A 224,491-nucleotide genomic window follows, 5' to 3' on the forward strand; every position below is an offset into this window, starting at 1 on the left:
CTCTCGCCCCACCCCACCATCCCGCCCGGCACATCCGCCGGCCCGGGATGCGCTCTATGTGCCCGGCTCCGGCAGGCCGCAACACCGGCTCAGGCGGCGTTGGACAGGCTCTGCAACTGCATCCGGAAGCTGTCGGAGATATGCCGCCCCAGACGCTCCGCCAGTGGCACGCTGTGCCGCACCCGCATCGCCACCTCGAAATCCGGCAGGCGCGGCAGCCCATCCTCCTCGCCCAGCACGCGCAGCCCGGCTGGCAGCATCCCCGATAGCCCCATGGTCACCGCGAGGCCCGCCAGGGCGATGGCATGCGTGCCGGTTTGCGAGGCCGAATGATAGGCCATGCGCCAGGGCAGGTCCGAATCATTCAGCGCCTTGACCGCCGCACGGCTCCAGGGGCAGTCCTCGACGCATAGCGCCACCGGCAGGGGGCGCCGCAGATGCACGGGCAGGTCCGTCGCCCCCACCCAGTGCAGAGGCCCGCGCCAGAGGCGCTCGGACAGCACGCCCGGCGCCTCGTTGCCGGCGGAGAAGAGGGTCAGGTCCAATTCTCCCGCGTCGAAGCAGCGCAGGAGGTCGGTGCTGGGCAGGCAGACGATCTCGATCTCCACCGCCGGATGCGACTGGGCGAAGCGTGACAGGATCTCCGGCAGCCAGATCAGCGCATAGTCGTCCGGTGAGCCCAGCCGCACTCGTCCCGCCAGCTCCGGCGTGCGGAAGCCGGCCACGATCTCGTCATTCAGTTCCAGCAGACGCCGCGCCCGGTCCAGCAGCCAGGCACCATGCTGCGTCGGCAGGAAGCCGCGCGGCCCGCGCGCCAGCAGGGGCTGCCCCAGCAGTTCCTCCAGCCGGCGCATCTGCATGGAGACGGCGGATTGCGTGCGGCCCACGGACTGGGCGGCACGTGTGACGCTGCCACCTTCGGCCACCAGCACGAAGGAGCGCAGCAGGTCGGGATCGATCCCGGGCGGCAGGCCGAACATGGACATCAATATCCTTGATGCGGAACGTCAAAACAACTCGTTTCCTTCAAGCGCCGGGATGGAACATATGGAGGTCGTCCAACACGGGAACGACCTCCATGTCCGCCCATCTCGCACGCAACAGCTTCGCCACCGGTGCCTGCACGGCCGCCGCCCGCGGCCGGGGCTCCGTGCAACCGGGGGCGCGGCCAGGTGTCATCCGGAATGCCATGGCCTTCCTGGCACGCGCCTGCCATGCCATCGAAAGCCGCCGCTATCTGGCCGAGATGGATGATCGCATGCTGTCCGATATCGGCATCAGCCGTAGCGAGGCTCTGACCGAAGCCGCGCGTCCGGCCTGGGATCTGGAGCCGCGCCGCCGCGGCTGACCCACCCGGCGATCCCGCACCGGATCGGGATCGCCGCTTTCTGCCCCCCACCGATTCCGCCATGCTTGACCCGAATCTGCCGTTCAAGCGAACATAAAGGGAACAATAACCCCGGAGTCGGTACCCTTGTCCATGAGCCCCCCGATGGACAGGCCCACCCTCCTCGCCGCCCTGCGTGCCCGTGTGTCGCGCATGGAGCGCGCGGGGGCGGCCGAGGCCCTGGCCCGGCAGCAGGATCGCGGGAATGGCGCGGCCATCTCCTTGACCCCGGCAATCGATGCCGCCCTCCCTGGCAGTGCCGGCCTGCCCCGCGCCGCGCTGCACGAGATCCTGCAGAGCAGTTCGGGCGCCGCCACCGGCTTTGCCGCCCTGCTCCTGGCACGCAGCGGCGGCACGGTGTTCTGGATCGCCCCCTCCCCCGATGCCTGGCCGCCCGGCCTGTCCCGCTTCGGCCTGCCGCATGCGCGGCTGATCCTGGTGCGGGCGGAGCAGGCGGTGGATGCCCTCTGGGCCGCCGAGGAAGCGCTGCGCTGCCCGGCCGTCGGTGGCGTGCTGCTCGCCGGCCACCGGCCGGACGACACCGCCGCCCGCCGCCTGCAGCTCGCGGCCGAGACCGGCGGCGGCATCGGCCTGCTGCTGCACGAGGATACGGAGGAAGCGGGCCCCGGCATGGCCCTCACCCGCTGGCGCGTGTCCGGCCGGGCCGGCACCGGCCTGTCGCGGCATGACCTGGGCGACCCGCAATGGCGGCTGGAGCTGCTGCGTGCCCGGAACGCCCGCCCCGCCCGCTGGGATGTCGCCTGGCGCCCGGCCAGCGAAACGCTGATCCCCGAGAACCTTTCCGAGAAGGATGCGGTATGCGACGACGTGCCTGCCGCCCGCCTTGCCTGAAACCGGGGGCCACGGAACCGCCCAGCCTCGCCGCCGATGCGGCACAGGGAGAGGAGACGGACTCCCTCCCCGCAACCCGGCGTTTCCTGGCGCCGCACCTGCCGCGCCTCGCCACCGAGCGGCTGGAGCGCGAGGACAGCGGCGCCGTCCCGATCCCGCACCTGATCGTGCGGCGGCTGGAGGATCATTCCGCGATGCTGGACGGGCTGCACCGGCTCGACCTGCCCGGCGGGCGCGGCGATCCGCGGCTGCCCGCCCCGCCAGCATCCCTCCCCCGGGCCATCCCCCGTTTGGGCCGCTCGCGGGATTTCCACTGAAAAACCCGACCGCGAGACCCGAAAGCTGTTTGAGATCGGTTCTCATCTGGCCCAAGCTGCCTCTCCGCGACGCGCAGGAGGCCGAGATGGCGACTCAAGGACTGCCCAGCTGGCCCTGGCTCGGAATCGCGCCGGAGGAATTGCCGGAACCGGAGGCCGTGCTGCTGGACGCCATCCGGCGCTGGTCGGAGGCCGCCCGGCAAGGGGGGATGCCCGCCATGGCGATGCAGGCGCCGCTGGCGACGCTCGGGATCGGCGCGGCACGGGACGATCTGGACAAGGCGCTGCGCCAGCTCGGCGCCCCGTCCGGGATGGGCTGCCTGCTCAGCCCCCGGGTCCTGCCGGGCGAGGCGACGCTGCTGCTGGCCCTTGCCCTGGCGCAGCGCGGCTCGCGGCGGGAGGCGCTGGCGATCTTCCTGCGCCTGGCACCCATGCCCCGGGCCGGCGCGGCCCTGGCCGCCGCCGTGGCGCTCGGGCAGATCCTGCGGCATGCCGGGCTGCGCCTGACGCATCCGATGCGGCGCGCGACAGCCGGCCCCGCCGGGCGGGGCCGGATGGGCTGATCCCCGTCAGCCCCAGCGGCGCGGCTGGCCGCAATCCAGGTGCACGAAGCCGTCGCGGCGGTACAGGCCGACGCCGCCCATCTGCATCTCCGCCGCCAGCCGCGCCATGGCATAGGAATCGCGGTCCGGCAGGCGCACATCCGCCGCCATGCCGGACATGTGCAGCGAGGCGGTGGACACGCGGCGCGACTGCCGCGCCAGGTTGGCGTTGCGCTCCGGCGCCCGGTAGCCGCTGATCACCTGGAAGGGCTCGCTGGAATCCATCTGCTGCGCCACCGCATGCAGCACGTCGAAGAGGCGCGGGTCCATCGGCGTCACCTCCTCGGTCGGCAGGTCGCGCAGCACATAGTCCAGTTTCTGCAGTGCGGTGCGGACGTAGCGGCCATTCTCCCAGTACACGCCCTCGAACTGGTCGTCCGTCTCGGCATAGGCGCGCTGGATGCGCAGCACGCGCGGCGGGCCGGAATCGGCCAGCACGGGCGTGGCGACGGTGGCGCAGGCAAGGCCGCCCAGCGCGGCGCGGATCACCTCCCGCCGGCGGAAGGCGGGGCTGCGGGCCTCGTCCACGCAGCAGGGGCAGTCGAGGCGCGGGCGATGGCTCATCGGGCGGCCGCCACGCGCGGGGTGCTGCGGTCCATCTCCCGCGCATAGGCGGCGTCGAGGCCGTAGATGTCGGGGCGCAGTCGCAGACGCCCTTCCTCCACCACGGCGGTCGTATAGACCAGCCGCACCGGGATGGATCGCTTCAGGGGCACGTTGATCGTCTGCCGGGTGTCGAAGGTGCGCTGCATGCGCTCCCGGTCCCAGCCCATGCCATCCATGGCAAGGTCGAGAAGTTCCATGGGTCGCTCCAGTCGGATGCAGCCGGACGAGAAGGCGCGGTCGGGCCGGTTGAAGGCCCAGCGGTCCGGCGTGTCGTGCAGGTAGATGTCGTCGTTGTTGGGCATGATGAATTTCAGCCGTCCGAGCGCGCTGGAATCCCCGGCATCCTGGCGCACCGAATAGGGGAAGTTGTCGGGCCGGATATGGGCCCAGTCGACCGTGGTCGGATCGACCTCCACGCGCTCCCCGCCGATCGTGGTGAAGAGGCGGAAGCCCTTGGCCACCATCGCCTTGGGGTCGCGCCGGAACTTCGGCAGCAGGTCCTCGCGCGCGTTGCGCGCGGGCACGCCCCAGGGCGGGTTGAACTGCACCGTGGTCATCGAGACCCGCAGCAGCGGCGTGGCGCGGTCGGGGCGGCCGACCACCACATTCATCCGCGACAGGGTCCGGTTCCCCTCCAGCACGAAGAGCCGGAAATCGGGGATGTTCACCTCGATCCGGCGGCCCGCGGGCGGGCGCGGCGCGGCGCGGCGCATGTCCAGCGCGACGCGGAGCTGGTCCACCCGCTGCGAGGCCGGGCGGTTGAGCTGTGCCAGGGTGATCGGCCCGAGGCGGCCATCGGCCTCCAGCCCCTGTTCCTCCTGCCAGCGGCGCAGGGCGGCGGCCAGCGCCTCGTCATAGACCTCGCCCGTCCCTTCCACTGGCGCGGTGGCCAGCACCGGGTCCACCACGGCGAGCCGTGCCCGCAGCGCCGGTACGCGCTGCGCGTCGCTGGCGCCGGGATCGAGCGTGCCGCCGCCCGGGACGCGGGGCCAGCCACCTGCCGCGACGATGGCGCGCGCCTTGGCCAGTTCGGCCTTCAGGAGCGCAGCCTCGGGATGCACGAGGGCCGCCCGGTCGATCACCGAGGCCGGATCGGCGGCGCCCAGCAGGTCCAACTGCCAGCGCGGCATCGGGATGACGGCGGGGTCGCGCAGGATGTCGGGGCGGTTGGTGGGCAGGCGCAGCCGCCCCAGCAGGAGATCGGACAGCGCGGCCGAGGCGGCGCGCATCAGCCCCGGCGCCTGGGCGGCGGGATCGGCGGCGACGGCAGCCTCGGTGGGAATGGCGTAGTCGGCGGGGTTGAGCCCGTCTTCCTCCAGCCGGTGCAGGCGCTCCGCCAGGCGCTGCAATGCGGCCGGCGCGGCATGGCTCACCGCGGCCGAGGCCGGATAGCCGCCCAGCCTTCCCCCGGCGCCAGCAACGGCATGGCACTGCCCATGAGAGCCAGGGAGAAATCGCGTCGGCGCATGTCCAGGGGATAGCCGGGCCGGGCCGGGCCTGCCAAGCCGGAGACTTCCGCGGCGACGCAGCGGAAACATGACGCAACATGGCGGGCCGCTGCCGGAGTCCTTTAGCCGCGCCCTCGCATCAGGCGGACCGGCCCGGCTTCATCCGACCCAGAGGAAGATCAGCCAGGTCAGGAAGGCCATCACCGCCAGCGCGTAAAGCAGGGCCCGGGCGATGCCGAACCACTCGCTGCGCGGGTCCGGCGCCCCTTCCTCGGGGTGATAGGACGGCCGCGGCGTGAGCGGGTCGGCCGGCCTGGGCAGGGCTTCCGGTGTCGCCATCCCATCGGTGGCATCGTCCGGATCAGGCTGGCCGAGCGGTGCCAGGCCGTCCTTGTGTGAGATCGCGTCGCTCACCGTCCTGATCCTCAATCTGACCCCGATCCTCGTTCGGGAACGGGCCGTGGACGGGATGGTGCCACAAGTTTTTCACGCCATCATCCTTTATCGGTCCAGCGGCTAAATTTCCGATGGCGGTCGAATAACTTGAATCAACCGTTCAGGGGGATCCGGCGCGTATTCATCCCATGCGCCGGAAATTTTCCCACGCCGTTCCCCCCGCCGGCGCTGGCGCGCCTCGGAGGAGACGGAATAGATTTCGCTGCGCTGCGGAAGGATTCTCCCTTCGCAGGGAACGAGATTGCGCCGTGACCTGGTCCATTGTCGCGCACGACCCGCATCGGAAGACCTTCGCCGTGGCCGTGACCACCTGCAATCTCGCCGTGGGGGCCTCCTGCCCTTTCGTGCGGGCGGGGGTCGGGGCGGTGTCCACGCAGTCCTTCACCAACCGCTATCTCGGCCCCGCCGTGCTGGACGGGATCCAGGCCGGGCTGCATCCGGCCGCCGCGATCGAGCAGGCGCTGGCCGGGGATGACGGGCGGGAGCTGCGCCAGATCCATGCTGTGGACCGCCAGGGTCGCGTGGCTGCCTGGACCGGGCGGCACTGCGTCGCCTGGGCAGGGCATAACGGGGCGCCGCACGTGTCCTTCGCCGGCAACATGCTGGCGGGACCGGCGGTGCTGCAGGACACCGAGGCCGCCTTCACCGTGCATGGCAGCCTGTCCCTGCCCCGCCGGCTGGTGCAGGCCCTGATGGCTGGCGAGGCTGCGGGCGGCGACCGGCGCGGCCGCCAGTCCGCCGCCCTGATGATGGTGTCCACCGAGGATTTCCCGGACCTGGACCTCCGGGTGGACGACCATGTGGAACCGCTGACGGAGTTGCGGCGGCTGCTCGGCCTCTGGGAGCGCCAGCGCGAGCCGCATCTCGCCGACGCGCCGCGCAAGGCCAATCCGGCCGGCCTGACTGATCTCGACACGATCGAGGCCCGCTGGATCGAACGCGGCCTGGACCTGCGCTTTCCACGCTGAGCGGCACGGTCATTGCCGGCCGCCGCCTTCCGGTTGTAGCTTCGTTCCGCTCTGGCGGAGCTGAACGGGTCCCGGACCCGGAAAACTACTTGCCCCGTGACGGGGCGGCTCCCTGCCATAAGGCACCGCGCAGGCCCGGCACCCGACGTCCCGGGATGCGCCTGCCCTTTCCTTCGGGGCAATCCAGATGACGGAACGATCCTCCTTTCTTCCGGTGGCCGCGGCCTACGACCTCTGGGCCGGGACCTATGACACGCAGGACAACCCGATGGTCTTCGGGGCCAGCCGGATCGTGGAAGGACTCGCCGGCGAGGTCCGGGGCCGCGACGTGGTGGAGTTCGGCTGCGGCACCGGCCGCAACCTGGCGCGGCTGCGGGCCGGGGGCGCGGCGGGGCTGACCGGGCTCGACCTGTCCGCCGGGATGCTGGAGCAGGCGCGCCAACGCAGCCCGGATGTCCACCTGCTGCGCCATGACATGAGCCAGCCGGTGGCGCTGCCGGATGCCTCGGCGGATCTGGCCCTGTTCTGCCTGTCGCTGGAACACATGGCCGATCTCCTGCCACCCTTGCGGGAAGCACGCCGCCTGCTGCGCCCGCGAGGGGAGATCCGGATCGTCGAGATCCATCCCTTCCTTTCGCTCGGCGGGACCAGCGCGCATTTCCAGGCTGGCGGGCGGGAGATCCACATGCCAACAGTGGCACATGGCTTCGCCGATTATCTGAACACCTTCACGGCGCTGGGCCTCCGCCCGCTGGCCTGCCGGGAATGGCGGCCGCGCGACTTCGGCGGAGCACTGCCGGAGCGGGTGCTCAAGCGAGGGCCGGATCACCCGCTGCTGGTGGAATTCCAGCTAGGCCACTGAGCCCGCCACCCGTCTCCAGGGTTTCCCGGATCGTGGTGGCCAGGCCCTTGAACTCGCTGGCGCGCGGGGAGCGGGCCCGCCAGGCCAGGCCCAGCATCCGGCCTGGCGCATCCTCGACCGGGCGCAGTTCCACATTCGCCCCGGCCAGCACGCCGCCCTCCACCGCCAGCCGGGGCAGCAGCGTGACGCCGAGCCCGCCGGCCACCATCTGCACCAGCGTGTGCAGCGTGGTGGCGGCGAAGCTGTCGCCGCCGGTCGGTCCCGGCAGGTTGCAGGCGGCCAGGGCATGCTCCCGCAGGCAATGGCCGTCCTCCAGCAACAGCAGCCTGTCGCCGGACAGGGCCGAGGCCGGCAGGGCGTTGCGCGTGGCCAGCCGATGCCCGGGTGGCAAGGCGGCCAGGAACGGGTCCTCCGTCAGCGGCATCACGTCCAGCCGGTCGGCCGAGGCCACGGGCAGCGCCAGGAGCAGCAGGTCGAGTCGCCCCCCTCCAGATCGGCCACCAGATTCTGAGTCAGATCCTCCCGCAGCCAGAGTCGCAGGCGTGGGAAGGCCGCGCGCAGGGCCGGCATCAGCCGTGGCAGCAGGAAAGGCCCCACGGTGGGGATCAGGCCGAAGCGCAGCGGGCCGCTGAGCGGGTCATGCGCCGTGGCCGCGGTTTCCGCCACCGCCGAGAGCGCGGCCAGCGCGTCCCGCGCCCGCTGCACGATCTCGAGGCCCACCTGGGTGAAGGCGGGCCGCTTGGAGGAGCCACGGTCCAGGATCGCCGTGGCGAGCTGCCGCTCCAGGGCGATGATCCCGGCCGAAAGGGTGGACTGGCTGACAGCGCAGGCGGAGGCGGCGCGGCCGAAATGGCCATGATCCGCGAGGGCGGCGAGGTAGCGGAGCTGCTGTGGGCTGGGATAGGCGGTCATCGGCGCAGTCGATCATAAGGGCGAAAACTATTCATTTGAACCCTTGCTGCACCTGCGTCATACCCAGGGCCGGCGCGGGGGCGGAATCAGCCTCCGGCCGGATGGACCGGGTGGGAATCGCCTTCCCGGCCCCCTCCGGACGCGACCGAAATCTTTGGGAAGAGGATCACTGCATGCTGACCGTCGGCGACAAGTTCCCGTCCTTCAAGCTGACCGCCGTGAAGGGTGGCCCCGAGGGGCTGAACATGAACACCGCCTTCACCGAGATCTCCGATGCCTCCGATGCCGGCAAGTGGAAGATCGTCTTCTTCTGGCCGAAGGACTTCACCTTCGTCTGCCCGACGGAGATCGTGGCCTTCGGCAAGCTGAACACGGATTTCAACGACCGTGACGCCGTCGTCTATGGCGTGTCGATCGACAGCGAGTTCGTGCACATGAACTGGCGCACGCACCATGCCGACCTGAAGGATCTGCCCTTCGCCATGCTCGCCGACATCAAGCGCGAGCTGTCGACCGCCTGCGGCATCCTCGACAAGAACGCCGGCGTGGCCCTGCGCGCGACCTTCATCGTGGACCCGGAGGGGATCATTCGCTTCGCCTCCGTCAACGACCTGAATGTCGGCCGCAACCCGCAGGAAGTGCTTCGCGTCCTCGACGCGCTGCAGACGGACGAGCTGTGCCCCTGCAACTGGAAGCAGGGCGAAGAGGTCCTGAAGCCGGCCGCCTGAGGCCCGCTTCCACGGACTGACCGCACTCCGGGGGCTCGCGCCCCCGGGGACGGTGTGCCGAGCCGGCCGTTCCGCGAAACCCGCGGGAACCAGGTGCCTGAACGCCTCCATGAAGGCCGGTTCCGCCCACCGAACACGAACGGAGAGGAGTTCACAGGATGTCGCTCGACGCCCTGCGCAACATGCTGCCCGAATACGCCAAGGACCTGAAGCTGAACCTCGGCTCGCTCGCCGCCGAGACGCTCCTGACGGAGCAGCAGCTGGCCGGTACCTTCATTGCCAGCGCGCTTGCCTCGCGCAACGCCGTGGTGACGAAGAACATCACCGACGAGTTCGGCCCGAAGCTGTCGCCCGAGGCGCTGAACGCGGCCAAGGCGGCGGCGGCGATCATGGGCATGAACAACGTCTATTATCGCTTCACGCATCTGGTGCATGGCGACTACGCCACCATGCCGGCCAAGCTGCGCATGAACGTCATGGCGCGGCCGGGCGTGGAAAAGGTGGATTTCGAGCTCTGGTCGCTCGCCGTCTCCGCCATCAACGGCTGCGGCATGTGCATGGAGAGCCATGAGAAGGTGGTGCGCCAGCACGGCATCACCCAGGAGCAGGTGCAGGCTTCCATCCGCATCGCCTCGGTGGTGCATGCGGTGGCGGCGGTGCTGGATGGCGAGGCCGCGCTGGCGGGCTGACCACCCTTCCCGCCTTCCGGGCGGATCGTCGGGAAATGCCCATGGGGAAAGGCCGGTGCCGGGACCGGTGCCGGCCTTTTTCCGTTCCAGCCTGTCGCCCCGACTCCTTGCCGGGCCGTTTGACCGGGCCGCGCCGCCTCCCCTACACCGGGGGGCGATGGTTCCCTCGCGGATTAAAACGGGAACATGGTGCGAAGCCATGGCTGCCCCCGCAACTGTCAGCGCCGAGCCACCGCCAGAGGCCACCGGGCTCGCCCCCGGGAAGGCGGCGGATGGTGATGACGCGCGAGCCAGGAGACCTGCCATCGGTGACGTCAGCGCGACCACGCCGGACGGGGTGTTCCGGCGGAGAAGAAGGGACGAGGGCCTGCCCCGGGGACGGGATGCGGGCCGGAATGCCTGGCCGCGATGACAGAAGACGTCAGGAGAAGACCCCATGTCCATCAGCGAAGCCACTTCCCGCACCGGGAGCGATGGCCGGCCCTGCCAGCCCCCCGCCTTCCCCTCCTTCCGTGCCGATCATGTCGGCAGCCTGCTGCGCCCCGCCGCACTGCGTGAGGCCCGTCAGGCCCACGCCGAGGGCAGGCTTTCCGCCGAGGCCCTGCGCGCCGTGGAGGACGAGCAGATCGCCCGGGTGGTGGCGAAGCAGGAATCGATCGGCCTGCGCGCCGCCACGGATGGCGAGTACCGCCGTGCCTACTGGCATTACGACTTCCTCGGCGGGCTGGACGGGATCGAGATCTACGAGCCCGAGGACAAGGTCCAGTTCAAGGGCGCGACGCTCGGCCACAAGCTGCGGGTGAATGGCAGGATCGGCTGGAAGCCCAGCATGATCCAGGATTTCCGCTTCACCGCCGGCTGCACCTGCAACGCCATCGCCAAGCAGACCATCCCCTCCCCCAGCGTGGTGCATTTCCGCGGCGGGCGGGAGGCGATCGCGCGCGACGTCTATCCGGACATGGACGGGTTCTTCGACGATCTCGGCCGGACCTATGAGGAGGCGGTGAAGTCCTTCCACGCCGCCGGTTGCCGCTATCTCCAACTCGACGAGGTGAACATCGCCTATCTCTGCGATCCGGAGCAGATCGAGGGGCTGAAGCGGCGTGGCGAGCATGTGGAAGGGCTGCTCGACATCTATGCCGGCATGATCAACCGCGCCACGCGCGCGCGGCCACCCGGCATGGCGATGAGCATGCATCTCTGCCGGGGCAACTTCCAATCCACCTTCGTCGCCTCCGGCGGCTATGAGCCGGTGGCCGAGGTGCTGTTCAACGCCATCGACATCGACGCCTATTTCATGGAGTTCGACGACGAGCGCTCGGGGGGCTTCGAGCCGCTGCGCTTCGTGCCGCGCGGGAAGAAGATCGTCGTGCTGGGAATCGTCACCAGCAAGAACGGCGCGCTGGAAAGCAAGGACGAGCTGAAGCGCCGCATCGACGAGGCCGCGAAGTTCCTGCCGCTGGAGCAGCTCGCCATCAGCCCGCAATGCGGCTTCGCCAGCACCCAGGAGGGGAACAAGCTCTCCGAGGAGCAGCAATGGGCCAAGCTGCGGCTCTGCGCCGAGCTGGCCGAGGAGGTCTGGGGCCGCTGAGGACGGAATAGGGGCGGGGCGTCCGCCCCGCTTTCCTGGAGGCATGGCCGCGAGGGCAACGGTGGGACGCCGGTGGCCATGCCAGACCTGCGGCAAGCGCGGGGCAGCCGGAAACGGGCCAGAGCCGGGCCATGACGCGGCGCGGTGGCTATGTTCCGCTCAAAATTCATGCTTTTCAGGAAGTTCGTGGTGGGCGCGACAGGGATTGAACCTGTGACCTTCCCCGTGTCAGGGGGACGCTCTCCCGCTGAGCTACGCGCCCTCTCGCGGTGTGGCGCCCCTGTATCGCGGCCTGAGGGGTTTAGCAAGATGCCGCGCGTGACGTTCCGCATCGCGGCATGTAAGAAAGCCGGGATGGATCTGCCGCCGCCTGAGAATGTCGCGCCGCTGACCGAGCCGCCCTTCATTCTCTCGCGGCCCGGGCACCAGGCCATTCCGCTGGTTTTCGCCTCGCCGCATTCCGGACGGAACTATCCGCCCGACCTGCTGCGCAGCACGCGGCTGGACCCCCTGACGCTGCGGCGGTCGGAGGACAGCTTCGTGGACCAGATCTTCGCGGCGGCTCCGGATTTCGGTGCTCCGCTCCTCGCCGCGACCTTTCCCCGCGTCTATTGCGACGCGAATCGCGAGCCCTGGGAGCTGGACCCCGGCATGTTCGACGAGCCCCTGCCGGAATGGGTGAACACCGCCTCCCCCCGGGTCGGGGCCGGGCTGGGCACCATCGCCCGCGTCACCGGCACGGGGGAGAATGTCTATGACCGCCGCCTGCGCTTCACCGAGGCGATGGACCGGGTGCAGAACCTGTGGGAGCCCTATCATGGCGCCCTGGCCTCGCTGATCGAGGAGACGCGGCACCGCTTCGGCTGCTGCCTGCTGATCGACTGCCATTCCATGCCCTCCAGCGTTCCCGCCGCGGGGCGCACGGACATGATCCTGGGCGATGCGCATGGCACCGCCTGCTCCCCGCGCGACTCGCGCGGTGGAGGATGTGCTGCTGTCGCTGGGCTATCGCGTCCGGCGGAACGATCCCTATGCCGGCGGCTATGTGACCCGCCATTACGGCCGGCCCCGCCAGCATGTGCATGCGCTGCAGATCGAGATCTCGCGCGGCCTGTACATGGATGAGCGGCGGATCGCCCCCCTGCCCGCCATGGAGACGCTGCGGCAGCGCATGACGACGCTGCTGCAAAGGCTTTCCGAGACGGACTGGAGCTTCCTGGGCCGCTGACCCCCGGCCCGCCCGAAGGGGCCTGCGGTGGTCCAGGCAAAAAGAAAGGCGGTGCCCGAAAGCACCGCCGAGTTTAGGGAGGAAACGTCCAAGAAAGGCAAACAACCGGGAATCACCGTGTTGCTGCACGACGGAAATTAGCCTTCCAAACACCTGTTCGCAAGCATTTTTGCGCGCCGCAGCATGAACCCTGGTCAGACCAGCCACCCGCGCAGCACAAAGCCGGAACGTTGGCCTGTTCCGGGCCTCTGGCGGAGGCTGGAAGTACTGGCACGGACCTCGCTTTTGGATGGCCATGCTCCGCTGCCTGACCTTCCTCCTGATCTTTCTCGCCAGCATGGCGGGAGCCCGGGCCCAATCCCCCGGTCCGTCCCTTGGCCCGTCCCCCTCCACCCTTTGCCGGACCGCGATCGCCTCGGCGGAACGGGAATACGGCCTGCCAACGGGGCTCCTGGCCGCCATCGGGCGGGTGGAATCGGGGCGGCGGGACCAGGAAACCGGCGAGCGCGGCCCCTGGCCCTGGACGATGAATGCGGAAGGGCGCGGCAAGTTTTTCCGCACCAAGGCGGAAGCGGTTGCCGAGGTGCGGCAGCTTCGGGGCGATGGCATGCGGCTGATCGATGTGGGCTGCATGCAGATCAACCTGCACCACCACCCCAATGCCTTCGCCAGCCTGGAGGAAGCCTTCGACCCCCTGGCCAATGCCCGCTACGCCGCCCGCTTCCTGAAGGACCTGAATGCCACGCGCGGGGACTGGATGCGCTCGGCAGCGAACTACCACAGCAACACGCCGGACCGGGCCGCCGCCTATCTCGCGGCGGTGGAGGCACAACTCCCGGAAGCGCGGCGCGAGGCCGGGCTGGCCCCGGCCTGGAATCCCGGCTGGACTCCTTCTGGGCGAATGATGGCCGCCGCGACGCCGCGCCTCACGATGGGCCAACCCATGGGGGGCCAACCCATGGGGGGCCAGCCCGTGGGACGCAGCCTGCCCTTCGGCGGCGTGCCCTATGCCGGGGCGCCGGCGGTGGTGAACCGCGCGCCCCTCGCCGGGGCAGGGCTGGGCGGCGCCACGCCGGGCGGGGCATCCGCTGGGCGCGGGCTGGCCGCCTATCGCGCCATCCCGATCCCGCTGGCCACCCGCATGCCCGCCGCGGGCCGGGGCTGAGCCCGGCCCGGCGTCAGACCACCAGATCGAGCGGCGCAACCGGTTCGCCATGCTCGACGCTGGCGATGTTGCGGTACATGCGGCTGACCGTGGCGGCGAAGTTGTCGCGGGCGGCGGCGCCGATATGCGGCGTGACGATCACGTTCTCCATGTGCAGCAGCGGATGGTCCGCCGGCACCGGCTCGGTCTCGAAGACATCGACGCCCGCGGCCTGGATCTCGCCGGTGCGCAGGGCTTCGACCAGATCGGCTTCCACCACCACGCCGCCACGGGCGACATTGACCAGCACGGCGGTCTTCTTCATCGCCCGGAACTGCGGCGCGGCGAACAGGCCGCGCGTCTGCGGCGTCAGCGCGCAATGCAGCGAGATGATGTCGGATTCCCGCAGCAGCGTCTCGAAGGGCACATGCTCGACGCCGAGTTCCGCCTCCTCCGCCGGGTCCAGCCGGTTCGGCTTGCTGTACAGGACGCGGCAGGAGAAGCCGCGCAGGATGCGCGCCAGGCTCTTGCCGATATAGCCCAGCCCGACGATGCCGACGGTCTTGCCGCTGAGCATGAAGCAGTGCTGCCCCACGGCGCCCTTGAGCCATTCGCCGCGCTCCAGCCCCTTGTGCCCGGGCAGGAGGCCGCGGGCCGTGGCCATCATCATCGCCAGCGCCGTCTCGGCTACCGGCACCGCGTTGCTGCCGGTGGTGCGCATGATGCGGATGCCAAGCTCGCGCGCCGTGTCGAGGTCGAAATTGTCGATGCCGACACCCCATTTGTGGACGCCCTTGAGCTGCTTCGCGGCGCGCATCATCGCGCCGGTCACCGGCACGTCGCCGGAGATCGCATACTCGGCCTCGGCGATCGCGGCGGTCTGGGTCGCCTCGTCCCGCGCCGTGGTGGTGAAGATCGAGAAGCCGGGCGGCAGGAGCTCGTTCAGCGCCTCCATGCGCTGGGGGCTCAGAGGGTCGAGGAACACGATTCGGGCGACCATCGGCAAGGCTCCTGCTCGGGCGGGGGAGCCGGCATTATGCGTCACATCGCCATCGCCGCCAGGGCCGCGCCGCGGATGCGGCCTAGTCGCGCCCGGCTCCGTGCAGCGCGCGCACCATCTCCACCGCGAAGCGCGCGATGTTGCGGCGGAGCTCTTCCTCCTCCTTCGGCTTAGGCTCCGTGATCAGGTGCAGCTTCAGCATGCGCCCCGCCACACCGCTCATGCACAGCGTCTGCTCCTGCCGCTTCTTGCCTGCCTGGAGGTCGAAGGCCTCGCAGGAAATCACCGGCGTGCCACCGGCCACGCCCAGATCGGCATGGCGCTGGCCCAGCAGGCGAAGGCCGCCCTCGCCGCGCTGCAACTCGGCCCGCAGATAGGAGGCTTCGCTGGCGAGTTCCGTCACCAGCACGGCAGAGAAAGGCCCGTCCGGCACCGTCTCCGTGGGCTTGCCATAGAGATAGACGGTGGCGCGGCCGGAAGGCCCGGCATAGCGGGCGACCAGCCCCTCCACCCCCTCGGGGCTGGGAGAGGGCTGCTCGACCTCCTTGCGGCGGAAACCGCCTGCCTCGGCCGGGAGCGCGTTCCAGAGCGTGGCCAGGGGCGGCAGCCGGGAAGGCGCACCCGGTCCGGTGGCGGGGGTCTGCGCGGAAGGGTCCTGGGTCGCCCCCGGGGCCTCGCCCGGCGCGGCATCGCCGGAGACGGCTGCGGGAGCATCCGGGGCCGGCGCCGCCAGGACCGAAGCCGGGGCGGACAGGCAGAGGATTCCCGTCAGCACCCGCGACCAGCCAAGCATGGAAACCTCCGTCACCCGTTTCATCGGGCGCGGAGGTCGCATGCGGGTCCGGTCAGGACAACCGGTTCCAGAGTGTCGTGCTGTAACAGGCCCGCGGACTCAGGCCGCCTTGCGGGGTGCCGCCTGTTCCACCGCGCGCACCACGGCGGCGCAGAAGGCCGGCAGGTCCTTGGGATTGCGGGAGGTGATGAGGTTGCCATCCACCACGCAGGTCTCGTCCACCCATTCCGCCCCGGCATTGCGGAGATCGGTCTTCAGCGAGGGGTAGGAGGTCATCTTCCGCCCCTTCACCGCCCCGGCCTCCACCAGCGTCCAGGGGCCATGGCAGATCGCCGCGACCGGCTTGCCGGCCTGGACGACGCCCTTCACGAAGCTTACCGCCGCCTCGTCCTGGCGCAGCTTGTCGGGGTTGGTGGTGCCACCCGGCAGGACCAGGGCATCGAACCCCTCGGGCTTCGCCGCCGAGACCTCCAGATCCACCCGGATCTTCCCGGAGGGATTCACGTCCCCGTCCATGGCCTGGATTTCCCCGCCCTTCAGGGACACCACCACGACCTCGGCCCCGGCCTCGCGCAGGGCCTTCATGGGTTCGGTCAGCTCCACGCGCTCGACGCCATCCGTCGCCAGGATGGCCACCTTGCGGTTCTTCGCATCCGCCATGGGAATACTCCTCGTCGTTCCGTGGAACCGGAGGCGGGACACCCTGGCCCCATCCTCCGCCTGCCGGGAAAAACGAACGGCATGGCCCAGGGTTGTGGCCCCGGCCATGCCCGGTCCCATGGGTCCGGCCTCAGCCGGTGCGGGCCCGCAGCGCCTGGACGCCCTTCTGCCAGGCGGCCCAGGCCGCATCGGCGGCCTGCCCGGCACGCTCGGCCTCCTGCGAGGCGCGGTTCAACTGGGCACGCGCCTGTTCCCGGGCCTGACCGCTGCGGTCCTCCACCGCCGCGCGGGCACGGGTCAGGGCGGCCTCGGCCAGCCCGGCCTCCCGCGCCGCCGCCTGGAATACGCCCAGCAGGCGGCGCTGCTCCGCCAGGACCTCCACCAGCCCGGAGAGTTCCGCCCGGCCGCTGGCGCCTTCAGGCAGGTCAGCCAGGATCTCGCGCAGGCGTTCCAGCGATCCCATCCCGTTCAGCGCCCCGCCCGGCAGGCGCGGCAGGTCGGCATTCAGGTCCAGGCTGCGCCAGGGCAGCAGCGTGGGATCGCGCCCAGGCCGGGGTCCCAGAGCGGGATGGGCTGGTGCCCGGGCTGGCGGAAGGCGAGGCGCAGGGTGGAGGCGCTCCCATCCAGCACCGCCTCGTGGCGCAGGCTGTCGGCGCCCACCGAGCTGGCCTCGAAAGCCGGTTCCATCTCCGGCCGCCGCCTCAGGTCGATCAGAATCCGGCCCTTGGCGCCATGCGGGTCGATGGCGAAGGCCACTTCCTCGATCCGGTCGAAATCGCGGATCACCCGGTTGCGCTCGAAGCGGATGCCGGTGGAGCGCTCGGTCCGGCTGATGCGGCTGGACAGTTGCACGTCGCGGTCGCGCCCGAAGGCGATGACCCGGCTTTCCCCGGATGGCAGCGTGGCGAGCTGGGCATCGCCCAGGAAGCTGCCCGCCTCCGGCCCAGAGGCCCCATAGATCGTTGCCAACCCGGCCGGCAGGGTGTGGCCGGTGTCGTTGCGCAGGCGCAGAGCCGCCAGCGGGAAGCGGGCCTCGGCATCCTGCACCCACCAGACCCGTTCCGCCGGAAGCCCCGCATCCAGGAAGGGGATGTTCGCCGTTTCGCCGCCACGCAGGCTGAAAGGCTCCGGCAGGGTGAAGGCGATCCGCCCCGGGGCGGGTTCCGCCGTGGCTTCCATCGCGGGAGGAGCCATGGGGGCGGCCTCGGCGGCATCGGCCCGCATGCGATAGGCCGGGTGCGCCGCCATGGCCGCCACAGGAGGTGCCGGCGGCGCGGGCGGTGCCGGCCGGGCACCGGTATCCGGGTCCACCAGCACCGGCGTGGCCCTTGGCACGGGGATCTCCGGCCGGTCCACCAGGATGGGATCGTAGAGGTTCTGGCGATAGGACGCGGCCTCGCCCGAGAGCAGGGCCAGCCGCACGCCGTCCCAGTCGGCGCCGGAGTGGTTCTCCACCACCGCCCAGCCCTGGAGCCGCGCCCTGGCGGCGTCGCCCGTACCGGTGGCCGGGGCCTCGATGCGCCAGGTGGGCTTCCACAGCGGCGCCCCGGCGACATAGCGCAGCGTCACGTCCCGCGCCCGGTCGGCCTGGAGCGCGATCTCGACCTGCCGCTCCTGACCCGTCCCGGCGGCGGCCAGGGCCTCGGCGGCGCGGCGGATTCGGGCAGCCAGGGCGGCGTCGCGCAGCGTGACCTCCACCCCCTCCCCGACCGTGACACCGGCGATGCCCTTCTCCGTCATCAGCGAGACATGCAGGCCCCTCTCATCCTCGCTGGCCCCGGCGAGGCGACCGGCGAGTTCGCCCACCGTCACCTCCTGGCCGCGCAGGGCGTTCAGCAGCGACGCGCGCCCGGCGAAATCCTCCGGCCGCAGCGGCAGGCCCCGCAGCGCCTCCTCCGCCATGTCACGCGCGGGCAGGCGGATGCCCACCACACGCCCGGCGGAGTCGGAGACGGTCAGGCTCTTGAGCAGGTCATCGACGGAATCGACCGGGATGCGGAAGGAGACCCCTTCCCCGGCCTCCAGCCGGCCGGCGCGCTCGTATTGCGCGATCCCGGCGGAGGAGAGCGTCACGGCGCGGACCGGCAGTTCCGCCGCATCCGCGCGCCCATGCTCCGTCGCTGCCAGGGCCAGCAGCGAGCAGGACAGAAGCAGCGGCAGTTTCCGTGGCATGGGGTCCCGGCCTCCTCGAAATTCGCTTTCGGGAAGGCTTAGACTCCATCCTCCCGCCCGGACAGACTTGAAGAACGGCCTCGCCCTCCCTCCGGCCGGAGGGAGGGGCCTCAGAGATGCGGGCCGGAACGGGTCGGCAAATGCAGCAGCCGTGCCGCCAGTTCCGCGAAACGCGCGTCGCGGGCCGAAGCCTCCTTCAAGCGGGCCAGCAGAAGGTTGCGGAAGGCCGGTTCGAACCGGGCCGAGACCTCGGTCAGCCGCGCCCGCATGAAGCGCGTGCGCAGCAGCGCCTGGTCTTCCAGCAGCCGGGACCGGGCCGCTTGCGCCGGTGGAAGTTTCGCAGGGCTCCTCATGGCGCTTTCCTGCCGGGCAGCGGGGCCGGGGGCAAGGGGGCCGGCCCCGCTCAGGACCCCGCGAGGGCCGGGCGCCGGCCCAGCCGCCAGCCGAGCAGCGCCGCCGACAGCAGGAGGAGGGCGGCGATCAGGAAGGACAGCCCCGGCCAGGGCAGCGGCGAGCCTTCCTCCACCGTGACGGCATAGATGCCACCGAAGAAGAGCGGCGCCACGATCCCGGCGATGCTGACCACGCTCATCACCGCGCCCTGGAGCTGCCCCTGCTGCGACTCCGACACCTGCCGGGTCATCAGCGATTGCAGGGTCGGCATGGCCAGGGCCCAGAAGGCGTTGGGCAGGAGGGTCAGGGCGAAGAGCGTGCCCGTCGGCGCCAGCCCCATGCCCGCCACGCCCAGCGTGCCGCAGGACAGGCCGATCACCATGGTCCGGTGGTCGCCGAGGCGGCGGACCACCGGTCCCACCACCAGCCCTTGCACCACCATGTCCAGCGCGCCGACCACGGCCAGCAGCAGCCCGACCTGCCAGGGGCCCCAGCCATAGCGCTCCCCGGCATAGAGCACGAAGACCGCCAGGAAGACGGTGTGCCCGAAATGCAGGAGGAAGGTGACGCAGGCGAGGCCCGTCAGTTCCGCCTTCGAGCGCAGCAGGCGCAGCGCCCCGAAAGGATTGGCGCGGCGCCAGGAGAAGGCCATGCGCCGTTCGGGCGGCAGGGATTCCGGCAGGATCAGCAGGCCGTAGAGGAAGGCCACGCCGCTCAGCCCGCCCGCGACCCAGAAGGGCATGCGCGGCGAGATGTCGCCCAGCACCCCGCCCAGCAGCGGCCCGGCGACGAAACCGGCGCTGAAGGCGCTGCCGATCAGCCCATAGGCGCGCGCCCGCCCCTCCGGCGCGGTGACATCGGCCATATAGGCATAGACGGTGGTGAAGCTGGCCGAGGTGACGCCGGCGATGAGCCGCCCGAGGGCCAGCCACCAGAGATTGGGTGCCAGGGCCATCAGCACGTAGTCCGCCGCCAGCCCGGCCGCCGAGACCAGGATGGTGGGCCGCCGCCCGTAGCGGTCGGACAGCGAGCCGATCAGCGGCGAGGCCAGGAACTGCATCCCCGCCCAGAGCGTGACGAAGACGCCGTTGACGATCCCGGCCCGCGCGTTGGAGCCGGAGAATTCCTCGATCAGCAGCGGCAGGACGGGAATGACGATGCCCATCGCCATGATGTCGAGCATAGCGGTGACGAGAATAAAGCCGGTCGCGGCCTTCCGGCGTCCGGCGGAGAGTGTGGCCTGCATGGCATGTCCTGTATGGCCGCCACCGCATGGCATGGCGGGAGCGGCGGGTCGGGTCGGATGAGGATCGGGGCCGGTCCGCCCGCGCCGGATTCGCGGCGGGGAGAACCGGCAGGGACCGGTCAGGCGAGGCCGCCGGTCAGCGGTGGGACATCATGGGGAGATGAACCGGGAGGGATGCATGCGGGGCGGCGATGCCGCGATCGGCATGGCCGGGAGAGAGCTGCCCAGGGACATGGCCTGGAGGTGCTCCGATCAGCGGGTTTCCGCGATCTCCGACATGGTCTCTTCCTTCCTGGGCCGCGATGGAGGCGTTACGGCGGGACGATGCCTAGGCCCGCGCGGGAAAGCCTGTCAACGAAAAGATCGGTGGCATGGATGCGGCACGGACCCCGCCCCTTGCCCCTTCCTCCGCCGACGTGTTTCCTGTGCCGCAGAAGCGCGAAGGCGCCGCGCCAATCCCGGGCCTGATCCCCAACGGTGGAGCTTCCCGAACCATGTACCGACGCACCCTGCTGGCCGGGGCCGCGGCCGCTGCCGTCATGCCGCGCCCGTCGCTGGCGCAGTCCGCCCGCTCCCGTGTCCTGACATACGTGCCGCAGGCGGATCTGACGGTGATCGATCCGGTCGTGACCACCGCCTACATCACCCGCACGCATGGGCTGATGATCTGGGATCAGCTCTATGGCCTGGACGCGCAGCTCCGCCCGCAGCCGCAGATGGTCGAGGGCCACAGGGTCGAGAATGACGGCAGGCTCTGGACCTTCCGCCTGCGCGAAGGGCTGAAGTTCCATGACGGCGAGCCGGTGCGGGCGCGCGACTGCATCGCCTCGATCCGGCGCTGGGCGCAGCGGGATTCGCTGGGCGCCGCGCTGCTGGCACGCACCGAGGAGATGACCGCGCCGGACGACCGCAGCTTCGTGATCCGTCTCAAGCGCCCCTTCGGCGCGATGCTGGACACGCTGGCCAAGGTCGGCCCACCCGCGCTGCTGATCATGCCCGAACGCCTGGCGCAGGCGGACCCGGCGGTGCAGATCAAGGAGGTGATCGGCTCCGGCCCCTTCCGCTGGAAACCCGATGAGCGCGTGGTCGGCGCCCGCGTGGTCTATGAGAAGAACCCGCACTACGTACCGCGCGCGGATGGCGCGGTGGAATGGGGCGCCGGGCCGAAGATCGCGCATTTCGACCGCGTGGAGTGGCATGTGATGCCCGATCCCGGCACCGCCACCGCCGCGCTGCAGAATGGCGAGGTGGACTGGTGGGAGAACCCGCCGAACGACCTGCTGCCGATCCTGGAGGGCAATCGCGGCATCCAGACCGAGGTCGCCACGCCGCTCGGCACGCTGGGCACCGGCTGCTTCAACCACCTCCATCCGCCCTTCGACAAGCCGGCGGTCCGCCGCGTCGTCCTGCGCGCCATGTCGCAGGAGGATTTCATGACCGCCGCCGCGGGCACCGACCCGTCGCTGTGGAAGGCCGGGATCGGCATCTTCACGCCGGGCTCGCCGATGGCCAACGACACCGACCTGTCGGTGATCACCGGCAAGCGCGACATGGAGGCGCTGAAGCGCGAGCTGGCCGAGGCAGGCTACCAGGGCGAGCGCGTGGTGCTGATGGCGCCGAGCGACAACCCCGTCCTCGCCGCGCTGGGCGAGGTCTGCAACGACCTGCTGCGGCGCCTGGGGATGAATGTGGAGTATGTCGTCTCCGACTGGGGCACGCTGGTGCAGCGCCGCGCCAGCAAGGAGCCGCCGGAGAAGGGCGGCTGGAACATGTTCAACACCACCTGGGCCGGACTCGACATGGTGAACCCGGCGGTGACGCAGGTGCTGCGCAGCGGCGGCAGCAGGAGCGGCTTCTTCGGCTGGCCGGACATCCCGGAGATCGAGCGGCTGAAGGAAGCCTGGCTCGACGCGCCGGACCTGGAGACCCAGAAGAAGATCGCAAGCGACATCCAGCGCGTGGCCTTCCAGGAGGTGCCGTTCCTGCCCACCGGCCAGTATCTCTACAAGACAGCCTATCGCCGCGATCTCCGCGACGTGCCGAAGGGCCTCTTCGTCTTCTGGGGCATCAAGCGCGCCTGAAACCGGAAACAGACACGATGACCGCGTTCGAGAGATCAAGACCTACCAGGACGAGCTGGAGGCGATCCGCCACGACCTGCACATGCATCCCGAACTGGGGCTGGAGGAGCACCGCACCGCGGAGATCGTGGCGCGGAAGCTGGAAGAATGGGGGATCGAGGTGCATCGCGGCGTCGGCGTGACCGGCGTCGTCGGCGTGCTGCGCTCCGGCAACGGGCAGCAGTCCATCGGCCTGCGCGCCGACATGGACGCGCTGCCGATGCAGGAGATGACGGACCTGCCCTATGCCTCCACCGTGCCGAACAAGATGCATGCCTGCGGCCATGACGGCCACACCACCATGCTGCTGGGCGCGGCGCGGTACCTGGCCGAGACGCGGAACTTCAACGGCACGGTGAACTTCATCTTCCAGCCGGGCGAGGAAGGTTGCGGCGGCGCGCTGGCGATGCTGGAGGACAAGCTCTTCGAACGCTTCCCCTGCGACCGCATCTTCGGCATGCACAACCACACCGGCATGGCGGTGGGCACCTTCGCCGTGCGCACCGGCCCGGCCATGGCGGGCGGCGCCTTCTTCGACATCACCGTGGGCGGCAAGGGCTCCCATGGCGCGCGGCCGGAGGGCAGCATCGACCCGGTGCTGACCGCCTGCCATATCGCGACCGCGCTGCAATCCATCGTCTCGCGCAACCTCTCGCCGCGCGAGCAGGCGGTGGTGAGCGTGACCAAGGTGCAGGGCGGCGATGCGTACAACGTCATCCCGCAGACGGCCACGATCTCCGGCACGGCGCGCTTCTTCTCGCGCGAGGTGGGCACGCAGATCGAGGAGGCGATGCGCCGGTTGTCCGAGGGCATCGCCGCCGGCTTCGGCGCGACGGCGAGCCTGGACTGGCGCCTGATCTTCGCCCCCACGGTCAACACGGCGGAACATGTGGACAGCGTGATCGCCGCCGCGAAGGATCTGGTCGGCGAGGAGAAGCTGACCGTGGGCAAGCCGCCGGTGATGGGGTCGGAGGACTTCTCCTTCATGCTGGAGAAGGTGCCGGGCGCCTATCTGAACGTGGGCAACGGGGAGGAAGGCTTCTCCCCGCACCACCCGGGCTACAAGTTCAACGACGCCTCGATCCCCTACGGCTCCGCCATGTACGCGCGGCTGGTCGAGATGGGGATGCCGAAGGGCATCGCGGGCTGACGCGAAGGCGGTGGGCTCAGCCCGCCGCCACCCCCTCCGTGACACCGGCCGCCTGCCGGTCCAGATGCGCCACCAGCCCTTCCGGCAGCTTCAGCCGGTGGGCGAGCGCCTCCAGGTAGGCGCGTTCCGCCGGCTGGTCCGGATCGACCGTGAGGCGGGAGGCCAGGTAGAGCTCCGCCGCCTGTTCCGGCGTGCCGGCGAGGGACGCGACCTCCGGGATGCCGACCGGCGCGGCCAGCGCGTCGAAGACGAAGCCCTTGGCCTCGGCATCGAGTCCGGCCTCCTCCACCTTCGCGAAGATCCGGCGCTGCTCCCCGGCGTCGATATGCCCGTCCGCCTTGGCGGCGGCGATCATGGCGCGGATGAGGGCCAGTTCGAAAGGCTGCCCGTCCGGGGCCGGCTTCGCGGCGGGGAGGAAACGCTCCTCCACCCCCTCCACCTCCTGCGGCGTGGCCACCGGGGCCTGGGCGGGCGGCTGGCCCTTCTGCCAGTTCTCATAGGCCCGGCTGGCCAGGGCCCCGAGCAAGGCGGCACCGCCATGGGTGAGCGCCCGGTTCAACCCGCCCTTCTTCTTGCCGCCGACCAGCAGGCCGAGCAGCCCGCCCGCCACGCCACCAGCGGCGAGCCCGCCCTTGCCGGACTGGCCCATCGCCTGCCGCGCGGCATCGGCCAGCCCGCCCAGGGAACCACCGGAGAAACCACCGGGAAGGTTCAGGCCGGAACCGCCTGTGGAAGTGCCGCCAGGATGGGTCCAGGGCGAGTTCCCGTCCCGGCCCGGTTCAGCGCCGCGCGCAGCCGTGGAGCCCCCAGCCATCTGGCGCAGCACCCCGGCGGCGCCACCCTGGCCGAGAAAACGGTCGAGAAGGTTCTTGGCGTCGATCATGCACCCCATGTCGGGACCGGGTGGGGCAGCCGCAAGATGGACATTCGTTCATGTGATCGCCCGCGCCCGGCAGCGGCACCCTCAGGCGAAGAAATCCGGCCAGGAGGCCGGCTTCGGCGCCGCGCCGCGCAAACTGGCCTGGATCTCGGCATCCAGCGCCTGCAGGAAACGGGAACGCTGCTTCGCGCCGAAGCTCCCGTGTCCCCGCGTTTCCACGCCGAGCTCCCGGAGGTGGCGCGACACCTCCCGCCCCGCCAGGGCCTGGCCGATATTGTCCTCGCTCCAGACCGTGCCGCTGGGCGCTACCGCCCGCGCCCCCGCCTTCAGGCAGCGGGAAGCGAGCGGGATGTCGGCGGTGACGCAGACATCGCCGGGGCGGATATGCTCCGCGATCCAGTCATCCGCGGCATCCGCGCCGGCCTCCACGATCACGCGGCGGATGTCGGGCGACTCTGGCAGCCGCACCCCGCGCGCGCCGTTGGAGACGACATGCGTCACCAGCCCGAGGCGCGCGGCCGTGCGGAAGACCTCGTCGCGCACCGGGCAGGCATCCCCGTCCACGAAGATCTCGGGCCGCCCGCCTTCTCCGTTCATGCCCGGGCGCCCCTCCTCAGGTGCTCAGCGTCGCGCCGCCATCGACGCGGAGGATGCAGCCGGTGAGATAGGCGGCCTTGTCCGAGGCCAGGAAGGCCGCCATCGGCCCGTACTCGTCGGGCTCGCCCATGCGGCCGGCGGGGATGCTCTTCGCCCGGTCGGCGATCACATCCTCCAGGCTGCGGCCGCTCTTCTTCGCCGCCGCCGCCGCCGTCTCGGCGGTGCGGTCGGTGCGGAAGGCGCCGGGGGCCAGGATGTTGCAAGTGATTCCTTCCTTCGCCACCTCGGCCGAAAGGGTCTTGTTCCAGCCCGCCAGCGCGGCGCGGAGCGTGTTGGAGATGGCGAGGTTGGCGATCGGCTGCTCGATGCCGATGCTGCCCACCGAGATGATCCGGCCCCAGCGGCGCTCCCGCATCCCCGGCAGGAGGCGGTTGGCGACCTGGATCGGCGAGAGCACGGCGGGGCGGAACCAGGTCTCCAGCATCTCCGGCGTCAGCCCCAGCGCCGTGCTGGGCGGCGGGCCGCCATGGTTCAGGAAGAGGATGTCCACCCCGCCCAGCGCCGCCAGCGCGCCATCGGCCAGGGCATCCATCTCCGCCGCCTTCGCGACATCGGCGGGAATGCCCACGGCCTTCGGCGCGCCGAGGGAGCGCAGCGAATCGCAGACCTTGTCCAGGCTCGCCTGCTCGCGCCCGGAAATGGCGAGCGCCACGCCTTCCGCCGCCAGGGCCTCCGCCACCGAGCGGCCGAGACCCTTGGAGGCGCCCATCACCAGAGCCCGCTTGCCCCGCAGACCGAGATCCATCGGCTTCTTCCTTCCGCCAAGATTCGCCGGGAAGCTGGACCGCCGCCCGGTCCAAGGCAAGCTGCCGCCGCCCCGCCTGCCCCCCTGGAGCCCGCCTGGAACTGGGCGCCCCCTGAGTCCATGCTGCGCGCCGGACCTTTCAGGAGAGAACCGGCCATGGCGAAGCCCAGCATCCTGCTCACCCGTCACTATCCCCCGGCCGTGATGGCACGTGCCGCGCGGGACTATGCCTGCGTGACGCGGGCGGAGGATGGCGGGCTGACGGGGGCGGAACTGGTCCGCCTCGCGGCGGGCGTGGAGGGCATCCTCTGTGCCGCGGGCGACCCGATGGACGGCGCCACCATCGCGGCCCTGCCCGACAGCGTGCGGGTCCTGGCCACCTTCAGCGTCGGCACCGACCATATCGACCTGGAGGCCGCGCGGCGCCGGGGGATCGTGGTGACGAACACCCCCGATGTGCTGAGCGTGGCCACGGCGGAGATCGCCATGCTGCTGATCCTGATGTGCGCCCGCCGCGCCGGAGAGGCGGAGCGGATGGTGCGGGCGCGGGAATGGGTCGGCTGGTCGCCCACGCAGCTCCTCGGCGTGACGCTGGAGGGCAAGCGGCTCGGCATCCTGGGCATGGGGCGCATCGGCCAGGCCCTGGCGCGGATGGCGCGCGGCTTCGGGATGGAGGTCCACTACCGCAACCGCGGCCGCCTCGCGCCGGAGCAGGAGGCCGGCGCGATCTTTCATGGCGGGGACGAGGAGTTCCTGGGCGCGGTGGATGTGCTGTCCATGCATATTCCGGGCGGCGAAGGCACGCGGAACTGGCTCGATGCCAGGCGTATCGCGCAGCTCCGCAAGGGCGCCATCGTGGTGAACACGGGCCGGGGCAGCACGGTGGACGATGCCGCCCTCTGCGCCGCCCTGCATTCCGGGCATCTGCGCGCCGCCGGGCTGGATGTCTTCGCCGGCGAGCCCCGGATCTTCGAGGGCTATCACACCGCGCCCAACGTCACCCTGCTGCCGCATCTGGGCAGCGCCACCGAGGAGACGCGGGACGCCATGGGCTTCCGCTGCCTCGACAATCTCGACGCGCTGCTGCGGCGGGGCGAGGAACCGCCGCACCGGGTGGCCTGAGCGGAGGGCCGTGGTGGGGCGGGCGGGACGTTCATGACAAATCCGCTGCATGAATCCGCCGCCTGGGGGCTTGCCCTGCCTTCCGGGCTCGGCTATCCGCGCCGTCATTGGACAGGTGGCCGAGTGGTCGAAGGCGCGCGCCTGGAAAGTGCGTATACGTCAAAAGCGTATCGTGGGTTCGAATCCCACCCTGTCCGCCATTTCAGTCCGCTTCTGGGCACGCCAATCGCCGCCGATTGCCGCCCTTGGCCGGCGATAAGCGTCCTGAGCAGTTCCGTTTTCGATCCCATGATGCGGATTGCGTCGTCCGCGACCTCGACACGCTGGGCGAGCGCGCGCAGGTGATCCCGCCGATAGCCCCCTTCGCTGCCCCGGATACGCTGGCGTGCGCGGTCGGCGAAACCTTCGATCATTGCCGGGCTGATGGCGTTGTGGGTCGGGCTGTCGAGCAGCGCCTGTGCCCGGTCAGCATCGGCCCTCGCCTGATCGCGGATGACCTTGAGGCCGGCGATACGCTCCTTGAGCGCCGGGTCGTCCAGATCGGCCACGCCCGCCTCGATAGCGTCGTAGAGCCGCTTGAGGCGTGATTCCGATTCGGTCGCCTGCCGCTGCAAAGAGGCGATATGTTCGCGGCGGCGTTCGGCCTGATCCTCGCGGCGACCAAGGATGCTGCCCAACAGCTTTTCCAGCCGGTCGGGATCGAGCAAGCGATCCTCGATATGGCTGACCACCATAGTATCGAGCTTGTCCATCGGGATCGCGCGGCCCTTGCAGCCGGTCTCGCCCTGCCGTGCCTTGATCGAGCAGGCGTAATAGCGATAGCGCCCGCTCTTGCCGGTGCGGATGGTCATCGCTCCGCCGCAGTTGCCGCAATAGCAGATGCCCGTCAGCAGCGTCGGGCCGATCACGACGCGGGCGGGCAGCTCTGTTTTGGGATTGCGAGCCTGCAAAAGAGACTGAACGGCGTCGAAGGTCTCCCGCTCGATGATGGCGGGCACCGGGACGATGACGATCTCGCCGGGAGAGCGTGGGTCGTTGTGCTTGCTGCGCTTCCCCCACTCATGTTCGCCGATATAGGTGCGGCGGGTCAGGACGCGATGGACCTGGCCAATGCCCCAGCGGCCGCCATCGCGGGTGAAGATGCCCTTGGCGTTCAGATGCTTGACGATAGCCTTGACGCCCATCTGGCCGCTGTCGCCCTGACCTTCCAGAGCGAGCCGATAGATCAGCCGGATCGTGTCGGCGTGCAGCGGGTCGATCTCCAGCTTCTTCTTGGTCTTGGCTCCGCGCTGCTCGGCGGCGGCGATCCGGTAGCCGATCGGCGGCAACGCGCCATTCCAGAAGCCCTGACGGGCGTTCTCCTTCAGTGCGCGCGTGACGTGCTTGCCGTTCTCCTTCGACTGGTATTCGTCGAACAATGACATGATCCGCCGCATCATGTCGTGGATCGGGTCGTCCCCCAGTTCCTGCGTGATCGAAATGAGGCGCACGTCATTCTTGGCGAGCTTGCGATAGTAATACTCCATATCGAAAGCATCGCGGAAGAAACGCGAGAAGCTATGAACCAGCACCACGTCGAACGGCGCGGGCTTCGACGTGCCCGCCTCGATCATCCGCTGGAACTCCGGGCGGCGGTCGTTGGTGGCCGTGTTGCCCGGCTCCACGAAGATTTCGACAAGCTGGTAGCCGCGCGCGGCGCAATACGCCTCGCCCTGCTTGCGCTGATCGGGGATCGACACGTCATGCTCGGCCTGCCGGGCGGTCGAGACGCGCAGGTAAAGAGCGGCGCGCAATGCAACGGTGGGAGACTGGACGTTCATATGCGTCCTCCTTTCTTGCGGCGTTCGATCAGGGGCAGCACCAGCTCCACACGGTCATGGACCACTTTCGGCACCAGCTTGAGACCCTTGCCCTTCTCCATGCGGACAAGGCCGAAACTCTCCATCTTCTTGAGCGTGCGCGAGACATTCGGTGTCGCGCGGCCCGTAAGCTGCGCCAGTTCCTCCAGCGAGCCGGGTTCCTGCTCATAGATGACGCGGAGCAATTCGCGATTGCCCGCCGACAACAGCCGGGCGAAGGACTCGGTGGAAGCGAACCAAACGGTCGGATCGCCCTGCGCGGGCCTTTCCTCGCCGCGCGCGATCCGCATGGTGCGGGCTTTCATTTCCTCCGGGTCGGCGATCCCGACTTTCAGCGTTGTCATGGCAAGTCCCGATGTTCCAGATCAGGGCTTTTCCTTATCATCACGAGATAACATCTTCAAGCCATCGGGCAGATCGAGCGATCCGAACATCTCGTCGAACACGTCGCCGAACCAGCGCTCGAACACCGCGATCTCGGCTTCGGTGATCGGCACTTCATCGGGCCAGTCGTCGATGACGGGCAGCTTCTCGATGTCAAAGACATGGGGCGGACTGACGCGCGGCGAGCTGATGCGCGGCACGGGGTCGCAGTCATAATCATAAAGGTCGTCGGGGAGCGTTCGGGGAACCGGTTGGCGTGGGCGGCCCCTCTTTGCGCTACGGCGTGCTGCGCACATGAAATCCTCCGTGGTTCGCTGGATTCCGGCCGGCTGGAAGCCCCGGAATAAGACGAAGCATGGAGGGGGATCGGCGGCCCGTAGCGTGCCGTATTCGCGCCTGTGCGCTGACGGCACCCTTCGCAGGGATGCCGGCAGCGGGTCAGCCAGGTGCGCGCCGCGCCTTGGCGAAACCCCGATCCGTGGCGATGAACCGCTCCAGCATCGGCACGATCAGCCGGACGGGATCGGCGGCGGGCTGGCCGCTTTCGCGGGCCAGCACTTGTGCATAGGCGGTCAGGTCGCGGTGAAGCTGCGCCGGCAGATCCACCGTGATCTTGACGGGCTTGTCGTCGGCGACGGGGCCGAGTTTGAGCTTGGTCATGGTCAGCCTCCTGTCGGGGCAAATACAAGGTCGCGGGTGACGATCACGCGGACGGGGAAGCCCGGCCGGATGGTGAGCGTGGGCGCAACCTGCAACTGGCGCTGGACGATCTGCTGGCCCGCCTGATTGACGGTATCCTGCGCCCCGTCGCGGATGGCGCGGATCAGGCGATCGTCGTCGCTGGTCGCCAGTTCGGTGCCGACCGCGAGCAGCGTGGAGAGACCGGCCGCCTTCATCAGATCCCACCAGTGATAATCGACGCCATCCTCCAGCCCGGCATAGCCGCTGGCGTCTGCGCCCGGCAGGCGCTCAAGGACGATGGAGCGACCGCCGGGAAGGATCAGGCGGTTCCACACCAGCAGGACGCGGCGCTGGCCGAAGGTCACGCCATCATCGTATTGGCCGACGATGCGCGTCCCCTGCGGAATCAGGAGCAGGCTTCCGGTCGGGCTGTCATAGACGTTTTCCGTCACCTGCGCGGTGATCTGGCCGGGAAGGTCCGACCGGATGCCGGTGATGAGCGCGGCCGGGATGACGGCCCCAGCCTGAAGGATGTAGGGCGATGCGGGCGGCATGACGCGATCGGGCGAGACGGTCTGCCGGTTGACCGGCCCATTCAGAAACGCCGTGTGGCGGTTCTGCCCTGTCGTGCCGTCCTGCGCGCCGAGACCGGCGAGGCCGGCCACGGTTCCGGTCGGCGCTGCGGTGCGCGGGCCGGACTGGAAGAACACGGTGCTCAGTCGCGCAGCTTCTTCCTCGGCGCGGCGGCGTTCCTCTGCGGGATCGACGGCGGGCGTCGCCATGGCCGGGGTGGCGACGGGCTGGCCCCGGTTCTGCGCGTCGAGGATCGGACGGCCGAGATCGCCCGGCAGGGCCGGTCCCAGCACCGGGCCGGTATAGTCGCGCGGCAGCCCGGCGAGGCCGTCCGCCGTGGGGCGGTTTTCGGTCGAATAAAGTTCGCCGCCGCCCTGTCCCGCGTCGCGGCTCTGGAGCGCATAGATCAGCGCGCCGCCGATGCCGACCAGGGCGACCGCGCCGACGCCGGCCAGCATCTTGCGGGACAGGCGGGTGACGCGCGGCGGCTCGGCGCGCAGCCGCATCGGGGCGGCGGTTTCGGTGACGGTGTTCTCGGTCATGACGGGGAGTCTCCGGTGGTGGCGGGTCGGGTGGCGGCCTGCCGCTGCTCGACGCGGACGATGCGAACCGTCTGCTGACGCTCGCCGCTGCCAAGGCGTAGTTCGGCCGCGCCGAACAGCCGGTCCACGATCAGGATGTTCTGGTGGATGCGGGAGTTGACGATCTGCGGCTCGCCATCCGTGCCGAGCACGAAGATCGGCGGCATCTCGCCCTGCGCGATCCCGCGCGGGAAGATGACATAGACGCGCCGGCCATCGTCGAAGATCGAGATCGGCCGCCATGGCGGGCTGTCGCCGGTCAGGCCATAGCGATAGTTGCGGGCGGCCTCGACGGGAATGACCGGCGCGGTCGGCACCGTCTGGCGCGTGCCGACAGGCGGCGCGGGATAGGCCCAGGCCACGGAGGGCATGTAGAGGGCTTCACGCGCGCGCAGCTCGATCATGTAGGTGCGCCGGTCGGTGGTCACCACCAGATTGGTGGCGATGTCCGGGCGCGTTGGCTTCACGAGGATATGGACGCGGCGGTTCGCGCCCGAACCGGATTCGGTGTCGCCGATGATCCAGCGGGCGGTGTCGCCCGCCGCGATCGGTCCCGCGCCAGTCAGGCTCTCGCCGGGTTCGAGCGCGATATTGGTGATCTGGCCGGGCGAGGCATAGACCTGATAGAGCGCGCCTTCCGACCACGGATAAATCTGGATGGCGTTGTAATAGCCTTCCCGTCGCGGTTCCACGCGGGCGGCGGCATTGGCGTTCTCGACGCGTCCCGCCGGCGTGCCGGCGGCGGTGCCGCCCCGCGCCACGGTCCAGCCCGGCGGGGTGTGCAGCGGCCGGGGCCGATCGTCGGTGATGGTGGCCGGCACGGTCGGCAGCGGCGGCACGTCGGCGTCATAGCTGAACTGCGGCGTGCGGTTGGTGGCGCAGCCCGCCAGCATGGTCGCCGACAAAAGCAAGGCGGCGGCGGTCGATCTGTGGATGGCGCGGGTCATTGGCTCATCTCCCGCGACCATGAGATTGCGTTGACGTAGATGCCAAGCGGATTGGCGCGCAGCCGTCCGGCGTCGCGCGGCGGCTGGAGTACGACGGTCAGGATCGCGGTCCATCGCTCGGTGCTGCCGAGCTGGCCATTCTCGTAATGGCGCTCCGTCCAGGCCACGCGGAAACTGTCCGGCGAGGCGCGGATGACGCTCGACACCTCGACGGCGATCTGCTGCCGGCCGACACGGGTGAACGGATCGTTGGCGCGGGCATAGTCGTTGAGCGCCGCCGCGCCACGATCGGTGGTGAACTCATAGGCGCGAAGCCAGTTCTGCCGGACGATGATCGGATCGGCCGGGATCGCGCGGACCTGCTCGATGAAGCGGCCGAGATGGAAGGCGATCTGCGGATCGGTCGGGCGATAATCGGCGGTCGCGGGCGCGACGGTCTGCGCCTGCCCGAGATTATCCACCTGCACGACCCACGGCACGACAGTCCCGCGCGCCGATTGCCAGACAAGGGCGGACGCGAAGCCGGCCGACAGGATCAGCGATCCGAAGGCCATGAGCCGCCAGTTCTTCGCCTGCACGCGGGCCGAGCCGATGCGCTCGTCCCAGACCTGCGCGGCCTTCTGATAGGGTGTCTCGGGTTCCGGCGTCTTGCCGTAATGGGTCGATGGTCGTTTGAAGATGCTCATGAGCGGTCACTTTCGGAGAGGTTGACGGAAGAGCCGCCGCCATGGCTATCGCCGGAGCGGACGGCGTGCGCGGCCATGGTGGTGCCGTGGTTTATCGACTGGCGGCGCTGCATCCGCTGCGCCCAGGCGGGCGGCGAGCCAGCGGCGGGGGCGGACGCGGATGCGGCGGATGCCGCCCCGCCGCCGACCGTTCCCATGCTCGACGTGCCCCCGCTCGCGCCGAAGCCGGCCTTCGCGCCTTCGGAGAAGCTGGATTTGACGGATCGAGAGGCGCGGGACGCGGCGCGCTTGAGCGGCGAGACGGCGGCGGAACCTGCGGCACGCGCCACACCGCCGACGCCCGATGCGACACCGGCCGCGCCGGACTGGCCGAGCGAGCCGAGGCTATAGGCGGCGGATGCCGCGCCTGCGGTGGCCGCTCCGCCACGAACCGCGGCGGCTCCGCCGGAAAGGGCTGCGGCCCCGCCCTTTGCGGCGAGCATCGCGCCGCCGGTCGCGGCCGCCCCGCCCGCCAGCACCATGCCGCCTGCGGCAAGGCCCGTGCCGACCGCAGCGCCCGCGCCAAGCTGGGGACCGCCGGAGACGAGGCCAGTGGCGATGCCGGGACCGAAGATGCCGAGGCCGAGCAGCGACAGCGCGGCGAGCACGATCGCCATGGCTTCGTCGATGGAGGGCGTCGCCCCGCCGAAGCCGGCGGTGAACTGCGAAAACAGCGTCGAGCCGATGCCGATGATGACGGCGAGCACCAGAACCTTGATGCCGCTGGAGATCACATTGCCCAGCACGCGCTCCGCCATGAAGGCGGTCTTGCCGAACAGGCCGAAGGGGATCAGCACGAAGCCGGCGAGCGTCGTCAGCTTGAACTCGATCAGCGTAACGAAGAGCTGGATGGCGAGGATGAAGAAGGCGAGGATCACCAGCGCCCAGGCGAACAGCAGGCAGGCGATCTGGATGAAGTTCTCGAAGAAGGACCAATAGCCCATCAGGTCGGAGATGGAATCGAGCAGCGGCCGCCCGGCATCAAGGCCGGTCTGCGCAACGCGGCCGGGCCGCATCAGGTCGGCGGTGCTGAACCCGGTGCCGGACGCCATGAGGCCGAGACCGGCGAAGCTCTCGAAGACGATCCGGGCGAGGTTGTTCCAGTTGCCGATGATGTAGGCGAAGACGCCGACGAACAGGGTCTTCCTGACCAGACGCGCGATGATGTCGTCATCCGCCCCCCAGGCCCAGAAGAGCGCGGCAAGCGTCACGTCGATGACGATCAGCGTCGTGGCGATGAAGGCGACCTCGCCGCCGAGCAGGCCGAAGCCTGAGTCGATATAGCTGGTGAAGACCCCAAGGAAATTGTCGATGACGCCGGTGCCGCCCATGGATCACTGCCCCTCGGTCTGAGGTGGGGCGGCCGGCGCGGGCGTGCGGCCAAGGAAGCGGTCGCGCGACTCCGCCCATGCGGCGAGGCAGGACGGATCACCCGTCGCCGCCTCGCCGAGCCGCTGGCAACGGCGAAGCGTCGCGCGCAGCGGATCGGCGGGCGATTGCAACGCCGGCGCGGTGCTGGCGGGCGCGGGATCGTCCTTGCGGGTCATCTCGATCACCGTGGCGGTGATGGCGATGGCGACGAATACAACGGCCGCAATCCGGGCCAGCATCTTGCCGTCCATGGGCGGCCCCTCCCTTGGGTCAGTTGTTGCCGTTGCCAAACATGCGGGCATTGCCCGGCTGGTAGCCGGCGCCCGGCGTGAGGAAGCGGCGGCGCTGTTCGCGGCCCTGCTCGGCGGCGGTCGCGCGTTCGGCCCCGGTCAAGGCGTCGGAGCGGCCATTGGCGGCGAGCATGGCGATCAGGTCGGAAAGCTGCTGCGACTGGAGCGCAAGGATCTGATTGCCGGCCTGCGTTGCCTGCAAGGCGCCGGTCGCGCCCTGGCTCCGGCCGATCAGCGCGGCCATTTCGGTGCGGTTGGTGTCGATATTGCCGACGACGCCGGCCTGCACCTTCATCGCGTCCTGCAAGCCGCCCACGGTATTTTGCCAGCGCGTGCGCGCGTCGCTGACGAGCTGCTGGTCGGTCGCGGACAGCGAGACGTTGCCATATTGGCGCTGAAACGCCTGGTCGATCTGCCCGACATCGAAGGCGATGTTCTGTGCCTGTTGAAGCAGGCTCTGCGTGCGCTGGACGGACTGCTGAAGCTGCTGGAGCGAGGAATATGGCAGGCTCGCGAGATTGCGGGCCTGATTGATGAGCATCGTCGCCTCGTTCTGAAGGCTCTGAATCTGGTTGTTGATCTGCTCCAGCGTGCGCGCGGCGGTGAGCACGTTCTGCACATAGTTGGAGGGGTCATAGACGACCCATTGCGCATGGGCCGGGCTGGTCAGCATCGGCGACAGCGAGACCGGCGCGGCCAGCGCGAGGGCGAGCAGCGACGCGCCCGCGATACGGGGAAGACGAATATGGATCATGGAAGGGATTCCTCTGCTGTGGGTGTGTCGAGCCGGGCCGGCGCGGCGGACTCCGCCCGGTCGGCAAGGTTGATGAGATCGGGGATCAGGTCGGCCGCCCAATCGACGCCGCGCAGGCGCAGCCATGCGGCGAGGAAGCCGTCGCGGCCGTGCTCGGCGAGAAGATCGGCGATCAGGGTCTGGTCGGATTTGGCGGATGCGGCGCAGAGCGCGAGGCCGACTTCGGACAGGCCCAGCTCGAACAGACGATTGCCGCGCCGCGACTGGCAGTAATAGTCCCGCTTGGGCGTCGCCCGCGCGAGGATTTCAATCTGGCGGTCATTGAGGCCGAAGCGGCGATAGATCGCCGTGATCTGTGGCTCGATCGCCCGCTCGTTCGGCAGCAGGAGCCGCGTCGGACAGCTCTCGATAATCGCGGGCGCGATGTTGCTGCCGTCGATGTCGGAAAGCGACTGCGTGGCGAAGATGACGGATGCGTTCTTCTTGCGCAGCGTCTTCAGCCATTCGCGGAGCTGGTTCGCGAACCCCTCGTCGTCCAGCGCCAGCCAGCCCTCGTCGATGATGAGCAGCGTGGGCCGCCCGTCGAGCCGATCACCGATCCGATGGAACAGATAGGCCAGCACGGCCGGAGCCGCGCCGGTCCCGACCAGCCCCTCGATCTCGAACGCCTGCACGTCCGCCGATCCGAGATATTCGGTCTCTGCGTCGAGCAGCCGGCCATAGGCACCGCCGACGCAGAACGGTCGGAGCGCCTGCTTCAGATCGTTGGATTGCAGCAGCACCGCGAGGCCGGTGATGGTGCGCTCGCCGACAGGCGCGGAGGCGAGAGAGGTCAACGCGGTCCAGAGATGTTCCTTCACCTCCGGCGTGATGGTGATGCCCTCACGCATGAGGATGGAGGCGATCCAGTCCGCCGCCCAGGCACGTTCATAGGTGTCGTGGATGCGGGCGAGCGGCTGGAGGGAGACGGACGCCTCGTCGCCTTCGGTCAGCCCGCCGCCCAGATCATGCCAGTCGCCGCCCATGGCGAGCGCGGCGGCACGGATCGAGCCGCCGAAGTCGAAGGCGAACACTTGGCTGGCCGCATAGCGGCGGAACTGCAAGGCCATCAGGGCCAGCAGCACGGATTTGCCCGCGCCGGTCGGGCCGACGACAAGGGTGTGGCCCACGTCGCCGACATGAAGGGATAACCGGAACGGGGTGCTTCCCTCGGTCTTGCCATAGAGCAAGGGGGGCGACCCGAAGTGCTCATCCCGTTCCGGCCCCGCCCACACCGCCGAAAGCGGGATCATGTGGGCGAGATTCAAGGTGCTGATCGGCGGCTGGCGGACATTGGCGTAGGCGTGGCCCGGAACGCTGCCGAGCCAGGCATCGACCGCGTTGACGGTTTCCGGCATGGCGGTGAAGTCGCGACCCTGAATGATCTTCTCGACCAGGCGCAACTTCTCGTCAGCCATGCGGGGATCGGCGTCCCACACCGTCACGGTCGCGGTGACATAGGCCATGCCCGCCACGTCCGCGCCGAGTTCCTGCAACGCCATGTCGGCGTCGAGCGCCTTGTTGGACGCGTCGGTATCGACGAGCGCCGACGCCTCGTTGGTCATCACCTCCTTGACGATGGCCGCGATCGACTTGCGCTTGGCGAACCATTGCCGCCTGATTTTGGTCAGCAGCTTCGTGGCGTCGGTCTTGTCGAGCAGGATCGCGCGGGTGCTCCACCGATAGGGGAACGGGAGCCGGTTCATCTCGTCGAGCAGGCCGGGCGTCGTCGCGGTCGGGAAGCCGATAATGGTGAGGACGCGCAGATGCGCGTCGCCAAGACGCGGCTCCAGCCCGCCGGTCAGCGGCTGGTCGGCCAGTAGCGCGTCCAGATACATCGGCACTTCCGGCACGCGGACGCGATGCCGGTTCGTGGATACCGTCGAATGGAGATAGGTCAGCGTGCCGGCGTCATCGAGCCAGCGGCATTCCGGCATGAAGCCGTCGAGCAGCGCCAGCACGCGGTGGGTGCGGTCGATGAAGCTGCGCAGTAATTCGTGGGGGTTCACGCCCGATTGCTCGCGGCCCTCATAGAGCCAGCTTTCCGCGCGGGCGGCTTCCTCGGCGGGCGGCAACCAGAGGAAGGTCAGGAAATAGCCCGACACGAAATGCGTCCCGGCTTCCTCGAAATCGGCCTTGCGCTCGGCGTCGAGCAAGGCCGATGCGGGATCGGGGAACAGGCTGTCGGGATAGGTCGCGGCTTCGCTGCGCTGCGCCTCGACGAAGATGCTCCAGCCGGAGCCGAGACGGCGCACGGCGTTGTTGATACGTCCGGCGACGGCGACCAGCTCGGCCGCGACGGCGGAATCCAGATCAGGGCCGCGAAACTTCGCGGTGCGTTGGAACGAGCCGTCCTTGTTCAAGACGACGCCGGAGCCGGCCAGCGCGACCCAGGGCAGATAGTCGGCCAGCCGCGTGGCGGTGCGGCGATATTCGGCGAGATTCATCATGGTGGCGCTCCCCGTCAGACCGCCAGATGACCGGGGATGCGGAGATGCCGCCGCCCGACCTCGACGAATTGGGGATCGCGCTTGGCCGCCCAGACCGCCGCGACATGGCCGATGGCCCAGATGGCGATGCCGACCAGCCAGAGGCGCAGGCCGAGGCCGACAGCCCCGGCCAGCGTTCCGTTGAGGATCGCGAGCGAGCGCGGCGCGCCGCCGAGCAGGATATGCTCGGTCAGCGCCCGGTGGACCGGGACGGTGAAGCCCGGCACCGCGTCCAGTTGTTCGAGGCCGCCCGCCATCAGATGAGCGCCCCGCCGCCGAACGAGAAGAACGACAGGAAGAAGCTCGACGCTGCGAAGGCGATGCTGAGGCCGAACACGATCTGGATCAGGCGACGAAAGCCGCCCGACGTGTCGCCGAAGGCCAGCGTCAGGCCGGTGGCGATGATGATGATGACGGCGACGATCTTGGCGACCGGCCCCTCGATCGACTGGAGGATGGATTGCAGCGGCGCTTCCCACGGCATCGACGATCCCGACGCATGGGCGGCCGGAGCGATCATGAAGCTGATGACGAGGGTGGAAGCGGCGGTCGCGGCGACGCGATAGCCGCGCGAGAGGGTGCGGATCATGAAAGTTCTCCTGTGCTGGTGAGGGTTGCGGGGGTGGTTCGGTAGTCGCCGTCGGGTCCCAGCCCTTCGACGCGGGCGAGTTCGGCCAGCCGGCGGGCGGAACCGCGACCGGCGAGGACGGCAACAAGGTCGATCGTCTCGGCGATCAGCGCGCGCGGGACGGTGACGACGGCTTCCTGAATGAGCTGTTCGAGACGGCGCAGCGCGCCGATGCCGGTTCCGGCGTGGATGGTGCCGATCCCGCCGGGATGGCCGGTGCCCCAGGCTTTGAGCAGGTCGAGGGCTTCCGCGCCGCGCACCTCGCCGATGGGGATGCGATCGGGACGCAGGCGCAGCGAGGAACGGACCAGATCGGAAAGCGTCGCCACACCGTCCTTGGTTCGCATGGCGACGAGGTTGGGCGCGGCGCATTGCAGCTCGCGCGTGTCCTCGATGATGACGACGCGTTCCTGCGTCTTCGCCACCTCGGCCAGCAGCGCATTGGTGAGCGTCGTCTTGCCGGTGCTGGTGCCGCCCGCGACAAGGATGTTGGCGCGGGACGCGACGGCTTCGCGGAGTGTCGCGGCCTGATCGGCGGACATGATGCCGGCGGCCACATAGTCATCGAGCGTGAACACTGCGACGGCGGGCTTGCGGATGGCGAAGGCTGGCGCGGCAACCACGGGAGGCAGCAGCCCCTCGAACCGCTCGCCGGATTCAGGCAGTTCAGCCGAGACGCGCGGGCTGCGGGCGTGAACCTCCGCGCCGACATGATGGGCGACCAGACGCACGATGCGCTCGCCATCGGCGGGTGACAGGGTTTCGCCGGTGTCGGACAGCCCTTCTGACAGGCGGTCGATCCACAACCGCCCGTCCGGGTTCAGCATCACCTCGACCACGGCCGGGTCTTCCAGAAAGCGGGAGATCGCCGGCCCCAATGCTGTGCGCAGCATCCGCGCGCCGCGTGCGATGGCTTCGGGTCTATGGTGGCTGGCAGTCATATCGGCCCCGTTTCCTGACGGGGCGTGACAGATGGTCCCCGGATCGGGGTCGATTAAAAGAGCCTGAAATCAGGCCGGTTCAACACCTATCGAAGTGCGTGCGGGGAACGGCGGCCATCGGCGGTGAATAGGACGGGTCGGATATTCAGCCGGGATCGCCATTCGTCTCGGACCCGTCTGGAGCAAGACCATCGGGTGCCGACTCCACGTCGCGCGAAAGCTCTTTCAGGAACCTGTCTCCACTCGCGAGCCGTTTGCCGAGCGTCTGCATGAAACGCTCGAACCGTTCGGCTCCCTTGGCGCGGGCGCTGGCCTGCGCGCTTTCCGGCAGCGGCGGCGTGGAAGCCAGCCAGATGTTGACGAACAGCGAGACGGTCTCGCCGAGCACGGCGAGATCTTCGTCGAGCGTCCCGATCTGGCGGCCGAGCCGGTCGAGCCGACGCGACATGGCCGCTTCCAGCTTCTCGCTGGTGTCGCCGGACAGGAAGGACGCGACGGCCGCTTCGACGATGGCGGATTTCGAGATGTTCCGACGCAGCGCCAGCGCCTCCACCTGTTTGAGCAAGGCCGGGTCGAAATAGACGTTCATGCGGGTGCGGGTCGTCATGGCGCGGTCCTCAAAGCTCGATGCCGTCGCCGGGATCGAGGGACGCCTGCCGGGCGACCATCCGCATCCGGGCGCGCATCGCATTGGCCTTGGCGGCGTCCACATCGGGTTCCTCGTCCAGCGGCTCGAACTCCTGAGTGGGCGATGGTGGAGGCGGGATGATTTCTTCATGTTCGGGCAATTCCGGCTCGCGGCGGATACCGGCATTGGCGGGATCGCCATCGCCGTCGCTTGCGGTGCCGCCGATGGACGGTTCCGCCGCCGCGACGATGCGTGCGGACCAGTCGTCCGACGATGCGGCCACCGCGACCGTCGCGAGTGTCGGCGGGGTCAGGATGCGCTCCTGCAATCGCCTGTCCTCGAAATAGCGGGCCTTGGTCGCGCGGATCGGCGGCGTTCCCGCTACCATGACGATTTCCTCTGAGGGCGGGAGCTGCATGATCTCGCCGGGGGTGAGCAGCGGCCGCGCCGTCTCCTGGCGCGACACCATCAGGTGCCCCAGCCAGGGCGCGAGCCGGTGGCCGGCATAGTTGGTGGAATCGCGCATCTCGGTCGCGGTGCCGAGCGAGTCCGACACGCGCTTGGCGGTGCGCTCATCATTGGTGGCGAAGGCGACGCGCACATGGCAGTTGTCGAGAATGCTGTTGTTCGGCCCATAGGCGCGCTCGATCTGGTTGAGCGATTGGGCGATCAGGAAGCTCTTGAGGCCGTAGCCTGCCATGAAGGCGAGCGCGGACTCGAAGAAGTCGAGCCGGCCGAGCGCCGGAAATTCGTCCAGCATCAACAGCAGCCGATGGCGCTTGCCGGAGGTGGTCAGTTCCTCGGTCAGCCGCCGGCCGATCTGGTTGAGGATCAGGCGGATCAGCGGCTTGGTGCGGTTGATGTCGGATGGCGGCACGACAAGGTAGAGGCTGACCGCGCGTTTGCTCCCGACCAGATCGGCAATGCGCCAGTCGCAGCGCGCGGTGACGCGCGCCACGACGGGATCGCGATAGAGGCCGAGAAACGACATGGCGGTGGACAGCACACCCGACCGTTCGTTCTCGCTCTTGTTCAGCAGCTCACGCGCCGATGATGCGATGACCGGATGAACGCCAGCTTCGCCGAGATGCGGCGTGTCCATCATCGCGCGCAAGGTCGCCTCGACCGGGCGGCGCGGATCGGACAGGAAGTTGGCGACGCCCGCCAGCGTCTTGTCCTTCTCGGCATAGAGAACATGCAGGATCGCGCCGACCAGCAGCGAATGCGAAGTCTTTTCCCAATGGTTGCGCTTGTCGAGACTGCCTTCGGGATCGACCAAAATATCCGCGATGTTCTGCACGTCGCGGACCTCCCATTCGCCCTGCCGCACCTCCAGCAGCGGATTGTAGGCTGACGATTTCACATTGGTCGGATCGAACAGCAGGACGCGGCCATGCTGCGCGCGGAAGCCCGCCGTCAGCGTCCAGTTCTCGCCCTTGATGTCGTGGATGATGCAGCTTCCCGGCCAGGTGAGCAGCGTCGGGACGACGAGGCCGACGCCCTTGCCGCTGCGGGTGGGTGCGAAGCACAACACATGCTCCGGCCCGTCATGGCGCAGATAGTCCCGGTCGAATTTGCCGAGCACCACGCCATCGGGACCGAGTAGGCCGGCGGCGCGGATTTCCCTGTCCTCTGCCCATCGCGCAGAACCGTAGGTCGCGACATTGCGCGCCTCCCGCGCGCGGATGATCGACATGAGGATGGCGGCGGCGATGGCGACAAGCCCTCCGGACGCGGCGATGATCGCGCCTTCGGTGAAGATCGCGGGCGCATAGGCGTCGAAGGAAAACCACCACCAGAAGAAGGCCGGCGGATAATACAACGGCAGGCCGGCCGCCTCGAACCATGGTGCGCCAAGCTGGGGCTGGAAGCCGAGCCGCCAGGCCGTCCATTGCGTCGCCGCCCATGTCATCACCACAACGATGGTCAGGACGACGGTGATCTGACCCCAGAGGATTCGGCCTCCACGCATACAGGCTCCAATCGGCAAAAATGTCGGAGCCGATCAGAGAATGGCGGTTTTCGGAAGGTGCAACAGGCGAAACGTGGACGGAGGGGTGCCGGATAGTATCGGCGGCGAATAGGACGGGTTCACACGCGCCTATCGGGCGCGGACCAGGCCGTTCATGTCTTTGGCGAGGTCGAGGAGATTGTGAAGGGCCGCATCCCGATTGGATGGCAGCCAGATCGCGGAGAAGGCGATCGGCTCCAGCTCGTCGGCGATGGGCAGGAACACGACGCCGTTGGACGGCAAGAGGGATGTGGCTGCCCCAGCTATGGTGACGCCGAAGCCCTGTCCGACCATGGACAAGAGCGTGCTTCGGCCCACATCGAAGCGCAGGATCGATGGCGCGGACCAGCGCCCGGCAAGGCGCAGCAGGATATGGTCATGGACCTGTGGGCCGGTGCCGCCATGGCGGACAAGGAAAGCTTCGCTCGCCAAATCGTCCCAGGTGACGGCCGGTTGCGCAGCGAGTGGGTGCTGTTCCGGCAGCAATGCTAACAGCGGTTCGGTCCAGATCGGACGGCTATGGCAATCGGGAAGATCGGGGGTGCCCGCTACGAACACCACGTCCAGCCGGTCGGCGCGAAGCTGCATAACCGTATCGCGGGCTGTGCCTTCGGCGATCTCGACTTCGATGCCGGGATGATCGGCCCGATACTGGCAGATCAGTTTGGCGAGGAAGCTGTGTGGGATCAGAGCGTGGATACCGATCCGCAGACGGCCGCGTTCGCCCGAGGCGGCCAGTCCAGCGCTCTTCACCGCGTGGTCAAGCTGATCGACGCCGGCCGACACCCGTTCGACGAAAAGGCGTCCGGCTTCGGTGAGCCGGACGCCGCGTGTGTTCCGTTCGAACAGGAGGATGCCGAGTTCTTCCTCCAGCGCCTTGATCCGCGCGCTCACGCTGGATTGTGTCGTGCCGAGCGCCACCGCTGCACGACAGAAGCTGAGATGTTCCGCGACGGCGAGTGTCTGGACTAGGGAGGCGAGTGGGATGCGGGAGCCGAGAGCGGTAGGCAACCCACTTTGCCGATCCGTCATTGATGTCGAACGCCGCCGCATCGCTATGTGCCTCCTTGAAATGGAGACGGCTGCTGTCGCGCTGGTCCCTGTTTATGGACTGGCTGATGCGAATTGCATCGCGAGGAGTCGACGAAATCGCCAAGGACACGCTCGGTCAGGGCGATGAAATCCGCACTATCAGCACTATGAACAACGATGCGAAGCATCGAACACGTCAGCCTCGCCCTATCCATCGGGCTGCACCAATGGCAGTTTGCGAAGCCGCCTGCCGATTAGGTTGGCGACAGCATTTGCAACCGCAGCTCCAGCAGGCCCTGAGCCGCTTCACCGACGCCAAGATAGTTATCGCCGTTGCGGTTGATTAGATGAACGTCGATTTCCGGCGCTTCGGTGATGCGCAGGATCGGGTAGTTGTCCCAATCGGCGCTCCTAACCCTCATGCGGTCGAAGGCGACGGCTTCCATCAATGTCCAGCTTGCTGCCTGCACGATGCCGCCCTCGATCTGATTGCGCACGCCATCGGGATTGATGAGTTCTCCGCAATCGACCGTGGCGACGATGCGCGTGATGTGGATCGCACCACTTTCGCCCGCCAGAGCCTCGGCCGCGAGGGCGACATAGGCTCCGTAATTGTTGAGTCGGGCAAAGCCGAAGCCCTTTCCGCGACCCGGCGAGACGAAGCCGGCCCAGCCGAAACGCTCCGCCGTGGTCTCAATGACGGCGCGGGCGCGGGCGTCCGTCAGGTGGTCGAGACGGAAGGCGACGGGATCTTTGCCCGTCATCTCCGCCAACTCGTCCATGAAGCCTTCTATGGCGACGACATTGGCGAAGGCTCCGAGGCTGCGCAGCGCCGACGACCGTAGCGGGCCGCGCCGGACGAAGCGCGCGTCCACCCGAGCCGGGATGTCGTAATAGGGATCGGCATTGTAGCTGCCGCCGCCCGCCCATTGCGTGAAGCCGTCGAGGAAGGACGGCGCGATGGGCGGATCGATATGACGTGCCGCCAGAAGGCGGGCCGCGCCGCCGGGGCGCGAGGAATGCGGCGGGCTGGCGATGCGGCTCGACCATTCGGCAATGCGCCCGTTGGCGTCGAGCGCACCGGACATCTGCACCACCATCGCCGGGCCGTAAGGCGACCAGAGATGTTCGTCCTCGCGCATCCATTGCAGCCGGATCGGGCGGCCGGGGACGGCCATCGCGATCAGCGCCGCATCAGCTGCCGCGTCATCGGCGCCGTTGTGGCCGTAGCACCCCGCACCTTCCATATGGATGCAGCGGATGCGGTTTTGTGGCAGACCGACCAGACCGGAAAGCGAGGAGCGCAGCGGATACATGCCCTGCGCATGGCTCCAGACCGTCAGGCGCTCGTCCGCGAACTGCGCCACCGCACAGCTCGGGCCGATTGACCCGTGCATGCGGTAGGGAACCTCATAGGTCGATGCGAGGCGTCGGCCGGAACGACTATCAGGCTGTTCTCTCAGTCCGGCTTCCCGGCGGAGATAGGAAAACAGCGTGTCGTCGCCCGGCAAGGTTTCGCTTTCGCGCCATTCGGCGGCGGCTCGCAGATGCTCGGCCGCGCGGATCGCCTGTTCCTCGCGTTCGGCCATCACGGCAAGGAAACTTCCATTGCGCACGACCTGAACAACGCCGGGCAAAGAGGACACGCCCTCTGCACCCAACGCGGTGAGTGACGCGCTGTAGCTCGGTGGCCGCACGACACGGGCATGGAGCATGTCCGGCAGCCGAAGATCCTGCACGAAGGCCGCGCCACCGGTGACTTTGGCCGGAAGGTCGGTGCGAGGCGTGGCCGTGCCCAGCAGCCGATAACCGGTCGGCTGTTTCAGCGTAACCGATCCAATCGCAGGAATGGACATCTCGCCGGAGGCGATGATTTGCCAATAGGTGAGGTTTTCGGTGCCGCCATGGATGTTGCCATCCTGAACCGACAGGACCGATGCGCTGGTGCCCATGCGGCGGGCGGCCATAGCCAGCAGCATGGTGCGGGCTTCCGCCGCAGCCTGACGAACCGACATGCCGGTTCCGCGCATCGATGCGCTGGAATCGGTGAAGCCCTCGTTCGGGGCAAAGGCGGTATCGACCGGCGGGATGACGATGCGGGACATTTCCACGTCCAGCTCTTCCGCCGCGAGTTGGGCGATAGCCGAGTTGAGACCCTGGCCCATCTCGATCCGGCCGATCAGGACATGCACCGTGCCATCGGCGTGGATTTCGATGCGGTCGTTGAAGCGGTTCGCGGTCGAGGTCGCTTGCGTCTGCGCCCTACCGCAGCCCGGCAAAGCGATCGACACTGCGAGCGCGCCACCGGCGGTCAGGAAAGCACGGCGGGATAGGCTATTCTCGCTCATCGCGCCATCTCCCGCGCCGCCCGGCGGACAGCCTTCATGATGCGCGGGTAGGTGCCGCAGCGGCAGAGATTGCGCTCGAGCGCTTGCCGGATGTCGTCATCGGTCGGGTCGGGATTGGCGTCCAGCAAAGCCTTGGCGGCCATGATGATCCCGGCCGTGCAAAAGCCGCATTGCGCGGCCTGTTGAGTGAGGAAGGCTTGCTGGAGCGGATGGAGTTTTTCGGCCGATCCGATGCCTTCAAGCGTTTCGACATCGGCCCCCGCCACATCGGCAAGCGGCACGACACAGGACGGCACGGCTTTGCCGCCGACGATGACCCGGCAGGAGCCGCATTGCGCCTTGCCGCAGCCGAATTTCGGGCTGTTCAGCCCGAAATCGTTGCGCAGCACATAGAGAAGCGGCGTGTCGCCATCCGCAGCAGCGGTCACCATTTCCCCGTTGAGGCGGAAGCGGGTCGCCATCGCGCCTATCCGAACTGCGGAATCCAGGGCGCGGGAACGAAGGCGAAGCCGTCGCCCTCGCGGCGGATGTAACCATGGGCCGGGAATGGGAAGTGATAGCCGGCGATATGCAGCCGATCGGCGGCAGCACGGTCGAGCAGTCGTCGGCGCGTCTCGGCCGCCATGGCACGATCCATATCGAAGACGGGTTGCCAATCGGGGTGGCGCACGAAGAGCGCCGGGTTGTTAGCCACGTCGCCGATCACCAGCAGACCGTCATTGCCCGAGGCGATCTGATAGACGGTATGGCCCGGCGCGTGGCCATGGGCCGGAATCGCGGTGATGCCAGGAATGATCTCCTGTTCGCCGGCGATGCGCACGATGTCATTGGAGACGGGACCAAGCACACGAACGGCATTGGAGAAGAAGGGTTTTGCTCCGTCCGGCGCACGGCCAGCCGTCGCCTCGTCGAGCCAATAGTTCAGCTCGCCCGCCGGCGCGTGGATGGTCGCGTTCGGGAACAGCAGATCGCCGGAGGCGGTGCGCAGCCCGGTGATGTGATCGGGATGCAGATGGGTCAGCAGCACGACATCGACGGATGCCGGGTCGATGCCGGCGGCGGCCAGGCCCGCAGGCAGGCGTCCGGCGGTCGGGCCGAAGAAACCGGCTGCGCCTGCGTCGATGGAGACCGTATGCCGCCCGGTCTCGACGATCAGCGTTGTGAAGGTGATCGGGAAGCGGTCGGTTGGCTGGAAGGTGTGGGACAGTGCCGCCTGCACATCGGACAATTCGGCATTGGTGACGACACGCTCCAGCGGCGGCCCGGCGAAGCCGCCATCCTGAATGGCCGTGAGGGTGAAATCGCCAACCCGGTAGCGATAGACACCAAGATTGACGAGGCGGTCTGCTGGCGAGGTTGCTTCCTGCGCCACGGCAACCCCACCTGACAGGAGGTCGCCGGTTATGGTGGCGGCAGCCATCAAGCCTGCCAGCTTGAGATGTTTGCGTTTCAACAGATCGGTCATGCGCTACTCCAATCTCTGAGGAATTGTTCAGTGGTGATGTGATGTCCGAAGTGATGGACAACGTCGGTGAGGACGTGATCGCGCTGCGCGGCCGTAAAGGCGGGAGCGGCGTCGCTTATGACTGTCGCTTCGTATCCAAGGTCATGTGCATGGCGAAGCGTGGACTCCACGCAGACATGTAACGCGAAGCCCAGAAGGTAGATTTGATCTATCCGGTTGTTGCGAAGATAGGCGTCCAAGTTTGAATTGGTGAGAACGCTCGCCCCCGAACGTCCCGCGACAACGAACTCGCCTTTTGCGGGGGTGAAGGGTTCGGGAAACGCGACCCGCTGGGGGTCACGCCACGTCCCGGCTCGTGGGATCGCTCCCCGAAGCCCGGCCTTGTTCTTACCGCCTCCGAAAATTTCATAGGTGGGGTCATCAACAAGTGAGAGACCGGCATGAACGACAGGAAATCCGCCATGTCTTGCCCTCTCGATGAGCCGCGCTGCATTGCGAACCGCTTCGTCGAGTTGGGGCCGATCCTCCATTAGTCGATTGAGGGGGGCCGTTGGCTCCAACCATTCATTCTGAAACTCGATGAAAATTAGCGCGCTTCGGGAGCGGTCAATGGCAGAACCAGTCGGTTCGGCGCGCGCCAAGGTGGACGGTAAAGCTGTCGCGGCCAGTGCCGCGCCAGCAAGTTTGAGGTGTTCTCTTCGGTTCACGCCGGTTCCTTGAAATCAACGGTATGGGGAAATCGGTTGTCGGCTGATCGTTACGAAGCGCGCAGCGAGTGACCGCTTTCGACGAGCCAGGAATCGTGCAGCCATTTCTCCGTGCCGCGACGGCCTGGGAAGGTGATCCAGTTGATGTCGCGCTCGAACACCATGACCTTACGGTCGGCTCCGACGATGACCCACATCCAGAGGCCATCGGCGCTGTTGCGCATCTTCACCTTCATACCGGTCAGCGTCAGATCTTCCGTGCGGCCATCGCGGGTGACGCTCAGCGGCTCGTCATGCGGCTCGATCCAACTAATCTTCATTCCCGGCAGCAGGTCCGGCGCGGCGTTGCGCAGGAAATCCATGGCAATGGCCTGGGTTTCCTCGCGTGACGGCAGTTGACCGCCGACCAGATCGAGGTCGATCCGCGCGAAGCCTTTGAGGCGGCCGCCATTGCCGATCACCGTGCTGAAATGCTCGCCGCCGAGCGCGGCGTTGCGCCCGTCGACCCGCTCATAGCGGACAAGTTCCGCCCCTTGCCGGTCGACGGTGACGGCGCGGCGGGCGACCTCGTGATAGCCGTCCGGCATGAACGTGTTGGCGATCGTAGCGGCAGGCTGCGTTGCGGTGACGGATGCGGTCATGGCTCTTCCTTTCGTTGTGTCTGCGAGCGCGATGGTGGCGGCGCTGCCCGCGACAAGGGCGAATGCAGCAAGCAAGGTGGCAGGACGGATGCGGGGCATGGCGAGGTCTCCTTCAGCTAGGGCGAGAGGGGTGAGGCGGGCGGATGCCAATGGTGAGAATGATGATGGCCGTGAGCAGCAGCACGGCAGGCAACAGCAGGAGCGGGACGATGCCGATCCCGGCGAGGGCCTGGGCGATGGGTGGTGCGAAGCTAGCCCCGAGGAACAGCGCGAAACTGTAGATGGCAAGCGCAAGGCCGCGATTGGCGTTGGTTGCGCGTCCGGCGACGGTCGCGATCAAGCCGGGCACGGCGAAGGCGACGCCTGCCGAGAGGATGGCGCTGGCCACCATGATCGCGGCGGGTGAAGCAAAGGCCCCGATGCCGATCGCCAACGCCGCGAGCGCAAGGCCGAGACGGGCCGTGACCGGAGCGCCGAAGCGTCGCGTCACCGGCGCCGCCGCGAAGGTGAGCAGCAGCGGCGGCAGGCCGATCAGCCGCACAGTCTGAAGATCGACCCCGATGCCCGGCCCGAACGCCTGCATCCCGCTGTAGAAGGAGACGAAGCCGAACAGCACGGTGACGGCCGCCGCCCATGCCGCGACGATGCATCGATCGCCCAAGAGCGATGTAAGACGATTGCCGTCTGCGGTATTTCCGGCGGAGGTCGCGGCGTTCTTCGACGCGACGACGAGATAGAGACCCGCCGCGCCGAGCAGATAAAGCGGCGCAAGCTCGAACATGATGACGGACAGGCTGCTGCCAGTCTGGACCGCGAAGAGTTGGGACAACGGGGCGGCCCCGAGGAAGGCGAAGCTCATCAGCGACACGCCGATGGGGCGTTGGGCTGGCGGTAATTCTTCCGTGACGAGCGAAAGGGCGACGGGCGGGAAAATCGAGGCCGCAAGCCCTTGAGCCGCCCGACCAGCCAGAAGAAGCCCGAAGCTGCTGGCGATGCCAACCAGCGCCGTTGCAACCGCCGTTACCACGAGACCGATCAGCACCATGCGCTTCCGGCCATAGCGATCAGAGAGAGGGCCGAGAGCCAGAAAGCCGACGGCATAGGCTACGCCGAAGGCCGTGCCGATCAGTGCCGCGTTCCCAGGCTCGATGTTGAAGCTGGCAGCGATCCCGGCGACCATCGGGATCGTCACATAGAGCTGCCCCACCACGATGAAGCCGCAGGCCATCAGCAGCGCCAGCAGCACGATATGGCGGCCGGTCAGCGGGCTTGGTTCAGACTGTAACATTACGTTAGCTGTAGATTGAGATGACATTTGTTCCTGTCCTCAGCCCTTTATCCCTGCTTCGCTTCCGCGATCAGGTCTTGCATACGGGCAATGTTGGTTTCGACGTCGCGCTTGAATGCGGTCAGTTCAGATAGCTGGGCATCGGCCTTGGTGAGCTGGGTCTGAAGAATCTCCAGCACCTTTTCCTTGCCCTTGATGCCGCTCGCATCCTCGAAATAGAGGTCGATGACGGCAGCGATCTCGTCGAGGCTGAGGCCAAGACGCTTCAGGGCGGCGATCTTCTCCAGCCGCTTGACCGAGACCTCATCGTAATAGCGATAGCCCACGCCCTCACGCTCGGCTGGTTTCACCAGTCCGAGGCGCTCGTAGTAATGGATCGTGCGATGGCTGACCTTCGCGCGCTCCGATAGCTCTCCGATCTGCATAAGGGATGACAAAAGCACACCTACATAAACCTGACGTTGGGTGTAGATTTATGTCGTAAAGGCCGAAAAGTCAATCGTGGCACTTAGAACGGTCGAGTGACCCCTAAATCCCCAGTCCCCTCTGCCGCCCCAACTGCCACGACACCGATCCACCCTGCACGACGCCCATGACCTCACGGCCGAGCTGACGGTCGATGACGGGCCGCCACGGAACGAGCGTGAACTCGTGGCTCTGCTCGACCATGGCGAACTTGCCGCTGGAGAGCTGCACCGTGCCGGTGAACTTGCCGCTGACCGTCTCGCCGTCCTTTGTCGCGCGGAACGGCAGCCCCTTGGTCGCAGCGATCTCTCCGCCGACGCGGGCGACCTCGCGCTCGCGCAGGGTGGCAAGAAGGTTGCGGCGATAGGCGATGCTGCCATTGGGCTGGCGGGCCGCATCTCCACGGTCGATGTGGTGCTCGCGGCGGCGGTCCATCGCGTCGCGGACCTGCTGACCGAAGCCGGAGGGCGCGAGATCCGATGTCTCGGCCGAGACCATCCGCCGATCGAGCCAGGTCGCACCATCCGCGCCGATCTGCTGTTCGAGGCGGGGGACCGAGAGGATGCGGATATTGGCCTGCCGGTTGCGGCCGGCGTCATAGGCGGCGGCGCGGCTCTCGAAGTCTTGCGGGATACGCCATTGGTCGGCGTCGATCCGCTCGACGATGCCGGCGCGGCGCAAGGCCTCCAGCCGGCGAACATGAGCATCGACATAGCCCTGATAGTCGCCGCCCGGAACGCGCCCCTCAAATTTGGCCTGCTCCAGATGGCGGCTCGGCCGATAGGCGCCGCCCTCGGCGATGGCGGCAATCGCGCGGTCGGAGGGACGGCTTGCCGTATCGGGCGGCCCGATCTCGACGACGCTGCCGATCCGCGCGTCCGCGACGCGGGCGGGGTCGATCCCGGCGACATGGTGGGTGCGGCCGTCGATCCCGTCCACCACGAGGGTCAGGTTCTCGCCCAGCTCGTCGGTCAGATATTTGTCCACCACGCGGCCGGTGATCGGGATTTCGGGCGCGGCGTCGTGAATCTGGAAGGTCATCGGATCGCGCTCCAGGCCATCGGCTTTCAGCGCCTTGTGCATGGTGCGGATGATGTCGCCGCGCTCGCCCATTTCGCGCAGGGTCGGTTCCATCCGCGCGCTCATTTCCCAGACACCAGGCGCGTGCTCGGTGGCGAGGCCCATCTTCTCCAGCCTGGCGAGACGGCGGAGGCGGAGCGTCCGGTTGAACTGCCGCTGCGCGTCGGCCGGCTCATGGCGTAGATCGAGGAAGCGGTCTTCGGCTTCTTCGGTCATGGCGCGGTCGATGCGGGTGAAGCGGTCCTGGCCGATCTCGGCGGACAGCTTGCGGCTCTGCTCTATCTCGGTGACGGGGCCAAGCTCCAGCGTCGTCAACTCACTCGCCCGCTCGCGGATACCGTTGGCGAGATAGTCGCCGTTGATGACAAGGTTCTCGCCCATGTCGTCCTTGCCGCGCACGATGACATGGACATGGGGATGGCCGGTATTGTGGTGATTGACCGCGACCCAATCGAGCTTCGTGCCGAGGTCGGCTTCGACCCGGCTCATCAGGTCGCGGGTGTGTTCGGTCAGGTCGGTCAGGTCCGCGCCGTCCTCCGGCGAGACGATGAACCGGAACTGGTGGCGATCGTCCGCGCCGCGCTCGACGAAGGCTGCGCCATCCGCGCGATCCTCGGTCGCGGAATAGAGCTGGCCGCGCTCGCCGTCGCGCGAGGTGCCGTTGCGCTGGATATAGCGCAGATGGGCGGCGGATTTCCCGTTCCGGCCCGCGCCCTGAACATAACGGGTCTTGACGACGACGCGGCGCATTCCCGGCGCGCTGTGTTTCCAACCGCCCGACAGCGCGCGGGCGCGCACGAAGGTCGCGCCGCGCCCGCGCTTGAGGCCCGGCCCGCCGCTCGTTCGCGCGGCCTTGCCGCCCTTGGCGGTTGCCGACGATCTGGGGCGCGGCGTGGATGACCGTGACGGGCTGTTGCTATGCTGGCGGGCGAGCTTCTTCGCCTGCGTGAGAAAGCTCTTCGCCTTGCCGAGCCTGGGGGCATCGGCGCGGATGCGGCCGGGTCTGGGACGAAAGCGGTTCTCGTCGTCGGCGCTCACGGATGCGCCTCCGGCCGGAAACGACGGAAACAGGCCGATTTCGGCCTATGGTGCCACTTCAAACCCAGCAAAGCCAAGGTGTTGCGCCGATCAGCGGCACGCCGCATCCAAAACCACGGTGCCGGAAACCGCGCCCCGAAACAGTGTGCAGACAAGGGCTTGCCCTGAAACCGGCCCGACAGGGTGCCGGTTTCCTTTATCTTGCCCTCCGCCCTTTCTGACCTTCCTGCGCTTCCTGCCAGCAATACAGCCAGGCGCGACCCTGCCTGACAGGACACCGGACCAGACGCAAGCGAACGCGATAACGTCATGCTCATGGCGCTCTCGGATCGTCCGCGCGCGCCACGAAGATGCTGCCGTCCTGCGGCTCCGTATCACGCCGCTCGCGCGCCGGCACGGTTGCGCGGGCGTCGTCGGATTGCACGCCCGACGGCTGCACGGCGGCAGACCGGGGGTCGCTTGCCCGCATGACGAAGAGTGGTGCATCGCGCCAGTCGGGCGGCGGTGACGGCGGCGATACCATCGGATCGGGTGCTGCCGCGCCGCCAAGGATCGGCGCGAGCGCGGCGACATAGGCGCGGGTCTCGGCAGGCAACGCACGGCCGGTCGCACGATGATCGTCATAGCGGCCGGGACCGGCATTGTAGGCGGCGAGCATAGCCGCGACATTGCGGTAGCGATCCCACATCTCGCGCAGATAGGCGGTCCCGGCGAGGATATTGTCGCGCGGCTGGTACGGATCGCGCCCGAGCCGGTGACGAACGCGCAGCCCCGCCCAGGTGTCGGGCATGACCTGCATCAATCCCATTGCACCGGCCGACGACACCGCGCGCACGTCGCCTGCGCTTTCGGCGCGCAGCACGGCCCGTATCCAGAGTTCGGGAATGCCGAAGCGCTGCGACGCCTCGGCGATATGAGCGCCATGAGAATCGCCGGGAACCGTGCGCGCGACGGGCGATGACTGCGCCAGCGTCGCGGTGGGCGTCATGCCGACCAACAGCACGCCCGCGAGCATCATAACGGCATAGCGCCGGGCCGACCTTTCTCCGCCGAACCACCAGCCTGCCAGCGTGCTCGCTGCGGTCGAGGGTGCGCGCGAAGCGCCGGCCGGAGGCCGCCCCTGACCTGCACTGCGCGCGCCGGCCGACTTGTGGTCGAGCGGGACGAAGGAATGAGACGGCTTTCCCGCGAACAAAGGAATGCGGGTTTTGAGCGCGATGATGACAGAAGATCGCATGGCCTTAATCCCGCTCCTCGCGCGGCTTCGGGCGTGACCAGTGCAGCGACCATGACGCGCCGGCATCGTCGTCGCGGAAAAGGTTGGCGCGGATCGGCTGCGGCAAGGCGGGATCGTCGAGCAGCACCGACAGATATTCGCCGGCCTTCTCGCCGGTGCGCTTCCACGCCGCACCGATCTCCGGCCCGTCATCGGCTCCGTGATGGACGCGGTAGTGCGGCGCGTTCTCGGCGTCCGAAGGATCGGCGGGAACGATGCTGATCTCGCGGTAGAGGGTGAAAGTGTGAACGCGCCCGGTGAAGCCGGATTCCTCGCGCGTGAATTGACCGATCTGCGGCATGGATGATCTCCGTGCGGTGGTGTTGGGAAAGCCATCGGCGGACACCGCTTCCGCCGATGGGAAGCGGTCAGCGTGGCGTGGTGCCGGTGGGTGCGCGCCACTCGTAGCGGCCGTCGCTTTCCTCATCGGTCCAGAGCGGGATGGCCCGGCCGATGACGGAAGCGGCCGGGACAGGACCGAAATAGCGGCCGTCGAGACTGTCGCGGACCTGCCAGTTCATCAGGAAAAGCTCGCCCTCGGCGATGATGCGGCAGCCCTGCCAGACGGGCAGATCGCGGCCGCTTCGATCGCGGTCGAGCGCCTCGCCCAGCTCGACGCCATCGACCGTGATCGTGGCGCGCAGGCGGCACACCCGCTGCCCCGGCAGGCCGGCGACGCGCTTCAGCAGCGGCACGCCGCGCCCGATATAGCCGCGCTCGACCATGAAGGCGGCGAGCGGTTCGGGCGGCATGATGGCGACCAGCTCCGGCACGTCGATCCGCTCGGCCGGCTCGATCGTGTAGAAGCCGATGGGCGCGCTGGCGGTGGCGTTCCAGACCAGTTTCGTGGGCGTCGGGATCAGCGCGGCGACGCCGATGCCCATCGCGGTGAAATACGTCACCATGACGTAGCCGAAGCGCGTCATGGCTCGATCCTCCGGCGGCCGATCCACGCGGCATGGCGCGCCGGCGTGTAGGTGTTCGGTTCCAGCCCGGCGACAAGCCGGTTGTGGACGTGCCGCCAGTAATCGGGCGAGGCGTCGGCCGGATCGAGGCCGAGCGCTTCCACGGCGTCGATGGCGGCAAGCGCGCGGTGCACCTTCGCCCAGCTATCGAGACGCAGCAGAATGTCGCCGCCCGGACGGACGAAGGGCAGCGTCTGGAACGGCTCGCCGCGACCGATGGCGCGCACGATGTCGATGCGCGAGATGATCGTGCCGTGCTCGCCGGCCGCCCAGCGGACGAAGGCGAATATGCTGTCCGGCGCGAAGCCGACGACGCTGCGGCGACGGTCGAGGATCTGTTCGTAGCTCTTGCGGCCGAACCTGATCCAGTGCTCGATCTTCTGCTTCTGGAAGGTCAGCTCGACCAGGGTGGTGAAGGGCGCGGGTCCGTTCGGCTGCGGCCGGCCGTGCGCGCGGCGGGGGGCTTTGCCGCTCATGGCCGCTTCCCCCAATCGCCGGCATCGTCACCGCGAGCCATGTCGCGCAGCACCTCGGCGACGGACCTTGCGGCACTGGCACCACGTTTCGCGCGCGCGTGCGCCTCAGAAGAAAAGTTAGAGTCTCTGTTAGACTCTAAGTTAGCAGTCGGATTCTGCGTTTCGTTCCAGAGGCTTAACTGCGGTTCGTGCGCCCGAAATCCCGATAGGGCTGCGCCCGAAGTCCCGATACCCTTTGCGCCCGAAGTCACGAGCGTTTCCACAGGGTTTTCCACAGGCACTGTGGATAGATTTCCGGGCCGGATTTGCAGCAGTTCGCGCCGCCCGTCGCGGTGAATATCGAGGCGGTAGCCGAGCAGGGATTGCCGGGCGGCGATGCGGCGCAGGTCGAGCGCGAAATCGGAAATCCGCGCCATGCTGCCGGATTTCGCGTGCAGGTGGGCGATCTCGAACAGCCAGCCATGCGGCTGGTGTCCAGCGTGTTTGCGGGCGACGCGATACAGCCAGCGTTCGATGCCCCCGGTCAGCCGGAAATAGGCCGGGTCGATCGCCAGCACGAGCGAGCGATCGGTGACGCCGCGATAGAACCAGTCGGGCAGGACGAACTCCATGCCCCCGACGCGGCCGTCACGGGTGGTCAGTTCCTCCCATTCGTTGATCCATGAGAACTGGTGCCGCCGCCAATGCTCGCCCTGCCGGATCGTGGTGCGGATCGAGGTGGATTGCAGCCGGATCAGCGCGTTCTTCAGCAGGCGGTATTCGCGCGCGCCGGTGGCGCGGCCGATCGCCATGAGAAGCTGATAGGGCGTGAAGCGGAAGAACCGCGACGTGCGCAGGCCCTCGTTCTCGGCCGCGACGATCTGCGAGGCGGCCCAGATCAGCACATCAGCATCCCAGATGGTCGCCATGCCGTAATCGGCCATGCCGAAGACCTCGACGCGGACGCCGCCGGATTCGTAGAGGATCGGCGCGGTGCGCTTCGCCTTGGCGAGCGAGAAGAACGGGCGCTCCATCAGGTCGCGTTGATCGCGTGGGCTGGCGTCGCCGGTCGCGACCACGAAAGGCGCGAGACGGCTGCGCTCGCTGGCGTCGGACGGCTGCGCGGCGGGGCGATGATCGTCATCGTGCAGCATTCAGCACTCGCCCCGCTCTTGCGGCGTCAACGGGCGGGCGGGAAAGACCGTGCCGGCGTCGGGATCGCGGGTGGATTTGCGGGTGCCGATGTCGGACCAGGCTTCCAGATCGCGGATGGCGTAGAGGACACGGCCGCCGATCTTCTTGTAGGTCGGGCCGGTGCCGTAGGTGCGGTGCTTCTCAAGGGTGCGGATCGAAATGCCGAGGAAGCGTGCGGCTTCCTGAGTGCGCAGCAGGCGCGGCGGCATATCCGCGTTGGGGCGGATGGCCATGGATCACCTCCAGGTTCGTCGGTTGATGCGGCTGCCGGTGACGGCAGCGCGCTACGGCGAACCATGGCGAGCGATCGGCGAGCGGTAGCGTGCCGCATTTGCGCCTACGCGCTGGCGGCACCCCGGCCGTTTGGAAGGGAATGCTGGTGTGATGGGGTGGCGTGATCGGCCGCGCGGCCGAGGGGCGAAGCGCGCCGACTATTTCGGCGCGATCGTCTTTTTCAACAGATCGCCCGGCTCGATCTCCAGGGCATCGGCGATCTGGCCGAGAACCGTGACGCTGGCGGACACGTCACCACGCTCGATGGCCCCGACATAACGCATGCTGAGGCCCGCCCGATCGGCGAGTTCTTCTTGCGTCAGTTGTTTGTCATGACGTGCCCGACGCAGATTCCTCGCCATGATCTCCTTGAGATCCATGGTGCGAGGGGAACCAGCATAGGAACGATCCTTCTAGGAATGATCGTTCCTATTCGTGTCGCGACATGTTATTGATCGGGTTTGCCGGACTTGCTTCATTGCGTCCGCGTCTTCGATGATGAGGGCAAGATTCATGCGTGGGCGACCGCCGCTCGATCCAGATGTGGAAGATGAAGCGCCGGGCGGCTCCAGCATCAGCGCCTATGACGAAGAGCATTACGTCACCTATCTGCGCCTTCTCGACGCGTGTCGCGACGGCGCGGACTGGCGCGAGGTGGCGCGTATCGTCCTGCACCGTGATCCTGTCGCGGACGAAGCACGCAGCCGGCGATGCTGGGAAAGCCATCTGGCGCGCGCACAATGGCTGTCGAGCGCGGGTTACAGGCAGATTCTCGAACAGGCGGTGGCGACCGCGACTACGGGCAACCGGGCCTAGGAATCCTTGTCAGGCGGCTTGATCGGATAGTGCAGCAGCAGCCGATAGCCGCCGCGCATCATCCTGATGCCATGGGCAACCAAGCGACGGGCCTTGTTCTTGCTGGGATCGACCTCGAAATCCTCTTTCGTGCCTTGGAAGCCGAGTAGGACCTGGGCGATGGCGCGATAGCTCTCGCCGCGCAGGCGTGCATCGAGCGCGCGCAGGGAGAGGATGTGCCATTGCCGGAGTTGGGCGGGCAGCGCGCGGAAATCTGGTCCGGCCGGGCGTCCGGTGAGCGCGCGCCAGAGTCGGCGCGTGGCATGGGCGCGCAGTTCGAGAAAGGCATCCATTGGCAGCGACGCGGCATAGAAGGCCGCAGCGTCGGGGACGGCATGCGGCAGCCAGAATTGATGCACTACGCCGTCCGCCTGCCAGATACCGTGCCAGCCATCCGCTGCGCTGCGCAGGTCGAGACCGCCCAGATGAGCGAGCGTGACGACCGGCTGCGCGCCGTCGTCACCATGCTCCACAAGGGAGAGCATGATCGCCTGCGGTTGGAGGCTCGGCGTCCAGAACAGCGACTGCCGATCGGAAGGGGTGTCGGGGTCAGTCGGGAAATCGCAGCCCCCAGCGTTGCACGAAGGCGTCGAGGCGTTCCGGGTTTGGATCGTGCGCCGTCGTGATGGCCCGATATTCGCGGCGATACTCGTCGTCGCGGCGGAGATATTCCCAGGCGAAGCCGGCAGCAGGGATGCCCTTGGCAAATTTGTATGCCGCCGGAGAACGCCAGTCGATGCTCAGCATGGCGTTACCTCTCTATGCGGGCACCTGCAAAGCAACGCCCGGATAGAGAGCTTCGAATATCTGCGGAAGTGGCTGTAGTCGCTGTGTCGCGATAAGTGAAGCGGCTAACACGATCAATGTATTGGTTATTTTAGTTTTAACAGTGTTTGTATCGATTCGCGAGCCGGGCGCAGCGCGGCGAGCGGCGGCAGTGATTTTCGGGCATGGCCGCGCCGCCGATCCGCATCGCCGGATCGGCGCGATTTTTCTGACGGTGTTTCTGGCGGTGCAAGACAGGGCCGCCGTGGCGGCCCTGTCGCGTTCGGGATCAATTCCCCTTCAAGCGATGCATTCCCTCGGCCAGCGTCCACAGGGCGCGATTGAGGCCGACATTCTGGTCTATGCCGTTAATGGCGCGGGTCCGGCTGCGGCGGATACGCCCGTCCGAAGTCTGGCGGCGTCCGTCGACTCCGCCCCGGATGAGGTTTTCCTGAATGACGTTGAAGGTCTGCCACAGGCTTTGTCCGACATCCTCGCGGCGGCGCGGGGCAATGATCTGGTCCGGGCGAACCGGGCTTTCGTCCTCGCCATAGCGGGCGACAAGGCTCGCCTCGGCCAACACACGCTGCTCGTCGGACGAAAGCCGCGTATCCTTCATGCCTTCCGTGGCATCGATCAGGCGCGGGAAATCTTCTGCGACGGTATAGACGCCCTCAATGATCTGATCCTGTATCCCGCCCTTATGGGGAACGCGGACTTCCTCGAAACGCTCGCCCGCAATCATGCTGTTGGTGCAGACGAAACGCAGCACGCCCACAAACATCTGATAGGCGCTCGTCCCGTCATGCGAATTGACGATGATGACTTCTGCCGCCTCCGCCTTGCCGATGCCGCCATCCCGGCGAAGGCGCAGCATGTGCTTGGCATGGCCCATCCGCTCGCCATCGCGCGGAACCGCCTGCACGGCGAAGAACGGGAACCATCCTTCCCGGCGCAGCCCCTCCACGATCTCGATGGTGGGGACGTAGACATAACGCTCCGAACGGCTGTCATGGGCTTCGCGGGCGAAGATGGACGGGACGTGACGATAAAGGGTTTCGTTGTCGAGGGCTTCACGCCCGCTGATCTGGTGAGAGTTGCGGCCGAACCGGGTAGCGAGACGGTAGGTCATAGTCTTGATCCTCATGGGCTTGGGTTGGAGCGCAGCGCTGCGCTGCAACCCTGGCCGTCGCCGAGACCGGGGGGTGCAAGGAGCAAGGGCGAACGAGCCGGAGGGGAATCACCCGGCCTGCACGGGACGGAGGAACGACGTGGAGGAAGGCCGGGGAAACCGGCTCGGTCGAGCGTCAGCGATCCCTTGCGCCGCGCCGGGGGCGGCGCCCCCAAGCAACCGGCCCGGCTGGAGCACGGCGAAGGCCGGAGAGAAGATCCGATCGGGATGCGCCAGCCCTGCAACATAAATCCGTTTATCCCGATCTCCTTGTTCCTTAAGCGGCCGCGGCGATGAGCAAAAAGAAAGCCCCGCTCGGCCGAGCGGGGCTGTCGAGGGGAGCCGGTCCTAGTCGCCGTTGCGGCGGGACCAGATCAGGTTGTGGCCGCTGCCGTCCTCGGCTTCGACCAGGCTGGCGTAGATCGGCGCCGGGAAGCTCGGATCGTCCAGCTTGACGCTAAGATATTCGCGCTGCGTCTCGCGGGCGACTTTCTTCCAGGCCGCGCCGAACTCGGTGGTTCCTGCGAAAATGCGGAAGTCGGGACCGCGCTCGCTGTCGCCCTCGGTGGCGGTGAACTTGGCCTTGACGTTGAGGGTCAGGGTCTTGACCGCGCCGGTGAAGCCCGCGCCGTTCTCGTTCTTGGTGAAGGTGCCGATGGTCGCCATTGTCGTGTTCCTTTTCCTGTCGGGCCGCACCATTGCGACCTCGATGGTGGTCGTGAGACCGGAGACGATCGACCCCGCACCCTTGGGCTGAAACGAAGTGGAAGGCGTCCGGCGACGGCTTTTTTGCTTCGCGATGCAAAGCCGTAGGCGGCGGAAAAAAGCGGGCGACGGACGTTGCGGGAAGGCGAGCGAGACGCCGCTATGCGGCGGCGGTCTTCGGTCAGACCGTGCCAATCGAGGACGCGGATGGAGCGCCCGTCTCAGGAAATCGGGGGAATCCGGCGGCAATGGCGGCCGTCCCTGCGCCTCGCCAGGATCGGGATTGGTGCTGAAGGGGCTGCGTGGGTGCGGTGAGTCTGATCCCACCGGGGGATGTGTTCGCCTATTGCCAGCGGGTCGATAGCGAATGCGGGTTTGTCGGCCCTTCGCCGGTGCTGCCATGTTTGTCGTGGCCGGAACGCGCCTGCGGTTGCCGCACGATGTTTCGGCCAAGCGGATGGTCGCAGCCTCCGGCGCTGATCCATCTGCCGGTCGACGCGGACACAAGGCCTAACCGCGTCATGGTGCTGCCGTGGCGACTTGGGTTGACTCACCTGCTCCCTGCCAAACCGCGCGGGGCGTATCGCGAAATCGCCGCCACCCTTGCGTTAGCGATCGAAGCCGGATGGCGGAAACGCGCCTGTGGGCGTGGTTCCGGCGCAGCCGAGAGCGCGGCCCGAAGGGCAACGCCATTGCCAAAATCACACGTTTATCTGTCGCTTCCGACAACATCCGCAGCCAGCCGCATCAGCGCCGACAGGCCGGTGACACCACCGCCAATCAGGCAGAAAATCACACGCCAGATATCGGACGGCACGGCATCGCGCGTGATGCCATGGACCAGCGCAAAACCGGCGATGGCAGCGGGGGCGGCAAAGACCAGCGCCACGGCGAGGCGCAGGATCGGTGTCCTCACCACCATGAACAGGGCCACCAGCAGACCATAAGCGGCGGCTCCTGCGGTCAGCCCGACCAGCCCCGCACCGATCAGGCCGGAGCCGGAGGCGTAGGCCAAACGCGCCGCTTCGATGCCGAGCATGAAGGGCAGCGCATAGATAGCCAGCGTATAGGCCAGAACACACAGACCGGCGATCAGCGCAACGGCCATCAACATGAGCACGATCATGGCGGAATCCTCCTGTGCCGATGACCGCAACGGACATCGGATCGGTCGCGCGGGGTCGATCCCCGCGCGACCGCGATTTTTGGGATGGTTGGAAACAGGAAGGCCGGGACCGCTCACGCGATCCCGGCCCGGTCCTCACTCGGCGGCTTGCAGATAGGCGTCCACTTCCGGCGCAGCGTCCAGCCACGCGGGCCGCGCGGTGCGTAGCAGGGACGGCAACCAGCCGGTTCCGGCCAGAAGCTGTTCGGCAGCCTCCGCCATGTCAGGCTTCTTCAAGCCTGTGATCTGCTCGGCGGCTTCGTCGCTGACACCTTCACAAACGGCAGCGAGGATATGCGCCTTGGTCACGCGACCGAGATAGGTCCGGGTCGTCGGAGTCCAGTGCGCCGTCATGTCCAGCGCCACCGCGCTCGCCAGCTTCTCCGTGGTCGCGCGGGCGTTCGGCTTCTGCTCCCACGGTATCCTGACCGCATTGACGGTCAGCGATGCGCAATGGGCGAGCAAGGCCATGAGGCTCGCCTGATCCAGCCCGGCGACGAACGACCACAGGTCCGCCACGTCGCGGGGCATGTCCGATGCCCATCCGGCATGACGATCCGCCAGCGCCTGCGCGGCGGGCGTGTCCTCGATCCCGTCCGCGTGGGACGCGAGATACGCGCTGGTCAGCCTGATTTCGAGGCAGGAGGCTTCCCCGCCGCGATAGAAGGTCTGCGCCGCGAGCGCATGAACAACCGCCACAAGCGCCATGTCCGGTTGCTCGCCAAGGGCGAGACGCAGGCCAAGGGTGCGATGCGCGGTCAGGTCGCGGACAAGGGCATCCGACAGCGGCTTTCCCGCATCACCGGCATCCTCGTCTTCCGGGTTCGGTTCGGCGTCCTCGCCATCGTCCTCGTCCCATATGATTTCCCCATCCTCGGTGATGGTGACGGTTTTACCATCTTCGCCTTCCTCCATTTCCGGTGCCTCGTCCTCGGCGCGGATAAAGCCGCGTTCGATGCGGGCGGTGCCGTCATGGTTCAGGATGACGAACACCCCACCGCGCCCGATCTCGTCGGCATCATAGGCGTGGCGCTTGGCGTCGATCCGCTCGATCTCCATTTCCAACTCCCCGAACCGCTGATCCGCTTCGTCGGGCAATTCGTCATAACCCTCATATTCAGCGGTCAGACGGTCGTATTCTTCCTGCGCGGCATCATAGGCGGCGGCGTCTTCCGCCGACAGGTCCACCGGATGCGGATAGGTGCGGCGCATCCCGTGGGCATGGGGGAAGTCGATGTGAACGGTGGTCCACTTCCATCCCTCTGATACCTGCACTTCGGCGGCGATGGTTCCCAGCTTGTCGATGACCAGCCGGTCCAGCAGCGCGGCGTCCTCGAAAAAGCCGCCCCGGTCCTCGGTGAAGAGGTCGCGGATGATGGTGCCGCCCGCTTCGGCATAGGCGTCCGCCCCGACGAAACGCGCGCGCCGGTCGGTCGCCTCCACGTTCATCTTGGTCAGGTCGCGCCGGATGATCCACGGCTCGCGGTTATAGGACAGGTTGTCGAACACCTGCTCCTGCCGGTCGTGATCCTTGGTGATGGCGAAGGCCATCAACTGGTCCAGCGACAAGCCGCCCTGGCGATAGACCTGCATCAGCTTCGGGCTGACCGCGCCGAGACGCATCCGCTGGCGGACGACATGCGGAGTCACGCCGAACCGGGCGGCAATCTCTTCCGCGCCCCATCCACGATTGTCCGCCAACTCCCGGAACCGCTCATACTGGTCGGCGGGATGCATCGCCTCGCGGGTGACGTTCTCGTCAAGCGAGATTTCTGCCGCATCGTTCTCGGTATCCAGAACACAACGGATCGGTTCGGATTTCTTGATCTGCTTGCGCTTCACGCGCAGCATTTGCGCCAGCCTCCGGCCTTCGCCGATGGTCACGAAGTAGCTTCCGGTCGGTTCGCCGTCCGTGTTCGTCTCCGGCTCCACCACCAGATTTTGCAGCATCCCCTTGGCGGCGATGCTGGCTGCCAGCGCCTCGATATGGGCTTCGCTGTGCGGGGTCTTGCGGGCATTGCGGGGCGACTTCTTGAGTTTCGACAGCGGCAAGGACAGCACCGCGCCGTTTTCTGCGGCGGGGACGTCGGAAACCGTGGCGGTCGTTTCGATAGTGTCGGTCATGGTCTTGATCCTTTGGCTTGGGTTTCGCGCAGCGAAGCGCCGCGCTGAAACCCTGCCCGTCGGCGAGACCGGGGGGTGCAAGGAGCAAGGGCGGCCGGGACGGAGGGGGATCACCCGGCCTGCACAAGCGGATCGAAATCATGACTGAGAGTGTGAAACACGCATCCGCGCGGAAGGCTGGGGAGACCGTCCCGGTCGAGCGTCAGCGATCCCTTGCGCCGCGCCAGGGGGCAGCGCCCCCAAGCAATTAGCCCGGCATGAGCGCGAGCAGGCGCCGGGCACGAGGACCGGATCAGGATGGATAAAGATCAAAACCTGAAAGCCATGCAGCCTGATCGCCGCGCCGCCTCTATACTTTCGGGTCAGCGTGACCCAGTTCAACCGCCTTGCGACGTTGGGCGGTCGTCAACGCACTCCAAAACCGATGAACGCGCGCAGTCGGCATTTGTCTGAGATCGTCGATATGTTGGGCGCGGCGAAGCTCGATCTGGAAGAACGACGGGTGATGATCGATGTTGAAGGCCTGAAGCTTCCAAAGCACGACGGCGGCGTATTTCGGCGTGAGCTTCTTGTTCTTGCGATAGTAATCCAGAGCCCCCGACAGGATGGGATTGTTCTCTTTCGCGGCAAGCTGTTCGAGTGTGCGGATGCAGGATTCCAACTGCATCTGTTGGGTCAGCTTGGTGAGGTGACGCTTCGCCTCGGCTGGCGACAGGCGCCGCCCTTTCTCCATGACCGCCACGTCGAATTGAAGTATGCAGTGGGAGCCGACCCAAAGCGTCGCATCGGTATAGTGATTGGCGATCTCGAAGTGGTAGCGAAGGTCTTGCTGGCCGCAGAGTTCACAGGTTTCGACGGGTTGCTCGTGATCGACTGTGTTGTCGGTGAAGGACCACTCGTCGAACGCAGCCGGCAGGTTTCCCGCCACTGAAAGCGGAAGAATACTGTCACGAACCCGTTGCGTGTATCCGCCCATGATGGTGCCGCCCGTTATTTAAGACCGCTTAACTTAGCCCAACCTCTATTTAAGCCAAGTGGCAATTGCTTAAATAACGCTGCACCCACATAATGGGGCATGTCCGAATCAGCTTCCAACCTCCGGCTAGGCCGCTTTGTCGAGACCTCGATTGCGGGCGAAATGGTGCGCGCCTTCGTGCCGCCTCCGCTGCCGCCGAAACCGCCGATCGACGTGCTGGATCTTCTGGAGCGGCTCAGTCTGGCGGAACGTGCCTTGGGGCGACTGGACGGCATCACCATGCTGCTGCCGCGTCAGGAACTGTTCCTCTACATGTATGTGAGGAAAGAAGCGGTGCTTTCATCCCAGATCGAGGGCACGCAATCGACTCTTTCGGATTTGCTCCGCTTCGAGACCGAGGCGCAGGCGGGACAGCCGATCGACGATATCCGCGAAGTGTCGAACTATGTCGATGCGATGATGTATGGGCTGGAGCGCCTGGAAGGCTTGCCGCTTTCGCTGCGTCTGATCCGCGAGATGCACGAACGCTTGCTGCAAAGCGGGCGTGGCGGCACGAAAAATCCCGGCGAGTTTCGGCGGTCTCAGAACTGGATCGGTGGCTCACGTCCAGGCAACGCGCTTTTTGTGCCGCCGCCGCCGACCGAGATGGATGGTTGTCTCGATGCGCTTGAGCGATTCATGCACGAGGACGATTCGCGTTTGCCCGCCCTCATCAAGGCCGGGCTGCTGCATGTCCAGTTCGAGACCATCCACCCGTTTCTTGATGGCAACGGCAGGATCGGCCGCTTGCTGGTGACGTTGTATCTCTGCGTCAACGGTGTGCTGCGCAAGCCGCTCCTCTATTTGAGCCTGTACCTGAAAACTCATCGCGCCGATTATTACCGACTGCTTCAGGAGGTGCGCGAGCACGGGGCATGGGAAGCCTGGCTCGATTTCTTCCTCACCGGCGTGGCGGATACGGCAAATCAGGCGTTCGATGCAGCCACAAGGATTGTCGATCTGTTCAAGGAAGACCGCGAACGGATTACGACAGAGAGCGACCGGGCAGGCTCCGCGCTTCGTATCCATGATCTGTTTCAGCAGAACCCGTTCCTGACGGCCAACCAGCTCGTTCAGAAGACAGGTCTCTCAGCCCCCACGGTCAACGCTGCGCTCGCCGACCTGGAGCGGTTCGGCATCGTCGAGGAAATCACCGGGCGCAAACGGGGGCGCGTGTTCAGTTACCGGCGATATCTCGCCATCTTGAGCGAGGGAACCGACCCGCTCCCCACTGCGGCCTAACAAGGGGGAGACTGTGCCGATAAAAACTATATCCGCCGCACAATTTGCGACCGCCTTCGACCTGAGGCCCAATCTCGTGGCCTGGTTCCTAGGCGCTGGTGCATCGGCCGCCTCCGGCATCCCGACCGGCTATGCAATGATCCGCGACTTCAAGGCGCAAATCTTTTGCCGCGAGACAAACCTGTCAAAGCGAGAGATCGATACGGCTGATCCAGTGTGGATCGACAGGATCGATGCCTTTTTTCGGCAAACGTCACTGTTGCCGCCTGACGGCGATCCTACGGAATATGCCAAGGCGTTCGAAGCGGTCTATCCAGAAGCCCGGCATCGCCGACAGTATATAGACGATGCGATCTCCAAGGGCACTCCCTGTTTTGGACATAAGGTGCTTGGCAGTCTTATGGCTGCTGGCAAGGTCGATAGCGTTTTCACCACGAACTTCGATCCGCTTATCGAGGAATCGGCGCATTCGGCAAATGCGATCCTCCCGATAGACGGCCAGAACCGCCCGACTGTGGCGGCGATCGATTCCGCCGACCGTGCCATGCGGTGCCTGAATGAATCGGACTGGCCGTTGGTAGCGAAGCTCCACGGCGATTATCAGTCGATCACGATTAAGAACACGGGATCAGAACTGGAGGAACAGGACGCCCGAATGCGGCATGTGCTGGTGGAATCCGGCAAGCGCTTCGGAATGATCTTCGTCGGCTATAGTGGACGCGACGCTTCGATCATGGAGGCGCTGAACACGGTTCTGGATGGGCCGTCGCCATTTCCCAACGGGCTTTACTGGCTCACCTCGTCAGTTTCGCGCTTGCTGCCAGCAGTGATCGAATTCCTAGATCGTGCTCAAGCAGCCGGCGTGGACGTGGCCGTCGTCGAGTGCGCGACCTTCGACGAGCTGGCTGCGGATATCATCAAGATAACCGACCTGCCCCAGCCGCTTCTTGGCCGCGTGATGGCAGGGCGACCTACGCCGCGCCTCGTGCCCGTTCAGGTTCCACATACCAAAGCCCGCGCCTTCCCGGTGCTGCGCTATTCGGCAATTCTGCTCCCATCGATGCCGACCGTAGCCAGACGCATCAGGCTGAGCCAATCAACGACGTCGGCAGAAGTGCGCGAGATCTTCAAAGTGAAGGGATACCGAGCGACGGCAGCCGCGTTGGGGCGTGAGCTAGCGGCGTTCGGGCGGGACCAGGAAATCCTGGATGCCTTGGCTCCGCTCGGCCCATCGCTCGCTGGCACGATCGACCTAGATCCGGTCGCCGATAGCTGGGCGGTGGGGTTGCTCTACGACACGCTTGTGCGGTCTCTCGCCCGACAGCGCCCGCTCATCCCACGCTACAGGCGTTCGGGCCATTCGCTCGTCGTTGCAACACCGCGCGATAGCGATGATCCTGATCGAACGCGGCGTCAGCAACAAACCCTGTCCCGGCTGCGCGACGCCTACGGCACCAGTCTGTTTGGCACAGTGCCAAAGCTTGGCTTCCCGTTTCAGGAGGGTGTCCACCTCAAGCTGGAACGAGTCGATGGAAAGTGGTGGTGCGGCTTCGAGCCCTACACGTTTGTCCAGTTGCCCCGGCAAGATAGTTCCCAAACGGACATTGCGGAGGGTCTGGTCGCCGAAGAAGCTCCGGCTGAAATGGGTATGCGAGCCGAGCGCCGAGGTGATCCTGCCGGTGACTGGCGCCGCGAGCGATGGGCTCCGCGCTATAATAGGAATTGGGCCAGCATTATTGGGGCTTGGGCACAGCTTCTAACCGAAACGGGAGGCACGACCCGAAGTGCCTTCGGGCTCGAAGAGGGCACTGGCATTGATGCCGTGTTCAAGGTGTCACCCGTCACAGGGTTCAGCCGACCATCGCATCACCATACCTACTTCGACAGGAGCAAATGATGGCGAACCCAGCCCTCACCGAGCTGCCGCCATTCACGCTCTTGGATGAGCCAGACCTGTCGTTTTCGCCATCCGATGCCACCCAGGTAGATGTCCATCCATTGCGTGGCCTCCTGAACTTCGGGCCGTATTCGAAAGGATCGTTTAGCGGATACACCCCCGTATTCAATCGCGACGGTTGGCCCGGAGAGCGCTTTCCATCGTCGCGGTGACCTGATGAAGCTGTTGCGGGGCGTGCATCGGCCTTCCGACCGATCAGAATATGTGCCGGAATATCCCGGTTTTGAGAGCCTGTTCCGCGTGTCGCTTGATGCCGCGCCAGCGAGCGCGCACATCAAGTGGCCTGAACACCTCGACCAGTTGCCGGGCGACGGCAACGCGCAGCATCGCCTATACCTTGCAATGGATGCCGCGCTCCGCCGCCTCGACGCCGTTCGCAATGAGTTCGACGTTGTGCTGGTCCACTTTCCTGACAACTGGGACACGGCGACACGCGGAAAATTCTTTGACGCACACGATGTGCTGAAGGCTTTGGGCGCGAAGTATAATATTCCGACCCAGGTTCTGAATGATCGCGCCTTTACCTTCAGTTTTAAGGCCTCGCTCGCGTGGCGTCTTTCAACCGCACTTTATGTGAAGGCTGCGGGCACGCCATGGAAGCTCGCGCCGCTGAAGGGTGTGCCGGCGGACACCGCCTACATCGGCTTGGCTTATGCCCTGCGCGGTGACCAACAAGACGCGCATTATGTGACGTGCTGCTCGCAGGTCTTCGACATGGACGGCGGCGGAATGCAGTTCGTTGCGTTCGAGGCGCGCGACCCGGTGGCCGACGTGGCCGAAGCCCGCCGGAACCCCTTTCTAAGTCGCGACGACATGCGCGCGGTCCTTGCCCGTAGCTTGGAACTCTATCAGGGGCGCAATGGCGGCAACCTACCAAGGCGCATGGTCATTCACAAAACGACCGCGTTCAAGGAAGCTGAAATCGAGGGCGCGTTCGATGCGCTTAGCGGCGTAGCGGAAATAGAGTGCGTCGAGGTCAGTTCGGCATCGTGCTGGCGCGGCGTCTGGCTCATCAAGTCGGGCGTAGAGAAACCGCCGTCAAAACCTTCGGGGTTTCCCGTGCCGCGCGGGACGATGGTGATCCGCACGGGCAATTCTGCCTTGATATGGGTGGCGGGCAATGCTCCCGAGGTCTCAACCAAAGGCGATTACTATCAGGGCAAGAAGAGCATTCCCCGGCCACTACAACTGATCCGTCATGCCGGCAGCGGGCCACTTGAACTCACTGCCCATGAGGCGTTGGCCCTCACGAAGATGGATTGGAATAACGACGCGCTCTACGACCCAGTACCGGTTAGCATTCGCTATTCGCAGAAACTGGCCCGCACGATAGCGAACGTCCCGGACCTACCTCGGAATGTTTATCCTTATCGGTTGTTCATGTGATGAGGTTTCTACAAATTAGAAATGAGCCGAACCGATGGTATTGCTGAGAACTAAGTATGAAATCTGACTTAAATTATACTTCGTAAGAGACGCGCGCATTCTGCAATGCAAAGATGGCTTCGAATCGACGCCATATTATTTATCGGCCTTGGGGGAGGCATACCGTGACGACACCGAGCAATCTGAACTGGCTGGTCGATACTGGAGAGCGACAAGCAACGGCGTGTGGCCGTGAAATCGAGATATGGGAACTAAATCCGCAAGATGACGCTGAAATCCTTTCAAACTGGGCTCGGCATTTCCGCAACCACTACATCGCCGATGCTGATTTACCGTTCATGGCTGGCGGAACGGGACTCGGCAATCCCGATTATCTAAGGACCATTCTCTTTCCCGATGCGAAGGTGGCACCCGGACCGAGCCTCCGATCGGGAGATTTTGGCGAGATCGTCGTCGCCGACTTTATCGAATATTTCCTAGGATATTGGTGCCCACGCGAGCTGCGCTACCAGGATCGCTGGAACCGAAATGACTCGACAAAGGGTTGCGATGTTATCGGGTTCAAGTTCGCGAACGAGGACAACCCCGGTCCGGCCGACGAGCTTTTTATCTTCGAGTCCAAATCTGGCATGTCTGCGTCCGGCGCGAACCGGCTCCAGGATGCGATCGATGACAGCGTAAAGGACAGACTTCGCGAGGGCATGAGCCTCAATGCGATTAAACGCCGTTTCTTCGATCGGGGCGAAATGGGCGATGCCCGAAAGGTCGAGCGCTTTCAAAACGAGGCCGACCGACCCTTTCGCCGGATCAACGGAGCGGCCGCCATTCTCGACGAGGCCGTCTTCGCCGAGACCGACATGGCGGCGACCAACGGTGCGGCTCATTTTAACCAAGAGAATTTGCGCCTTCTGGTTATCCGCGGACCGTCATTGATGAAGCTCGTACATACGCTTTACGAGAGGGCAGCCGATGAGGCCTGAGGCGACCGCGCTCACCATCCTATCCACCGCGCGAGCACGGGCAAAGATGCACGAATTCCGCGTCGCGCCAGCGGACTTCAATGCGTTGCCGCGCGACCCGTCGCTACTCTTCTCATTGGCAATCGGCATCTTGGGAGATGTTGCGGCCGCCGTCGCAGATACGCTCGATGTTGCAGGAGTGGCACCGGCCGTGCTTCCACAACCGCCCGGCTGGGACGAGTTGGATGAGGACCCACAAGATGTGCTACGCTTTTCCTCAGTTTTCTTCGATGCATATTTGAACGCGCAGCTCGATGCCGACTTAGACACCGAATTTTCACTCCTGTGCGCAGCGGCATACTACATCGCCGGGAATGTCGGCAGCGCGACGGTAATCATTCGGCACATGACGGAGCCGAGCCTCGACCTCGCGGGCGGGCTTGGTCATCTCGTCTACAGCATCCTCAAGAACAGCTTCGTTCCGACCGAGGCGGCCCATGCTCATCAAGGGGCGACGACTGAGCTTCTCCAGGCGCTAGCTGGCTATTTCAGCTTCGAGGCCGGGGCGGATGGCATTGCCGAAGCGTGCCGCGGAATCCGCGAGTATTTCCACCGATCCGGCTCACCGCGCGAATTGCTCTACGCCGACATTGCTGGCGCCTTGTGTGCACTCAAGCTCAGAAATTCTGCCCGGACGATCCTGCCAACAGCATCAGGCTTGGCGCCGGACGCGTGGCGCCAAGCGCTCGCGAAGTCGCATTTTCCGATCGAACTCTGGCCTGCTCAGCAGCGGATCGCGGATGCTGGCGTGTTCGCTGGACGTTCCGTAGTCATTCAAATGCCGACCAGCGCTGGCAAGACTCGCGCCACGGAAATCATCATTCGATCGGCCTTTCTATCCGGTCGAGCACACCTTGCAGTGATCGTCGCACCCTATCGTTCGCTCTGCCACGACATCCGGGGCGACCTGGTAACGGCCTTTGCCGGTGAGAATGTGCGCCTGGACGAAGCATCAGACGCCTATCAATTCGACCTCGCGCTCGATGCGCTGCTCGCCGAAGACTCGGTGCTCATCGTGACGCCCGAAAAGCTCCTCTATATGCTGCGCCGGGCTCCGGACCTCGCCCAGAGGATCGGTTTGGTGATCTATGACGAAGGACATCAATTCGACGGAATGACCCGGGGGCCGACCTACGAACTCCTCCTCACTTCGCTGCGCATGTCGCTACCCGCTGAAACCCAGATCATTCTCATCTCTGCCGTGATCGGCAACGCGCCGGATGTCGCTGCATGGCTGATCGGCGATGCTGATGCGGTTGTCGGCGCCGACGGTCTGCTACCGACGACGAAAAGCATCGCCTTTGCGAGCTGGCAGGATCAACGCGGGCGACTCGAATATGTGAAACCGGAGGATCCGGCCGAGCGAGAATATTTCGTGCCTCGCATTATCAGCGATATCGCTCTGCCGCTCCGCGGCAAGGAAACTGCCCAGCGCAGATTTCCGGAGAAAACCGGCGGTGACGTCGGTCTGTTCCTCGGCCTGCACGTCGTGCGCAACGGTAGCGTTGCGATCTTCTGCGGCCGAAAAGACAGCGTGACGAAGATCTGCTCGCGCGCTGTCGAAATCGTCGAGCGCGGCGTCGCCTTGGAATGGCCGATTGAAACCTCGGACGCCGCCGAGGTGGAGAAGATCCGAGCACTTTGCGAAGTCGAGCTCGGAGCCGGCGTGTCAGCGACCCGCGCGGCAGCGCTTGGAATATTCGCCCATCACGCCGACACACCGCACGGTATCCGCCTCGCGATCGAACACGCCATGAAAGAAGGTATGGCGAAATTTGTCATTTGCACCTCGACCTTGGCGCAAGGGGTCAATTTTCCGCTAAAATATCTGATCATCACATCGACGCGCCAAGGTGGCGAACAGATCCTGGTGCGCGACTTCCACAATCTGATGGGTCGTGCCGGTCGCGCGGGGATGCACACCGAGGGCAGTGTCATCTTCTCGACCCCGTCCATCTACGATCAGCGGCAGCAATTTCGCGGCCGATGGACGTGGGACCGCGCAACCGAACTTCTCGACGCCCGAAACTCTGAACCCTCTCGCAGCTCGATCCTGGCGTTGTTCGATGCGTATCAGCAGCGCCAACCGCCGATCGTACAAGAGCTTCCGCCCGATTGGCTCGACCTCGCGTTCGCCGATGCCGCCCGGATAAATGAGGTGGTGGCCGCAGCGCTCGCGGCGCAACCCAATATCAGCGAACGGGAATTCCGCCGGTTCATCGAAGGTCGCGCCCGCGCTGTCCAGAATATCGCCGCTTTCCTCGTTGCCAACATAACCTTTGCCGAGGGAGAGGACGTCGCAGCGCGGATCGGCGAACTTGCGGCTAATACATTGGCTTATCACCTCGCTGACGAGGAGACGCGGGTTCGTATCGTCGAAGTGTTTCGGTCGATCGGGGATTCGATCACGGCCAACACCGATGGCGACCAGCGCGCGCTTATTCGACGGTCGCCCCTACCGCCTGCGGCGGTTGCAGAACTCAAAACTTGGCTGACTGAGAACCTTGAAACCTGCGACCGCAGTACAAGAGAACCGCCTGTTCGCCGAAATCTCTCCGTTGGTACTCCGTTTCACCACGTCCCGCGCGATCCAGGCGATTAGCGATCAGAATGTAGTTCCGCGCTCTCTTGAGGAGTGGGTGGCGGGCAGATCCTATGCCGTGATCTTCGACATATTGGCTGAAGCAAGAGTTCGGGTCGGGCGTGACTATGTCACCGTCGAAGATGCTGTTGCGCTGTGCGAGAGCGGCTTCGGCTACGATGTTGCGATGATCGTTGCATCGATAGCGGACCTGACCGAGGACCTGGACGACGCACTGCACACGGACGTCAGCCTTCTGCAAAAGCAGATTAAATATGGCCTGACTGATCGCGCGGCGGTTGCGTTTCACGAGGCCGGGTTCGCGGATAGGCATGTCGCGAGCCTTCTCGGTCTTGTCTGGGGAAATGTAGTCGACCGTGGCGGCGTCCGCGCAGCTTGCCAGCAAGAGGAGATTGTGCGCGCGGTGCTCGCGCACATTCCGAGCTATTTCGTCAAGGTCGCTGCTGAGCTTGGAGGATGGGCCTAACGCGGCCCATGCCGGTAGCTAGAGCGGAACGCTCATCTAATGACTGTGATGCAGCTCTATTTTCCCTCATTCCTATTTTGGAGGGCCATAGAGGGCTATGGAGTAGATATAGTTCTCATCGCTATCCCGCATGGCCCGCCAGATGACCCTCCCCTCCCCGCGGATCTCCATTCTCCATCCCTGCACGGCTTCGTTCGGCCTGCCGTAACGGATGTCGCGAAGCATGCCGTGCCGCCGACAAACGCTTTCCGTCAGGCCGCGTTCTTCCTGGCAGCAGAAATCCAGGACAGACAGGGAGGACAACCATGCGGCTGATCCTGTGCCTTGCGGCCCTTCTCATGCTGAGCGGTTGCGGATTGGTGGCCCTGCCCTTCCGTGCCACGGGCGATGTGGTGCAGGTGGTGCCCATCGTCGGCGGCCCTGTCGGCAAGCCGATCCATGCGGTGGGGGACGCGATCGACTGACGGCGCGCGTCGCCGGATGGCGGCCGCCACGGGGCATCCCATGCGGCCCGTTCTGCTTTCGGGCGCTGACCGGTGGCGCTATGCGCTCCGGTCGAGCCACTCGTCCACGGCGGCCTTCGCGGCACCAGGCGTCGGGAATCGCGCGCCGTCCAGCGGATGTCCCGCCATGCGAAGAAAATTCTGATCCGGGAAGCGGTGCCCTGTCGTCTCGATGAGGGCGCCACGGTATTCCCAGGTCGGGCCACCTCTGAGCCCCTGGAAGGTCAGGAGACGCGCTTCACCCGGCCGTTTGTCGTCCGATTTCATACACTCACGCCGCGACTGTTGGGGAAAGCCGTGCTGTCTTGGCGCAAGTGGCCGGCCCCGGCGTCATCCATTCGGATGACGCCATGGTCGTCTACCACCATCCGTTCGGGCCGGGGATGATACGCAGAGCCATCATGGGCGAGTGGATGGCGCTATCCACCCAGAATGCCCATGGGTGAACCGGAATCCCCGCGCAACGCCTTAGCGTGCGAGCCGAATGACGAATTGTGGAATGGTTCAATTTGGTGAGGCTCAAACCGGCAGGAAACCTGCCGGAATGGCGTCCCCTAGGGGATTCGAACCCCTGTTGCCGCCGTGAGAGGGCGGTGTCCTAGGCCTCTAGACGAAGGGGACGTGGCCATCGGTGAGGTGGCTTCTATCGGAGCCCCGGCCGTCGATCAAGCCATCTCGGGCCGCTTATTTGCATCCCTGCCGCGCGTGGGCAGGGCTTCACGCCGCTCCCGCCCTCACGCAGCCGTGCGGGACGCCGATTCAGGCAGCCCGCCTTCACTCCCCTGGCCGCAGCTCGCCCAGCACCCGGCCAGAGCGCGGGTCGAGCAGCAGCACGCGCTCGCCCTGCGGCCCCTCGACCCAGATTGCCACCCGGTCCCCCGCCCCGGCCAGGCCGCGGATGCGGGTGCCCGCCGGCTGCCCCAGCCCACCCTCGATCCTCTGGGCGGTGGACATGGCGCCGGGCGCGGCGGTGGACATGCGCTGGACGATCACCGCGATCAGCCCCACGGTGCCCGCGATAATCAGAACCCCCATGACGATGACGAGCACCTTGAGCGCGCGCAATCAGACCCCCGATCTTTCCCTGGATTTCATCGCCACGCCGGAACAGGCGGGGCAGCGCCTGGACCGCGTCCTGGCGGAGGTGTCAGGGGCATTGTCGCGATCCCGTGTCAAGGCGCTGATCGAGGCCGGGCAGGCGCGGCGGGACGGCCAGCCTGTCGCCAACCCGTCCGAGGCGGTGCGTCCGGGCGGACGCTACAGCCTGCACGTCCCGCCGCCGGAACCGGCCACGCCGCAGGCTCAGGCGATCCCCCTGACCATCCTGTACGAGGACCCGCATCTCATTGTGCTGAACAAGCCGGCCGGGCTGGTCGTGCATCCGGCGCCGGGCAACCAGGACGGGACGCTGGTGAACGCCCTCCTCGCCCATGCGGGGGAGGAGCTGACGGGCATCGGCGGGGAGAAGCGCCCCGGCATCGTCCACCGGCTGGACAAGGACACCAGCGGGGTGATGGTGGTGGCGAAGTCCGAGGCGGCACATCATGCGCTGTCGGAAGCCTTCGCCTCCCGCGATCTCGACCGCGAGTATCTGGCCCTGGTCTGGGGCTACCCTCCCCCGCAAGGGGGAGATCGAGGGCGATATCGGCCGGCATCCGATGGACCGGAAGCGCATGGCCGTGGTCACCCGGAACGGCAAGCACGCCCTCACCCGCTATGCCACGGAACAGGCCTGGGCGGGCGCCTGTGCCCTGCTCCGCTGCCGACTGGCGACCGGACGGACCCATCAGATCCGGGTCCATCTCTCGCACAAGGGGCACCCGCTGGTGGGGGACCCGGTCTATCTCCGCCGCACCCCCGCCTCCGCCAAAGCCCTCGGCGCGGAAACACGGGAAGCCCTGCTGGCCTTTCCGCGGCAGGCCTTGCACGCCGCGACTCTGGGCTTCCGCCACCCCATCACCGGAGAGGCGCTGAGCTTCGCCGCCCCGCTGCCACCGGACATGGCCGCGCTGCTGGATATGTTGAAGCGCGACGGAGAGTAACCCGACTGTGACAGTCGGTTTTTCTTGCAAACAAAGGGCGAACGCGCTAAAAACTCGCTGCGCCGCCGCAGCCAGGTGCCGCTCAAAAGCGTTAGCCGCGGAGAAAAGTTCCGACGTGACCGGAGCGACCGCGAAACGCTGGGCCTGGCAACGGATGGGCACATTCCACAGCGGTCTCAGGACCCGCCGTCACGGGGGTTCCTGAAGCCGGAGAGGAGGCGAGTACATACATGGCTTCCACTTCCATGATTCCAATGGCTCCCGAGGGCAATCTTTCCCGCTACCTCCAGGAGATCCGCAAGTTCCCGATGCTGGCGCCGGAGGAGGAGTACAACCTCGCCAAGCGCTGGAAGGACAGCGGGGACGAAGGGGCGGCCCACAAGCTCGTCACCTCCCACCTCCGCCTCGTCGCGAAGATCGCCATGGGCTACCGCGGCTACGGCCTGCCGGTGGGCGAGCTGATCAGCGAGGGCAATGTCGGCATGATGCAGGCGGTGAAGCGGTTCGACCCGGACCGTGGCTTCCGCCTCGCCACCTATGCCATGTGGTGGATCCGCGCCGCGATCCAGGAATACATCCTGCACTCCTGGTCGCTGGTGAAGATGGGCACCACCGCCGCGCAGAAGAAGCTGTTCTTCAACCTGCGCCGGCTGAAGGGCCAGATGGCGGCGCTGGAGGAAGGCGATCTGCAGCCGGAGCAGGTGGAGAAGATTTCCCGCGTGCTGCAGGTGCCGGAACAGGATGTGGTGTCGATGAACCGCCGCCTGGCTTCCTCGGACCAGAGCCTGAACGCCCCCGTCCGCGCCGATAGCGAGGGCGAGTGGCAGGATTGGCTGGTGGACGAGGGCGAGAGCCAGGAGAGTGAGCTCGCGGACCGGGAGGACATGTCCAACCGCCGCCACCTGCTCGACACGGCGCTGAAGACGCTGAACGAGCGTGAGCGCCATATCCTGATCGAACGCCGGCTGAAGGACGAGCCGACCACGCTGGAAGAGCTCTCGCAGCAGTACAACATCTCGCGCGAGCGTGTCCGCCAGATCGAGGTCCGCGCCTTCGAGAAGCTGCAGAAGTCGATGAAGAACCAGATCGCCGAGCAGCGTCTGGCCATCACCTGAAAAGGGCCGCACGGTCCTGATGCGAACGGCGGGGAAACCCGCCGTTTCCGATTCCGGGCTCACCTTCCAGTCCGCTATCCCCGACCGCCGATCCCCGGTCCTGGCAGCAGATCCGCGGCCAAAGGCGCTTCCACCCCGCCCGATCTCGCTTATGGATGTCGGGACGGCGAAAGGAACGGCGCAGATGGGGGTGGAGATGTCGGACACGGCGCAGCAGGCCCAGCGCCCCCGCCTGCGGCGCCGGTATTTCCGGCGGCTGCGGCGTCTTCCCCTGGTTTCGCCCCGCCTCTGGCTGCGGCGCATGGTCTTCTGGTTCGGCGCGGTGCTGGTGGGCCTCGTCGCCATCGGCTTCGCCGCCCTGGCCGACCGCGCCGGCGCGGGCTTCCGCCAACTGGTCACGCACTGGCCCCTGCTGGCGCTGCTGGTCTCCCCCGCCTGCTTCGCCCTGGCCAGCTACCTGACCCGCACCGTCTTCCCCGGCGCCCAGGGCAGCGGCATCCCCCAGGTCATCGCCACCCTGCACATGGACGATCCGAAGCTCATCTCCCAGGTCCTGTCCCTGCGGATCGCCGTGGGCAAGGTCCTGCTGACGCTGCTGGGCCTGCTCGGTGGCGGCTCGATCGGGCGCGAGGGACCGACCGTGCAGGTCGGCGCCTCGATCATGCAGGCCCTGGCCCAGCGGCTGCACCTTCCCCGCCCTGAGACCCGGCGCGCCATGGTGCTGGCGGGGGGCGCCGCCGGCGTCGCGGCCGCCTTCAACACGCCGCTGGCGGGGATCGTCTTCGCCATCGAGGAACTCAGCCATTCCTATGAGGGACGCACCAGCGGCAACGTCCTCACCGCCGTGGTGATCGGCGGCGTGGTCAGCCTGGCCCTGGTCGGGAACTACACCTATTTCGGCGTCACCCAGGTCGATCTCCCAATAGGGGCCGCCTGGGCCGCTGTCCCGCTCTGCGCCATCCTGGGCGGGCTTTGCGGCGGCGCCTTCAGTTGGATGCTGGTGCGCGCCTCCAGGGGGCTGCCCGGCTTGGCCGGGCGTTTCCTGATGCGCCACCCGGTGGGTTTCGCGGCGCTCTGCGGGCTGGTGGTGGCGCTGATCGGGCTGGCCAGCGGCGGCCTGACCTATGGCACCGGCTACGCCCAGGCGCGTGGGCTGATCGAAGGGGAGACCAGCCTCCCCGCCAGCTATTTCGCCGCCAAGCTGCTGGCGACGGTGGTGTCATACTGCAGCGGCATTCCCGGCGGCATCTTCGCTCCCTCCCTCTCGGTCGGGGCCGGCTTCGGCGCCACGCTGGCGGAACTCCTGCCGGTCGCGCCACTCGGCGCCATGGTCCTGCTCGGCATGGTCGCCTATTTCTCGGGTGTGGTGCAGGCGCCGATCACGGCGGCCGTCATCGTCATGGAGATGACCGACGGCCAGAATATGATCATCCCGCTGATGGCCACCTCCTTCATCGCGACCGGCGCCTCCCGGCTTATCTGCCGGCGTCCGCTCTACGGCGCCCTGGCGCGCCGTTTCCTGCATGCGGTGGAGCGGCGCTGAAGCGCGTGCCTCATTCCTCCCGGGGGTCTGGCCCCCGGGTCGCGCCCTGTGCCGGCTCCACCGCCTGGGGCCGGTTCTCCGCGGCGGCACGGTAGACGGTCTCCATCAGGCGCATGTCCCGCAGCCCTTCCTCGCCCGGCGTGTGCGGCGTCTCGTCGGCCAGGACGCGCTCGGAGAAATGGTCGATCTCCAGCGCGAACTGGTTCCTGTGCCGGATCTTGCGCTCCTCCTGCCCGACGATGTTGCCGGACTTGCGGGACACGATCATGCGCTGCCCGACATAGGAGAAGGCATCCGGCATCTCCACGCTGCCGCCCTCGAAATGCAGCCGCAGCGTCTTGTCGTTGAAGGCGCCATAGGAGGCGAGGCAGTTCGCCATCACGCCGGAGGGGAAGCGCAGGCCGAAGGCGACGCTCTCCTCCACCTCCTTCCAGCGCTCGTCGCCCGGCGGGCTGTAGAGCCGCGCGCTGATCTCCACCGGCTCCTCCCCGGTGATGTAGCGCGTGGCGTTGAGGCAGTAGAGCCCGATATCGGGCATCGCCCCTCCCCGGCCAGGGCCTTGGAATAGCGCCATTGCGGCCCCGGCCCGTTGGCCTGGACATTGGTCGCCTCGATGAAGCGCAGCCTGCCCAGTTCGCCGGACCGCACCAGCGCGATCGCCGCGCGGTTATAGGGTTCGTACTGGCAGCGATAGGCCACCATCAGCCTGACGCCAGCCCTGGCGCAGGCATCGACCATCTCCCCCGCCTCGGCGGAACTGGTCGCCATCGGCTTCTCGCAGAGCACATGCTTGCCGATCGCCGCCGCGCGCAGGGTGTATTCGCGGTGCATGCCGTTGGGCAGGACGATATAGACCGCCTTCACCGCCGGCAGGTCGCGCAGCGTCTCGAAATCCGCGTAGCCGAGCACCGAGGTTTCCGGGATGCCGTATTGCCGCGCCACCGCGCTGCCCTTCTCCGGGCTGCCCGTCACCAGCGCCGCCGGATAGGAGCTCTTGCACCCGGCGAAGGCGGGAAGGATCTCCTCCAGGCTCAGCCGCCCCAGCGCCACGATGGCATAGCCCAGGCGCTCCCCGGGTGCGCGCGGCGCGGGCGGTGGCGGCGTGCGCGGCTCGGCCTCGCTGCGCCAGTTCGGGAAGACCACCCTGCCGTTCTGCACCCGCCCGACATCCATCTCGGACGGGGCCGGATAGCCCGGCGCGCCATTGGCCGCCGCATGGGCCGGGCCGAGAGCGAGGCCCATGGCGGACAGGCCGGAGACACGGATCAGGCCGCGCCGCGTGGCGGAGAAGCTGTCGTCGGGCATGGCGGGGGGAAGCTCCGGTTCCGTCCCGCCCTCAACGCCGCGCCCCGCCGGGGGTTGAGGGCGGCACACGGCCTCGTGCCCGCCCCTCCCCGGAATCGCGCGGATCAGAGACCCGCGAGATGCGCCGTGGCGAGCGCGGCTTCCTGCCGGTGGACCAGCGTGGAAACACTGGCCTGGAAGACGTGCAGGAAGGAGCCGGGATGGATGCCGATCCAGAGCGTCAGCACCACCAGCGGCGCGAAGATCAGCCTTTCCCGCACCGAAAGGTCCAGCAGCCCGCGCAGCTCGGCCCGGTGCAGGCGGCTGAACAGCACGGCCTTGTACATGCGCAGCATATAGGCGGCGCCCAGGACCATGCTACTGCCGGCCCCCAGGGTGAGCCAGGGGCTGACCTTCCAGGCGCCGACCAGCACCAGGAACTCGCCGGGGAAGGAGGCCGTGCCGGGCAGCGCCATGGCCGCCAGGGTGAAGATCATCGCCACCACCGCATAGGCCGGCATGACCTTCGCGATCCCGCCGAAATGCCCGATGTCGCGCGTGCGCACGCGGTCCTGCAGCACGCCGATGCAGAGGAAGCCGGCGCCCGAGACCACGCCATGCGCCAGCATCTGCAACAGCGCGCCGGAGATGCCCTGCTCGTCGATGGAGAAGACGCCGATCGTGGCGATACCCATATGGGCAATCGAGGAATAGGCCACGATCTTCTTCATGTCCTGCTGCAGCAGGGCCACCAGGCTGGCATAGACCACGGCGATCGCCGACAGGGTCAGGACGAAGGGCGCCAGCGTTTCCGTCGCCTGCGGAAAGAGCGGGATGGAGAAGCGCAGGAAGCCATAGGCGCCCATGTTCAGCATCACGCCGCCGAGCATGACGGAGCCCGCGGTCGGCGCCTCGGCATAGGCTTCCGGCTGCCAGGTGTGGAAGGGCCACATCGGCATCTTCACTGCGAAGGCGGCGAAGAAGGCCAGGAACATCCACATCTGCGCGCCGCGCGACAGGTGCAGGCCCATGAGCTGCGTCAGGTCGGTGGAGCCGGCGTCGTACCAGATGGCCAGCACCGCCAGCAGCATCAGCAGCGCGCCCGCCAGCGTGTAGAAGAACAGCTTGAAGGCCGCCCGCACGCGGTGCGGTCCGCCCCAGATCCCGATGATCAGGAAGATCGGTACCAGCGCCGCCTCGAAGAACACATAGAAGAGCAGCAGGTCGACGGCCGAGAAGACGCCGATCATCGCCGTTTCCAGCAGCAGGAAGGCGGCCATGTAGGTCCGGATGCGGGTCTGCTCCATCCGCCAGGATGCCAGGATGCAGATCGGCGTCAGCAGCGCCGTGAGCAGCACGAAGAGGACGGAGATGCCGTCCACCCCCATGTGATAGCTGATGCCGATGTCCGGCATCCAGTTCGCGTGCTCCTGGAACTGGTAGGAACCGCTGCCACCGTCGAAGCCGAACCAGAGCAGCGAGGAGAGCGCCAGGACGGCGAGGCTGGTGCCGAGCGCGATCCCGCGCACCAGTCGCCCGACCCTCTCATCCTCGCCGCGCAGGCACAGGATGGCGGCCACACCCGCCAGGGGCAGGAAGGTCAGGGTCGATAAGAGCGGAAAGCCAGCAGCGTTCATCCGGCGGAGCCTTGCAAGCGTCAGGGGCAAGCATCAGGGCAGGCAGGCGAAATCTTTCCTGTTTCGGAAAGATTCGTTGCACCGCACCATGTCGCGGGAGGCTCCGCCTATCGGCTTTTCTTTCCGGCCGCCAGCACAGGGATGAATAACCGGCGATTTCCGACAGATTTTTCATGGAGAATCCATGAAAACACGAGGAAAATCAAGGAGTTTTATCTTATATAACTCTTTCTGTTCCGGTTTTATTGCTGCTTCTGGTCGTTTTACTTCCGGTTACACAGCCCCGGCAATCCCGGCGAAAGGCGGGCGAATGCCCCGCCCGCACCGTCCCCGGCCATCCGCCCCGCGGCGTTCAGCCGTCCTCCCGCACCGGCACCGCCGCCGCGCGGCTCCAGCCCAGCCGCAGCGGGAGCCCCTCCACGGGCTGCAACGGCGCACGCCAGGCCGGCAGTTGCACCCGCAGCACGCCGAGATCCCGCGTCGCCACGGACAGGTGGAAGGCGGTGCCGGCATAGGACCAGGACAGCACCGTCCCCTCCACCATGTTGTCCTCCTCCATGCCCTCGCCGAGCGGCAGGATCTTCTCGGGCCGCAACGACATCACCACGCCCTCCCCCGCCCGCGCCGTGCCGCGCGCGAGCAGGCGCGTGGCACCCAGGCGCAGCGCGATGGTGCCGTCCGCGCTGTCCTCCACCGTGCCGGCCAGGAAGTTGCTCTGCCCCAGGAAGCCCGCCACGAAACGCGTCGCGGGGCGCTCGTAGAGTTCCGCCGGCGAACCCTGCTGGATCAGCCGCCCATGGTTCAGGATCGCGATCCGGTCGGACAGGGAAAGCGCCTCCTCCTGATCGTGTGTAACGTTGATGAAGGTGCGGCCGACGCGGCGATGCAGCGCCTTCAGCTCGTCCTGCAACTCGGCGCGCAGCTTCTTGTCCAGCGCGGACAGGGGCTCGTCCAGCAGCAGCAGTGCCGGATCGAAGACCAGCGCCCGCGCCAGCGCCACGCGCTGCTGCTGCCCGCCGGAAAGCTGGTGCGGCCGCCTTTCGGCGAAACGGCCCAGTTGCACGAGGTCCAGCGCGGCGCGCACGCGGGACTCGCGCTCCGCCCGCCCGATCCGCCGCACACGCAGCGGGAAGGCGACATTCTCCGCCACCGTCATCTGCGGGAACAGCGCATAGCCCTGGAAGACCATGCCGAAGGAGCGCTTCTCCGGCGGCAGGGCGGTGATGTCGCGCCCGTCCAGCAGCACCTGGCCGGCGGAGGGTTCGACGAATCCCGCGATCACCATCAGCAGCGTGGTCTTGCCGGAGCCGGAAGGGCCGAGCAGCGTCAGGAATTCGCCGCGCCCGACCTCCAGCGACACATCGGCCACCGCCGCCGCCTCGCCATAGCGGCGCGTGACGCCGCGCAGCGACAGCGCATGACCGGCACCGGCCGGGACGGCGGTGGCCGCGGGGCGTTCCAGCACGATGCTCATGAGCGATACTCCGGCTGTTCGCGGTCCAGCCTGCGGCACATCGCCTCGGCCGGCACGTGCTTCGGATCAGGCTTTCGTGGCGGGTCGTAGAGCAGCATGTCAGTAGCCCCGTTCCGGGTCATAGAGATTGGGCAGCCGGCCACCCGCCTCATGCGTGGCGATGGCCTCCGCGATATAGCGCGCCCGCTCGCGCAGGCTGGCCAGCGAGGCGAGGTGCGGCGTCACGATCACCTTGGGATGCGACCAGAGCGGGCTGTCGGAGGCCAGCGGCTCCGGCTCGAAGACATCCAGCAGCGCGCCGTCCAGATGCCCGCTGTCCAGCGCCGCCAGCAGATCCGGCACCGCGAGATGCGAGCCGCGCCCGACATTCACGACCTGCGCGCCCCGGGGCAGCAGGGACAGCACGCGTGCATCGATCAGCCCCCGGGTTTCCGGCGTCGAGGGCAGCAGGCAGACCAGGATATCAGTGCGCGCCAGGAAGGCCCCCAGCTCCTCCACCCCGGCGAAGGATTCGACACCCGGCAGGTCCTTGCGCGTGCGCGACCAGCCCGCGACAGGAAAGCCCAGTGCCCGCAGCATCCGCGCCGCCGTGCCGCCCAGATTGCCCAGGCCCATGATGCCGACGCGCCGCTCCGCCGCGGTGAAACGAGGGTGGAAATTGTCCCACCGCGCCTCCGCCTGCGCCAGCGCCATCCGCCGTGCCCCGCGCAGCAGGGACAGGCAGGCCCAGCTCACGAACTCGCCCATGCGCTGGCCCGTTTCCAGCCCGCCCATGCGCACCAGCGGGAGATGGCGCGGCCATTCCGGATCGCGCACGATGTTGTCCACTCCGGCGGCGGAGGAGAAGACGATGCGCAGGTTGGACAGGCGCCTCAGCCGGCCGGGTTCCGGGTCCCAGACCACGACATAGGAGACCTCCTCCGGCGCCACGGCGGCATCGTCCCACCAGCGGATCTCCAGGCGCGGGTTCACGGCCCGGAAGGCGTCACGCCATTTCGGGACCGCCGCCTCGCCGCCCGACTTCACCAGAACAATCACTTGCTCGCCCCCATTCCGGCCGCAACGCCGCCCGGCCGCGTCCATGCCATGCATGCCCCATGCCGCCCCGGTTCCTATCATACCGGTTCCTATCATACCGGTTCCTATCATACCGGTTCCCGTCATGCCGGGCCGGTCCAGACGGTTCCGCCGGGCCATCCCGGGAGGGGCGCATTCCATATCGGGGCGGTCGGGAATGTCCATGGCCCGCGCCCTCGCGGCGGGGGTGAACCCGATGGCGGCAGCGCCGTTACCCTCGCGGAGATCACCCCGGCCCTGGGCTGTCCCTTCGGGGACGCCGAACGATCCGCGCAGGGCCGGAACCATCCGGCAGGAGGAAAACACCATGGCCGCCGATCCGACCACGATGCAGCAGGCTTCAGGCCCCGGCACCAAGCGGGAGGAAGACCAGAAGGAGGCGCTGAAGGACACCTTCCCCGCCAGCGACCCGGTGGGGCATGACGGTGGCCGTGGCTCGCGCGCCGTTCCTCCCGCGATGGAGGAGGACAATCCCGCCCCGCTCGCGGACGGAAAGACCCTGTCCTACACCTTCGGCGACCCTGAGAAGGCCAAGCTGGCCGGGGAAGGCGTGGTCCGCGCCGGCCTAGCCGAACGCAGCCGCCTCTCGGTGGATGGGTCCTCCCTGCGCCTGGAGGTCACGCGGGGCGCGGCTGGGGATGTCGACCGGATGCTGCAACAGGCTGGCGGCCGCGCGTCCTGAACCTGGGTCCCCGGAAACCCCGCGCCGCCATCGTCATCTTCGGCGCGGCGGTGCGGCCCGATGGCTCCCCCAGCCAGACCCTGCGGCGGCGGGTGGAGGCGGCGCTGGCGCATGGCCGTCGCCGTCACCCTCCGCCGCTCTATGTGCCGACCGGGGCGAAGGGCCGGCATGGGCCGAGCGAGGCCAGCGTGATGGCCCGCCTGCTCCGCGAGGGTGGGGTTCCACCGGAGGATATCCTGGAGGAGCCGACCGGCACGGATACGCTGTCATCCGCCCGTGCCGTCGCCGGCCTGTTGCGGAACTGGCAGGGTCCGGTGCTGGTGGCCTCCTCGGGCTATCATATCCCGCGCTGCGTGCTGCTGCTGCGCCTGCTGGGTCTCCCGGCCCGCCATGGCCCGGCGGCCCGCGCGGCCCCCGGCTTCCAGGACTGGCGCTGGCGCCTGCGCGAGGCCCCGGCCATTCCCTATGACGCCGCCCTGGCGCTCTGGCACCGCCGCGCCGGACGCGGATCGGCCCCGGCGGGCTGACCCCTTCCCGCCCCCGCCCCACCATGCTTCCTGTGCCGCCGCGTCAGGGCGAAGGAGCTGGGCCATGCGGGTCAATGGGGCGGAACGGGTGCTGGGAATCCTCGGCGGCATGGGGCCCCTGGCCGGGGCGCAGTTCCTGCTGCGGCTGACGCTGCTGACCCCGGCGCGGCGGGACCAGGACCATGTTCCCGCCGTGCTGTGGTCCGACCCCCGCATCCCCGACCGCACCGAGGCGCGGCTGCATGGCGGGGAGGACCCGCTGCCCGCGCTGCTGCGCGGCATCCGCGGGCTGGAGGCGGCGGGCTGCGGCGCGATCGCCATCCCCTGCAACACCGCCCATGGCTGGTATGAGGCGATGCGGGCGGCTACCTCCCTGCCGGTCCTCCACATCGTCGATGCGGCGGCCGAGGAGTTAAGGCGCCAGGGCCTGGTGGGTGCCAGGGTCGGGCTGATGGCCACGGCGGGCACCCTGGCGATGCGGCTGTACCAGGAACGCTTCGACGTCCTGGGCCATGAGGTGATCACGCCGGACGAGGCCCAGATGCGCGACAAGGTCGGGCCGGGAATCGCGTTGGTGAAGGCGAACCGCGTGGAGGAAGCCTATGCGCCCCTGGCGGAGGTGGCGCGGAGCCTGATCGCGCGGGGCGCGGAGGCCGTGGTGCTGGGCTGCACGGAGATCCCGCTGGGGATCCAGACCGGGCCCGCCCTGCCCTTTCCGGTGGTGGACACGATCGACGCGCTGGCCCGCGTCTCGATCGGATGGGCGAAGGGGCCGGTGGAGTAGGAAGAACCGGCCGGCGGATCAGGAAGGCGGGCCGGCCCTTCGGGCGTCACACGGGAAAGGTGGAAGGCGAAGGTCCGGCCAGTCTCAAAGGGTGGCCGGGATGGCGCCTCAGTCGTCGTCGCACTCGCAGCCATTGGTCGGGCCCTTGTCGGCCCGGATGATGTGATGGTCCACCCACTCGGCCACCAGGCGCTGCGCCTCGCTCACCGAGGCTTCCGGATGATGAATGCGGTACAGGGCCGTGCAGGCTCGGAACGACGACAGATCGTCGTTGCCGCCCTCCCGCAGCTCACGGTAGGCGGTCACAACGGCCCGCTCGCAGCGGCGGACGATGTGGCTGAACTCCTGACCCATCATACACTCCAGCGTTTGCGAGTTATTTGAGAATCGCTCGCAATTCGTTCCTAGGTTATATTCTCACCTGAACGCCTATTCAAGCGTTCAAGCCGGCAGGCCCCTGCTCCCTGCGCGATTCCCTTAATCCGGACCTGTCAGGGACGGATTTAAGGCAAAGATGCTGCCGACGTCACGCCTTATCACCTGGCCATGGACGCCCCGGACCGTTGGCACATGCCCCCGGCCCGGATGGCGGAAGGCCCCGGCCGGTCAGGCGCCGCCGACCAGCGCCGCCAGCGCCTTGCCCAGATCCTCCGTCCCGGCCTGCCCGCCCATGTCGCGGGTGCGCGGCCCGCCCTCGGCCAGCAGCTTCTCGATGGCGTCGGTGATCGCCCGCGCGGCCTCCGCCTCCCCCAGATGCTCCAGCATCATGGCGCCGGACCAGATCTGGCCGATGGGGTTGCAGATGCCCTTGCCGGCGATGTCGGGGGCGGAGCCGTGCACCGGCTCGAACATCGAGGGATGCAGCTTCTCCGGGTTGATGTTGGCCGAGGGCGCGATGCCGATGGAGCCCGCCACCGCAGGGCCGAGATCGGAGAGGATGTCGCCGAACAGGTTGGAGCCCACCACCACATCGAACCAGTCCGGATGCTGCACGAAATGGGCGCAGAGGATGTCGATATGGTACTGGTCCGTCTGCACCTCCGGATACTGCGCCGCCATGGCGGCGAAGCGTTCGTCCCAGAAGGGCATGGTGAAGGTGATGCCGTTGGACTTGGTGGCCGAGGTCACCTTGCGCCGCTTGCGCGTCTTCGCGAGGTCGAAGGCATAGCGCAGGATGCGGTCCACCCCGGTCCGGGTGAAGACGCTGTCCTGCGTCACGAATTCCCGCCCGGTGCCGGGGAACATGCGGCCGCCGGTGCTGCTGTACTCGCCCTCGGTGTTCTCGCGCACCACCACGAAGTCGATATCGGCCGGGCCGCGCCCGGCCAAGGGCGTGCGCACGCCCGGCATCAGCCGGCAGGGGCGGACACTGGCATACTGGTCGAAGCCGCGCCGCATCGGGATCAGCAGGCCCCAGAGCGAGACATGGTCCGGCACGCCCGGCCAGCCCACCGCGCCCAGAAAGACGGAATCGGCTTCGCGGAGCTGTTCCAGCCCGTCCTCCGGCATCATCGCCCCGGTGTTCAGGTAGCGGTCGCAGGACCAGTCGTATTCCTTGCATTCCAGGGAGAAACCGAAGCGCCGCCCCGCCGCTTCCAGCACCCGGAGCCCTTCCGGCACGGTCTCGCGCCCGATTCCATCGCCCGGGATCACGGCGATACGGTGCTTGCGCGGCTCGGCCATCGGCATTCCCCTTGATGTCGGATGGCAGGTTGGCGCCACCGTGGGCCAGCGGCAAGGCCGCCTCCCCGGCCGGCCTCCCTGGTTCGGCCTTCGGGGCCGAGGAGGAAAGCATGTCAGGCAGTCACGGTGACAACCGGGCAGCGACGGCGGAGCCGCGCCGCATCGTGGTGGTGGGTGGCGGAGCGGCGGGGCTGGACCTTTCCATCCGCCTGGCGAGCCGCCGACGCCGGCCCGTCCCCTATGCCGTCACCCTGGTGGACCGCAGCGGCAGCTATGTCTGGAAGCCACGGTTGCACGAGGTCGCGGCCGGCACGCTCGACACCTCGCAGGAACAGGTCTCCTACCTCGCCCATGCGCGGCGGCACGGTTTCACCTACTGGCCCGGCCTGCTGCGCGGGCTGGACCGGGGCCGGCGGCGGCTGACGCTGGGCACGCTGCAAGGCCCGGACGGGCAGGACACCGTCACCACCCGGCTGACCTACGACACGCTCGTGCTCGCGGTCGGCAGCCATGCCGATGATTTCGGCACGCCCGGCGCCCAGGAACACTGCCGCTTCATCGACAGCCGCGATCAGGCGGAAGCCTTCACCGTCGCGCTGCGCGAGGAGATCATCCGGACCCTCACGGACCGTCCGGACCGCACCCTGTCCATCGCCATCGTCGGGGCGGGCGCCACGGGCACGGAGCTGGCCGGGGAGATCAACCATGCGCTCGACCTCGCCGCCGGCTATGGCCTGCCGGGGCTGCGGCAGCGCATCCACATCACGCTGATCGAGGCCGCGCCCCGCATCCTGCCCGCCCTGCCTGAACGCGTTTCCGCCGCCGCGACGCGGGTGCTGGGCGAGATCGGGGTGGAGGTGCTGACCGGCGATCCGGTGGCCTCCGTCGATGCGCACGGCCTGACGCTGAAGAGCGGGCGCCGGATCGACGCCGCGCTGCGGGTCTGGGCCGCGGGCATCCGCGCCCCCGCCGTGCTGCGGGAGATGGACGGGCTGGAGGTGGACCGGGCGAACCGCCTGGTCGTGCGGCCCAGCCTGCAGACCACGCGCGACCCGGCGATCTTCGCGCTGGGCGATTGCAGCGCCCTGGTGCCGGAGGGCGCCGAGCGCCCCCTCCCCGCCACGGCCCAGGTGGCGCACCAGGAGGCCCGGCACCTCGCCGCGCATCTGCCGGATTTCCTGGCGGGCCGGGATCTGCCACCCTTCCGCTACAAGGAGCACGGCTCCCTGGTCTCCCTGGGCGGCTACGACGCCTTTGGCAGCCTGGGCCGGCTCGGCGTGCTGCCCGGCGGCTTCATCGAGGGGCGCTTCGCCCAGCTCAGCTACAACCTGCTCTACCGGCAGTACCAGTATGTGGTGCATGGCCGGCGCGTGCCGCTGATCTGGGCGGCGGAGGTGCTGCAGAGGCTCGCCAAGCCCCGGCTGCGGCTGGACTGATCCCCCCGGAGGCGGCCCGGGCGCGCTCAGCCCTCCGCCAGCAGAGCCGCCGTGTCGGGCGCGTTCATCGCGCGGGCGGCGTCCAGCGCCGTCATGCCCCGGGCGTCCCGCGCCTCGCGGCTGGCACCGTGTTCCAGCAGCAGCCGGACGAGTCCCGTCCGGTTGAACATGGCCGCCATCATCAGCGCCGTGCGCCCGTCGCCGCCATGCCCCTCGATGCGCGCGCCATGTTCCAGCAGAAGCCGCACGATCGCCTCGCCCCCCTTGAAGCAGGCGGCGGCCAGCGGCGTCTGCCCCCGGTCATTGGCGACCTCCGGATCGGCGCCGCCCTCCAGCAGCACGCGCACCGTCTCCGTCCGCAGATGATAGGCCGCCAGCATCAGCAGCGTGTCACCCTTGTCGTTGCGCAGGTTGGGCGGCAGTCCCTGCGCCAGCAGGGCGCGCATCTGGTCCGCGCCGCCGCCGCGCGCCAGGTCGAAGACGCGCCCGGCGAAGGCGATGGTTTCCTCATCCGGATGTGGCCGGAGCGTGGGGGTCGAATCCGTCATCCGCCTGCCTCTCTCTATCGGCACGGGGGCCGCTGCGGGCCCGTCCCCGGCTGAACGCCCGGCCCGCCGCCGGGCTGCGGCGGCGCCGGCCATCCCTCCTCTGTCAAAGCATCTTCATCCGGCGGCCAGCCCACCCGGAGGGTTTCCGTGGAAAACTGCGCCTTCGCTTCGGATTCGGGACCGCCTTGCGCTTCATCGAGACCTTCGACCTCTGGCCCTTCCTCGACACCGTGGTCAGCCTCGCCGCCGCCTTCCTCTTCGGCACCGCCATCGGTGCGGAACGGCAGTACCGGCAGCGGACGGCCGGGCTGCGCACCAACGTGCTGGTCGCCGTCGGCGCCGCCGCCTTCGTGGACCTCGCCATGCGGATCGCCGGCCCCACCGAGGCGACTCGGGTCGTCTCCTATGTCGTCTCCGGCATCGGCTTCCTGGGCGCCGGCGTGATCATGAAGGAGGGGATGAACGTCCGCGGCCTGAACACCGCCGCCACCCTCTGGTGCGCCGCCGCGGTCGGGGCCTGCGCCGGGGCCGACATGGTGGCGGAGGCCGGGCTCCTCACCCTCTTCGTCATCGTCGGCAACACGCTGTTGCGGCCGCTGGTGAACGCCATCAACCGCCGGCCGATCGACGAGCGCGCCTCCGAGGCGACCTACGAGATCAGCCTGGCCGCCGCCATCGAGGACCTGCCGCGCCTGCGCGAGCTCCTCGCCGACCGGATGGAACAGGCGCATTACCCGGCTGGCGACATCGCCTTGCGCCCGCTCGGCGAGGAAAGCGGGGAGGTCGTCGCCACGCTGCTCAGCACCGCCGTGAACCCGCCGGAAATGGATGCGCTGGTCGCGGGGCTGGAGCGGCTGCCGGGTGTCACCCATGCGACCTGGGCGATGCGCACCAGCGACTGATGCCGCCCGGCGGAAGTTCCGCCCCGCCGCCTTACCGCCCCTACTGCTTCTCGATCCCCGCGGCTTTCGCGACCTCGGTCCATTTGGCGACCTCGGCGGCCACGAAGCGCTGCGCCTCCTCCGGGCTGTTGCCGACCACCGTTGCGCCCAGCCCCGCCATCCGTTCCCGCACCGCCGGGGTCTGGAGCTGCGCCACCGTATCGGCCGAGATCCGCCGCGCCACCGGCTGCGGCAGGCCGGCGGGCCCGATCAGCGCGCCCCAGGTCGCCGCCTCATAGCCGGGGAAGCCGCTTTCCGCGACGGTCGGCACGTCCGGCAGCGACGGCAGGCGCCGCGCCGCCGTGGTCGCCAGCACCTTCAGCTTGCCCGCCTGCACATGGCCCAGCACCGAGGGCAGCGGGTCGAACATCACATCCACCCGCCCGGCCATCAGGTCCGGATGCGCGGCGGTGGAGCCGCGATAGGGCACATGCGTCATCTTCACCCCGGCGCGCGCGGCGAACATCTCCGCCGCTAGGTGCACCGCGCCGCCAGTGCCGGCGAAGCTGATCTGCCCCTCCTTGCGCCGCGCCAGCCCGGCGAGCTGCTGCGGCGTGCTGGCGGGGAAGTCGGGCGCCGCCACCAGCAGCAGCGGCACGCTGTAGACCACGGTCAGCGTGGTCAGGTCCTTCAGCGTGTCGAAGGGCGTGGTGTAGAGCGGCACGTTCACCGCGTGGTTCACCGAGATCATCGCCAGCGTGTGCCCGTCCGGCGGCGATTTCGCGACGACATCCGTGCCGATGATGCCGTTGGCCCCGGCGCGGTTCTCCACCACCACCGGCTGGACCCATTGCTTCGACAGCGGCTCCGCCAGCAGCCGCGCGGCGATGTCGGCGGAGCCGCCGGGGGTATAGGGCACGATCACCCGCACGGCATGGGACGGGAAGCCGGCGGCCTGCGCCCCCGCCCGGCGGGGCAGCACGAAGGGCGCGGCCAGCAGCGGCAAAGGCAGCAGGGTGCGGCGACGGATGGACATGCTTCTCTTCCCCAGCCCGGATTCTTCCGGATTTTTCCCGTGCCCGCCGCCCTGGCAGGGCCGGCGGGCCGAGGCGGGGAAGCCTGCTCCGGATAGGAGCCCGGAACAAGCCGGGGTGCCGGGCGCTCAGCCCGCCGGGGCCTCCCCGGACAGCAGCCCCGCCGCCAGGATCTCCGCCGCCACCCGCCCGCTCTCGTCCAGCGGCGCGCGCGCGAAGGGCTCCGGGAAGCCGGAGAAGGGCCGCGCCTGCCCCGCCTCGTAGAGGCTGCGGTGCAGGGCCGCGTGGCGCGGCGCCGCCGAGGGATCGAGGCCCGGCATGGCCACGAAGACCGGCGCGGCGACGGCCAGGGCCTCGGAAAGCATGGAAACGCTGTCGCCCGTCACCACCACCGCGTCCGCCCAGGCCAGGAAGCCGGTGAAGGGGTTCGGCCCCGCATCCCCCCAGCGGAAGAGCCGTCCCGGACTTCCGCCCAGGCCCCGCGCCACGGCCTCGGTGGCGGCCTCCCCCGTGCGCCGGCTGGTGGTCGCCATGACGCTGCCGGAGCCTGCGGCGACGCGGGCGGCGAGCTCCCCGGCGGCGGCGGGGTCCATCCCCTCCCCCCGGACCGGGCCGCCGATCAGCAGGGCGGTGCGTGGCCGGGGCAGTTCCGCCAGCGCCGCCCATTCCGTCCGCGCCGCGGCGAGCCGTGCCTGCGAGAGGCGGTGCGTGGCGCCCAGGACCGGCAGGATATTCCGTGGCAGCGGCGGCGCCGTTCCGGCGAGGTCGTGCCGCCCCAGCACCAGCCGGTCGAAGCCCCCGCCGCCGAAGCTCCAGATACCGAAGCCGGGGCGCATGCAATGGACCGTCCGCGCCCCGCGCCGCCCGAGCCAGAGCGCCACCGGGGCGGAGCGGCGCCCGGCCGAGACCACCAGCGCCGGCGTGGCAGCCCGGCGGATTTCCTCCCGCACCGGCGGCGCCAGGCCGGCCAGGGTCGGCCAGGGCCAGGGGATGCGCGCGAGCGGCCCCCAGGCGAGCGGGATGCTGCGGAAGGGCTCGCCCAGGCGCTCCTGCAGCCGCTCCGCGATGCCCAGGGCCTGGGCCGCCGTGCCGGCGCGCGGGTCGGCCAGCACCCAGATGCGGGACGCCGCCCTGCGATCGGTCATGGACGGGACACGGCGCGGAGGCTAACCCACGCCAGATCAGGAGAACCACGCATGACTGCCCGACACGCCTCTGACTGGGACCGCGATGCCGCGCTGACCACCGCGCGCATCCTCTTGGAGATCAAGGCGGTCAACTTCCGGCCCGAGGAGCCTTACACCTTCACCTCCGGCTGGAAGAGCCCCGTCTATATCGATTGCCGCCGGATCATCTACTTCCCCCGCGCCCGCCAGAAGATCTGCGAGCTGGCGGTGGAGAAGATCGGCCGCCACATCGGCTACGAGACCATCGAGGCCGTGGTGGGCGGCGAGACCGCCGGCATCCCCTATGCCGCCTGGATCGCCGACCGCATGATGGCGCCCATGGCCTATGTGCGGAAGAAGCCCAAGGGCTTCGGTCGCAACGCCCAGATCGAGGGCGACGTGCCCGAGGGCAAGCGCACGCTGCTGGTCGAGGACCTGACCACCGATGGCGGCTCCAAGATCCGCTTCACCCAGGCGCTGCGCGACGCGGGCGCGATCTGCGACCACACCTTCGTCGTCTTCTTCTACGGCGTCTTCCCCGGCGCCTTCGACACGATGAAGGAGATGAACCTCAGCCTGCACCACCTCGCCACCTGGTGGGACGTGCTGGAGGTCTGCCGCGAGCGCCCCTATTTCGAGGAAAGCGCCCTGCGCGAGGTCCGCAAGTTCCTGGAGGACCCGGTCGGCTGGTCCGGCGCGCATGGCGGCGTGAGCAGCGCCGAGGAAGCCAAGGCGCTGATGCAGGCCAAGACCGCCGGCTGAACCCGGCCCGGACCCTGCGGGGGCGGGGCCGGCGTTCCGCCCCCGCAGGTTTTCAGGCGCTTAACGCAACCCGTGATTGTATCTATTCTCGCGCTCTGGCACGGGAATCACGGAATGGCACGGGATCAGGACCGCTTCGGGTCGGCGGAGGGCCCGGAACGAGGACCGCCCGGCGGTACCCTGCCTCTCTTCTCGCTTGCCGCGGTGATCGCCACGGCCGGGATCTTCGGGCTGACCTACAGCCTGACCGCACCGCTCATCGCGCTCGAGATGGCCAGCCAAGGGCTGGACGAGACGCTGATCGGGCTGAACGCCGCCATGCATGCCCTGGGCGTGCTGCTGATCGCGCCGGTGCTGCCGCATCTCTCGGCCCGCCATGGCGCCCGCCCCCTGGTCCTCCTGGCCCTCGCCCTCACGGCCGTGCTCCTCCTCCTGTTCCCGGCCATGCCCTCCTTCTGGCTCTGGTTCCCGCTGCGCCTGGGCCTGGGCATCGCGGCCGAGATCCTTTTCGTCCTGTCCGAGACCTGGAGCAGCGAGCTGGCCACGGACGAGACCCGTGGCCGGGTGATGGCGGTCTATACGGCCGTCCTGTCGCTGGGCTTCGCCGCCGGGCCGCTGATCCTCCTGGTGACCGGCAGTGCCGGCGCCCTTCCCTTCGCCGCCGGCGCCGCCGTGGCCCTGGCGGCCACCCTGGCCATCCTCCATCCGCGCATCCGTCAGCCGGCGAGGCGCAGCACGCATCACGGCAACCTGCTGCATGCGATGCGCATCGCCCCCATCGCGATGGCGACCACGGCGCTGAACGCGGCGATCGAAACGGCGGGCCTCTCCTTCATCGCCCTCTATGCCCTGCGGCTGGGCTGGAGCGAGCAGCAGGGCACGCAGCTCATCACCGCGCTCATGCTGGGCGCCATCGTGCTGCAACTGCCGATCGGCTGGCTCAGCGACCGGATGGACCGGCGGCGGCTGATGTTCTGGCTGGCGGTCCTCTCGGCGTCCGGAGCGATGGTCTGGCCGTTCCTGCTGCGCCATCCCTACCTCGCCTATCCGACCCTGTTCGTGTGGGGCGGCCTCTTCGTCGGCATCTACACCACCATGCTGGCGCTGATCGGCAGCCGCTTCCGTGGCAGCGCCCTGGTGGGCGTCTATGCCGCCATGGGGCTGCTCTGGGGCGGCGGGGCCCTGCTCGGCCCCGCTCTGGCGGGGCTGGCGCTCGACCTCACCCCGCACGGCCTGCCCATTTTCGCCGCCCTCGCCTGCGCCGCCTTCGCCGTGCTGGTGTTCCGCCTGCGCGAGGACGGCCTGGATGCGGAAACCCGGGAGGCCCCGTTCCCGGAGGCGCCGGTCCGGGAGGGCCAGCCATGATCCGCATCGTCCTTCTCCTGCTCGGGCGGGAATTCGTGCAGCGCCGCTGGTGGACCCTGGCCCTGGCCGGCGGCCTCTGGGCCCTTCTGGGCATTGCCCTGGTGATCGACGCGCTGGATGGGCAGACCGTCATCCGGGCCCGGGATTTCGGCTATTTCCTGCTGGCGGAGGGCCTGCTCACCCTGCCCGCCGCGTTCGGCAGCCAGGGAACGGCCCGGCGGCTCCGCCTGGCCAAGGCCGGCATCTTCCTGGTCATCGCCGCCCTGGTGTTCACGGCGCACCGCTCCAGCCACTTCGCCCTGGCCATGCTGTTCGGCACCGCCTTCCTCGTCGATGGCGCGCTGAGGATCGCCAGCGCCCATGTCGTCCGCTTCCCCGGCTGGCGCTCCTCCCTGGCCGCCGGCATCTTCGAGATCCTGCTCGGCATCGCGACGCTGCAGCCCTGGCCCACCTGGTACGAAGCCACGATCGGCTTCAATATCGGCTGCCTGCTGGCCATCTCCGGCGCCGGTGTGCTGCGCGTCGGCTGGCGCCTGCGCAACCTGCCCGCGGATGCCCCGCTCTCCGCCCTGTTCGGCGGTGCCTGGTCCCTCGCCTATCCCGAGGCGGCGCCGGAGACACTGGAGGACGGCATGCCGGTCCTCACCGTCCATGTCTGGACGCCGACCGGCACGGCCACGACCCCGCTGCACCAGCGCGCCGTGAACCGCTATGTCGCGGCGGTGGACCAGAACGGGACCATCTCCACCGGCCATGCCGCGCTGGAATGCCTGCCGGATGTCTATGTCAGCCATTATCCGGCGGTGGAGATCGACCGCTCGCCCTCCGAGTTCACCCAGACCCTGCGCGCGGTGCGCGAGAACGACGTCCCGGGCCGCTTCCAGCCCAGCTATGCCGAGGAGGCGGCGGGCTGGTGCCCCTCGACGGTGCAGGTGCGCTTCCGGAACTTCGATGCCGCCCGGCTGCGCCGCTTCTGGAACGCCTATCGCCACGATGACACCTACAACCTGACCTCGCGGAACTGCTCCAGTGCCGTCGCCCATGCGCTCGATGCGGCACTGGAAGGGATCTACCGCAAGCAACAGCGCCCCTGGTCCCGCCTGACCCGCGCCTGGTTCAGCCCGGAGCTCTGGGTGGCAGGCATGCTGCGCGACCGCGCGGAGACCATGGCCTGGACCCCTGGTCTGGTGCTCGACTACGCCCGTGCCCTGAGCGCGCTGGTCGAGGATTCCCATCCCTCCTGGCGCCTGAACGCCTGGCGTCGCCTGTCGCGCCGGAGCGGCGACAGGCCATCCACGGAGTATGGCTCGCCGGGCGAAGGCTGAGGCTCCGCCGGAGGAGCTGGCCGGGCGAGTTTCAAAAGCAGCCGCCCTGTGCTGGAGTCCGGGGTTGCAGTTCGGGGCCGGAATTCCGGAAACAGCAGGGAGCCGCCATCTTTGGGCCAGGACCAAGCCGCGCATCGCCACAGCCTTCTCTCCCGGCTGGGCCGCCGCTCCCTTCTTCGGGCCACGCTCGCCTCGGCGCCGCTCCTGCCCGCCCTGGCCGGGCGGGGCCGGGCCCAGGCCTCGGCGGCGCGCGACAGCCTGACCATCGGCATCACCCAGTACCCTTCCACCCTGCACCCGAATATCGAGAGCATGATGGCCAAGGCCTATGCGCTCGGCTTCGCACACCGGCCGCTCACCGCCTATGGGCCGGACTGGACGCTCCAGGCCCTGGGCTGCGAGACCCTGCCCAGCCTGGAGAACGGCCTCGCGGCGCTGGAACGGACCCCGGAGGGCAAGCCCGGGATGCGCGTCACCTGGCGGCTGCGGGAGGGCTGGCTCTGGGGCGACGGAATGCCCGTGACGGCGGAGGATTTCCGCTTCGCCTGGGAGGCCGGGCGCAGCTTCGAGACGGGCTTCGGCGGCGCCGAGTTCTATCGCAGCGCCTATGAGTTCCTGTCTCCCGACCCGCGCACCGTCACGCTGCGGATGGACCGGCTTTCCTTCGACTACGCCTCGGCCGGGAATTTCGTGCCCCTGCCCGCGCATCTGGAACGCGCCCGCTGGGAGGCCGACCGGCGCAACTACCGCTCCCGCACCCTCTACGACACGGACAGCACGAACCCCGGCCTCTGGTGCGGCCCCTACCGCGTCGCCGCCGTGCAGCCGGGCGCCAGCCTGACGCTGGAGCGCAACGAGCGCTGGAACGGCCCCACCCCGGCCTTCCGCCGGATCGTGCTGCGCGCGATCGAGAACACCGCCGCGCTGGAGGCCCAGCTCCTGGCCGGGCAGATCGACATGGTGCCGGGCGAGATGGGCTTCCCGCTGGAACAGGCCGTGGCGCTGGAGAAGCGCGCCGGCGACCGCTTCCGCCTCTTCACCCGCCCAGGCCTGGTCTGGGAGCATATCGACCTGCGGCTCGACAACCCGGTGCTGGAGGACCGGCGGGTGCGGCAGGCCCTGCTCTGCGGCATGGACCGGGCCCGCATCGCCCAGACGCTCTATGGCGGCCGCCAGCCCCTGGCTCGCAGCGGCGTGCACCCCGACGACCCGATGTACAGCCCCGCCACGCCCGACTGGCCCTTCGATCCCAGGCGCGCCCAGGCTCTGCTGGAGGAGGCCGGGTGGCGGCCCGGCCCCGGCGGCATCCGGGTGAACGCGGCGGGCGGGAAGCTGAGCCTGGAATTCAACACCACCGCCGGCAACCGGGCGCGGGAACAGGTGCAGCAGATCATCCAGGGCATGTGGAAGGCGATCGGCGCCGAGGCCCGCATCCGCAACGAGCCGCCGCGCGTGCTGTTCGGCGAGACCCTGTCGCAGCGCCGCTTCACCGGCGCCGCGCTCTTCGCCTGGGTCAGCAGCCCGGAGAACGTGCCCCGCACCACCCTGCATTCCAGCGAGATCCCCACCGCCGAGCGGAACTGGTCGGGGCAGAACTACCCGGGCTTCCGGAACGCGGAGATGGATGCGCTGCTGGAGGAACTGCCGCAGGAGCTCGACCCGGAGAAGCGCAGGCCGCTCTGGGCGCGGCTACAGGCCATCACCGCCACGGAACTGCCCGCCCTGCCGCTCTGGCACCGTGCCGAGGCGCATGTCTGGCCACTCTGGCTCTCGGGGGTGGAACCGACCGGGCACCTGAACCCCTCCTCGCTCTGGGTCACGGGCTGGAAGGCCGCCTGACCCCGTGCTGCGGCTGATCGGCTGGCGCCTGCCGCAGATGGCGCTGTCGCTGGCGCTGCTGTCCCTGCTCGCCTGGCTGGCGATCGGGCTGATGCCGGGGGACCCGGTCTCCCTCGCCGCCCTCAGCGATCCGCACCTCACCGCCGAGGATGTCGCGCGGCTGCGGGCGCTGCACGGGCTCGACCAGCCGCTGCTGCTGCGCTGGTGGGCCTGGGCCGGGGCCGTGCTGCGGGGCGAGTTCGGCTATTCCCGCCTCTATGCCCGCCCGGCGGCGCAGATCCTGCTGCCCGCCCTGCGCGCGACGCTGGAGCTGCTCGGCGCCGCGCTGCTGCTCTCGGCCGGGCTCGGCGTGGCCATGGGGGTCCTGGCGGCGCTGCGCCCACGCTTCGCCCCGGCGGTGGAGACGGTGGCGATCCTCGGCCAGTCCGTGCCGGTCTTCTGGTTCGCCATCCTGGCCATCCTGCTCTTCGCGGTGCGGCTGGGCTGGCTGCCGGCCGGCGGCACGGCAGAGGAGGGCTGGCCCGCGGAATGGCGCTTCCTGCTCTTGCCGGTGGTGACGCTGGCCTTCCATGGCCTCGCCGCCTATGCGCGGCACACGGCGGCGGCGATGCGCGGCGTGCTGGGGCAGAACTTCATCCTGGCGGCGCGGGCACGCGGGGCAGGCGGGGCGCGCATCGCCTGGACCCATGCCTTCCCCAATGCCGCCATCCCCGTGCTCGCCATCGCGGCGGTGGATGTCGGGGCGCTGGTCTCCGGCGCGCTGGTGACGGAAACGGTCTTCGCCCGGCCCGGCATGGGGAAGCTGCTCTACGACGCGGTGATGGGCAACGACTACAACCTCGCCCTCCTCGCCCTGCTGCTGGTGGCGCTGGTGACCATGCTGGCGACGCTGGGGGCCGACCTGCTGCAACAGGCGCTGGACCCGCGGCTGGACCCGTCGATGGGCGGGGAGGCGCCGCGGTGATCCGCTTCCGCCTCGGCCTCTCGCTGCTCGCCCTGCTGCTCCTGCTGGCCCTGCTCGCCGGGGCGATCAGCCAGCTTCTCGGCCTCGATCCGGAGGCGCAGGATCTTCTCGCCCGCTTCGCGCCGCCCTCGCCGGACCATCCGCTCGGCACGGATGAGCTGGGGCGCGACCTGCTGGCCCGGCTGCTGGGCGGGGCGCGGGTCTCGCTCGCCGTCGGGCTGGCCACCGCCCTGCTCGCCACGGCGCTGGGGACGGGGATCGGCCTGCTGGCCGCCTGGCGCGGCGGCTGGCTGGACGCGCTGCTGATGCGGCTCGCCGACGGGCTGCTGGCCCTGCCCGCCCTGCCGCTGCTGGTCCTGCTCGCGGCCATGGACACCAGCGCCATCGGCCTGCCGCGCGGCGAGACGGCGGCGGATGTCACGCGGATCGTGCTGATCCTCTCGGCGTTCGGCTGGGTCGGCGTGGCGCGGCTGGTGCGCGCCGCCGCCCGTTCCGTCCTGGCGCGGGACTGGGTGCGCGCGGCGCGGGCCCTGGGCGCGGGCGAGACCCGGGTGCTGTTCCGCCATGTGCTGCCGAGCCTCGCACCCTCCATCGCCGTGGCGGCCTCGCTCACCGCCGCCGGGGCGATCCTGGCGGAAAGCACGCTCTCCTTCCTGGGGCTCGGTATCCAGCCGCCCGCGCCGTCCTGGGGCAACATGCTCGCCAATGCGCAGGACCTGGTGCTGTCCGCGCCGGAGGTCGCCATCTGGCCCGGCCTCGCGATCATGCTGGCCGTGGCGGGCTGCACCCTGCTGGCGGATGGGGTCCGCCGGCGCTGAGCCGGCGCCGGAAAGCCACGGGAACGGAGGCATCCCGGCCGGAATGACATGCGGGAAACTTTTTCTGCCACATGGATCGGGTTTAGAATGGCCTTTCCCTGAAACCGCCAAAGGCCCTGATCGTGTGCCGATTCCTTGCCTATCACGGTGAGCCCATTCTCATGGACACGCTGGTGGCGACGCCCTGTCACTCGCTGATCCACCAGTCCTTGCATGCCTCCGAATGCAAGACGGAGACGAATGGCGATGGCTTCGGTCTCGGCTGGTACGGGGAGCGTGAGGTGCCGGGGCTTTATCGCGAACTCCGCCCGGCCTGGTCGGACGAGAACCTGCTTTCCATCGCCTCGCAGGTCCGCTCCCGGCTCTTCTTCGCCCATGTGCGGGCGGCCACCGGCACGGCCACGACGCGGGCGAACTGCCACCCCTATTCGCATGGCCGCTGGCTCTTCATGCACAACGGCCAAGCCGGGGGCTGGAGCACGATCCGCCGCAAGGTCGAGGCGCTGATCCCCGATGAGCTCTACCCCGCCCGGGGCGGCACCTCGGACAGCGAGGCGCTGTTCCTGGCCGCCCTCGCCGCCGGCATGGAGGAGGACCCGGTGGGCGCGGTGATGCGCACGCTGCACCGGGTGCGTGGGCTGATGGACGAGGCCGGGATCGAGGCCCCGCTGCGCTTCACCGCCGCCCTGTCGGATGGGCGCAGCCTCTGGGCCTTCCGCTGGGCCTGCGACGCGCAGCCCCCCTCGCTCTACCACCGCCACACGCCGAGCGGCCTGGTGCTGGTGTCCGAGCCGATCGACGAGAACCGGGCGCACTGGCAGGAGGTGCCGCGCGGGCATGCGCTGGTGCTGCATCCGGATGCGGCGCCGGCCATCCAGTCCCTGGAGCCGGCGATGGGGCGTGCGGCCTGACGGCCAGGGCGGAAGGCGGGCGATGCCGCGCCTCCATCCTGCGATCCTTACTTGCGAATGCATCGCAATATCGAATAACCTGCGCATGTTCCTTCCCGGCCCATGCCGGGTCGCGCCGGACCCCCCTTCGAGGCACGGAATTGCCGCCATGACCTGCTACCGTTCGATCGGCCTCACCGAACTCGTCGCCCTGATGGCCTCCCACCGCTCGGTCGAGGCGGGACAGTCTCCCCGCCCAGGCGAGCTCGACCCGGAGGAGTTCACGCGGATCACGGCCTATCTGAACAATGGCACGCGGCTGCCCGCGCCGCCCGGTTTCCGGCCCGGCGGCCAGGGTGGGCCGCGCTTCCGCACGGCCGCGGAACGCTACAACCGGGCTCCATGAAACCAGGCTCCATGAAACCTGGGCGGAGGGCCGCTATTCCGCCGCTTCCAGCACCGGCGGCGGCTCATGCACCCGGATCTCCGGCAGCGCCCCCGCCCAGGCCTCGACCTGCACGAGGCAGGACTGCGCCGCGCAGCCCTGGCCGAGGCGGGAGGTGCCGACATCCTGCGTCAGCACATTGGCGTTGCCATGGACGCAGAGCGTCTCGCCGCCGACCTCCTGCGGGTCCCACCAGGCGCCGGTGGCCAGGGCGACCACGCCGGGGCGGATCTCCCCGCTCAGCCGCAGCCCGGCCAGCAGGGCGCCGCGCGCGTTGAAGACCCGCACCACCGCCCCGTCCTCCAGGCCGCGTGCCGCCGCATCCGCCGGGTGCATCAGCATCGGCTCCCGGCCCTGGATCTTGCTCGCCAGCGAGACGCGCCCGTCATCCATCTGCCCATGCAGCCGTGTCGCCGGCTGGTAGGAGAGCAGGTGCAGCGGGAAGCGTTCCGCCAGCGGCGCGCCCAGCCATTCGCGCGGTTCCCGCCAGACGGGATGGCCGGGGATCTCCTCATAGCCGAAGCGGGAGATGGTTTCGGAAAAGAGCTCCACCTTGCCGGAGGGCGTGTTCAGCGGGTTCGCCGCCGGATCGCGGGCGAAGCCGTCGAAGATCGTGAAGCCCTCGTTCGGCGGCGGGATCTCGACATGGCCCTCGGCCCAGAAGCGGTCGAAATCCGGGACCGCCACGCCGAAATGCGCGCAGGAGCGCTGCCATTGGCCATAGAGGTGCCGCAGCCAGGCCGACTCGTCCCGCCCCTGGGTGAAGCGGTCGCGGAAGCCGAGTTCCTCCGCCATGTCGGCCAGCATGTCATGGTCGTTGCGCGCCTGCCCCTGTGGCGGGACGGCCCGGTGCATGGCCCGCACGAAGCGGTCGGAGGAGGAGGAGCCGATGTCGTTGCGCTCCAGCGTCGTGGTGGCGGGCAGCACGATGTCGGCCATCCGCGCCGGGGCGGTCCACCAGGGCTCCTGCACGATCACCGTCTCGGCGCGGTTCCAGGCGCGGCGGAGGCGGTTCAGGTCCTGGTGGTGGTGGAAGGGATTGCCGCCGGCCCACCAGATCAGGCGGATCTCCGGCAGGGTGATGTCGCGCCCGTTGTAGGACAGCACCTCGCCCGGCCGTTCCAGCAGTTCCACAACGCGGGAAACGGGGATCGAGGGGCCGGGATTGCGCGTCGCCGGCAGGTTCACGCTGGGCAGGCGGCGGCGCGGCGTGCCCATGCCGTTCATCGAGCCATAGCCGAAGACGATCCCCCGGCCCGGTTCGCCGATCCCGCCCAGGGCGCTGGCCAGGGCGACCAGCGCCCACCAGGGCTGCTCGCCATGCTCGGCGCGCTGGAGCGACCAGGTGGCGGTGACCATGGTGGCCGTCCCGGTGGCCTCGCGCGCCAGGCGGCGGATGGTCTCCGCCGGGACCTCGCAGAGCGGCGCGGCCCAGTCCGGGCTCTTCGCCACGCCATCCGCCTCGCCCAGCACATAGGCGCGCAGCCGCTCCCAGCCCATGGTGCAGCGGGCGAGGAAGTCCCGGTCCTCCAGCCCCTCGCCGATCAGCACATGCAGCAGGGCGAAGGCCAGCGCGGCGTCGCTGTTGGGGCGGATGGGCACCCATTCCGCGCCGAGGAATTCGGCGCAGTCCCCGCGGAAGGGGGAGATGTTGACGAAGCGCACCCCGGCCCCGGCGGCGCGGCGCATCTGGGCCGCGTAGTCATGGCTGCCGGCGCCGCCCGCCGTGACCAGCCCGTTCTTCAGCGGCAGCCCGCCGAAGCAGAGCATCAGCCGCGTATGGCGTGCGACGGTGTCCCAGTCCGTCACCGGCCCCTGGAGCACGTCGTTCGTGCCCAGGACATGCGGCATCAGGGTCATGCCGGCGCCGTAGGAATAGTTCGTCACCTGCGAGGTGAAGCCGCCGCCCAGGCCGAGGAAGCGGTGCAGCTGTGAACGCGCGTGATGGAAGCGCCCGGCCGAGCTCCAGCCATAGGAACCGCCGAGGATGGCGGCGTCCCCCGCCTCCGCCCGCACCCGCCGGCTCTCCTGCGCCGCGAGGCGGATGGCACGGTCCCAGGACACCGGCACGAAACGGTCGCGCCCGCGCTCCGACCCCGCGCGCTCGCCGCGCAGCCAGCCCTCCCGGATATGGGGGCGGTCGATGCGGCTGCGGGCATGCACCGCGTCGGGGATGCTGGCCAGCAGCGCCCCCGGCGCCGCATCGCGCGCGAAGGGCCGCGCCTCGCGCAGCCGCCCATCCTCCACCACCGCGTCGAAGGCTCCCCAATGCGCGCTGTGCGGATGGATACGACTCATGCTGGGGCTCTCATGGCTCTGATGCTGTGGCGCGGCATGCCATCTCTGCCACAGCCTGCCTCCGGGAAGGAGGTGGATTGTGCCGGGAAAGGCCCCTCCGGCGGCATATCGTGCCTCGGAACGGTGGGCTTGGCAGCATCCGTGCGGATCATGTGCCCGCGCGCGTGAATCCTGCTCCTCCCCCTGGGCGCCCGCGCGGATACGGGCCTAGGATGCCGCCTTCCGACCCAGCAGAAAGGCGCCTCCGACATGCCTCCCCGCGCGAATTCCGCCGCTGCCCGCGACGCCGCCTATGTCCTGCATCCCAGCACCGAGCTCAAGGCGCAAAGCCAGAACGGCTCGCTGGTCATCGATCGCGGCGAGGGCGTGCGCGTCTGGGACGAGAGCGGCAAGGAATACCTGGAGGCGGTCGCTGGCCTGTGGTGCGCCTCGCTGGGCTTCAGCAACGACCGGCTGCGCGAGGCCGCGGACCGGCAGATGCGCAAGCTGCCCTACTATCACGGCTTCGGCGCCAAGTCGCATGAGCCGATGATCGAGCTGGCCGAGATGCTGGTGCAGCGCGCGCCCGTGCCGATGGGCCGCGCCTTCTTCGCCAATTCCGGCTCCGAGGCCAACGACACGGCCGTGAAGATGGTCTGGTACTACAACAACGCCATCGGCCGCCCGCAGAAGAAGAAGATCATCTCCCGCCTGCGCGCCTATCACGGCATCACCGTCGCCGCCGCCTCGCTGACCGGCCTGCCGACGAACCACAAGCTCTTCGACCTGCCGCTGCCGGGCTTCTTCCACGTCGCCACGCCGCACCACTACCACGGCGCCGAGCCGGGCGAGACCGAGGAAGCCTTCGCCTCCCGCCTCGTCGATGAGGTCGAGCAGCTGATCCTGCGCGAGGGGCCGGAGACGGTGGCGGCGATGTGGGCCGAGCCGGTGATGGGCGCCGGCGGCGTCGTCATCCCGCCGCGCACCTATTACGAGAAGCTGCAGGCCGTGCTGAAGAAGTACGACGTGCTCTTCGTCGCCGACGAGGTGATCTGCGGCTTCGGGCGCACCGGTTCCTACTGGGGCTCGCAGACCTTCGACCTGAAGCCGGACATCATCGTCTGCGCCAAGGCGCTCTCCTCCTCCTTCCTGCCGATCTCCGGCGTGCTGGTGACGCAGCAGGTCTTCGACGGGCTGGCGGAAGGCAGCGCCTCGGTCGGCGTCTTCGGCCATGGCTACACCTATTCCGGCCATCCGGTCTCGGCGGCGGTCGCGATCGAGACGCTGAAGATCTATGACGAGATGAACATGGTCGAGCATGCGCAGCGCGTCGGCGCGCATATGCAGGCCGAGTTGCGCCGCCGCTTCGGCGACCATCCGCTGGTGGGCGAGGTGCGCGGCATCGGCATGATCGGAGCGGTCGAGATCGTCGAGGACAAGGCCAGCCACCGGAACTTCGACGCGGGGAAGAAGCTGGGCTACCGCCTCGCCGCGCTCGGCGAGAAGGAAGGCGTGCTGACCCGTGCCCTGGGCAACGACACCATCGCCTTCTCCCCGCCGATCATCGCCACCGAGGGCGAGGTGGACGAGATGCTGGAGCGGTTCTCCCGCGCGCTCGACAGCTTCACGGTCGAGTTGCGCCGCGAGAATCTGACGGTCGTTTGACCAGCCTCGCCTCCGTGGGCCTGTCGGGCCGGGCTCCCTGGAGGAGCCCGGCCTTTCCGCTTGCGGTGGGTGCGGCCATCGCCCCCGCCGTGGCCGTGCTGCAATCCAAGGCGATGGCGCCGATTGCCCTTGCCTGCCTGCTGCTGTCCATCCTCGCCGCCCGGCGCGCCCAGGGGCGCTGGCCGCTGCCCGGGGGCCTGCCCTTCGCGGCCGCCCTGGCCCTGGCCCTCTGGGGCGGGCTTTCCGCCCTCTGGGCCGTCGAGCCGCGCCAGAGCCTGACCACCGCTGCGCAGTTCGGCGGCATCGTCCTGCTGGCCGCCGCCGCGGCGCGCGGGGTGGCGGAGGAGGATTCGCGCCCGCTCGCGCTCTGCCTCTTCTGGGGCGTGCTGGCCGGGCTGGCCCTGGCCACGATCGACAACCTCACCGGCAACAGCATCCGCATGGGCATCCGTGGCCTGCATGTCTGGTCGCCGGAGATCACCTTCGGACTGAAGCCCGCGGCCTCGGTCATGGCGTTGCTGCTGCCGCTGCTACCGGCCGCCCCCCTGCCCCGCGCCGCGCGGATCGGGGGCACCGTGCTGGGCGCCGTCGCCCTGCTCGCCCTGCCGGGGGATACGGCGCGCATCGCCGGGCTGCTGGGCCTCGCCGTGGCCGGGTGCTTCGCCTGGATGCCCGCGCGCCCGGCCCGGACCCTCGCCACCGCCGGCGTGGCGGCGGTGGTGCTGCTGGCCCCGATGGCGACCGCGCTGCTCGCCCGGCCGGACATCGCCACGCATCTGCCGCTTTCCGCCGTGCACCGGGTGCTGATCTGGGATTTCGCGCGCGGCCGCGCGGCCGAGCGCCCCTGGCTGGGCTGGGGCATGGAAGCCAGCCGCGCCATCCCCGGCGGCCGCGACAACTTCCCCGAGGAGAACCTTGCCCGGCTGGGCATGACCGGCCCCGAGGCGCGCGCCTTCTTCGACCGCCCCGGCGTGGAGGCGCTGCCGCTGCATCCGCACAACGCGCCGCTCCAACTGCGCCTGGAACTGGGCTGGCCGGGGCTGCTGCTCTGCGCCGGGATCTGGGCGGCGCTGGCCTTCCGGGCGCCGGGGCCGCTGGCGCTGGGCGTCCTGGCTTCCGCCCTGGTGACTTTCCTCTTCTCCTATGGCGCCTGGCAGCCCTGGTGGGTGGCCAGCCAGGCCATCGCCATCGCCATGGTCTCGGGCCTCGGCCTGGGCCGCACTTCGGGGCGGCAGCCGTGAGCCGGGTCGAGGGGCTGAACATCCGCCACAGCCCGGCCTCCGGCCTGTTGCAGATCGGCCTGCGGCTGGCCGGCCCGCTGCCGTCCGGAGCGGTGCAGGGGCAGTTGCGTGGCCTGCCGCCTTTGGCCAATGCCGCCGTGGAGATCTTCCCCGCCCCCGGTGGCGAGACGAGGATCGAGGCCACGGCGGTGCTGCCGCCGGGGCTGGGGCCGGAATCCGTGCGACTCCTGCTTTCCAGCGATGAGGAGCCGCTGCTCTCCCTGACGCCCCTGCCGGCGACGCCGGAACGGGCCGGGCTCGCCACGCTGGAGCCGATGGAGGGCGGCGGTGCCGTCGTGCGGGCCTGGGCCGAACCCGGCCTTCGCCCCGGGCTGTGGGCGGATCACCGGGCGGAACCGCTCCGGCCGGCGGGCGGCGGCCTCTGGCAGGCCCGCCTGCCAGAGGCGCCGGTGAGGCTCGCCGTCACGCTGGGGCCGGACCGTGGGCTGGTCACCAACCCGCTTTCCGCCTGGCTGGCGCCCCATCCAGGATCGGACCCGCGCCTGGACACCCTGCGCGGCCGCCATGCCGGGCAGGTCGCCTGGCTGATCGGCAATGGCCCTTCCGTGCGGCCGGAGGAGTTGGACCGGCTCCAGGGCCGGCTGACCGTCGCCTTCAACCGCTTCCATCTCGCCCGCGACAGCATGCTCTTCCGCCCGACCTATACGCTGAGCGGCGATGGGCAGGTGATCGGCGATTTCGGCGCGGAGATCGTCGGGGAAGCCGGCGGCCCTGTCTTCCTGGCGGCCGAAACGCGGCCGGACCTGCCCGGCGACTGGATCTGGCTGCGTCAGGCCGCCGTCTGGCCGACCCTCTTCTCGCTCGATCCACGGCGGGTGGTGGGGGCCGGCGGCTCCTCGCTCTTCGCCGCCTTCCAACTCCTCTGGTGGATGGGGGTCCGCCGCTTCGTGATCTACGGGGCCGATTTCCACTTCGAGGGCGCGGAGCCCGGCGGGGATGGCCTCGCCCATGCCGAGGGCAACCACTTCATCCCTGGCTATCGCGGCGGCAAGGGCTGGATTCCGCCCGCCTGGCGCGACATCTGCACGGGCTTCCTGCTGGCCCGCCATCTGGCGGAGGCGGAAGGTGGCTGGGTCCGCAACGCCACGCATGGTGGCCAGCTGGAGATCTTTCCCCGCACCTGCTTCGAGGATGCGCTGCGCCTGCGCTGAGCCAGGCCCGGGAAAGCCTGGGGGTCCGCCGGACGGTATCAGGCCGCCGCCAGGATCACGCGGTTCCGGCCGCTGCGCTTGGCGCGGTACAGCGCGTTGTCGGCCTCCTGGATCAGCCGCACGGCATCGCCCTCACCGCCGGGGGCCGGCACCAGCGAGGCGGCGCCGATGCTGACCGTCACCGGTTCGATGGCGTTGAATTCCTGCGCGTGGTCGCTCTCGATGGCCATGCGGATCGCCTCCGCCACCACGCGCGCGCCCTCGGCATCGGTGCCGGGCAGGATGGCGGCGAATTCCTCCCCGCCGAAGCGCGCGGCCAGATCCCCGGGGCGGCGGATGCCGCTGTCGATGTGGCGCGCCACCATCCGCAGGCAGGCATCCCCGGCGGGATGGCCGAACCGGTCGTTGATCTGCTTGAAGTGGTCGATGTCGATCAGCAGCAGGGAGAGCGGCTGCCGGTTCCGCCCGCCGCGACGGGCCTCCTCCTCCAGCACCGCCTCGAAATGCCCGCGATTGGCGATGCCGGTCAGCCCATCGGTGATCGCCATGGTGGCGATGCGCTCATAGGCTTCCTGCAACTCGCGCTGCTGCCGCTTCAGCGCGGTGATGTCGGCGTGGCTGACGCAGCTCGTGCCATCCTCCATGCGCCGCTCGATCACGCGGCGCCACCGGTCCCCCGGCAGTTCCACCTCGAAGGCGGCACCGGCGAAACGCGCATTGTCGAGGAAGGCATCGAGCGCCGTGCCGGCCTGGCCCTCCCAGAGAAGCTGCAGCACCTCCCGGAAGGTGCGGCCGATGGCGGCCTCCTTGGAGGGCAGGTCGTAGAGCTCGATGAACTCCTGGTTGGCGTCGGTGATCTGGCCCCGCCGGTCCAGCACCGTCGCGCCGTCCGCCAGATGCATGAAGGGATCGACCGGGAGCCGGGCTTCCCGGTTCGGCAGAGCCTCCGTCAGTGCCTTCCAGACGCGCACGCGCCCACCGCGCGGCAGCGGCAGGGAGGAGACCAGCAGGCGGCGACCGCGATGCTCGAAGCTGAAGGGACGCATCTGGCTGCGATGCCGCGCGATCCCGGAGGCGACGAATTCCGGAAGGCGGTCGCGTTCCGGGCCGGTCAGACGGGCGGCGTAGAAACGCTCCAGGTTGCGGGCATAGGGCTCCCCGACATGCACATGGCCGTCATGTTCGGGGAAGAAGCGCAGGAAGGTCCGGTTCCACAACAGGGTCCGGTCCTCGGCATCGAACAGGCAGATCGCCAGCCCCTGGCTATCGAGGATCTGGCCGATGACGCCGATGGTGTCCAGCTCATCCATCGAGGCTTTCGCATGTAGGGGATCTGTCAGCCCGGCCATGACGTGCCGGTGGATGTCGCCATTCAAACACCGCTCCACGGAAACTCCGGCCTTCCCCAGTCGAATGGTTGCATTTCATACGGCATTTGCAACTTTCCTGCAGCAGCTTTTCGCCGCCTCCCCCGGCCGGAGTTTTCGGTCCGCTACCGGGTGGGCCGTGACGAAGCTCTCGCCATGGCGTTGAGGCCATGCAGCGGCCGCGCCGCGGAGGACCAGACCGTCAGAGGGCCCGAGAGGAAGCGAGATGAGCAACGGCATGAAGTCCACCCCGGCCATCCTGGATATCCTGGCGAGGCGACATGGCTTCAGCATGGAGGCGGCACAGGAGGCCCACCGCGCCCTTCGCGCCGGCAAGGGGCGGCAGGCACAGTTCAACCACCCCGAGCTCGGCGGCATGGGCCAATGGGCTGGGGACGGCATGGTCATGATCGGCGACATGTTCAACGGCGCGCTCAAGATCAGGGTCGATGCCCTGCTCGGCGACCTCGCGGCCAGGATGCGGGACATGCCGGCGGAGGACCAGCCGGAGGCCGCCCTGCCGGAAGGATCGGGCCGGAGCTGGTGGCCGGAGGGACTCGGCACGCCCGCCACCAGCGGGGCGCAGGACGGGCAGCGCTATGCCTGGTTCCCCGAGGCACGCCGCCTTGCCATCGAGGAGGCCGGGGCGGTCACCCTCTACGACACCGGCGAGCACCGGATCGGCGGCGTGTCGCAATCCCAGTCCGGCAGTGGATCCGGGCAGATGCGCTTCAGCAGCCAGCATGGCGAGCTGCGCCTGTCGGAGCTTCCGCTCGCCCCGAGGCCAGGCAGCGCGGCCGGCGCGCCGGAAGGAGCGGCGGATGGGCCGCTTTCCTCCCTGGAGCGCCTGGGCAGGCTCTACCAGCAGGGCCTACTGACCGAAGAGGAGTTCCGCGACAGCAAGGCGGCACTGCTGCGCCGCCTCTGATGCGGGCCGGGGGCCACCCCGGCCCTTCCGCCTCAGCGGCGCGTCACCAGCCCGTCCGCGATGTCGCGCTCCATCAGTGCCGGATCGCGCTCGGCCGGATCGCCCATGCCACCGCCGCCCGGCAGCTTGAGCAGCAGGCGGCGCCCCGCCGGGATGACCTGATAGCCCTTGGGCCGCAGCACCGTGCCGTCGTCCAGCCCGACCCAGCCCGGCGCGCCGTCCTGCCCGCCGTCGCGGCCCTTGGGCGCATTCTCCACGCGGTCGAAGATGGCGTTCACCGCGAACTCGGCCTCGCCCTTCGTGCCGATCTCCATGACCTGCCCCATGCCGCCGCGGGTGCGGCCGGCACCGCCGGAATCCGGGCGCAGCTCCTTCTTCCAGAAGATCACCGGGGCGACGTTCTCGGTCGCCTCCACCGGCATGGTCCGCACGCCGGAGGGGAAGGCGATGCCGTCCAACCCGTCCCGCTTCGGACGGGCGCCGGTGCCGCCGGAATTGAAGGTGATGATCTCGAAATCCGGCAAGGCGGCATTCTGTCCGCTCACCTCGGAGCCACCGCGCAGCGGCGGGTTCCACAGCGCCGAGGCGCCCTCCGCCGTCACCCGGTCCGGCACCGCCTGGTGCAGGCAGCCCATCATCAGGTCGGGCAGGAGCTGCCCGATGATGTGCCGCACCGCCACCGGATAGGGGCGCGGCGCGTTCAGGATGCAGCCCTCGGGGATCACCATGCGGAAGGGCAGAAGGCTGGCCCAGTTGTTCGGGATCTCCGGCGCCACGACGCATTTGATGCCAAAGCAGGCATAGGCGCGGCAATAGGCGGCCGGCACGTTGATGGCGCGCCCCGAGAGCCCCGAGGTGCCCTCGTAGTCCACCGCGATATGGTCGCCCGCGATGGTCATGGCCGCGCGCAGTTCGACCGGCGCCTCGTAGCCGTCGGAGCGGATCGAAGCCCGGTAGGTGCCCCGCGGCAACTTCGCGATCTCCGCCAGCGTGGCGCGCAGGCTGCTGTCGAAGATGAAGCCGGCGAGGTCGTCCAGGCCCTCCATCGCGAACTCGTCCATCATCTCGACGAGGCGCCGCACGCCGGCATCGTTGCAGGCGCAGAGGGAATAGACGTCGCCCTCCAGTTCCGCCGGGGTGCGGGTGCCGGCGCGCAGGATGTCGAAGAAGGTCTCGTTCGCCCTGCCCTGGTCGAAGCACTTCACGATGGGGATGTAGATCCCCTCCTCGAAGACCGAGCGCGCCTCCGGCCCCATGCCGCGCCCGCCGACATCGATGACATGCGCGGTGTTGGCGAAGAGGCCGACGATCCTGCCATTGCGGAAGGCGGGCGTGACCACCGTCAGGTCGTGCAGGTGCCCCGTGCCCAGCCAGGGATCGTTGGTGATGTAGTGGTCGCCCTCCTTCATGGTCTCGACCGGGAACTTCGCGAGGAAATGCCCGACGCTTTCCATCATGGAGTTCACATGCCCCGGCGTGCCGGTCACGGCCTGGGCCAGCATGCGCCCCTGCAGGTCAAAGATGCCGGCGGACAGGTCGCCCGCCTCCCGCACCGTGGTGCTGAAGGCGGTGCGGATCATGGTCTGCGCCTGTTCCTCCACCACGGCGATCAGGCGGTTCCACTGGATCTGCCGCTGGATCGCGGCGAGGGGGTTCGCCGCGGCCTTCTGCACGTCGTCCATCACGCGACCTCCCGGTTCAGTTCCAGATAGCCCAGCCCGTCCATGGCACAGCTCCAGCCCGGGCCGACCAGGGTGCTCGTCTCCGCCTCGGCGACGATGCAGGGCCCCTGCACCACCGCGCCGGGCGGGAAGGCCGCGCGGTCGTAGACCTGCCAGTCCGTGGCCTCGCCCGTCACCGTGTCGCACACCTTCTGCGTCCGCACCGGCCGGGGCGCCGGGGCCTTCGCGGCGGCCGCCACCGGGGCAGCCTTGTCGGTGAGGGTGGCAACGGTGAGCGCGAAGCTCAGGATCTCCACATCCGAGCCCGGCACCGGCCGGTCGTAGAAGCGGGCGTATTCGCTGTCATAGGCGGCGCGGATCGCGGCGATGTCGCCCTCCACCAGCGGCCGCGCGGGCAGTTCCACGGCGATCTCATGCCCCTGGCCGACATAGCGCATATAGGCGATGCGCTTCTCCTCCGTGGGCCGGCCGAAGGCGCCCGGCGCCACCATGGCGCTGGCCTCGCGCGACATCTCCTCCAGCAGCCCGTTCACCGCGGCGAGGTTGAAGGTCGCGAAGCGCTGGTAGAGCGAGCGCACGACCTCATAGCCCACGGGCGCCCGCAGGAAGCCGATGGCGGAGCCGACGCCGGCGCCCGAGGGCACCAGCATCCGGCGGATGCCGATCTTCTCCGCGACACGGTAGCCATGCACCGGCCCGCCGCCGCCGAAGGCGATCATGGCGCAGCCGTCGAAGCTCGTGCCTGCCTCGATGGCATGGACACGGGCCGCGTTGGCCATGTTCTCGTCCACCATCTCGATCACGCCCAGCGCCGCCATTTCCGGCGACAGGCCGAGCGGGCCGGCCACATGCGCCTCCAGCGCCGCCGCCGACTTCTCCGGATGCAGCGTCAGGCTGCCGCCCGCGAAGCTGGCGGGGTCGTAGCGGCCGAGCATCAGGTTGCTGTCCGTCACCGCGGGCCGCTCCCCGCCGCGCCCGTAGCAGGCCGGGCCCGGATCGGCACCCGCGCTTTCCGGCCCGACCTGGATCAGGCCGAGGCTGTCGATGCTGGCGAGCGAGCCGCCGCCGGCGCCGATCTCCACCATCTCCAGCACGGGGATGCGCAGCGGCAGGCCGGAGCCTTTCTTGAAGCGGCCGACGCGCGCCACCTCGAAGCTCCGGCTGGCATGGGGCGCGTAATCCTCGATCAGGCAGACCTTCGCCGTGGTGCCGCCCATATCGAAGGAGAGCACCTTCGGCAGCCCGCGCTGCCGCGCCACATGGGCGGAGAAGATCGCCCCGCCCGCCGGGCCGGATTCCACCAGCCGGATCGGGAAGCGCGAGGCGGTCTCGAAGGTGGTGAGCCCGCCGCCCGAGAGCATCATGAAGAGCGGCGCGGAGAGCCCCATCTCCCGCAGCCCGACCTGCAGCCGCGCGAGGTAGCGCGCCATCAGCGGCTGCACATAGGCATTGGCGACGGTGGTGGAGAAGCGCTCCCACTCCCGCATTTCCGGGCTGACCTCGGAAGACAGCGAAACCGAAAGCTCCGGCCAGAGGTCGCGCACGATGGTGGCGGCGCGGCGCTCGTGCTCCGGGTTGACGAAGCTGTGCAGGAAGCCGATCGCCAGCGCCTCGACACCCTGTTCCCGCATCACCGCGACCTGGGCGCGCACGGCGTCCTCGTCCAACGGCAGCAGCACCTGGCCGCGATGGTCCAGCCGCTCCGGCACCGGCAGGCGCAGGCGGCGCGGCACCAGCGGCTCCGGCAGGGCGATGTTCAGGTCGTACTGGTCGTAGCGGCTTTCATTGCCCAGGGCGAGCACGTCGCGGAAGCCCTCGGTGGTCAGCAGCGCGGTCTTCGCGCCCTTGCGCTCGATCACCGCATTGGTGGCCAGCGTCGTGCCGTGTACCAGCAGCGACACCTCGGAGGCGGCGAGCCCGGCCTTGGCCAGCACCGCGCGCACGCCTTCCAGCAGCCCCTTCTCCGGCGCCGCCGGGGTGGTCAGCACCTTGGCCGTCCAGCGCTCCGTGCCGGCCTCCGTGACCCGTTCCACGGCGAGGTCGGTGAAGGTGCCGCCGATATCGGCGGCCAGGCGGATATCGGCGCTCATCGGTCTGCTTCCGCCGGGGGAAAGGCTTGCGGCGCAAGGAGGCGCTGCGGCATCGGTGTCACTCCACGGTTCAGGCCGCGCAAGGGGCAGAGCCTAGCCCCCGGCGCGTGGTGCGGATGTCGCCAGCAAGGAACGTGCCGGGCATCCGCCGATCCTGCGCCCGGGTTCTCCGCGCGAAAAGCCTCCCCCGCTCCCTGACCGCCTCCGGGCGGAGCCGCTCAGGCGACCGAGACCGCCTTGATGTTCACGAACTCCCGGATGCCGAAATGCGAGAGTTCCCGCCCATAGCCGCTCTCCTTCACACCCCCGAAAGGCAGGCGCGGATCGGAGACCACGGGCTGGTTGACGAAGGCCGCGCCGCATTCCAGCGCCTCGGCGGCGATCCGTTCACCGCGCGCCAGGTCCCGGGTGAAGACGCCGCCGCCCAGGCCGAAGGCCGAGGCATTGGCCACGGCGATGGCCTCCGACTCGTCCCGCACCCCGATCACCGAGGCGACGGGGCCGAAGATCTCCTCGTCATGGGCCGGCATGCCCGGCTTGAGGCCGGTGAGGACCGTGGCCGGATAGAAGGCACCCGGCCCGTCCGGCACCTCCCCACCCAGCAGCAGCCGCGCGCCCTGGTCGATGCTCTGCCGCACCTGCCCGTGCAACTCGTCGCGCAGGTCCCGCCGGGCGATGGGGCCGTATTCGGTGTCCTTGTCGAAGGGATCGCCGAAGCGGCCAGCCTTCATCGCCTCCACCAGCAGCGCCTCGAACCGCTCGCGGACGGATTCGACCACGATGAAGCGCTTGGCGGCGATGCAGCTCTGGCCGGAATTGATCAGCCGTCCCTTGGCGCAGGCCGTGGCCGCCGCCTCCAGCTCGGCATCCTCCAGGATCAGGTAGGCATCGCTGCCGCCCAGCTCCAGCACCGTTTTCTTCAGCACCGAGCCCGCCTTGGCCGCCACCTTGCGCCCGGCCGGGCCGCTGCCGGTCAGGGTCACGGCGCGGACCAGCGGATGTTCGATCACCGCATCCACCGCATCGCTGCCGATCAGCAGGGTGCGGAACAGGTTGCGCGGGAAACCCGCCTCACGGAAGATCTCCTCGATCGCCAGGGCGCAGCCAGGGACGTTGGAGGCATGCTTCAGCACCCCGGCATTGCCCGCCATCAGGCCGGGCGCGGCGAAGCGGAAGACCTGCCAGAAGGGGAAGTTCCAGGGCATCACCGCCAGCACGACGCCGAGCGGGTTGAAGGCGACGAAGCTCTTGCGCGCCTCCGTCGGGGCATCCTCGCGGCTCAGGAAGCGCTCCGCGTTCTCCGCGTAGAAATCGCAGGTCGTGGCGCATTTGCGGGCCTCGGCCTCGCCCGCCGTCACCGGCTTGCCCATCTCGGTCGCCATCAGCCGGCCGAATTCCGGGGCGCGGTCGCGCAGGATGGCGGCCGCCCTGCGCATCGGCGCCGCGCGCTCGGCGAAGCTGGCGTGGCGCCAGTCGAGGAAGGCCCGGTGCGCCGCCTCCACGGCCCGCGCCACCTCCGCGGGCGGCAGGACCTCGTATTCCTTCACGGTCCGGCCGTTCACCGGATTCACCGAAGCGATCGCCATGCGGGGGCCTCCTCTGTGCTCGCGCGGAGCCGGGCAGGATGCCGCGCCGGGTCCCTCGAGAAGGGCCGGCGTGGTCCGGAGGCTTATCTAGGCAGGCATCCGCGAGGATCGGCCCGGGTGACGGGCTCGTGATGCGCCAGGCCCGGAAAGGCCACCCACAGGGAAGGCACCGGCGCGGTCAGACATGCTGCCCGCCATTGATGTGGATCTCCGCCCCGTTGATGTAGGAGGAGGCCTGGGAGCAGAGGAAGAGGATGGTCTCCGCCACCTCCCGCGCCTCGCCCAGCCGCCGCATCGGGATCTGCTCCTCGACGATCTTCTCCGTGCCGGGCGAGAGGATGCTGGTGCGGATCTCGCCCGGGGCGATGGCGTTCACGCGGATGCCATGGGCGCCGAACTCATGCGCCATCTCCCGCGTCAGGGCGTTCAGCGCCGCCTTGGAACAGGCATAGGCGGGCCCGGCGAAGGGATGCACGCGCGAGCCGACGATGGAGGTGACGTTGACGATGTTGCCGCCCGCCGCGTGCAGCTCCTCGAACAAGCCGCGCGCCAGCAGGGCGATGGAGAAGAGGTTGACGTTGAAGACCGCGTTCCAGGCGGCATAGTCCGTCTGCATCACCCCCATGCGGCTGCCGCCCGGCCCCTTGGGGGAGATGCCGGCATTGTTCACCAGCGCATGCAGCCTCCCGTCCGGCAGGCGCTGCTTCACCAGGGCGATCAGCTCGCCCACCTGCACCGGGTCGGAGAGATCGGCCTGGAGATGGCTTTCCCGCGCCTCGGGCCAGCGGCATTCCTCGGAAAAGGGCTGCCGCGACACGGTGAGGATCCGCCAGCCTTCCTCCTGGAAGCGCTTGACCGTGGCATGGCCGATTCCCCGGCTGGCCCCGGTCAGCAGCATGGTCTTGCGGGATGTGGACATGCGGGACCCCTCGGTGCGCTGCCGTCCCTCCCTATTCCCTCCCCCGCGCCGCGACCAGCGTCAATTCGGGATGCCACGCCTTCCCCTCGCCGCACCGCCCGCAACAAGGCGGCGATGCGGCGGGGTGCCCGTTCAGAACAGGCTTTCGAAGCCGACCTTCGGAAAGGCGTCGAGATGCGTGCCCGGCGTGGCGTTCAGCACCTCCACCCCGTTCGCCGCGCCCCAGAGGTGGCAGTAGCTGTAGCAGACCTCCGACCAGGCGGTGCGCGGCGGCACGAAGATGCGGTTGCTGGTGTAGTTGTTGGTGAAGTGCGTCGGCCCCTGGGCGGTGTTGCCTTCCCAGAAGTCGAAGCCCAGCCGGGTGCGCTTCACCAGCTCTTCCGGCGGGATATGCGCCGTCGGATTCGGGTCCTGCTCGTCCTGCCCGCGCCGCCGCACCTTGGCGATCGGGTAGGAATGGTCCACCCCCACCAGCACGATCGGGTTGCAGCCCATCATGGCGGCGATCTGGATCAGCACGATCGTGACGGTGAAGCTGTTGAACAGCATCGCCGGCGTTTCCCCGAACTGCGGGAAGTTCAGGATCTGCTCGCCCGCCACGATCTCGCCCGGCATCGGCGCCGGCACCTGATTGGGCATGCGCAGGAAGCCGAGATACTCGAAGGGGATGAACTTGATGGATTCCGCATCCATCCCCGCCTCGTATTCCTCGCGGTACATCTCGATCTGCAACCGGTCCGAGATGGCCCAGTAGGGGAAAGCCAGGCCCCAGTCGGCATAGCCCATGAAGGAGCGGTTGGAGCCGAGGGCGATCTCCCCCTTCAGCCGCCCCATGTCGATCTGCCGCAGGCTGGGCCCGTTGCCGACCACGAAAGCGCGCTGCCCCGCATGGCGGTTGCGGAAGGTGTCCAGCAGCAGCGGCAGCTCGATCCGCAGTTCCCGCGTCCGGCCCAGGAAGTGGAAGCGCCGGGCGCCAAGCGCATGCATCACCCGCACCGCCGGATAGCGGTCGTTCCAGGCGGGCTGTTCCTCGCCGCTGAGGAAGACCATGGACATGCGCGCGGGCTCGCTGAGGATCACCGCCTCCCGCGCCCCCACCGGCCCCAGCAGCGGGCGCAGCCGCAGCGCTTCCGGCCGGTCCGGCGAATCCGGGATGGCGTGATGCACCAGGCCGTGGCGCCGCGCGATGCCGGCGGCGATCGGGGCGTCCTCCTCGTCCGACAGGATGACCGGCACGCTGCCGCCGAAAAGACGGTTCGGCGCCGCGCGGAGCCATTCCTCGGCCAGGTCGGCATCCGCCGCATTCACATGGACGAAGCTCATGCCGCCACCTTCACCTTATCCTTGCCCGCCGGGTCCTGGGCCACCGCTTCCTTGCCCGCAGGCCCAGACTCGGCCGGTTTCTTCACCGCCTCCGCCCTGGCCACCTTCGCGGCATCCGCGGGCTTCTCCGCCGCCTTTGCCGGGGACTTGGGCGCCGGGGGTGCCGGTTTCGGTTCGGCCGGGGCCGGCGGCTTCGCGGCGGCGGCGGGCTTCTCCGGTTTCTTCTCCGCCGGGGGCGGAGGCCGGTCCACGGCCAGCAGCAGCGGCCCGGCGAGGCGGCCGCCGCCCGGATGCGGCAGGCTGCGGGTCAGGCGCAGCTCCAGCCGCCCGGACCCGGCTCCCTCCACAGGGGCTTCGAGCGCCACCACATCCCCCAGCCCGGCGAATTCCGCCGGGACCGGCACGGGCCGCAGCGCCAGCGGCTTGCCCTCCAGCGTCACGGACAGGGTGCCGAAGGGCGAGAGGTCGGCGGGCGCCAGGAGCAGGCGGAGGGAGCCCACCGGCCCCTCCACCGGCGGCAGGGTGAGCATGGCCGCCGGCGCAGGGCCGATCCGGCGCGACGGCAACCCCTGGAGGAACTCCACCTCCCAGAAGCCGGACAGGGTCAGGTTCTCCCGCAGCAAAAGGCGCCGGGCCTCCGCCGCATGGGCCATCGCGACGGGGAGCAGGGCGTTCATGCGGCCTCCGCGGTGGAAAGGGGCACGGATTCGGCGATGCCCCGCCCCACCCGGACAGGCTCGATCTCCTCCAGCGCCGCATAGGGGGCGCCGGGCAGGACCGGCACCGGCAGGGTGCCGGAGGCCAGCTCCCTCGGCGTCGCCAGCGGCCAGGGGCTGCCGATCGCGGAGGCACCGCCCAGGGCGAGGATGGGGATGCCGCGCGCCGCCATGGCGCCGCAGAAGGGCGCGACGCAGGCCGACGGGGCGAAATCCACCACGCCGCGCACCAGGGCGGGGTCCAGCAGCAGGGCGGAGGCCGCCCAGGCCACCGGGAGATCCCGCGGCAGGCCCAGCCTGGCCCGCAGGCTCTCCACCGGCTCCAGCGGCGGCGCATCCACCACGCAGAGCAGCGACAGCGCCGCCTTGCGCAGCGGCGCGGCGAGGCGCGACATGGCCTCGCGCAGCACCGCCGGTTCGGCCAGGGTGGCGTCGAGCAGCAGCCAGGGCCCCTCCCCCACGCCTTCCGGCGGCGTCATGCCGGGCAGGGTCAGGGCGCGCAGCAGCCCCGGCCCATCCAGGCCGATCATCCCGGGGCCCGCCTGCAAGCCGAAGCCCAGCCGCCCTGCCCGGAACGCCCCCAGCTCCGTGCCGAGCAGCAGCGTGGTGGCGCGCAGCCCGTCCGGAATGGCGCTGCGCCGCTTGGCCCCGCGCATGATCACCCGCCCCAGCCCCGGCTCGGCCGACAGCAGCGACAGGCTATGGGCCAGGGCGTCCTCGCCCGGATGCAGGTCGTTCACCAGCAGCAGCCCGTCGCAGAGCTCCTGCCAGCGGGACAGGTCCGGGGTGAAGCCATGCGGATTGCCGTGCAGCAGCAGCAGCAGCGGCCCGCGCCGGCGCAGCTCGGCCAGCAGCGCGCGTTCCGCCGCGCCGCGCAGGTGGTCGAGGACCGTCCCCTTCCCGATCACCACCAGGGTCGCATCGGAGGACGGGTCCTCCAGCAGCCCGGGCGGCAGCCAGGCGAGGTCGGCGCCGTAGCGCGCACCCTTGCCCCGGCGCATCCGCGTCGGCGCGGTGGCGATCGCATGCGCCACCTCCCCGCCCCGGATGAATTCCACCCGCACCTCCTCTCCGGGCAGGTCCGGCGCCCGGCCGTTCAGGGCAAAGCCGGAATAGGCATCGCCATAGGCGCGGTTCTTGTTGTGCAGCCCGGTCTGCAGCCGGTCCGGCAGGGTCTCGCCAAGCAGCTCGCCATCGAGCAGCACGCGGATCGCCTCCACGCGCGGGCGGGACAGGACATGCCCTTCCACCTCCAGCACCCCGTATTCGTCGAGCGCGACGCGCTTCAGCTCGGCCAGGATCGGCAGGCTGGTCGGGTCCTCGCCCTGCGAGAGATGCGGCTCCGCCACGCCCGGCGCGGCCTTCTCCCACTTCGCCGGCAGGGCCTGCACCGCGACGCCGGCACGGCTGTAGCCAACCAGGGTGAAGGCGCCCGCCGCCTCCAGCATCCAGCTTTCCTCGGGGCCGAGATGGGCGCTGAAGCCCGGTGTCTGCTGTGGGAAGCCTTCCAGCTTGCCCATCACGTCGGGCCGCGCTCTTCCGCCCTGCAGCCAGACCCGGCGCGGCCCGGCGAAGCCTTCCAGCAGGAAGGGCACGGGCGCCCCGGCCGCCCAACCATGGACCAGGCTGCTGCCGGCCTCGCGCAGGAACTTCATGCCGCCGCTGCGCCACCAGCTCGGCGGCTTGGCCGGCCGCGCCTTGGCCAGCTCCACCAGGTCATAGACCCGTGTGGCATGGTCCAGCACCTCGCCCGAGGCGGAGAGCACGACGGCGCTGACCTGCACCGCATGGCTCATGGCGACATGCGGGCGCACCAGCCCGAAGCCGCATTCCTCCATGCCGATCCAGGGATTCTCCTTGAGCACGTCCTTGCGCACCATGCCGCGCACCGCCTCGCCGAGCAGTTCGCCATCGGCGCGCAGCACCACGCGGGCATCGGGCGGCGCGGCGGCCCAGCCCTTGATCTCCAGCAGCCAGCCCGGATGCATCACCGCCGCGCCCAGGTTGAGCCGCTTGGGCTCCGGCCGCTTCGGCAGCTTCGCCGGCACCGCGATCACCGGCTTCGGCGGCAGCGGCTTCGCCAGGAAGCTCTCCAGTGCCGCCAGCGCCGCCTGCCCGCAGCGTTCCACCGAGGAAACGGCCTCCACCACCCGCGGCAGATGCGCCCAGTCCTCCGGCGAGGACTTCATCACCCGCAGCACACCCTCGCGCAGCTTCGCCACGTCACCGACCGGCGCGGTGATCAGCGCGTCGCCGCAGACCTCCTTCACCACGTCGAGGTCGTAGCACACGCAGGGCGTGCCCACGGTCAGCGCCTCGATCGGCGGCAGGCCATAGCCCTCGAACCAGGAGGGATAGAGCAGCATCCGCGCCCGCCGCAGCTCGACGAATTTCTGCGTGTCGCTGGCCAGCGGATACACCTCGACCTCGACGCCGTAGCGCCGGGCCACCGGCACCAGCGCGTCGCGATAGGCCTCGTCCAGCTTCGGGCTGCCGACGATCAGCGACAGCGTCCAGCCGCGCATCTCCTCGCAGAGCACGTCGATCAGGTCGCCCGCGCCCTTGTGCGGGTCGCGCGGCCGCACGAAGCTCAGGATGCGCTTCTCGCGGTACTGCACCGCCGCCCGCGCCGCCGCGTCGAGGTTGATCGGCTGGTGCCAGTGCCCGAATTCCAGCCGCTCGTCATCGTACCAGAGGCGCGCGTATTTCTCGGATTCGCGGGAATTGCTGAGGATCAGCACGCCGTTCTCGGCGACATCCTCGGTGGCGAGCTTCCATTCGCGCCACAGCACCTCGTCGCGCGGCACCGGCACGGCGGCGTTGAACCAGTTCGGCGTCTCGAAGTTGAAGATGCACATCCGCGCCCCGCGCCGCCGCGCGAAGCCGCGCGCGCCGACATAGACCATGCGGTCCAGCGACTGGGTCGGGATCAGCACCACGACGTCGAAGCGGCCTTCCGGCAGCGCCGTCAGGAAGTCCTTGGTGACATGGATGCCGATCTTCCCCGGCCGCCCGAAGGCGTGCAGGTCCTCGTGGAAGACGGGGACATGGTTGGTGACGAAGGCCACCTCGGCCCCGGCGCGGGCAAGGCACTGCGCCAGCACATAGGCCGCGAGCCGGCCGCCGCCGTAATTGCCGGGCGCGTTGGTGACGAAGATCGCGACCCGCATCAGGCGGCCCTCCTCCGATCGCGTGCGATGATCCGGATGCCCTCCGCCTCCAGCCGCCGCAGCGCGGGGGCCAGGGCGGCCGCCTCGGCCGGCGCGATGGCCAGGCGCAGCGAGACGCAGCCGGCATGCAGCACGAAGGCCAGCAGCGGCAGCAGCCGGGACGAGGCAGCCGGTGTCCTGGCTCCCTGGGAAAGCTCCGGGGAAAGAAGCGGGGCGAGCCATGCCTCGCCATAGCCGATGGTCGCGCCCGCGCCCCGCGATGGCGGCCGCCCCCAGAAGGCCGGGGCGCGCGCATCGAACAGGCTGGCGAGGCGGCCACGGCGCGGATCGCCGGCCCAGCCCAGTTCCACCACATCTGCCTCCAGTCCCGGCTCGCCACCAGCGAGGAGCACCAGGTCCTCCTCGCTGGGCGAGGGACGGTAGACGGCGGCATCGGCCAGCAAAGCGATGCCGCCCGCCCGGATGCCGCGCAGCGCCGTGAGGGCGCGCCGGTCGCCGGTCGAGGGCCCCGGCAGCAGCGGTATCGCCTCCAGCCCCCATTCCTCGACGATGGCCGCCAGCGCCTCGCCCTCCGCGCCGACAGCCGGCACCAGAAGCCGCGCCACGCCGTCGCGCATCGCGCGCGCCAGGGGCTTCACGGGGGGCTGCACGCCGGACCCCGTGGCGCCGCCCAGGGCATAGAGCCGGCCCCGCGCCAGTCTCGACAGCTCTCCGGTCCACTCGTTGACTTCCGTGCCGTCCAGCAGCAACCCGGTCCGCCCCTCGCCCTCCGGATCGGCGAGGCGCGCCTCCAGCACAAAATGACGCAGCGCCCGGTCCAGGGCCTCGGTCGAAGGGCCTGTCATGGGCAGGCCCAGCCCGCGCGCAAGCCCCGCGGCCGGCGCCCCGTCCCGCAGCACGACGGACGGCACCTCCGGGCAGATGCGGGAAAGGCTGGCGCGCAAGGGCTCGGAGGAAAGGATGACCCTGATGCCACGCAGCCTGTCGCGCATCTGCCCCACCAGCTTCTGCCGGTGCTGCGGGATGTAGACGAGGCGCGGCGCCGTCACCGCCTCGGCCGACAGCAGGCAGGCGCGCGGGAAGGCCAGCGCCGGCTTGCCGAAGCGCAGCAGCAATTGCGGGGTCTCGCCCAGCAGCAGGGCGGGCAGGCGCACGCCCTCGGCGGGCTTGGCGATGCGCTGCATCACCTGTTCCAGCGCGGGATCGCCGGGGAAGGGTTCCCATTCCGAGGCGGGCTGGCCACGGGTCGGCACGGCCAGCATCGCCAGATCGAAATGCGCCAGCATCCGGGCCGTGGCGTCGGCGAAGCTCCCGGCATCGGAGACCAGCAGGAGCCAGGGGGAATGCCCTTCCCCGCGCAATCCCGCGGCCAGCGCGCAAAGCCTGTCCCAGCCCGAACCCTCGGTCGCCATGGCGAGGAACAGCACCACCGCGCCCGGTCCTTCGCGCAGGGCCGCCACCGCATCGGGGCAGCGCGAGACCAGGGCGGGCGACGGGCGGTTCGCGGCCAGTGGGCCCAGGCAGCCATGCGGCCGCAGGGCGCGGTCGTGCCGCCCGTCCTTCGTGGTGACGGTCAGCACCGGCACGACATCGCGCTCCGGCAGGTGCAGGCGGGCCTCGAAACGGCCCTCGCCCAGCGGATGCACCACCTCCGGCGCGTCCTGACCGATATCGAGGAGGACGCTCCCGGTATCCGTGCCCGCCAGGTCCATCCGCAATGTGAAGAAACCGGCCTCATCGAGACTGGCCTCGATGACCTGCCCCGGCGCGGCTGTATCAGGGCAGCCGCCACCCTCGGGTTCGTAAGCGATCATGTCCGGTTGTCGGCGCTCGCGGAACATTGAAGTTGCACCTTTCAGCATGCCCACAACCAGAGCAAGCGTTAATGGTGTTTACCTAAAGAGACAGACGCAGACTCCCGAATTGTCTCAACTTCTGAGAAGCGTTATAAACGTTTTACACACTAAATGGTTGTATCATGCAATCTTGCGGTGCAAAATAACCCCAAGTTTACCCACCCATGGTTGTCGTCCTCGGGGTCGTCAACCCGGGCAGCCACCAAAAAAGGGACTCACCGCATGAAAGTGGGGATCATCGGCTACGGGAAGATGGGGCAGATCCGCGCCAACGCCATCGAGGGCGGACGGCATGCGGAGATCGCCACCGTCTTCGACACGGCACGCCTGCCGGACTGCCCGTATCCCTATGCCAGCTCGGCCGAGGAGATCATCGCCGATCCCAGCCTCGACGCGGTCTTCGTCTGCACGCCGAACTGGCTGAACCGCCCGCTGACCATCGCCGGTCTGCGCGCGGGCAAGCACGTCTTCTGCGAGAAGCCTCCCTGCTTCAACGGCACCGAGATGCGCGAGATCATCGGTGTCGAGCGGGAATGCGGCCGGGTCCTGATGTACGGCTTCAACCACCGGCACCACGGCGCGATCCTGCGCATGAAGGAGATGGTGGAGGAAGGCGAGTTCGGCCGCATCCTCTGGATGCGCGGCCGCTACGGCAAGAGCGTGGACGGCGACTACCTGAAGGGCTGGCGCGCCGACCGGAACCTCGCCGGCGGCGGCATCCTGCTCGACCAGGGCATCCACATGCTCGACCTGCTGCTGCACCTGAACGGCCGCCCGTTCGACGAGGTGCAGGCCATGGTCTCCAACCTCTACTGGAAGACGCCGGGCATCGAGGACAACGTCTTCGCCCTGATGCGCGACAGCGCCACGGGCTGCGCCGTCTCCTTCCACTCGACCATGACCCAGTGGCGGCACCTCTTCTCGCTGGAGGTCTTCCTGGAGCGTGGCTACCTCACCCTGAACGGGCTCAAGACCTCCTCCGGAACCTATGGCGAGGAAGTCCTGACCATCGCTCGCAACCGCGCCAAGGCACCGGCCGCGAGCTTCGACAGCGAGGAGAAGATCCACTTCGAGGTGGATGCCTCCTGGCAGCGCGAGGTGGACGCCTTCTTCGAGTCGGTGCGCACCGGCTCGCCCGTCACCTACGGCTCCTCGGCGCAGGCGCTGCAGGTGCTCGACCTGATCGACCGCATCTACGCCCATGAACGGCACGAATCCGCCAATCTGCGCGAGATGCTCCTGGGACATGCGGACTGAGGGGAAGAGAGTGATGGACACCAACGTCAAGGACGCCATCGTGACCAATGACTGGCACGGCTGGCTCGAGAACTACTTCCAGCGCTACACGTCGGAAGCTTTCGACGAGAAGCACTACCCGATGCTGATCGCCTTCCGCGATCTCTGCCTGAAGATCCGCGCCAGCAAGAACAAGCTTCTCTTCGCCGGCAATGGCGCCTCGGCTTCCATCTCCTCGCATGGCGCGGTGGACTTCACCAAGCAGGGCCGCGTCCGCGCGGTGGACTTCAACGAGCCCAACCTGATCACCTGCTTCGCCAACGACTACGGCTACGAGAACTGGATCTGGCGCGCCATGGAGCGCTATGCCGATCCGGGCGACGCGGTGGTGCTGATCTCCGTCAGCGGCACCTCGCCGAACGCGGTGAAGGCCGCCGAATGGGCCCGCAGGAACGACGTCACCGTCGTCACCTTCACCGGCAAGTCGCCGGACAATCCCCTGAAGGCCCAGGGCGACATCAACTTCCACATCCCCTCCGGCGCCTATAACGTGGTCGAGGGCGTGCACAACATCTGGCTGACCACCGTCGTCGACATGCTGGTCGGCGAGGCCGAGTACAGCGTGGTCTGACGCCATGCGCATCCTGGCCATGATTCCTGCCCGCATGGGCAGCCAGCGCCTGAAGCAGAAGAACCTCAAGGAGATCCGCGGCGCGCCGCTGATCGCGCATGCGATCCGCAAGTGCCAGGAGGCCGGGGTCTTCGACGAGGTCTGGGTGAATTCCGAGCACCCGGCCTTCGGCCCCGTGGCACTGGCCGAGGGCGCCCGCTTCCACCAGCGCCCGGAGCATCTCGGCTCCAACACCGCGACCTCCGAGCAGTTCGTCGCGGAGTTCCTGGAGAAGCGGAGCTGCGACGCGGTGGTGCAGGTGCATTCCATCGCGCCGCTGCTGACGGCGGAGGAGGTCCGCTCCTTCGTCAACCGGTTGCGGGAAGGCCAGGAGGACGCGTTGCTGAGCGTCATCCACGAGAACCTGGAATGCATGCATCGCGGCGCGCCGGTGAACTTCACCTTCGCCGAGAAGACCAACAGCCAGGACCTGCTGCCGGTCGAGCGGATCACCTGGTCGATCACCGGCTGGCGGCGCGAGACCTATCTGGAAGCCTTCGCCGCGGGCCGCTGCGCCACCTATTCCGGCCGCATCGGCACCTGGCCCGTGGGCCGGATGGCCGGGCACGTGATCAAGACGCAGGAGGATTTCGACATCGCCGAGGCGCTCTGGGACACGGTGCACCGTCCCGCCGCGGCGCTGGGTGCCGCCGCCGCCTGACGGCGCGGCGCATCGCCTGACAGGAAGCGCCGGGAGGGAGACCTTCCGGCGCTCCGTCTTTCCGGCTCAGGCCGGAACCCGCATCTCCACCGCGCCGAAGCGTCCGAAGGAGGCCCGCACCAGCCCGGGCCGCGGCGGTTGCAGGCAACCTGTGCAGGAACCGGTCAGCACGTATTGCCCCGTCTGGATCGTGTAGCCACGCGCATTGGCCAGGGCCACGAAGGCCACGGTGGCGCCGAAGGGACCACCCTCCACCAGCGCGCCGGTGCCGGACGCCGCCTCGGCTCCGTCGAAGCTGACGGAGACCCGCAGCTCCAGCAGCTCCTCCGGCGTCCAGTCCGCGACACCCTCCCCGACGATGCCGAGCCCCGAGGCGCCGTTGTCGGCGATCAGGCCGAAGGCGCCGAACTGCCCCAGCGCGGCGAAGCGCGTCTGCGGCACCTCGATCGCGGGATGCAGGCCGGTGATCGCCGCCCGCACCTCCTCCGCCGACCAGGGCGCGCCGCGCGGGTCCAGGTCACGGCCGAAGCGGAAGGCGATCTCGCTCTCCACGCCCACCTGCGGCAGGTCCGAGGCGGCGGGACCGGCCCCGGAGGGCAGCACGCGCTCCGCTGGCAGCACCCCGAAGAAGCCGCGCTCCAGCCCGAAGCCCTCGCGCACCGACTTCACCGTGGCGCCCAGCTTCCAGGCCCCGATCCTGCGGATCGTGCCCGCCACCACCGCGTCCTGCACCGCCTCGGCTTCCGCCAGGCTGGCCGGGATCTCGGCCGGCTGCGGCGCCAGGACGGCGCGGTCCCGCACCGCCGCGATCAGCTTCGCCGCCAGCGCGCGGCGCTCCGCCACGCCGCTCACGAGGGTGCCCTCCCGGTCACGGCGCGCACATGCATCGGCCCGCCGACCTCGCCCGTGATGGCGATCTCGCCGCCCGCGCCCTCCACCAGCGCGCAACCGGCGGCGACGTCGTACCAGTTGATGCCTTCCTCCTCGTAGCCGTCGAAGCGCCCGCAGGCGACCCAGGCCAGGGAGAGGGCGGCGCTGCCGATCATCCGGATCTTGGTCCAGCCCTCGAACCGGCCGATCACCCGCGCCAGGCCCTCGGGCGAGTGGTCCGCCTTGGCGGGCAGGCCGGTGGACAGCACCGCGCGCGGCCGGGCCGGCGGCTCGACCGGCACGCCGTTCTGCCGGAAGCCCAGCCCCGGCCCGCCGGAGAAGAGCTCGTCGCGGTTGAAGTCATAGATCGCGCCCAGCACCGCTTTGTCGTCACGGCACAGCGCCACCGAGACGCAGCAGAGCGGCACGCCGCGAAAGAAGTTCCACGACCCGTCCAGAGGGTCCACCGCCCACCAGGCCTCGCCCGGCCCCGGCTGGCCGCCGATCCAGCCCGCTTCCTCGCTCAGGACGGGAAAGGGCGCGGCCTCGCGCAGCGCGGCGATGATCAGGGCCTCCGAGGACTTGTCCTGCTGGAGCTTGATGTCGCGGCCGATGGCGGATTCCGCCACGCCGCCCCCGGCGCGCAGCAGATCCCGGCTCACCCTGGCGGCCGATTCGGCCAGGGCGAGAGCTGTCAGGTTGTCCATGCCTTCAGTCTGCTCCATCGCAGCGCGCAAAGACAGTGCGGAACACGCGGAGAGCAGAATCCCCCGGCCTTGCGGGCAAATCGTACGATTTCAGGGAAAAACGCCAGGCTTCAGCCTTGTAGACCGATTCTTTGAGACCTAATCTCAAGCGGTTTCAATAAGGACGCAGCCACTGGCATGATGGCGGGGTCGCATATCGCGCTCGGCGCCGCGGCCTGGCTGGTGGCCGCGCCGAAATTCGGCCTTCCCGCCGTGGACGCCGCCTCCCTGGGCTTGGCCGTGCTCGGCTCCCTGCTGCCAGATATCGACCATCCGAAATCCTGGGTCGGCAAGCGCACGCGGCCGCTCTCCAACGTCATCGGCTGGATCTTCGGCCATCGTGGCATCACCCACTCCGCCCTGGCGGTGGCGGCCTGCTTCGTGCTGCTGCTGCAGACCGACCTGCCGCGCTGGGTCATGGCGCCGCTGCTGGTGGGCTATCTTTCACATCTGGTGGCGGATCTGCTGACGCCCGGCGGCCTGCGCCTCGCCTGGCCGCTGAAGGGCACGTGGTCCTTGCCCCTCTGCCGCACCGGCTCCGCCTTCGAACCGCTGGTGGTGGCGCTGATCCTGAGCTTCGCGGGCTGCGGGACCTTCGGCAAGCCGGACCTCGCCTCCGGCTGGCGCGCCGCCGGGTTGTGCCGGGTCTGGCAGGGCTATGACGGCTTCCGCCCCTGCGTGCCGGAGCGGGAGCAGCGTGCCCATTCCGTGGAGCGCGCCATCGCCGGGCGCTTCGCCAACCGCTCCTGAGGCTGATGAAACGGGCCGATTCGCGGCCCTGGCAAACCGCCCTGCCGGATCGGGCGTTCCAGAGGATGGAAGCCGCTCCACGTCCCGCGCCCGAGGAAGGCCATATGATGCCGCAGCCGCCGACTAAGCCGACACCCGCATGGCGCAGCCTGCCCCGGCTCGCCGGGCTCCTCGCCCTCCTGGCCGGGCCGGCCCTGGCGCAGGCCCCCGCGCCCACGGCGCCCGGCAACCCCTCCTCCCCCGCGCCCACTGCCCCGGACCGGAACAGTTCGCCGGACCGCTCCGACCCGATACCGCGCAGCGGCGTGATCCAGCCCCCCGCAACCGGACAGGTGGACCCGGGCATCCGCACCACCGTCCCTGATCCGCGCCCCAACACCACGCCCGTCATCCCGCCGCCCGGCACGCCCGGCGGGAATCCACAGATCCAGCCCCGCTAGGGCAGCATGGCACATCCAGGCCCCACGGAACCGGAGGCCGGCTGGGAGGTCGTGGTGGTCGGCGCCGGGCCGGCGGGCCTCAGCGCCGCGCTGATCCTGGGGCGCTGTGGCCGCCGCACGCTGGTCTGCGATTCGGGAGAGCATCGCAACGCCGCCGCCAAGGCAATGCGGGGATATCTCGGACGTGACGGCACACCGCCTGCCGAGATGCTGCGTATCGCGCGGGGGGAGATCGCCCGCTATCCCAGCGTGTCCGTGCAACGCGCGACCGCCCTGCAGGCCGTGCGGCAGGATGACGGCACCTTCCGCCTGGATCTGTCCGATGGCCGGACGGTCCTCGCCGCGAAGCTGATCCTCGCCACCGGGGTGGTGGATCAGTTGCCGGCCCTGGAAGGGCTGGAGGTGGTCTGGGGGCGCAGCGCCTGGCGCTGCCCCATCTGCGACGGCTGGGAGCATCGCGACCGCCCGCTGGCCGTCTATGGCAACAGCGAGGATGCGGTGCGCTTCGCCCTGGAGATCCGGCACTGGACGCCGGATCTCGTGCTCTGCACGGACGGGCCGCCTGAGTATCCGGAACGCTGGCGGCAGCGCCTGGAGGACCAGGGAATCGCGGTCAGGACGGAACGCATCGCACGCCTCGAATCGGAGGCGGGCAACCTTTCTGCCATCCTCTTCGCACAGGGCGACAGGCTGCCGCGCGACGGGCTCTTCCTGGCCACGCCCTGGCGCCAGCGCTGCGATCTCGCCGAGGCGCTGGGCTGCGAGATGACGGAGCACGATACGGCCCGCACCGGGCGGCACGAGGCCAGCACGGTTCCCGGCCTCTATCTCGCCGGCGACATCGCCGGTGGCTACCAGCTCGCGATCGTCGCCGCCGCGCAGGGCGCGACGGCCGCCGTCGCCGTCAACACGGAACTGATTCGCGACGGGCTGCGCGGCTGACCGCGATCCTCGCTTTCGCAGTGCACAAAAGACATCCCGCCCAGCCCCGCCCCGCTGCATTGGCCAGAGGAAGCGATGGAAAACGCGATTCCCTTGCTGTTTACTCGCATCCGGCAGAGACAGCGCAAAACGGCTGCGTTATGGAAGCCGCACTACTGGAGGGGTTGCATGAGCAAGAAGTTCCTCACTGGCGTGATCGTGGAGTCCAGCGAGATGACGGGCGTCGCCGCCAACCGGCTGGCGACCGACCTCATCGAGGCGATCAAGAAGGAGATCATCGAGACCGGCCGCTTCTCGCTGCCGGAGTTCGGCTCCTTCATCGTCCGCGAGACGCCCAAGCGTACCGCGCTGAACCCGCGCACCGGCGAGAAGGTGGCCGTGAAGGCCGGCGCCACCGTGCGCTTCAAGCCTTCGCCGGCGCTCAAGGAATCGGCGCTGGCCGGGCTCAAGAAGGCCAAGCGCAAGGCCGCGCGCAGCACGAGCAGCAGCAGCAGCGCGGGCTGATCCGGCAGCCGCCGGCCGACCGTCGTCCCGATGCGCCGGCCCGGCGGCCACCTTTCGCGGCACCATCGGGGGTGTCCCCTGTGCCGCGCGGGGCCGGGCCCCAGCCCGGCTCAGCGAGCGGCATAGTCCTCGGGCCTGATGGCCAGCAGGAAGATCTCGTTCTCATCCGCCACGCGGATCATGTCCTCCCGCTGAATCACCAGCGCCCCTCGCGCCTCGAAGGCGATTCCCGCCAGCCCCGCCTGGACCGCCATGCGCACCGTGGCCGGCCCCAGCGAAGGCATATCCAGGCTGCGGTCCTGATCCGGCTTCACCAGCTTCACCAGCACGCCGCCACGGCCCTCCCGCCGCAGCGCGCCGCAGCGGGTGATCAGCGCATCCGTGCCCTCGATCCCCTCGACGCCCAGCACGAGGCCCTGCTGCACCACAGCCCCCTGCCCGACATCGAGCCGGCCCAGCGCCTGCACCACCGCGACGCCGCGGCGGATATCCTCCAGATGGCCAGGCTCCGGCACGACCCGGCCGAGCAGCCCCGGCGGCACCTGTAGCCCGTCCAGCAGCGCATCCGGCCCGACCAGCGAGAAGCCCTCTTCCGTCAGGACCTTCCGCAGTGCGCTGAGCAGCCCGTCATCGCCGGCGAAGGCGCGCGCGCCAATCCGGGCGAGGTAGCGCGCCGTCGCCGCATCCGGCCGCAGCGACAGCAGAGAGGGGCGGCGCACATGGCCGCAGAGCACCAGTTCCCGCACCCCCTCGCCCCGCAGCCAAGGGATCGAGGAACCCAGCGCACCGAGACGGAGCCGCAGGCCGGGATAACCCGCCCAGGCGGCAGGATCGGCGAAGCCTTCCAGCAGTACGGGCCGCACCTCCCGGCCCGCTGCCCTGGCGGCGGCGGCGACACGGAGCGGAAGTTCCCCTCCCCCGGCGAAGATGCCCAATCGGGGGGCATGGGGGGGCGCAGACGGCGATGTCACGCCGCCTCGCCCGGCGCCTCGTCCTCGCGCAGCCCATGCACGCGGGCCCGCATCAGGCCGCGCCGGCTATGCGTGTCCACGAAGGCCAGGATCTCCGCCACCGCCGGGTCCTCCCCCAGCTCGCCCGGGTCCGGGTCAGACGTTCGGAGAAGACACCGTCACCGGCGAAGAGGCTCCGCACCGCCGCCCGCAGGGCATGGATGCGCGGCCGCGAGAAGCCGCGGCGCTTCAGCCCGATCAGGTTCAGCCCGGTCAGCCTCGCCCGGTCGCCCAGGCAGGCGCCATAGGGGATGACGTCCGCCTCGACGCCGCTCATGCCGCCGATCACCGCCTGCCGGCCGATGCGCACGAACTGGTGCACCGCCGCGCCGCCGCCGACGAAGACCGTGTCGCCGATCTCCACATGGCCGCCGAGCATGACGTTGTTGGCCAGGATCACATTGTCCGACAGGTTGCAGTCATGGCCCACATGGGCGCAGGCCATGATCAGGCAGTTGTCGCCGATGCGGGTCAGGCCATGGCCACCGACGCTGCCACGATGGATCGTCGAATGCTCGCGGAAGGTGCAATGGGCACCGATCTCCACGCGCGTGGGCTCGCCCTTGTACTTCAGGTCCTGCGGCGGCAGGCCGACCGAGGCGAAGGGCATCAGCTTCGTGCCCGGCCCGATGCGCGTGTCGCCGTCCACAACGGCATGGGAGACGAGCTCGACGCCGTCCCCCAGCACCGCCTGGGCACTGACGCTGCACCAGGGGCCGATCCGGACGCCGGCACCCAGCCGGGCCCCCTCGGCGACGACGGCGCTGGGATGGATCTCTGCCACGCTCACTTGTCCAGAATCATCGCGGCATAAGTGGCCTCGGCCACGACCGTGCCATCGACCTTCGCTTCCGCATGAAATTTCCACACGTTCCCGCGCTGCCGCTCCTTCACCACATGGATGCGGAGCTGGTCGCCCGGGACCACCGGGCGGCGGAACTTCGCGCCCTCGACGCTCATGAAATAGACCAGCTTGCCATTCGCGGAGGGGCCCAGCGTCCGCACCACCAGCACGGCCGCGGTCTGCGCCATGCTCTCGATGATCAGCACCCCCGGCATCACCGGGTGGCGCGGAAAGTGGCCCTGGAAGAAGTTCTCGTTGACCGTGACGTTCTTGATGCCGATGGCGCGCTCGCCCAGCACGACATCGACCATGCGGTCCACGAGGAGCAGGGGATAGCGATGCGGGATCGCCTCCATGATCTGCGCGATATCGAAAGTCTCGAAGGTCTCGCCCTCGGCCCGCGGCTCTTCCTGCCCGCTCATTCTGTCCTGTCCGTTGAAACCTTCTTGGCGGCCAAGCGGCGTAGGGCCGCGAAGCCCCGCATCGCGTCCCGTGCTGGCTGAGCCGGGCTGCCCAGAACGTCCATGCCCGCCGGCACATCATTCATGACGCCCGCCTGCGCACCGATACGCGCCTTTGTTCCGATTGAGAGATGTCCCGTCAAGCCTGCCTGGGCGGCCACGGTCACATAGTCGCCCAGCACCGTGGAGCCGGAGATCCCGGCCTGGCCCACGATGATGCAGCCACGACCCGTCCGGACATTATGGCCAAGCATCACAAGATTGTCGGTCCGCGTCCCCTCGCCGAGGACCGTATCGCCCGCCGCCCCGCGATCGACGCAGGAATTCGCCCCGATCTCGACGCGGTTCTCCAGCACGACACGCCCCAGTTGCGGAACCGTCACAAAATTCCCGGACGGATCGGGAACGAAGCCGAAGCCCTCATTCCCCACCCGCGCGCCCTGGTGCAGCACCACCCCGTCCCCCGCCAGGCAGAAATAGGCGCTGGCCTGGGCATGGATGCGGCAGCCGGCGCCGAAGACGCAGTTCGGGCCGATCACGGCATGCGGCCCGACGATGCAGCCCGGCCCCAGCTTCGCGCCCTCGCCGATCACGGCATAGGGGCCGATCTCGGAACCCTCGCCGATCTCCGCGCCCTCCCCCACCACGGCGGTCGGGTGGATGCCCGGGCGTGGCGGCGCTGGTGGGTGGAACAACCCCGCGATCCGGGCGAAGGCCAGTTGCGGCGAGCGCGACAGCAGGATGGCCGCCCCTTCCGGGGCCTCCGCCTGCATCGACGCGGCGACGATCACCGCCCCCGCCCGCGTCGCCCGCAGGGCGTCGCGGTTGCGCTGCCCTTCGGCGAAGGCAATCTCGCCCGGTCCGGCATGGTCCAGCGGCGCCACGTCCGTCAGGGTCAGGGCGGGGTCGCCGCGCAGGATCTCGGCGCCTCCGACGCGCGCAACCTCCTCCAGCGTCCGCTTCCCCGCATGGATATGGAAGCGCGTGTCCGCCATGGCTCAGCGACGTTGCTGTGCCGGCTTGGCCGCCTGCGGCTCAGCCTGCGCCGCGGGCGCCGCCTCCTCCTTGGCGAGGGTCACGCTGCGGAGCACCTTGTTCAGTTGCTGGCTGATCTCGTCCGTCAGGTCGAAGGGCGGGTCGTTGTAGATCACCAGCGGCCGCGGCAGGACGAGGTTCACCTTGTGGTTCGCCGCCACCTGCCGCACCACCCCGGCCAGGGCGCGCTCGATCTCGTTCAGGGCGGTCTGCGCCGCCTGCTCGATGGCCCGCGAGCGGTCGCGGAAGACGCGCTGGCTCTCGGTGATCTTCTCCTGCAGCTCGCGCTCCCGGTTGCGCAGCGCCTCGGGCGGGTTGCGCTGCTGGTCCGGGGTCAGGGCCGCGCGCTCCTGCTGCAACTGCTGCTGCGCGTCGCGCCAGCCCGTCTGCTCCTTTTGCAGGTCCTCGTTCAGCTTCTGCCGGCGGCGCTCGATCTCCTCGCGCACCCCGTTGAAAGCGGTCGAGTTGCGCTGCACCTCCGGCACGTCCACCACGCCGATGATGGCGTTGGGCGGGGACTGGCCGGGGCCGAGCGCCGCGCGGTTGGCGGCGGCGGGCTGTGCCGGCTGCTGGGCCGGCTGCTGCGCCGGGCGTTGCTGCGCCGGCTGCGCCGGGCGGGTCTGCTGCTGTTGGCCCTGCGGCACGAACCAGTCCTGCGCCAGGGCCGGGCTGGCCCATTGGGTGGCGGGAATCAGGACTGCCAGGGCGGCGAGAGCGGTGCGCGCCTTCATCATCGATACTCCGGAATTTCTCAGAAACGGGTGCCGAAGCCGAAGCGGAACACCTGCGTCTTGTCGTAGGACTTCTTCACCACGGGCGCGGCGAAGTCGAGGTTGATCAGGCCGAAGGGGCTGGCCCAGGAGATGCCGGCACCGGCGCCCACGCGCGGCGAGCTGTCATCCACAACCCCATCGCCCTTCTCGGACTGGCTCAGGGCGCCGACATCCACGAAGGTGCGGCCGGTGATGCCCAGCTCGTCCGGGATCGGCAGCGGGAATCGGAACTCGGTGGACTGGGTCCAGAGGAAGCGGCCACCCAGGGACTCGTCGTTCTGCACGCCGTTCACATAGGAGCGGTCGCGCGGGCCGACGCCCGCCACCTCGAAGCCGCGCAGGTTCTCGCCACCCAGGAAGAAGCGGTCCACGATCAGATCCCTGCCGCCGCCCCAGGTCTGCAGATAGCCGGCGCTGCCGCTGACCGCGAGGACGTATTTCGGATCGCCTAGCAGTTTCTCGAAGGGCACGTAGACGGCGGCGTCGCCGCGCCAGCGGACATACTTCGCGTCGCCGCCAAGGCCGGCGAAATCCGTACCGAAGCGCAGCACGTAGCCGCGCGTCGGGTCGAGGCGGGAGTCGCGCTTGTCCCAGGTCAGGGTCTGGCCGACCTGCGACAGCAGCGTCTTGCCCTTCTGCTCCAGGATGTACTTGCTGGTGACGTCGTTGCTGATGTCGAAGATGTTTCGCTGCGACAGGGTATAGGTCCAGGACTGGCGCAGGAACTCGTTGAACTCGTAGCCCGCGCGCAACGCGAAGCCGTAGCGGCGCTCCTCGTAGCCCGAATAGTCGCGCAGGTCGCGGGTCACGTAGAAGACGTCCGCGCCGACGGCGAGGTTGCGGTCCAGGAAGGACGGATCGGTGACCGAGGCGTCGATCGAGGACCGGCGCTGCGCGATGGTGCCGTTGATGCGGGCGTCGATGCCCGTGCCGAGCAGGTTGCGCTCGCGCAGGCCGATATCGGCGAGCGCGCCCGCATCCGTCGAGTAGCCACCGCCGAGGCTGATCTCGCCCGTGGCCTTCTCCGAGACCGCGGTGTTGACGACCACCCGGTCCGGCGCCGAGCCGGGCGAGGTGGTGATGTTCACGTCGTTGAAGTAGCCGAGATCGCGGACGCGCTGGCGGGAGCGGCGGATCTGCGCGGCGTTGAAGGGGTCGCCCTCGGCGACGCGGAACTCGCGGCGGATGACCCGGTCCTGGGTGCGCGTGTTCCCGGTAATGTCGATGCGGTCCACATAGAGCCGCTCGCCCTCGCGCACATCGAAGGTGATCTCGACCGTGCCCTTTTCCCGGTCGCGCTGGATGCGCGGCTGCGCCTCGGCGAAGGGGGCGCCCAGCTCGTTGGCGCGGTCCTGGATCGCCTGGACGGCGTTCTCCACCGCTTCCCCGTCATACCAGTCGCCGGGGGAAAGGCTGATCTCCGGGCGGAGCTGCTCCGGCTTGATGTTGCGCAGCTCCGAGGTCAGGTCGATCTTGGAGACGCGGTAGCGCTTCCCCTCGTTGATCGTATAGGTGACGAAGAAGCCGGAACGGTCCGGCGCCAGCTCGGCCGTGGCTGCCGTCACCTGCACATCGGCATAGCCGTGGCGGAGGTAGTAACGGCGCAGCAACTCGCGGTCGAAGTTCAGCCGGTCCGGATCGTAGGAATCCGAGGAGCTGAAGGGGCGGTACCAGGCGGCCTCGCGGCTGGCCACGATCTCCTTCAGCCGGCTGTCCGAGAAGGCCTCGTTGCCGACAAAGTTGATCCGGCCGATCAGCGCGGTGTCGTTCTCCTTGATCTCGAAGACGACATCGACCCGGTTCTGCGGCAGTTCGATGATCTTCGGCTCCACCGTGGCGGCGAAGCGACCGCGGCGGGCATAGAGCTCCAGGATCTTTCCCCGGTCGGCCTGGGCCGCCTGGGGCGTGAAGACCGCCCGCGGGCGGAGGGAGACCAGCGGCTGAAGCTGGTCGTCCGAGATCTTGCGGTTGCCCTCGAAGGCCACGCGGTTGACGATCGGGTTCTCCTGCACCCGCACCACGATGCGGTCGCCCTGGCGCCCGACCTGGACGTCACGGAACAGGCCGGTGGCGAAAAGGGTGCGGAGCGACCGGTCGAGCTGCTCCGAATCGAAGCGGTCGCCCGGCTGGAGCAGCATGTAGGAGCGGATGGTGTCCGCTTCGATGCGCTGGTTTCCGACGACATCGATGCCACTGACGATGCCCTGCCCCGTGCCCTGTCGAGGGGCGGCGGCCGGGGCACCCTGGCGCCCGCGCTGCGGCTGGGCGCTCGCAGGGCTCGCGAGCACAGGGACGAGACAGGTAGCAGCGAGAAGCAGGGCGCGTGTGGCGTTCAAGTTCCAGGTTCCGAGCCGGCATTCCCCGTCCGGTACCCTGAAGGGCCGGACGGGGGCGGGCGCAAACTAGCGGCAAGCCCCCGGGAACGCCAACCCCGTCTCAACAACCAAGGCGAAGCGTATGGTTATCCAGCCAGACCTGTGATCCATCGGACAACGCCCAGATGGCTCAGATCGTTCCAGGTCGAGAAGATGAACAGGGCCGCCAGCACCGCCAGCCCGGCCCGCAGCCCGTATTCCATGGCCCTGGCGGAAAGCGGCCGGCCGCGAATCGCCTCGGCCGCGTAGAAGACCAGGTGCCCGCCATCCAGGACCGGGATGGGGAAGAGGTTGATCAGCCCCAGATTCACCGAGAGCACGGCGATGAAGGTGATCAGGCTCGGCAGGCCCAGCGCCGCAGCCTGCCCGGAGATCTGCGCGATCCGCAGCGGGCCGCCGAGATCGTCCGTCCCGCGCTGGCGGGTGATCATCTGCCAGACCCCCACCAGGGTCTGCTTCGACACCTCGTAGGTATTGGCGACCCCGCCCCAGAGCGCCGCGGCGGGGTTCATCCGCTCGAAGCTCGGCGCCCCCGCGGCAATGCCCAGGACCCCCACCGTCGCGCCGTCGCGGTCGCGCGATTCGGGCGTGGCGGAAATGGTCATGTCCTGCACGCCGCGCCGGACCATCAGGGTGACCGCCTGCCCCGGATGCGGCTCGATGCGGCTCTGCAGGTCGGAGAAGCGGCTGACCGGCTGGCCATCCACCGAGAGGATGGTGTCCCCCGCCTGCAGCCCCGCCCGCTCGGCGGCGCTGCCGGCCACGACCGTGCCGACGACATTGGCGTTCATCACCGGCTGGCCGACGGTCATGAAGAGCCCGGCGAAGAGCACCGCCGCCAGGGCGAAATTGGCCACCGGCCCGGCCGCCACCACGATGGCCCGGTCGCGCACCGGCTTGTCGTGGAAGGTCTCGCCCGCGCGCCACGCGGCCCGCACCGCCGGGTCCACATCCCCCGGCTGCTCCTGCCCATGCAGCTTCACATAGCCGCCCAGGGGCAGCCAGCCGATGCGCCATTCCGTGCCGCGCCGGTCGGTCCAGCGGGCGAGGGCCTGGCCGAAGCCGATGGAGAAGCGCTCGACATAGACCCCGCGCCAGCGCGCAGCCCAGTAGTGCCCGGCCTCATGGATGAAGACCAGCACGCCCAGCACCACCACGAAGGCCAGGATCGTCCGGCCAGAGCCCAGCAATGCGTCCAACTCAGTGTCCTCTCAGGGTCCTGCCCCTGGGGTCTCGCCCCCGAAAACCTCGATATGGGCTGGCCCAGCCTAGGCGGCCATCCCCATCCGCTGCGCCTCGGCCTCGGCCACCCGGCGCGCCTCCCCGTCCAGGGCCAGCACGGCCTCCAGATCGGGGATCGCCGGTGCGCCCAGGCGGCCCATCACGGCCTCCACCACACGGGCGATGCCCAGGAAGCCCAGCCGGCGGCCGAGGAAGCAGGCCACCGCCACCTCGTTGGCGGCATTCAGGATGGTGGGGGCGCCGCCCCCGCGGACAAGGCTTCCCGCACCAGACGCAGGGCTGGGAAACGTTCCGGATCGGGCGGAAAGAATTCGAGACGTCCCAGCGCCGCCAGATCCAGCCGCCCCACATCCACGTGGCGCCGGCCGGGCCAGGACAGCGCATGGGCGATCGGGGTCCGCATGTCCGGCGTGCCGAGCTGGGCGATCAGCGAGCCGTCGGCATACTGCACCAGCCCGTGCACGGCGGACTGGGGATGCACCAGCACCTCGATCCGCTCATGCGGCACGGGGAAGAGATGCGCCGCCTCCATGATCTCCAGCCCCTTGTTGAACATGGTGGCGCTGTCGATGCTGATCTTGGCGCCCATGCTCCAGATCGGATGGCGGATGGCCGCCTCCGGGGTCGCGGCGGCCATCTCGGCCAGGCTCGCCTGACGGAAGGGGCCGCCCGAGGCGGTCAGGATGATCTTCTCCGGCACCGAAGGCTGGCGCGCGTCCAGAGCCTGGAAGATCGCGTTGTGCTCGGAATCGACCGGCAGCAGCAGCGCCCCGGCCTCCTGCGCCACCCGCATCACGATCGCCCCGGCGCAGACCAGGCTCTCCTTGTTGGCCAGCGCCAGCGTGCCGCCCCGGCCCAGCGCCGCCAGGGTCGGGCGCAGCCCCGCCGCCCCGACCACCGCCGCCATGGTCCAGTCCGCCGGGCGGGAGGCCGCCTCCAGCACCGCGGCCTCGCCCGCCGCACAGGCGATGCCGCTGCCGGCCAGGGCCTCGCGCAGCGCCGGAAGGCAGGTCTCGTCAGCCAGCACGGCGATGGCGGGCCGCAGCCGCCGCGCCTGCTCGGCCAGGGTCCGGGCATCGCGCCCGGCCACCAGAGCCTCCACCGCGAACTCGCCGGGCGCGGCCGCCTCCAGCAGCGCCACCGTGCTCTTTCCCACCGAGCCCGTGGAGCCCAGAACCGTGATCCGTCGCGTCATCGCCCCTGCGTCACCCCCTGGGTCACCACTTCTTCTTGCCTGTCCCGCGCGGCGTCAGCGCCACAGGGGTATCCCGTAGCCCACTCCCAGGGCCAGCAGCGCCGCCACGGGCGCCGCCGCCAGCAGGCCGTCCAGCCGGTCCAGCAGGCCGCCATGGCCGGGGATCAGGCTGGAGGTGTCCTTGACCTTAAAATGCCGCTTGATCGCGCTTTCCAGCAGGTCGCCCGCCTGGGTGGCAACGGCGAGGATCGCCGCCACCGCCGCGGCCCGCGCCATGGAGCCGGGGGCCAGCACCAGCGTCAGCAGCGCGCCCACCAGCATGGCGAAAAGCAGGCCGCCGACGGCCCCGGACCAGGTCTTGTTCGGCGAGACCTGTGGCCAGAGCTTCGGCCCCCCGACGATCCGCCCGGCCATATAGGCCCCGATATCGCTGGCCCAGACCGCGGAGAGGAGGAAGAGGATGTTGTCCCGCCCGGCCTCGTTGTCGTGGCGGAGTTCGATCAGGCAGAGGCCGGCGATGCCGATATAGAGCACGCCGAGGGCCAGGCTCAGCGCCGGCTGCTGCGGCACGCCCCGGCGCCCGCGCGAGCGTTCCGCCCCCATCCAGGCCAGGAAGAAGCCCGCGACCAGCACCACCCAGGACAAGGCCGAATGCCCGATCACCGCGACGATGCCGGCGAGGAAGATGGCGATCGGCACGCCCAGGCCAGGAAAGGCCCGCGTCCGCATGCCGCAGAGATGCACCCATTCCCAGGTCAGGATGGCGATGCAGATGGCGATCAGCAGCGTGTAGAGCTCGGCCCCCAGCCAGACGCAGAGCAGCGCCGTGGGGCCCAGGACCAGGGCGGAGAGGAAGCGCTTACGCAGGTCGCGCCAGCGCTTCTCCTCGGTCTTCGCCTCCGCCATCAGCCCGCGACGGCGCCGTAGCGGCGCTCCCGCCGCCCGAATTCGTCCAGCGCGGCCCGGAGATGGCCCGCGTTGAAATCGGGCCAGAGCACGTCGGTGAAGTACAGCTCGGCATAGGCCGACTGCCACAGCAGGAAGTTCGACAGCCGGTGCTCGCCGGAGGTGCGGATGATGAGATCCGGGTCCGGCATCCCGGCGGTGGAGAGGTGGCGGGAGAACTGCTCCTCGTCCAGTGCCTCCGGGTCCAGCCGCCCCTCGGCCACGGCCTGGGCCACCGAACGGGCGGCGGCCAGGATCTCGGCCCGGCTGCCATAGGACAGCGCCACGTTCAGGTTCAGCCGCGTGCCGCCGGCGGTGTCGCGCTCCGCCCGCAGGATGGCCTCCCCGGTTTCCGCGCCGAAGCGCGCCCGGTCGCCGATCACCCGCAGCCGCACGCCATCGCGCACGAGCTGCGCGACCTCATGCCGCAGGTAGTGCCGCAGCAGGCCGGTCAGCTCCAGCACCTCCTGCGCCGGGCGCCGCCAGTTCTCCGAGGAGAAGGCGAAGATCGTGAGCCAGGGTATGCCGGCCTGGGCCGTGGCCTCGATGACCCGCCTGGTGGCCTCGGCCCCGGCGCGGTGGCCCATGGCGCGGGGCAGGCCCCGTGCCGCGGCCCAGCGGCCATTGCCGTCCATGATGATGCCGATATGGGTCGGCATCGCGGCCGACGCCGGTTCGGGCCGACGTTCGGGCGCCGCATTCATCCGCTGGTCTTCATCCTGTGCAAGGCTTCCGGGGGTCAGACCGCCTTGATATCCTTTTCCTTCTCCGCGAGCGCCTCGTCCACCCGCTTGACTGCCTGATCGGTCAGTTTCTGGATCTCGTCGGAATGGCGCTTGGCATCGTCCTTGGAGATCTCGGACTTGGTCTCCCAGCCCTTCACCGTCTCCATGCCGTCCCGGCGCACGCCGCGCACCGCCACCTTGGCGGCCTCGGCATAGCGGGAGGCCTGCTTGGCCAGCTCGTTGCGGCGCTCCTGGGTCAGCGGCGGCAGCGGCACGCGGATCACCTGCCCCTCGGCCTGCGGGTTCAGGCCCAGGTTGGAGTCCCGGATGGCGACCTCGACGGCCTTGACCACCGACTTGTCCCAGACCTGCACCGAGAGCAGGCCGGGTCCGGCCACCGAGACATTGGCGACCTGGCTCAGCGGCTGGTTCGCGCCATAAGCCTCGACCCGGATGGGCTCCAGCAGCGCCGGGCTGGCACGGCCGGTGCGCAGGCCGGAGAATTCCTTCTTCAGCGTGTCGAGGGCCCCATCCATGCGGCGGATGAGGTCCTGCTTGAGATGGGTGAAATCCGGGGCGGCGGCCATGAAACGGTATTCCTCAGTTCTCGACGACCGTGGTGAATCGCCCTTCGCCCTTCATGACGGCGGTAAAGGCACCCGGCTCGTGGATGTTGAAGACGACGATCGGCAGCTTGTTCTCGCGCGCCAGGCTGATCGCGGCGGCGTCCATCACCGCGAGGTCGCGGGCCAGGACGTCCAGATAGGTCAGGGTTTCGTAGCGCTCGGCCTGCGGGTTCTTGCGCGGGTCGGCGGAATAGATGCCGTCCACCTGCGTGCCCTTCAGCAGCGCGTCACAGCTCATCTCCGCGGCGCGCAGGGCGGCGGCGGTGTCCGTGGTGAAATAGGGGTTGCCGGTGCCGGCGGCGAAGATCACCACCCGCCCCTTCTCCATGTGGCGGATCGCGCGGCGGCGGATGAAGGGCTCGCACAGGCTCTGCAGGGGAATGGCGCTCTGCACCCGCGTCGTGACGCCCTGCCGCTCCAGAGCGCTCTGCATGGCGAGCGCGTTCATGACGGTGGCGAGCATGCCCATCCCGTCCGCCTGCACCCGGTCCATGCCCGAGGCGGCGCCGGAGATGCCGCGGAAGATGTTGCCGCCGCCGATCACCAGGCAAACCTCGATCCCCAGCGCCACCACGTCCCGCACGTCCTGGGCGATGGCCTTCAGCGTCGCGGTGTCCAGGCCGTAATCCCTGGCCCCCATCAGGGCCTCCCCGGACACTTTGAGCAGGACGCGCTTGTAGGTCGGGGAGGACATCGGCGGGCTATCCTTGAAGGTCGGGGAAGTTACTCAACGGTGCCCAGCCCCGGCAAGGGGGCCGGGCAAGGGCCGCCCGGCCAGCGGCCCCGGGCCGGAGGATGCACGCCCCCGGGAGGGGCGCGCGGCCTCTGGAACACACCGGCCCCGGCCATGCGGCCGGGCCCGGGTGGGACGCAGGGGAAGCGTTCAGCCGCCCACGCCGGCCGCGGCGGCGACCTCGGCGGCGAAGTCGCCGGTCTGCTTCTCGATGCCCTCGCCAAGCTGGAAGCGGGCGAAACCCGTCAGCTTGGCGCCGGCCTTCTCGACGACCTTGCGCACGCGGCTCTCGCCGTCATGCACCCAGACCTGCTCCAGCAGCACCACTTCCTCGTAGTACTTGCGGATGCGGCCCTCGACCATCTTCTCGATGATGTTCTCGGGCTTGCCGGAGGCGCGGGCCTGCTCGGACAGCACCGCCTTCTCGCGTTCCAGCGCCGCCGGATCGACCGCGTCGACATCCAGCGCGTCCGGGCGGGTGGCGGCGATGTGCATGCCGACCTGACGGCCCAGGGTCTCCAGGGCGGAAACCTCGGAGGCACCCTCGACGGCCACCAGCACGCCGATCTTGCCCAGGCCCGGCTTCACCGCGTTGTGCATGTAGGTCGCGACCGCACCCTGGGGCACGGAGAAGGTCCTGGCGCGGCGGATCGTCATGTTCTCGCCGATCGTGGCGATCAGGCGGGTCAGCTCCTCGGCCACCGTGCCCTCGCCGCCGGGATAGCGGGCGGCCTTGATGGCCTCCACATCCTCGCCGACTTCCAGGGCGACCTCGGCCACCTGGGCGACGAAGTTCTGGAACTGCTCGTTGCGGGCCAGGAAGTCGGTCTCGGCGTTCACCTCGACCATGGCGGCCTTCAGCGGCGCGGAAGCCACGGCGACCAGGCCCTCGGCGGCCACGCGGCCGGACTTCTTGGCGGCGGCGGAAAGGCCCTTCTTGCGCAGCCAGTCGATGGCGGCTTCCATGTCGCCATTCGCCTCAACCAGCGCCTTCTTGCAGTCCATCATGCCCGCACCGGTCTTCTCGCGAAGGTCGCGGACGAGGGCAGCCGTGATCTCGGCCATGGTGTTCTCCTCAATTGGCAAGGCCCGCGCGCGGAGCTTCCACCCCGCGCGCGGCCCGTTTTCCGGTGGACCGGGTGGCCGCGGCCTCAGCCGGCGCGGCTGTCTTCCGCGGCCTTGGCCTCGGCCTCGATCTCGGCGCTGGGCAGGCCGCTGGTCGGGCTGGACTGGACCTCGCCCTCCAGGGCCACGTCACCGGCCAGCTCTTCCGGCAGCACACCCTCGGGCAGCGCCTCCTCCGGCAGTTCCTCGACCGCGCCCAGGTCCACGCCCGAGGCCTGCAGCTCGGCGCTGATGCCGTCGAAGACGGCGCCGGCGACCATGTCGCAGTACAGGTTGATGGCGCGGATGGCGTCGTCATTGCCCGGGATCGGGTAGGTCACGCCCTGCGGATCGGCATTGCTGTCGCAGACGGCCACGACCGGGATGCCGAGCTTGTTGGCCTCCTCGATAGCCAGCTTCTCCTTGATGGTGTCGATCACGAAGATGATGTCGGGCAGGCCGCCCATCTCCTTGATGCCACCCAGGGCGCGGTCCAGCTTCTCCTTCTCGCGCGTCAGCATCAGGACCTCCTTCTTGGTGAGGCCCTGGGTGTCGCCGGAGAGCTGCACTTCCATCTGCTTCAGGCGCTTGATGGAGCCGGTGATGGTCTTCCAGTTGGTGAGCATGCCGCCCAGCCAGCGGTGGTTCACGTAGTACTGGCCACAGCGGGTCGCGGCCTCGGCCACGTACTCGGCGGCGGACTTCTTGGTGCCCACGAAGAGCACGCGGCCGCCGGCGGCGACCACGTCGCGCACGGCCTTCAGCGCGCGCTCCATCATCGGCACGGTCTGCTGCAGGTCCAGGATATGCACCTGGTTGCGCACGCCGAAGATGTAGGGCGCCATACGCGGGTTCCAGCGCCGCGTGTGGTGGCCGAAGTGGACGCCCGCCTCGAGCAGGCCGCGCAGGGAAACTTCCGGCATCGCCATGATTGGCGTTCCTTTCCTTCCGATGGAGTCCGGTTGAACCTCCGCGGCGCCGAGCCCCCTTGCCCTGATGGCCTGGGGAGCACCGGACCCTTGCCGCTTGTGTCGGAAGGGCGCGCCGCGTGCGGATTTGCCGCCGGCGGAACGATCCCGCAGGTGGCGTGGGGCACATGGCACAGTCATGCCGCCCACGCAAGAGGCGAGGGCCGCGCCGGAGGCTGCCATGCCGCGCCGCCACACCTCCGCCCCCATGCCCATGCCGTAAGGGCGAATAAGACAATACCGTTAAATCAGCATGTTAACACGGAAGCGCGGTTGTCCCGCGATCCCCGCCGCCGCTATGCCGCAGCCGCCGACGACCTCAAGGGATCCACAGGCCCCATGTCCATCACCGTGGAGCAGCCGCTCGCCGCGGCGGATGCCGATCTCGACGAGATCGGCGTGAACGCCTCCCCCGAGCCCGACCTCCAGGCCGTGCTGGGGCGCCGCCTGGCGCGCCGCTCCTTCTTCCGGAGCGTGCTGGGCACGGCCACCGTGGCCAGCCTCGGCGCTGCCCTGCCCGGCTCGCGCCAGGCGATGGCCGCGGGCAGCCTTCCGGCCCAGGGGCAGGGGAAGGGCCAGGGCCTGTCCAGCCTGACCTTCCCCGAGATCCAGCACGGGCCGCGCCCCGACCTGGCCGTCGCGGAGGGCTATGAGGCCCGGGTGCTGATCCGCTGGGGCGACAAGGTCCTGCCGGGCGCGCCGGACTTCGACCCGCACCGCCAGACCGCCGCCGCCCAGGCGCAACAGTTCGGCTACAACAACGACTTCCAGGCCTTCCTGCCGCTGCCCCGCGGCTCGGCCGCCTCGGACCACGGGCTGCTCTGGGTGAACCATGAGTATCCCGAGGCGCAGATGATGTTTCCTGGCCTGGACGCGAAGACCATGGGCGACACCCTGACGCGGGAGCAGGTGGACGTCACCATGCAGTCGATCGGCGGCAGCGTGGTCGAGCTCCGGCGGCAGGACGGCGCCTGGCAGGTCGTGCTGGGCCCGCACAACCGGCGCATCACCGCCAGCACCCCGATGCGGATCTCCGGCCCCGCCGCCGGCGACACCCGGCTGCGCACCGGCGCCGACCCGGAAGGCCGCAGCGTCCTCGGCATGATCGGCAACTGCGCCGGCGGGGTCACGCCCTGGGGCACGATCCTGACCTGCGAGGAGAATTTCGACACCTATTTCTCCGGCGACGCCACGAAGGGGCCGGAAGCCGTCGCCTGGAAGCGCATGGGGCTGAACGGCAAGTCGCAGCAGGGCTGGGCGCGCTTCCATGACCGCTTCGACCTGGGCAAGGAGCCGAACGAGCCGAACCGCTTCGGCTGGGTGGTCGAGATCGACCCCTACGATCCGGCTTCCACCCCGGTGAAGCGCACCGCCCTGGGCCGCTTCAAGCACGAGGCCGCCACCACCGCCCTCACCCCGGAAGGCCATGTCGTCGTCTACACGGGCGACGACCAGCGCTTCGAATACCTCTACCGCTTCGTCAGCCGCGACCGCTACGACCCGCGGAACCGCGAGGCGAACCGCGACCTGCTGGATCACGGCACCCTCTCCGTCGCCCGCTTCGGCGATGATGGACAGGTGGAATGGCTGCCGCTGGTCTTCGGCCAGGGCCCCCTCACCCCGGAGAACGGCTTCCGCAACGCCGCCGATGTCATGATCGACGTCCGCCGCGCCGCCGACCTGATGCGGGCGACGCCGATGGACCGGCCGGAGGATGTGGAGCCGAACCCGGTGACCGGGCGGGTCTATGTGGTGCTGACCAATAACAATCAGCGCAAGGCGGACCAGACCGACAAGGCCAATCCCCGCGCCGCGAACCTCTATGGCCAAATCCTGGAGATGACGCCCCCGGACCGCAACGGCAGGCCCGACCACGGCGCCGCCCGCTTCGCCTGGGAGATGTTCATCATGGCCGGCAACCCGGAGATCGAGGAGCACCAGGCCTCCTACGGCTCCGGCGTCTCCTCCTCCGGCTGGTTCGCCTGCCCCGACAACATCGCCTTCGACGGCCAGGGCCGCCTCTGGATCGCCACCGACCAGGGCGAGCAGCAGGCGGCGAACGGCATCGGCGACGGCATCTGGGCCTGCGACACCACCGGGCGCGGCCGTGCCGTCACCCGCATGTTCTTCCGCACCCCCACGGGCGCGGAGATGTGTGGCCCGGCCTTCACGCCCGACAGCCGGAGCTTCTTCGTGGCGGTGCAGCACCCGGCCAATGACGACCCGGCCACGACCTATGCCGCGCCGACCACCCGCTGGCCGGATTTCCGCGACGACATGCCGCCCCGCCCCTCCGTGGTGAGCATCGTCCGCAAGGATGGCGGGATCATCGGGAGCTGACCCGAACGCCCCCGGTGCCGCCATGGCACCGGAGGCCCCGTGTCGGCCGGCTCAGGCCGCCCGCACATCCGTCACGCCGGGCAGGACGCGCAGCCGCTGCGTCAGGCGCGGCGAGACGTTCCAGGTGCCCGGCACGGTGATCTCCACCTCCTGCGTCTCGCCCAGGCAGGGCACGAGCACCACCTTGCTCTTGCCCTTGCCCTCCCCGCGCAGGATCTCGGCGACGCTGTGCACCGCCTCCTCCTCCGCGACCAGGATGCGGATACCGGTGGCGACCGCCGAGGCCGCCTGATCCAGCGATTCGCAGGAGCTCGCGGTCAGGCGCAGCGCATCGCCATCCATCCGCACATCGGCGGCGAAGATGACGGCGTGGCCTTCCTTCAGGATCTCTCGCGACTTGGACAGCACCTCGGAGAAGCAGGTGACCTCCGTGCTGCCGGTGGAATCGGAGATCCGGACCCAGGCCATGCGGCTGCCGGTCTTGGTGGTGCGCTCCTTGGTGCCGACCACCGTGCCGGCGAGCTTGAGCACCCCCGCCCCGCCCCGCGCCGCCGCCTCCATCCGCGCGATCGGCGTGACGCGCAGCTTGGCCAGGACCTCCTTGTAGCTGTCCAGCGGATGCGCCGAGAGGTGGAAGCCGATCGCCTCCGCCTCCTCGGCCAGCTTCTCCAGCGTCGGCCAGTCGGGGCGCTCCGGCAGGCGCAGCGGCGCCTCCTCCGCCGCCACCCCGCCGAAGAGGCCGATCTGGTCGCTCGTCCGCTCCTCGGCCGAGGACTGGGCGCGGCGCAGGATCGCCTCCGCCCCGTACATCACCCGGGCACGGTTCCTGTCGAGGCATTCGAAGGCCCCGGCACGGGCCAGGTTCTCCAGCTGCATCTTGTTCAGCAGCTTGGGATCAACGCGGGAGGCGAAATCCACCAGCGAGCGGAAGGGGCCGCCCTGCTTGCGGGAGGCGACGAGGTCGCGCATCGCCCCCAGCCCGACGCGCTTCACCGCGGCCAGGGCGAAGCGGATGGACTTCCCACCATCCTCCGCGATCTCGACATTGAACTCGGCCTCGGAGCGGTTCACGTCCGGTGGCAGAACCTTGATGCCGAGGCGCGAGGCCTCGCCCATATGCCCGGCCAGCTTGTCCGTGTTGCCGAGGTCCAGCGACATCGAGGCCGCCAGGAACTCCTCCGGGTAATTCGCCTTCAACCAGGCGGTCTGGTAGGCGACCAGCGCATAGGCGGCGGCATGCGACTTGTTGAAGCCGTATTCCGCGAACTTCTCCATCAGGTCGAAGATCTCGCCGGCCTTGTTCTCCGGCACGTCGTTCTTCACCGCGCCCTCGACGAAGATCTTGCGCTGCGCCTCCATCTCGGCACGGTTCTTCTTGCCCATGGCACGGCGCAGCAGGTCGGCGCCGCCGAGCGAATAGCCCGCCAGTTCCTGGCTGATCTGCATGACCTGCTCCTGGTAGACCAGGATGCCGTAGGTCTCCTCCACGAGCCGGCGCATCTTCGGATGCGGCGCGTCCCAGGCCTCGCCATGCTTGCGGGCGCAATAGGCGGGGATATTGGCCATCGGGCCGGGGCGGTAGAGCGAGACGGCGGCGATCAGGTCCTCGAACCGGTCCGGCCGCATCATCCGCAGGACGTCGCGCATGCCCTGGGATTCGAACTGGAACACCGAGGCGGAATCGCCCCGCGCCAGCATCTCGTAGGTCTTCGCGTCATCCAGCGGAATGCGCGCGAGATCGACCTCGATGCCCTGCTTTGCCAGCATCTGCACCGCGCGTTGCAGCACGGTAAGCGTCTTGAGGCCCAGGAAGTCGAACTTCACCAGTGAGGCGCTCTCCACGTATTTCATGGAGTACTGCGTCACGAGGTCCGGCGCGCGCGGGTCGCGGTAGAGCGGCACGATCTCGATCAGCGGCTTGCGCCCGATCACCACGCCGGCGGCATGGGTGGAGGCGTTCCTGTACAGCCCCTCCAGTTCCAGCGCCGTCTCCATCAGCCGCGCCACCGTCTCGTCCGCCTTCTGCAATTCCTGCAGGCGCGGCTCCCCGTCGATGGCCTGACGCAGGCTGACCGGCTTGGCGGGGTTGAAGGGGATCAGCTCCGCGATCTTGTTCACCTGGCCATAGGGCATGCCCATGACGCGGCCGACATCGCGCACCACCGCCTTGGCCTGAAGGCGGCCGAAGGTGATGATCTGCCCCACCCGGTCCTCGCCATATTCACGCCGGACGTAGTTGATTACCTCGTCGCGCCGGTCCTGGCAGAAGTCGATGTCGAAATCCGGCATCGAGACGCGTTCCGGGTTCAGGAAGCGCTCGAACAGCAGGCCGAACTGCATCGGGTCGAGATCGGTGATGGTCAGCGCCCAGGCCGCCACCGAGCCCGCGCCCGAGCCGCGCCCCGGCCCCACCGGGATGTCCTGCGCCTTGGCCCACTGGATGAAGTCGGCCACGATCAGGAAGTAGCCCGCGAAGCCCATCTTCTCGATGATGTCGAGCTCGAAGGCCAGGCGCTTGCGATAGGGCTCCCGGTCCGTGGTGCCCTGCGCGTCCAGCCGCGCCTCCAGCCCGCGCTTGGCCATGTCGCGCACCGTCTCGGCCTCGGTCATGCCCGGCTGCACCTTGGGGCAGATCGGCAGTTCCGGCTTGCGCGTCTCCGCCATCACCGCGCAGCGGCGCGCGATGGCCAGGGTGTTGTCGCAGGCTTCCGGCAGGTCGGCGAAGAGCTTGCGCATCACCTCGGGCGGCTTGAACCAGTGCTCCGGCGTGCAGCGCGGCCGGTCCGGCTCGGCGAGGGTGCGGCCATGCGCGATGCAGAGCAGCGCGTCATGCGCCTCGTACATCCGCGCCTCGGCGAAATGCACGTCATTGGCCGCCACCAGCGGCACGCCGACCCGGTCGGCGAGCGCGATCAGACCCGGCTCCGCCGCCCGGTCGCGCTCCGTGCCGTGCCGCGTCAGCTCCACCGCCAGACGGTCGCCGAAAGCCTCGTGCAGGGCGCGCAGCAGATGCTCCGCCGGGTCCCGCCGCCCTTCCAGCAGCAGCCGCCCGAGCGGGCCACGCGTGCCGCCGGTCAGCAGCGTGACGCCCTCGCTGCATTCGCGGAGCTGGTCCAGGTCGATGCAGGGAAGGCCGGAGATATCCTCGCCCAGCCAGCCGAGCGAGGAGAGGCGCTGCACGTTCACCAGCCCCTGCCGGTCCATCGCCAGCGCCACCACCGGATCGGGCTGGCAACGCATCGGCTCCGGCCTCTCCTCCGTCGCGCGGCGTGAGAGCCAGAGCTGGCAGCCCATGATCGGCTGCACGTTCTCCTTGGTGGCGTACTGGGCGAATTCCAGCCCGCCGAACATGTTGGCGGTATCCGTCAGGGCCACCGCCGGCATGCCGAGCTTGCGGGCGAGGCCGGGGAGCTTGTCGGCCTTGATGGCGCCTTCCGCGAGGGAATAGGCGGAATGGACGTGGAGATGGACGAAGCTGCCGGACATGTCCCTCCTGTAGCACAGGCCGGCGATTCGGGCCGGGGGCGGCAGGGCGATCCAGCCTCCCGCTCCCGGTGTGACGCCGCCCTGGCGCCCCCTTCAGCGTCCCCGCATCGGCGGGCCCGGCATGCCCTGGCCGTCCGCTCCTCCGGCCGGCCAGTCCGGCGGGGCCGCACCCTGCCGCTGCTCGCGGCCCTGGTCCCGTGGGAAAGGCGCACCATGGCCGTGCTCGCCGCCACCCGGCATACGGCCGGCATCCCGGTTCAGGTCGTTCGCGCCACGCCCCCCGGCACCGGTGCCGCCTCCCAGCGGCCACCCGCATCCGGCGCTCCCACCGGTCCTCCCATGGAACCCGTTCCGGCCCGTGCCGTTCCCGGGGCGCCATGCGGCGCCGCCAGCCCGCCCGGACCCGGCCGCGCCGCCCCCGGGGAAGCCGTGCCACGGGGCCCGGCCGCGCCGCCCCTGCCCGCCCCGGGAGTTGCCCCCATGGCCGGGGCCTGCGGCCCCATCGGCGTCCCGGCCCCCGCGGCGAAGGGCGCGTTCCGCAACCCGGTCGCGACGATTCCGCGCCCGGGCTCCCGCCGCAGGTCGAGCACGCCGCGCCCGGCGGCACCGCCCGGCGACGGCGGCGCGATCGGCCCCAGCCCATAGCCGGGGCGGAGATAGCGGCCATCCCAGCCGATATAGGATTCGACCACGAAGCGCCCGACACCGGGGCCGAAGCTGGCCGGCAGATCCGTCAGCAGCCGGTCCGTCTCCACCGAGCGCGCCAGCATCCGGTTGCCGGAGAGGGGGCCGCTGGCCACCACATAGCTGCCCGGCCGCAGATCGATCCCCGCGCCCGGGCTGACGGGCAGCGCGCCGATCCGCAGGCTGCCATCCGCGTCGCGCGCCAGCAGCCCATGGACGGTGACATCCCCGGGCGGGCGGCGGTCGATGCGCGTCGCCGTGATCGCCCCGTCGGGGTCCCGCAGCCCGCTCACGGTGATCCAGTCGCCCGGCATCCAAGAGGTTCCGCCGCGCGTCGCGGCATCCAGCCTCACGCGCTGGCCCGCGACGGCCAGGACACGCCCGTCGGAACCCTCCGACACGCTGCTCACCGGGCCGGAGACCTCGTAGCGGACGGCCATGCGCCGCGCCCGCAGCACCTGGCCCTCCCCGCCCGCCTCCAGCACCACGAGTTGGCCGACCCGCAGCGCATCCGGCCGCGCCCAGCCATCCTCCAGCGCCACCGGCAGGGAGTCGTCGTAGAGCACCTCCAGCCCGTTCACGCAGATGCTGGCGAAGCCGGTGACGACGCCGACGATCCCGGTACCGCCGATGCCACGATCCTGGCCCCCGGTCTTGCCGTTATCCGCCTCGGCAACGGCGCCCGTCCCGCCGATCCCGCGATCCTGCGCGGCCGCGACCGCCCCCGTGCCGCCGATGCCACGGTCCTGGCCGGACGGCGTTCCAGCCACGGCGCCGGTCCCGCCGATGCCGCGCTCGGCCAGGACCGGCCCGTCATCCGGACCGATCCGGCAGAATCCGGGCTCCTGCGCCCCGGCGGGGGGAGCAGCCACGCCGGCATTCCACCCGGCGGGCGGCGCGTTCACGCAGGCCGCCAGCAGGAACGGAAGAGCGACAGCCCAACGCATGCGTGTCACCCTTCCGCGCGGTTCCCGTCATCCTCGGCGTAGAGATATACGCCGAGATTGAACCGGCGTGTCAGGGTCCCGGCCGCGGCCTCGCCCTTTTCCTCCAGCAGGGCCAGGGCGAGGCGGTTGATCTCGATCAGCATCCGCTGCGCCGACTCGCGCCCGGCGGCCTCCAGCGCCGTCACGACCTCCGGGCTCAGCCCGTCATAATGCACGCTGCGATCGAGGAAGGGCGCCGATCCGGAGGCGGCGACATTCGCCGTGGCTGCCGCGATGTGGTCATGCAGGTTGCGGGCGAAGAAGAAGAGCTGCTCTTCCTTGCCCGGCGCCGGCAGGAAGGCCGCGGCCAGCAGGTGAACGCGGTCCTCGGCGTCCAGCCGCACGATCCCCTGGGCGATCCAGTCATCCAGCACCGCCCTCGGCCGGACATCGGTGGTGACCGAGGCAACCAGCCCCTCGAAGGACGGCACGCCCTCCGGTGCGCTGCGCGGCAGGGGCAGCGGCCGCCCGTCCGGGCCGGTATGGGAGGGCTGGCCCAGCCAGCGCGCGATGATCCCGGTGGCCAACGTCACCACCGCCGGCACCTCCGCGAGATCGGCGCCCTCCTCCCGCAGCCGGCGGATCTCCTTCCTATGCACGCCGGTCAGCAGGCTGATCCGGCTGTCCGTGCGGCTCTTCGGGTCCGGCAGCAGGTCCGTGGCCGCCACCTCCACATAGAGGCCGCGCAGCAGGTCGGCGAAGACAGGGAAGGTCACGCCGCTGCGGATCAGCAGCCGCACGAGCGGGCGCAGGAGGCGGCGCAGCGGCCTGGTCAGACTGTCCGGCAGAGGCAGGTCGGCGCGGTCGGGAACAACTGGCATCCGGAGGGATGGATCCTTGGGCTGCCTCTTCACTAGCACGGATCTTTCGTGGGAAAAATGCCCACAAAGCCCGCTCCGGCATTGACGTGGGCAAATTTCCCACAAATACTTCGCCCATCACACCACTCCCAGGACCGGTCCCTTGTCTTTCGATGTCTCCGATCCGTCCTTCGTCCCCGCCCTGCCTCCTTCGCTGGCCCCTTCACTGGCCCCTTCACTGGCCCCTTCACTGGCCAGGATGATGGGCCGCCCCTGCCAGACCACCGGAGACGACGCGCTCCGGCAGCTTCGCCATCATTCCAAGAACGCCCTGCAAAGGATCCTGGCCCAGCTTTGGCATTCGGAGGATCTCCAGGCGACACCGGAAGGGCGGCGCCTAGTGCGGGACCTGGAAAACCGGATCAGCCTTTCCGCCGGGATCTCCGACGATCTCTTCGGCTTCACCCGGGAGCCCCGGCCGCTGGACGAGCGCCTCCGCTCCCTGTGCGAGAAGGTGGTCGGGCTGATGGCCGATCCGGACCAGCGCATCACCCTGACGCTGCGGACCGACGACACCTGCCCGGACCACCTGGAGAACCTCGTGCTGCGGGTCGCGCATGAGATGGTGGGCAATGCCGTGAAGCACGGCCTTCACGTCCGCCTGTCCGGGCAGATCGCCGTGGAGTTCGGGTGGCAGGGAAAGGGCTGGCAGCTCCGCGTCGCCGATGACGGCTGGGGCCCTTCCCCTGGCGCCGCGGATGGCGACGGCATGCAGCTGATGCGCAGCCTGGCCGCGCCCTATGGTGGCCAGATCATGATGAACCGGCAGGACAACATGACCGTCGTCACGCTCGACCTCCCCGCCACCGACTCCGAAAGCCACTGACGCGGTCCGGCCACGGCCCGCCTCGCACGAAAGGAAGCACCCTCTGCTCCCTTCCCTGTTCCTCAGCCCCCTGCCAGCAGCCGGCCCGCTGTTCCTGAGCGTGCCGCTGGCCCTGGCGGTTCCGCTGCTGCACCGGGAGCATGCCGCCCGGCATGTGGGAACCTCAGCCGGCGGCCCCGGAATGCCAGAGACTGGAATGGTGACCGGATTGCTCACCGGATTGGCCAGACGGAGGCCCGTTTCCGGAGGGCTGTCCTTCCGGCAGGAGCACCCCCTCTTGGGCTGGGGCGATGCCGGTGCCCCGTTCCGGCAGCCCCGCCCCGTCCCTCTCGCCTCGGGGGAACCGCTGCCCCTGGCCCCCCGGCACTGGCAGGCCCGGGATGTCCTGGCTGTCCTCCTGATCGCCCTGGCCGGTATCGCCATCGCCTACGGCTTCGGCCAGTTGGATGAGTTGCGGTAACCCCTACCCCTCGCGGAGGTGGCCGTCGCGCAGTTCCACCACGCGGTCCATCCGCGCCGCCAGTTCCGGGTTGTGCGTGGCGATCAGTGCCGCCAGCCCCCGCTCCCGAGCGCTTTCCAGCAGTTCCGCGAAGACCCGGTCGGAGGTGCCGACATCCAGGTTCCCCGTCGGCTCGTCCGCCAGCAGGATGCGCGGCCCGTTCGCCAGGGCGCGGGCGATGGCCACGCGCTGCTGCTCGCCGCCCGAAAGGCGGCCGGGCCGGTGATGCTCCCGCCCCGTCAGGCCGAAGCCGGCCAGGAGTTGCCGCGCCCGCTCCACCGCGCGGGCGCGCGGCACGCCGGCGGCCATCTGCGGCAGGCAGACATTCTCCTCGGCGGTGAATTCCGGCAGCAGGTGGTGGAACTGGTAGACGAAGCCGATCGCCTCCCGCCGCAGCGTGGTGCGGGCGCCGTCATCGAGGCCCCCGGCGGCGCGGCCGTTGATGAAGACCTCCCCGCCATCCGGCCGTTCCAGCAGCCCCGCCAGATGCAGCAGCGTGGACTTGCCGGTGCCCGAAGGCGCGACCAGCGCCACGATCTCGCCCGCCCGGAGGGTCAGGTCGGCACCGCGCAGCACGGGGAGTTCCCCCGCCTCGGTGCGGTAGCGCCGCTCCAGCCCCACCAGGCGCAGCGGCGGCTCATGGGTCTCACTCATTGCGCAGCGCCACCACCGGATCGGTCTTCGCCGCGCGCCAGGACGGGTAGAGCGTCGCCAGCAGCGACAGGCCGAGCCCCATCAGCACCACCTGCGCCACCTCATGCGGGTTCACCACCGCCGGCAACTTGGTGAGGAAATAGACCTCCGGACTGAACAGCTCCGTCCCCGTCAGCGCCTGCAGGGCCTCGCGGATACGCTCGATATTGGCGCAGAAGACGATGCCGATCAGGAAGCCGATCAGCGTTCCCGCCACGCCGACGCTGGCGCCGCAAAGCAGGAAGATCCGCATGATCGCGCCGCGCGTGGCACCCACCGTGCGCAGCACCGCGATGTCCTTGGTCTTGTCCTTCACCAGCATGATCAGGGAGGAGACGATGTTGAAGGCCGCCACGACGATGATCAGGGTGAGGATCAGGAACATCACGTTCCGTTCCACCTGCACCGCGTTGAAGAAAGAGGAATTGGCGCTCTGCCAGTCGAGGATACGCACGCGGGTTGGCATCAGCGCGGCATAGATCTCCCGCGCGATGGCGGAAACACGGTCGGGGTTGTCCACGAAGACCTCGACCTGCGAGGCCGCACCCTGCAACTGGAAATAGACCTGCGCCGCCTGGAAGGGCATGAAGACGTAGGAGCTGTCGTATTCGTTCATCCCCGCCTCGAACATCGCCACGACCTCATAGGACCGCAGGCGCGGCACGGTGCCGATGACGGTGGTGCGCCCCTGTGGCGAGACCAGGGTGATGCGGTCGCCCAGGCGCAGGCCCAGCTTCTGCGCCAGCCGCGTGCCGATGACGATGGTGTCGTCGCCACCGAAACGCTCCAGGCTGCCGAGGCGGATATTGCCGGCGATCAGGGGACGCGCGCGCAGGTCCTCCGGCCGGATGCCGCGGGCGATGCCACCCGAGGCGCCGCCGGCATCGGAGGTGAAGAGTACCTGCCCCTCGACGATCGGCGTCGCCGAGACCACGCCGGGCACGGCACGCACCTTGGCCGCGATCTCGTCGAAATCCGGCAGCTTCCCGCCCTGGGCCGCATAGACGCCCATATGGCCGTTCAGCCCGAGGATGCGGCCCAGCAACTCCTGGCGGAAGCCGTTCATCACGCTCATGACGATGATCAGCGTCGCCACGCCGAGGGCGATGCCCACCAGCGAGAAGATCGCGATCACCGAAACGAAGCGTTCGCCCTTCCGCGCCCTCAGGTAGCGGAAGGCGACGGCACGCTCGAAGGCGTTGAACATCAGGCGCGGAGCTTGGCCAGCGCGTCCTCGACCGACAACTCCTCGCGCTCGCCGGTCATGCGCCGCTTCAGCTCGACCTTGCCGGCCGCCGCGCCGCGCGGGCCGACCACCACCTGCCAGGGGAAGCCCATCAGGTCGGCATCGGCGAACTTCACGCCGGCGCGCTCGGGGCGGTCATCATAGACCGCATCCCCGGCGAATTCCGCGTAGATCCGATCGCAGACCGCGTCGCAGGCCGCATCGCCGCTCTTCAGGTTCAGGATGGCGAGCCTGTAGGGTGCGATGGCGTCCGGCCACTTGATGCCGTTCTCGTCGTGATTGGCCTCGATCGCCGCGGCCACGAGGCGCGACACGCCGATGCCGTAGGAGCCCATCTCCGGATGCACGGGATTGCCTTCCGGCCCCGTCACCTGGAAGCCCATGGAGGCCGAGTACTTGGTGCCGAAATAGAAGATATGGCCGACCTCGATGCCGCGCGCCGAGACCTGCTCCTCCGCCGCGACGGCGTTCCAGGCGGCCTCGTCATGCATCTCGTCGGTGGCGGCGTAGCGGCTGGTCCAGAAATCGACATGCGGCGTCAGGTCGCCGTCATAGTCCGGCGCCTCGGCCAGCGGGTCATAGGCCAGCAGGTCACGGTGCAGGAAGACCTGGCTCTCGCCCGTCTCCGCCAGGATGATGAACTCGTGGCTCAGATTGCCGCCGATCGGGCCGGTATCCGCCCGCATCGGGATCGCCTTCAGCCCCATCCGCGCGAAGATCCGCAGATAGGAGACGAACATCCGGTGATAGGACTTCCGCGCCTCCTCCGGCGAGATGTCGAAGGAATAGCCGTCCTTCATCAGGAACTCGCGGCCGCGCATCACGCCGAAACGGGGGCGCACCTCGTCCCGGAACTTCCACTGGATGTGGTAGAGGTTGCGCGGCAGGTCGCGATAGGACTTGGCGAAGCCCTTGAAGATGTCGGTGACCATCTCCTCGTTGGTCGGGCCGAACAGTATCTCGCGATCATGCCGGTCGCGGATGCGCAGCATCTCCTTGCCGTAGTCGTCATAGCGCCCGCTCTCCCGCCACAGCTCGGCGGACTGGATCGTGGGCATCAGGATCTCCTGCGACCCGGTCCGATCCTGCTCCTCCCGCACGATCCGCTCGATGTTGCGCAGCACGCGCAGGCCGAGCGGCAGCCAGGCATAGATGCCGGCGCTGGTCTGGCGGATCAGCCCGGCGCGCAGCATCAGGCGGTGCGAGGCGATCTGCGCCTCGGCGGGCGTTTCCTTCAGCGTCGGCAGGAAGGCGCGGGACAGGCGCAAAGCAGTCGTCTCCGGGAGAACGAGGGCAAAGGAAGCGGTTCAGGGGGCGCAACCTAGAGCGGATCGCGGCGCGGCGAAACGGCCCGGAAAGCGACAAAAAGAAAGGGCCGCACCAGGAGGCACGGCCCGAAGTTTAGGGAGGAAACGCCAGTCACACGGCAGAAAGAGGACTAACCCTCTTCCTGTTCCTGAATCTGACCCTTCTGGTCCTTCTTCGCAATCGCGAAACGGCCATCGGAGAGCGAAAATTGGGCTCCTCTCTCCGGAACAGCCCATTTTCCCGGCTATAATGGCTTTATTTTAGGCAAACAGCCGAAACTCAATGCATCGCAAGCCAGCCATGGCGAAAGGAAAGGTAATCGCTGCGGATCACCATCTCCAGCCCGATCCAGATCACGGCCGAAATGGCCGTGGTCAGCAGGGCCTTCCGCCCGAGGCGAGGGGCCAGCGGCGCGCCCCGCCAGCCACCGGGCGTCGATTCCGCATCCGTGTCCGGCCGCACCCCGAGGGGCAGGGTGACGAACAGCACGGTCCACCAGACAAGAAAGAAGACCACGATCCCGGTGACGACGCCCATGGCTCAGACCCGCAGCAGATGCACGTCCACCATCGGCCGCTTGCGCAGCCGGCGGCCGAGCGCCCGGCGCAGGATGGCACGGGCGGCCTCGCGCAGCGGGTCGTCGTCCCGCCGCAGGTTGAGCGGCAGTTCCTCCACGGCACGGGCCAGCTCGGCGGCGATCTGCCCCGGCGCCGCGTCGAGCTGCTCGAACAGACCGGGGGCGGAAACCTGCGGCTCCCCGCGCACCCGCCCTTCCCGGTCCACCGCCAGGGAGGCGACGATCACCCCGTTGAACAGCATCCGCCGCCGGGCCGAAAGTACCCCGCCCTCCAGCGGCAGGAGCCTGTCGCCGTCGATGGCCAGGCGGCCGGTGGGGACGGAATCCACCACATCCGGCTTGTTGCCGGACAGCTCCAGCACATCGCCGTCCTCGATCAGGATCGGCGTCGCCCCGATCGCACGCGCCAGCTCCGCATGCTGCTCCAGATGGCGCCACTCGCCATGCACAGGCACGGAGAAGCGCGGCCGCACCAGCTCGTAGAGGCGCTTCAGCTCCCCCTTCGCCGGATGGCCGGACACATGGACCTGCCGCTCATCGGCGGTCACCACCCGGCAGCCGGCCCGGCGGAGCTGATCCTGCACCCGGGCGATGGCGCGCTCGTTGCCGGGGATCTGGCGGGAGGAATAGATCACCGTATCCCCCTCCCCCAGCGAGATATTGGGATGGGTGTCGGCGGCGATCTTGGACAGCGCCGAGCGCGGCTCGCCCTGGCTGCCGGTGCAGATGATCAGCAGCTCCTCGTCCGGCAGGTAGCCGGCCTCGTCCTCGCTCAGGAAGGGCGGCGTGTCCTTCAGATAGCCGCACTCCCGCGCCGCCGCATCGGCATTGCGCAGCGAGCGCCCGAACAGCGCCACCTGCCGCCCATTGGCCCGCGCGGCATGGGCGATGCTTTCCACCCGCGCCACATTGGTGGCGAAGCAGGTCACGGCCACCCGGCCACGCAGCTCGCCGATCAGCGCCGTCAGCTCGCGGCGGACATCCGCCTCGCTGCCGGAATAGCCCTCGACCAGCGCATTGGTGCTGTCGCAGACCATGGCCAGCACGCCCTCACGCCCCAGGGCGGCGAAACCCTCCTCATCCGTGGGCAGGCCCAGGAGGGGGTTCGGGTCGAGCTTCCAGTCGCCCGTGTGCAGCACCGTACCGTATGGCGTGCGGATCGAGAGGGCCTGCGCCTCCGGCACCGAATGCGCGACCCGGAGGAAGCGCATGGCGAAGGGGCCCAGCTCCAGGCTGCCGCCGAGCGGGATGGTGTGCAACTCCGCCTGGTGCAGCAACCCGGCCTCCCCCAGCTTCCGGCGCAGCACGGCGGAGGCGAAGGGGCTGGCATAGATCGGGCATCGAAGCTGCGGCCAGAGCGGGGCCACGGCGCCGAGATGGTCCTCATGCGCATGGGTGATCACCAGCCCGACCAGCTTGTCGCGCCGCTCGGCCAGCCAGCCGGCATCGGGGACCATGACCTCGGCTTCCGGCGTGTCGGTGCCGCCGAAGCCGATGCCACAATCCACCGCGAGCAGAGCCCCGTCGCAGCGGTACACATTCAGGTTCAGGCCGATCTCCCCGGTCCCGCCAAGCGGGATCAGGGCGAGGCCGGAGGAGGATTCCGTCATTCTGTTCTCGTTCTGATAAGCATCTAATCGGGGTCCGGTTTCAGGGCGTCGGGCAAGCTGGTGCGGTGGAAGATGGGCGTGGGGTTACGATCCGCCAACAGCCGCAGACCCTCCAGGGTGATATCGGGGTCGGTCTTCTCGATCACCGCGGTACCCTCGGCGAAGAGCGGCGCCAGCCCGCCGGTGGCCACCACCTTCATGGGCGCGCCGAATTCCGCGCGGATCCGCTCCACGATCCCCTCGATCAGCCCGACATAGCCCCAGAAGATCCCGGACTGCATGGCTGGCACCGTGTCGCGCCCGATCACCGATTGCGGCCGGCCGATGCCGATCCGCGGCAGGCGGGCGGCGGCCCGGTGCAGCGCCTCGATCGACAGGCTGATGCCCGGAGCGATCACGCCGCCGAGATAGCTGCCCTTCCCATCCACGACATCGAAGGTGGTGGCGGTGCCGAAATCCACCACCACCAGCGGCCCGTGATAGTGGTGATGCGCCGCCAGGGCGTTCAGCAACCGGTCGGCGCCAACCTCCTTCGGGCGGTCCACCAGGATCTGGAAGCCCCAGTCCACCGCGGCCCGGGCCACCAGGGGCTCGCAGGAGAACCATTCCCGCGACAGGCGCCGCAGATTGTACAGGGCGGCCGGCACCACGGTGCCGATGGCGCAGCGGTCGATGGCCGAAGGGTTCAGCCCCACATGGCGGAACAGGGCCAGGAGCCAGACGGCGTATTCGTCGCTGGTCCGGTCGTCCCGCGTGGCGATGCGCCAGCGGCCACGCCATTCCCGGCCGTCATGAACCGCGAAGACGACATTGGTGTTGCCTGCATCGATGGCCAGCAACATGGATCTTGGCCTCCCTCAGCCCGCGAGTTCACCCGCGACAACGGTGTGAACACGTTCCTCCGTCGCTATCAGGAGAGCCCCGTCCTCGGCCAGCCCCTCGAAACGACCCGTTATCGATCCCTGCGGACGCCGCACCGTCAGGACGGCGCCGGGTGCCGGCCCGCGCGCCATCCAGGCGGCCCGGACAGGGCCGAAACCCTCCTCTGCCCGGCGCTGCCGCCAGTGGCTGAGACATTCCAGCAGCCGCCAGGCGAAAGTTTCCGGCCCCGGCGGAACCCCACAAACATCGGCGAGACATGTCACAGGCCGGTCAGGAAGCTGCGGCGCATAGGCGAGATTGACCCCGATCCCCAGCACGATCCACGGCATCCCTGCCGCGTCCAGGCCGGAATTCAGCAGGATGCCCGCGCATTTCGCGCCGTTCAGCAGCAGGTCGTTCGGCCATTTCACGGAGAGCGGCACGCCGGCAGGCAGGAAGCCTGCCAGGGCATCGGCCAGAGCCACCGCCGCCAGCAGCGAATACTGCGGCAACTGCCGTGGCGCCTCGCGCGGGCGCAGCAGGAGCGAGAGATGCAGGTTGCCGGACAGGGACTGCCATGCCCGGCCATACTGGCCTCGCCCCGCCGTCTGGCGCAGCGCCAGGGCGGCGGTTCCTTCAGGCTCGCCCGTGGACGCGAGGGCCAGCAGGTGGTCCTGCGTGCTGGAAAGGCTCTCATGCACCTGGAGCCGCCAGCCGAAGCCGGCGGCCCCGGGTGTCACCGGCTCACTCACCCGGCCAGGGCGGCGACGGCGGCCTGCGCCGCCGCGAGCAGCGGCGCGGCGAAGAAGACCAGCGCCACGTTCAGGATGCCCGCGCCGGCCAGCAGCACCGAGACGCCGGCCGCGCGCGGCTCCAGGGCCCCGGCCGCCTCGTCGAAATACATGACCTTGACGATGCGCAGGTAGTAATAGGCTGAGACCACCGAGGTCAGCACACCGATCACCGCCAGCGTCCAATGGCCCGCCTGGACCGCCGCCAGGAAGACGTAGAGCTTCGAGAAGAAGCCGGCCAGCGGCGGGATGCCAGCCATGGAGAACATGAAGATCGCCATGGCGAGCGCCATCGCCGGGTCCGTCTTGCCGAGACCCGCGAGGTCACCGATCCCCTCCACCGCGCGGCCATTGCGGCGCATGGAGACAAGCACGGCGAAGACGCCGATATTCATCACCAGGTAGATGGCCAGGTAGAAGAGCAGGCCGCGCACGCCGACCTCCGTGCCCACCGCCAAGCCCATCAGCGCGTAGCCGACATGGCCGATGGAGGAATAGGCCATCAGCCGCTTGATGTTGCGCTGCCCGATCGCGGCCAAGGAGCCCAGCAGCATGGACAGGATGGAGACCACCACCATCACCTGCCCCCACTGCGCCACCAGTTCGCCGAAGGGGCCGACCACCACGCGGGTGAGCAGCGCCATGGCCGCCACCTTCGGCGCGGAGGCGAAGAAGGCCGTCACCGGGGTCGGCGCGCCCTCATAGACATCCGGCGTCCACATGTGGAAGGGCACGGCCGAGACCTTGAAGGCCAGGGCGGCGATCACGAAGATCAGGCCGATCACCACGCCCGCCGAGACGCCCCCGCTGCTGCTCATCGCGGCGGCGATGCGGACGAAATTCGTGGTGCCGGTGAAGCCGTAGATCAGGCTCGCGCCATAGAGCAGCAGGCCGGAGGCCAGGGCGCCGAGCACGAAATACTTCAGCCCAGCCTCCGCCGAGCGGACATTGTCGCGGTCGAAGGCGGCCACGACGTAGAGCGAGAGCGAGAAGAGCTCCAACCCCAGATACAGCATCATCAGGTCGCTGGCCGCGAGCATGACCAGCATGCCCAGCGTCGCGGTCAGGATCAGGATCGGGAACTCGAAGCGGGCGATGCCCTCCTTCGCGTTCCAGTTCAGCGCCAGGATCATGGTCGCCAGGCTGCCCACCAGCACCAGCAGCTTGGTGAAGCGGGCGAAGGCATCGGAGACGTACTGGCCGAAGAAGCCCGTCCCGTCCGCTTGCCCGATCACCAGCGCCGCCGTGACCAGCAGGGCACCGATGCCGCCCATGGTGACGCCGAAGCTGGTGTCGCGCTTCGGCAGGACGCCGCAGACCAGCAGCACCAGGACCGAGACCGCCAGCACGATCTCCGGCAGCGAGAGGGTCCAGTTGATCGGGTTCATGCTGTCACATCCCGGCCAGGCGCGGCAGAGCCAGAGCGGCCTCGTGCCGCTCGATCAGCGCCGCCACGCTGGCCTCGAAGAACTGAAGGAAAGAGGACGGGTACACGCCGAGCCAGATCGTCAGCAGGATCAGCGGCGCGAAGGTCACATACTCGCGCGGGCTCAGGTCGAGCAGCGCGCGCAGGTCGTCGCGCGTGATGCGGCTGAAGATCACCCGGCGGTACAGGTACAGCATGTATCCCGCGCCCAGGATCATGCCGAGCGCGCCACCGAAGGCGGCCCAGGGATTCACCTTCCATGTGCCGACGAGCACCAGGAACTCGCCCGGGAAACCGGCCAGGCCGGGCAGCGCCACCGAACCCATGGTGAAGAACATGAAGACCAGCGCATAGGCCGGCATGATCTTCGCCACGCCGCCATAGCGCGCGATCTCCCGCGAATGCACGCGGTCATAGAGCACGCCGACGCAGAGGAAGAGCGCCCCCGACACCACACCGTGCGAGATCATCTGCAGCAGCGCGCCGGAGATGCCCTGCTGGTTGAAGGTGAAGAGGCCGAGCGTGACGATGCCCATATGCGCCACGGAGGAATAGGCGATCAGCTTCTTCATGTCCTCCTGCGCCATGGCGACGAGGCTGGTGTAGACCACCGCCACCACCGACAGCACGAAGATCAGCGGCGCGAAGAGCACCGCAGCTTCCGGGAAGAGCGGGATGGAGAAGCGGATGAAGCCGTAGGCCCCCATCTTCAGCAACACGCCCGCCAGGATCACCGAGCCCGCCGTCGGCGCCTCCACATGCGCGTCCGGCAGCCAGGTGTGCACCGGCCACATCGGCACCTTCACCGCGAAGGCGGCGAAGAAGGCCAGGAACATCCAGATCTGCGTCGAGCGCGGCAGGTTCAGCTGCATGATCGCGCCGATGTCGCTGCTGCCGGCATTGTACCAGAGCGCCAGGATGGCGAGCAGCATCAGCACGGAGCCGAGCAGCGTGTAGAGGAAGAGCTTGAAGGCCGCATAGACGCGGCGCGGACCGCCCCAGACCCCGATGATCAGGAACATCGGGATCAGCACGCCCTCGAAGAAGACATAGAAAAGGACGATGTCCAGCGCGCTGAACATGCCCACCATCATGGTCTCGAGCAGCAGGAAGGCGACCATGTACTCCCGCACCCGGTTCTGCACGGACTCCCAGGAGGCCAGGATGCAGAGCGGCGTCAGCACGGTGGAGAGCAGCACGAAGAGGACGGAGATGCCGTCCACCCCCATGTGATAGCCGAGGCCGAATTCCGGCAGCCAGCGGTGCTGCTCCTCGAACTGATAGGCCGCCGAGGCGGTATCGAAGCGGAACCAGAGCAGCAGCGACAGAGCCAGCACGATCAGGCTGGTCCAGAGCGCCGTCCAGCGGGCATTGGAGGCGACGACCGCTTCGTCGCCCCGCACGCACATGATGATCGCCGCCCCTGCCAGCGGCAGGAAGGTCAGCAGGGAAAGAAGGGGGAACCCGGCCGCGTTCACCGCATGACTCCCAGCAGGAAGATGGACACGAAGAGCGCGAGCCCGATGATCATGGCGAAGGCGTAGTTGGCGAGCTTGCCGGTCTGCATCTTCACCGCGCCGCGGGAAGCCTCGACCGTCAGGCTGGCCGCCCCATTGGGCATGCCGTCGATGATCTGCGCGTCACCCACCTTCCACAGGGTACGGGCCAGACGCTGGCAGGGACGCACGAAGAGGAAGTCGTACAGCTCGTCGAAGTACCACTTGTTCAGCAGGAACAGGTAGATCGGGCGGAAGGTGCTGGCCAGCTTGCCCGGCAGCGAAGGCACGAACATGTACATGACGTAGGCCAGGGCGATGCCGGAGAGGCCCATCACGGTCGGCGCCAGCGGCACCCATTCGGGCACCTCGTGCATCGCATGCATGATATGGTTGGTCTCGGCATTCACGATGGAGCCGTTCCAGAACTCCTCCCAGTGATGCCCGACCATCAGGTCGAAGAAGGCATAGCCGGTGAAGACCGCGCCGACCGCCAGCAGCACCAGCGGGATCAGCATCACCGGCGGGCTCTCATGCACATGCTCCATCACGTGATGGTCCGCCCGCGGCTTGCCGTGGAAGGTCAGGATCGTCAGGCGCCAGGAGTAGAAGGCCGTCAGGAAGGCGGCGATCATGGTCATGACGAAGCCGTACATGCCGATCGCGCTGCCCGAGGCGAAGGCCGCCTCCATGATCGCGTCCTTGGAGTAGTAGCCGGCGAAGAAGGGAATGCCGGCCAGCGCCAGGTTGCCGATCCAGAAGACCACATAGGTGACCGGGATCTTGGTCCAGATCCCGCCCATGCGGCGGATGTCCTGCTCGTCGGACATGGCGTGGATCACCGAGCCCGCGCTCAGGAAGAGCAGCGCCTTGAAGAAGGCATGGGTGAAGAGGTGGAAGATCGCCGCCTGATAGGCGCCCACGCCCACCGCCACGAACATGTAGCCGAGCTGCGAGCAGGTGGAGAAGGCGATCACCCTCTTGATGTCGTTCTGCACGCAGCCCACCGTCGCCGCGAAGAAGGCGGTGGTGGCGCCGATGAAGGTCACCAGCGTCAGCGCATGCGGCGCCAGCTCCATCAGCGGCGACATGCGCGCCATCAGGAAGACGCCGGCCGTCACCATGGTCGCCGCATGGATCAGCGCGGAAACCGGGGTCGGGCCCTCCATGGCGTCCGGCAGCCAGGTGTGCAGCACGAGCTGCGCCGACTTGCCGCAGGCGCCGGCGAAGAGCAGCACGCCGATCACCTCAATGGAGGAGAAGCCGAAGATGGTCTGCCCCTGCGCCTCCGGCAGCGCCGCGAAGATCTCGTTGAAGCCGAGTTCTCCGAAGGTCCAGAAGGTGAGCGCCATGCCCATCATGAAGAACAGGTCGCCCACACGGTTGACGATGAAGGCCTTCATCGCCGCGCGGTTCGCACTCTCGCGCTCGTAGTAGTAGCCGATCAGCAGATAGCTCGCGAGGCCCACGCCCTCCCAGCCGAAGAAGAGCTGGACGAGGTTGTCCGCCGTCACCAGCATCAGCATGGCGAAGGTGAAGAGCGAGAGATAGGCGAAGTACCGCGACGGCGTCTCGTCATGGGCCATGTAGCCCACGCTGTAGAGATGGATCAGCGTGGAGATCAGCGTGATCATCCCGACCATCATGGCCGAGAGCGTGTCGTAGCGGAGCGCCCAGTCCACGCTGAGCGAGCCGGCCTCGATGAAGTTGGTCACCACCACTGTGGCGGGCTGGCTGTGCAGTCCGACCTGCCAGAAGGCGGAAAGCCCGCAGACCGCAGCCAGCGCCATGCAGATCACGGTGGACCACTGGGCGGCCTTGTCGCCGATCCAGCGGCCCAGGAAGCCGGAGATAGCGGAGCCCAGCAGGGGGAAGAAGACAGCGCCGACGAACATGCCGCTCAACCCTTCAGGGTGGACACGTCTTCCACCTCGATGCTGCCACGGTTACGGAAATAGATGACGAGGATCGCAAGGCCGATCGCGGCCTCTGCCGCGGCCACCGTCAGGATGAACAGGGCGAAGACCTGCCCGGTCAGGTCGCCCAGGGCCGAGGAGAAGGCCACCATGTTGGTGTTGACCGAGAGCAGGATCAGCTCGATCGACATCAGCAGCACGATGACATTCTTCCGGTTCATGAAGATCCCGAAGATGCCGAGCAGGAAAAGGATCGCCCCTACCGCCAGGTAGTGGCCAAGCCCGATGGTGAGCATCAGTGGTGGCCCCCCCGTGGCCATGATCAGCGTGGTGGATCGCCTTGGGCTTGTCCTTCGGCTCCGGCGGCAGCGGCCGCAGGATGCCGATCTCGCCCAGCCCGGTGCCGCTCGGCACCTTCTGCATCTCCACCTTGCCCGCACGCGCGATCTGCTGGGCGATGTTCTGCCGGCGCGACGGCCCGGTCTTCTCGCGATGGGTCAGGACGATGGCCCCGATCATCGCGACCAGGAGGACCATGCCCGCCGCCTGGAACAGGAAGATGTAGTCCGTGTAGATCAGGTGCCCCAGCGCGTGGGTGTTGGTCATGTCGGACGGCACCGCGTTCATGCGCAGCGTCAGCGCCTCCGAGCTGAACTGCCAGCCGGCCAGGACCAGCAGCAGCTCCAGGAAGAGGATACCGCCGATGATCGCCCCGATCGGGGCGTAGCGCTGGAAGCCCTCCCGCATCCGGATGAAGTCCACATCCAGCATCATCACGACGAAGAGGAACAGCACCGCGACCGCGCCGACATAGACGATGACCAGGATCATCGCGAGGAACTCCGCCCCCGCGAGGAGGAAGAGCCCGGCGGCGTTGAAGAAGCCGAGGATGAGGTACAGCACGCTGTAGACGGGATTGCGGCTGGTCACCACCATCACGGCGGAGGCGATCAGCACCGCCGCGAAGGCGTAGAAGGCGAGAGCTGCGATCATCGGGCCAGGCAGTCCATGGGGCGTTCCATCTTCGTGAACCGGGGGCGCTTTGCGGCGCCCCCGGATGCGTTCTCAGCGATAGGGAGCGTCGAGCTCGAGCCTTGCGGCGAGCAGCGGTTCCCACCGGTCTCCGTTCGCGAGCAGCTTGTTCTTGTCATAGAGAAGCTCCTCCCGCGTTTCCGTGGCGAATTCGAGGTTCGGCCCCTCGACGATCGCATCCACCGGGCAGGCCTCCTCGCAGAGGCCGCAATAGATGCACTTCACCATGTCGATGTCGTAGCGCGTGGTGCGGCGGGACCCGTCCTCGCGCGGCTCGGCCTCGATGGTGATGGCCAGCGCCGGGCAGATCGCCTCGCAGAGCTTGCAGGCGATGCAGCGCTCCTCCCCGTTCGGATAGCGGCGCAGCGCGTGCTCGCCCTTGAAGCGGGGCGAGAGCGGCTGCCGCTCGAACGGGTAGTTCAGCGTGACCTTGGGCTTGAAGAAAGCCTTCAGCGTCAGCCACATGCCCTGCGCGATATCCACGAGCAGGTAGCCGCGCGCCAGGCTGTCGAGCGTCGCCATGATGCTATGCCTTTCCGGCCAGGGCCATGGTGGTGGCGAAAGAGGGGATGCGCATGTCGTCCGGGGCCCGCGTCATGCCGGCAGCCACCCGAAGGCCTTCAGCGCCACCGCGGTCAGCACCAGCCAGCCCAGGGTGAAGGGCAGGAAGACCTTCCAGCCCAGCCGCATCAGCTGGTCGTAGCGGTAGCGGGGGAAGGTCGCGCGGACCCAGAGGAAGACGAAGAGGCAGATCAGGATCTTCAGGATGAACCAGAGCGGCCCCGGGACCCAGTTCAGCGGCGCCACGTCCATCGGCGGGTACCAGCCACCCAGGAAGAGGATGGTGGTCAGCGCGGACATGAGGATCATGTTCGCGTATTCGCCGAGGAAGAAGAGCCCGAAGGTCATCGAGCTGTATTCGACGAAGAAGCCCGCCACCAGCTCGCTCTCGCCTTCCGGCAGGTCGAAGGGCGCGCGGTTCGTCTCGGCCAGGATCGAGATGAAGAAGATGATGAACATCGGGAAGAGCGGTATGGCGAACCACACATGCTCCTGCGCCCGCACGATGTCCGTCAGGTTCAGCGACCCCACGCACATCAGCACGGTCACGATGATGAGGCCCATCGAGACCTCGTAGGACACCATCTGCGCCGCCGAGCGCAGCGCGCCCAGGAAGGCGTATTTCGAGTTGGACGCCCAGCCGGCGATGATGATGCCATAGACGCCGAGGGAGGAGATGGCGAAGAGATAGAGCACGCCGACATTGATGTTGGCGATCGCCCAGCCATCGTTCACCGGAATCACCGCCCAGGCCAGCATGGCCAGGACGAAGGTGATCATCGGCGCCATGATGAACAGCACGCGCGACGCGCCGGTCGGGATGATGGTTTCCTTGGTCATCATCTTCAGCGCGTCGGCGAAGGGCTGCAGCAGGCCGAAGGGGCCGACCACGTTCGGCCCCCGGCGGTACTGCATGGCGGCCAGCACCTTGCGTTCCGCATAGGTGAGGTAGGCCACCGCGATCAGCAGCGGCACCAGCAGCGCCAGGGTCTGCGCCAGTGTCAGGGCCAGGATGCCCAGGGGTGAGGAAAGGAAGCTGTCCATCGCGCTCACTCCGCCGCCAGATGGGAGGCCAGGCGGGGTTCGGCCGCGGAGGCCCGGACCCGGCTGCACTCGGCCATCACCTCGCTCGCCCGGCTGATCGGATCGACGCGGTAGTAGTCCGTGATCGGCAGCACGAAGCCGGCCCCGCCCAGCGGCTGCCCGCCGGCCCGCGGCCCGTTGCTCTCGCGGCAGGACGGCGCATCCACCGCGTCCAGCCGCCCGAAGACCGGATTGGCCCGCACCAGCGCGGCGCGGATCGCATCCTCGTCGTCATAAGGCAGCGGCCGCCCGATGATCTCGCTGGCCGCGCGGATGATGCGCCAGTCCTCGCGCGCCTCGCCCGGGGCGAAGACGGCGCGGCGGGCACGCTGCACCCGGCCCTCCGTGTTCACGTAGGTGCCGTTCTTCTCCAGATAGGTCACGCCGGGCAGGATCACGTCGGCCCGCGCCGCGGCACGGTCGCCATGATGGCCCTGGTAGACCACGAAGGTTCCCGCGCCGATCAGCGCGGGGTCGAAGCTGTCGGCGCCGAGCAGCCAGAGCAGATCCACCCCGCCGCCGAGCATGGCGCCCAGATCCTTGCCCCCCTCGCCCGGCAGGAAGCCGAGATCAAGCGCGCCCACCTGGCCACCGAACTGATGCAGCAGGTTGAAGCCGTTCCAGTCCTCGCGCAGCGCGCCGACCCGGCCCGCCAGCGCCCAGGCGGCGGCCAGCACCGCCGCCCCGTCCGGACGCGCCAGCGCGCCACGGCCCAGGATGACCATCGGCTTCTTCGCCCCGCGCAGCGCCTGGGCGAAAGCCCCCTCGCCCACCTCGATGCCGGAGAGCAGATTCGGCCCGTCGCCCAGATGCTCGGCCGGATAGGTCAGGTCCAGCGCCTCGGGGCCGACATAGGCCACCCGAAGAGCCGTCTGGTTCCAGCGCTTCAGGATGCGGGCGTTGAGCACCGGCGCCTCCAGGCGCGGGTTGCTGCCCACGATCAGGATGGCATCGGCCTCGTCGATCCCGGCGATGGTCGAGTTGAACAGGTAGAAGGCGCGCCGCGAGGCGTCGATCGCCGCCCCGTCCTGGCGGCAGTCGAGGTTCCGCGAACCCAGCCGCTCCATCAGGTCGCGCAGCGCCAGCAGGCTCTCGGCATCCGCCATGTCGCCCGCCACAGCGCCGACGCGCTCGCCCGGCACGCCCTTCAGGCGGTCGGCGATGACCTCGAAGGCCTCGTGCCAGCTCGCCGGCTGCAGCCGCCCGTCGCGCTTCACCCAGGGGCGGTCCAGCCGCTTCCGCTTCAGCGCGTCATGCGAGAAGCGCGAGCGGTCGCCCAGCCACTCCTCGTTCACGTCGTCGTTGATGCGCGGCAGGATGCGCAGGATGTCCGGCCCGCGCGCATCCACGCGGATCGCGGCGCCCAGCGCGTCCATCACGTCCACGCTGTCGGTCTTGGTCAGTTCCCAGGGCCGTGCCGTGAAGGCATAGGGCCGGCTGGTCAGCGCGCCGACCGGGCAGATGTCGATCAGGTTGCCGGCCAGCTCCGTGGTCAGCGCCTTCTCGACATAGGTGCCGATCTGCATGCTCTCGCCACGGCCGGTGGCGCCCATCTCCTGCACCCCCGCCACCTCCGCCGAGAAGCGGACACAGCGGCTGCACAGGATGCAGCGGTTCATGATGGTCTTGATCAGCGGCCCGACATACTTGTCCTTCACCGCCCGCTTCGCCTCGCGGTAGCGGCTGTGGTCCATGCCATAGGCCACGGCCTGGTCCTGCAGGTCGCACTCGCCGCCCTGGTCGCAGATCGGGCAATCCAGCGGATGGTTGATCAGCAGGAATTCCATGACGTTCCGGCGCGCCTGGCGAACCAGGGCGCTGTCCGTCTTGATCACCATCCCATCCATCACCGGGAAGGCGCAGGAGGCCTGCGGCTTCGGCGACTTCTCCACCTCCACCAGGCACATGCGGCAATTGCCGGCGATGGAAAGCCGCTCGTGGTAGCAGAAGCGCGGGATCTCCTTGCCCGCGACCTCGCAGGCCTGCAGCGCGGTGGCGCCCGCAGGCACCTCCACCTGCTGACCGTCCACCGTGACCTTGACGGTCTTGATCTCGCTCATCGGATCACTCCGCCGCCAGGGGAATGGAGGGGGGCATTGAGGGCGCCGCGTGGCGCTGCTTGTACTCGGCGATGCGCGCTTCCATCACCGGGCGGTAGTGCCGGATCAGGCCCTGCACCGGCCAGACGCCGCCATCGGCGAGCGCGCAGATCGTGTGCCCCTCGATCTGCTTCGTCACCTGCTCCAGCACGTCGATCTCGTCGATCTCCGCGCGGCCCTGCACCATCCGCCACATCACCCGGTTCACCCAGCCCATGCCCTCGCGGCAGGGGGTGCACTGGCCGCAGCTCTCATGCTTGTAGAACTGCGACAGGCGGGCGATCGCCTTGATGATGTCGGTGGACTTGTCCATCACGATCACGCCCGCCGTGCCGAGGCCCGACTTGTGCTCGCGCAGTGCGTCGAAATCCATCAGCACGTCGTCGCAGATATGCTTGGGCAGCAGCGGCGTGGAGGAACCGCCGGGAATGACGCAGAGCAGGTTGTCCCAGCCCCCGCGCACGCCGCCGGCATAGCGCTCGATCAGCTCCCGCATCGGGATGCTCATCTCGGCCTCCACATTGCAGGGCTTGTTCACATGGCCCTGGATGCAGAAGACCTTGGTGCCCGAGTTCTTCGGCCGGCCGAAGCCGGCGAACCAGGCGCCGCCACGGCGCAGGATGGTCGGAACCACCGCGATGGTCTCGACGTTGTTCACCGTGGTGGGACAGCCATAAAGGCCGACCGCCGCCGGGAAAGGCGGCTTCAGCCGGGGCATGCCCTTCTTGCCCTCGAGGGATTCGATGAGCGCCGTCTCTTCGCCGCAGATATACGCACCCGCGCCGCGATGGAGGTAGAGGTCGAAGTCCCAGCCCGACCCGGCCGCGTTCGCGCCGAGCAGACCGGCCTCATAGGCCTCGTCGATCGCCGCCTGCAGGATGACGGCCTCGTTGTAGTACTCGCCGCGAATGTAGATATAGGCCGCATGCGCGCCCATCGCGAAGCTCGCGATCAGGCAGCCCTCGATCAGCGTCTGCGGGTCGTTGCGGACGATGTCGCGGTCCTTGCAGGTCCCGGGCTCGGACTCGTCGCAGTTCACGACGAGATAGGAGGGCCGCCCGTCCGGCGAGGACTTGGGCATGAAGCTCCACTTCATGCCGGTCGGGAAGCCCGCGCCGCCACGGCCGCGCAGGCCGGACTGCTTCATCTCCTCGATGATCCAGTCCCGGCCCTTGGCGATGATACCCGCCGTGCCGTCCCAGTTGCCCCGCCGCCGCGCTTCCTTGAGCTGCCAGGAATGCAGCCCGTAGAGGTTGGTGAAGATGCGGTCCTTGTCGCTCAGCGCCATGGTCTCACTCCTTCACCGGAAGGTCACGGCCATCGGCATCCACCATCGGGATGTCGAGCAGGGTCTCCGCCCCGCCCACCGGCGCGCTGCACACGCGCCCGATGGCGCTGCCCGCCGGCGGCCGCTCGCCGCGCTTCAGGGACTCGATGAGCTTCACCGTGCTCTCGTAGTCCAGGTCCTCGTAGTAGTCGTCATCCACCTGCAGCACCGGCGCGTTCACGCACCCGCCGAGGCACTCCACCTCGGTCAGCGTGAAGAGCCCGTCCGCGCTGGTGTCGCCATAGCCCTTGAGGTGCCCAGCATCCTTGCAGGCGCGCAGGACGTCGTCGGAACCGCGCAGCCAGCAGGGCGTCGTGCCGCAGACCTGCAGGTGGTAGCGCCCGATCGGCTTGGTGTTGAACATGAAATAGAAGCTGGCGACCTCGTAGACGCGGATCGGCGCCATGCCGAGCCGTTTCGCCACCTGGTCCATCGCCACGCGCGGCACCCAGGCGCTGCCCGTCTGCCGCCCCATCTGCCGCTGCACGACATAGAGCAGCGGGATGGTGGCGCTGGCCTCCTTCCCCGCCGGATAGCGCTTCAGGATCTTCTCGATCTGCGCCTCGCTCTCCGCGTCGAAGGCGAAGGAGGCAGGCTCGTGATGCGCCTCGGCCTTGCCGACGGCCTGGGTCGGACCCTCGTGCGCGTGGTCGCTCACCGGTCGATCTCCCCGAACACGACATCGATGCTGCCGATGATCGCCACGGCGTCGGCCAGCATGTGTCCCTTGGTCATGAGCTCCGTCGCCTGCAGATGGGCATAGCCCGGCGAGCGGATCTTGCAGCGGTACGGCTTGTTGGTGCCGTCGGCGACCAGATAGACCGCGAACTCGCCCTTCGGCGCCTCGACGGCCGTGTAGGTCGCGCCCTCCGGCACGTGATAGCCCTCGGTATAGAGCTTGAAGTGGTGGATCAGCGCCTCCATCGAGCGCTTCATCTCCGACCGCTTCGGCGGCGCGATCTTGTTGTCCTGCACCTTGACCGGGCCGGGCTTCATCTGCGCCAGGCACTGCTTGATGATCTTCACGCTCTCCCGCATCTCGGCGATGCGGACGAGGTAGCGGTCGTAGCAGTCGCCGTTGCGCCCGACCGGGATGTCGAAATCCATCCGGTCATAGACGTCATAGGGCTGCTGCTTGCGCAGGTCCCAGGCGCAGCCGGAGGCGCGCAGGCAGGGTCCGGAGAAGCCCCAGGCCATCGCCTCCTCCGGCGAGACGATGCCGATATCGACGGTGCGCTGCTTGATGATGCGGTTGCCCGTCACCAGCGTGTCCAGCTCGTCGATGAACTTCGGCAGCCCGTCGGCCCAGGCGGCGATCCGCTCCTCCAGCCCGGCCGGCAGGTCCTTCGCCACGCCGCCCGCGCGGAAGTAGTTCGCGTGGTAGTGGCTGCCGCTCACCGCCTCGTAGAATTCCAGCCCGCGGTCGCGCTGCTCGAAGCCCCAGAGCGGCGGCGTGGTGGCGCCGAGGTCCAGCGCGAAGGTGGTGACGTTCAGCAGGTGGTTCAGCAGCCGCGTGATCTCGCTGAACAGCACGCGGATATACTGCGCCCGCTCCGGCGCCTCGATGCCCAGCAGCCGCTCCGTCGCCAGGGCGAAGGCATGCTCCATGCACATCGGGCTCACATAGTCGAGCCGGTCGAAATACGGGTTCGCCTGGACGTAGGTCTTGTACTCGATCAGCTTCTCGGTGCCGCGATGCAGCAGCCCGATATGCGGGTCGGCACGTTCGACCTGCTCGCCCCTCATCTCCAGGATCAGGCGCAGCACGCCATGCGCGGCGGGATGCTGCGGGCCGAAATTGATGGTGTGGCTGTCCACCTCGATGGTGGTGCGGGTATTGCCCTGGTCGGCATCGCCCTCGGCGGGGCCGACATCTCCGGTGAGGAGGTGGCTCACTTCTGGGCCTCCTTCTGCTCGTCCGCCGGGCCTTCCTCGGGCGGCGGCAGGCGGTTCAGATGCACCTTCTCGTCACCGGGCAGCGTGGTCATGCCCTCCCAGGGAGAAAGGAAGTCGAACTGGCGGAATTCCTGGGTCAACTTCACCGGCTCATAGACCACCTCGCGCCGCTCGGAATCGTAGCGGACCTCGACATGGCCGGTGAGCGGGAAGTCCTTGCGCAGCGGATGCCCTTCGAAACCGTAATCCGTGAGCAGGCGACGCAGATCGGTCTGTCCGGCAAAGAGGATGCCGTACATGTCCCAGGCCTCTCGCTCGAACCAGGTCGCCGTCGGCCAGATCGCCGCCACGCTGGGCACCGGCGTGTTCTCGTCCGTGCTGGCGATCACGCGGACGCGGTGGTTGTGCCGCAGGCTCAGCAGGTTCCAGACCACTTCGAAGCGCTCGGCCCGCCCGGGCCAGTCCACACCGCAGATGTCCATGCACTGCTCGAAGGCGAAGCGCGGGTCGTCGCGCAGCATCAGCATCACCGGCAGCACCGCCTCGCGGCGCAGCCGGACCACCAGCTCGCCCGGCGCGGTCTCGGCCCGCCGCGTCACCCGCGCATCCAGCACGGAACCCTGGGGCGCCGCCGCGGTGATCGCCTGGCCGAGCGCTGCCAGCGGCGAGAGCGGCGCGGAAGGAGTGGAGTCGGTATCAGCCACGAAGGATGGTCCCCGTCCGCCGGATCTTCTTCTGAAGCTGCAGCACGCCATAGACCAGCGCCTCGGCCGTCGGCGGGCAGCCGGGCACATAGACATCGACCGGCACGATCCGGTCGCAGCCGCGTACCACGCTGTAGGAATAATGGTAGTACCCGCCGCCATTGGCGCAGGAGCCCATGGAGATCACCCAGCGCGGCTCCGACATCTGGTCGTAGACCTTGCGCAGGGCCGGGGCCATCTTGTTGGTCAGCGTGCCGGCCACGATCATCACGTCGGACTGGCGCGGCGATCCGCGCGGGATGGCGCCGAAGCGGTCGAGGTCGTAGCGCGCCATATAGGCATGGATCATCGGCACCGCGCAGCAGGCCAGGCCGAAGGTCATCGGCCAGAGGCTGCCGGTGCGGGCCCAGTTCACCACCTTGTCCAGGTTGGCGATCACGAAGCCCTTCTCCTGGATCTCCCCGGTCACGCCACGGATCACCGCATCCTGTCCCGGGCCGGGCGGAAGCGCGTCCTTGTTCCAGGCAACGGCTTGATCAGACATTCAACTCTCCCACCCGCCGGTCACTCAGCATGGTCACGCAGCACATTCCTTCCAGGGGCCCCATCGCGGCGCCCCACGGCGGCAAGGCGGCTCCTGCCCCGCCCTGCCTGCCGTGCTCACTCCCAGTCCAGCGCGCCCTTCCGCCACTCATAGACGAAGCCGACCGTCAGCACGGTCAGGAAGCCCATCATGGACAGGAAGCCCACCCAGCCGAGGGTGCCCAGCGAGATCGCCCAGGGGAACAGGAAGGCCACTTCGAGGTCGAAAATGATGAACAGGATGGCCACGAGGTAGAAACGCACGTCGAAGCGATGCCGCGTGTCCTCGAACGGCTCGAAGCCGCACTCATAGGTCGAGAGCTTTTCCGGATCCGGCTTCTGGTGCGCCGCCAGGAACGAACCGCCCACCATGGCGATGGAGATCACCACCGCGATGGCCAGGAAGACGAGGATCGGGAAGTACTCGGCGAGGAGCGGCTGCGTCATCGTTTCGTTATCCAATGCAAACAGCGCCACGAGGGCGTGTGCGATGCAGCGCGAACATACTGCGACCCGCAGGACACTGCCATAGCGCGCGGGCAGCAATACCGCCATGTGACCCAAAGACAAGGGGGCATGCCGACATGACAGGCCGACAATAAATCCGGACAAATTCGGTCCGGATACATGGGGCAGTTCTTGTGACGAAAAGAATGCCGCCGCGCTGATCGAAAGGCAAGGAATGCGGTGGATGGCGCGAGTGACGGGGCTCGAACCCGCGACCTCCGGCGTGACAGGCCGGCGCTCTAACCAACTGAGCTACACCCGCGCAAAACAATGCGACAAGGGCCGACGGCGATCCGTCAGCCATGCCGGGTCCAGGAACGATGCTGCATCGGGTGGCGCGAGTGACGGGGCTCGAACCCGCGACCTCCGGCGTGACAGGCCGGCGCTCTAACCAACTGAGCTACACCCGCACACGATGCAAGCCCCACTGCCCTGGGGCGAGAGGAGCGCCGCGCCCTTCGGTGCGGCTCGTGGGGCGGGGTTTATGGGGTGGCGGGGAAGGTGTCAAGCAGGCCACGGACCATTCGGGCCACCATTCCCGGCGCATCCGCCGGATCGTCCGCCACCCCGGAAACCGCCCCGGTCAGTCCGATATGACATGCATGACAGCCCCCTCCTCCGGCATCCCATCCGGTGAGCGACTCGCCGCCGAATCCGGAATGGGCGCTGGTGCGCCGGCCCGCCCGGAACAAGGCCCGGCAGGATACGAAACGAGGAAGGCGGAAAGGGAAGCAGTGCGCGGAATGGGCGCTGAGGGATTCGAACCCCCGGCATCCTCGGTGTAAACGAGGCGCTCTACCGCTGAGCTAAGCGCCCAAGGACATCCGCCAGGGCAACAGGGCCGGCAGGATAAGGCGGAAGCGAGGCCCAGGCCACCGCCCCCGCCATGCCTCTGGAATCAGGAGTTCAGCGCGTCCTTGAGCCCCTTGCCGGGCTTGAAACGCACGGAGGTGGAAGCCTCGATCCTGATCTCCTCCCCGGTGCGCGGGTTCCGGCCGGTGCCGGCCTTACGGGTGGAAATGGAGAAGGTGCCGAAACCAACCAGCCGGACCTCCTGATTCTCCTTCAGGGACGCTTCGATCGCCTTGAACATCGCGTCCACCACCTCGGTGGCCTTGGCCCGGGTCAGTTCGCCCGTCTCGGCCACCACGGCCACGAGATCCTGCTTGTTCACCTGCGATACCCCTCCGGTGATCACCAACAATACGGGGGAAGCCCCGAGCGGAACTTCCCCCTCCTGGCCGGGACACTAGGCAGCGCGGTTTCCGGCCGTCAACGGCCCGAAACCGCGCGGAAGCCGCACCTCGCGCACTTCCCTGGGAGAAGCGGCAGGGCGGCCACGATGGCCGTCCCGCAACCCTGGGGTGCAGGAGCCGCGAGGCCCCTGCCCCACCCGGAGGATCAGTGCGGCAGGCTGGGCGAGGCCGGCGCGCCGGCGCCCGGCTTGGCCGGCGGCGCCTCGGACGCCTCGTCCCACTCGATGGCCTCGGGCTTCCGGACCAGCGCCTGGGCGATCACCTCGTCCACATGGGAAACGGGGATGATCTTCAGGAACTTCTTCACCGAGTCGGGGATCTCGGCGAGGTCCTTCTCGTTCTCCTGCGGGATGAAGACGGTGGTGACACCGGCCCGCATCGCCGCGAGGAGCTTTTCCTTCAGCCCGCCGATCGGCAGCACCCGGCCGCGCAGCGTGATCTCGCCCGTCATCGCCACATCCTTGCGGACGGGAATGCCGGTCATGATCGACACCATGGCGGTGGCCATGGCGATGCCCGCACTGGGCCCGTCCTTCGGCGTCGCGCCCTCGGGCACATGGACGTGGATGTCCCGCTTCTCCAGCAGCGTCGGCTTGATGCCGAAGGTGATGGAGCGGCTGCGGACATAGGACAGCGCCGCGGAGACGCTCTCCTGCATCACGTCACCCAGCTTGCCCGTGTGCTTCACCGCGCCCTTGCCGGGCAGCAGCACCGCCTCGATGGTCAGGATCTCGCCGCCCACCTCTGTCCAGGCGAGGCCGGTGACGGCACCCACCTGATCCTCCAGCTCCGCCTCGCCATAGCGGTACTTCTTGATGCCCGCATACTTCTCGAGGTTCTTGCGGGTGACCGCGACCTTCTTGGCCTTGCCGGACACGATCTCCCGCACCGCCTTGCGCGCCACGCCGCCGAGCTCGCGCTCATAGGAGCGCACGCCCGCCTCCCGCGTGTAGTACCGCGCCAGGTCCAGCAGGGCCTCGTCGGTGATCGTCCACTCGCCGGGTTTCAGCCCGTTCGCCTCGGTGACCTTGGCGATCAGGTGCCGCTTGGCGATCTGGATCTTCTCATCCTCCGTGTAGCCGGGGATGCGGATGATCTCCATGCGGTCCAGCAACGGCTGGGGCATGCGCAGCGAGTTGGCGGTCGTGATGAACATCACGTCCGACAGGTCGTAGTCCACCTCCAGGTAATGATCCGCGAAGCTGCTGTTCTGCTCCGGGTCCAGCACCTCCAGCAGGGCCGAGGACGGGTCGCCGCGCCAGTCGGCGCCCAGCTTGTCAATCTCGTCCAGCAGGAAGAGCGGGTTGGAGGTCTTCGCCTTCTTCATCCCCTGGATGACCTTGCCCGGCATGGAGCCGATATAGGTCCGCCGGTGGCCGCGCACCTCCGCCTCGTCCCGCACGCCGCCCAGCGACATGCGCACGAAGTTACGGTTGGTCGCCTTGGCGATGCTCTTGCCCAGCGAGGTCTTGCCGACGCCCGGAGGACCCACGAGGCACAGGATCGGTCCCTTGATCTTCTGGCTGCGCGACTGCACGGCCAGATACTCCAGGATCCGCTCCTTGACCTTCTCCAGCCCGTAGTGGTCGGCGTCCAGCACCTCCTCCGCGGCCTTCAGGTCGTTCCGGACCTTGCTCTTCTTCTTCCAGGGGATGGAGAGCATCCAGTCGAGGTAGTTGCGCACCACCGTCGCCTCGGCGCTCATCGGCGACATGGTCTTGAGCTTCTTCAGCTCGCCCATCGCCTTCTCGCGCGCCTCGGCGGTGAACTTGGTGGCCTTGATCTTGGCCTCCAGCTCGGCGGTCTCGTCCTTGCCTTCCTCGCCCTCGCCCAGTTCCTTCTGGATCGCCTTGAGCTGCTCGTTCAGGTAGTACTCGCGCTGCGTCTTCTCCATCTGCCGCTTGACGCGGTTCCGGATGCGCTTCTCCACCTGCAGGACGCCGATCTCGCTCTCCATATGGGCGAAGACCCGCTCCAGCCGGGCGCCCACGCCCACCGTCTCCAGCAGCTCCTGCTTCTCGGAGATCTTGAGGTTCAGATGGCTGGCCACCGTGTCGGCCAGCTTGGCCACGTCCTCGATCTGGTTGATCGAGACCAGCACCTCGGGCGCGATCTTCTTGTTGAGCTTGATGTACTGCTCGAACTGCGTGACCACGGAGCGGGCCAGCGCCTCGACCTCGCGCGGCTCGGCCGGCGCGGCTTCCTCCACCGGGGTGGAAAAGGCCTCGAAATAGGAATCCGTCTCCTTCCAGCCGACCACCTGGGCCCGCCGGCCGCCCTCGACCAGCACCTTCACGGTGCCGTCCGGCAGCTTCAGAAGCTGGAGGATCGTGGAAACGGTGCCGATCTCATAGAGATCGGAAGCCTGGGGGTCGTCCTGGGATGCGTTGCGCTGCGCCAGGAGGAGGATCTGCTTGTCCTCCCGCATCACCGCTTCCAGGGCACGCACGGATTTCTCGCGCCCCACGAAAAGCGGCACGATCATATGCGGGAAGACGACGATGTCCCGGAGCGGCAGGACGGGGAGCAATTCGCCGCTGACAGTTTCCGTCATGGGACCTCACTATGGACAGTCGGCCCGGGGCCGCCCACAGGAAGACCCGACCTCGGGCTTCCATCGGACGGCACGGCCCCGGTGCCACGGGGATGGGATGACAGATGGTGCGCCGCGCCCTTGCATACAACCGTGTAGGTCAAGACCCTCTCGGTGGTGCGGGCGGGCGCGGCTCCCATCGGCGTCAGGCGGAGGTCTGTTCCGCCGGACGCTCGCCATAGATGAACAACGGCGTGGCCCGTCCCTCGGCCACTTCCTTGTTCACCACGACCTCCTCGACCTGATCCAGGCCAGGCAGCTCGAACATGGTCCCCAGCAGGATGTTCTCCATGATCGAGCGCAGCCCGCGGGCGCCCGTCTTGCGCTGGATCGCCCGCGTCGCCACCGAACGCAGCGCATCCTCGGTGAAGGTCAGCTTGGTGGCCTCCATCTCGAACAGGCGCTGGTACTGCTTCAGCAGGGCGTTCTTGGGCTTGGTCAGGATCTCGATGAGCGCCTTCTCGTCCAGATCCTCCAGCGTCGCGACCACCGGCAGGCGGCCGATGAACTCGGGGATCAGGCCGAATTTCAGCAGGTCCTCGGGCTCCACCTCCCGCAGGATGGCGCCCTGGCGGCGCTCGTCCGGGCCGCGGACCTCGGCGCCGAAGCCGATGCCGGAGCCCTTGCCCTTGGCGGCGATGATCTTGTCGAGGCCGGCGAAGGCGCCACCCACGATGAAGAGGATGTTGGAGGTATCGACCTGCAGGAATTCCTGCTGCGGGTGCTTCCTTCCGCCCTGGGGCGGGACGGAGGCCACCGTGCCCTCCATGATCTTGAGCAGCGCCTGCTGGACGCCCTCCCCGCTCACGTCGCGCGTGATCGAGGGGTTGTCCGACTTGCGGCTGATCTTGTCGACCTCGTCGATATAGACGATGCCACGCTGCGCCCGCTCGACATTGTAGTCGGCCGACTGCAGCAGCTTGAGGATGATGTTCTCGACATCCTCGCCGACATAGCCCGCCTCGGTCAGCGTCGTGGCGTCGGCCATGGTGAAGGGCACGTCGAGGATGCGTGCCAGCGTCTGGGCGAGCAGCGTCTTGCCCGAGCCGGTCGGCCCGATCAGCATGATGTTGCTCTTGGCGATCTCGACGTCGCCAGACTTCCCGCCCGCGGCCAGCCGCTTGTAATGATTATGGACCGCCACCGAGAGCACCTTCTTGGCGTGCTCCTGGCCGATCACGTAATCATCGAGGACCTTGCAGATCTCCTTCGGGGTCGGCACCCCGTCGCGAGACTTCACGAGGTGCGTCTTGTGCTCCTCGCGGATGATATCCATGCACAGCTCGACGCATTCATCGCAGATGAACACGGTCGGACCGGCGATAAGCTTGCGCACCTCATGCTGCGACTTGCCGCAGAAGGAGCAATACAGTGTATTCTTCGAGTCGCCGGACTTGCTCATGCTCGCTCCTGACCCCGGTTACCGTCCCCTGGACGCGGAACGCCCGGGTTTCGCCCGAAGGGCAAAGGGTACTCTAGACCCCGTATGACAAATGGGGGAAGCCTCGGGCGCCGGCGAGCCCCCAAAGAACACATCTCCGGGTTGCCCGCCGGGCATTTCTCGCGCGGCTCACACCGGCTTGGGCGCCGCCCCATCGGCCGTGGCACTGGCCGGGCGCTGCTCCACCACCTGGTCGATCAGCCCGAAATCCCGGGCCTCCTCGGCCGACATATAGGTGTCGCGCTCCAGCTTCGCCTCGATCGCCTCGACCGGCTGGCCGGTATGCTTCACATAGATCTCGTTCAGCCGCTTGCGCAGGCTCAGGATCTCGCGCGCCTGGATCTCGATGTCGGTCGCCTGGCCCTGGGCGCCGCCGGAGGGCTGATGCACCATGATCCGGCCATTCGGCAAGGAGAAGCGCTTGCCCTTCTCGCCGGCCGTCAGCAGCAGGGAGCCCATGGAGGCCGCCATGCCCATGCAGACCGTGCTCACGGGGGCGCGGACATACTGCATCGTGTCATAGATCGCGAGGCCCGCCGACACCACGCCGCCCGGAGAATTGATGTAGAACGAGATCTCCTTGTTCGGGTTCTCGCTCTCCAGGAACAGGAGCTGGGCGCAGATCAGCGAGGCAACGCCGTCATAGACCTGCCCCGTCAGGAAGATGATCCGCTCCTTCAGCAGGCGCGAATAGATGTCGAAGGAACGCTCCCCGCGAGCGGTCTGCTCGATGACCATGGGAACGAGCGTATTGTTATAGATCTCAACCGGATCGCGGTCACGCATGTCACTTCCTTTCGCCACCGGGCCCAGAACCGATGCTGGCGGCGGAAGGGCATGAAGGCAACCGCCTCCCGGCCCGTCCGGTCCCCAGTCCCGGCCCTCCCCCGGGGGTATATGCCCGGCAAGGATTGACGAAACATGCGGCGAACCGGCCCGCCCCGGCACGTCGCGCGCCTCGGCGAAACCAAGATGGCCCGCCCCGCCCACCGATGGAAGGGGGCGGAAGACAGATCGGTGACCGGGGAGAAGGCATCACCCCGGTACCCTTCCCGCAGATGGGGCCCGGCGGGTGGAACCCGCCGGGAAAGGGACCCGGCCGGGGTCAGGCCGCGTCGGTGGCCTCGGCCTTCTCGGGGGCCTGCAGCTCCTCGGGCGTCACGCTGCGCTCGTTGACCTTGGCCAGCTCCAGCATGAAGTCCACGACCTTCTCCTCGAAGAGCGGGGCGCGGATGCTGTCCATGGCCTGCGGGTTGCGCTGGAAGTACTCCATCACCTGCTTCTCCTGGCCGGGATAGCGGCCGGCCTCGGCGCGCATGGCCCGCAGGATCTCCTCCTGCCCGACCTGCACGCCGTTGGTGCGGCCGATCTCGCTGACCAGCAGGCCCAGGCGGATGCGGCGCTCGGCGATCTTGCGGTACTCGGCCCGCAGGGTCTCCTCGTCCTTGCCCTTGTCCTCGGCGTCCAGGCGCCCGGCCTTCAGATCGGCCTCGACGCGCTGCCAGATGCCCTCGAACTCGGCATCCACCAGGCCCTGCGGCACCGGGAAGTCGGCCCGCTCGGCCAGCGCGTCCAGGAGCTGGCGCTTGACCTTCAGGCGGGAGGCCTGGTCGTACTGGCTCTGCAGGATCTCCTTCATCTGGTTCCGGAGGTCCTCGATCCCGCCCGGCACGCCGACCTTCTTGGCGAACTCGTCGTCCAGCGCCGGCTTCACGGCCTTCTTCAGCGCCTTGGCCGTCATCTCGAAGACGGCGGGGCGGCCGGCGAGGTCAGGGGCGTGGTATTCCTCGGGGAAGGTCACCTCGACATGCCGGGTCTCGCCGACCTTGATGCCGACCAGCCCGTCCGCGAAGCCGGGGATGAAGCCCTCGCCGCCGAGCTCCACCGGCATGTCGCTGCCGCTGCCGCCCTGGAACTCCTCCAGCTCGCCCTCGGGATTGTCCTTCGGGCGGGCACGGCCCACGAAGTCCACGATCACCGTGTCGCCGGCCTCGGCGGGGCGGTCCTCGGTCACGTCCTCCAGCGAGGCCGCGCGGGCCGCCAGACCCTCCAGCGCCTTGTTCACCTCCTCCTCGGAAGGCTCGGCCTTCAGCCGCTCCACCTCGATGGAGGAGAATTCCGGCATCGGGATCTCGGGCAGGACCTCCATCTCGATATGGAAGGCGACGTCCTTGCCCTCGCCGATCTCCTCGCTCTTCAGCTCCACCTTGGGCTGCTGCGCCGGCTTCAGCCCGCGCTCGGAGAGCAGGTCGCGGGTCGCGGTCTGCACCGCCTCTTCCAGCACCTCGCCGTTGATGGCCGTGCCGTAGCGGTTCTTGACCACCGACATCGGCACCTTGCCCGGGCGGAAGCCCGGCAGCCGGAGATCCCTGGCCACGGCCGCCAGACGCTTGTTCCGCGCCGCGTCCACCTCGGCCGCCTGCACCACCACGTCAAAGGAGCGCTTCAGCCCCTCCGTCGCGACCTCGGTCACCTGCATGTCGTTCGGTCCCAGTTCCAAAATCCTTGTGCGGCACTGCCCGTGGCGGGGCGGTGGCTGGTGCGGGCGGAGGGACTTGAACCCCCACGACTTGCGCCACTGGAACCTAAATCCAGCGTGTCTACCAATTCCACCACGCCCGCATGCGCCGTGCCGTCGAAGCGCCGGCGTGTAACCCATAGGGCGGGCATTTCCAAGCCGGCACCCGGGACTTCACGCCGCTTCCGCCCCGAATCCGCGCGCCCCGCCCCCCGAAACCACCCGCGGGGAGGCGCCCGCCTCACCCCCGACGGATGCGCGGCTGCGGCCGGCGGACCTGCCCGATCTTGCGGAAGGCATAGAGGAAGGAGGTCCAGCGCCCGGTCGGCAGGTCCAGCAGGCCCGTATCCTCGCGCAGCTCCACCGGCACGCAGCCATGCCGGTTCGCCAGGGCGAAGACCGCGCGCTGCGGGAAGACATGGAACTCCCGCTCCGCCACCGGCTCCCGCGCCAGGTATTCCGCGGTGGAGAAGCGGTAGCCCTCGGCCCAGCCGGGCACCGAGAAGATCGCCATCCCCCCGTTGCGCAGCGCGGCGAAGGCCTGGTCCAGCACCGCCGCCACCACCGGCGGAGGGTCGTGCCACAGGGTCAGCCGGCTGTAGAACAGATCATAGGCCCTGGCCGGGACGAGATGCTGCGCGGTGACGGGGTGGAAGCGGACATTGCCGATCCCCGCCTCCTCCATCCGCGCCGCCGCCACGTCCAGGTGCGGCTGCGAGATGTCGCAGGCGATGACCTCCCGGAACCAGGGCGCCACCTGCCCCGTCACCCGCCCGACGCCGCAGCCATATTCCAGCATGACCGGCAGGTCCGCGGTAGCGAGGCCGGCGCGGCGGAAGATCGACAGGATCAGCCCGAGATCAAAGAGCCCCGTCTGGTAGAATCCGTCCCGGTGCGCTTCCAGATTCTCCGGCCGGTGCTGTGGCAGGGGCAGCACCGACCAGTGCGGGGCCTCCTCGCCCAGCGCCGTCCAGCAGGCGGTCAGCCGTTCCAGCAGCCGCGCCAGTTCCTCGGGTGGTGCCTCGGCCTCGATCTCCTGCAAAGGCGCGTCCAGCGGCGCGAAGGGCGGCGGCGGGGTGATCGCCAGGCCGAGCCCGTCCAGCTTCGCCCGGAACTCGTCCGAGCCCAGGAATTCCCGCCGCAGCGTGGCGAGGTCCGGCGTCATCGCCGCCCGCGACGCCAGGGCGGCCGTCTCGTCCGGATGCGGTTCCCGCCCCAGGATCAGGCGATAGGCGGCACGCACATCCTCGGCCGTCACCTGCGCCCGGCGGGGGGCGGGCGCCAGCAGGGTGTCGCCCTCCGCCGGGGCAGAGACTTGCCCTTCCCCACTCTTCCCGTCCTCACGGGCCTGGCGATCGGCAAGCATGATCCGCCTCCCATCCTTGAACCCGGGCATGGCTAACACGGGTGCGGCGCACAAACGACCACTTTTACGGGAAAATCCCCCATGCCGCGCCCGCAAGGGTCGTCCTCCGGCATGGGAATCCGGTCGCAGCGGGATCATCCGCCGGCGCGCATCTTCTCCGCCAGGGCCAGGGCCGCCGGAATCCCCGCCACCACATCCTCGGCGATCAGCCCCGGCCCCGGCGAGGCGGCGGCGCCATGCACCCAGACCGCCGCGGCGGCAGCCTCGAAGGGCGGCATCCCCTGCGCCAGGAAGGCGCCGCAGATCCCGGACAGCACATCCCCCGTCCCGGCCGTGGCGAGGCTTGGCGGGGCGTTGTCGTTGATCGCCACCCGCCCGTCCGGCGCGGCGATGATCGTGTCGCTGCCCTTCAGCACCACCACCGCCCCGGTCCGCGCCGCCGCCGCGCGCACGGAGGCCAGCCGGTCCTCCCCCACCGCGCCGAAGACCCGCGCGAACTCCCCGCCATGCGGCGTGAGGATCGAGGCGCCTCGCAGGCGCTCCGGATGCCCGGCGCAGAGGGTCAGCGCCCCCGCATCCGCCACCACCGGCTGGCCGCCCGCGAGCACCTTGTCCAGCAGGGCGCCCGCCCTCTCGTCCGGCGGCAGGCCCGGCCCCAGGACCCAGACACGCCCTTTGCTTCCGCTCATCGCATCCGGCGGCGGATCGGCGATGATGTCGCCCGGCATGGCGACGCCGCGCAGGGTGAAGGCCGCGCCGGGCGAGGTCGCGGCGATGGTCAGCATCCCCGCCCCCGCGCGCCGCGCCGCCATCGCGGCCAGGCGCGCCGCCCCGGGCATGGTCGCCCCCGCGGCCACCAGGACATGGCCGCGCTCATGCTTGTGCATCGCCGCCGCCGGGCGCGGCAGGCGCCAGAGCCGGGGCCCGTTGCGGAAGGCACGCGGCGCGATCTCGGCGATCACGGAATCGGGCAGGCCGATATCCGCCAGTTCCACCTCTCCGCAGAGATCGCGCCCCGGCAGCAGCAGGTGCCCCGGCTTCAGCCGCGCGAAACTCACCGTGGCCATGGCCTGGGCCGCATGGCCCCGCACCTGCCCCGTGCCGCCATCCACGCCGCTCGGCACATCGACCGCGAGGACCGGTGCCGCGATGGCGCGCAGCACATCCGCGACCGCCCCGTCCACCGGCCGCGACAGGCCGGCGCCGAAGACCGCATCCACCACCACCGCCGCCCGCGACACCGCCGCCGGCCCCCAGCCCAGCCTCGGCCCGCGCCAGCGCGCCGCCGCCTCCGCAGCGGCCCCGCCCGGGCGTGGCTCCGCCAGGGCCGCCACCGCGACGGGCCAGCCCTCCTGCGCCAGCAGCCGCGCCGCCACCCAGCCATCGCCGCCATTGTCCCCGGGCCCGCACAGCACCACGACCCGCCGGGGCCGCCAGCGCCGGCGCAGCGACCGCGCCACCGCCCGCCCGGCCGCCGCCATCAGCACGCGCGTCGGATGCCCCGCCTCGGCGGCCAGCGCATCGGCGCGGGCCATCTCGTCAGGGGTCAGCAGTTCCGGCGGGACGGGAGAGGTCGTGTGGATCAAGCCAGGTTCCTCGCGAGGGCCGGTCGCCCTCCTGAAACAGCCCATGGATCGGGCCCGGCGGGCGATAGGAAGCCCGTGAGCGCCCAGGGCGGGAGCTTCCTGCACCCCGGCGCCCATGTCACCCTGCCAACGCCGCGCCCCGCCCCCGGATGCGGGGAAGGTCCTCCCGTTTCCTCCGGGCCAGGGCGAGGCGGGCAGCCAGCCGCACGGAAGGATCATGACGATGACGGATTTGCACGGCCTCGACGGCCTCATCCAGCCGGCCGGCCCGCGTGGCGCCGCCACCCCGGATCGCGATGGCCTCCACCGGCGTGACGTCATCATCATGACCTCGCTGATGACCGGGCTGACCCTGGCCACCGCCCATGGCGCGGCGGCCCAGGTGATCCAGACGGACAATGCCGGCCTGCAGGCGGGCGAGGTGCAGATCCCCACCCGGGATGGCCGCATCCCCGCCTATGCCGCCCGTCCGGCCGGCGAGGGTCCCTTCCCCACCGTGCTGGTGATCGAGGAGATCTTCGGCGTCCACGACTACATCAAGGATATCTGCCGCCGCCTGGCCAAGGCCGGCTACCTTGCCGTGGCGCCGGAACTCTATGCCCGCCTCGCCGACCTCTCGAAGATGACCGACGTGCAGCAGATCGTGCGCGACGTGATCAGCAAGGCGCCCGACACGACCATGCTCTCCGACCTCGATGCCACCGTGGCCTGGGCCAAGGCCGAAGGGCATGGCGACACCACGCGGCTCGGCGTCACCGGCTTCTGCCGGGGCGGCCGCAACACCTGGCTCTACGCCGCCCACAACCCGGCGCTGAAGGCCGCCATCGCCTGGTACGGGCCGGTCGGCGGCGGCACCAGCGACATCCAGCCGCGCACCCCCATGGATGTGGCCGCCGAGCTGAAATGCCCGCTCCTGGGCCTCTATGGCGGCGCCGACACGGGCATCCCGGTCGATCAGGTCCAGGCCGCCGCGCAGAAGGCCCGCGCCGCCGGAAAGCAGGTGGAGATCGTGGTCTTTCCCGATGCCCCGCACGGCTTCCACGCGGACTACCGCCCCAGCTACCGGCGGGAGGCCGCCGAGGAGGGCTGGCGCCGCATGCTCGCCTGGTTCCGCGACCACGGCGTCGCCTGAGGCCAGCCGGGCGGAGGCGCCCATCGCGGTGTCGTTCGCCAAACCGGATGAAAAGCCCCAGTATGAAAAGCCCCAGTCTGCGAGCCCGGTCTGCAGCGGAAGGCGGATTCGCCCTGGCCACCGGGGCGGGGGTGGCCGGTGCCCCGGACAGAGACTTCGGAAGAGACCAGGAAAGGGAACGGCAATGGCATTCGTGGTGGCGGTGGCGAGCCAGAAGGGCGGGGCGGGCAAGTCCACGGTGGCGGCGAACCTGGCCACGGCCCTGCTGGCCGAGGGCGTCCCCGTCGCCCTGCTCGACACCGACCCGCAGGGCACGCTCACCCGCTGGCACCAGGAACGCTCCGGAGACGCCCCGGCGCTGGACTTCGACGCCCCGGCGGGCTGGCGCGTGTCGCAGATGGTGGACAGGCGCCGCAAGGCTCCCGGCTTTTTGATCCTCGACACGCCGCCGCATGCCGATGCCGATGCACGCCGCGCCATCCGCTCGGCGGATCTGGTGCTCATCCCCCTGCAGCCCTCGATGCCCGATGTCTGGGCCATCGACGCCACCCTCTCGGTCGCCGCCGAGGAGAAGCGCCCCGTCGCCCTGCTGCTGAACCGTGTCCCCTCCCAGGGGCGGCTGCGGGACGAGGTGCGGGCGCATCTGCGCGAGCGCGACCTGCCGGTCCTGTCCGCCACGCTCGGCAACCGCACCGCCTTCGCCGCCGCCTTCGGGCGTGGCCTCGGCGCGGTGGAGGATGCGCCGCGCGGCCTGGCCGCCCAGGAAGCACGCGCCCTGGCCGAGGCCCTTCGGCGCGAGGCGGCGCCCTGAGGCGTACCTCCTGACGCAGGCCCGGCGATCCGCTGACTTCCTTTTGTCACGCACCGGGGCGCGCCGCGTCTAAGCTGCGGCGGTCCGCGGGGACCCAGCAGAGCCAGCACATGGCCATCCCGCGGCGATCAGGAGGAAGAGCCCTTGGCCAGCATCATCGCGTTCAGCGCCTTCGGGCGCCTGCCCATGCGCCCCGTCACCGATCCCGAGCTGGATTCCGTCCTCGCGGAAAGCGGTCCCGGGCAGGTCAGCATCCTCTATCTCTGGGGCAGCCGCTGCGCCGATTGCGAGGCAGTCCGCGCCGCCCTACGCAGCACGCCCGAAAGCTTCCTCTGGCCCGGCGTCCGCTGGCTCGAAAGCGACCTGCGCGACGACCTCAGCCTGGCGACGCGCTTCGGGCTGCTCGGCATCCCGGCCTTCCTGATCTTCGCCGGGCGCCGCCCCCGGGGCCGGATCACCGGCTGGCCGGGCGTCCCCACCTTCACCCGGCTGGTCGGCGAACAGCTCCGGCGCCTCCACTGAGGCGTCGCGGCGAGGCCGCCGGCGCTCAGCGCCCGTTGCGCTCGATCGTCACCCGCACGTCCAGCGGGGGCGCCGTATAGGGGGCGGAGGTCACGATCACATCCACCCCGGCCCGGGCATAATCGGCGATGTTGCGATCGTCGATGCCGCCGGTGGCGACCAGCACCGGCCGCTTCGGATGGCCGTTCAGCGCGCGCACCACCTCGGCCACCTGTTCCGGCGAGAACTTGTCGCACTGCACGATATCCACCCCGGAATGGGCGAACTGCACCGCCTCGTCCACATTCCCCGCCTCGGCCGCGATCTTGCGCTCGGGCTGCGCGGCGCGGAGCTGCGCCACCCAGAGATGCGGCGGCTGCCGGCCGAGGAATCCCCGGTGCTGCGCGAAGACCAGCACGCTGTCGGAAAGGCCCAGCCGGTGCGGCACGCAGCCGCCCGCCGTGATGGCGCGCAGCATCACGTCCTTGACCCCCGGCAGGTGCTTGCGCGTGCAGGCCACGGCGATCTCCGGCCGGATCTGCCGCGCGGCCGTCCGCAGCCGGGCGGCGGCGGTGGCGACGCCGGAGGTCAGCTCCATCAGCGTCTGGGCCGTCTTGCTGGCCCGGTGCAGCGCGCCGGCCGGTCCCCGCGCCTGGAGGATCGGGCTGCCTTCCTCGATCTGCGCGCCGGAACGGCAGAAGCGCTGCACCTCCTCGCAGCCGGCGAGGCGGAACAGCGTCTCCGCCTCCTCGGCGCAGCACACGGTCATCAATGACCCGGCCGTCATCGACAGGCGGCCATGCAACTCGCCGATGCCAAGGCCCCGCGTGGTCAGGTCGCCGTAGGGAGAGTCCTCCTGCAGCATGAATTCGAGACGGGCGGCCGGAATGGTGAAGCTCATGGAGTGACCCCCTTTTTCTGGTGCGGATCATAGACCAGGCCACGCCGCGCAGCCCCCACGCAGGCCCGTGCCGTGGCCTGCACCAGGCTCATACCCCGGCGAGGGCACGCCGCCATGGCCCCCCCTCCGCCAGGGTCCACCATTGGGTCTGCCATTGGGGCCACCGGTCACGGCATCGGCATCCCCGTGCCCATGCCGGGCCGGTTGTCTCCCACCCGGCCCGGCGCCATTGATGCTGCGGGCCGGAAAGGCCCACTCAGGAACCGCCGATGACGCCGCCCATCCCCCGTGCCCCGCTCCCCACCGCGCTCGCCACGGAGGCCAGCCTCCTGCCCTTCGGCACCGGCGAGGCCCGGCCCCGCGCGGTGATGGTGGCGGCGGAAACGCCCGTGGCCCTGGCCTACTCCTCCATCCCCTTCGCGGTGATGATGGCCACGCCGGCCGATCTGGAGGATTTCGCCTACGGCTTCAGCCTGACCGAGGGGATCGTCGCCTCTCCCGAGGAGATCCGCGACGTGGCCCTGCACCCGGAAGACCGCGGCCTCGCCCTCGACATCACGCTGGCCCCCGCCGCCCTGCGCCGCCACCTGGCACAGCGCCGGGCGCGGGAACGCAGCCTGCCCGGCCGGACGGGCTGCGGTCTCTGCGGGGTCGAGGGGCTGGACGCCCTGCCCGCCGCAGCCGCCCCCGCCACCCCCGCGCCGCGGCTGGAGGCCGGGGCGGTCCGCGCGGCGCTGGGCGCGATGGAGGCGGCGCAGGTGCTGAACCAGGAAACCCGCGCCGTCCATGCCGCCGCCTGGGCCGCGCCGGATGGCACACTGCGCCTGCTGCGCGAGGATGTCGGCCGCCACAACGCGCTGGACAAGCTGATCGGCGCCGCCCTGCGCGCGGGCGAAGCCCCGGCGGAGGGCTTCCTGCTGATCACCAGCCGCTGCTCCTTCGAGATGGTGGAGAAGGCGACGGCCTTCGGCGCGCGCAGCCTCGTGGCCATCTCGGCGCCGACCTCCCTGGCGCTGGAACGCGCCCGCGCCCTGGACATGACATTGCTGGCCGTGGCGCGGCGGGATTCCGTGACGGTCTTCCATGGCGCCGGCCGCGTCACCGGGCTGGAATGCCCAGCCTGAGGCGGGAACGGGGGAAGGCGGCGCCCTCCCCCGGCCCCGTTCAGGCCAGCATCGGCGGCGGCACGGGGGAAAGGTCGAAGGTCACGCCCTTCACCCCCGGGATGCCTTCCGCCAGCACGCGCAGGCCGCGCTCCACATCGTCCGAGTTGCAGAAGCCGTGGAACTGCACCACGCCCTTCTCCACATGCGGGAAGATGTAATAGGCATCCGCCCAGCTGTGCCGGCGCATCTCGGCCACCAGCTTCCGTTCGATCTCGGCATCGCTGGTCTCGCCGGGCGCCTGCGCCGGCGGGGCGACGATGGCCTTCATCAGGTCGGCGCGGGACAGGATGCCGACCAGCTTGCCGTCGCGCACCACCGGCAGGCGGCGGATGTTGCGCTTCGCCATGATCCCGGCGGCCTTCTGGATGCTGTCATCCTCGCCCACCGTTTCCAGGCTGGTCGTCATCAGGTCGCGCGCCACGCGCCCATGCGACTGCACGTACTGGAGGGCCTGGCTCGGCGCGGATTCGATCAGGCGGCGGAACCAGGACTGGGCTTCTTCCTCCCCCGTGATCTGACGCAGCAGGTCGCCCTCGGTCACGAGGCCGACGAGCTGGCCCGTCTCATCCACCACCGGCACGCCGGAGATGCCGCGCGAGGCGAAGAGGCTGGCCAGGGCAGGCACCGGCGTGTCCGGGCCGACCGTCATCACCTGGCCTGTCATGATCTCGCGAACTTTCACAGCGTCCTCCTTGGTTCTGTCCTTGACGAAGCCGGCGCGGCGGGCGGGCCGTCCGGCACGTGGGTTTCATCCCATGACAGATGAGGACGGGGCCATGACCTGGATCAAGGGAAAAGCCGCCGGACAGCGCCCCGAATTCCTCCCTCAGGCCCGCCGTGTCACCTCCGTGCGCCAGATGAACAATCCCGCCGAAACCAGGATCAGGAAGCCCGCCATGTCGGCGAGACCCGGGAACTCGCCCCAGAGCAGGCAGCCCAGCAGTGCCGCCCAGATCAGCCCGGAATACTCGAAGGGCGCCAGCAGAGCCGCCTCGCCGCCGCGATAGGCCGCCGTCAGCAGAAGCTGGCCGATCCCCGACACCATCCCGATTCCGGCCAGCAGCGCCCATTGCCCCGCCGCGGGCCAGACCCAGACCGGCAGGGAGGCGATGGAACAGGCGGCCACGCCCGAGAGCGCAAACCACAGCACGATGGTCACGCCCGGCTCCCCGGCCTTGCCCATGCGGCGGATCGAGATCATCGCCAGCGCCCAGCCGATGGCCGAGAGCAGCACCACGCAGACCGCGACGGGATCGGGCGTGTCCGCATCCCCACCCGCGCCGAAAACCAGGCCGGGCGAGAGCATCACCAGCACCCCGGTGAAGCCCACCAGCACCGCCGAGGCCCGGCGCGGCCCCACCCGGTCGCCCAGCAGCGGCACGGAGAAGACCGTCAGGAACAGCGGCATGGTGAAGGTGAGCGCGCTGGCCAGGGCGAGCGGCAGATGCGCATAGCCGTAGAAGGAGCCGCCCATGGCCAGCAGCCCCCAGCCGCTGCGCTGGAGATGGCCGAGCGGCGCCCGCGTCCGCAGCGCCCGCCAGCCGCCATGCGCCATGGCCTGCGGCATCAGGGCCGGCAGGGCGAAGAGGTTGCGGAAGAGCATCACCTCCGCCAGCGGGATCGCGCCGCCCAGCAGCTTGATCATCGCGGCGACCAGCGAGAAGGCCAGGGCTTCCCCGAGGACAAGAAGAATGGCGCGCCTGCGCGCGGCGCTGGCCGGGTCTTGCATGGCGAAGGCGCTCGTGTGGACGGCGTACCGGGCCGAGGCTAGGGTCCAGCGCCCGGGATGACCAGAGCGCCGCCCCGCCCTTTCGCGCCCGCATCCCGGCAGGCCGGCCCGGGGGAGCGCCGTGGGCAGCACGATGGAACGCGTTTGCGGAGTGGAACGACGATGACCGAGTTGCTGTACCGCCTCGACCCCTATGGACGCGACGCGGGCGCGACCGTGGTCTCCTCCGGCCCCGAGGGCGTGGTGCTGGACCGCACGCTCTTCTACGCCCGCGCCGGCGGCCAGCCCGGCGATTCCGGCACGCTTCGCTGGGCGAAGCCCGATGGCGGCTTCGCCGAGGCCAAGGTGACCGAGGCGCTGAAAGGCACGGACAACACCGTCCTCCACACCCTGCCCGAGGACGCGCCGCGCCCCGAGCCCGGCACCAACGTCATCGCCTCGATCGACTGGGAACGCCGCCACCGCCACATGCGGATGCACACCACCCTGCACCTGCTCTGCGCGGTGATGCCCGGCATCTACGCCACCGGCAACCAGATCGGTGCCGAGAAGTCGCGCCTCGACTTCGACCTGCCCGAGCCGCCGCCCAAGGAATGGCTGACGCAGCAGCTCAACCTGCTGATCGCCTCCGACCACCCGGTCGGCGAGCGCTGGATCGAGGAGGCCGAGCTGGACCGCAATCCCGGCCTGGTCCGCACCCTCTCGGTGCAGCCGCCGCGCGGCGCCGGCAGGATCCGCCTCGTGCGCATCGGCTCCGAGGAATCGCCGGTGGACCTGCAGCCCTGCGGCGGCACGCATGTCCGCTCCACCAAGGAAATCGGCGCGGTGGAAGTGACCAAGCTGGAAAGCAAGGGCAAGCAGAACCGCCGCGTCCATATCGTGCTGAAGGACTGACCGGGATGGATCGCTCGTCACCACCGAATGGCTCGCCGCCGAGCTCGGCCAAAAGGGGCATGGAGGGCCGGACCTCGTGGTCCTGGACATCACCTACTACCTGCCGCCCGAGGGCAAGACCGGCCGCGCCGAATTCGCCCGGGCCCATATCCCCGGCGCCCGCTTCCTCGACGTGGACGAGATCGCGGACCCGGAGACCGACCTGCCGCACATGGCACCCACGGCGGGCCGCTTCGCGCGCCTCGTCGGCGCGCTCGGCATCGGCAACGACACGCGCGTCGTGTTCTACGACCAGAAGGGCATCTTCTCCGCCCCGCGCGGCTGGTGGCTGATGCGCCTCTTCGGCCATACGAAGGTCGCCGTGCTCGATGGCGGGTTGCCGAAATGGCAGGCGGAGGGCCGCCCGGTGGAAAGCGGCGAACCCGCCCCCGCGACGCCCGCCACCTACCACCCCGACTTCATCGCCGCCTTCCTCGCCGGCATCGGCGACGTGAAGCGCATCGTCCGCCAGGGGAGGCCATGGACCAGCCCCTTCGCCACGGCGCCCGATACGGAAGGCGGCGCGGCGCTGATCCTCGACGCCCGCGCCAGGGGTCGCTTCGACGGCACGGCACCGGAACCGCGCCCCGGCCTGCCCTCCGGCCACATGCCCGGCGCCAGCAACCTGCCCGCCACCGAGCTGATCGCCCCCGGCGGGACCTTCCTGCCGCCGGAGGCGCTGCGCGAGAAGTTCGCCGCGGCCGGCGTGGACGGCACGCGGCCGGTGGTGACCAGTTGCGGCACCGGCATCACCGCCTGTGTCCTGGCCTTCGGCCTGCACCGCGCCGGACTGCCCGAGGCCGCCGTCTATGACGGCTCCTGGACCGAATGGGCGGCCCGTCCCGAAACCCCGAAGGTCAAGTGATGCCCGACACCCTGCCCCACGCGCCCGCCTCCCGCCCGGACCTGTCCTTCGAGACCCGCATGACCCAGGCGGGCCGGGCGCCGCTGCGCCGCCACGGCTTCGTCAATCCGCCGGTACAGCGCGGCTCGACCGTGCTGCACGCCTCCTGCGAGGCGATGGATGCCGTCCACAGGCGCAGCTTCGAGCAGGTCCTCACCTACGGCACTGCCGGCGGGCCGACGCATCACGCGCTGGAGGACGCCATCGCCGAGATCGAGGGCGGCACGCGCTGCCTGGTCGTCGGCACCGGGCTCGCCGCCGTCGCCCTGGCGCTGCAAGCCTATCTCCGGGCCGGCGACCACTGCCTGATCGCCGACAGCATCTACGGCCCCACGCGCCGCCTCGCCGACGGGCTGCTGCGCGGCTGGGGCATCGAGATCGAGTATTACGACCCGCTGGTGGACGAGGCGGGCCTGGAAGCCCTGCTGCGCCCCAACACCCGCGTGGTGATGACCGAAAGCCCCGGCAGCCATACCTTCGAGGTGCAGGACATCCCCGCCATCGCCCGCGCCGCGCACCGCCACGGCGCCAAGGTGCTGATGGACAACACCTGGGGCATCCACCACTTCCAGCCCTTCCAGCACGGCGTCGATGTCTCGATCCAGGCGCTGACCAAGTATGTCGGCGGCCATTCCGACATCCTGCTCGGCAGCGTCACGGTGAACACGCCCGAGGACTGGCAGGCCGTCCGCGCCGCCTATGTGGCGCTGGGCCAGTTCGCCAGCCCGGACGACTGCTGGCTCGCCCTGCGCGGCCTCCGCACCCTGCCGGTGCGGCTGAAGCAGCAGGCGCAGAACGGGCTGGAGGTCGCGCGCTGGCTGGAAAGCCGCCCCGAGGTGGCCCGCACCCTGCATCCCGCCCTGCCCTCCCACCCGCAGCACGGGATCTGGAAGCGCGACTTCACCGGCACCTGCTCGCTCTTCGGCGTGGTGCTGCAGCCGCGCTATTCCCGCGCGGACATGTGCGCCCTGGTGGACGGGCTGCACCATTTCGGCATCGGCGCATCCTGGGGCGGCTATGAGAGCCTGGCCCTCCCCACCGCCGTCACCCGCACCGCCACGCCCCTGGCCCTGGGCGGCCAGGCCTTCCGCCTGCATATCGGGCTGGAGGACCCGGCGGACCTGATCGCCGACCTCGCGGCGGGGCTGGACGCCTTGCCGCGCTGAGGCACCGCCACGGGAGAGGCCCCGCCTCTCCCGGGCTCCGTTCGGGACAGACACCTTATCGGAGAGCCAGAAGGCAGAAAGTCGGCCCCGGCAGGAGCCAGGACGAGATGGAGATCGCGCTAGTATCCACCTTGTCGCGCGGGGGCGCTCCTCACCTTGAGGAAAGCAGCACGAAGCCCTGCGTTCAGCGGCTCCGCATAGAAGCGCGCGATGATCCCGGCTGTCAGAGCGGAAAGGGCCACGAAGGCAACCATGGCAGGCGCCTTGTCGGCATAGGCCAGAGTCCCACGGGGCCAGAACCCGCGCATCAGGCCCAGCACGATGATATGAAACAGGTAGAGTTCATAGCTGTGCCGGCCGAGCCAGCGTAGGCCCGCGAGCATGTGGCTGCGGTACAGCCAGGCCGGAACCTGTTCGCCCTGCGCCCCGACCAGCAGCACAGCAGTGCCGGCAGCAACCAGAGTGAACCCGAAGACCTCGTGGCCGTGGATGCCTGCAAGATAGGTCGCCCCCATCAGGAGCGCGGCGGCGATCCGGACAGCTTTGCCTCTCACCCCTTTGAGGTTGATCTTCTGGGCGACCAAGGCTGCGCAGCAGCCGAAGGCGATCGCATCGAAGCAAGCCTGATAAGCGTACATGAAGTAGATTTCGTCGTCGGTATGGAAGCTGCGGTAAACGGGGCCCAGCGCAATGGCGAGAAGCCAGACCGCAACGATGATCCTGGGCCTCTTCAAGGCGAAACAGAGAAGAGGAAAAACCAGATAGAACATTTCCTCGACCGACAAGGACCAGTAGATGTTCATGGCGTAGTTGAAATACCACGCATGCTGCATCAGGATATTGTGCCAGAAAGTCAGCACGGACAGCACCGCCATCATGGTATCGACGGCTGGCCAGCCGGGTTTGGCCGTATTGGTGAAGGCAGGCTGCCCAATTGCTCCCAGCCCCACGATCAAAGCGAGGGCGAGAACCAGGCAAGGCACGATGCGAGCGAAGCGGAAAGCATAGAAGCTCGGCACATCCACCGCGGCGAGAGTGCCATATCGCTTCACCGTTGTGGACGTGATGAGATAGCCGGATATCACGAAGAACATCGTGACCCCGTAATTGCCGTTCCTCACGAGAGCCTTGATGGAATCTTCCGGCAGCACCAATGCCAAAGGACTCTCAAGCAGAGAGTAGGATAAGTGGAAATGGAGCAGCAGCACGAGGCAGATTGAAATGCCTCGCAGCACATCGATGGTAAAGTTGCGCGGCTGGCCCGAAACCATGAGTGTTGCCCCTGCTCCGCTTCCTGCTCCGTCGGCGCCCCCGCGCCGGCCGAAAGCGTTGCATCACAGGCGGCTATTGAGCAGGAGCAAGCGTGGCGAAAACACGGCAGGTTTTCCCGGCGCCGAGACCGCTGATGGGGCGCGGAGAGGCATGGCCGCCATGGCGCGGCCAAGCCACGGCAGATGGCCGCTCGGACCAGGAGAAGCGGGATGGAAAACCACCCGCCAAACCGCCCTCCCGGAGTTCCGCCCTCAGTTCCTCGGCGTGGTCACGGTATGGGAAGCCCAGGACGAGCATTCGTCGCTCGACAGGGCATGCTTGTCGCATTCCTGCAGCCCCACGACATAGGTCGTGCCGAACTCGACGGTCCCCACCGGCTGGGAACAGGCCGGCAGCGACCGCCCGTCCTTGTAGATCCCGCAGTTCCGGCCGGACTTGATCTCCTGGATCACATACGGCTCCCGCCCGGCGACCCCGAAGCGGAGATGCACCGCATCCCAGCAGGCGGGCGCCCCTCTGAAGAAGTAATGGATCTCGGCCTGCCGCTTCTGCGGCGGGATCGAGCCCGGGCCCACGACGATGCTCACACTCGGCTTGTACTGCCGGCAGTCATTGCCCGCCGCGGCGGGCCTGGCGCCGGCGGCCAGGAACAGGCCGAGCACTGCCAGAACGCAAACCATCCTCATGGGACAGGTCCTCTGATAACCGCCGCATCCTCCCCTTATTCAATACGAATAAGAAACATTTAAGCATCCGGCTCTGTTCATTTGATGGTGAGAACAAGCCACGGCGGCTTTCCCCGGTGAAAGGAAAGCCGACCGCCGCAGCCGCTACTTCACCAGCATCAGCCAGGGCAGCCCCACCACCAGGAAGACGATCAGGTTGATCGCCCCGAAGATCGTGCCCAGCCGCCAGAAATCCCTCACCGGCAGGAAGCCGCTGCCCGCATAGATCGGGCTCGGCCCGGTGCCATAGGGGGAGATGATGCCCATGATGCCCAGGCTCAGGCACAGCATCAGCGCCATCCGCTCCATCGGCATGCCGGGGATCGCGGCCGCCACGGTCAGCATCACCGGCAGCAGCGCGGTGACATGCGCGGTCACGCTGGCGAAGAGGTAGTGCAGCAGGAAGAAGGCCAGCACCAGCGCCGCCATCGCCGGCACCACCGGCAGCCCCTCCAGCGCCCCGCCCAGCAGGTCGGCGATCCAGCGCACCACCCCCACCTGCGCCAGCCCACCGGCCAGCGTCACCAGCGTGCCGAACCAGACCAGCGTGTTCCAGGCCGGCTTGTCGGTCACCACGTCGTTCCAGGTGATGGTGCCGGTCAGCACCAGCAGCGCCACGACCAGCAACGCCGCCATGGTCGGGTCCATGATGCCCGTGCCGAAGATCCACAGCGCCAGTGCCAGCACCACCAGCGCCGCCAGCATGATCTCCCGCCCCGAAAGCGGGCCGAGGTTCTTCAACTCCGCCCGCGCCCAGGCCTGCACCTCGGGGCTGCGCTGCACCTCCGGCGGATAGAGCCTGTAGGCCAGCCAGGGCGTGGCCAGCAGCAGGATCGCACCGACAGGCAGGAAGCCCAGGAACCAGGAGGTCCAGTCGAGCGAGATCTGCGTGGTCCGCCGCACCAGCTCCACCGCCAGCAGGTTCGGCGCCAGCGCTGTCAGGAACAGGGAACTCGTGACGCAGGTGGAGGCGATGGCCGTCCACATCAGATAGCTGCCGATCCGCCGCGCCGAGGGGTCGTTGGGCTTCGAATCATAGAGCGGCGGCAGGTTCTTCACGATCGGGAAGATGGTGCCGCCGCTGCGCGCGGTGTTGGACGGCGTGAAGGGCGCGAGCACCCCGTCGGCGATCATCACCGCATAGCCGAGCGACAGGGTCCGCCCGCCGAGCCGCGACACCAGCAGCAGCGCCAGCCGCCGCCCCAGCCCGGTCCGCTCATAGCCCAGCGAGAAGATGAAGGCGGCGAAGATCAGCCAGACCGTGCCGTTGGAAAACCCCGACAACGCCCAGGACACGGCGGCGGCGGTGGGGTTGAAGCCCGGCTGCGCCAGTTGCTGCGGCGAGAAGAGCACCCATTGCGCCGAGAGCCCGGCCAGCACCACGCCGACGAAACCCACCGCCGGGGAAGGAATGGGCTCCGTGATCAGCCCTGCGATGACCGCCGCGAAGATGGCCAGGAAGTACCAGGCATGCTGCGGCAGGCCGGGGGGATGGGGCAGAAGGGCGAGGCCGGCCCCGATCAGCAGGGGAAGAGCGGGGGCGACCCATCCGCGACTGGACATGGCGGAATTCCGAATCCGGTTCTGCCCTCCAGTTTCACCCTCTTCGCCCGGCCCGGTCTGACCTGGATCAACCCCCCGCCATCACCAAAGGGCGAGCGGCGTGCGGCCCCCGGAGGTCACGCCGCGGCGCAGCGGGCGCAGGTCCCCTCCACCTCCACCGTCGCATGGTCCGGGCGGAACCCGACCCGCCGGGCCGCCGCTTCCACCGCCTGCATCACCGCCGGGTCGGCCATCTCCTGGGTGGTGCCGCATTGCCGGCAGATCAGGAACTGGTGCGGATGGTCATGCGCATGGCCATGCTCCGCCTCCATGCAGCCGACAAAAGCGTTCAGCCGCTCGACCTTGTGGATCAGCCCCTGCTCCAGCAGGAAATCCAGCGCCCGGTACACGGTGGGCGGTGCGGCGCCCGGGCGCTCGGCCTTCAGCCGGTCCAGCAGCGCATAGGCGCCGAGCGGCTGGTCAGAGGCCAGCACCAGGCCCAGCACCTGCCGCCGCAACGGGGTGAGCTGCGCCCCCCGATTCAGGCAGGACGTCGCCGCCCGATCCAGTGCCGCCTCAAGCGCCTGCGCCATGCCCATCCTCCCATCCGGTCCCGGGATGCGTTATATAGTATCGCATGCCGAGCCGCCCAATCACCGCCCCCGAAGCCACATCCGCCCCGCTCAGCGAGGCGGCGATCGCGCAGGTCCTCGGCGGGCTGCGCTTCGATGCCCAGGGCCTCGTCGCCGCCGTGGCGCAGCAGCACGACACGGGTGAGGTCCTGATGCTCGCCTGGATGAACCGGGAAGCCGTGGCCGAGACCCTGCGCACCGGCCGGGTCACCTATTACAGCCGCTCCCGCAAGGGCCTCTGGCGCAAGGGCGACACCTCCGGCCAGGTGCAGCACCTGCGCGAGCTGCGGCTGGACTGCGACGGGGACGCGGTGCTGGCGCTGGTGGATCAGGTGGGCGTGGCCTGCCACACCGGCCGGCGCTCCTGCTTCTCCTGGGCCCTGCGCGACGGGGAGCTCACCGCCATCGCCGAACCGCTGGAAGACCCCGCCGCGCTCTACGGCAATACCGCCGGGCATGGCCACGGCCATTCCGGCTGAATCGCCACGGCAACCGGAGGGTTGATCCTCCCCTTCCGCTTCCACCTTGCGTTGCGATCTTCCCAAGGGCACTAATGGCGGCGGAATGAGATGCCGCACGAGCCGGGCCGCCCGACACTTCACCCGGCCGTACCCATGACCGGTTCCGCCGCCAGAATCCTGTTCGACGACGGCAAGCTGCGCGTCGTCTTCCACCCCGCCACGGATTCCCTGCCGGGTGGCGGCAGCCGCCGCGGCACGCTGCTGACCTTCGCCGACCTGACCTTCCGCCCCGACGGGATGCGGGTCTGGGGCATGGCCCCGGCGCGCAAGCTCGGCCTCGACCTGATCGGCATCGTCAGCCACGCGCCGGACTGGTATCCCGCCCGGTCCGTCGAGGCCGCCGCCCGCGCGATCAGGCCCTTCCTCGATCCGCACACCGTCGCCTATGGCTACAGCATGGGGGCGCATGCGGCACTGAAACACGCCCGCCGCCTGGGCGTGAACCATGCCCTGGCGATCTCGCCGCAATACTCGATCGATGCCGCCGTGGTGCCGGAGGACACGCGCTACGCGGGCTACTTCAACCGCAAGCTCCATGCCGGCCTGCGCATCGACGCGGACGAGTTGCCGCCGGTGCCGGTGATCGTGGCCGACCCCTATCACCGGGAGGACGGCGCCCAGGCCCGCGCCATCATGGCCGCCGGGCTGGCGCACTGGGTGCCCGCGCCCTTCATGGAGCACTGGGCGATCCATCTGCTCCGCAGCAGCCAGGCGCTGGGGGAGGCGCTGGATGCGGTGCTGGCGAACGACCCGGTGGCGCTGCGCCACCTGCTCCGCCGCCGCCGCCAGACCCATGTCTGGCACCGCGTCGTGGCGCGGGAGGCGCTGCGCCGTGGGCATGAGGAACGGGCCGCCCGCCTCCGCGAGGGCGCCCTGCGCCATGGCTGCGTCCCGTCCCTGCTGCGGGACGACCAGCGGGAACTGGTGCCGGTGATGCTGCGCCGCTTCTTCGAGGAGAAGCGCTGGAGCAGGCTGGACGACGCCTGGCCCCGCTACGGCGCCGCGCTCTCGGGCGCTTTCGAGCCCTTGCAGGAGGTCGGCCATATGCTGACGGCCGCCGGGCGTGGCGCCCAGGCCGAACCCTTCTTCCGGGCCGCGCTGGATGTCCGCCGCGACGTCGCGCATGTCCATGGCGGCCTCTCCGTCTCCCTCTCCGCCCAGAACCGCCCGCGCGAGGCCGTGGACGCCGCGCTGGCCGGGCGCGGCTGGGTCCCGGGCGACAGCGCCCTGGCGGTGCTGGCGGGCGAGGCGCTGCTGGAGGTGAACGAGCCCGTCCTGGCCGAGCCGCATTTCCGGGCCGCCCTGGCCCCCGAGGAAATCGATTCCGCCACCGGCCCCCGTGCGGTGGAGCGGGCTCGCGCCCAGGCCGGGCTCGGCCGTGCCCTGGCGCGCCAGGGCCGCGCGGAGGAGGCCACCGCCGCGCTACGCCGGGCCGTCGAACTGGACCCGGCGGCCGAGGCCCATGGCCTCGCCCTGGTGGCCCTGCTGCGTGACACGGGCGCCACCGCGGAGGCCATGCTGGCCTGCCAGGCCCTGCTGTCCAGCCACCCGGGCAGCGAGGCCGCCCGCCAGCTCATGGCCGCCCTCGCCGCGCCGCCCCCCGCGCAGCCGGAGCCGCCACGCTCCGCCACGGCCGCCCAGGGCGGCGGCTTCCTGGCGCGCCTGCTCGGGCGGAGCTGACGGAGGCGTGGCTGAGGGTCTTCCGCCGATGCCATAGCCCGGTGGGGCAGATCTGCTCTATGCCCTACCCCATCATGTCCCATCCTGCCCCGCCCCTCCGCACGGAAACCCTGCGCGGCGCCGCGCTGCGCCCCTGGCTGCCCGCCCTGTCGCGGCTGCGCGTCGCCGTGTTCCGCGACTGGCCCTATCTCTACGAGGGCAACCCGGAGCGGGAGGAGGACTACCTCGCCGCCTATGCCGGCCGCCCCGATGCCGCCGCGGTCCTGGCCTTCGCCACCGGGGAGCGGGGCGAGGAGGTGGTCGGCGCCGCCACCTGCCAGCCCATGGCGGAAACCCATGACAAGGTGCGCGAGGCCTTCCGCGCGGCCGGGCTGGACCCCGCCGAATTCTGCTACTTCGGCGAATCCGTCCTGCTCGCCCCGTATCGCGGCCAGGGCATCGGCGTGCGCTTCTTCCAGGGACGGGAGGCCCATGCCCGCGCCCTCGGCCTGCGCCGGGCCGCTTTCGTGGGCGTGCGGCGCGACCCGGCGGACCCGCGCCGCCCGGCGGGCCATGTGCCACTGGATGCCTTCTGGGCGAAGCGCGGCTACCGCCACCATCCGGAGATCGTGGTCCGCATGGACTGGCCAGAGGTTGGCGGTGAGGCCGGTGGCGGGGACGAGGTCCCGCACGATCTCACCGCCTGGCTGAAGGATCTGGCATGACCCCGCCCGCCCCCCTCCGCCTCGCGCTGCTGCAATACCCGGTGGAGCGCCCGCGCGACGTGGCCGAATTCGCGGCGAAGCTCGACACCTGGCTCGCCCGCATCGCCGGGCAGGCCGATCTCGCCGTCCTGCCCGAATACGCCGCCGTGGAACTCGGCGCTGCCCTTTCCGGCAATACGGGCGACGGACTCGCGGTGGACGAGGCCGGCGAGCTCCGCGCCATGACCGATTCCGCCCCCACCATCCTGGAGGCGATGCGCGCCGCCGCCCGCCGCGCCGGGCTCTGGCTGCTCCCCGGCACCCTGCCGGTGCGCGACGGGGACGGGCGGGTGCGCAACCGCGCCCCGCTGATCGACCCGGAGGGCCGCGTCGCCTTCCAGGACAAGCGCTTCATGACCCGCTTCGAGGCCGAGCGCTGGATCGTCTCCCCTGGCGCCGCGCCACGGGTCTTCGACACGCCCTGGGGCCGGATCGGCCTCTCCGTCTGCTACGACGTGGAATTCCCCGCCCATGTCCGCGCCCAGGTGGAGGCCGGGGCCTGGCTGATCCTCGCCCCCTCCTGCACGGACACGCTGCACGGCTTCAACCGTGTCCGCCTCTCCGCCGCCGCCCGGGCGCTGGAAAACCAGTGCTATGTCGCCATCGCCCCCACCGTGGGCCTCGCCCCCTGGTCGGCCGCGCTGGACGTGAACCGGGGCTTCGCCGCCGTCTTCGGCCCGGTGGATCGCGGCTTCCCGGAGGATGGCATCCTCGCCCGCGGCGCGCTGGACGAGCCCGGCTGGGTGCTGGCCACCCTCGACCCGGCGCGGATCGCGGCGGTGCGGGCCGATGGCGGGGTGCGCAACCACCGCGACTGGCCCACCGCCCCCTTCCCCGTCCCGGAACCGGGCCGCTTCGCATGACCGGGGCGCCACTGGTCTATCTGGTCGCCGGGGAAGCTTCCGGCGACGTGCTCGGCGCCCGGCTCATCGCGGCGCTGCGCGCGGTTCGCCCCGATCTCCGCTTCGCCGGGGTGGGCGGGGAGCGTATGGCGGAACAGGGGCTAGAAAGCCTCTTCCCGATGCGCGAACTGGCCCTGATGGGGCTGCTGGAGGTGCTGCCGAATCTCCGCCGCCTCGCCCGCCGGCTGGACGAGACCGTGGCCGACATCGCCGCCCGCCGCCCCGCCGTGCTGGTGACGATCGACGCGCCCAGCTTCGCCCTGCGCGTCGCGGCGCGGGTGCGCCGGGCCGGCGTGCCGGTGGTGCATTACGTCGCCCCCCAGGTCTGGGCCTGGAAACCCTGGCGCGTGAAGAAGATCGCCCGGCAGGTGGACCGCATCCTGGCCCTGCTGCCCTTCGAGGCGCCCTTCTTCGAGAAATCCGGCATCCCCGTCAGCTTCGTCGGCCATCCCGTGCTGGAAAGCGGCGCCGACCGGGGCGACGCCGCCCGCTTCCGCGCCCGCCACGGCCTTTCGCCCGACGAGCGCGTGGTGCTGGTCATGCCCGGCAGCCGCCGCACCGAGGTCACGCGCCTCCTGCCCATCTTCGGCGAGGCCCTGCGCCGCACCGAGGCCCGCGTGCCCGGCCTGCGCCCGGTGGTGCCGCTGGCCGGGCCGGTGGAGGAGGCCGTGCGCGCCGGCACCGCCTCCTGGTCCCCCGCCCCGATCCTGGTGCGCGACGTGGCGGAGAAATACGACGCCTTCGCCGCCGCGCGGGACAGCGGCGGGGCCGGGCTCATCAAGTCCGGCACCTCCTCGCTGGAGGTCGCGCTCGCCCGGGTACCGATGGCTGTGGCCTATCGCGTGAATCCCGTCACCGCGGAAATCGTCCGCCGCATCATCAAGGTCCGCTTCGCCAGCATCGTGAACCTGCTGGCCGATGCGGAGGTGATCCCGGAATACATCCAGGAGAATTGCACGCCGGAGAAGCTGTCCGCCGAACTCGTCCGGCTGCTCACCGAACCCGCCGCCCGCGCGCGGCAGGAGGACGGCTTCGCCCGCCTGCTGGAACAGCTCCGCCCCGGCCCCGGCCTCCTTCCCAGCCAGGCCGCCGCCCGGGCGGTGCTGGCGGAAATCGCGGCCCGGGCGCCATCATCCCTCCCGCCGCCGGCCGAATCGGAACCTTCCCGCCCGGCCGCTGGCGCCTGAGCCGGAGAGCACCGCCCGCACCATGCTGATCCCGTCGCTGCGCTTCGCCGTCCGGGGCCTCCGCCTGCGCCCCGGCCTTTCCCTGGGCCTGCTCGTCGGGCTGGCCTGCTGGGGCGCGCTGGTCCGCTTCACGCCGCTGCGCCATTCCGCCGCCCTGCTGCTCGGCTGGGACGCGGCGATGCTGGTCTATCTCCTGATGCTGCTCCACGGCGCCCTGACCGCCGATCCGAGGCTGGCCAAGAAGCGCGCCGAGGCTCTCGACGAGACGCGCTGGGGCGTGCTGAGCGGCACGGTGGCGGCGGTGCTGGTCTCCCTGATCGGGGTGGCGCTCGACATGGCCGGGGCCAAGGGAAGCTCGCCCTGGACCCCGGTCCTCGCCATGGCCACGGTCCTTCTGTCCTGGATCTTCGTGCAGGTGCTCTTCGCGACGCATTACATGCATGAGGCCACCCTGCGCGGCGGCATCGAGTTCCCCGGCGGCGAGAAGCATCCGGACCTGCTGGAATTCCTCTACTTCTCCTTCACCGTGGGCATGACGGCCCAGGTCTCGGACGTCACCACCTCCTCCCCGGAATGCGGCGGCTGGTACTGCTGCACGCCATCCTCGCCTTCATCTTCAACGCCGCCGTCATCGCCGGTACCGTCAATATCGCGGCCAGCCTCGCGAGCTGATGCTGACCATCCGCTGAAATGTCACAACCCTGTCACGCCTCCCGGTGCCGGGGCGGAAAGGGCGCGCCGTCGGACAACCCGCCGGCCGCCGGGAGCGTGGCGCCTCAGACCCCGGCGGCGAGGCGCGAGGCGGCCAGTGCCTCCTCCACCCGCAACGCGGCATCCAGCGCCGCCCGCCCGGCCGCGCCATCCACCCGCACCGGTGCGCCGTCCAGGCAGGCGGCCACGAAGCCGGCATGCTCCGCCTCCAGGCTGTCGCGGTCCTGCCAGGATTCCTGGGCCGCGCCGAAGCCCGGCAACTGCTCCAGCGCCGTGCCCTCGCCCTTGCGCACCACGTGCATGGTGCGGGCCAGGAAATCCATCTGCAGATAGCCCCCGGTGCCGAAGAGGCGGAGGCGCCGCTCCATCTTCAGGCTGACCCGGCTCGCCGTCAGCGTCGCCACCCCGCCATTGCCGAAGCGCAGCCGGGCATTGGCGATATCCGTCTGCGCCGAGGCGATCGGCCCGCCCACCGCATCGACGCCCACCAGCGGCGCGCCGAACAGGGCGAAGGCCAGGTCGATATCGTGCACCATCAGGTCCAGCACCACCGGCACGTCCAGCGAGCGGGGCCGGAAGGGCGCGATCCGCACCGCCTCCATGTAGAGCGGCCGCCCGACCCGGGCCGCCACCCCGCCCTCGCCGCCCATCAGCGTGGCGAAGCCGGCGGAGAAGCGCTCCAGATGCCCGACCTGCAACACCAGCCCCTTCGCCGCCGCCAGGGCGATCAGCTCGTCCGCCTCGGCCAGCGTCGCGGCGACCGGCTTCTCCACCAGCACATGCCGCCCGGCCTCCAGCGCCTGCTTCGCCAGCCCGTGGTGGAAGGCGGTCGGCGTCGCGACGATCACCGCATCGGCCCGCGCGATCGCCTCGGCGGCGGAGAGCGCGGGCACCCCCACCTCCGCGGCCACGGCGGCGGCGCGCGCCGGGTCGTGGTCGTGCAGCCCCACCAGCTCCACCCGCGGTCCGGCAGCGGCCTTCAGCACATGGAACCGCCCGAAATGCCCGGCCCCGAGCACGCCCAGTTTCAGCCGCATCGATCCTCTCCGGCGCCGTTCGAGTGCAGAATTTCCGCACCCCGCCGCCGGCTCTAGATCATCCGGGCGCCGGGTTGAAGCGCGGAAGCCCCCACCACGGTGCCCCTGTCACGATCCGCATCACGGCAGCACCTTGCATGAAACCGGCGCAAACTTCATGTTCCGCCCCCTCAACCAGGGGCTGATTTCAAGGACCATGCTGTACTTCGCGCGATGGAAGGTCGCCGCGATCCTCGGTGTCATCGCGCTCGGCATCCTGCTCTGCCTTCCCAACTTCCTCCCCCGCTCCGCTTTGCCCTCCTGGGCGCAGCGGCAGATCTCCCTCGGCCTCGACCTGCGCGGCGGCTCCTACCTCCTTCTGGAGGTGGACCTGAACCGCGTGGCGCATGACCGGCTGGAGGCCATCGCCGACGGCGCCCGCACCCGGCTGCGGCAGAACAACATCGGCTACACCGCCATCACGACGGACGAGCCGAACCGCCGCGTGACCGTGCGCCTGCGCGACCCGGCCCAGGCCGACACGGCGGCGGCCCAGCTGCGCGACCTGGCGAACCCGGTCACCGCCTCCACCGGCGCCAGCAGCCCGGATATCGAGGTCGCCAGCGCCCCGGACGGCACGCTGACCGTCACCGTCACCCAGGCCGGCCTGCAGGCCCGTGCCAGCGGCGCCGTGGACCAGTCGGTGGAGATCGTCCGCCGCCGCGTGGACGAGACCGGCGTGGCCGAGGCCCTCGTCGCCCGCCAGGGCCAGGACCGCGTGCTGGTGCAGCTCCCCGGCGTGGACGATCCGAACCGGATCAAGGAACTCCTCGGCCGCACCGCCAAGATGACCTTCCACCTGCTGGACGAGAACGCCAACCCGCAGGCCACCGTGCCGCCGCCGGGCGACATGATCCTGACCGGGGAACGCGACGGGCAGCGCTACGTGGTCCGCCGCCAGGTGGCGGTGGACGGCGCCAACCTGTCCGACGCCCGCGCCTCGCAGGACCCGCAGACCCGCGAATGGGTGGTCAGCTTCACCTTCGATTCGGTCGGCTCCCGCCGCTTCGCCGACATCACCCGCGCCAATGTCGGCCGCCCCTTCGCCATCGTCCTCGACGACAAGGTGCTGACCGCCCCGGTGATCCGCGAGCCGATCACCGGCGGCCGCGGCCAGATCAGCGGCTCCTTCAACGCCCAGTCGGCCAGCGATCTCGCCGCCCTGCTGCGCGCCGGCGCCCTGCCCGCGCCGCTGACGGTGGTGGAGGAGCGTACCGTCGGCCCCGAGCTCGGCGCCGACGCCATCCGCGCCGGGCTGATCGCGCTCGGCACCGGCACCTTCCTCGTGCTGCTCTACATGGGCACCGCCTACGGGCTCTTCGGCTGGTTCGCCAACCTCGCTTTGCTGGTCAATCTCGTACTGACCGGCGCCGCCCTGTCCCTGCTGGGGGCCACCCTTACCCTGCCCGGCATCGCCGGCGTCGTGCTCACTTTGGGCACGGCGGTCGATGCCAACATCCTCATCAACGAGCGCATCCGTGAGGAGGTGCAGGCCGGGCGTTCGCCCGCCTCCGCCCTGGAGGCCGGCTTCAGCAAGGCCTATGGCACCATCCTGGACAGCAACGTGACCAACCTGCTGGCCATGGCCGCCCTCTACATCTTCGGCTCCGGCCCGGTGAAGGGCTTCGCCGTGACCGTGGCACTGGGCACCTTCGTCCATCTCTTCACCGCCACGACGCTGGTGCGGCTCATGATCAGCGTCTGGTTCCGCTCGCGCCGGCCGCGCAGCCTGCCGGTCTGAAGGGCATCCCGATGTTCCATTTGCTGTCCCGCCCCCTCTTCCGCGTCGTCCCGGACGGCACGCGCATCCCCTTCATGCGCGGCCGCTACATGGGCATCCTGGTCTCGGCGATCCTGTCGCTGGCCTCCGTGGTGCTGGCCTTCCATCCCGGCATGGAGAAGGGCATCGACTTCAAGGGCGGCATCCTGATGGAGGTCCGCACCCCCGGCCCCGCCGATCTGGGCCGCACCCGCTCCGCGCTCGATGCGCTGGGCGTGGGCGAGGCCGGCGTGCAGGAATTCGGCAGTCCCGACAGCGTGCTGATCCGCCTGCCGGTGCAGGGCGACGAGGCCGCGACCCAGCAGGTCGTCAACCGCGTGCGCGGCGCGCTGGACCAGGTCGCCCCCGGCAGCCGCATCCTGCGCACCGACGCCGTGGGCAACCGTGTCTCGGACGAGCTGTTCCGCAACGGCCTCTACGCCCTCGGCTTCTCGCTGCTGGCGATGCTGATCTACATCTGGATCCGCTTCGAGTGGCAGATCGCCGTGGGCGCGGTGACGACGCTGATCCTCGACACCACCAAGGCGGTGGGCTTCCTGGTCGTCACGCAGATCGAGTTCAACCTGACCACCGTCGCCGCGATCCTGACGATCATCGGCTTCGGCGTGAATGACAAGGTCGTGGTCTATGACCGCGTCCGCGAGAACCTGCGCAAGTTCAAGACCACGCCGCTGCGGGAAGTCATCGACCTCTCGATCAACCAGACGCTGAACCGCACCGTCGGCACCTCGGTCACGCTGCTGCTGTCCGCCCTGCCGCTGGCCCTGTTCGGGGGCGACACGCTCTCCGGCTTCGCCTGGACGGTGATCTTCGGCATCGTCGTGGCGACCTCCTCCTCGATCTTCATCGCCGCGCCCCTGCTGCTTTTCCTGGGGGAGCACCGGCTGCGCCGCGGCGGCGAGCCCCGCCCCGCCGCTCCGCCGGCCGGCGCGAAGGCCCCGCAGAAGGCCCCGCAGAAGCCGGAGGCCCAGCCGCAGCGATGACGGCGGGCCGGTGAGGCGAGACCCGGACATGCCGGCCGGGTCCCCGCCGGTGACATCACCGCGCAGGCGCCTGCTGCTGGGCCTGACAGCGGGGCTGGCCGCGCCCTTCCTCGCGCGGGTCCATCCCGCCGGGGCCATGGAGAATGTCACCCTCGTGACTGGCGGGGCGGAAGGCGGGCCGGCGGATCTCTGGCTCCGCGCCTTCGCCCCCTTCCTGGAACGCCACCTGCCGCACCATGCCGTTTCCGTGGCGAACCGCCCGGATGCCACCCGCGCGCAACTCCTGGCCGGCATCGCCGCCGCACCGGCCGATGGCCGCAGCCTGGGCTACGTGGTCACGCCCGATATCTTCGCCCAGCCCGGGACGGGCCGTGCCTCCGGCCTGTTCCGGCGTCTCCGCCTCCTCGGCGCCGTGGCGGAGGATCCTCTCGTCCTCGTCGCGCCACCGGAAACGAGCCTCGCCAGCCTGCAACGAGAACGGGAGCCGCAAACCCTGGCCCTGCCACCGGAGGGTTCCACAGCCGCGCTGGCCGCCCCGGCGCTGCAGGAGCACCTGCCGCTGGCGCCGCTGCACTTCCCCTCCGCCGCCGCCGCCCGGCAGGCGACCCTCTCGGGCAATGTCTCCGCCGCGCTGGTCCGTCTCTCCGATGCCATCACCGCGATCCAGGAAGGCCGGCTCAAGGCGCTGGGCCTGGCCCTAGCGGAACGCTGCGCGCTGCTTCCGGAAACGCCGACCCTGGGCGAACGGGGCATTCCCCTGGTCGCTTCCGCCCGGCGCGGCTTCGCGCTGCCCGCCACCACGCCGGATGCCGTGGCCGCCCCGCTGTCCACGGCGCTGGCCCGGGTGGTGGCGGACCCGGAATACGTGGCGCAGTCGAATGCCGCAGGCATCCTCCCCGCCTTCCTGGGCGAGGCCGACTGGACCCGGCTGGTCCGCCAGCAGCTGGCAACCCTGAAGCTGTAGCGGACGGCAGGACGTAGGCTGATTCCGGCGGCGGAGACATTCTGAGGTTGTCTATTTTTTGATACTAATGTAACTTCTTTCCCCGTGACCGATTCATGCCCATATGCTGCGGATCAGCGGGAGGAACGCTTTGCGACGCCCATGATCAGTTCCGGCGACAGGACGGAGGACTTCCAGGCACACATCATGGTCCTGACCCAGGACCAGGGGGTCCTGCGGGCCGCGCGCAGCGCGGTGAGCGCCCTTGGCCAGCCGCCCTCCGCGCTGCAACAGGCTTTCTCCCCACAGGAAGCCCTCAATGCCGTCCTGGCGGCGGACGAACCGCCCCGCCTCCTGATCCTGGAGGACGGCGCCAGCGGCGAGGGGATCGACGAGCTCCGCGTCGCCACGGCCGATGCCTTCGGCGCCACCCGCAGCATGGTGCTGAGCCGCGACCACGCCGCCGCCCTGTCGCCCCGCGCGATTCGCGCCGCCATGCGTTCCCTGCCCCCCGCCACCTCCCTGACGGAGGATCTGGAAGCGATCCGCCTTGGCCTGACGCAAGGCCAGGTCTCGGTGCGCTACCAGCCCATCGTCCGCATCCGCGATGGCCGCCCCGCCGGCGCGGAGGCCCTGGCGCGCTGGGAGGCACCGACCGAGCGCTGCTCGCCCGAGAGCTTCGTGCCGATCGTGGAAAGCGCCGGACTGGGGCTGGACCTTTCCATCGCCGTGACCCGCCGCGCGGCGCGGGAATTCGCCGTGGTGCGCCGCCGCCGCCGCCGGGGGACGAACTGCCGCGTCTCGGTCAACCTGCCGCTGGCCGTGCTGCTGCAGGACGACACCGCCGCCTGGCTCGGCCGCATCCTGGCCGAGTCCGGCCTGCCCGCCCATGCCCTGGCCCTGGAGCTGACGGAGACCACGCCGGTCGAGGACCGCAGCCTGCTGCGCCGCGCCCTGCTCCGGCTGCGCCGGGCGGGCCATGAGGTGCTGCTGGACGACCTCTGCCTGGACGATCCCCGCGAATCGCTGCTGGACCTGCCCTTCGGCGGCGTGAAGCTCGACCGCAGCGTCACCGCCGCCATGCGCCACAGCCACCGGGCGCGGAACATGGTGCGGCGCGTCGTGCGCCGGGCCGATTCGGCCAGGATGCGGGTGATCGCGGAGGGCATTTCCGACCCCTGCCTCTGGCACGCCGCCGCCGCCGCCGGGGTCTCGCATGCACAGGGCTACGCGGTCGGCCGCCCCATGCCGGCGGAAGTGCTGCCGGTCTGGTCGCGGAGCTGGACGCAGCCGCGCTTCAACCTGGCGCGCCGGGCCCAGGCTCCGGACTGACCCGGCCCGCCCGCAGCAGCGCCGCGAGGCGGTCCAGCCCCTCTTCCACCGCCGCCTGCCATTGTCCCGCCAGTTCCCGGGAGGCCGCCAGGAGTTCCGCGCGCAGGGCGGGGCTATCCCGGTATTCCGCCATCCAGCCCGCCACCGCCGCGGCGTCCCCGGCCTGTTGCGCCGGATGCCGCGCGCCGAGTCCGGCGAAGGCATGGCGCGTGCCGATCACCGGATGCCCCAGGCCGAGCGCCTCCACGGTCTTGATCTTCAGCCCCGTGCCGCCCTCGACCGGATTCACCACACAGTCCACCAGCCGGTAGAAGGCGCCCGCCTCCGCCACCGGCCCCATCGCGACCCCGGCGGAGCGGAATCCCCCCGCCACCCCCGCCTCCCCGGCCAGGAGCCAGGGAATCCCCGGATGGCGGGCCGCCAGCGCCCCGTCCAGCGCCGCCACGGCCTGGATGTTCCAGACATTGGCGCTCGCCAGCAGCCCGAACTCCCAGGCCGCCGGCCCCCTCCCCACCCCCGTGGCGCGGAGTGCCCCGCCGCCTGGGGTGGCGGCATGCCCGACCGTCAGCACCGCGCGCGCCCCGCTGGCGCAGCACCGTGCTTTCCTCGGGCTGGATGCCCAGCACCAGATCGGCCCGCGCCAGTCCCGCCTCCTCCTCGGCCAGTCCGGTCCAGAACCAGGACGGCGCCAGGCCCAGCCGCGCCGCCTCCCCCGCCCGCCCGCCGACGAGGTCATGCGTGTCCAGCACGCGGAAGGCCCCCGGAACCGCCTCCAGCACCGCCGACATCCAGGTATAGGACGCGATCACCGCGTCGTAGCGCTCCCGCCGGTGCAGTGCCGCGACCGCCTCCACCGTTTCCGGCGGGCACCAGTCGTCCAGGGCCCAGCGGTCGGCATGGGCGGGGAAGCGCGCCGGGCGCCAGGGGATCGCATGCCGCGCCATCCAGGGCGACGCCCCGGAGTGCGGCGCGGTGGCAGGCGCCGCCAGTTCCATCGGCAATCCGCGGCTGGCCATGGCCCCGGCCAGCCGGAAGATCCGGGCGGCATTTCCCGCCCACACGGGCTCGGGTGAAAGGGGTGAGACCAGCAGGATGCGCGGAGGAGTGCCACACGGCACCGCCGGCCGTGCGAGAGGTCCAGGCAGGGCCAGGGGCGGCGGCGCGGCGCGGAAATCCTCGATCACGGCGCGATAGGCCCGCGCCACCGCCTCCGGCGAAAGCACCGTATGGGCGAAAAGCCGCGCCCGCTCTCCGATCGCGTCGCGCAGCCCCGGCTCGCGGCTCAGCGCCGCCAGGGCCGCCACCATCGCGCGCTGCGGCGCCAGGGCGGGCACGGCCAGCACCACGTCGCGCGGCAGTTCGGCATAGGCCCCCGTGTCGGACACCAGCGCGCAGCGCCCCGCCGCCAGGGCCCGCGCCAGGGTGCCGGAACTCTCTCCCACCGAGGGCGCGCGCAGATTGGCCAGAACATCGCAGGCGGCGACATGGAGGCCGAGTTGCGTCTCGTCCAGGAATCCGGTGACACGCAGCCGCCCCTGCGCCCGCAGCCGCTCCACCACCGGGCCAGGCGGGCCGGTCACCGCCTCGTCCCATTCCCCGGCATGGAGCCAGAGCAGGCCCGGACGGCGCGGCGCCAGCGCGGCCACGGCCTCCGCCACCCAGCCGAGGCGCTTGGCGCGGGACGCGAAGCCGGCGGTGAGGAGCAGGAAGGCATCCCCCGGCAGGCCCAGCGCGGCGCGCGCCGCCTCCCGGTCCGAGGGGCCGGGCAAGGCCAGATGCGGGATGACCGCGCAGCGCAGGGCCAGTTCCGGGCAGCGCTGCCGCAAGAGCCCTTCCGCATGGCGCGAATGCACCACCACGGCCCTCGCCCCCTGCAGGGCGGGCCGCAGCAGGTCCAGGGCCGAAGCCGCCGCGCCGGGCATCCGCCCCTGCTCCAGCCAGGGCTTCCCCAGCCCGTCCCACAGCGCCGGACAGGCCTCCCGGATCTCCGCTCGTGGCAATGCCAGCCCCGCAGGCACGGCGAGGGTCATGTCATGCAGCGTCACCACCCCCGGCACCCGCCGCAGTGCGCGCAGCACGAAGGCATGGCCGGGATTGTTGCCGAGCTGGTGCAGTGCCCGCGCCCCGGCCGGAACGGCGGCCCCGGCGGCCTCCTCCGATTCGCGGATGTCGCAGTCATAGGAACCGGACAGGGCATCGGTCAGGGCCCGGGCATAATCGGCGATCCCGTTCCGCATCGGCGGCATCGGGGAGAAGACGTGCAGCCTGGGACGCAGAAGCCTGATCTCCCAACTGAAAGGGGCTCTCTCGCCCAATGGTTGATGAAGGATTAACTTCTCAAGAGGATTGCGTCACGCCCATGCCCGCCCATCCCGTGGAGGTAGCGGGACATCGTGCCGGAACAGGAGAGGAAGACGTTTTGACGGAAAGGCCGACGCCCCCGGCATTCGAACATGCGGGGCTGGAGACGGGCCTCCTGCGCCTGCGCTGCGTGGCGCCGGGCCGGCTGGAAGAGCCCCTGGCCGCCTGGCTGGGCGGCATGGAGGCCGGCCGCGCCGAGGCCCCGGCGGTCCCCGGGGAGTTCCAGCCCGGCGACCTGCTCACGCTCCGCATCGGCCGCCTGCCCTGTGCCCCGCCCGGCGACATGCTGCGCTTCGCCCAGCCCGGCGGCGACGGGGATCTGGCACCGCCCCTCGCCCTGGCGGACGGCCGCGTGGCCTGGACCCTGCTCGGCCCGGGAGAGCCGGTGGTGGAGGCACTGGAGGCACGCCAGGGCGTGCTGCATGGCCGCCTGGTGAACGCCGTGAACGGGGTCTTCGCCCCTCCCCTTTCCGCGCGGGTGAACGGTGCCCTACCGCGCGCCATGGTGGCGGAGCCGCCCCGCCCCCGCCCCGACGGCGCCTCGGTGATCCGCTTCGCCCTGTCGCTGCGGCCGGAGGAGATCGGCGAGGCGGGGCTGAGCGTGGAGATCCGGGCCGAAGGCGTGGAGGTGCCCCTGGCCCGGTGGGCACTGGCGCCGGTCGCGCTCCAGGAGGCCGAGACCCTGGCCGGCCTCGCGGCGCGGCTGCGGCGGCTGGAACAGGCCAGCACCCTCCAGGCCGCGCGGCTGCGGCTGGACCTCGACCATGGCTTCGCCACGCGCGACGCCCGCTTCGAGGCTTTCGTGGAGCATGTGATGGGCCTGATCGCCGGCGCCGGCCCGGCAGGCGGGCGGATCGGCGCGCCCGATGACAGGCTGGAGGCCCTGCTCACCCCCCTGCGCGCCCTGCTCGACGAGGCGACGCCGCCCCCGGCTGCGCTGCCGGCGGAACGGCGCCTCGGCCCCGGCGACGGTGCCTTCACCCTGGGCTGGCACCCGCCCGAGGAAGCCTTCCGCTGGATGGGGCCGAGCGGCATGGTCGAGAATCCGGACCCCTGGCGCCCGGTGCGCGCGGTGCGGCTGCGGGTGGCCCAGGTCTATGGCAGCGACCGGCCCCGCCTCCTGGCCAGCCTTGATGCCCGCCACGCGCCGCTGCGCCTGCAAGCCGTGGAAGGCGGGACGGAGGTTCTGATCGAGCCGGAGGAGGCGCTGGCCTTCGACGTGCTGCGCCTCGACAGCCTCACCCATGGCAGCCCGGCGCGCGAGGGCCGGGGCGACGACACGCGGGAACTCTCGCTGGCCGTGGCGGAAGTGGTCTTCCTCTATGCCGGGGATGGCGGCGGGCCTTGACCCGCCGCCTCCGGAGCCCGGCGGCTCAGCCCGCGAAGGGGTCGCTCATCAGGATGATGTCGTCGCGCTCCGGGCTGGTGGAGAGCATCGTCACCGGCGCCTCGACCAGTTCCTCGATGCGGCGGACATACTTCACCGCCGTCGCCGGCAGTTCGGCCCAGGAGCGCGCGCCCTTGGTGCTCTCGCTCCAGCCCTCCATGGTCTCGTAGATCGGCTCCACCCTGGCCTGGGCGGCGGCGGAGGCCGGCAGGCGCTTCACCACCTCGCCATCCAGCCGGTATCCGGTGCAGACCTTGATCTCCTTCAGCCCGTCCAGCACGTCCAGCTTGGTCAGCACCAGGCCCTGCACGCCGCCGACCTTCACCGCCTGCCGCACCAGCGTGGCGTCGAACCAGCCGCAGCGGCGCGGGCGGCCCGTCACGGTGCCGAATTCGCGGCCCCGCTCGCCCAGCCGCTTGCCGATCTCGTCATGCAGCTCCGTCGGAAACGGCCCGGAGCCGACGCGGGTGGTATAGGCCTTGGCGATGCCCAGCACCGTGCCGACCGCATGCGGCCCGACGCCCGCCCCCGCCGCGGCATTGCCCGCCACGGTGTTGGAGGAGGTGACATAGGGATAGGTGCCGTGGTCCACGTCCAGCATCACCGCCTGCGCGCCCTCGAACAGCACGCGCTTGTTCTCGGTGCGGGCGGCGTCCAGCCGCTCCCAGGCCGGCTCGGCGAAGGGCAGCAGCTTCGGCGCCAGCGCCAGCAGGTCCTTGAGCAGGTCCTCCTTTCGGAACTCCTCGGCACCCAGCCCGCGCAGCAGCGTGTTGTGGTGCAGCAGCAGCTCGTCCAGCTTGGCCGAGAGCGTCGCCTCGTCCGCCAGGTCGCAGAGACGGATGGCACGGCGCGCCACCTTGTCCTCATAGGCCGGGCCGATGCCGCGGCCCGTGGTGCCGATCTTGTTCTCGCCCCGCGCCGCCTCGCGCGCCTTGTCCAGCGCCGGGTGCAGCGGCAGGATCAGCGGCACGTTCTCGGCGATGCGCAGGTTGTGCGGGCCGACCTCCAGCCCCTGGGCGCCGACCTTCTCGATCTCGCTCAGCAGCGCCACCGGGTCCAGCACCACGCCATTGCCGATGATGCCCAGCTTGCCCCGCACCACGCCGGAGGGCAGCAGGCTCAGCTTGTAGGTCTGGTTGCCCACCACCAGCGTGTGGCCCGCATTGTGGCCACCCTGGAAGCGGACGACGATATCGGCGCGGCTGGCCAGCCAGTCCACGACCTTGCCCTTGCCCTCGTCGCCCCACTGGGCGCCGATCACGGCGACATTGGCCATGTTCAGTCCTTTCCGGAAGTCGACGCGCTTGCGTCGGTGCGTAAATCGGCGAGCGGCACGGCCTCCCGGCCGCGCAGGATATGGGAACAGCGCAGGCGGCGCGGATCATCATCCCGCGACAGCGCCTGCACCGTGACGAAGCCCTTCGCGCGCAGCGCGGCCCCGGCGGCGGGATCGGCCGCCACGGGCAGGAAGACCCGGTCCGGCTCCGCCCGGCGCGGCGCGGCGCGCAGCACGGCATCCGGATAGAGCGTCAGCCCCGTCGCGGGCTCCTCCCCCGACATGTACCGCCCGCCCCGTGCCATCTCGCCGGTGCGGCCCGGGCCGAAGATCGTATAGGCCACCCCGGTGTGATAGCGCAGGCCGCGGAATTCCACCGGGTCCAGCGTGATGCGCAGCGCCGGCGCCCGCACGCGGATGGCGGCGATCACCGCCTTGGCATTGTCGGCGATGGCGCGTGCCTGCGGCGGCAGGGCGGCGGCCTCCAGCGCCGCCAGCGCGGCATCGGCGGGCCCCGCGGCGGCCAGCAGCCCGGGCAGGAACACGGCCGGCGGCCCGGCCTGCTCGGCCAGGGCGGTCACGGCGGCGGCATCCTTGCGGTCCAGCGCCCGCGCCAGGGCCTGCCGCGCCTCGCCCGTCAGCCCGGCGGCATCCAGCAGCGCCGGGGACATGGCGGGCAGCGTGATATCCAGCGCGACATTCTCCACCCCCACCTTCGCCAGCGCCTCGACGCCCACCAGCGCCACCTCGGCATCGGCGGCGGCGCAGTCGATGCCGATCAGCTCGATCCCCGCCTGCGGCAACTGCCGCTCCGGCGCGATCTGGGAGCCGCGCACCCGCAGCACCTGGCCGGAATAGGACAGCCGCAGCGGCCGCTCCACCCCGCGCAGCCGGGTCGCGGCCAGCCGCGCCACCTGCGGCGTCATGTCGGCGCGCAGCCCCATCATGCGCTGGCTCACCGGGTCCATCAGGCGGAAGGTCTGTTCCGCCACGGCGGCGCCGGAGCCGGCCAGCAGCCCTTCCTCGAATTCCAGCAGCGGCGGCTTCACCCGCTCATAGCCATGCGCGGCGAAGACGGCGAGCATCGCCTCCACCAGCTCGGCCTCGCGGGCGGCGTCGGGGGGGAGCAGGTCGGACAGGCCCGCCGGCAGCAGGGCGGGGTTGGGACTGTCGGAAGGCATCTCGTCTCGCGGTCTCGTGCGGCATGAAAAGCGCGCGCGGCTGTGTGGCAGTCTGTACGGTGAACGGCAAGGCCGGAGAACCGTTCACATCCGGCATCCACGAAGGTCTGCCATGAAAAGGCCAGCCGCTCTTCTCCTCGTCCCCCTGCTGCTCGCCCTCCCCCTGGGCGCCTGCACCACGCCCCAGCCCGGCCCGGACGTGTCGGGCTGGGGCGACCCCTTCACCCTCGGCGCGCAGAACGCGCTGGAGGATTTCGGCCATACCGCCGGGATGGAAGGGCGGCTGGACAAGTCGCTCTTCGCCGCGCTGCGCATCGAGCAGCTCGCCGAGGCGGCCCAGAGCGACCCGATCTGGCAGACGGGCCGGATCTCCACCCTCCAGCCGCAACTGCTGATGGCCCGCCGCCAGATGCGGCAGGCCGCCGGCATCGCCAAGAACGCCCCGCCCCGCCCGGTCCAGCTCGGCCTCTACCGCGCCCTCCAGGCTTCCCAGGCCGGCGACATGGCACGCGCCCAGGCGGCACTCACCGGCCCGGCCTTCCCGCTCGGTGGCGCCACCACGCTGCAACGGCTGCAGCACCTGCCCCGCCTGCCGCTGGTGGACCAGGCGGCCGCGCAGACCGCCCTGGTGGCCAGCAGCCCGGGCGGCCGCAGCAATTCCGGCCTGCCCTTCTGACGGCAGGCCAGCCGGGCCTCAGCCCGCGAAGCGCGCTCTGGTCTCGGCATAGGCCCAGTCGAGCCAGGGCAGCAGCGCCTCGATATCGGCCGTCTCCACCGTGGCGCCGCCCCAGATCCGCACCCCCGGCGGCGCGTCGCGATAGGGGGCGAGGTCGAAGCCCGCTCCCTCCGCCTCGACCAGCCCGGTCAGCAGCTTCGCCGCCTTGCCCTGCGCCTCGGCATCGAGCGCGGTGAACCAGGGCGCCACGACGCGCAGGCAGATCGAGGTCGAGGAGCGCGTGGCCGGGTCCTCGGCCAGGAACTCCACCCAGTCGCGCCCCTCCACCCAGCGCGCGACGGCGGCGAGGTTCGCCTGCGACCGCGCCACCAGCCCCGGCAGCCCGCCCACGGACTCCGCCCAGCGCAGCCCGTCCAGCGCATCCTCGACGCAGAGCATGGAGGGCGTGTTGATCGTATCCCCGGCGAAGATGCCCTCGATCGGCTTGCCGCCCTTGGCGAGGCGGAAGACCTTCGGCAGCGGCCGGTCGGGCGTGAAGGCCGCCAGCCGCTCCACGGCGCGGGGCGAGAGCGCCAGCATCCCATGCGCCGCCTCGCCGCCCAGGACCTTCTGCCAGGACCAGGTCACCACATCGAGCCGGTCCCAGGGCAGTTCCATGGCGAAGGCCGCCGAGGTGGCGTCGCAGATCGCCAGCCCCTCGCGGTCCGGCGCGATCCAGCCCCCGTCCGGCACCCGCACGCCGGAGGTCGTGCCGTTCCAGACGAAGACCACGTCCCGCGCCCAGTCCACGGCGCCAAGATCCGGCAACCGCCCATAGGGCGCCTTCAGCACCCGCGCATCCGGCAGGCGGAGCTGCGCGACGATGTCGTTGGCCCATTCGCCGGAGAAGGATTCCCAGCTCAGCACGTCCACGCCCCGCGCGCCCAGCAGCGACCAGAGCGCCATCTCCACCGCCCCGGTGTCGGAGGCCGGCACGATGCCCAGCCGCCAGCCCTCGGGCATGCCCAGCACGGCCCGCGACCGCTCGATCACCTCGGCCAGCCGCGCCTTGGGCCCCTTCGCGCGATGGCTGCGCCCGACCATGGCCCCGGCCAGCACCTCCGGCGACCAGCCGGGCCGCTTGGCGCAGGGGCCGGAGGAGAAACAGGGATTGCTCGGGCGGAGATTCGGCTTGTCGTTCGCGGCGGGCATCGGCGTGCGGTCTTCCCAGTCGGTGCTTCCCGCCGGTGGAGACGGTGGACCCGGCCCCCGGCCCTTGCGGGAAGGCCAGAGGGTTACGCCGCCACCGGGCCGCCAGGCAAGGACGCGGCCGGGCGATGCGCTCCCGCCCTGCGGTTGGGCACGGCGCAGCATGGCGCCCGGTGCATGCCCGCCCCTCACCCGCCACCGAGCAACCGAACCCTGCCGGCCGGCATTGTTCCACACCCGCAGCCATCCTGCGCGTCCCCTTGCGGAACACCGCGCCGCCTTCCTTGATCGGCGCGCCGCTTGCCGGGATCGCGGAGGGCACCGCATACCTGCCCCACCGTAACGGAGCGTTTCCACGCGCATGACCCGCTCGACCCTCTCGATCACCGTCCTGCTCATCGCCTTCGCGCTGATGTGCTGGCTGGTGCCCAATGCGCTCCTGATCGGCTTCGCCGGCGCCATCCTCGCGGTGGGGCTGCGTGCCCTGGCCGGGCCCATCGTGGTGAAGACGGGACTCGGCGGCGGCTGGGCCGTGCTGCTGGTGGCCGTGCTCGTCGTCCTCGTGCTCGGCCTGGGCGTCTGGGCCTCGATCAAGCCGCTCTCCGCCCAGATCCAGCTCTTCGCCCAGTCCGCCCCCCAGGCCCTGCGCTCGCTGCAGGACCATCTGTCCGACTTCCCCTGGATCCAGCAGCAGATCGAGCATTTCCAGCCGGAGCGGGTGATCTCCGCGGTCGGCGACCAGGCGGCCGGCATGGCGGCCATGGGCATCACCGGCACGCTGGGCGGCCTCGCCAACATCGTGCTGATCGTGCTGCTGGCGCTCTACCTCGCCTCGGAGCCCTCGCTCTACCGCCGCGGCTTCGCCGCCCTGCTCTCGCCCGACCTGCGGCCGGACGGGATGCATGTGCTCGACGCCGCCGGCGGCGCGCTGCGCGGCTGGCTGCTCGGCGCCCTCTGCGCCATGGTCTTCAACGGCGTGCTGATCTGGCTGGGCCTCTGGGCGCTGGGCGTGCCGCTTTCCCCCCTGCTTGGTGCCATCGCCGGGCTGACCAGCTTCGTGCCCTATATCGGCGCCATCGCGGCCGCCCTGCCGGCGGCGCTGATGGCTCTGGGCAAGGACTCCTCCCTCGTGCCCTGGGCGCTCGGCGTCTACTTCCTGGTGCAGATGCTGGAGGGCAACGTCCTGACCCCCATCGTGCAGAAGCAGACCGCCGACCTGCCGCCCGCCTTGCTGCTGCTGTCGCAGACGGTCATGGGAACGGTGGCGGGGCTGCTCGGCGTGGTGCTGGCCGCTCCGATCCTGGCCGTGGCGATGACGGTGGTGCAGGCATCCTACATCAGGCTCCGCCTGGAGGACCGCGAGGATGCGGAGGCGGTGCAGGCCGAAGGCCGGGCTCAGCCCGGCAGCGGCAGCTCCATCCGGCCGTAGAGCACCGCCTTCCCGCCCAGCAGGGCACGGGCCTGCCCATCAGGCCCGTCCCGCAGCTCGCACCAGAGCGTGCCGCCGCGCCGGCTGGCCTGGCGGCAGACCAGCTTCCGCCGCCCCAGCCGCCCCGCCCAGAAGGGCAGGAGCTGGGTATGCGCCACGCCGGTCACCGGGTCCTCCGGCACGCCGACGCTGGCCGCGAAGAAGCGGGAGACCACGTCATGCACTCCGTCATCCCCGGGGGCGGTGGCGATCACCCGCGCCGGGGTGGCACCCCCGCCACCCAGCGCGGCGATGCGCCCGTGATCCGGCTGCAGGCGCCGCACCTCCTCCGCCGTGTCGAAGACGCAGAGCCAGTCGCGCGAGCGCCAGACCTCGCGCGGCGCGGCGCCCAGCGCCTCGGCGAGCCCGGCGGGCGGCTCCGCGCGGACCGCGTCGCGGGCCGGGAAGTCCAGCACGTAGAGATCCCCGTCCCGCTCCACCCCCAGCATCCCCGACAGGGTGCGGAAGTGCAGCGGCCCGTCCACGCCGAGTTCCGTGGCCAGCACATGCGCCGTCGCCAGCGTGGCATGGCCGCAAAGCTCCACCTCCATCGCCGGGGTGAACCAGCGCAGGTGCCACTGCCCGACCCCGTCCGGGATCAGGAAGGCCGTCTCGCTCAGATTGTGCTCGGCCGCCATGGCCTGCATCACCCGGTCCGGCAGCCAGGTCTCCAGCGGCACCACCGCCGCCGGATTGCCCTCGAAGACCCGCTCGGCGAAGGCATCCACGAAGAAGGCATGCAGCATCATCGGGGCGAATCCTCGCAAGGGGGCGACTCCTCCCGGGACAGGGCCTCGACCCGCGCCGGGTCCACCGTCACCCCGTGGTCCAGCGGCCCATGCCCCTTGCCGAAGCCCGGCGCGTTCCGGATCGCCGCCCGCACATAGGCCCGGCCCCGCGCCACCGAATCCCGCAGCGTCAGCCCCTGAGCCACCCCCGTCGCGATGGCGCTGGCCAGGGTGCAGCCCGTGCCATGGGTATGCACCGTGTCGATATGCGCGCTCTCGAAGACCTCCTCGCCCTCCGGCGTGGCCAGCAGGTCATGGAGCCGCTCGCCCGGCAGGTGCCCGCCCTTCAGCAGCACCGCCGGCACGCCCAGCGCCAGGATCGCCGCCGCCGCCGCCCGCATCCCGTCCAGATCGCGGATCGCCCCTCCCGCCAGCACCTCGGCCTCGGGGATGTTCGGCGTGACCACCGTGGCCAGGGGCAGCAGCCGCCGCTTCAGCGCCGCCACCGCCTCCTCCGCCAGCAGGCGGGAGCCGCCCTTGGCCACCATCACCGGGTCCAGCACCAGCGGGATGCCGCGCCCGTCCCGCTCCAGCGCCGCCGCCACGGTGCCGATGGTGGCGCTGTCGCCCAGCATGCCGGTCTTCACCGCATCGGCGCCGATATCGGCGAGGCTGAGCGCGACCTGCTGCGCGATGAAATCCTGCGGCACCGGATGCACGGCATGGACGCCCAGCGTGTCCTGCGCCGTCAGCGCCGTGATCGCCGTGGCGGCATAGCCGCCGAGCGCGGTGACCGCCTTGATATCCGCCTGGATGCCGGCGCCGCCGCCGGAATCCGATCCGGCGATGATGAGAACCCGCCCCTTCATTCCGCGGCCTCCTGCCGGCCGGGTTTCGCGGCGGGCTTCCGCTCCGGCGTGGCCGCCACGGCCCGGATGGTCTCGGCCAGTTCCGTCGCCAGCCGCTCCACCATGGAGGCTTCCTCCGCCTCCACCATCACCCGGATCAGCGGCTCCGTGCCGCTGGGGCGGATCAGCAGCCGCCCGCGCTGCCCCAGCTCCGCCTCGGCGGCGCGGATCGCCTCGCCCACCGCCGGGTTCGCCAGCGGGTCGCCGCCCGAATGCCGCACATTCACCAGCTTCTGCGGCAGCGGCTCGAAACGGCGGCAGACCGCGCTCGCCGGCCGCTTCTCCTCCACGATCGCCGCCAGGACCTGCAACGCCGCCGCCAGCCCGTCGCCCGTCGTGCCGTGATCCGCCAGGATCAGGTGCCCCGACTGCTCGCCGCCCAGGTTGCAGCCCAGCTCGCGCATCCGCTCGCCCACATAGCGGTCGCCCACCCGCGTCCGCTCCAGCCCGATGCCCTGGGCCTTCAGCCGCCGCTCCAGGCCCAGATTGGACATCACCGTGGCCACCACCGCGCCGCCGCGCAGCCGCCCCTGCGCCGCCCAGGTCTCGCCCACCAGCGCCAGGATCTGGTCGCCATCCACGATGGCCCCCGTCTCGTCGCACATCACCAGCCGGTCGGCATCGCCGTCCAGCGCGATGCCCAGATCCGCCCGCCGCTCCCGCACCAGCTCCGCCATCCGTCCCGGCGCGGTGGAGCCGCAGCCGGCATTGATGTTGAACCCGTCCGGGTTGACGCCCAGCGGCACGACCTCCGCCCCCAGTTCCCACAGCACGGTCGGCGCCACGCGATAGGCCGCGCCATTCGCGCAATCCACCACGATGCGCATCCCGGCCAGGGTCAGCCCCTTGGGGAAGGCGGATTTCGCCGCCTCGATATAGCGCCCCGCCGCATCCTCCAGCCGCGAGGTCCGCCCCAGCCGCCCCGGCGCCGCCAGCGCGGCGGACAGGTCGCCCGCCATCAGCGCCTCGATCTCGTTCTCCTGCGCGTCCGACAGCTTCAGCCCGTCCGGCCCGAAGAGCTTGATGCCGTTATCCTCGAAAGGATTGTGGCTGGCCGAGATCATCACGCCCAGATCGGCCCGCAGGCTGCGCGTCAGCATGGCAATGGCCGGCGTCGGCAGCGGCCCCAGCAGCACCACATCCATCCCCGCGCTCACGAAACCCGCCGTCAGCGCCGGTTCCAGCAGATAGCCCGAGAGCCGCGTGTCCTTGCCGATCACCACCCGGTGCCGGTGCCCGCCCCGGTTGAAGTACCGCCCCGCCGCCTGCCCCAGCCGCAACGCCGTCGCCGCATCCATCGGCGCCTGGTTCGCCACGCCGCGGATACCATCCGTCCCGAAGAGGCGTCGCTGGGAAGACGAGGCGTGTTTGCTCATGCACCATGCTCGCAAGGACGGCCCGGGAGCCGGGCGGAAAGGGCGAAGCTCTAGAGCGGAATGGCCCGCCGTGGAACAACCCGGACGCGCCCGGTTTGTTCCATGCTGGCGCCGGAGCGACCCGGCCCCCGTCACAGGATGCATGGATAAGCCGGCCAGCCTGCGTTTTTCGCAATTGTGCGACGCACAAATACGCCGCCACACTCGGAGCCGTCCCGCCACTCCGCCGGGGCGCCTCCTGCCCGGACATCCGCATGCCCCTTCCGCTCCTGGCCCTGGCCGTCGCCTCCTTCGGGATCGGCACCACCGAATTCGTCATCATGGGCCTGTTGCCCGACCTCGCCCTGGACCTCGGCGTGGATATTCCGGCGGCGGGGCTTCTGGTCAGCGGCTATGCGCTCAGCGTGACCTTCGGCTCCCCGCTCCTCGCCCTGGCCACCGGGCGGCTGCCGCGCAAGGCGGCGCTGATCGGGCTGATGCTGATCTTCATCCTGGGCAACGCGCTCTGCGCCCTCGCGCCGGGCTATGGGACGCTCATGGCCGCCCGCGTCATCACCGCCCTCTGCCACGGCGCCTTCTTCGGCACCGCTTCGGTGGTGGCGGCGGACCTCGTGCCGAAGCACCGCCGCGCCTCCGCCGTGGCCATGGTCTTCTCCGGCCTGACCCTCGCCAATGTCCTGGGCGTGCCGCTCGGCACGGCGATGGGCCATGCGCTGGGCTGGCGCTCCACCTTCTGGGCCGTGGTGCTGATCGGCCTCGCCGCCACCGCCGCCCTGATGCTGTGGATGCCCACCGGCCTGCGCGGCCAGCCCGCCCGGCTGCGGCAGGAACTCCGCGCCCTGGCCAGCCGGCAGGTGATCCTGGCCATGGGAATGAGCTGCCTCGCCTCGGCCAGCCTGTTCAGCGTCTTCACCTATATCGCGCCGATGCTGCAGACCCGCACCGGCCTGGGCGAGCACATGGTCACCCTGGCCCTGCTGCTCTTCGGCCTCGGCCTCACCTTCGGCAACCTCCTCGGCGGCCGCCTCGCCGACTGGCGGCTGATGCCCTCCGTCGCCGGCATCCTCGTGGCCCTGGTCCTGGTGCTGGTGCTCTTCACCACCACCCTGGCCTCGCCCATCCCCGCCATCGCCACGATGATGGTCTGGGGCGTGCTGGTCTTCGCCCTGGTCTCCCCGTTGCAGATGCGGGTGCTGGATCAGGCGCGGGAGGCGCCGAACCTCGCCTCCACGGTCAACCAGGGCACCTTCAACCTCGGCAATGCCGCTGGCGCCTGGATCGGTGGGCAGGCCCTGCTGCACGGCATGGGCTATGGCCAGTTGCCCTGGCTGGGCGCCGGCCTCGCCGTCCTGGCGCTGCTGCTGGCCCTGGTGGCCATGCGCGCGCCGCGCCACCCGATGGCGATGGTGGCCGGGGAGTAGCCTCCCGCCGCGGACCGGAGAGCCGGGCTGGCACCGGCTCTCCCCGTCAGCGCCT

At 69.3% G+C, this 224,491-nt stretch carries 203 protein-coding genes, 7 tRNA genes, 9 pseudogenes and 1 riboswitch (1 of these 220 only partly in view); of the genes and pseudogenes, 75 read left to right on the forward strand and 144 right to left on the reverse strand.

The genetic code is table 11. The features are described from left to right. Positions 1-89 precede the first annotated feature (89 nt). Positions 90-986, reverse strand: coding sequence for a LysR substrate-binding domain-containing protein (locus MVG78_RS14165; protein WP_247552491.1), 897 nt, complete (start codon positions 984-986; stop codon positions 90-92). A 92-nt stretch (positions 987-1,078) separates the two neighbouring features. Between MVG78_RS14165 and MVG78_RS14170 the strand changes: the two genes are divergently transcribed. The 4 genes from MVG78_RS14170 (at position 1,079) to MVG78_RS14185 (ending at position 3,119) form a co-directional block, all read left to right on the forward strand. Continuing rightward, a complete protein-coding gene (locus tag MVG78_RS14170) occupies positions 1,079-1,348 on the forward strand; it encodes a DUF1127 domain-containing protein (protein ID WP_247552493.1) in 270 nt (89 codons plus the stop codon). Positions 1,349-1,492: 144 nt separating this feature from the next. Beyond that, positions 1,493-2,239, forward strand: coding sequence for an ImuA family protein (locus MVG78_RS14175; protein WP_247552495.1), 747 nt, complete (start codon positions 1,493-1,495; stop codon positions 2,237-2,239). Next, complete coding sequence (locus tag MVG78_RS14180; RefSeq protein WP_247552497.1) at positions 2,206-2,556, forward strand: hypothetical protein; 351 nt, start codon at positions 2,206-2,208, stop codon at positions 2,554-2,556. Before MVG78_RS14175 ends, MVG78_RS14180 begins: the two co-directional genes overlap by 34 nt. Positions 2,557-2,642: 86 nt before the next feature. Then, positions 2,643-3,119: a hypothetical protein gene (locus tag MVG78_RS14185; protein WP_247552498.1), complete on the forward strand. Its 477-nt coding sequence runs from the start codon at positions 2,643-2,645 to the stop codon at positions 3,117-3,119. A gap of 6 nt (positions 3,120-3,125) precedes the next feature. On the opposite strand, the gene MVG78_RS14190 is transcribed toward MVG78_RS14185, so the two are convergent. The 3 genes from MVG78_RS14190 to MVG78_RS14200 form a co-directional block, all read right to left on the reverse strand. Then, complete coding sequence (locus MVG78_RS14190) at positions 3,126-3,722, reverse strand: YcbK family protein (protein WP_247552500.1); 597 nt, start codon at positions 3,720-3,722, stop codon at positions 3,126-3,128. Continuing rightward, positions 3,719-5,137, reverse strand: a complete 1,419-nt coding sequence (locus MVG78_RS14195) for a L,D-transpeptidase family protein (RefSeq protein WP_247552502.1) — start codon at positions 5,135-5,137, stop codon at positions 3,719-3,721. The genes MVG78_RS14190 and MVG78_RS14195 overlap by 4 nt, the downstream gene beginning before the upstream one ends. A gap of 234 nt (positions 5,138-5,371) precedes the next feature. After that, positions 5,372-5,626 carry a hypothetical protein gene (locus MVG78_RS14200; RefSeq protein ID WP_247552504.1) on the reverse strand — a complete coding sequence of 85 codons (255 nt, stop codon included), beginning with the start codon at positions 5,624-5,626 and terminating at the stop codon, positions 5,372-5,374. A gap of 290 nt (positions 5,627-5,916) precedes the next feature. On the opposite strand from MVG78_RS14200, the gene MVG78_RS14205 reads away from it, so the two are divergent. Then, complete coding sequence (locus MVG78_RS14205) at positions 5,917-6,636, forward strand: DUF1028 domain-containing protein (protein ID WP_247552506.1); 720 nt, start codon at positions 5,917-5,919, stop codon at positions 6,634-6,636. Between the two features lie 187 nt (positions 6,637-6,823). Then, positions 6,824-7,498 (forward strand): class I SAM-dependent methyltransferase, encoded by a 675-nt coding sequence (locus MVG78_RS14210; protein WP_247552508.1) that lies wholly within the window; start codon positions 6,824-6,826, stop codon positions 7,496-7,498. Here the strand turns inward: MVG78_RS14210 and MVG78_RS22095 are convergent. Then, a pseudogene (locus MVG78_RS22095) lies at positions 7,446-8,410 on the reverse strand (LysR substrate-binding domain-containing protein). The gene MVG78_RS14210 and the pseudogene MVG78_RS22095 overlap by 53 nt on opposite strands. 173 nt (positions 8,411-8,583) lie before the next feature. On the opposite strand from MVG78_RS22095, the gene MVG78_RS14220 reads away from it, so the two are divergent. The 3 genes from MVG78_RS14220 to MVG78_RS14230 all read left to right on the forward strand — a co-directional run bounded on the left by MVG78_RS14220 (position 8,584) and on the right by MVG78_RS14230 (position 11,418). Beyond that, positions 8,584-9,138 (forward strand): peroxiredoxin, encoded by a 555-nt coding sequence (locus MVG78_RS14220; RefSeq protein WP_247552510.1) that lies wholly within the window; start codon positions 8,584-8,586, stop codon positions 9,136-9,138. A 158-nt stretch (positions 9,139-9,296) separates the two neighbouring features. After that, positions 9,297-9,827, forward strand: a complete 531-nt coding sequence (ahpD, locus tag MVG78_RS14225) for an alkylhydroperoxidase, AhpD family (protein ID WP_247552512.1) — start codon at positions 9,297-9,299, stop codon at positions 9,825-9,827. 141 nt (positions 9,828-9,968) lie between these two features. Continuing rightward, positions 9,969-10,148: riboswitch (cobalamin riboswitch) on the forward strand. A 115-nt stretch (positions 10,149-10,263) separates the two neighbouring features. Beyond that, positions 10,264-11,418 carry a 5-methyltetrahydropteroyltriglutamate--homocysteine S-methyltransferase gene (locus tag MVG78_RS14230; RefSeq protein ID WP_247552514.1) on the forward strand — a complete coding sequence of 385 codons (1,155 nt, stop codon included), beginning with the start codon at positions 10,264-10,266 and terminating at the stop codon, positions 11,416-11,418. Positions 11,419-11,605: 187 nt separating this feature from the next. Here the strand turns inward: MVG78_RS14230 and MVG78_RS14235 are convergent. Then, positions 11,606-11,680, reverse strand: a tRNA-Val gene (locus MVG78_RS14235). Positions 11,681-11,772: 92 nt separating this feature from the next. Here MVG78_RS14235 and MVG78_RS14240 point away from each other — a divergent pair. Both MVG78_RS14240 and MVG78_RS14245 read left to right on the forward strand, forming a co-directional pair. After that, positions 11,773-12,478: pseudogene (locus MVG78_RS14240) on the forward strand (N-formylglutamate amidohydrolase); the annotation flags it as partial. Between the two features lie 457 nt (positions 12,479-12,935). Continuing rightward, on the forward strand, positions 12,936-13,811 hold the full coding sequence (locus MVG78_RS14245; protein ID WP_247552516.1) for a transglycosylase SLT domain-containing protein: 876 nt from the start codon (positions 12,936-12,938) through the stop codon (positions 13,809-13,811). A 13-nt stretch (positions 13,812-13,824) separates the two neighbouring features. Here the strand turns inward: MVG78_RS14245 and MVG78_RS14250 are convergent, their stop codons facing one another. From MVG78_RS14250 to MVG78_RS14280, 7 genes are all read right to left on the reverse strand, one after another. Continuing rightward, positions 13,825-14,790, reverse strand: a complete 966-nt coding sequence (locus tag MVG78_RS14250) for a 2-hydroxyacid dehydrogenase (RefSeq protein WP_247552518.1) — start codon at positions 14,788-14,790, stop codon at positions 13,825-13,827. Between the two features lie 82 nt (positions 14,791-14,872). Continuing rightward, complete coding sequence (locus MVG78_RS14255) at positions 14,873-15,583, reverse strand: DUF3515 domain-containing protein (protein ID WP_247552520.1); 711 nt, start codon at positions 15,581-15,583, stop codon at positions 14,873-14,875. A 99-nt stretch (positions 15,584-15,682) separates the two neighbouring features. After that, positions 15,683-16,243, reverse strand: a complete 561-nt coding sequence (locus MVG78_RS14260) for a type 1 glutamine amidotransferase domain-containing protein (protein WP_247552522.1) — start codon at positions 16,241-16,243, stop codon at positions 15,683-15,685. 130 nt (positions 16,244-16,373) lie between these two features. Then, on the reverse strand, positions 16,374-16,706 hold the full coding sequence (locus MVG78_RS14265) for a hypothetical protein (RefSeq protein ID WP_247552523.1): 333 nt from the start codon (positions 16,704-16,706) through the stop codon (positions 16,374-16,376). Positions 16,707-16,747: 41 nt separating this feature from the next. Continuing rightward, entirely contained in the window at positions 16,748-18,415 is a 1,668-nt protein-coding gene (locus MVG78_RS14270; RefSeq protein ID WP_247552525.1) for a DUF4139 domain-containing protein, read from the reverse strand. Positions 18,416-18,525: 110 nt separating this feature from the next. After that, complete coding sequence (locus tag MVG78_RS14275) at positions 18,526-18,768, reverse strand: hypothetical protein (RefSeq protein ID WP_247552527.1); 243 nt, start codon at positions 18,766-18,768, stop codon at positions 18,526-18,528. A 50-nt stretch (positions 18,769-18,818) separates the two neighbouring features. Beyond that, positions 18,819-20,054 carry a TCR/Tet family MFS transporter gene (locus MVG78_RS14280; RefSeq protein WP_247552529.1) on the reverse strand — a complete coding sequence of 412 codons (1,236 nt, stop codon included), beginning with the start codon at positions 20,052-20,054 and terminating at the stop codon, positions 18,819-18,821. A gap of 494 nt (positions 20,055-20,548) precedes the next feature. On the opposite strand from MVG78_RS14280, the gene MVG78_RS14285 reads away from it, so the two are divergent. Both MVG78_RS14285 and MVG78_RS14290 read left to right on the forward strand, forming a co-directional pair. Beyond that, complete coding sequence (locus tag MVG78_RS14285) at positions 20,549-22,135, forward strand: ABC transporter substrate-binding protein (protein ID WP_247552531.1); 1,587 nt, start codon at positions 20,549-20,551, stop codon at positions 22,133-22,135. Positions 22,136-22,217: 82 nt separating this feature from the next. Then, positions 22,218-23,324 (forward strand): M20 aminoacylase family protein, encoded by a 1,107-nt coding sequence (locus MVG78_RS14290; RefSeq protein ID WP_247552533.1) that lies wholly within the window; start codon positions 22,218-22,220, stop codon positions 23,322-23,324. 16 nt (positions 23,325-23,340) lie between these two features. On the opposite strand, the gene MVG78_RS14295 is transcribed toward MVG78_RS14290, so the two are convergent. From MVG78_RS14295 to MVG78_RS14305, 3 genes are all read right to left on the reverse strand, one after another. Then, positions 23,341-24,207: a tellurite resistance TerB family protein gene (locus tag MVG78_RS14295; RefSeq protein WP_247552535.1), complete on the reverse strand. Its 867-nt coding sequence runs from the start codon at positions 24,205-24,207 to the stop codon at positions 23,341-23,343. A gap of 81 nt (positions 24,208-24,288) precedes the next feature. Continuing rightward, entirely contained in the window at positions 24,289-24,801 is a 513-nt protein-coding gene (locus tag MVG78_RS14300; protein ID WP_247552537.1) for a YaiI/YqxD family protein, read from the reverse strand. A gap of 16 nt (positions 24,802-24,817) precedes the next feature. Continuing rightward, positions 24,818-25,606, reverse strand: a complete 789-nt coding sequence (locus MVG78_RS14305; RefSeq protein ID WP_247552539.1) for an SDR family oxidoreductase — start codon at positions 25,604-25,606, stop codon at positions 24,818-24,820. A 156-nt stretch (positions 25,607-25,762) separates the two neighbouring features. Here MVG78_RS14305 and MVG78_RS14310 point away from each other — a divergent pair, with 156 nt between their 5' ends. The 3 genes from MVG78_RS14310 (at position 25,763) to MVG78_RS14320 (ending at position 27,315) form a co-directional block, all read left to right on the forward strand. Next, on the forward strand, positions 25,763-26,728 hold the full coding sequence (locus tag MVG78_RS14310) for a 2-hydroxyacid dehydrogenase (protein ID WP_247552541.1): 966 nt from the start codon (positions 25,763-25,765) through the stop codon (positions 26,726-26,728). A gap of 109 nt (positions 26,729-26,837) precedes the next feature. Then, positions 26,838-26,928, forward strand: a tRNA-Ser gene (locus MVG78_RS14315). A 45-nt stretch (positions 26,929-26,973) separates the two neighbouring features. Next, complete coding sequence (locus MVG78_RS14320) at positions 26,974-27,315, forward strand: hypothetical protein (RefSeq protein WP_247552543.1); 342 nt, start codon at positions 26,974-26,976, stop codon at positions 27,313-27,315. Between the two features lie 189 nt (positions 27,316-27,504). Here MVG78_RS14320 and MVG78_RS14325 read toward each other — a convergent pair. The 32 genes and pseudogenes from MVG78_RS14325 to MVG78_RS14480 form a co-directional block, all read right to left on the reverse strand. Then, a pseudogene (locus MVG78_RS14325) lies at positions 27,505-28,548 on the reverse strand (recombinase family protein); the annotation flags it as partial. Further along, positions 28,545-28,931 (reverse strand): HVO_A0114 family putative DNA-binding protein, encoded by a 387-nt coding sequence (locus tag MVG78_RS14330; protein ID WP_247552545.1) that lies wholly within the window; start codon positions 28,929-28,931, stop codon positions 28,545-28,547. The gene MVG78_RS14330 and the pseudogene MVG78_RS14325, both read right to left, overlap by 4 nt. 21 nt (positions 28,932-28,952) lie before the next feature. Next, positions 28,953-29,171, reverse strand: coding sequence for a hypothetical protein (locus tag MVG78_RS14335; RefSeq protein WP_247552547.1), 219 nt, complete (start codon positions 29,169-29,171; stop codon positions 28,953-28,955). Between the two features lie 238 nt (positions 29,172-29,409). Further along, a complete protein-coding gene (locus MVG78_RS14340; RefSeq protein WP_247552549.1) occupies positions 29,410-29,631 on the reverse strand; it encodes a DUF2274 domain-containing protein in 222 nt (73 codons plus the stop codon). A 2-nt stretch (positions 29,632-29,633) separates the two neighbouring features. Further along, positions 29,634-30,731 carry a TraB/TrbI/VirB10 family type IV secretion system protein gene (locus MVG78_RS14345; protein ID WP_428480668.1) on the reverse strand — a complete coding sequence of 366 codons (1,098 nt, stop codon included), beginning with the start codon at positions 30,729-30,731 and terminating at the stop codon, positions 29,634-29,636. Between the two features lie 32 nt (positions 30,732-30,763). Continuing rightward, the gene (gene trbG, locus MVG78_RS14350; protein WP_247552552.1) at positions 30,764-31,753 is read right to left on the reverse strand and encodes a P-type conjugative transfer protein TrbG; all 990 of its coding nucleotides are present in this window, start codon (positions 31,751-31,753) and stop codon (positions 30,764-30,766) included. Beyond that, positions 31,750-32,433 carry a conjugal transfer protein TrbF gene (trbF, locus tag MVG78_RS14355; RefSeq protein WP_428480817.1) on the reverse strand — a complete coding sequence of 228 codons (684 nt, stop codon included), beginning with the start codon at positions 32,431-32,433 and terminating at the stop codon, positions 31,750-31,752. The genes trbG and trbF overlap by 4 nt, the downstream gene beginning before the upstream one ends. Before the next feature lie 2 nt (positions 32,434-32,435). Beyond that, entirely contained in the window at positions 32,436-33,809 is a 1,374-nt protein-coding gene (trbL, locus tag MVG78_RS14360) for a P-type conjugative transfer protein TrbL (RefSeq protein WP_247552556.1), read from the reverse strand. 3 nt (positions 33,810-33,812) lie between these two features. Next, positions 33,813-34,100 carry a putative entry exclusion protein TrbK-alt gene (trbK-alt, locus tag MVG78_RS14365; protein ID WP_247552557.1) on the reverse strand — a complete coding sequence of 96 codons (288 nt, stop codon included), beginning with the start codon at positions 34,098-34,100 and terminating at the stop codon, positions 33,813-33,815. 19 nt (positions 34,101-34,119) lie between these two features. After that, positions 34,120-34,893, reverse strand: coding sequence for a P-type conjugative transfer protein TrbJ (trbJ, locus tag MVG78_RS14370; RefSeq protein ID WP_247552559.1), 774 nt, complete (start codon positions 34,891-34,893; stop codon positions 34,120-34,122). Further along, entirely contained in the window at positions 34,890-37,382 is a 2,493-nt protein-coding gene (trbE, locus tag MVG78_RS14375; protein WP_247552561.1) for a conjugal transfer protein TrbE, read from the reverse strand. The genes trbJ and trbE overlap by 4 nt, the downstream gene beginning before the upstream one ends. 14 nt (positions 37,383-37,396) lie before the next feature. Further along, positions 37,397-37,678 (reverse strand): VirB3 family type IV secretion system protein, encoded by a 282-nt coding sequence (locus tag MVG78_RS14380; protein ID WP_247552563.1) that lies wholly within the window; start codon positions 37,676-37,678, stop codon positions 37,397-37,399. Beyond that, a complete protein-coding gene (locus MVG78_RS14385) occupies positions 37,678-38,010 on the reverse strand; it encodes a TrbC/VirB2 family type IV secretion system protein (protein WP_247552565.1) in 333 nt (110 codons plus the stop codon). The genes MVG78_RS14380 and MVG78_RS14385 overlap by 1 nt, the downstream gene beginning before the upstream one ends. Next, positions 38,007-38,990 (reverse strand): P-type conjugative transfer ATPase TrbB, encoded by a 984-nt coding sequence (trbB, locus tag MVG78_RS14390; RefSeq protein WP_247552567.1) that lies wholly within the window; start codon positions 38,988-38,990, stop codon positions 38,007-38,009. Before trbB ends, MVG78_RS14385 begins: the two co-directional genes overlap by 4 nt. A 145-nt stretch (positions 38,991-39,135) precedes the next feature. After that, positions 39,136-39,597, reverse strand: coding sequence for a ribbon-helix-helix domain-containing protein (locus MVG78_RS14395; RefSeq protein WP_247552569.1), 462 nt, complete (start codon positions 39,595-39,597; stop codon positions 39,136-39,138). Positions 39,598-39,607: 10 nt separating this feature from the next. Continuing rightward, positions 39,608-41,590, reverse strand: coding sequence for a conjugal transfer protein TraG (locus MVG78_RS14400; protein ID WP_247552571.1), 1,983 nt, complete (start codon positions 41,588-41,590; stop codon positions 39,608-39,610). Between the two features lie 129 nt (positions 41,591-41,719). After that, positions 41,720-42,682 carry a LysR family transcriptional regulator gene (locus tag MVG78_RS14405; RefSeq protein ID WP_345892832.1) on the reverse strand — a complete coding sequence of 321 codons (963 nt, stop codon included), beginning with the start codon at positions 42,680-42,682 and terminating at the stop codon, positions 41,720-41,722. A gap of 233 nt (positions 42,683-42,915) precedes the next feature. After that, positions 42,916-45,009: a xanthine dehydrogenase family protein molybdopterin-binding subunit gene (locus MVG78_RS14410; protein WP_247552573.1), complete on the reverse strand. Its 2,094-nt coding sequence runs from the start codon at positions 45,007-45,009 to the stop codon at positions 42,916-42,918. Continuing rightward, positions 45,006-45,470, reverse strand: a complete 465-nt coding sequence (locus tag MVG78_RS14415; protein ID WP_247552574.1) for a (2Fe-2S)-binding protein — start codon at positions 45,468-45,470, stop codon at positions 45,006-45,008. The genes MVG78_RS14410 and MVG78_RS14415 overlap by 4 nt, the downstream gene beginning before the upstream one ends. 5 nt (positions 45,471-45,475) lie before the next feature. Continuing rightward, positions 45,476-46,474, reverse strand: a complete 999-nt coding sequence (locus tag MVG78_RS14420) for an MBL fold metallo-hydrolase (protein ID WP_247552576.1) — start codon at positions 46,472-46,474, stop codon at positions 45,476-45,478. Further along, positions 46,471-47,181, reverse strand: a complete 711-nt coding sequence (locus MVG78_RS14425; RefSeq protein ID WP_247552577.1) for a cysteine hydrolase family protein — start codon at positions 47,179-47,181, stop codon at positions 46,471-46,473. The genes MVG78_RS14420 and MVG78_RS14425 overlap by 4 nt, the downstream gene beginning before the upstream one ends. A gap of 50 nt (positions 47,182-47,231) precedes the next feature. Next, positions 47,232-47,921, reverse strand: a complete 690-nt coding sequence (locus MVG78_RS14430; protein WP_247552579.1) for a hypothetical protein — start codon at positions 47,919-47,921, stop codon at positions 47,232-47,234. Positions 47,922-47,934: 13 nt separating this feature from the next. After that, entirely contained in the window at positions 47,935-49,068 is a 1,134-nt protein-coding gene (locus tag MVG78_RS14435) for an MFS transporter (RefSeq protein WP_247552581.1), read from the reverse strand. Positions 49,069-49,157: 89 nt separating this feature from the next. Then, complete coding sequence (locus MVG78_RS14440; RefSeq protein ID WP_247552583.1) at positions 49,158-49,535, reverse strand: helix-turn-helix domain-containing protein; 378 nt, start codon at positions 49,533-49,535, stop codon at positions 49,158-49,160. Positions 49,536-49,638: 103 nt separating this feature from the next. After that, positions 49,639-51,405 carry a relaxase/mobilization nuclease domain-containing protein gene (locus MVG78_RS21800; RefSeq protein WP_345892889.1) on the reverse strand — a complete coding sequence of 589 codons (1,767 nt, stop codon included), beginning with the start codon at positions 51,403-51,405 and terminating at the stop codon, positions 49,639-49,641. Between the two features lie 601 nt (positions 51,406-52,006). Further along, the gene (locus MVG78_RS14450; protein ID WP_428480669.1) at positions 52,007-52,930 is read right to left on the reverse strand and encodes a lytic transglycosylase domain-containing protein; all 924 of its coding nucleotides are present in this window, start codon (positions 52,928-52,930) and stop codon (positions 52,007-52,009) included. Positions 52,931-52,934: 4 nt separating this feature from the next. Further along, on the reverse strand, positions 52,935-53,270 hold the full coding sequence (locus MVG78_RS14455; protein ID WP_247552585.1) for a DUF736 domain-containing protein: 336 nt from the start codon (positions 53,268-53,270) through the stop codon (positions 52,935-52,937). Between the two features lie 67 nt (positions 53,271-53,337). Further along, the gene (locus MVG78_RS14460) at positions 53,338-53,895 is read right to left on the reverse strand and encodes a S26 family signal peptidase (RefSeq protein WP_247552586.1); all 558 of its coding nucleotides are present in this window, start codon (positions 53,893-53,895) and stop codon (positions 53,338-53,340) included. Then, on the reverse strand, positions 53,892-54,410 hold the full coding sequence (locus MVG78_RS14465) for a DUF2840 domain-containing protein (protein WP_247552588.1): 519 nt from the start codon (positions 54,408-54,410) through the stop codon (positions 53,892-53,894). Before MVG78_RS14465 ends, MVG78_RS14460 begins: the two co-directional genes overlap by 4 nt. Next, a complete protein-coding gene (locus MVG78_RS14470; RefSeq protein WP_247552590.1) occupies positions 54,407-55,543 on the reverse strand; it encodes a replication initiator protein A in 1,137 nt (378 codons plus the stop codon). Before MVG78_RS14470 ends, MVG78_RS14465 begins: the two co-directional genes overlap by 4 nt. Continuing rightward, a complete protein-coding gene (locus tag MVG78_RS14475) occupies positions 55,544-55,816 on the reverse strand; it encodes a helix-turn-helix transcriptional regulator (protein WP_247552592.1) in 273 nt (90 codons plus the stop codon). It lies immediately after the preceding gene. Between the two features lie 198 nt (positions 55,817-56,014). Further along, positions 56,015-56,236, reverse strand: a complete 222-nt coding sequence (locus tag MVG78_RS14480) for a helix-turn-helix domain-containing protein (protein ID WP_247552594.1) — start codon at positions 56,234-56,236, stop codon at positions 56,015-56,017. Between the two features lie 133 nt (positions 56,237-56,369). On the opposite strand from MVG78_RS14480, the gene MVG78_RS14485 reads away from it, so the two are divergent. Next, positions 56,370-56,672 (forward strand): DNA -binding domain-containing protein, encoded by a 303-nt coding sequence (locus MVG78_RS14485; RefSeq protein WP_247552596.1) that lies wholly within the window; start codon positions 56,370-56,372, stop codon positions 56,670-56,672. Here MVG78_RS14485 and MVG78_RS14490 read toward each other — a convergent pair. The 7 genes from MVG78_RS14490 to MVG78_RS14520 all read right to left on the reverse strand — a co-directional run bounded on the left by MVG78_RS14490 (position 56,669) and on the right by MVG78_RS14520 (position 63,617). Then, positions 56,669-57,196 carry a DUF2285 domain-containing protein gene (locus MVG78_RS14490; protein WP_247552598.1) on the reverse strand — a complete coding sequence of 176 codons (528 nt, stop codon included), beginning with the start codon at positions 57,194-57,196 and terminating at the stop codon, positions 56,669-56,671. The two genes, MVG78_RS14485 and MVG78_RS14490, sit on opposite strands and share 4 nt — an antisense overlap. A gap of 64 nt (positions 57,197-57,260) precedes the next feature. After that, positions 57,261-57,458, reverse strand: a complete 198-nt coding sequence (locus MVG78_RS14495; RefSeq protein WP_247552600.1) for a transcriptional regulator domain-containing protein — start codon at positions 57,456-57,458, stop codon at positions 57,261-57,263. 307 nt (positions 57,459-57,765) lie between these two features. Beyond that, positions 57,766-58,608, reverse strand: a complete 843-nt coding sequence (locus MVG78_RS14500; protein WP_247552602.1) for a DUF932 domain-containing protein — start codon at positions 58,606-58,608, stop codon at positions 57,766-57,768. Between the two features lie 387 nt (positions 58,609-58,995). Further along, entirely contained in the window at positions 58,996-59,313 is a 318-nt protein-coding gene (locus MVG78_RS14505) for a DUF736 domain-containing protein (protein WP_247552604.1), read from the reverse strand. A gap of 748 nt (positions 59,314-60,061) precedes the next feature. Further along, a complete protein-coding gene (locus MVG78_RS14510; protein ID WP_247552606.1) occupies positions 60,062-60,478 on the reverse strand; it encodes a hypothetical protein in 417 nt (138 codons plus the stop codon). Between the two features lie 135 nt (positions 60,479-60,613). Then, positions 60,614-62,641, reverse strand: coding sequence for a ParB/RepB/Spo0J family partition protein (locus MVG78_RS14515; RefSeq protein WP_247552607.1), 2,028 nt, complete (start codon positions 62,639-62,641; stop codon positions 60,614-60,616). Between the two features lie 349 nt (positions 62,642-62,990). Next, positions 62,991-63,617, reverse strand: a complete 627-nt coding sequence (locus MVG78_RS14520; protein ID WP_247552609.1) for a hypothetical protein — start codon at positions 63,615-63,617, stop codon at positions 62,991-62,993. A 99-nt stretch (positions 63,618-63,716) separates the two neighbouring features. On the opposite strand from MVG78_RS14520, the gene MVG78_RS14525 reads away from it, so the two are divergent. The 7 genes from MVG78_RS14525 (at position 63,717) to MVG78_RS14555 (ending at position 72,792) form a co-directional block, all read left to right on the forward strand. Then, the gene (locus tag MVG78_RS14525) at positions 63,717-64,898 is read left to right on the forward strand and encodes a Fic family protein (RefSeq protein WP_247552611.1); all 1,182 of its coding nucleotides are present in this window, start codon (positions 63,717-63,719) and stop codon (positions 64,896-64,898) included. Between the two features lie 76 nt (positions 64,899-64,974). Beyond that, complete coding sequence (locus MVG78_RS14530) at positions 64,975-66,795, forward strand: SIR2 family protein (RefSeq protein WP_247552613.1); 1,821 nt, start codon at positions 64,975-64,977, stop codon at positions 66,793-66,795. Positions 66,796-67,011: 216 nt separating this feature from the next. Continuing rightward, complete coding sequence (locus MVG78_RS14535) at positions 67,012-68,241, forward strand: argonaute/piwi family protein (protein WP_247552615.1); 1,230 nt, start codon at positions 67,012-67,014, stop codon at positions 68,239-68,241. A gap of 164 nt (positions 68,242-68,405) precedes the next feature. After that, entirely contained in the window at positions 68,406-69,221 is an 816-nt protein-coding gene (locus MVG78_RS14540; RefSeq protein WP_247552617.1) for a Hachiman antiphage defense system protein HamA, read from the forward strand. A 46-nt stretch (positions 69,222-69,267) separates the two neighbouring features. After that, a complete protein-coding gene (locus MVG78_RS14545; protein WP_247552619.1) occupies positions 69,268-71,862 on the forward strand; it encodes a DEAD/DEAH box helicase in 2,595 nt (864 codons plus the stop codon). 58 nt (positions 71,863-71,920) lie between these two features. Next, positions 71,921-72,328, forward strand: a complete 408-nt coding sequence (locus tag MVG78_RS14550; RefSeq protein WP_247552620.1) for a hypothetical protein — start codon at positions 71,921-71,923, stop codon at positions 72,326-72,328. A 305-nt stretch (positions 72,329-72,633) separates the two neighbouring features. Beyond that, the gene (locus tag MVG78_RS14555; RefSeq protein ID WP_115353329.1) at positions 72,634-72,792 is read left to right on the forward strand and encodes a DUF6726 family protein; all 159 of its coding nucleotides are present in this window, start codon (positions 72,634-72,636) and stop codon (positions 72,790-72,792) included. Positions 72,793-73,376: 584 nt separating this feature from the next. Here the strand turns inward: MVG78_RS14555 and MVG78_RS14560 are convergent. Both MVG78_RS14560 and MVG78_RS14565 read right to left on the reverse strand, forming a co-directional pair. Next, positions 73,377-73,452 (reverse strand) — tRNA-Glu (locus tag MVG78_RS14560). Positions 73,453-73,605: 153 nt separating this feature from the next. After that, positions 73,606-73,896: a DUF6476 family protein gene (locus MVG78_RS14565; RefSeq protein ID WP_247552622.1), complete on the reverse strand. Its 291-nt coding sequence runs from the start codon at positions 73,894-73,896 to the stop codon at positions 73,606-73,608. Here MVG78_RS14565 and MVG78_RS14570 point away from each other — a divergent pair. From MVG78_RS14570 to MVG78_RS14580, 3 genes and pseudogenes are all read left to right on the forward strand, one after another. Next, positions 73,865-74,873 (forward strand): annotated as a pseudogene (locus MVG78_RS14570) (RluA family pseudouridine synthase). The gene MVG78_RS14565 and the pseudogene MVG78_RS14570 overlap by 32 nt on opposite strands. Positions 74,874-75,103: 230 nt before the next feature. Beyond that, entirely contained in the window at positions 75,104-75,988 is an 885-nt protein-coding gene (gene rpoH, locus MVG78_RS14575) for an RNA polymerase sigma factor RpoH (protein WP_247552624.1), read from the forward strand. 184 nt (positions 75,989-76,172) lie between these two features. Continuing rightward, positions 76,173-77,531 carry a chloride channel protein gene (locus MVG78_RS14580; RefSeq protein WP_247552626.1) on the forward strand — a complete coding sequence of 453 codons (1,359 nt, stop codon included), beginning with the start codon at positions 76,173-76,175 and terminating at the stop codon, positions 77,529-77,531. 10 nt (positions 77,532-77,541) lie between these two features. On the opposite strand, the gene MVG78_RS14585 is transcribed toward MVG78_RS14580, so the two are convergent. The 5 genes from MVG78_RS14585 to MVG78_RS14605 all read right to left on the reverse strand — a co-directional run bounded on the left by MVG78_RS14585 (position 77,542) and on the right by MVG78_RS14605 (position 82,964). Continuing rightward, entirely contained in the window at positions 77,542-78,027 is a 486-nt protein-coding gene (locus tag MVG78_RS14585; protein WP_247560455.1) for a Gfo/Idh/MocA family oxidoreductase, read from the reverse strand. Further along, positions 77,910-78,836, reverse strand: coding sequence for a Gfo/Idh/MocA family protein (locus MVG78_RS14590; protein ID WP_247552628.1), 927 nt, complete (start codon positions 78,834-78,836; stop codon positions 77,910-77,912). The genes MVG78_RS14585 and MVG78_RS14590 overlap by 118 nt, the downstream gene beginning before the upstream one ends. Positions 78,837-78,940: 104 nt before the next feature. After that, positions 78,941-80,452 carry an NADH-quinone oxidoreductase subunit M gene (locus tag MVG78_RS14595; RefSeq protein ID WP_247552630.1) on the reverse strand — a complete coding sequence of 504 codons (1,512 nt, stop codon included), beginning with the start codon at positions 80,450-80,452 and terminating at the stop codon, positions 78,941-78,943. Positions 80,453-80,804: 352 nt separating this feature from the next. Beyond that, entirely contained in the window at positions 80,805-81,926 is a 1,122-nt protein-coding gene (locus tag MVG78_RS14600) for an ABC transporter ATP-binding protein (RefSeq protein WP_247552632.1), read from the reverse strand. 99 nt (positions 81,927-82,025) lie between these two features. Beyond that, positions 82,026-82,964: a 2-hydroxyacid dehydrogenase gene (locus MVG78_RS14605; protein ID WP_247552634.1), complete on the reverse strand. Its 939-nt coding sequence runs from the start codon at positions 82,962-82,964 to the stop codon at positions 82,026-82,028. Between the two features lie 346 nt (positions 82,965-83,310). Between MVG78_RS14605 and MVG78_RS14610 the strand changes: the two genes are divergently transcribed. The 3 genes from MVG78_RS14610 to cuyB all read left to right on the forward strand — a co-directional run bounded on the left by MVG78_RS14610 (position 83,311) and on the right by cuyB (position 84,996). Then, the gene (locus MVG78_RS14610; protein ID WP_247552636.1) at positions 83,311-83,685 is read left to right on the forward strand and encodes a hypothetical protein; all 375 of its coding nucleotides are present in this window, start codon (positions 83,311-83,313) and stop codon (positions 83,683-83,685) included. A 50-nt stretch (positions 83,686-83,735) separates the two neighbouring features. Next, the gene (locus MVG78_RS14615; protein ID WP_247552638.1) at positions 83,736-84,212 is read left to right on the forward strand and encodes a YdcF family protein; all 477 of its coding nucleotides are present in this window, start codon (positions 83,736-83,738) and stop codon (positions 84,210-84,212) included. Between the two features lie 64 nt (positions 84,213-84,276). After that, positions 84,277-84,996: a cysteate racemase gene (cuyB, locus tag MVG78_RS14620; protein WP_247552640.1), complete on the forward strand. Its 720-nt coding sequence runs from the start codon at positions 84,277-84,279 to the stop codon at positions 84,994-84,996. A gap of 108 nt (positions 84,997-85,104) precedes the next feature. On the opposite strand, the gene MVG78_RS14625 is transcribed toward cuyB, so the two are convergent. Beyond that, entirely contained in the window at positions 85,105-85,350 is a 246-nt protein-coding gene (locus MVG78_RS14625; RefSeq protein WP_145133934.1) for a hypothetical protein, read from the reverse strand. 252 nt (positions 85,351-85,602) lie between these two features. Beyond that, complete coding sequence (locus MVG78_RS14630; protein ID WP_247552642.1) at positions 85,603-86,679, reverse strand: tartrate dehydrogenase; 1,077 nt, start codon at positions 86,677-86,679, stop codon at positions 85,603-85,605. A gap of 110 nt (positions 86,680-86,789) precedes the next feature. Between MVG78_RS14630 and MVG78_RS14635 the strand changes: the two genes are divergently transcribed. Continuing rightward, a complete protein-coding gene (locus MVG78_RS14635; protein WP_247552644.1) occupies positions 86,790-88,115 on the forward strand; it encodes an NAD(P)/FAD-dependent oxidoreductase in 1,326 nt (441 codons plus the stop codon). Between the two features lie 26 nt (positions 88,116-88,141). Here the strand turns inward: MVG78_RS14635 and MVG78_RS14640 are convergent, their stop codons facing one another. Further along, positions 88,142-88,663 carry an ankyrin repeat domain-containing protein gene (locus tag MVG78_RS14640; RefSeq protein ID WP_247552646.1) on the reverse strand — a complete coding sequence of 174 codons (522 nt, stop codon included), beginning with the start codon at positions 88,661-88,663 and terminating at the stop codon, positions 88,142-88,144. Positions 88,664-88,848: 185 nt separating this feature from the next. On the opposite strand from MVG78_RS14640, the gene MVG78_RS14645 reads away from it, so the two are divergent. Beyond that, the gene (locus tag MVG78_RS14645; protein ID WP_247552648.1) at positions 88,849-89,565 is read left to right on the forward strand and encodes an MgtC/SapB family protein; all 717 of its coding nucleotides are present in this window, start codon (positions 88,849-88,851) and stop codon (positions 89,563-89,565) included. A gap of 40 nt (positions 89,566-89,605) precedes the next feature. On the opposite strand, the gene MVG78_RS14650 is transcribed toward MVG78_RS14645, so the two are convergent. Together MVG78_RS14650 and MVG78_RS14655 are read right to left on the reverse strand one after the other, a co-directional pair. Further along, positions 89,606-90,580 carry a tripartite tricarboxylate transporter substrate binding protein gene (locus MVG78_RS14650; RefSeq protein ID WP_247552650.1) on the reverse strand — a complete coding sequence of 325 codons (975 nt, stop codon included), beginning with the start codon at positions 90,578-90,580 and terminating at the stop codon, positions 89,606-89,608. Between the two features lie 126 nt (positions 90,581-90,706). Beyond that, positions 90,707-91,723 (reverse strand): mitochondrial fission ELM1 family protein, encoded by a 1,017-nt coding sequence (locus MVG78_RS14655; protein WP_247552652.1) that lies wholly within the window; start codon positions 91,721-91,723, stop codon positions 90,707-90,709. Positions 91,724-91,774: 51 nt separating this feature from the next. Between MVG78_RS14655 and MVG78_RS14660 the strand changes: the two genes are divergently transcribed. The 8 genes from MVG78_RS14660 (at position 91,775) to MVG78_RS14695 (ending at position 100,113) form a co-directional block, all read left to right on the forward strand. After that, on the forward strand, positions 91,775-92,506 hold the full coding sequence (locus MVG78_RS14660; RefSeq protein ID WP_247552654.1) for an orotate phosphoribosyltransferase: 732 nt from the start codon (positions 91,775-91,777) through the stop codon (positions 92,504-92,506). Positions 92,507-92,620: 114 nt separating this feature from the next. After that, positions 92,621-93,871, forward strand: coding sequence for an MFS transporter (locus MVG78_RS14665; RefSeq protein WP_247552656.1), 1,251 nt, complete (start codon positions 92,621-92,623; stop codon positions 93,869-93,871). Further along, entirely contained in the window at positions 93,868-95,196 is a 1,329-nt protein-coding gene (locus MVG78_RS14670) for an HdeD family acid-resistance protein (protein WP_247552658.1), read from the forward strand. The genes MVG78_RS14665 and MVG78_RS14670 overlap by 4 nt, the downstream gene beginning before the upstream one ends. Before the next feature lie 111 nt (positions 95,197-95,307). After that, the gene (locus tag MVG78_RS14675; protein ID WP_345892833.1) at positions 95,308-97,035 is read left to right on the forward strand and encodes a peptide ABC transporter substrate-binding protein; all 1,728 of its coding nucleotides are present in this window, start codon (positions 95,308-95,310) and stop codon (positions 97,033-97,035) included. 4 nt (positions 97,036-97,039) lie between these two features. After that, positions 97,040-97,999, forward strand: a complete 960-nt coding sequence (locus MVG78_RS14680) for an ABC transporter permease (RefSeq protein ID WP_247552660.1) — start codon at positions 97,040-97,042, stop codon at positions 97,997-97,999. Then, the gene (locus MVG78_RS14685; RefSeq protein ID WP_247552662.1) at positions 97,996-98,817 is read left to right on the forward strand and encodes an ABC transporter permease; all 822 of its coding nucleotides are present in this window, start codon (positions 97,996-97,998) and stop codon (positions 98,815-98,817) included. The genes MVG78_RS14680 and MVG78_RS14685 overlap by 4 nt, the downstream gene beginning before the upstream one ends. Positions 98,818-98,978: 161 nt before the next feature. Further along, on the forward strand, positions 98,979-99,728 hold the full coding sequence (locus tag MVG78_RS14690) for a class II glutamine amidotransferase (RefSeq protein WP_247552664.1): 750 nt from the start codon (positions 98,979-98,981) through the stop codon (positions 99,726-99,728). A gap of 148 nt (positions 99,729-99,876) precedes the next feature. Further along, entirely contained in the window at positions 99,877-100,113 is a 237-nt protein-coding gene (locus MVG78_RS14695; protein WP_247552666.1) for a hypothetical protein, read from the forward strand. A 33-nt stretch (positions 100,114-100,146) separates the two neighbouring features. Here MVG78_RS14695 and MVG78_RS14700 read toward each other — a convergent pair whose 3' ends face one another. Beyond that, entirely contained in the window at positions 100,147-102,450 is a 2,304-nt protein-coding gene (locus MVG78_RS14700; protein ID WP_247552668.1) for a molybdopterin-dependent oxidoreductase, read from the reverse strand. 249 nt (positions 102,451-102,699) lie between these two features. Here MVG78_RS14700 and MVG78_RS14705 point away from each other — a divergent pair, with 249 nt between their 5' ends. From MVG78_RS14705 to MVG78_RS14715, 3 genes are read left to right on the forward strand one after another with little or no spacing between them, the layout of a single operon-like run. Continuing rightward, positions 102,700-104,094 (forward strand): aminotransferase, encoded by a 1,395-nt coding sequence (locus MVG78_RS14705; protein ID WP_247552670.1) that lies wholly within the window; start codon positions 102,700-102,702, stop codon positions 104,092-104,094. After that, a complete protein-coding gene (locus tag MVG78_RS14710) occupies positions 104,091-105,335 on the forward strand; it encodes an O-antigen ligase family protein (RefSeq protein WP_247552671.1) in 1,245 nt (414 codons plus the stop codon). The genes MVG78_RS14705 and MVG78_RS14710 overlap by 4 nt, the downstream gene beginning before the upstream one ends. Next, the gene (locus MVG78_RS14715) at positions 105,332-106,546 is read left to right on the forward strand and encodes a hypothetical protein (RefSeq protein ID WP_247552673.1); all 1,215 of its coding nucleotides are present in this window, start codon (positions 105,332-105,334) and stop codon (positions 106,544-106,546) included. The genes MVG78_RS14710 and MVG78_RS14715 overlap by 4 nt, the downstream gene beginning before the upstream one ends. A gap of 38 nt (positions 106,547-106,584) precedes the next feature. Here MVG78_RS14715 and MVG78_RS14720 read toward each other — a convergent pair whose 3' ends face one another. Next, positions 106,585-107,856: a sensor domain-containing diguanylate cyclase gene (locus MVG78_RS14720; RefSeq protein ID WP_247552675.1), complete on the reverse strand. Its 1,272-nt coding sequence runs from the start codon at positions 107,854-107,856 to the stop codon at positions 106,585-106,587. A 283-nt stretch (positions 107,857-108,139) separates the two neighbouring features. On the opposite strand from MVG78_RS14720, the gene MVG78_RS14725 reads away from it, so the two are divergent. Next, a complete protein-coding gene (locus MVG78_RS14725) occupies positions 108,140-108,841 on the forward strand; it encodes an SHOCT domain-containing protein (RefSeq protein ID WP_247552677.1) in 702 nt (233 codons plus the stop codon). A gap of 32 nt (positions 108,842-108,873) precedes the next feature. Here the strand turns inward: MVG78_RS14725 and MVG78_RS14730 are convergent, their stop codons facing one another. From MVG78_RS14730 to MVG78_RS14765, 8 genes are all read right to left on the reverse strand, one after another. Then, positions 108,874-110,523, reverse strand: a complete 1,650-nt coding sequence (locus MVG78_RS14730) for a hydantoinase B/oxoprolinase family protein (protein WP_247552679.1) — start codon at positions 110,521-110,523, stop codon at positions 108,874-108,876. Further along, positions 110,523-112,613: a hydantoinase/oxoprolinase family protein gene (locus MVG78_RS14735; protein ID WP_247552681.1), complete on the reverse strand. Its 2,091-nt coding sequence runs from the start codon at positions 112,611-112,613 to the stop codon at positions 110,523-110,525. The genes MVG78_RS14730 and MVG78_RS14735 overlap by 1 nt, the downstream gene beginning before the upstream one ends. Positions 112,614-112,831: 218 nt before the next feature. Continuing rightward, positions 112,832-114,199 carry an NAD-dependent succinate-semialdehyde dehydrogenase gene (locus MVG78_RS14740; RefSeq protein WP_247552683.1) on the reverse strand — a complete coding sequence of 456 codons (1,368 nt, stop codon included), beginning with the start codon at positions 114,197-114,199 and terminating at the stop codon, positions 112,832-112,834. A 178-nt stretch (positions 114,200-114,377) separates the two neighbouring features. Further along, positions 114,378-115,118, reverse strand: a complete 741-nt coding sequence (locus MVG78_RS14745) for an SDR family NAD(P)-dependent oxidoreductase (protein ID WP_247552685.1) — start codon at positions 115,116-115,118, stop codon at positions 114,378-114,380. 132 nt (positions 115,119-115,250) lie between these two features. Further along, positions 115,251-116,441: a motility associated factor glycosyltransferase family protein gene (locus tag MVG78_RS14750; RefSeq protein ID WP_247552687.1), complete on the reverse strand. Its 1,191-nt coding sequence runs from the start codon at positions 116,439-116,441 to the stop codon at positions 115,251-115,253. Beyond that, positions 116,438-117,118, reverse strand: coding sequence for a hypothetical protein (locus MVG78_RS14755; RefSeq protein WP_247552689.1), 681 nt, complete (start codon positions 117,116-117,118; stop codon positions 116,438-116,440). Before MVG78_RS14755 ends, MVG78_RS14750 begins: the two co-directional genes overlap by 4 nt. Continuing rightward, complete coding sequence (locus tag MVG78_RS14760) at positions 117,115-120,327, reverse strand: glycosyltransferase (RefSeq protein WP_247552690.1); 3,213 nt, start codon at positions 120,325-120,327, stop codon at positions 117,115-117,117. Before MVG78_RS14760 ends, MVG78_RS14755 begins: the two co-directional genes overlap by 4 nt. Next, a complete protein-coding gene (locus MVG78_RS14765) occupies positions 120,327-122,141 on the reverse strand; it encodes a hypothetical protein (RefSeq protein ID WP_247552692.1) in 1,815 nt (604 codons plus the stop codon). The genes MVG78_RS14760 and MVG78_RS14765 overlap by 1 nt, the downstream gene beginning before the upstream one ends. A 264-nt stretch (positions 122,142-122,405) precedes the next feature. Between MVG78_RS14765 and MVG78_RS14770 the strand changes: the two genes are divergently transcribed. From MVG78_RS14770 to MVG78_RS14780, 3 genes are read left to right on the forward strand one after another with little or no spacing between them, the layout of a single operon-like run. Next, the gene (locus tag MVG78_RS14770) at positions 122,406-123,440 is read left to right on the forward strand and encodes a Gfo/Idh/MocA family protein (protein WP_247552694.1); all 1,035 of its coding nucleotides are present in this window, start codon (positions 122,406-122,408) and stop codon (positions 123,438-123,440) included. A gap of 13 nt (positions 123,441-123,453) precedes the next feature. After that, positions 123,454-124,050, forward strand: a complete 597-nt coding sequence (locus tag MVG78_RS14775) for a D-sedoheptulose-7-phosphate isomerase (protein ID WP_247552696.1) — start codon at positions 123,454-123,456, stop codon at positions 124,048-124,050. Positions 124,051-124,054: 4 nt separating this feature from the next. Next, on the forward strand, positions 124,055-124,750 hold the full coding sequence (locus MVG78_RS14780) for an acylneuraminate cytidylyltransferase family protein (protein WP_247552698.1): 696 nt from the start codon (positions 124,055-124,057) through the stop codon (positions 124,748-124,750). A 66-nt stretch (positions 124,751-124,816) separates the two neighbouring features. On the opposite strand, the gene MVG78_RS14785 is transcribed toward MVG78_RS14780, so the two are convergent. Both MVG78_RS14785 and MVG78_RS14790 read right to left on the reverse strand, forming a co-directional pair. Then, a complete protein-coding gene (locus MVG78_RS14785) occupies positions 124,817-125,602 on the reverse strand; it encodes a 2-keto-4-pentenoate hydratase (protein WP_247552700.1) in 786 nt (261 codons plus the stop codon). Further along, complete coding sequence (locus MVG78_RS14790) at positions 125,599-126,327, reverse strand: inositol monophosphatase family protein (RefSeq protein ID WP_247552702.1); 729 nt, start codon at positions 126,325-126,327, stop codon at positions 125,599-125,601. Before MVG78_RS14790 ends, MVG78_RS14785 begins: the two co-directional genes overlap by 4 nt. A 177-nt stretch (positions 126,328-126,504) precedes the next feature. Between MVG78_RS14790 and MVG78_RS14795 the strand changes: the two genes are divergently transcribed. From MVG78_RS14795 to MVG78_RS14810, 4 genes and pseudogenes are all read left to right on the forward strand, one after another. Further along, positions 126,505-127,116 (forward strand): metal-dependent hydrolase, encoded by a 612-nt coding sequence (locus MVG78_RS14795; RefSeq protein WP_247552703.1) that lies wholly within the window; start codon positions 126,505-126,507, stop codon positions 127,114-127,116. Between the two features lie 104 nt (positions 127,117-127,220). Beyond that, positions 127,221-127,556 (forward strand): hypothetical protein, encoded by a 336-nt coding sequence (locus tag MVG78_RS14800; RefSeq protein ID WP_247552705.1) that lies wholly within the window; start codon positions 127,221-127,223, stop codon positions 127,554-127,556. Between the two features lie 6 nt (positions 127,557-127,562). Next, a complete protein-coding gene (locus MVG78_RS14805) occupies positions 127,563-128,498 on the forward strand; it encodes an NAD(P)/FAD-dependent oxidoreductase (protein ID WP_247552707.1) in 936 nt (311 codons plus the stop codon). 168 nt (positions 128,499-128,666) lie between these two features. Further along, positions 128,667-128,930, forward strand: a pseudogene (locus tag MVG78_RS14810) (HU family DNA-binding protein); the annotation flags it as partial. Positions 128,931-129,112: 182 nt separating this feature from the next. On the opposite strand, the gene MVG78_RS14815 reads toward MVG78_RS14810, so the two are convergent. The 14 genes and pseudogenes from MVG78_RS14815 to rpsB all read right to left on the reverse strand — a co-directional run bounded on the left by MVG78_RS14815 (position 129,113) and on the right by rpsB (position 142,999). After that, complete coding sequence (locus MVG78_RS14815; protein ID WP_247552711.1) at positions 129,113-129,973, reverse strand: LpxI family protein; 861 nt, start codon at positions 129,971-129,973, stop codon at positions 129,113-129,115. Continuing rightward, positions 129,970-130,802: pseudogene (gene lpxA / locus MVG78_RS14820) on the reverse strand (acyl-ACP--UDP-N-acetylglucosamine O-acyltransferase). The gene MVG78_RS14815 and the pseudogene lpxA overlap by 4 nt, the downstream one beginning before the upstream one ends. Beyond that, the gene (gene fabZ, locus MVG78_RS14825; protein ID WP_247552713.1) at positions 130,799-131,278 is read right to left on the reverse strand and encodes a 3-hydroxyacyl-ACP dehydratase FabZ; all 480 of its coding nucleotides are present in this window, start codon (positions 131,276-131,278) and stop codon (positions 130,799-130,801) included. Before fabZ ends, lpxA begins: the two are co-directional and overlap by 4 nt. Further along, on the reverse strand, positions 131,275-132,312 hold the full coding sequence (gene lpxD, locus MVG78_RS14830; RefSeq protein WP_247552715.1) for a UDP-3-O-(3-hydroxymyristoyl)glucosamine N-acyltransferase: 1,038 nt from the start codon (positions 132,310-132,312) through the stop codon (positions 131,275-131,277). The genes fabZ and lpxD overlap by 4 nt, the downstream gene beginning before the upstream one ends. 3 nt (positions 132,313-132,315) lie before the next feature. Next, positions 132,316-133,086, reverse strand: coding sequence for an OmpH/Skp family outer membrane protein (locus tag MVG78_RS14835; protein WP_247552716.1), 771 nt, complete (start codon positions 133,084-133,086; stop codon positions 132,316-132,318). 17 nt (positions 133,087-133,103) lie between these two features. After that, positions 133,104-135,461, reverse strand: a complete 2,358-nt coding sequence (gene bamA / locus MVG78_RS14840; protein ID WP_247552718.1) for an outer membrane protein assembly factor BamA — start codon at positions 135,459-135,461, stop codon at positions 133,104-133,106. A 125-nt stretch (positions 135,462-135,586) separates the two neighbouring features. After that, positions 135,587-136,699 (reverse strand): RIP metalloprotease RseP, encoded by a 1,113-nt coding sequence (rseP, locus tag MVG78_RS14845; protein ID WP_428480672.1) that lies wholly within the window; start codon positions 136,697-136,699, stop codon positions 135,587-135,589. 69 nt (positions 136,700-136,768) lie between these two features. Next, a pseudogene (gene dxr, locus MVG78_RS14850) lies at positions 136,769-137,937 on the reverse strand (1-deoxy-D-xylulose-5-phosphate reductoisomerase). Between the two features lie 54 nt (positions 137,938-137,991). Beyond that, entirely contained in the window at positions 137,992-138,843 is an 852-nt protein-coding gene (locus MVG78_RS14855) for a phosphatidate cytidylyltransferase (protein ID WP_247552720.1), read from the reverse strand. Beyond that, a complete protein-coding gene (gene uppS, locus MVG78_RS14860) occupies positions 138,843-139,586 on the reverse strand; it encodes a polyprenyl diphosphate synthase (protein WP_247552722.1) in 744 nt (247 codons plus the stop codon). The genes MVG78_RS14855 and uppS overlap by 1 nt, the downstream gene beginning before the upstream one ends. A 35-nt stretch (positions 139,587-139,621) precedes the next feature. Then, entirely contained in the window at positions 139,622-140,194 is a 573-nt protein-coding gene (frr, locus tag MVG78_RS14865) for a ribosome recycling factor (RefSeq protein WP_247552724.1), read from the reverse strand. 13 nt (positions 140,195-140,207) lie between these two features. Further along, entirely contained in the window at positions 140,208-140,927 is a 720-nt protein-coding gene (pyrH, locus tag MVG78_RS14870) for a UMP kinase (RefSeq protein ID WP_247552726.1), read from the reverse strand. Positions 140,928-141,116: 189 nt separating this feature from the next. Then, positions 141,117-142,031 (reverse strand): translation elongation factor Ts, encoded by a 915-nt coding sequence (tsf, locus tag MVG78_RS14875; RefSeq protein WP_247552728.1) that lies wholly within the window; start codon positions 142,029-142,031, stop codon positions 141,117-141,119. An 86-nt stretch (positions 142,032-142,117) separates the two neighbouring features. Continuing rightward, complete coding sequence (rpsB, locus tag MVG78_RS14880) at positions 142,118-142,999, reverse strand: 30S ribosomal protein S2 (protein ID WP_247552730.1); 882 nt, start codon at positions 142,997-142,999, stop codon at positions 142,118-142,120. A 378-nt stretch (positions 143,000-143,377) separates the two neighbouring features. Between rpsB and MVG78_RS14885 the strand changes: the two genes are divergently transcribed. Continuing rightward, complete coding sequence (locus MVG78_RS14885) at positions 143,378-145,378, forward strand: PhoX family protein (RefSeq protein ID WP_247552732.1); 2,001 nt, start codon at positions 143,378-143,380, stop codon at positions 145,376-145,378. A gap of 51 nt (positions 145,379-145,429) precedes the next feature. Here MVG78_RS14885 and dnaE read toward each other — a convergent pair whose 3' ends face one another. From dnaE to MVG78_RS14900, 3 genes are all read right to left on the reverse strand, one after another. Next, positions 145,430-148,864 (reverse strand): DNA polymerase III subunit alpha, encoded by a 3,435-nt coding sequence (dnaE, locus tag MVG78_RS14890; RefSeq protein WP_247552734.1) that lies wholly within the window; start codon positions 148,862-148,864, stop codon positions 145,430-145,432. 257 nt (positions 148,865-149,121) lie between these two features. After that, positions 149,122-150,495 carry a DUF5666 domain-containing protein gene (locus MVG78_RS14895; RefSeq protein ID WP_247552736.1) on the reverse strand — a complete coding sequence of 458 codons (1,374 nt, stop codon included), beginning with the start codon at positions 150,493-150,495 and terminating at the stop codon, positions 149,122-149,124. A gap of 5 nt (positions 150,496-150,500) precedes the next feature. Further along, positions 150,501-151,355 carry a DUF6502 family protein gene (locus MVG78_RS14900; RefSeq protein WP_247552738.1) on the reverse strand — a complete coding sequence of 285 codons (855 nt, stop codon included), beginning with the start codon at positions 151,353-151,355 and terminating at the stop codon, positions 150,501-150,503. A 142-nt stretch (positions 151,356-151,497) separates the two neighbouring features. Between MVG78_RS14900 and MVG78_RS14905 the strand changes: the two genes are divergently transcribed. Beyond that, positions 151,498-152,220: a sensor histidine kinase family protein gene (locus MVG78_RS14905; RefSeq protein ID WP_247552740.1), complete on the forward strand. Its 723-nt coding sequence runs from the start codon at positions 151,498-151,500 to the stop codon at positions 152,218-152,220. A gap of 277 nt (positions 152,221-152,497) precedes the next feature. Then, a complete protein-coding gene (locus MVG78_RS14910; RefSeq protein ID WP_247552742.1) occupies positions 152,498-152,680 on the forward strand; it encodes a hypothetical protein in 183 nt (60 codons plus the stop codon). Between the two features lie 3 nt (positions 152,681-152,683). Here the strand turns inward: MVG78_RS14910 and MVG78_RS14915 are convergent, their stop codons facing one another. The 32 genes and pseudogenes from MVG78_RS14915 to MVG78_RS15070 form a co-directional block, all read right to left on the reverse strand. Then, positions 152,684-153,373: an ABC transporter ATP-binding protein gene (locus tag MVG78_RS14915; protein ID WP_247552744.1), complete on the reverse strand. Its 690-nt coding sequence runs from the start codon at positions 153,371-153,373 to the stop codon at positions 152,684-152,686. Next, positions 153,366-154,619, reverse strand: coding sequence for a lipoprotein-releasing ABC transporter permease subunit (locus MVG78_RS14920; protein WP_247552746.1), 1,254 nt, complete (start codon positions 154,617-154,619; stop codon positions 153,366-153,368). Before MVG78_RS14920 ends, MVG78_RS14915 begins: the two co-directional genes overlap by 8 nt. Continuing rightward, the gene (gene proS, locus MVG78_RS14925) at positions 154,619-155,926 is read right to left on the reverse strand and encodes a proline--tRNA ligase (protein WP_247552747.1); all 1,308 of its coding nucleotides are present in this window, start codon (positions 155,924-155,926) and stop codon (positions 154,619-154,621) included. The genes MVG78_RS14920 and proS overlap by 1 nt, the downstream gene beginning before the upstream one ends. A 319-nt stretch (positions 155,927-156,245) precedes the next feature. After that, positions 156,246-156,503, reverse strand: coding sequence for a DUF1467 family protein (locus MVG78_RS14930; RefSeq protein WP_247552749.1), 258 nt, complete (start codon positions 156,501-156,503; stop codon positions 156,246-156,248). 3 nt (positions 156,504-156,506) lie between these two features. Beyond that, the gene (locus MVG78_RS14935) at positions 156,507-158,153 is read right to left on the reverse strand and encodes a ribonuclease J (protein ID WP_247552751.1); all 1,647 of its coding nucleotides are present in this window, start codon (positions 158,151-158,153) and stop codon (positions 156,507-156,509) included. A gap of 23 nt (positions 158,154-158,176) precedes the next feature. Continuing rightward, positions 158,177-158,995, reverse strand: coding sequence for a type III pantothenate kinase (locus tag MVG78_RS14940; RefSeq protein WP_247552753.1), 819 nt, complete (start codon positions 158,993-158,995; stop codon positions 158,177-158,179). Positions 158,996-159,010: 15 nt separating this feature from the next. Next, positions 159,011-159,754: a biotin--[acetyl-CoA-carboxylase] ligase gene (locus MVG78_RS14945; RefSeq protein ID WP_247552755.1), complete on the reverse strand. Its 744-nt coding sequence runs from the start codon at positions 159,752-159,754 to the stop codon at positions 159,011-159,013. A gap of 8 nt (positions 159,755-159,762) precedes the next feature. After that, complete coding sequence (gene nuoN / locus MVG78_RS14950) at positions 159,763-161,184, reverse strand: NADH-quinone oxidoreductase subunit NuoN (RefSeq protein ID WP_428480818.1); 1,422 nt, start codon at positions 161,182-161,184, stop codon at positions 159,763-159,765. A 13-nt stretch (positions 161,185-161,197) separates the two neighbouring features. After that, a complete protein-coding gene (locus MVG78_RS14955) occupies positions 161,198-162,709 on the reverse strand; it encodes an NADH-quinone oxidoreductase subunit M (RefSeq protein WP_247552759.1) in 1,512 nt (503 codons plus the stop codon). Next, positions 162,706-164,622 carry an NADH-quinone oxidoreductase subunit L gene (gene nuoL, locus MVG78_RS14960; RefSeq protein ID WP_247552761.1) on the reverse strand — a complete coding sequence of 639 codons (1,917 nt, stop codon included), beginning with the start codon at positions 164,620-164,622 and terminating at the stop codon, positions 162,706-162,708. Before nuoL ends, MVG78_RS14955 begins: the two co-directional genes overlap by 4 nt. Positions 164,623-164,627: 5 nt before the next feature. Beyond that, positions 164,628-164,939, reverse strand: coding sequence for an NADH-quinone oxidoreductase subunit NuoK (gene nuoK / locus MVG78_RS14965; protein WP_019460037.1), 312 nt, complete (start codon positions 164,937-164,939; stop codon positions 164,628-164,630). Positions 164,940-165,012: 73 nt separating this feature from the next. After that, positions 165,013-165,636, reverse strand: a pseudogene (locus MVG78_RS14970) (NADH-quinone oxidoreductase subunit J); the annotation flags it as partial. Positions 165,637-165,708: 72 nt separating this feature from the next. Next, complete coding sequence (nuoI, locus tag MVG78_RS14975; protein WP_019460035.1) at positions 165,709-166,197, reverse strand: NADH-quinone oxidoreductase subunit NuoI; 489 nt, start codon at positions 166,195-166,197, stop codon at positions 165,709-165,711. A 72-nt stretch (positions 166,198-166,269) separates the two neighbouring features. After that, positions 166,270-167,280 carry an NADH-quinone oxidoreductase subunit NuoH gene (nuoH, locus tag MVG78_RS14980; protein ID WP_247552763.1) on the reverse strand — a complete coding sequence of 337 codons (1,011 nt, stop codon included), beginning with the start codon at positions 167,278-167,280 and terminating at the stop codon, positions 166,270-166,272. Between the two features lie 5 nt (positions 167,281-167,285). Then, positions 167,286-169,379, reverse strand: a complete 2,094-nt coding sequence (gene nuoG, locus MVG78_RS14985; protein WP_247552765.1) for an NADH-quinone oxidoreductase subunit NuoG — start codon at positions 169,377-169,379, stop codon at positions 167,286-167,288. 4 nt (positions 169,380-169,383) lie between these two features. After that, entirely contained in the window at positions 169,384-170,706 is a 1,323-nt protein-coding gene (nuoF, locus tag MVG78_RS14990; protein ID WP_247552767.1) for an NADH-quinone oxidoreductase subunit NuoF, read from the reverse strand. 4 nt (positions 170,707-170,710) lie between these two features. After that, positions 170,711-171,403 (reverse strand): complex I 24 kDa subunit family protein, encoded by a 693-nt coding sequence (locus MVG78_RS14995; protein WP_027280283.1) that lies wholly within the window; start codon positions 171,401-171,403, stop codon positions 170,711-170,713. Beyond that, on the reverse strand, positions 171,400-172,569 hold the full coding sequence (locus MVG78_RS15000; protein ID WP_247560461.1) for an NADH-quinone oxidoreductase subunit D: 1,170 nt from the start codon (positions 172,567-172,569) through the stop codon (positions 171,400-171,402). The genes MVG78_RS14995 and MVG78_RS15000 overlap by 4 nt, the downstream gene beginning before the upstream one ends. Before the next feature lie 68 nt (positions 172,570-172,637). Continuing rightward, complete coding sequence (locus MVG78_RS15005) at positions 172,638-173,345, reverse strand: NADH-quinone oxidoreductase subunit C (RefSeq protein ID WP_247552769.1); 708 nt, start codon at positions 173,343-173,345, stop codon at positions 172,638-172,640. Further along, on the reverse strand, positions 173,338-173,889 hold the full coding sequence (locus MVG78_RS15010; protein WP_247552771.1) for a NuoB/complex I 20 kDa subunit family protein: 552 nt from the start codon (positions 173,887-173,889) through the stop codon (positions 173,338-173,340). Before MVG78_RS15010 ends, MVG78_RS15005 begins: the two co-directional genes overlap by 8 nt. Positions 173,890-174,005: 116 nt before the next feature. After that, entirely contained in the window at positions 174,006-174,374 is a 369-nt protein-coding gene (locus MVG78_RS15015) for an NADH-quinone oxidoreductase subunit A (protein WP_027280287.1), read from the reverse strand. A 245-nt stretch (positions 174,375-174,619) separates the two neighbouring features. After that, positions 174,620-174,696, reverse strand: a tRNA-Asp gene (locus MVG78_RS15020). 71 nt (positions 174,697-174,767) lie between these two features. Next, positions 174,768-174,844 (reverse strand) — tRNA-Asp (locus MVG78_RS15025). A 334-nt stretch (positions 174,845-175,178) separates the two neighbouring features. Further along, a tRNA-Val gene (locus MVG78_RS15030) sits at positions 175,179-175,250 on the reverse strand. An 82-nt stretch (positions 175,251-175,332) separates the two neighbouring features. Further along, positions 175,333-175,608, reverse strand: a complete 276-nt coding sequence (locus tag MVG78_RS15035; protein WP_247552773.1) for an HU family DNA-binding protein — start codon at positions 175,606-175,608, stop codon at positions 175,333-175,335. A 227-nt stretch (positions 175,609-175,835) separates the two neighbouring features. After that, positions 175,836-178,244 (reverse strand): endopeptidase La, encoded by a 2,409-nt coding sequence (lon, locus tag MVG78_RS15040; RefSeq protein WP_247552775.1) that lies wholly within the window; start codon positions 178,242-178,244, stop codon positions 175,836-175,838. Positions 178,245-178,428: 184 nt separating this feature from the next. Continuing rightward, positions 178,429-179,685, reverse strand: a complete 1,257-nt coding sequence (gene clpX, locus MVG78_RS15045; protein WP_027280290.1) for an ATP-dependent Clp protease ATP-binding subunit ClpX — start codon at positions 179,683-179,685, stop codon at positions 178,429-178,431. A gap of 168 nt (positions 179,686-179,853) precedes the next feature. Next, positions 179,854-180,510 (reverse strand): ATP-dependent Clp endopeptidase proteolytic subunit ClpP, encoded by a 657-nt coding sequence (gene clpP / locus MVG78_RS15050; protein WP_247552777.1) that lies wholly within the window; start codon positions 180,508-180,510, stop codon positions 179,854-179,856. Between the two features lie 319 nt (positions 180,511-180,829). After that, a complete protein-coding gene (gene tig / locus MVG78_RS15055; RefSeq protein WP_247552779.1) occupies positions 180,830-182,203 on the reverse strand; it encodes a trigger factor in 1,374 nt (457 codons plus the stop codon). Between the two features lie 58 nt (positions 182,204-182,261). After that, positions 182,262-182,346, reverse strand: a tRNA-Leu gene (locus MVG78_RS15060). Between the two features lie 137 nt (positions 182,347-182,483). Continuing rightward, a complete protein-coding gene (locus MVG78_RS15065; RefSeq protein ID WP_247552781.1) occupies positions 182,484-183,608 on the reverse strand; it encodes a class I SAM-dependent methyltransferase in 1,125 nt (374 codons plus the stop codon). A 134-nt stretch (positions 183,609-183,742) separates the two neighbouring features. Then, positions 183,743-185,194, reverse strand: a complete 1,452-nt coding sequence (locus tag MVG78_RS15070; RefSeq protein WP_247552784.1) for an NAD(P)H-hydrate dehydratase — start codon at positions 185,192-185,194, stop codon at positions 183,743-183,745. A gap of 223 nt (positions 185,195-185,417) precedes the next feature. Here MVG78_RS15070 and MVG78_RS15075 point away from each other — a divergent pair, with 223 nt between their 5' ends. The 3 genes from MVG78_RS15075 (at position 185,418) to MVG78_RS15085 (ending at position 187,659) form a co-directional block, all read left to right on the forward strand. After that, positions 185,418-186,326: a dienelactone hydrolase family protein gene (locus MVG78_RS15075; RefSeq protein WP_247552786.1), complete on the forward strand. Its 909-nt coding sequence runs from the start codon at positions 185,418-185,420 to the stop codon at positions 186,324-186,326. A 184-nt stretch (positions 186,327-186,510) separates the two neighbouring features. Beyond that, positions 186,511-187,137, forward strand: coding sequence for a ParA family partition ATPase (parA, locus tag MVG78_RS15080; protein WP_247552787.1), 627 nt, complete (start codon positions 186,511-186,513; stop codon positions 187,135-187,137). Positions 187,138-187,281: 144 nt separating this feature from the next. Continuing rightward, positions 187,282-187,659 (forward strand): YbbN family protein, encoded by a 378-nt coding sequence (locus MVG78_RS15085; protein ID WP_247552789.1) that lies wholly within the window; start codon positions 187,282-187,284, stop codon positions 187,657-187,659. 25 nt (positions 187,660-187,684) lie between these two features. On the opposite strand, the gene modD is transcribed toward MVG78_RS15085, so the two are convergent. Then, complete coding sequence (gene modD, locus MVG78_RS15090; RefSeq protein ID WP_247552790.1) at positions 187,685-188,539, reverse strand: ModD protein; 855 nt, start codon at positions 188,537-188,539, stop codon at positions 187,685-187,687. 269 nt (positions 188,540-188,808) lie between these two features. On the opposite strand from modD, the gene fdhD reads away from it, so the two are divergent. Next, positions 188,809-189,663: a formate dehydrogenase accessory sulfurtransferase FdhD gene (fdhD, locus tag MVG78_RS15095; RefSeq protein WP_247552792.1), complete on the forward strand. Its 855-nt coding sequence runs from the start codon at positions 188,809-188,811 to the stop codon at positions 189,661-189,663. Positions 189,664-189,703: 40 nt separating this feature from the next. Here the strand turns inward: fdhD and MVG78_RS15100 are convergent, their stop codons facing one another. Further along, entirely contained in the window at positions 189,704-190,387 is a 684-nt protein-coding gene (locus MVG78_RS15100; protein WP_247552794.1) for a CBS domain-containing protein, read from the reverse strand. A gap of 144 nt (positions 190,388-190,531) precedes the next feature. Next, a complete protein-coding gene (locus MVG78_RS15105; protein ID WP_247552796.1) occupies positions 190,532-191,434 on the reverse strand; it encodes a DMT family transporter in 903 nt (300 codons plus the stop codon). A 162-nt stretch (positions 191,435-191,596) separates the two neighbouring features. Here MVG78_RS15105 and MVG78_RS15110 point away from each other — a divergent pair, with 162 nt between their 5' ends. From MVG78_RS15110 to metC, 3 genes are all read left to right on the forward strand, one after another. Further along, positions 191,597-192,328, forward strand: coding sequence for an alanyl-tRNA editing protein (locus tag MVG78_RS15110; protein WP_247552798.1), 732 nt, complete (start codon positions 191,597-191,599; stop codon positions 192,326-192,328). A gap of 76 nt (positions 192,329-192,404) precedes the next feature. Next, positions 192,405-193,232 (forward strand): sulfurtransferase, encoded by an 828-nt coding sequence (locus MVG78_RS15115; RefSeq protein WP_247552800.1) that lies wholly within the window; start codon positions 192,405-192,407, stop codon positions 193,230-193,232. Next, the gene (gene metC / locus MVG78_RS15120) at positions 193,232-194,437 is read left to right on the forward strand and encodes a cystathionine beta-lyase (protein WP_247552802.1); all 1,206 of its coding nucleotides are present in this window, start codon (positions 193,232-193,234) and stop codon (positions 194,435-194,437) included. Before MVG78_RS15115 ends, metC begins: the two co-directional genes overlap by 1 nt. Before the next feature lie 119 nt (positions 194,438-194,556). Here metC and MVG78_RS15125 read toward each other — a convergent pair whose 3' ends face one another. The 4 genes from MVG78_RS15125 to MVG78_RS15140 form a co-directional block, all read right to left on the reverse strand. Next, the gene (locus tag MVG78_RS15125) at positions 194,557-195,708 is read right to left on the reverse strand and encodes an acyltransferase family protein (RefSeq protein ID WP_247552804.1); all 1,152 of its coding nucleotides are present in this window, start codon (positions 195,706-195,708) and stop codon (positions 194,557-194,559) included. Positions 195,709-195,960: 252 nt separating this feature from the next. Next, positions 195,961-196,395, reverse strand: a complete 435-nt coding sequence (locus tag MVG78_RS15130; protein ID WP_247552805.1) for a hypothetical protein — start codon at positions 196,393-196,395, stop codon at positions 195,961-195,963. A gap of 144 nt (positions 196,396-196,539) precedes the next feature. Next, positions 196,540-197,997 (reverse strand): DASS family sodium-coupled anion symporter, encoded by a 1,458-nt coding sequence (locus tag MVG78_RS15135; RefSeq protein WP_247552807.1) that lies wholly within the window; start codon positions 197,995-197,997, stop codon positions 196,540-196,542. A 116-nt stretch (positions 197,998-198,113) separates the two neighbouring features. Continuing rightward, a complete protein-coding gene (locus MVG78_RS15140) occupies positions 198,114-198,569 on the reverse strand; it encodes a Fur family transcriptional regulator (RefSeq protein ID WP_247552809.1) in 456 nt (151 codons plus the stop codon). Positions 198,570-198,613: 44 nt separating this feature from the next. On the opposite strand from MVG78_RS15140, the gene hisI reads away from it, so the two are divergent. The 6 genes and pseudogenes from hisI to MVG78_RS22100 all read left to right on the forward strand — a co-directional run. Then, positions 198,614-199,087 carry a phosphoribosyl-AMP cyclohydrolase gene (gene hisI / locus MVG78_RS15145; RefSeq protein WP_247552811.1) on the forward strand — a complete coding sequence of 158 codons (474 nt, stop codon included), beginning with the start codon at positions 198,614-198,616 and terminating at the stop codon, positions 199,085-199,087. Positions 199,088-199,222: 135 nt separating this feature from the next. Then, entirely contained in the window at positions 199,223-200,809 is a 1,587-nt protein-coding gene (locus tag MVG78_RS15150; protein ID WP_247552813.1) for a tetratricopeptide repeat protein, read from the forward strand. Between the two features lie 74 nt (positions 200,810-200,883). Beyond that, the gene (locus tag MVG78_RS15155) at positions 200,884-201,513 is read left to right on the forward strand and encodes a GNAT family N-acetyltransferase (protein ID WP_247552815.1); all 630 of its coding nucleotides are present in this window, start codon (positions 200,884-200,886) and stop codon (positions 201,511-201,513) included. Continuing rightward, on the forward strand, positions 201,510-202,415 hold the full coding sequence (locus MVG78_RS15160) for a carbon-nitrogen hydrolase family protein (protein WP_247552817.1): 906 nt from the start codon (positions 201,510-201,512) through the stop codon (positions 202,413-202,415). The genes MVG78_RS15155 and MVG78_RS15160 overlap by 4 nt, the downstream gene beginning before the upstream one ends. Next, positions 202,412-203,641 (forward strand): lipid-A-disaccharide synthase, encoded by a 1,230-nt coding sequence (gene lpxB, locus MVG78_RS15165; RefSeq protein ID WP_247552819.1) that lies wholly within the window; start codon positions 202,412-202,414, stop codon positions 203,639-203,641. The genes MVG78_RS15160 and lpxB overlap by 4 nt, the downstream gene beginning before the upstream one ends. A gap of 196 nt (positions 203,642-203,837) precedes the next feature. Then, a pseudogene (locus MVG78_RS22100) lies at positions 203,838-204,155 on the forward strand (DUF1345 domain-containing protein); the annotation flags it as partial. A 262-nt stretch (positions 204,156-204,417) separates the two neighbouring features. Here MVG78_RS22100 and MVG78_RS15170 read toward each other — a convergent pair. Further along, the gene (locus tag MVG78_RS15170) at positions 204,418-205,389 is read right to left on the reverse strand and encodes a Gfo/Idh/MocA family protein (RefSeq protein WP_247552820.1); all 972 of its coding nucleotides are present in this window, start codon (positions 205,387-205,389) and stop codon (positions 204,418-204,420) included. Between the two features lie 196 nt (positions 205,390-205,585). Between MVG78_RS15170 and secD the strand changes: the two genes are divergently transcribed. From secD to MVG78_RS15190, 4 genes are all read left to right on the forward strand, one after another. Next, positions 205,586-207,169 carry a protein translocase subunit SecD gene (secD, locus tag MVG78_RS15175; RefSeq protein ID WP_428480819.1) on the forward strand — a complete coding sequence of 528 codons (1,584 nt, stop codon included), beginning with the start codon at positions 205,586-205,588 and terminating at the stop codon, positions 207,167-207,169. A gap of 20 nt (positions 207,170-207,189) precedes the next feature. After that, positions 207,190-208,191, forward strand: a complete 1,002-nt coding sequence (secF, locus tag MVG78_RS15180; protein WP_428480820.1) for a protein translocase subunit SecF — start codon at positions 207,190-207,192, stop codon at positions 208,189-208,191. 28 nt (positions 208,192-208,219) lie between these two features. Beyond that, positions 208,220-209,155, forward strand: coding sequence for a tripartite tricarboxylate transporter substrate-binding protein (locus MVG78_RS15185; protein WP_247552826.1), 936 nt, complete (start codon positions 208,220-208,222; stop codon positions 209,153-209,155). A gap of 141 nt (positions 209,156-209,296) precedes the next feature. After that, positions 209,297-210,466 (forward strand): EAL domain-containing protein, encoded by a 1,170-nt coding sequence (locus tag MVG78_RS15190; protein ID WP_247552828.1) that lies wholly within the window; start codon positions 209,297-209,299, stop codon positions 210,464-210,466. Between the two features lie 113 nt (positions 210,467-210,579). Here the strand turns inward: MVG78_RS15190 and MVG78_RS15195 are convergent, their stop codons facing one another. Next, a complete protein-coding gene (locus MVG78_RS15195) occupies positions 210,580-212,703 on the reverse strand; it encodes a glycosyltransferase family 4 protein (RefSeq protein ID WP_247552830.1) in 2,124 nt (707 codons plus the stop codon). 182 nt (positions 212,704-212,885) lie between these two features. Here MVG78_RS15195 and MVG78_RS15200 point away from each other — a divergent pair, with 182 nt between their 5' ends. Beyond that, complete coding sequence (locus tag MVG78_RS15200; RefSeq protein ID WP_247552832.1) at positions 212,886-214,175, forward strand: serine/threonine-protein kinase; 1,290 nt, start codon at positions 212,886-212,888, stop codon at positions 214,173-214,175. Positions 214,176-214,200: 25 nt separating this feature from the next. Here MVG78_RS15200 and MVG78_RS15205 read toward each other — a convergent pair whose 3' ends face one another. Together MVG78_RS15205 and MVG78_RS15210 are read right to left on the reverse strand one after the other, a co-directional pair. After that, on the reverse strand, positions 214,201-215,490 hold the full coding sequence (locus tag MVG78_RS15205; protein WP_247552834.1) for an adenylosuccinate synthase: 1,290 nt from the start codon (positions 215,488-215,490) through the stop codon (positions 214,201-214,203). A 2-nt stretch (positions 215,491-215,492) separates the two neighbouring features. Beyond that, positions 215,493-216,671: an ATP phosphoribosyltransferase regulatory subunit gene (locus MVG78_RS15210; RefSeq protein WP_247552836.1), complete on the reverse strand. Its 1,179-nt coding sequence runs from the start codon at positions 216,669-216,671 to the stop codon at positions 215,493-215,495. 112 nt (positions 216,672-216,783) lie between these two features. Here MVG78_RS15210 and MVG78_RS15215 point away from each other — a divergent pair, with 112 nt between their 5' ends. Continuing rightward, entirely contained in the window at positions 216,784-217,347 is a 564-nt protein-coding gene (locus MVG78_RS15215) for a hypothetical protein (RefSeq protein WP_247552838.1), read from the forward strand. 18 nt (positions 217,348-217,365) lie between these two features. On the opposite strand, the gene MVG78_RS15220 is transcribed toward MVG78_RS15215, so the two are convergent. Further along, positions 217,366-218,538: a phosphoserine transaminase gene (locus tag MVG78_RS15220; protein WP_247552839.1), complete on the reverse strand. Its 1,173-nt coding sequence runs from the start codon at positions 218,536-218,538 to the stop codon at positions 217,366-217,368. 358 nt (positions 218,539-218,896) lie between these two features. Here MVG78_RS15220 and MVG78_RS15225 point away from each other — a divergent pair, with 358 nt between their 5' ends. Continuing rightward, positions 218,897-219,964 (forward strand): AI-2E family transporter, encoded by a 1,068-nt coding sequence (locus MVG78_RS15225; RefSeq protein WP_247552841.1) that lies wholly within the window; start codon positions 218,897-218,899, stop codon positions 219,962-219,964. On the opposite strand, the gene MVG78_RS15230 is transcribed toward MVG78_RS15225, so the two are convergent. The 3 genes from MVG78_RS15230 to glmM are packed head-to-tail and all read right to left on the reverse strand — an operon-like array spanning position 219,931 to position 223,015. Then, entirely contained in the window at positions 219,931-220,770 is an 840-nt protein-coding gene (locus MVG78_RS15230; RefSeq protein ID WP_345892834.1) for a PhzF family phenazine biosynthesis protein, read from the reverse strand. The genes MVG78_RS15225 and MVG78_RS15230 overlap by 34 nt on opposite strands. Continuing rightward, positions 220,749-221,600 (reverse strand): bifunctional hydroxymethylpyrimidine kinase/phosphomethylpyrimidine kinase, encoded by an 852-nt coding sequence (thiD, locus tag MVG78_RS15235; RefSeq protein WP_247552842.1) that lies wholly within the window; start codon positions 221,598-221,600, stop codon positions 220,749-220,751. Before thiD ends, MVG78_RS15230 begins: the two co-directional genes overlap by 22 nt. Beyond that, positions 221,597-223,015 (reverse strand): phosphoglucosamine mutase, encoded by a 1,419-nt coding sequence (gene glmM / locus MVG78_RS15240; RefSeq protein ID WP_247552843.1) that lies wholly within the window; start codon positions 223,013-223,015, stop codon positions 221,597-221,599. Before glmM ends, thiD begins: the two co-directional genes overlap by 4 nt. A gap of 254 nt (positions 223,016-223,269) precedes the next feature. On the opposite strand from glmM, the gene MVG78_RS15245 reads away from it, so the two are divergent. Then, a complete protein-coding gene (locus tag MVG78_RS15245) occupies positions 223,270-224,436 on the forward strand; it encodes an MFS transporter (protein ID WP_247552844.1) in 1,167 nt (388 codons plus the stop codon). Positions 224,437-224,490: 54 nt separating this feature from the next. On the opposite strand, the gene MVG78_RS15250 is transcribed toward MVG78_RS15245, so the two are convergent. Further along, position 224,491 carries a 1-nt sliver of a tautomerase family protein gene (locus MVG78_RS15250; protein WP_247552845.1) on the reverse strand. Its footprint extends 185 nt past the window's final position, so just 1 of its 186 coding nucleotides falls inside the window; its start codon lies off the right edge, out of view; the stop codon is cut by the window's right edge — 1 of its three bases falls inside, at position 224,491.

Origin of the sequence: Roseomonas gilardii subsp. gilardii, assembly GCF_023078375.1 — a bacterium.
Classification (GTDB): domain Bacteria; phylum Pseudomonadota; class Alphaproteobacteria; order Acetobacterales; family Acetobacteraceae; genus Roseomonas; species Roseomonas gilardii.

What these genes read in the sequence shown, in the direction of transcription:
- MVG78_RS14165 (WP_247552491.1), bottom strand. Translation starts at nt 986, where the DNA reads ATGTCCATGTTCGGCCTGCCGCCCGGGATCGATCCCGACCTGCTGCGC.
- MVG78_RS14170 (WP_247552493.1), top strand. Translation starts at nt 1,079, where the DNA reads ATGTCCGCCCATCTCGCACGCAACAGCTTCGCCACCGGTGCCTGCACG.
- MVG78_RS14175 (WP_247552495.1), top strand. Translation starts at nt 1,493, where the DNA reads ATGGACAGGCCCACCCTCCTCGCCGCCCTGCGTGCCCGTGTGTCGCGC.
- MVG78_RS14180 (WP_247552497.1), top strand. Translation starts at nt 2,206, where the DNA reads ATGCGACGACGTGCCTGCCGCCCGCCTTGCCTGAAACCGGGGGCCACG.
- MVG78_RS14185 (WP_247552498.1), top strand. Translation starts at nt 2,643, where the DNA reads ATGGCGACTCAAGGACTGCCCAGCTGGCCCTGGCTCGGAATCGCGCCG.
- MVG78_RS14190 (WP_247552500.1), bottom strand. Translation starts at nt 3,722, where the DNA reads ATGAGCCATCGCCCGCGCCTCGACTGCCCCTGCTGCGTGGACGAGGCC.
- MVG78_RS14210 (WP_247552508.1), top strand. Translation starts at nt 6,824, where the DNA reads ATGACGGAACGATCCTCCTTTCTTCCGGTGGCCGCGGCCTACGACCTC.
- MVG78_RS14220 (WP_247552510.1), top strand. Translation starts at nt 8,584, where the DNA reads ATGCTGACCGTCGGCGACAAGTTCCCGTCCTTCAAGCTGACCGCCGTG.
- ahpD (WP_247552512.1), top strand. Translation starts at nt 9,297, where the DNA reads ATGTCGCTCGACGCCCTGCGCAACATGCTGCCCGAATACGCCAAGGAC.
- MVG78_RS14230 (WP_247552514.1), top strand. Translation starts at nt 10,264, where the DNA reads ATGTCCATCAGCGAAGCCACTTCCCGCACCGGGAGCGATGGCCGGCCC.
- MVG78_RS14245 (WP_247552516.1), top strand. Translation starts at nt 12,936, where the DNA reads ATGGCCATGCTCCGCTGCCTGACCTTCCTCCTGATCTTTCTCGCCAGC.
- MVG78_RS14250 (WP_247552518.1), bottom strand. Translation starts at nt 14,790, where the DNA reads ATGGTCGCCCGAATCGTGTTCCTCGACCCTCTGAGCCCCCAGCGCATG.
- MVG78_RS14255 (WP_247552520.1), bottom strand. Translation starts at nt 15,583, where the DNA reads ATGCTTGGCTGGTCGCGGGTGCTGACGGGAATCCTCTGCCTGTCCGCC.
- MVG78_RS14260 (WP_247552522.1), bottom strand. Translation starts at nt 16,243, where the DNA reads ATGGCGGATGCGAAGAACCGCAAGGTGGCCATCCTGGCGACGGATGGC.
- MVG78_RS14265 (WP_247552523.1), bottom strand. Translation starts at nt 16,706, where the DNA reads ATGGGATCGCTGGAACGCCTGCGCGAGATCCTGGCTGACCTGCCTGAA.
- MVG78_RS14270 (WP_247552525.1), bottom strand. Translation starts at nt 18,415, where the DNA reads ATGCCACGGAAACTGCCGCTGCTTCTGTCCTGCTCGCTGCTGGCCCTG.
- MVG78_RS14275 (WP_247552527.1), bottom strand. Translation starts at nt 18,768, where the DNA reads ATGAGGAGCCCTGCGAAACTTCCACCGGCGCAAGCGGCCCGGTCCCGG.
- MVG78_RS14280 (WP_247552529.1), bottom strand. Translation starts at nt 20,054, where the DNA reads ATGCAGGCCACACTCTCCGCCGGACGCCGGAAGGCCGCGACCGGCTTT.
- MVG78_RS14285 (WP_247552531.1), top strand. Translation starts at nt 20,549, where the DNA reads ATGTACCGACGCACCCTGCTGGCCGGGGCCGCGGCCGCTGCCGTCATG.
- MVG78_RS14290 (WP_247552533.1), top strand. Translation starts at nt 22,218, where the DNA reads ATGCATCCCGAACTGGGGCTGGAGGAGCACCGCACCGCGGAGATCGTG.
- MVG78_RS14295 (WP_247552535.1), bottom strand. Translation starts at nt 24,207, where the DNA reads ATGATCGACGCCAAGAACCTTCTCGACCGTTTTCTCGGCCAGGGTGGC.
- MVG78_RS14300 (WP_247552537.1), bottom strand. Translation starts at nt 24,801, where the DNA reads ATGAACGGAGAAGGCGGGCGGCCCGAGATCTTCGTGGACGGGGATGCC.
- MVG78_RS14305 (WP_247552539.1), bottom strand. Translation starts at nt 25,606, where the DNA reads ATGGATCTCGGTCTGCGGGGCAAGCGGGCTCTGGTGATGGGCGCCTCC.
- MVG78_RS14310 (WP_247552541.1), top strand. Translation starts at nt 25,763, where the DNA reads ATGGCGAAGCCCAGCATCCTGCTCACCCGTCACTATCCCCCGGCCGTG.
- MVG78_RS14330 (WP_247552545.1), bottom strand. Translation starts at nt 28,931, where the DNA reads ATGACAACGCTGAAAGTCGGGATCGCCGACCCGGAGGAAATGAAAGCC.
- MVG78_RS14340 (WP_247552549.1), bottom strand. Translation starts at nt 29,631, where the DNA reads ATGACCAAGCTCAAACTCGGCCCCGTCGCCGACGACAAGCCCGTCAAG.
- MVG78_RS14345 (WP_428480668.1), bottom strand. Translation starts at nt 30,731, where the DNA reads ATGCGGCTGCGCGCCGAGCCGCCGCGCGTCACCCGCCTGTCCCGCAAG.
- trbG (WP_247552552.1), bottom strand. Translation starts at nt 31,753, where the DNA reads ATGACCCGCGCCATCCACAGATCGACCGCCGCCGCCTTGCTTTTGTCG.
- trbL (WP_247552556.1), bottom strand. Translation starts at nt 33,809, where the DNA reads ATGGGCGGCACCGGCGTCATCGACAATTTCCTTGGGGTCTTCACCAGC.
- trbK-alt (WP_247552557.1), bottom strand. Translation starts at nt 34,100, where the DNA reads ATGGACGGCAAGATGCTGGCCCGGATTGCGGCCGTTGTATTCGTCGCC.
- trbJ (WP_247552559.1), bottom strand. Translation starts at nt 34,893, where the DNA reads ATGATCCATATTCGTCTTCCCCGTATCGCGGGCGCGTCGCTGCTCGCC.
- trbE (WP_247552561.1), bottom strand. Translation starts at nt 37,382, where the DNA reads ATGATGAATCTCGCCGAATATCGCCGCACCGCCACGCGGCTGGCCGAC.
- MVG78_RS14380 (WP_247552563.1), bottom strand. Translation starts at nt 37,678, where the DNA reads ATGGCGGGCGGCCTCGAACAACTGGACGCGGTGCCGGGCTTCACCGTC.
- MVG78_RS14385 (WP_247552565.1), bottom strand. Translation starts at nt 38,010, where the DNA reads ATGATCCGCACCCTCTCGCGCGGCTATCGCGTCGCCGCGACCGCCGCT.
- trbB (WP_247552567.1), bottom strand. Translation starts at nt 38,990, where the DNA reads ATGACTGCCAGCCACCATAGACCCGAAGCCATCGCACGCGGCGCGCGG.
- MVG78_RS14395 (WP_247552569.1), bottom strand. Translation starts at nt 39,597, where the DNA reads ATGACGACCCGCACCCGCATGAACGTCTATTTCGACCCGGCCTTGCTC.
- MVG78_RS14400 (WP_247552571.1), bottom strand. Translation starts at nt 41,590, where the DNA reads ATGCGTGGAGGCCGAATCCTCTGGGGTCAGATCACCGTCGTCCTGACC.
- MVG78_RS14405 (WP_345892832.1), bottom strand. Translation starts at nt 42,682, where the DNA reads ATGCGGCGGCGTTCGACATCAATGACGGATCGGCAAAGTGGGTTGCCT.
- MVG78_RS14410 (WP_247552573.1), bottom strand. Translation starts at nt 45,009, where the DNA reads ATGAGCGAGAATAGCCTATCCCGCCGTGCTTTCCTGACCGCCGGTGGC.
- MVG78_RS14415 (WP_247552574.1), bottom strand. Translation starts at nt 45,470, where the DNA reads ATGGCGACCCGCTTCCGCCTCAACGGGGAAATGGTGACCGCTGCTGCG.
- MVG78_RS14420 (WP_247552576.1), bottom strand. Translation starts at nt 46,474, where the DNA reads ATGACCGATCTGTTGAAACGCAAACATCTCAAGCTGGCAGGCTTGATG.
- MVG78_RS14430 (WP_247552579.1), bottom strand. Translation starts at nt 47,921, where the DNA reads ATGCCCCGCATCCGTCCTGCCACCTTGCTTGCTGCATTCGCCCTTGTC.
- MVG78_RS14440 (WP_247552583.1), bottom strand. Translation starts at nt 49,535, where the DNA reads ATGCAGATCGGAGAGCTATCGGAGCGCGCGAAGGTCAGCCATCGCACG.
- MVG78_RS21800 (WP_345892889.1), bottom strand. Translation starts at nt 51,405, where the DNA reads ATGCGCCGCGTCGTCGTCAAGACCCGTTATGTTCAGGGCGCGGGCCGG.
- MVG78_RS14450 (WP_428480669.1), bottom strand. Translation starts at nt 52,930, where the DNA reads ATGCGATCTTCTGTCATCATCGCGCTCAAAACCCGCATTCCTTTGTTC.
- MVG78_RS14455 (WP_247552585.1), bottom strand. Translation starts at nt 53,270, where the DNA reads ATGCCGCAGATCGGTCAATTCACGCGCGAGGAATCCGGCTTCACCGGG.
- MVG78_RS14460 (WP_247552586.1), bottom strand. Translation starts at nt 53,895, where the DNA reads ATGACGCGCTTCGGCTACGTCATGGTGACGTATTTCACCGCGATGGGC.
- MVG78_RS14465 (WP_247552588.1), bottom strand. Translation starts at nt 54,410, where the DNA reads ATGAGCGGCAAAGCCCCCCGCCGCGCGCACGGCCGGCCGCAGCCGAAC.
- MVG78_RS14470 (WP_247552590.1), bottom strand. Translation starts at nt 55,543, where the DNA reads ATGCTGCACGATGACGATCATCGCCCCGCCGCGCAGCCGTCCGACGCC.
- MVG78_RS14475 (WP_247552592.1), bottom strand. Translation starts at nt 55,816, where the DNA reads ATGGCCATCCGCCCCAACGCGGATATGCCGCCGCGCCTGCTGCGCACT.
- MVG78_RS14480 (WP_247552594.1), bottom strand. Translation starts at nt 56,236, where the DNA reads ATGGATCTCAAGGAGATCATGGCGAGGAATCTGCGTCGGGCACGTCAT.
- MVG78_RS14485 (WP_247552596.1), top strand. Translation starts at nt 56,370, where the DNA reads ATGCGTGGGCGACCGCCGCTCGATCCAGATGTGGAAGATGAAGCGCCG.
- MVG78_RS14490 (WP_247552598.1), bottom strand. Translation starts at nt 57,196, where the DNA reads ATGCTCTCCCTTGTGGAGCATGGTGACGACGGCGCGCAGCCGGTCGTC.
- MVG78_RS14495 (WP_247552600.1), bottom strand. Translation starts at nt 57,458, where the DNA reads ATGCTGAGCATCGACTGGCGTTCTCCGGCGGCATACAAATTTGCCAAG.
- MVG78_RS14500 (WP_247552602.1), bottom strand. Translation starts at nt 58,608, where the DNA reads ATGACCTACCGTCTCGCTACCCGGTTCGGCCGCAACTCTCACCAGATC.
- MVG78_RS14505 (WP_247552604.1), bottom strand. Translation starts at nt 59,313, where the DNA reads ATGGCGACCATCGGCACCTTCACCAAGAACGAGAACGGCGCGGGCTTC.
- MVG78_RS14510 (WP_247552606.1), bottom strand. Translation starts at nt 60,478, where the DNA reads ATGATCGTGCTCATGTTGATGGCCGTTGCGCTGATCGCCGGTCTGTGT.
- MVG78_RS14515 (WP_247552607.1), bottom strand. Translation starts at nt 62,641, where the DNA reads ATGACCGACACTATCGAAACGACCGCCACGGTTTCCGACGTCCCCGCC.
- MVG78_RS14520 (WP_247552609.1), bottom strand. Translation starts at nt 63,617, where the DNA reads ATGGGCGGATACACGCAACGGGTTCGTGACAGTATTCTTCCGCTTTCA.
- MVG78_RS14525 (WP_247552611.1), top strand. Translation starts at nt 63,717, where the DNA reads ATGTCCGAATCAGCTTCCAACCTCCGGCTAGGCCGCTTTGTCGAGACC.
- MVG78_RS14535 (WP_247552615.1), top strand. Translation starts at nt 67,012, where the DNA reads ATGAAGCTGTTGCGGGGCGTGCATCGGCCTTCCGACCGATCAGAATAT.
- MVG78_RS14545 (WP_247552619.1), top strand. Translation starts at nt 69,268, where the DNA reads ATGCACGAATTCCGCGTCGCGCCAGCGGACTTCAATGCGTTGCCGCGC.
- MVG78_RS14555 (WP_115353329.1), top strand. Translation starts at nt 72,634, where the DNA reads ATGCGGCTGATCCTGTGCCTTGCGGCCCTTCTCATGCTGAGCGGTTGC.
- rpoH (WP_247552624.1), top strand. Translation starts at nt 75,104, where the DNA reads ATGGCTTCCACTTCCATGATTCCAATGGCTCCCGAGGGCAATCTTTCC.
- MVG78_RS14580 (WP_247552626.1), top strand. Translation starts at nt 76,173, where the DNA reads ATGGGGGTGGAGATGTCGGACACGGCGCAGCAGGCCCAGCGCCCCCGC.
- MVG78_RS14590 (WP_247552628.1), bottom strand. Translation starts at nt 78,836, where the DNA reads ATGCCCGACGACAGCTTCTCCGCCACGCGGCGCGGCCTGATCCGTGTC.
- MVG78_RS14595 (WP_247552630.1), bottom strand. Translation starts at nt 80,452, where the DNA reads ATGAACGCTGCTGGCTTTCCGCTCTTATCGACCCTGACCTTCCTGCCC.
- MVG78_RS14600 (WP_247552632.1), bottom strand. Translation starts at nt 81,926, where the DNA reads ATGAGCATCGTGCTGGAACGCCCCGCGGCCACCGCCGTCCCGGCCGGT.
- MVG78_RS14610 (WP_247552636.1), top strand. Translation starts at nt 83,311, where the DNA reads ATGGCCGCCGATCCGACCACGATGCAGCAGGCTTCAGGCCCCGGCACC.
- cuyB (WP_247552640.1), top strand. Translation starts at nt 84,277, where the DNA reads ATGCGGGTCAATGGGGCGGAACGGGTGCTGGGAATCCTCGGCGGCATG.
- MVG78_RS14625 (WP_145133934.1), bottom strand. Translation starts at nt 85,350, where the DNA reads ATGGGTCAGGAGTTCAGCCACATCGTCCGCCGCTGCGAGCGGGCCGTT.
- MVG78_RS14630 (WP_247552642.1), bottom strand. Translation starts at nt 86,679, where the DNA reads ATGGCCGAGCCGCGCAAGCACCGTATCGCCGTGATCCCGGGCGATGGA.
- MVG78_RS14635 (WP_247552644.1), top strand. Translation starts at nt 86,790, where the DNA reads ATGTCAGGCAGTCACGGTGACAACCGGGCAGCGACGGCGGAGCCGCGC.
- MVG78_RS14640 (WP_247552646.1), bottom strand. Translation starts at nt 88,663, where the DNA reads ATGACGGATTCGACCCCCACGCTCCGGCCACATCCGGATGAGGAAACC.
- MVG78_RS14650 (WP_247552650.1), bottom strand. Translation starts at nt 90,580, where the DNA reads ATGTCCATCCGTCGCCGCACCCTGCTGCCTTTGCCGCTGCTGGCCGCG.
- MVG78_RS14655 (WP_247552652.1), bottom strand. Translation starts at nt 91,723, where the DNA reads ATGACCGATCGCAGGGCGGCGTCCCGCATCTGGGTGCTGGCCGACCCG.
- MVG78_RS14660 (WP_247552654.1), top strand. Translation starts at nt 91,775, where the DNA reads ATGACTGCCCGACACGCCTCTGACTGGGACCGCGATGCCGCGCTGACC.
- MVG78_RS14665 (WP_247552656.1), top strand. Translation starts at nt 92,621, where the DNA reads ATGGCACGGGATCAGGACCGCTTCGGGTCGGCGGAGGGCCCGGAACGA.
- MVG78_RS14670 (WP_247552658.1), top strand. Translation starts at nt 93,868, where the DNA reads ATGATCCGCATCGTCCTTCTCCTGCTCGGGCGGGAATTCGTGCAGCGC.
- MVG78_RS14690 (WP_247552664.1), top strand. Translation starts at nt 98,979, where the DNA reads ATGGACACGCTGGTGGCGACGCCCTGTCACTCGCTGATCCACCAGTCC.
- MVG78_RS14695 (WP_247552666.1), top strand. Translation starts at nt 99,877, where the DNA reads ATGACCTGCTACCGTTCGATCGGCCTCACCGAACTCGTCGCCCTGATG.
- MVG78_RS14700 (WP_247552668.1), bottom strand. Translation starts at nt 102,450, where the DNA reads ATGAGTCGTATCCATCCGCACAGCGCGCATTGGGGAGCCTTCGACGCG.
- MVG78_RS14705 (WP_247552670.1), top strand. Translation starts at nt 102,700, where the DNA reads ATGCCTCCCCGCGCGAATTCCGCCGCTGCCCGCGACGCCGCCTATGTC.
- MVG78_RS14720 (WP_247552675.1), bottom strand. Translation starts at nt 107,856, where the DNA reads ATGGATGAGCTGGACACCATCGGCGTCATCGGCCAGATCCTCGATAGC.
- MVG78_RS14725 (WP_247552677.1), top strand. Translation starts at nt 108,140, where the DNA reads ATGAGCAACGGCATGAAGTCCACCCCGGCCATCCTGGATATCCTGGCG.
- MVG78_RS14730 (WP_247552679.1), bottom strand. Translation starts at nt 110,523, where the DNA reads ATGGACGACGTGCAGAAGGCCGCGGCGAACCCCCTCGCCGCGATCCAG.
- MVG78_RS14735 (WP_247552681.1), bottom strand. Translation starts at nt 112,613, where the DNA reads ATGAGCGCCGATATCCGCCTGGCCGCCGATATCGGCGGCACCTTCACC.
- MVG78_RS14740 (WP_247552683.1), bottom strand. Translation starts at nt 114,199, where the DNA reads ATGGCGATCGCTTCGGTGAATCCGGTGAACGGCCGGACCGTGAAGGAA.
- MVG78_RS14745 (WP_247552685.1), bottom strand. Translation starts at nt 115,118, where the DNA reads ATGTCCACATCCCGCAAGACCATGCTGCTGACCGGGGCCAGCCGGGGA.
- MVG78_RS14750 (WP_247552687.1), bottom strand. Translation starts at nt 116,441, where the DNA reads ATGAGCTTCGTCCATGTGAATGCGGCGGATGCCGACCTGGCCGAGGAA.
- MVG78_RS14755 (WP_247552689.1), bottom strand. Translation starts at nt 117,118, where the DNA reads ATGAACGCCCTGCTCCCCGTCGCGATGGCCCATGCGGCGGAGGCCCGG.
- MVG78_RS14760 (WP_247552690.1), bottom strand. Translation starts at nt 120,327, where the DNA reads ATGCGGGTCGCGATCTTCGTCACCAACGCGCCCGGCAATTACGGCGGC.
- MVG78_RS14765 (WP_247552692.1), bottom strand. Translation starts at nt 122,141, where the DNA reads ATGATCGCTTACGAACCCGAGGGTGGCGGCTGCCCTGATACAGCCGCG.
- MVG78_RS14770 (WP_247552694.1), top strand. Translation starts at nt 122,406, where the DNA reads ATGAAAGTGGGGATCATCGGCTACGGGAAGATGGGGCAGATCCGCGCC.
- MVG78_RS14775 (WP_247552696.1), top strand. Translation starts at nt 123,454, where the DNA reads ATGGACACCAACGTCAAGGACGCCATCGTGACCAATGACTGGCACGGC.
- MVG78_RS14780 (WP_247552698.1), top strand. Translation starts at nt 124,055, where the DNA reads ATGCGCATCCTGGCCATGATTCCTGCCCGCATGGGCAGCCAGCGCCTG.
- MVG78_RS14790 (WP_247552702.1), bottom strand. Translation starts at nt 126,327, where the DNA reads ATGGACAACCTGACAGCTCTCGCCCTGGCCGAATCGGCCGCCAGGGTG.
- MVG78_RS14795 (WP_247552703.1), top strand. Translation starts at nt 126,505, where the DNA reads ATGATGGCGGGGTCGCATATCGCGCTCGGCGCCGCGGCCTGGCTGGTG.
- MVG78_RS14800 (WP_247552705.1), top strand. Translation starts at nt 127,221, where the DNA reads ATGATGCCGCAGCCGCCGACTAAGCCGACACCCGCATGGCGCAGCCTG.
- MVG78_RS14805 (WP_247552707.1), top strand. Translation starts at nt 127,563, where the DNA reads ATGGCACATCCAGGCCCCACGGAACCGGAGGCCGGCTGGGAGGTCGTG.
- fabZ (WP_247552713.1), bottom strand. Translation starts at nt 131,278, where the DNA reads ATGAGCGGGCAGGAAGAGCCGCGGGCCGAGGGCGAGACCTTCGAGACT.
- lpxD (WP_247552715.1), bottom strand. Translation starts at nt 132,312, where the DNA reads ATGGCGGACACGCGCTTCCATATCCATGCGGGGAAGCGGACGCTGGAG.
- MVG78_RS14835 (WP_247552716.1), bottom strand. Translation starts at nt 133,086, where the DNA reads ATGATGAAGGCGCGCACCGCTCTCGCCGCCCTGGCAGTCCTGATTCCC.
- MVG78_RS14855 (WP_247552720.1), bottom strand. Translation starts at nt 138,843, where the DNA reads ATGGCGGAGGCGAAGACCGAGGAGAAGCGCTGGCGCGACCTGCGTAAG.
- uppS (WP_247552722.1), bottom strand. Translation starts at nt 139,586, where the DNA reads ATGAATGCGGCGCCCGAACGTCGGCCCGAACCGGCGTCGGCCGCGATG.
- frr (WP_247552724.1), bottom strand. Translation starts at nt 140,194, where the DNA reads ATGGCCGCCGCCCCGGATTTCACCCATCTCAAGCAGGACCTCATCCGC.
- pyrH (WP_247552726.1), bottom strand. Translation starts at nt 140,927, where the DNA reads ATGTCCTCCCCGACCTACAAGCGCGTCCTGCTCAAAGTGTCCGGGGAG.
- tsf (WP_247552728.1), bottom strand. Translation starts at nt 142,031, where the DNA reads ATGGCCGAGATCACGGCTGCCCTCGTCCGCGACCTTCGCGAGAAGACC.
- rpsB (WP_247552730.1), bottom strand. Translation starts at nt 142,999, where the DNA reads ATGGCGATGCCGGAAGTTTCCCTGCGCGGCCTGCTCGAGGCGGGCGTC.
- MVG78_RS14885 (WP_247552732.1), top strand. Translation starts at nt 143,378, where the DNA reads ATGTCCATCACCGTGGAGCAGCCGCTCGCCGCGGCGGATGCCGATCTC.
- dnaE (WP_247552734.1), bottom strand. Translation starts at nt 148,864, where the DNA reads ATGTCCGGCAGCTTCGTCCATCTCCACGTCCATTCCGCCTATTCCCTC.
- MVG78_RS14895 (WP_247552736.1), bottom strand. Translation starts at nt 150,495, where the DNA reads ATGCGTTGGGCTGTCGCTCTTCCGTTCCTGCTGGCGGCCTGCGTGAAC.
- MVG78_RS14900 (WP_247552738.1), bottom strand. Translation starts at nt 151,355, where the DNA reads ATGCCAGTTGTTCCCGACCGCGCCGACCTGCCTCTGCCGGACAGTCTG.
- MVG78_RS14915 (WP_247552744.1), bottom strand. Translation starts at nt 153,373, where the DNA reads ATGAGTGAGACCCATGAGCCGCCGCTGCGCCTGGTGGGGCTGGAGCGG.
- MVG78_RS14920 (WP_247552746.1), bottom strand. Translation starts at nt 154,619, where the DNA reads ATGTTCAACGCCTTCGAGCGTGCCGTCGCCTTCCGCTACCTGAGGGCG.
- MVG78_RS14930 (WP_247552749.1), bottom strand. Translation starts at nt 156,503, where the DNA reads ATGGGCGTCGTCACCGGGATCGTGGTCTTCTTTCTTGTCTGGTGGACC.
- MVG78_RS14935 (WP_247552751.1), bottom strand. Translation starts at nt 158,153, where the DNA reads ATGACGGAATCCTCCTCCGGCCTCGCCCTGATCCCGCTTGGCGGGACC.
- MVG78_RS14940 (WP_247552753.1), bottom strand. Translation starts at nt 158,995, where the DNA reads ATGTTGCTGGCCATCGATGCAGGCAACACCAATGTCGTCTTCGCGGTT.
- nuoL (WP_247552761.1), bottom strand. Translation starts at nt 164,622, where the DNA reads ATGTTCGTCGGCGCTGTCTTCTTCCCCCTGCTGGGCTCCGCTATCTCC.
- nuoK (WP_019460037.1), bottom strand. Translation starts at nt 164,939, where the DNA reads ATGCTCACCATCGGGCTTGGCCACTACCTGGCGGTAGGGGCGATCCTT.
- nuoI (WP_019460035.1), bottom strand. Translation starts at nt 166,197, where the DNA reads ATGGCGACGCTCGACAGCCTGGCGCGCGGCTACCTGCTCGTGGATATC.
- nuoH (WP_247552763.1), bottom strand. Translation starts at nt 167,280, where the DNA reads ATGGACAGCTTCCTTTCCTCACCCCTGGGCATCCTGGCCCTGACACTG.
- nuoG (WP_247552765.1), bottom strand. Translation starts at nt 169,379, where the DNA reads ATGAGCGAGATCAAGACCGTCAAGGTCACGGTGGACGGTCAGCAGGTG.
- nuoF (WP_247552767.1), bottom strand. Translation starts at nt 170,706, where the DNA reads ATGGCGCTGAGCGACAAGGACCGCATCTTCACCAACCTCTACGGGCTG.
- MVG78_RS15010 (WP_247552771.1), bottom strand. Translation starts at nt 173,889, where the DNA reads ATGTCTGATCAAGCCGTTGCCTGGAACAAGGACGCGCTTCCGCCCGGC.
- MVG78_RS15015 (WP_027280287.1), bottom strand. Translation starts at nt 174,374, where the DNA reads ATGACGCAGCCGCTCCTCGCCGAGTACTTCCCGATCCTCGTCTTCCTG.
- lon (WP_247552775.1), bottom strand. Translation starts at nt 178,244, where the DNA reads ATGACGGAAACTGTCAGCGGCGAATTGCTCCCCGTCCTGCCGCTCCGG.
- clpX (WP_027280290.1), bottom strand. Translation starts at nt 179,685, where the DNA reads ATGAGCAAGTCCGGCGACTCGAAGAATACACTGTATTGCTCCTTCTGC.
- clpP (WP_247552777.1), bottom strand. Translation starts at nt 180,510, where the DNA reads ATGCGTGACCGCGATCCGGTTGAGATCTATAACAATACGCTCGTTCCC.
- tig (WP_247552779.1), bottom strand. Translation starts at nt 182,203, where the DNA reads ATGCAGGTGACCGAGGTCGCGACGGAGGGGCTGAAGCGCTCCTTTGAC.
- MVG78_RS15065 (WP_247552781.1), bottom strand. Translation starts at nt 183,608, where the DNA reads ATGCTTGCCGATCGCCAGGCCCGTGAGGACGGGAAGAGTGGGGAAGGG.
- MVG78_RS15075 (WP_247552786.1), top strand. Translation starts at nt 185,418, where the DNA reads ATGACGGATTTGCACGGCCTCGACGGCCTCATCCAGCCGGCCGGCCCG.
- parA (WP_247552787.1), top strand. Translation starts at nt 186,511, where the DNA reads ATGGCATTCGTGGTGGCGGTGGCGAGCCAGAAGGGCGGGGCGGGCAAG.
- modD (WP_247552790.1), bottom strand. Translation starts at nt 188,539, where the DNA reads ATGAGCTTCACCATTCCGGCCGCCCGTCTCGAATTCATGCTGCAGGAG.
- fdhD (WP_247552792.1), top strand. Translation starts at nt 188,809, where the DNA reads ATGACGCCGCCCATCCCCCGTGCCCCGCTCCCCACCGCGCTCGCCACG.
- MVG78_RS15105 (WP_247552796.1), bottom strand. Translation starts at nt 191,434, where the DNA reads ATGCAAGACCCGGCCAGCGCCGCGCGCAGGCGCGCCATTCTTCTTGTC.
- MVG78_RS15110 (WP_247552798.1), top strand. Translation starts at nt 191,597, where the DNA reads ATGACCGAGTTGCTGTACCGCCTCGACCCCTATGGACGCGACGCGGGC.
- metC (WP_247552802.1), top strand. Translation starts at nt 193,232, where the DNA reads ATGCCCGACACCCTGCCCCACGCGCCCGCCTCCCGCCCGGACCTGTCC.
- MVG78_RS15125 (WP_247552804.1), bottom strand. Translation starts at nt 195,708, where the DNA reads ATGGTTTCGGGCCAGCCGCGCAACTTTACCATCGATGTGCTGCGAGGC.
- MVG78_RS15130 (WP_247552805.1), bottom strand. Translation starts at nt 196,395, where the DNA reads ATGAGGATGGTTTGCGTTCTGGCAGTGCTCGGCCTGTTCCTGGCCGCC.
- MVG78_RS15135 (WP_247552807.1), bottom strand. Translation starts at nt 197,997, where the DNA reads ATGTCCAGTCGCGGATGGGTCGCCCCCGCTCTTCCCCTGCTGATCGGG.
- MVG78_RS15140 (WP_247552809.1), bottom strand. Translation starts at nt 198,569, where the DNA reads ATGGCGCAGGCGCTTGAGGCGGCACTGGATCGGGCGGCGACGTCCTGC.
- hisI (WP_247552811.1), top strand. Translation starts at nt 198,614, where the DNA reads ATGCCGAGCCGCCCAATCACCGCCCCCGAAGCCACATCCGCCCCGCTC.
- MVG78_RS15150 (WP_247552813.1), top strand. Translation starts at nt 199,223, where the DNA reads ATGACCGGTTCCGCCGCCAGAATCCTGTTCGACGACGGCAAGCTGCGC.
- MVG78_RS15155 (WP_247552815.1), top strand. Translation starts at nt 200,884, where the DNA reads ATGTCCCATCCTGCCCCGCCCCTCCGCACGGAAACCCTGCGCGGCGCC.
- MVG78_RS15160 (WP_247552817.1), top strand. Translation starts at nt 201,510, where the DNA reads ATGACCCCGCCCGCCCCCCTCCGCCTCGCGCTGCTGCAATACCCGGTG.
- lpxB (WP_247552819.1), top strand. Translation starts at nt 202,412, where the DNA reads ATGACCGGGGCGCCACTGGTCTATCTGGTCGCCGGGGAAGCTTCCGGC.
- MVG78_RS15170 (WP_247552820.1), bottom strand. Translation starts at nt 205,389, where the DNA reads ATGCGGCTGAAACTGGGCGTGCTCGGGGCCGGGCATTTCGGGCGGTTC.
- secD (WP_428480819.1), top strand. Translation starts at nt 205,586, where the DNA reads ATGCTGTACTTCGCGCGATGGAAGGTCGCCGCGATCCTCGGTGTCATC.
- MVG78_RS15185 (WP_247552826.1), top strand. Translation starts at nt 208,220, where the DNA reads ATGCCGGCCGGGTCCCCGCCGGTGACATCACCGCGCAGGCGCCTGCTG.
- MVG78_RS15190 (WP_247552828.1), top strand. Translation starts at nt 209,297, where the DNA reads ATGATCAGTTCCGGCGACAGGACGGAGGACTTCCAGGCACACATCATG.
- MVG78_RS15195 (WP_247552830.1), bottom strand. Translation starts at nt 212,703, where the DNA reads ATGCGGAACGGGATCGCCGATTATGCCCGGGCCCTGACCGATGCCCTG.
- MVG78_RS15205 (WP_247552834.1), bottom strand. Translation starts at nt 215,490, where the DNA reads ATGGCCAATGTCGCCGTGATCGGCGCCCAGTGGGGCGACGAGGGCAAG.
- MVG78_RS15210 (WP_247552836.1), bottom strand. Translation starts at nt 216,671, where the DNA reads ATGCCTTCCGACAGTCCCAACCCCGCCCTGCTGCCGGCGGGCCTGTCC.
- MVG78_RS15215 (WP_247552838.1), top strand. Translation starts at nt 216,784, where the DNA reads ATGAAAAGGCCAGCCGCTCTTCTCCTCGTCCCCCTGCTGCTCGCCCTC.
- MVG78_RS15220 (WP_247552839.1), bottom strand. Translation starts at nt 218,538, where the DNA reads ATGCCCGCCGCGAACGACAAGCCGAATCTCCGCCCGAGCAATCCCTGT.
- MVG78_RS15225 (WP_247552841.1), top strand. Translation starts at nt 218,897, where the DNA reads ATGACCCGCTCGACCCTCTCGATCACCGTCCTGCTCATCGCCTTCGCG.
- thiD (WP_247552842.1), bottom strand. Translation starts at nt 221,600, where the DNA reads ATGAAGGGGCGGGTTCTCATCATCGCCGGATCGGATTCCGGCGGCGGC.
- glmM (WP_247552843.1), bottom strand. Translation starts at nt 223,015, where the DNA reads ATGAGCAAACACGCCTCGTCTTCCCAGCGACGCCTCTTCGGGACGGAT.
- MVG78_RS15245 (WP_247552844.1), top strand. Translation starts at nt 223,270, where the DNA reads ATGCCCCTTCCGCTCCTGGCCCTGGCCGTCGCCTCCTTCGGGATCGGC.